A 230,686-nucleotide genomic window follows, 5' to 3' on the forward strand; every position below is an offset into this window, starting at 1 on the left:
CATATCAGATCGGCTTGCTGAGATGCGCTGGTTCCGAGACACCAACAGTATGCGATCGGAATGAGCCTTCGGGACAGCACAGCAAAGAGGCCGCGGGATATACATTCTCTTAGGCGATATGGATGCGGCAAGCCATTCAGCTTTGGCCATCGAACCTTGCCGACGGCCAAAGCCGCACGTTGGGTTAACGGCAGATGCGCTCGTTGCGAACCACCCAATGGCCATGAACCCTATGCTTTACGGATTTCACAAAGCAATTGTGGTGATGACGATGAAATGGAGCTGCCTGGGAGGGAGCGCTGACGGCAACGACGGAAGCCAGGGCAATGGCGGTGGAGAGAAGCAGGCTTTTCATGTGAAACCTCATAAGCATTGGGGGTGATGCTGCGTGTTTACGCATGACTTTGATGACCGATTAAGGCTTAACCGAAAATGAATAGCACCCTTACGATTTTGTAATGAACTTCAGTGGTAGCAACTCGCTCGATGACTCTTCAAAAGGGGTAGAATTGAGCTTCAGAGATTGGATCCCGGTTTAATCGACAATACGCAATGCATTGTGTGTCCTCATTGTTCCGGCGGGATAGAGTCATTGGAATGGTCATAGACGAATGTGGGAATGGAACCGGCGAGTAAGCGCTCGAATTGCTCACTCGGAGGCTTATTTTCTTCTCTACTGAAAACAAAATCGGCGCTGGTGGATGCACGCTCCCACCGTCGCTAGAAAATTCAGTCAACTCGGTATCGCTTATGGAAGCTAGCGCCCATATAGCTTCAGGATTAGAAATTTTCATTGAAAAACCCGGCAGTTAGGCGGTGCCGAATTCGGATATGAATAGCGAGGCATTCCGCTTGTTTTATGATGTATAGCAAGGCAGGGGGAGGGAATAGTCAAGCAAATTGTCGTTCAGCAACAGCTTTCAGATAGCCTGCAAACGGAGACGTATTTTCCTGCGCAGAAGGTCGATTGCCTCGGAAACGGTCGGTCCTTCGATCGGAGGCGGCAACGCACGTTCGCAGAACTCCCGCCAGACGAACAGGGTTAGTTCGGCGCCGTCCGTTTCGCCTTGCTCCTCCCCTTCCGTAAATTGTCCGAGGAGCCGATATCGGGCATCTCGCCAGAACAGTTTCTCGACCCACTCATAGATAGGAATGATATGGAAATGAAAAGCGAGTCCGGAGCTATGACCATAGCGCCCGATATAGACGCGCGGAACGCGGAGTTACTTCTTCAGGGCTGCTTGAGATAGCGCCAATAACGGACCGATTTCGCGCAAATCGTCATCGGATAGGTCCGACAGATCATCTGCAGATCTCTTCGAGGCAACGACAAGATAGCCGGGGAGGGCAGAGTTCGCGCGATGATCAACAACCCATCCACCGGTTTCCGCGATGAAAAACTGTGAAGCGGGCCTCATTTCAAATCTCCAATTCCTGCCAATTCGCCGGCTATTTCTACCCCGCGCCTGGCGCAAAGGCGGTTTGGAATCCGTGAGCATGAGCCGCCCTTGGTCTGAATGAAGGGGCAAACAGTATGGTCCCTCTTCAGTTGCAGTTATCGCCGGGCGCCCGGCAGATTACACCGAGGAAATAGATAGCGGCAATGATGTGATGTGACGTTTCTCCAGCGTTGACGGCAGCTCAAGGTCGTTTGTCTCGACTTCGGAATAGGCTCTGCCCAGTTTCCGCGCTCGTAACAAAACCCTGACAGCTGTCAGGGTTTTTCAATAAGCGGATGGGGAGACGGCATGGAAAGCTTTACCCCGCGTAAGGCGAGCGGTCAGAGGAGAGCATATGTCGTGCTACCTATCAATAAGCTTGGACCGCAAACCCTGACAGCTGTCAGGGTTTTGATTGTACGGGATCCCTAGCATTGGCGCGCTATGCGGCAGAGCAGAAACCTGGCCAGTCTTGCCAGGAAGATTTCGGCGAGAAGATAAACGACAGGCTGAATCACGCGGGCGGGCCGCCATTTTATCCCGCGTGGCTGCAGCTACAGCGGCGTCCGACGCCGCAGCCGTCGCGACGCGTCAGAGCCAGCGTGATCCTTAATATGCGGCCAGCAAGTTCGATCCGAAATCCGGCTCGACACCGAGCAGCGGCGCGGCGTGGGCAATGATGTCGTGAACCATGGGTGCCGCCGTGTTGGTCGCGAAGGTTAAATTGTGTTGGCCTGTCAGCGGCTGGTCGACGAAGGCCAGCACCACATATTTCGGGTTATTCATTGGAAACGCCGCCAGGAATGAATTGAAGCTGAGCTTGTGCGAGTAGACCCCGTGGATGACCTTGTTTGCGGTGCCGGTCTTCCCGCCGACGTGATAGCCGGGGACGTCGGCAGGTTTGCCAGACCCTTGCTCACCGTTCAACTGGAAGAGGTAGCGGATCGTGTCGCTGGTGCTCTTCTTGACGATCATCGTTTCGGTCTTTTCCGCCTCTTCCTGCGTGCGCGGCAGGAAGGTCGGCTCGATCAGCTTGCCGCCGTCAATGAGGGCGGCACCCGCGACGGCGGTTTGCATCGGCGTGGTGGCGACGCCGTGGCCGAACGCTATGGTTATGGAGTTGAGCTTCTTCCAAACTCTTGGCTGGCTCGGCGCTTTCACCTCAGGCAGTTCCGTCTGCATTTTCGACAGCAGACCGAAGCGGGTCAGGTAGCTCTTCTGGATGGTCATGCCCACCTTGTCCATCATCTTGGCCGTGCCGATGTTGGACGAATAACGGAAGATTTCCGGGATCGACAGGACACGCCGTGGCACGTCGCGATCGTCATGGATAGTGAAGCCGCCGTAGTGCAGGGGAGAGCTGGCGTCGAAGGTGTCCGTCAGCTTGACCGTGCCGGTATCGATGGCCATCGCGATCGAGAAGGTCTTGAAAACCGATCCCATCTCGTCGGTGCCGTTCGACATGCGGTTCAGCCAGCCTTTGACATCAGTCTGCGGATCGTTCGGGTCGAAGTCGGGTGCCGAGGCCATGGCCAGGACTTCGCCGGTGTGGATGTCGAGAATGACGGCGCCGGCCGCCTGACTCTGGTAGCGGCCGATCGCATCCGACACCACGTCGTGAACGATGTTCTGAACGCGCAGGTCGATCGAAAGCCGCACGGGCTCCAGTTGGTCGCGGCTCGTCAGGCCCGTTGATGCGAGATCCGACAGGCCCTGCATGTCGAGATATTTCTCCATGCCGGCGACGCCGTGATTGTCGATATCGACATAGCCGAGAATATGGGCAGCGGTTCGCCCGCCCGGATAGAAGCGCTTGACCTCAGGCCGAAATCCGATTGCGGGAATGCCGAGTGCCAGGATTTCGCTCTGTTCCTTCGGTGTCAGCTGCCGGCGCAGCCAGGCAAAATGCGAGCGGCGATCGGCAAGCTTCTTATAAAGTGATTTGCGGTCGATATCGGGAAAGATCGAGGCGATTTTTTCCACTGCCTCGTCCGGATCGATCACACGGTTAGGCTCCGCAAACATCGAAACGGTGCGGATATCCGTTGCAAGCAATTCGCCGTTTCTGTCGACGATATCCGGACGCGCGGCGCTGACATGATCCGGAGGAATTGCCGAGGTGTCGGTCCTCGGCTCCATGTCGAAATAGGTAAGCCTGGCGAAGATCGCCACATAACAGACGAGCAGCCCGCCCGCGAGCATCATGATGCGCGCTTTGGCAAGTTTCGCCTGGCCCGTCGCGCGCACCGGCGGGCGCTCGCGGCCCCCAGGACCAAAGGTGATTCTGATGAGGCGACCGCTATTTGCGCCGAGGGCGTGGATGATCGACATGAACGATAATTCGCAAAAACTGGGAGGGCGGGTTTGCCTCTCGATTAACAATCTTTAAACGCAAGATGGTTAACAGGAGTCTAATCATAAGCTCCCATTACCAATCCTCGTGCACGAAAGCCGGCCGCGCGGTAGGGACGAGTCGATTGTGGCGCGACAATCAAGGTTTCCTGCATTAGCAGGCCCGTCTTGCATAAGGTTCTCATCCCATGCTAACGCCCAATACGGCCTTGGCATGGAAGATAGCGCACCGACCGGACTTTCAGCCGGCAAGTAACAAAGTGGAAGCGCGAGTGGGTAATTAGGGTGTGGCTTATGCGCCTGTCCACGTTAATATAGTGCCTCAATGCAAGGCCCATTAATGGATTGAAGTACATATATAATTTTTCGATATGGAAGTATAATCCATGATAGTTTCCGCCTGTGATTTTGCGCGGTATCGGGCAGATTATTGCGAGGCTCCGGCGTCAACCAAAATTATGGGCTCCACGAAAGAGGGCTCGGCTCGCATTGTCATCCTCCCTGAAGCTTCAGCTTTCTACAGAAGGCCCGCCTGGTGGAATGGCGGCGATCAAAGGGTAGCGTCGGGTTAACGAGTCTGTCGGGAACGGATTGGTATTTGGTGGCGATGACCGAAATCTCTCCTGCTCCCGGGCGTCGAGCATCGGTCACACAAAGGCATCAACAACCGCGCCGAAAATTCACTTCTTCCCGTACGACGACGCGAACGGCGGATGATGCACTTCAAGTCGGTCCGGCAATGCCAGCGTTTCGTCTCGACACAGGGCCAGATCGCCAATCTGTTTCTTCTTCACCGCAAACATCTCAGCGCCGCAGACCATCGAAAGCTTCGCTTCCACGCCATCGCAACATGGCGGCAGATCACCATGTCGATCAACGCGTGAAGCCTGGTACCATGCCAGACGCACCCCCTGGCCAAGCTTAAGCCGATGCCACCCTTTGAAGTTGGCCTAAAACACATTCTTCGCCAAATCCAATCCGATAATGCTAATCTTTTTCAAGGACCCCTCCTCGAAATGGTGATCACCGTCTCCATTCTGGCATACATATGCCGGCGGCGGTGCCTTCACGCCACCAGAACCGCCTGCAAGGTTGTCTCAATGGAAGGATGTTAGTTGCGCATGAATGGCCCGCGGGCGCGGGTATGTAATGGAGCGGACGGAATGCGGGTGCTTCTGGTCGAGGACGAAAAACCAATGGCTGCCGTCTTGCGCAATGGACTTGTGCGCCAAGGTATGGTCGTGGACGATGTGGCGACCCTCGTGGATGCCGACGCTGCTCTTTACGACAACGTCTACGACGCAGTGGTGCTGGATCGCAGATTGCCTGACGGCGACGGCCTGTCGCTGGTCAAATCACTGCGCGCCAGAGGCGATACCGTACCCGTGCTTGTATTGACCGCGAAGGGGGACCTGCTTGACCGGATCGCCGGCCTCGATAGCGGCGCGGACGACTATCTTGGCAAACCCTTTTCTTTTGAAGAGCTCCTGGCCCGGCTGCGCGCGCTCCTGCGCCGCCCTGCCAATCTGCAGCCTGATATCGTTAGGTTGGGCCGCTTGTCATTCGATTTCGGGCATCGTGAGGCACATGTCGAAGCCGTCCCTCTGCGCATGCCGCGCCGGGAACTGCTTGTGCTCGAAGCGCTGATGAGGCGGATGGGGCGGATGGTACTGCGCGAGATGTTGATGGAAGCAGTCTTCGGCATGAACGACGAGATCGAATCGAATGCACTCGATACACATATCTCCCGCCTGCGCCGTAAGCTCACCGACGCCCATGCGGACGTTGCAATTAACGGCATCCGCGGTGTCGGCTATCTGATCAGCGAGACGGCGTGATGCGCCAACCCTCGCTGAAATGGGTGCTGGTCAGCAGGCTGGTAACGCTGCAGGCATGCATAATCGCGATCATACCGCTGATGATCACAGCTGTGCTCTGGAGCACCGGCTACCTGCTCAATGATTATGAGGGCGCCAGCATAGACGTGCTCGCCGAAGCGGTCGAACGGGGCGTGACGGGCGGACTGATGCTGCGGGAGACCCCAGCACTTGGCTCTCTTCGTGCCAACGAACCTGACCTGTGGTTTGCGATCCGCGATCGCGAAGGACATCGCCTGCAAGAGGGCAACATTCCTCCCGCCTATCTGCCTGCTATCGCGATGCTCGACCAACTCAGCGACGCACGCCTTAGCAAGCAACCTGAACTCGCCGGGAAACCCGACGCCGTGATCAAATGGGTCGACAGCCCTGCCGGTCGGGTTCAGATTCTGACGGGCACGAAAGGACAGATGTCCTTGCAGCGGCTGGTAAGAACCATGTCGCGTGGGCTGGTCTCGCTCATTCTGCCCGTGATCGTGCTTGTGGCTTTGACGACCTCGCTTGCCACGCCACTGGTGGTGCGGCGCGCTTTGGCGGGTCTCCGGCGGATCGTACAACAGGCCGCTCACATAGAGTTCGACAAGCGCGGCACTCAGCTACAGGCGAATGATGTGCCCATCGAAATCAACGCACTTGTCGGTGCAGTCAATGATGCGCTGCGTCGTCTCGACGTCGGCTATGAGCGACATCAGCATTTCCTGGCACAGGCGGCCCATGAACTGCGCACACCAATCGCCATTTTGAACGCACGCATTTCGGCCCTGCCTGCTGGTTCAGACAGGCGTAACCTGCTGGAAGATGCGGCACGTCTGACGACACTTGCCGGTCAGTTGCTCGATCTCCAGCGCCTCGACCAGAAGCGCGATCACTTCTTGCCGGTTAATCTGACCGCTATAGCCAAGCAGGTGCTATTCGACCTCGGTCCCCTGGCGCTCGGTGCCGGCTATGAGGTGAGCTTCGAACCGGAAGTCGACGAGGTGCTGGTGATCGGCGACCACACTTCGTTGGAGCGGGCTTTGACCAATCTCGTCCAGAACGCCATCGACCATGGCGGACGCCAAGGAAGAATCTCTGTGCGTGTCAGCAAGGAGCATTTCGTCGACGTTTCCGACGAAGGCAAAGGCGTCGCCTGGGACGCACGCGAACAAATCTTCGAGCCGTTCAATCGCCTCGGGCCAGATGGCCGCGGCGCCGGACTGGGGCTTAATCTGGTTCGGGAGATCATGGAGCTGCACGGTGGCACCGTCGCTGTCGTCAATGCTGGTTCCAAGGGCGCCTGTGTGAGGATGACCTTTCCCTGCGAAGGGATCGCCGATGGCGGGGCGCAATCGGCCTAGCACCGTGTAACCGGAGGACCGCCGCGTCTCCTCCTCAATGCGACGCGCCGATTGGCTGTCCCTTGCGGTTTGGCATATTTGAGCCACCGCATATTGCCACGTCGCGCGCCGCCTAGGATGCTCTTCTTGTCAAATACTGTTCGATTGCATCGTTTGTCGAGGTCTGCGGGCGTCGTTGTGGATCTTCACGTGTTCGAAGCCATGCCGCATGGCAGATTCATGGGAGGCGTGCCCGGGGATAACGAACTTCTTCTCGAAACGAAGCTTTTGTGCAGAAACATCTCGATAGCAACTGTTGCGAGACATGCTAGGCTATGGTGACGATTTAACTATTTGAGCCAGATTGCAATTGCAGCGATGATGACGAACCCTCTGAAGTTGACGAGGAGTTTGTCGTATTGGGTAGCCACGCGACGGAATTGCTTGAGCTTTGCAAAGAAGCGCTCCACGAGGTTGCGTTCCTTGTAGAGGCCCCAATTGCAGACATGCGGGCGTCGTCGCCCGGGTCGTGGTGGAATGACCGGAACAGCGCCGGCGTCCAGAATGGTGTCGTGGAAGTGTTCGGCATCATAGGCTCGGTCGGCGATGACGTGGCTGGGATTGAGGCCATGGAGCAATTCCTTGCCATAAATCACATCGCCACGGTGTCCCGGTGCAAGTACGAAGCGCACCGGTAGCCCCAAAGCATCCACGACGGCGTGGATCTTGGTGCCTAGCCCGCCGCGTGAGCGGCCAAGGCCCTGGGCGTCCGCTCCCCCCTTTTTCGCCGGGCGCCAGCGGCTTGAGGCTGGGCACGGATGGAGGTGGAATCGATCGAGACCCAGTCAAGGTCCGCTTCTCGCGCTAACGCCTCGAACAAACTTTCGAGGACACCCATCTCGATCCAGCGGTAATAGCGCCGCTTGACGGTCTGGTAGTTGCCATAACCTTCGGGTAAATCACGCCAACGTCCACCAGAGCGGGCCATCCAGACCAGCGCCTCGACGAACCGCCTGTTATTGGAGCGCGGACCACGACGCCCCTTGCGTCCTCCCGGCACAAACGGCTCGATCCGAGACCACTGTTCCGCACTGAGCCTATCGATATCCATGACCGACCTCCAAAAATCAGTCTTGAATCTGATTTGCTCCTCACTGGGAACCCCAAATCCTTAAATCGTCACCACAGCCTAGAGCGATTTAGTCTTTCACGGAATCTCTGAGCCGTTCTATCTCTTTATTGTCTCGCAATTCCGGACGGAAAACCGGTTGTCTTATGACTTTGTCTCGTTTTAGGCGACAATGGATTGCCGCCTGTGGACCTGAACACCCACAGGCGGCGGGAGGGGTGGGATCGGGAAACCGCTGGTCTGAAAGAACCGTTGCGCARTAGGATCGCCCCTTTCTTTTCCATGAGGCCTGAACGGATAGCGGGGCTTTGACGGCCCGCATGACAAGCATGGGACACGGAAAAGATGGCTGACACGATAGCACGAACCCTCGGTATCGACATCTCGAAAGATCGCCTCGATGTCCATCTCCTGCCGGATGGCATCGACAAGCAGTTCCTCAACGACGCCAAAGGGCTGCGGACATTGATCCGCTGGCTGTCGCCCTACGCGCCCACCCGCATTGTCTTCGAGGCGACCGGCGCCTACCATCGGCGCCTCGAACGCATGCTGGCAACGGCGAACCTACCTGGCGTCAAGGTGAACCCGCAGCGCCTGCGCGCCTTCGCCAAAGCCTGTGGCCGGCTGGCCAAGACGGATCGCATCGACGCCAGCGTCATGGCTCGGTTCGGCGCAGTGATGGCCCCGGACATCCGGCCGATCCGCAGCCAGGCGCTTGATCTTCTGGCCGAATTGCTGACCGCGCGTCGCGCTCTCGTCAAGGACCGCAGCGCTCTGCTGCATCGGCAGAAGCAACTGACCATCCCCCTGCTGCAGCGCCAGGCCGAGCAGCGGCTGCGGCAGGTCGAGGCTCAAATCGAGGCCGTCGATGCCGAGAGCCGTCGGTTGATCGCCGCCGAGCCGCAATTGCAGCACCGCTTCGACATTCTCACCAGCATTCCGGGCATCGGCGCAACCTGCGCCATGGCGCTGATTGCCGACATGCCGGAACTCGGAACGTTGGCCAACAAACAGGCCGCCAGTCTCGCCGGTCTCGCGCCCATCGTGCGACAGTCCGGCCAATGGAGGGGCAAAAGCTTCATTCAAGGCGGAAGGACCCAGCTTCGGCGCGCCCTCTATATGCCGGCCCTCGTCGCCATCCGCTTCAATCCCGACCTCAAGAGCAAATATCAGCAACTCACCGCAACCGGAAAAGCCGCTAAGGCGGCAATCACCGCCATCATGCGAAAGCTAATCGTCCTCGCAAACGCACTCATCCGGGAGGATCGCTTTTGGACGCCTCAGCAAGCTTGACTAAGACGGATACTGCGCACTTTTCCTGGAATTGCTCTGAGACGATAGAGCCGTACAGACTGTGAGTGCTGGCCAATGCATCGACATTCTGCAACGGCCGGCCTTAGCGCTGCAACACTGAAGAATCACACTTTCGAGATCGGATGGCGTTCTCCGGCTCTGACCGCACCCTTCAATCGATTTCCCGATGGTGCCAATGGGCAGACATATCGTGAAGAATACGCGCAGGAAGGAAAGTAGGAGAAGTTGAAATCAAGGACCAGCCTACCGTCTGCGCCGGCAACGCCCAGATCTGCGCCTTTGATAGTGTCGAGAAGATATCGCCCGCCGCCATATGTTTCGGTCCCGGACGTCGCGTCGACAAAGGGCAGGAACACACCACCGCCGTACCCCTCGATCCAGTAAAGCGTCAGTTCGCCACCCAATTTGGTCTCAAGACCCGCGGTACGGGCGAACGAATGCATCGATAGGTCGCCATCCGCTCCAGTTGCAACGGTCATCTGTTCCGGCGTGACCGGCTCAAGCCGTACGATGAAGCGCAACGAAGGATCATAAGGAAATGTTGTCGGTCCTTCGAAGACCTGGCGCTCTGCCGCCTCGATCGGCGACTGAGGATGATCGCGAAACAGGGATACACGCGTGTCGCACCAGAGGTTCCAGGCAGCAACGACGTCCGAGCTGGAGCGTATCATGTAATAAAGGTCGGCGATCCTGCGCCGCCATTCCCAAAGTTGTTCGTCTTCTGTCATGTAATATCCTCACTTTTCGTAAACTTCACGACCCACGATTCTTGAGGTCCAACAACAAAGTCGGCAAGAGCTCGGAGACGGTCGGATGGATGGGCAAGGCCCAGCGAAACGTGTCGATCGTCTGGCCGGCATGCATCATATCGAGTACGCCGTGGATGGCTTCGTCCCCACCGGTGCCGAGGATTGCTGCGCCCAAAATCTGCCGAGTGTCAGCGTCCGCCACAATTTTCATGAACCCCTGGCTCTCTCCCTTTTCGACGGCTCGGCCGACACGTGACATCGGACGCTTCGAGAACAAGAGACGACGGCCGCTCTTTTCCGCAGCCGCGTCGGTCATGCCAACTCTAGCAAGAGGTGGGTCGATGTAGAGAGCGTAGCCGACAATGCGCTGATCAACAGTGCGATCTTCGCCGTCGAGGAGATTGGCCGCAACGATCTCAAAGTCGTTGTAGGCCGTATGCGTAAAAGCTCCGCGTCCGTTACAGTCGCCTAGGGCATAAACGCCGGGAATGTTTGTCTGGAGACGATCGTCAACGGTGATATAACCTTGACCATCCGTGTCGATCCCGGCTTTATCCAGGCCGAGATCATCGGTATTCGGTCGCCGGCCGACCGCCATCAGGACGTGGCTGCCGATCACGGGCGCGTTGTTGCTCTCACAATTCACCGATACGGCTATCTCATCGCCACGTCGCTCAAAGCCGATACAGTCGGCTCCCAGCCTTATAGTCACGCCTTCGCGCTCGAGGATAGCGCGGATCTCGTCGGAGACATCAGGATCCTCACGCGCGATCAATCGATCACTGCGTTCCACGATCGTCACCTCGGATCCAAAACGGCGGTACATCTGCGCAAATTCAAGACCGATGTAGCTTCCGCCGACCACGACGAGGTGTCTGGGAAGCTTCTCCAATGCCACGATGTCAGTATTAGTGAGGAGAGGCACCTCGCCAACCCCCGGTGCATTAGGAATATTCGCCCGGCCACCAACATTCACGAATATCAGCGGCGCCGTCAGCTCCCGCTCGCCAACCGCTATCGTGTGGGATGCTATAAAACGCGCATGGCCTCGGATCAACTCGACGTTTGACATTCCGGCAAGCCAGCTTTCATTCCCGGCTCGCGAGTCGAGGATGATTTTGCGTGCCCGTGCGGCGACTGCCCGCATGTCGATTTCGATAGGGCCACCGATGGTAAAGCCATACTCCGACCCGCGGCGCGCGGTATGTGCGGCATAGGCACTTGCAACAAGCGTCTTAGTCGGTTTGCAGCCGGTATTGACGCAGGTGCCACCAACGAGATGTCGCTCAATGATGGCCACCTTCATGCCGGCATCGTTCAAACGTCCGGCAAGTGACGGTCCGGCTTGTCCTGCACCGATGATGATGGCGTCGAAAGTATCGGGGCTCATCGGCTTCACTCCTTATTGTTTATTCGTGACATGTTGTTTGATCTCCAGATCGGCAGCCACTGCCATTGGCAGGCATCACGCCCTAAATAACAGGAACGCGAGGTAGCATCGCGATTGTGGAAGCCATTCCGAATTGGTTTTTGGCCGTGGATTTGACTTGCTTGAAGTATGATTTCTTAAGCGGCATGAAAGTAGCCGGCGTCGAAATTATGCGACTTCCATCGGTACGTTGCTGCGGATCGCATTGGAGTAGGTGCATACCTGATGGGCGCTCGCAACCAGTTGTTCGGAAACGGAGCGTTCGACATCAGGAACGTCGGCCACCAGTCTTACAGCAAGGCCGCAGCCGTCGGAACTGTTCAGTCCGATTTCCCGCGGTGGCGCGGACTGATGTCTCTGCCGGCAGGCTGATCTTCTCACGAGGGCAGAGGTAAGGCGCGATAATTGTCACGAGGTTCCGGGCGCCAGCGCGAGAAAGATGGTGCCCGAAACGGCGCTTTAGCGCGAGGCGCGGGCCTTTCGAGCGTCGCTGATTGCGAGTGAGACCGAGGATACAAGGAAGTAGAACGCGCCGGATGCGGCATAGTGGGCGATGTTGTCGCCCCTAGTTCGAGGCAGCTATATTCAGAGGTGCGTGATGCGAGCTGCTTTTTACGACCGACAGGGATTTGCGAAGGAGGTGTTGGCTGTCGGCGAGCTGCCCGATCCGCAGCCGGGAGCCGGAGAGGTCCGGGTGAGGGTGGTCGCCTCTGGCATCAATCCTTCCGACATCAAGACGCGGACCGGATTTGGCGGCAAGGCCATGCCGTTCCCCCGGATCGTACCGCATCAGGACGGCGCGGGGGTCATCGACGCCTTACGGCCAGGCGTGCCCGAGACACGGCGAAGGGGTCTGGATCTACATGGCGCAATGGGGCCGCGCGTTCGGAACCGCGGCGATCCTTCTTGCGAAATGGGCGGGGGCGTGGGTGGCGACGACGGTGAGCCGCGAGGAGCAGGCTGAGGTCGCGCGAGCGGCCGGGGCCGATCTTGTGCTCAACCGGCACGAAGAGGATGCCGCTCAAGGCATACGATCGGCGACCGGCGGCCACGGCGTCGACCGCATCGTAGACGTCTACACCACGCCGGAAGCCGCGATGCGGGAGGCCGCCGAGGAGGTTTCAGCCTACGCCGCGTCGGGGGCACATGCCCCGCGGATCGCGAAGGCATATGCCCCCGAAGTGGCCGAGACACAAGAGTCCCAGGAGAGCGGCAAGGCTATCGGAAATGTTCTCGTCCGAATTCAGAATCCGTGACGCGGTCCGCTCAAGCTCAGCTTATCAGGCGACAACGGCTTTCGGTTCCAGGAACGCCTCGAGGCCGAACACGCCATACTCGCGACCGATACCCGACTGCTTTAAGCCGCCGAAGGGAGCGAGCGGCTCGTGCGGCGCGCCATTGACAACCACGCGGCCGCACTCCAGTCGATCCGCGAGCGTCTGCATGCGTGCGGTGTCGGTGCCGTGAAGATAGGCCTGAAGCCCGTACTGGGTGTCGTTCGCGATGGACACGGCCTCGCCCTCGTCGCTATAGGCGATAACCGAAAGGACCGGACCGAATATTTCTTCGCGGGCGATGCGCATCCGGGTGTCGACATTCGTGAATATGGTCGGCTTTGCGAACCAGCCACGATCCAGTCCGGTAGGCCGTCCGAGACCGCCCGTCAGGAGGCTGGCGCCCTCTCGTGTCCCCAGCTCGATATAGGACTGGACGCGGTCGTACTGCTTCTGACTGACCATTGGTCCGATCATCGTGTCCGGATCGTCCGGAGCACCGACCTTGAACGGCTCGACCTCCTGCTTCAACCTGCCCAGGACCTCGGCGAGCCGATGCTTGGGAACCAGGACACGGGTGCCGGCAATGCAGGCCTGGCCGCTGTTGATGAAGCCCATCCGCAGTACGGCGGGGATGGTCACGTCCAGATCGGCGTCGTCGAGAATGATGTTCGGACCCTTGCCGCCAAGCTCCAGCGTGACGCGCTTGAAGGTGTCGGCGGCGCCGTGCAGGATTTCCCTGCCGACCGCGGTGGATCCGGTGAAGGTCACCTTCGCGATATCCGGATGCCGGCTGAGTTCCGCGCCGACGACATTGCCGAGCCCGTTGACGATGTTGAGCACGCCTTTCGGCAACCCCGCTTCATGCAGGCATTCGACCAGGACCTGCGTCTGTATCGCGCTCATCTCGCTCGGTTTGATGACGATGGTCGAGCCGGCGGCGATGGCGGTTGCGAGCTTCGAGGTGATGAAGCCGATGTTGCTGTTCCACGGCGTGATGGCGGCGGCGACACCGACCGGCTGCATGACCACGCGCGCTCGACCCATACGGCGCTCGAACTCGTAGCCCTCCAGAACGTTCGCCATGGTGAGAAAGCTCGAAGCAGCATGGGGAATAGCGAAACGCGTGAAAGTCTGCGGAGCGCCGTATTCGAGTGCCATCGCTTCGGTGAGATCGGAGACGCGGGCGGCAACGGCGGCGTTCAACCGCTTCAGCATGTCGATGCGCTCGGCCTTCGTCGTACGTGAAAACGCGGGGAAAGCACGTTTCGCCGCCGCGACGGCCTCCTGCGCGTCTTGGAGACCGCCGAGGCGAACCCTGCCGATCTTCTCTTCCGTGGACGGATTGTGGAGATCGGCCGTCTCGTTCGCCTGCGGCGTGACGAACTGGCCGTCGATATAGATTTTGTCGATGTCGCGCATTTCTAACTCCTTTTGACTGTTGAGGCATATCTGGCATTTCGGGATTGTCCTGATAAGCTGGCCAAAAGTGCTCAGGCTGATAGGAAATTACGGACAATGATGCGTGGCTCTCTTGCCGAACTCGAGGCGGTCCTCGCCGTTTCTTCCCAAGGTGGTTTTCGAGCTGCGGCTCGCGAACTGGGAATTTCCTCATCATCCCTCAGCCAGCAGATCGCCGCGCTGGAGACGCGCATGGGTGTCAGACTGTTCAATCGCTCGACGCGGAGCGTGGTCCTTTCAGCAGCAGGTGAACAGTTCGTGGCAAGCGTCGGTCCGGCGCTGGAGGCGATCCGCAGCGCCGTCGAGCACGTCGACGAGCACCGAGCGGAAGCGACGGGCACCTTGCGCATCAACACCTCGGTCGGTGCGACCCGGATGATCCTGACGCCGCTGATCCTGGAATACATGCGCCGGAACCCGCTGATGTCGGTGGAGATCGTCACCGAGGGCGCACTGGTCGACGTCAACGCAAAGGGCTTCGATGCCGGAATAAGGATCCGGGAGGCTGTTCCCCCTGACATGGTGGTCGTTCCAATCGGCGACAGCATCCGCCCTGCCATCGTCGGATCGGTCGAATACTTCCGACGCTATGGAAAGCCACAGGTTCCGGTTGACCTTCACGATCACCATTGTATCCGCGCCCGAATGGCGAGCGGCGCGATCTACCGCTGGGAGTTCGAGCGAAGGGGAGAGACTTTCGCGCTCGACGTTCCGGGCAAGCTCACGCTTGATGACAGCGATCTGATGCTCCGGGCGGCCCGCAATGGAGCCGGACTTGCCTATCTGAACGAATGGCAGATCGCCGACGATGTGGCCGCTGGAAGGCTGGAGCAAGTCCTCGCCGATTGGACCCCGCCATACCCGGGGCTGTGTCTCTACTATCCGGGAAGACGGAACATCCCGGCGAAACTCCGCCACTTCGTCGACTTGATCAAGGCGCTGCGGGAAAAAATGGACGTTGGGAGACCTCCTTCAATTTAGGGGATCGCTCATCGGGGTCGGTGCGAAACTCACCTGTCATCTCGGCGGCTCCGGCACTGTTTCATGCAGCGTAACGGTCCAATGTCAAACATGAATATTCAGCTGGCCGATCGCTCGTTGCATCCTGTGCCTACGGATCGGGAATGGACCCGGTCTTGAATCAGGAGCGATCGCATGAGACTTTATCACCATCCGCTGTCTGGCCACTCGCATCGCGCTAGGCTCTTCCTTTCACTGATCGGACTCCGGCACGAGCTGGTCGAGGTCGATCTGAAGGCTGGCGCCCACAAGCAGCCCGACTTCCTGAAAATGAATCCCTTCGGGCAGGTCCCGGTTCTGGCGGATGGCGATGTCTTCATTTCGGATTCCAACGCGATCCTAGTCTACGTCGCCAAGAAGGCAGGTCAGACGGCATGGCTTCCTGAAGATGCAAAAGGAGCGGCCGACGTTCAGCGGTGGCTTTCGGTTGCAGCCGGTGAGATCGCATACGGTCCGGCAGCCGCTCGTCTGGTGACGGTCTTCGGCGCCAAGTTCAATCCGGAAGAGGTCATTGGCCGCGCACACACCATCCTTGGCCGGATCGAGAGCCAGCTGCAGGGGCGGAAATGGCTGGTGGGCAACGGCCCGACGATCGCCGATGTCGCGATCTACAGCTATGTCGCGCGCGCTCCGGAAGGCAATGTCGACCTCACTGCGTACGCGTCCGTGAATGCTCTCTTACGTCGGGTCGAACAACTGCCGGGTTTCGTCGACTTCGTCAAAACGCCCGTCGGTCTTGCCGCCTGAGCCTCGATAGGGCGTGCGGCACCTCGCACGCTCTCCGCCTCTTTTTCTGGAGAACGCAGATGTCCATGAAGCTTAAAAAACTGCCGACGTGGCATGAAGGCGAGACCTTTATCCAGGAAAAGCTCGGTGTAAAGGAACGCATGGCCGCTGTGGGCCAGCGCGTCGTTCGCGATTTCATGCCCGACCAGCATCGAGACTTCTACGCCCAACTGCCTTTCATCGTTCTTGGCAGCGTCGATCAAGCCGGTGACGCCTGGGCGACTTTTGTCGAAGGCCAGCCGGGTTTCATGTCGTCACCCTCTCCCGTCGTTTTGGACATTGCCGCGACCCGAGATCCGAGCGACCCAGCAAGCGAAGGACTGGCCGACGGCTTGCCGATTGGTCTTCTCGGTATCGAGATGCACACGCGTCGCCGCAACCGCATGAATGGTTTTGTCTCGACGATCGATGGCGGTTTCCGCGTCGATGTTGACCAGAGCTTCGGAAATTGCCCGCGCTACATTCAGCTGCGCGACTTCGCGTTCGAACGCCAGCCGGGAACTTTGTTTAAAGGTGAAGTTGAGGAGCTGCCTGCACTTGATGAGCAGGCGCGCACGGTTATCCGAGAAGCTGACGCGTTTTTCGTTGCCTCCTACGTCGATCGCGAAGACCGGCGCCAAGTGGACGTCTCACATCGCGGTGGAAACGCCGGATTTGTTCGCGTCGGTGACGACGGCATCCTGACAATCCCCGACTTCGATGGAAATCTCTTCTTCGCGACGCTCGGCAACATCCTGCTGAACGGAAAGGCGGGACTTCTGTTCGTGGATTTCAAAACGGGCGATATGCTGCAGATGACGGGGAAAGCCGAAGTCATTTTCGACTCGCCCGAGATCGCCGCCTTCCAGGGCACTGAGCGCTTTTGGACATTCAAGCCGACAAGCCTCGTTCGTCGCCGCAATGCACTGGCTTCGAGATGGGCTTTTCAGAAGGACGGCTGGTCGCCGAGTTCCCTGATGACGGGGAACTGGCAGCAAGCGGCCGATCGTCTCCGTGCCGCTGAGTTTGCCACAAGCTGGCGGCCAATGACCGTCACCGCGATCGTCGATGAAAGCGCGACGATCAAGTCTTTCCATCTGCAGCCAGGTGATGGCGCAGGGCTACTCCCTCACAACGCCGGTCAGCATCTACCCATACGTATAAAGCTGCCCGGCGAAGAAAAGGCTGTCATTCGCACCTACACGCTTTCGGTCGCGCCATCAGACCGGATCTACCGCATCAGCGTCAAGCGCGATGGTCGGGTATCTCAGTTTCTCCATGATTGTATTGCTGTCGGCGATGTCATCGAGGCGCGCGCGCCGGCCGGCGACTTCAGCATCGACGCCCGCGCGACACGCCCAGCGGTTCTTCTTGCAGGAGGCGTCGGCATCACGCCGCTGCTCGCGATGCTCCGTCATGTCGTTTACGAAGGGCTCCGCAAGCAGCGTGTCCGTCCGGTCACGTTGTTCTACGCAGCTCGCTCCAAGGCTGATCGACCGTTCGATAAAGAGATCGCCGACCTTATCGGTGCGACGAAGGGCGTCGTGCGCTTGGTCAGGGTCCTCAGTGACACCACGGATGCTGAAGAGGGCAGGGACTTCGACGCCGCAGGGCGGATCGATATGGCGATGCTGACGCGGTTTCTCCCCTTCAACGACTATGATTTCTACCTCTGCGGACCTGCACAGTTCACACAAGGACTCTATGACGGGCTGCGGACCCTCAACATTGCGGACGATCGCATCCAGGCTGAAGCTTTCGGTCCGTCGTCGCTGATCCGCACTGGGCAACCCACAGCAGCAGCCGCGTCTTCCGCCACACAGCCGTCGGAAAAGCCCGTACCCGTCGTATTCACGAATTCCCTGAAAGAAGCACGCTGGACACCTGGTTCCGGCACTCTCCTGGAACTTGCCGAGGCACGTGGCCTCGAGCCCGAGTTCAGTTGTCGGGAAGGAAACTGCGGGACGTGCCGGACGAAGCTCGTCGAGGGTGCTGTCGCGTACGTCAAGCAGCCCACCGCGAAGATCGACGCCGACGAAGTCCTACTCTGCTGCACCGTTCCCGCCGAACAGGAGGGCGGGCTGCAGCTTGCTGTTTGAAACCTGGATTGCTGCGTCCAGCGTACCGAATTGCCCCATGACACGACAGTAAGGGCGGGATCAGAGGTGCCGCCCCTTATTCCGCGCCTTTCTAACACCAACTCCAGAGGAGTCATCCATGTCCCGTCCCCCGCTTCCCCCATTCACTGAACAGAGCGCAATCGAAAAGGTCCGTCTTGCCGAAGACGGCTGGAATAGCCGCGACCCCGCCAAGGTGGCGCTTGCCTATACGCTCGATACGCGTTGGCGCAACCGCGCCGAGTTCGCAAAGAACCGTGCCGAGGCCGAGGCCTTCTTGACCCGCAAGTGGAACAAGGAGCTCGACTATCGCCTGATCAAGGAATTATGGGCCTTCACCGGCAATCGTATCGCCGTCCGATATGCGTATGAATATCGCGACGACAGCGGCCAGTGGTTCCGCGCCTATGGCAACGAGAACTGGGAATTTGCCGAGGATGGCCTGATGCGGGAACGTCATGCAAGCATCAACGAACACCCGATTGCTGAAGCGGATCGCAAGTTTCGCTGGCCGCTTGGCCGCCGGCCGGACGACCATCCGGGGTTGAGCGACTTTGGATTTTAGCCCGCACATCGGGGAGATTGAAAATGGTCGGCTTGTCCATTGATCCACGGGTGAGGCTTTCAATAGAGCTTGCTCTTGCGGGAACCAGCGCGGGCCAGCCCTTACTCGCGAAGCAGGAGGAAGCCGGTCGTGCCCTCGGCATGACCGGCGCTGAGATGGACGTTGCAAGGCGTGGTTCCAGCTTCGATTTCAAGATCTCGGTCGCGATCTCGCTTGCGCTGGATGCCTGCCGGGAAAGCCGCCAGCGCGCATTATGCGCTGGCCTTTCCGTAGAAGCCTGTGCGGAAATAGAACGCATTGCGCAAGCCATCCGCGCTAACCCAATCAACTTTGATATTTGGCGTGATGCCCCTTGAGGCTTCGGTTTCGAGCACTTAAAGTATTGGAAAATCGAGCGCTTTGGGGGAGTGGATGGACCGTTGGCAGGCAATGCGGATTTTCGTGAAGGTTGCTGAAACCGAAAGTTTCGCAGATACCGCTCGCCAGATGTTCATGAGCGCCCCGGCTGTCACTCGTGCAGTCGCGTCCCTGGAAGACCTGATCGGGGCTCGTCTCTTTGTCCGAACAACTCGCTCAGTGAAGATGACCGAGGCCGGAGCGCGTTATTTTGACGATTGCCGCCGGATCCTGGCAGATATAGCAGAAGCGGAAGCGGCGGCCGGTGGTTCGTACGCCACCCCGACAGGAACTCTCTACATCACAGCATCAGTTTTATTTGGTCAGATGTATGTGCTTCCGATCGTGACGCGCTATCTCGACACATACTCCACGGTGAAGGCGAAGACGCTTTTCGTCGATCGGCCTGTTAATATCGTGGATGAAGGCATTGATGTGGCCATTCGCATTGGTCATCTCCCGGATTCAGGCCTTACCGCTGTCAAGGTGGGAACTGTTCGTCGCGTGATGTGTGGCTCGCCCAAGTACTTCGAACGCTACGGTGTTCCGAAATCGCCGGCCGATCTCAAAGACCACCGCATTGCTGCATCGACTGCAGCTTGGGCATCGCCTGAGTGGCGGTTTGCCGATGATCAGCGTGTAACGGTTGAGCCGGTTCTGCAATGCAATACCAACGAAGCCGTTATCCATTCAGCACGCGAGGGATGGGGCCTCACAAGAGTGCTTCATTACCAAATTGGACCCGCATTGATGGCGGGAGAGTTACAGATCGTACTCAGCGAGTACGAAGAACCGCCCATGCCCATTCACATACTGCATCCTGAGGGCCGGCATGCTCCTGCGAAGGTTCGGGCGTTTGTTGATATGGCTTCGGCCAGCCTCCGTGAGAACAGGCTTCTCAATTAGCCCTTTAAGTCACCGGAACAGACCCACATCCAACTGAGCTGAATGCCCGGTTTCGCCGCCGATTTGTGCCGGATCAACGTTGGAGCGGACACGAGAGCCCGGTTGTTACTAACAGCAATTGTTGCTGGGCAAGCCGATCGCGTTGGCTGCGATCTGGCCGAAAGAGACATTCACAAACGCCGACGCAACCGTCACGGTTCATCCAAATGACCGCTCAGTCCGGCCACACTCATATCACCAGACGTAATAATCCCTTGTCCAATATGAACATTCTCCTTCCGCGCCGAAAAAGCGATGGTTGTTGCAGGCAATAAGCCGCCCGCAACCAGTCCTGAGGGGAACCACAATGTCTCGCACTCTTGCCGCCCTGCTTCTCGCATCCGCCAGCATCTTTGTTACCGCCCCCGCAAGCATAGTCTTCGCCGAAACACCTGCGATCACTCAGCAGGCACCCGCGACGATCCACTATCGCTCCGTGAAAATCGACGGCGTGAACGTGTTCTATCGCGAAGCAGGCCCAGCCGACGGCCCCGTCGTCGTCCTGCTTCACGGCTTTCCGACATCGTCTCATATGTTCCGCAACCTGATGCCGCTGCTCGCTGACCGCTACCGGGTCATCGCTCCTGACTATCCGGGCTTCGGTCAGAGCGACGCACCCGATCACACCAAGTTCGAATATTCCTTCGGCCACTATGCCGATATCGTCGATACGTTGCTGACCAAGCTCGGTGCCGCCAAGTATTCGATGTATGTCATGGATTATGGCGCACCGGTCGGCTACCGGCTGGCGCTCAAGCATCCGGATCGCGTCACGGGACTGATTGTCCAGAACGGCAATGCCTATGACGAAGGCATTCGCGATTTCTGGAACCCGATCCGCGCCTACTGGAAGTCGGGGGCGAAGAAGGATCGGGAGGCGCTCTCGGTGCTCGTCGCGCCGGAGACGACCAAGTTCCAGTATACCGATGGCGTCAAGGACCTGACCCGCATCAGCCCCGACAATTGGGTTCATGATCAGGCGCTGCTCGACCGGCCGGGTAACAAGGATATCCAGCTCGACCTGTTCTACGACTACCGCACCAACCTGCCGCTCTATCCGCAGTTCCAGGCGTTCTTCCGCGACCGCAGGCCGCCGACGCTGATCGTCTGGGGCAAGAATGACAAGATCTTCCCGGAAGAGGGCGCGCATCCCTATCTTCGCGATCTTCCCGAAGCAGAGTTCCATCTCCTTGATACTGGCCACTTTGCGCTTGAAGACAAGCTGGACGAGATGGCACCGCTGATCCGGAGTTTCCTCGATCGCAATGTCGCGAAATGAAAAAGCACGGGCTTCCTGCGCCGGTCGAGAATGGGCTCAGGAAGCCTCCACGGGGGAGGAGCATCACAATCGTGATGGACTTCGTTCACTGGCCCGTCTCCATCGAATGGGTTCTCACGCGCGTACCTGGGCCGTTTTCAGTATCATTGTCGGTCCGGCCGGGTCTGCAGGCAGCTGGTGGTCCGCTTCCGAGGCACATGCTGGCTTTTCCGGAGAGCAAGCAGCCACTCGCGAAGAAGAATTTGCGGCAAGTATAGCCAATGAAAGACGGGATCGTTGGTTCGACTCTTCTCAAGAGCGTAGTATATTAGCTCAAGTTTTCGAAGTGGATCTCAACGGGATTATTATTTAGAGCGCGATTCGCAGAAGTCCTTTGCGTACGCCGCACCCTCGCTTTCCATCCTCAGCAGGTCGTCACCGATCGCTAGACGACGCTGCTTCCGCCGAGGGTGGCTGCTAGGGTAGTGATGAAGCTTGCTCCGCCGCGCCCGTCCGGATCTGCGACATCGGCGGGATGGGCGATCACGGCGCCCGGAGCCGCTGGATCTGGGCCTGGCCATAGGGCAAGCAGCTTTCCGCGGTTGGACTCGGCGGCGAGGGCATCAGCAAAGACTTCATGCGCGCTGACGGGCTGGTGAAGCCTGACCCAATCGCCTGCCGGAGCGCCGACGGCATTTGCGGGCGCCCCGCCGCCCACAGGTGTCGGTCCAACACCCAGATGCAGTCCCATCAGCGCTTTTCGGTGCGCCCGGATAGTGACGCTGGCCCCGCGATCCATCTGCCAGTCGATAAGCGCAACATCGGTTGCACCGTCGAAGGTGAGGCCGCGTCGGCTGATCGAGGAAGTACCTTGCAGGCACCAGACGTCGTCGACGATCACTGTCGTACTGCGGATGGCCAGTGGCCGCCCCGGCATGCCCATCGGATGACCGATCACCACCCGCGGTCGCTGCCCGTTAAGGCCATCGACCATGCCTCCCGCCAGGGCGAGCGTTCGCGCCGCCTCGAGCCGGTTGGCATAGAAGAAGGTGGAAAAGGGCTCATAGCCCGTCACGAAGGGCGGTTCGCGCGGCACGAGGATAACCACGCGGAGGCGCGGTTCGATGGTTAACCGGTTGGCGAGCGCGCTAATGAGGTCTACAGCCGCTGCCGGGTCTTGCGGTGGACCGGCATCATGCGTCGTATGCGCCAGCAGCGGCGTCTCGATGTAAATGAGCTCGCGGGCGTGCGCGATGGCGCGACGGAGCGCCCATTGTGCGTCGCGACGACCATAGTTGGACGAGCGAAGCTCGCGCGCGATCTGCCGGTGCAGCTCGGGATCGTTCGGCGTCGATACCCAATTGCCGAGTTGCGTGGTGACCCAGTTGACCGCTGTCGCTATGTCGGTATCGGGGATAATCGCGAGCTCGGGTGTCTCGACATAGGCCGGCACGGTCTGCAGCACCGCTGCTGCGATGGTCGAAGGCACCGCCGGCGGGGCAGGCGGTACCGAGGTGGCGTTGGCCTGAAGCAGCACCCAATTGGTCGGCAGGCCGGCGATTGGTCCCGACGGGAAAGCTTGCGCAACGTCGGCAGTCGGCACTACCGGCCGCGCCCGGTGAGCCGCGGCGACCCACAGATCGAAACCGATCTGGCTGGTTGCGACAAGGCTCGGTGCATGCACTTCGTGCCACCCGCTGCCGCCGGGATTGGCGAGACGGGGAGCTTGGGCGTCGGCCTCACGTGTCAGCCATGCGCCAGTGAGCATTGACCGGTAGAGATCGACGGCGGCTCCAGGCAGGAGCTGTAGCGCGAATATGCTGTCATTGCGCGACATGGTGGGCAACCGCGGCGCCTCGCGCGGATTGGCATCGGTCGAGAGATGGCGGACGACGCCCTGGATAAATGCAATCGGATCGCCAAGTGCTGCCGCGAGCGGAAACGGCCCGCGCGACGGCGCGCCGATCATCGGATTGGACGCGGTACCGCGCCAGAACATCGCAGCGAGGATATTGGCAGGCGGCAGCGGAGGCGCGGGCACGTCAGCGCCGACAGTCAAATGCAGATTGCCCATCAGCTTGACGCGCGGCACGGCGCCGACAGCAGTCAACCAGGTCAGCGCTGCGTCCATGCGCAGCGTGGTTGTGCCGCCGGGGCGAACAACGTTGGTACCCAGGCTAAAAGGATCGGTCAGTCGAACGGTATCGGTTGCCGCGCCGGTGGTGATGGTGGCGTTGCCGTCGGCGCGGCGCAGCAAGGGCTGCTCGTCCGGCGAAACCCCCATGAGAATCTGGATCGGATAGAAGCGCACGGCGACACCAGCTGGCAATCCCGCCGGCAAGGTAACGAGAATATCGTTGCTGCCGGCGATCCAATTGGCCACGGCGGTCCTGAGCGGCACCAGCGCAGCCATGACGCTCGCGTCGTTGCCCGGAACCGGCGTTGCGGCGGGTGCGATCGGCCAAGCGCCATTCGGCCCCGGAATATTCGGGAAAGGCCATTGACCAAGGTCAAAATAGGAGCTTGCGGCAAACATCGGCCCGGTTTGGAACGCTGCCGCCGGATTGCCTCCCTGTAGATTGAGGATGACTTGCCCGATCCAGCCGAGCGCCGAACGGCTTTCCGGGAGCAAGGTAATCGGGCTGCCTTCCCGGAGAATCGATGCCTGTGAGGCGTTGGTCCTGACGTCGACACCCGGCACGCCATCGCGCGCGGTGAGCGTGAGATTGCCCAGAAGGTGAAAGGTCGGGTCGCATACGGCGAGGCGCATCGTGTCTCGCGCCAGCGTTCGTGGACCGGCTGCCGGCCAGCTTAAGGGCAGGTTGTTCAACCGGCCCTGTACCTGCCAGCCAAAGCGGAGCAGCGCCGGCGTGGTCAAGGCGCTCTGCGCGCCGCTTGGATCGGCATCCGCGGCGATCATGGCCCCGTTCGGGAATGCATAAACCAGGCCGTCGCCGATATGCTGGCCCTGCGTCGGCGCGGCTCCGACTGCCCCTGGGGTATAGAGGCTGATACCGGTATTGATGCCGGGCGGATCCTGCCAGGGACGACCGTGCAGATCGACTGCGTGGACGAAGTTGCCAAGAGGGGCGAGGCCGGCGATGGCTGTCGGCGTCCCGGCTGGCGCTCCTGCGGGCATGGCGCCACTCGCGGCCGACGGCGGGGCAATGATCGCCGCGACCGCCGCGGCGAAGGCGAAGGGATCGACCGAAAGGCCATGTTCGTCAAACATCGTTACGTTACCGGCCGGCATAACTTGCTCGCCGGCACCAGCGATCCAGGGCGTCGCGAAAGTTGTTCCGGGATTAGTGATTAGGATTATGGAAGGTACTGGCCGGATCGACCGGTCGGGCGGCGCTGCATTGGCTGGCTGCAAATTACTGACCATCAGGCGTTCGAGCCGCAGTCTCGCTTGAGGGTGAATGCGAAAGACCACGGCAGTGCCTGCGGTCGTCGGCCAGGGCGTACCATCGATACCAGATAGTCCGAGCCCGGTGGGATTAGGCTCGGTGGCCAGAATGCCCGCAAGCGGGGCGTACCACTGTGCGGCGACGGTGAAGCTGAAATTGGCGACGTTTGCCACTGGCAGCGCCTGCGTCCAGGCAGGCGCGAGCAGAGGACCTGCCAGACCGAGTGCCGCCAGCCCATCGCTATTCAGTCGCTGCCGGATGTCACCCTGACCTGCAATGGTTATCGGGGGTGTTGGCATCGCGTGCTCCTCATCTCGTCGCTCCCTGCTGAGAGACGCTCTGCCCGAGGCCGTTGGTCAGCGTGATGCCAACCGACATCCCGACGGAGGCCCGGATCCAGAGCACGAATCTGCCGCCGCCGAGGAGGCGGCGCACCAGCACGGTATCCGTGGCGCGACCTGGCAACGGCACCTGGCTTTCGCTCGCGACGGATGGAAGGCCTAGCACCGAGAAGCTGCGGGTTGTCCATGGAATGAGCAGATTGCTCGGACGGAAGCGGACTTGCAGCGTCCAATCGTGGCCAGGCGCCAGCATTTCAGGGACGTTGGTGTCCATTGCGATCCAGACCGCCGGAGCGAGGATATTCTGGCGGCGCATCAGAACGAAGCTTGAGATGACCGGTGCCGGGTCGGCGACGAAAGCTGGCAGATCGAGCAGCGCGTGGGTGGAGCGGCCGAGGGGATCGATCACGTCGATGCTCAGGGCCAGCGGCGCTCCTCCGGTGCGATCGATCCGGAGAAAAACATCGGCGCCGACATAGGCCGCGTGCTCGGTCGAGCCGAGCATGGCGTCGATGCTGGGGAAACTGGGTAGTCCGGCGAATGTCGACGATCCCGTAACTGGCGCGCCGCTTCCCTGCCGACTCATCCAGGACAATAAATGGTCACCGATGGTCGCGCTTGCACGCGGCGCGTCGCTCGTGACTTTGACCACAGCAAGCGTCAGCGACCGCCGAGGCGCGATCTCGGTCAGTGCAAGCGCTGGTGGCCCGACAGGCGGGAAGAGCAGGCCGTAGGAGCGGGAGGGAGGCGAGTCGACGGCGAGTCCAGCCCTGTCGAGGTCGTCATCCGGGCGGACCACCGCCCGGTATTGCAGCAGCTCCCAGCTGCGGACGGCTGTCGCATCGGTAAAGGTCGTCGCGGTCCATGCGGCGGGATTCGGCGACACGGCTGCAACCCTGTCCATCGTGCCGAGGGTACGCGCCACGACGGCGTTACGTCCACGGTAGAGGGTGACTTGCGTGGCCGGAGTGGCGCCGGCTGCCGTCACGGTGATTTCGGGGGAGCCTGCCGCACCCACCGTTGCCCTGATTTCGGGCATCGGGAGCCGCATGGGGTGCGGAATGGCGTACGCCAGAAAACCCTTGCGACCATTGGCATCCGGCACGGGCCAGCCGGAAACGACGTTCGTCTCGCTGACGCCAACCACGATGAAACAATGGATCAGGCCGCTGCCGCGCGGAAGCTGCGCCTCGTAGCGCATCGTGCCGTCGGGATGGATAGGCGGCAGGATCGGCTCGTCACCGAGCTTGCGGTACGCCGCCTTGATCGTCGGGAAGTGCGCGTTGTCCTTGTGGAGATCGAAGAGCGTCTGCATTCGGCTGTAGAAACCCTGGGTCAGCACCGGCCCGGGCTGGCCGCAGGCCGCCAGGATCGCCGCTTCGGTGGCCTCGAACACGCGATAGCGCCAGGCGCCGGTCGGCGCCCAGGCGATACTGGCGTAGGAGAGGCCGGCGGCGTCCGGCAGCGAGGCCCATACCGGATATTCGGGGGGCAGGGGTATCGGTGTCGGTGGCGGGAGCGGATTGGGCACGATGACCATTTCGCCGGCGTGACCCCAGTGGCTCCATTCGCCGGGCCGGATCGTCTCCTCCGCCTGAGCGTAGATCGAGACCGCCTTTTCTTTTGCAGCGCCATAGACAATCGAAAGGGCCGTCCATTCGATACGATAGCGGCGCTCCGTGCCGGCAAAGGGGCTGGCATTGGTCACTTCGGTATCGTCGGGATGCAACGGTGTGACGGCCACGTCGGCAGGCTTTTGGATGACCATGCCCGACGCATCGAAGCGAATGAAGGTGTCGACGATGCCAGCCCCGGACCGTGGCTTATCCGGCGGATCGGCGAGGGGATCAGGGGGCGCCGGGGAGGGATCGTATACGTCGACGACGAGGTGAAGCTGCCCGAGCGTGCGTTCGCTCGCCTCCCAGACGATTTCGGCGCTGGCGTTGAGCGCACATGGATCGACCCCGGTCGGTGCACTGGCGCGCGCGCGGCAAACCGTGACGGTTGGTATCTGCACCTTCCCATGCTCAAGAGCCAGCCACGCGCCGGACCAACCGCTCCACTGGCCGAAGAGGTCGCCGGCGGCTGCCGCATATTGATAGTTGAGCGCAGCGCCGCTGACCGGCCGCGGCACGCCGCTGTCGCGAAGCATGACGGTATTCGGCGTCAGTGCGGGGTCGGCCGGCTGCCCCATTGCCCGCGCCGGGGTCGCCGCGCCGATCGGCACCCAGCCGTCGCCTTTGGGCCGCCGGCGCATCCGATATTGGCCGACACCTGGCTTGTCGAAGCGGGCGAGAGCATAGGCACTGGCGCGGCTGCGACCGGGCTGCGGCGAGGAGCGCGGAGTCTCGATCTTCACCGCACTGGTAAATGGTGCGTCCGGCTTGGGGGCGCCCTCGACGAAGCTCGGCGCGGGCAGCAAAGGGCTCGGCGCATCCGGTGCTGCGCGGAAGGTCGGCGCGAGCACGATGGCGGCCAGCTCGCGATCGACCTGCCTGGCAATGATTTGTGGCGGCTTGTTGCCGAATGGCCAGATCGAGGGTGTTTGCACGGCGGCCTTGATCTGGCCGCTCCATGGCACCGTCACCATGAAGTCGTCGAGCTCCCGGAGGCGCCCGCTGGGCTCGCCGACGTCGGCGCCGGTGCCGTAGCCAAGTGCAAGGCTGGCCCAGGTGTCGGTGGCAACCGCCGTGGTGAGATTCTGCAACGGCCGCGTCGTCATCTCCGAACGATCGATCGTACGACCGTCGCCGAATTCGTATTTGAGGCCGGCGATCTGCTGCTCGAATCGTGGCAGCAGCCTCGGCTTGGCGCTGGCAAGTTGCTGTGCGTCGACATCCGGCGGCGGATGGTCGGCGAGCACTTGCAGCAAGTCGCTCATGATGTTGGCGCCGAGTTGATCGACCAATGCCGCAGGGTCGGGCGGTACCCAAGGGTCGAGCCCTGCGAGCGTCGGCCATCCTATGACCGGACCCCAGTCCTTGAGCCGCTGTATTGCGGCGGCCACGGGGTCGTCGATATAGGAGGACACGTAGCCCTGCTGATCTGAACGATAATAGCTGGTGTTGACGAGGTGCGCGGGCACCGGCAAGCCGACGCGCTGGATTTCCTGCCATCCGCCGTCATCTGCCATTGCAATGGCGGAGAGGCCGCGGGCATCGGTCAGAGCGCTTTCGTCGCTCAGCCGGACTCCGAGCATCGGCCCTCCACGTAGTGTGATCGTGCCCGGCCCGCCACTGACCATCGCCACGGGATCGTTATCCGCACGCGACAGGCCGTATGCGGTCACCGGCGCATTTACGTCGAGCTCGATGAGGAGCATTTCGGTGAGCCCGTCCCACCAGAAGGTGTCGGGGGCGATCCGGTGCCAGTTGTTGATGGATTTCGCTGGAGGTCGTTTGAGCGCCGTCCGCCGCCACACTGTGAATGGCTGGAGTGGGATGCCAAGGCTCGCGTTCAGTACCCAGCGTAGGGCGATGTAAGGGCTGCGTCCGCGGGCTTTGCGCGCCGTTCGGTCGTCAATAGGCGCCGCACGCGCCCAATCCTGCGCCTCCGGTGAGCGGTCCTGCGCGGCAAGTTGCCGGCGCGGATCGACGACGATCGCGTCGAGGAAGAACTCGCCCGGCAGGCAGACGCGCGGCCCCATTACGCTACCTCCCAGATTGCGGCATCGAGGATCATCTTGAGCAGGTCGATATCCGACGTGCCGCTACCCTCGCCGAGAAACGGGTTTTCATGCACTCTGAGCGAGAATGCGATCGGCTTGTTGCGTCCCGCGTCAACCGCGGCGATGACAATGTTGAGGCCGGGCTGGCTGATGATGTGAAGCGGCGCTGCGCCGCCGACGCCTACCGCCGGGACCACCTCGAGGTAGGGCTTGTCGACGAGGCTGATTACCTCGCGCTGCAGCCGCGGCTGCCCAGGCGGCTCGTAGTTCTGCGGTTCCTTGCGGGTGCGCACCAGCGGCTCAGGGGTGCGGATGACGATGAGCCGGGGCTGCAGTGCACCACCATCAGGCACCCACAATACCTCGATCTCGGGGCTCTTTACTTCGACGACAGGCCGCAGGCCTGCCTCGCCGAGCGCCGCATCGATCTGCGACCGCGACAGTTGAGGCGCGTTGAGCAAGGCCAGGAGTGCCGCGATATCTGCGGCGCTGGCCGGAAACTCGACCGGCTTGCTCACAGAGACGTCGGCGCACATGGCCGCCGGATTGGCGTAACGCGAGGTGGTAAAGGCACGTCGGAAGAGCGGCGTCATGAGCTTGCCAGGTGGAGGCGGCGGCGCATTGACCGGTTCGATGTCGAGGACGAAATCGGTGCTCGGCTCGAGCAGCAGGTTGATGTCGACGATGGTGTGACGCGTGACGGCCCCTGACGTGGGGATGCAAGGCGCGTTGGCCAAGACATCACGGATCATGCCCTCCCACGGAGACAGCACCGACACGCCAACGAGCGGTCGGGTATTGACCTGATCGGCTGCCACCGCGGTGACGGCGTCCTTGATCACGGCAAAGGTGTGGGGGAACCCAGGCGAGGTGGGCGCGGCGTTCTTGTAGGAGGCAGCGCGGACCTTGGCCTGCAGCTCAACTCCGTAAGTCTTGAACATCGTCAGCAGATAATCGACGGCGAAGACGATTCGGATCGGCAGGCTGTGAAAATAGAACCGCTCGCCTTCATCGGGGTCCGTCGTGATGACCCATGGGTCGAGCCTGACCGGCATCGTCTTCGCCTGGTCCTGCCGGTCACTGGGTGAGGCGATGACGCGGGGCGCCAATGGTTGGTTATCGGTGCGGAAGCGGAAGGTCTGGATCGGGGCGGCGTTCCACGTCTTCGCATCCGATCCGTCGGCGTTGCATGTTGCCCATTCCCACTCGACCGAAACCGCGTATTCGGTATTGGGCAGAAGGAGCGCGGGCGGTGCCGTCATGGGCGCGAGCGCGCCATTGATCTCGCTCTTTTTGTGATTCTGGATCAGCGTCTCGTCGGTTTCGCGTGCTACCTCGGCTGCGGTCAGCGTCTCAATGACGCCGACGAGATAGGAGGGGCGGTTAAAGCCCTCGTCGATGATGCTTAGCAGGTCGACGATGCCGAACTGGACATAGGCGGTTCCGTCCGGGGTCTTCGTATCGACGAGAATGATGGCGCCGTCCTCTTTTCGATTGGCGGTTGAGAGGAAATTGAAGACCTCGATAACGCGGCAAGCCCAGGGTCCTTTAAGATTGATCCATGGTTTTGGCAGATCGTTCTGTGTCTGGATGCGGAGGCTGCCGTTGCCGTCTGCCGTGATCTTGACCGCGTCGAGCTGGTTGCCATCGGCATCGAAGCATCGCATCTGAAGGCGGCCGCTCCGCACGAGCTGGTCGGGCGCGAAGATCAGCACTCGAAGCGTCACGATTTGACCAGTTGCAAGCGTCAGAACGTCCGAGTAGTCGTCACCCCGGCTGGCTTCCGCGAGCAGCTCGTTGATGATCTCGGCGAGTGGATAGCCGCTCTGAAGGTCCGGCGCCTTCGGCCGCTGGAACGGTGCTTCGAGCAACTTGGCGTAGCAGCCGCGAGAAGCCCGCTGTCGTGTCGCATCGGCAAATCCGGGCAGGAGCCACGCCAAGCTGGCCCGCTGGTCCGACGAGCTCGTTACGGCGGCGAAATCGCGGATTGTGGTGAACCTTGGGCGTTGGGACATGGCGGCCTGTGCCAGGTGGGTGTCGGGGCGCTGCCGTGCCACGGCGCCGGCAGCCGTGCAGCCGTCAGGGCATGCGACATATCCTCCGATCACTCGGGCAGGCGCAACATCAACCAAGAGATCGGCGACTGGATTGCCGGAACGCCAGTTCTCGGCGATATCCAGACGAAGCTTGGGTGGAGCCTGGCGCGTCGATTGCGGTGGATCGGGCCAGGCGGTGCCGAATATCTGCCAGCCGATGCTCGACGGTCCGAGTGGCTGGTCGTGGAACGTCCAGAGCACCGATGTGGCAGGCGCGACCTCGTCGCAGATCGTCGCCCAATGTTGGCGGAGAAAATCCTCCGCGTGGCGGCTGCGTTCGACGGCGCTGGGGTGCGCATCAGGTATGCGCGTCAGCAGTGCGAGCTCGCGCTTGCTCTCGGCGGTGGGGTCGGGAACGTTCGGCCACCAGACAGCAGGAACCTCGCCGGGGGTTAGCGCGTGGTCCATGGAAATGCCTTTGAGACGGTATGTATAGTAGGGCGTCCCACGATGCACCGCGGGCGAGGATGGACCGATGGGACCGATCGCGATACTGGTCGTGATGGTCCTCCCGGCATCGTTAGGGTCGAGCTGCGTCGCCGAGAAGGCGCCGTCGATGCGGGGCGTGCAGTCGAAGTGCAGCACGATGATCGCGTCGATCGGCACGACTTCGCCGTCGGGGATGGCGCTGCCGTCGGCGTGTGCGTCGACAAGCTTGCCATCGATCGGACGGTCGCTGCTGACACCGGCCAGCAGCGCCGCCGCCCGCGACTGCAGGCTGACGCCATTAACGAGCGGCGGCGGGGCCGGTGGATCGTCGGGACGGGAGCCCAGTGTCACGTGCACGGAACCCGATACGGTGAAGAAGAACAGGTCAACTTCGCCATGCACTTCACCGTCGATCTGAACGACGTTCTTTGTCGGCTGATAGAGATGGGTGGGATCACCGGGATAGTCCGGATCGGGCACCGTCGGGCCGTCGGGCACCTGTCCCGCGACGACCGTGAGCTTGGCCGCTGCCTCGATGCTCACTACCCAGAGATGCAGCTCTCCCCATAGTCTGATCTCGCCGGTAAAGAGGATCGGTGCAAAACCGAGGCCGGCATCGGCAGCGGCGCCGACCGAAAGATAGAGCCCATCATCCACGTCGCCCCAGGTGAACGAGACGGAAACACCCGTCGCGATAGAGAAACCGCCGAGCCGCAAGGGTAGCAACGGGAAGGTACTGTCGTGGCCTTCATCGTAGTTGTCGGGAGAGGCCGAACTGTCGGGTATGCCCTTGCCGCGGATCATGAAATAGCCGCGAGCCTTGAAGAGATCGAAGAAAGTGACCGTTGCCGGGTTGTACCAGGAGCCCACGTCGATCGCGAAATGCGCTAGGTCATCGAAGGGAAAGATGGCGCGCGTCGGTATGTGGACAGCAAGCAGAGGCTTGATTTCGTAGTCGAAAGTAAGCCCGATGGTGATCCGGCGCCGCCCGAGGTCGATGTCGATGACCGCGAGGATCGTCGCAGTCGGATTGCCTTCTCGTGGCGGCCGGATTGCAATGATCTTGGCCTTCATGACGAGAAGGATGCGTGGCCCAGGCATCTCGAAGATGAGCATGCCCTTGACGTTGAGCGTAAAGCCGGCGTCCATCGTTCCGAGCACGGCGCCAAGGCCGATAGCCCAACGATCGATGTCCGGCACCCAGCCGGTGATCTCCATCGGATTGCCGTTGACGCGCGTTAGCCAGTCGAGTGCCGGAATGGGATCGTTAGGATGCTCGTCGCGGCGGAAATGCAGTGCGAAGAGACCGCCAAAGCCGAAAATCCCGAGCCCCGAATTGCCGAGGGCAATCGGTACCGGGAAATCGACCTCGAGTGTCAGAAGGATTGCGGTGGCCTGCGGCCCCGGCGCGGGCGGCGTCGGCACGTGGCGGACTGAGAGCCCTGCCGCAACGCGGACGCCGAGACCGGGCAAAGAGACATCGAGCTGGCCGGCGAAGCCATCGGGATAGATCGCAAGATATCCACCGCCCTCGATGGCGCCGCTGATGTTGATGTGGACGCCAAGCGCTGTGATCGTCGGCGGCTGCCCGCCTTCGAGCGGGATGCGGATGGTCGTCTTGTCGACGGTGACGACGCCCAGATCGACCTTGAGGCCGAGGTCGAGCTCCAGATTGGCCGGGTTTGAGCGAGCGATACGCGCGCCGGATACTTGCAGGATGTCGCCGAGCGGCGGGGGCACCCTGATGCTGCCTGTGCTCGGGATATTGATGGTAAATCCCTTCGAGGAGTCGAAGACCGGGATAATGTCGCGGATTTGCGGCGTGTCGGAGGTTTTGAACCCCACAGCTTTGTAGCGGACGGTAATGGGATTCGTGGGGTCGGTGTTGATGAGCTGCCTGCCGGCGAGGTTCAGTGTGACGACGAGGGCCACCTCTACGTCCAGCAGCAGCGCGCCCTGCGTGCCATGGGGATCATGTGCGACGACCAGCTCTCCGCCGTAGAAGGTGATGCGTGGTACGTGCACGATATCAAGTTTCGCCGCGGCGAGCGGGACACCAGCTCCAATCCCCAGCGCGACAAGGTCGCCGGCCGGCGTGTTGGAGGTTGCGACAGCGTCGAGCAGCGGCGCGAGGGCAACCAGCAGCCCGAAATAGTCGCGCCAGAAGTAATCGGCCACGGGGCCGGCGGCGAGCGCGGCGGGCGGCGGCGTCTGCAGGAATCCATCGCTGTCTTGCTCGAAGAGGCTCGCCAGCATCTGCCATCGCCCGACGGTGTCGTCGAGGGTAAGCTGAAGCCGCATGTCGAGCACGCCGTCATTGGGATCGGCCGCCTTGCCGACTGGCAGCGAGATCGGTCCCTGACCCTGAGGTATCGGATTCTGCTGCTGGACGGTGGTCAGGTAGCTCTCGAGAACCGTGGTGACGTCGACCTTGAGACGGATCTCGATGGCAATCAGGCGATTGTGGTCGAGTTCGACGCGGACATGCAGCTCCTTGAAGCGGATGCTGTCGTTGCCTGGCGCTTCGCGCCTAATGACTGGTGGTTTGAAGGGAGCCGGCACAGGCTTACGGGCAGGCCGGGCAATCTGCACAGCGGCCGTTGCGGTGGTCGCCGGCCGAGCGCCGGTCGGGATGCTGGCGAGGACGCGGCGATAGGCGCCGCGCCCGGGAGCAAGGTAAGGATCGGTAGGGGGCTGCTCGCCCTCGGGCAGCTCGATGATCTGGTTGGTGACACCTTGCGCTGTAAGCAGCCTACGGATCGCCCAGATGCGGCGCTGCGACAGCGCGACGTTGTATTCGATGACCGGGACCTTCTCCTTGCTGGCCTCCCCAGCGAGGGTGATAGGTGTATCCGGTTCTGCCTTGGCGGCGGCCACGAAGGCGTTGAAGTCCGAACTGGTCACGAGCTCGTTGTCCACACCCTGCCAATTCTGCTGGTTGGGATTGGCGGTATCCGCCGAGGGAATCGTCCGGATATTCTCCGGATTGCTGGCGAAGGCTGCCCAGGTCGGATCGTCGACCGTCTCCGGCGTCGCAGACGAGCGGAGAGGTTGATCGTATTGGAACTGGCCGTGGAAGGTGACCGGGCTCGGCGGTTGGGCCGCGATATTCCAGGTGGCGCTGATGTCCACCGAGGAGCCGTGCGGCAACGACACGGAAGCGCGGCCAGCAGTGATCGGCAAAGCCTGCGGTGGTCCCCCAGCGGTTGAAAATGTCGCAATCGCCGTCTCCGGCGCAAAGACGATAGTGAGCTTTTCCTGCTCGGGGAAATCCAGCATGCCGATGGCATAGCCGGGAGGACCTGCGTTGACGACGGTCAGCACGGCCTTTTCGGAAGTGCGATTGAAGCCACCCTCCGGAGCGGTCAGCGATGGCGGTAGTAGAGCCACGCGCACATCGGCATGGCGCGGCTGCGGCCCTACGTGCACATCGAGGATGTCGATGCCGACAGTGTGGCTCGTCTGATTGGGGGCCAACTGGACGACGATGGGGTCGGTGGTCTGCGTCTTACCGTCGATATTGATGTTGTAAGGCGGCTGCCCGCCCGTGACGTCGACCACCCATTGCGACTTCCGCGGAACCGGTACGATCTCGGATGTGAAAGGCGGAGCTGGAGGCGCCGCGACGTCAGGCAGGGCGATCTTGTCGACCAGTCCGCCGAACTCGTCGTAGATGGTGATCGTCGCCCCTTGCGCTGCGTCCGGCTTGACGACATCGAGGCCAAAGATTGCGGACAGGCCACCGTCGCTGCCGAACTGGAACAGCAGTTCCCGCGCTGAAACGTCGACACCAAGGCCTTTGAACGCCGGCGGCTGGATGAAGACCCGCACATCGGGAGCATAGAAGCCGCGGAAATCATCGCCGACACCGAACTTTTCGAGGATCGCTGGTGGCGTCTCGGTGCCCGAGAGATCGAGCAGCAGGCTGTTGAAGCCGAAGCCGAGAACATCGTCGGGGCCGAAGAAGGCGTAGGGCGGCTGCATGCGCAATAGATCGCCGTAGCCGGCACCAGCCGGATCGTTGATATCGAAAGCGGCCCAGGAATCGAAGTTGATCGATACCTGCGGATCGCTGCCACCACCCGTGGTCGCTCCGGCAGTTTGGTCGATCGATAGCTTTATTTTTGGCAGAACGAGCGTGACTTCGGGATTTTGCGGGTCAGGGACGAGTATGCCGTCCGGCTGCAACAAGGCGCCTGTGAGAAACGGCAGATGCAGTGTTGCAGCATCGAACAGCAGATCGAGATGAAAGACCGTATCGACAGAATCCGCTGCGGTCTGACCCGGCGCGGGTTGGCCCTGGCCAAGCCCTGCCAGAAGCGCGGCAAGCGGGCCGTTGTTGAGCGCTGCCGGATTGCCGCCGGGGCCGCCGGAAACGACGAGGTCGGCAATGGGTGAAGAAATGCGGGGGGCGTTCAGCTGGAAGGTGATCGCGATGTCGGGAAAATCCCAATATGCGCCCTGCGTGCGCTGCGTACGATGGTCGACTGTCGCGTTGGGGTTCCAAGTGATGGTAAAGGGCGGTGTGAAAGTGGGCAATGCATTGCCAACGTTGGCGCTGAAACGGGCAATCCCGCTAAGGCAGATTCCGTTGTCGTCGAAGGCTGTCTCTATTTCGGTAACGAATAGCGCGCTCAGCAGTTCGTGCAGCGGTTGGCCAATGGCCGCACCGCCGACGACATAAGGACTGACCATATCGAGCAACGCCAACGTCGCCATAGCGGCCTCACGAGAGACAGTCGCAAATGCTGTTGAGTTTGAAAAACTCAACGATCGGGAAATGTCGTTAGAAATGCACTCGACGTGCTGCGAAAAAACAGAATCTCGTCGAGAGTTCGGAACGAGACGCGATTTTCGATTGAATGCCCCACTACAGGATTGGGAGATTACCCCCAAAACGGGAGCTTTGAAAGGGCATTTTTATACAATCGGTTGTACAATTCTGCCAGTGAGCTACGCTGTCGTTTGGCACTTAAACGGGCTCTTCCTCACTTTGTGTGGTTCATCTGCCGTTAGGGACAGTGTCGCTATGGGCGGCGATGCGAACGAAATCGAAATGGTCGCCCGGTCCAGGAGTCAGGATTCTGGGTGTCGCGCTCACTGTTGATGACGGTTGGGTTGTTTCCGCAGCTGGATCCGCGATCGGGATTTGTCCCGATTGTGGACGTCGAAGCCGAAGTAGGCATGGCTGGTGCAACCGCAGTCTCCAGGATCTACCAGCCCAAGGCAAGCCGGTGACAGTGAAGCTCCGGCTGAGCCGCTGGCTTTGTGCAAATCGGGAATGCGCACGACTAACGTTCACCGACCGGCTGCCCACGATCGTTGCTCCTTATGCGCGCCAGACGAGAAGGGTCGGAGAGATTGTGGGCTTGCTCGGCCACAGCACCGGCGGCCGTCCTGGCGGGCGTTTGATGGAACGTCTCGGCATGCCGGTCAGCGACGACACCATCCTCCGGCAACTGAAGAGGGATGCCGCGGTTTCTCATCGGAGTTCCGAGGTCCGGGTAGTCGGCATCGATGACTGGAGTTGGCGACGGGCGACGAGCTATGGAACCATCCTAGTAGATCTCGAGCACCGCTCGGTCGTCGACATACTGGACGACCGCAGCGTCGACAGTGCGGCCAAGTGGCTTCGTGATCATCCTATCGTCGAGGTCGTCAGCCGGGATCGCTGCGGCCTATATGCGCAGGCCGTGCGTGAAGGCGCACGGCAGGCCCGCCAGGTCGCCGATCTGTTCCATCTGATCCAAAACCTTCGCGCGGTGATCGAAGAACAGAAGAGCCTTTCTGGACGCACAACGGGCAGGTCCATCCTGTCGGAGGACGCAATTGTTGACGCTGCAACGCATCGCCGGCGTGCTCGGCTCGCCCACAGGCAATCGCGCCAGGAAATATTCGAGATGCTCCATGCCTTGCGCTAGCAAAGGCTCTCTTACCGCGAGATCGTCCGACGGACCGGCTACGAACGTCGCAGCGTAACGAAGTGGCTCAAGTTCGAGGCTCGCCTTGCGGCCTGCAATGAGACGGCGCTTGACAAGATCGGACTTACTATCTGTCTTGCCGGGCCGGAGAATACGCCGATCTTCGCCCATGTCTTGCCGCTGAATGGAAGTAACTTGCGTGCGCAACTGCAGCCCGAAGCGGAGGCAGCCATATTCGTGGGGCCGTCCATGGCTGCGGCCTTGGACCTGACTCCCGGTGAGTTAAAGGAATATCTGCGCAACAGATCTGGACTGACGAGAGCGGAAGCTGACGTCGCGTGGGAAATTCTCAAGGGTGACGGGCGTGACGCGGCGGCTACCCGGCTCGGTATTGCAGCTGCAACAATGAGAGCGCATCTGACCCATATCTTCGAGAAGACCGGCGTGCGCAGGCAGGCCGAGCTTGTCCGACTAATGAGCTAAGTGTTCATTCCATCAGTGCGCGCGCCGTTGTCCGACGCGATTGCACTTTAACGCCTTGAAGAGATACGGGCAGTGGACCCGATAGTTGTATCTTTCGTACCGAGCAGTTGTACGATTTGGAGAAACACGAATGAAGGGTTGCCGACCGAACGACGATTGCTTGCCGCCAGCGCCATACCTTGGCTTATCAGCCGTTAAGTTTACGATGCCGGTTAGGCGCCTGCTTTGCTCGATAGGTTGCTTACCCGGTTATGTCGGTGAATAGGGGGAGCCGATTACAGGAAGGACGATGGGTGAGATCTCATTGCGGCAGGCGAATATTGTCTTCCGTGTACCGGCGTTCAAAATCGTCGATCATTTGGCATCATGAATGAACAGTATCTAATTTCATAATTTAAAGAATAGGCGACAAAAGCGACAAGATTTGATAAATTTAGGCTAGCCGGTTGGGCTTTGATTGTAGATAAAATTCGCCGGACGTCTTTGCAGCGCCAGCCGGTATGTGGTGGAGGAGGAGAGATGCTATGGTGGCATTCCACGTCATGGCCGGTGCGAGTGGCGAGTTTGCTCGCCCGGAAGTGCGGAAGATAAGGATCGGGGATCTTATCGATGCGCTGAGATCGGGGCTTAATGATTTCGGAGAAAAGCCCTCACATTACGTTTTTCTCTGTCTTATATATCCGATCACAGGCGTTTTCCTGATCATGTGGAGTTCCGGCGCTAACCTGATGCCGTTGCTTTATCCCTTGATGTCCGGCTTTGCGCTGGTTGGCCCGATTGCGGCCCTTGGCCTTTATGAAATCAGTCGACGCCGCGAACGGGGACTGGATAGCTCATGGTATCACGCGCTGGAGGTCTGCCACTCGCCGGCACTGCCATCGATCATTGCAGTGGGCTTCATGCTGTTCGCGCTTTTCGTCGCTTGGTTATTTGTCGCGCAGCACATCTACACCCTAACCTTCGGCAAGGCCGGTCTGATCTCGGTCTCCACTTTCCTGCTAGATGTGCTGACCACTTCTCGAGGTCTCTCCCTTATACTTTGGGGAAACTTGGCCGGTTTCGTTTTCGCAATAATTGTGTTGGCGACGACCGTGGTGACCTTCCCGCTGCTGCTCGACCGGGATGTTGGCGCAACCGCAGCCGTAAATGCGAGCATACGCGCCACGCTTGCCAATCCAGGACCTGTTGCGCTTTGGGGATTGATCGTCGCGGCGCTGCTCGTCGTCGGCACGATCCCGATTTTTGTCGGCCTTGCGGTCGTCATGCCCATCCTAGGGCATTCAACTTGGCACCTGTATCGGAAATTGATTGCCGCCTATCCGAACCGCATGTCTTGAATTCACAAAGGAAACCTACCCCGGGATCATCCTCCAAGCCATTACGACCTATCCGATGGGAGTCGCGTCGTTTGGAATAGCGATGAAGAGAATGAGGATTACCATGTCTTGGCGTTTTCTTCCGATCTGTCTCCTTCTTGCCATTGCCGCCCCGCATGACGCTTTCGCGCAGGAGGGCGATGCGACCGCGGGAGCCATTGTTTTCAAGAAATGTGCCATTTGCCATATAGCCGAAACGGACCAGAACAAGATCGGACCTTCGCTGAACGGTCTGTTCGGCAGAACGGCTGGAACACATCCGAATTTCGCCTATTCGCCGGCAATGCAGCAGGCAGGCAAAGACGGCCTCGTCTGGAGCGAGACATCGCTCCGCGACTATTTGCACGATCCCAAGGCGAAGGTGAAAGGCACGAAAATGACCTTCATCGGGCTGAAGGACGATACCGAGATTACCAATCTGATCGCCTATCTGAAGCAATACTCCAAATAGCCAGATGGCAAATAGGGATGAGCTGTCTTCCGTGCCGCCGGTTGGATCGGTGGAATTCCGCTCGGCGATTTGACACCGCCGATGTGTTGGCGCGGTGTCTTCGCGCCCCGTATGGTTTGTTAGGATGAGCCGCTATCGTCGTCGCAATTGCTCGCCTGACCGCTTCATGAGATAATGCTAAAACCTTTCGCGATGAGATTGTGGAAATATTCGCGACCGGGTCAGGGAGGCGACAATGGCTGTCGTCATAGTTCTCGTTCTGCTGGTGGTGGGGTCGATCGCATTCCATCTGCTGAGCCCTTGGTGGTGGACGCCGATCGCGTCGAATTGGAGCTATATCGACAACACCATTGTCATCACGTTCTGGATCACCGGCTTCGTTTTCTCGGCAGTCGTGTTGTTCATAGCCTATTGCGTCCTGCGCTTCAGGCATCGCGCAGGAAACCAGGCGGCATACCAGCCTGAAAACAAGCGGCTGGAATGGTGGCTCGCCGGCGGAACCGCAATCGGTGTGGCTGCGATGCTCACGCCGGGCCTCTTCGTATGGAAACAGTTTGTAACGGTCCCGACTGACGCCAGCGAGGTCGAAGTCGTCGCCCAGCAATGGCAATGGAGTTTCCGGCTGCCGGGGGCGGACGGAAAGCTGGGTCGGGCGGACACGCGCAATGTTGCTCCGGATAATCCGCTCGGCCTGAACAAGAACGATCCCGCCGGAATGGACGATGTTATTGTCGAAGGCGGCGAACTGCACATACCCGCCGGCATGCCGGTGAAGATGCTTCTGCGCTCGATCGACGTCGTGCATGATTTCTACGTGCCGGAATTCCGGGCCAAGATGGATATGATCCCCGGCACGGTCACCTATTATTGGTTCACGCCGACGCGAACGGGAACCTTCGATGTTCTTTGCGCGGAGTTGTGCGGCGTTGGTCACCCGCAGATGCGCGGCACCGTCATCGTCGATACCGAAACAGCCTATCAAGCCTGGCTGCAGCAACAGCCGACTTTCTCGAAATCGTTGGCGTCGGCGCAAAAGTAAGTGCCGTGCGCAGCCGAGGAGGAAGGCTGCATCGCAGGGAACAGGGAGGAAGGAATATGGTCGAGATTGGTTCCGGCACCGAACAGGTCATCCGGCCCGCTGAAGTCGAGGATGTCGAGCTTTATCATCCGAAAAGCTGGTGGACGAGATATGTCTTCAGCCAGGATGCCAAGATCATCGCTATCCAATATTCTCTGACCGCCATCTCGATCGGCATGGTGGCGTTGGTGCTGTCCTGGCTGATGCGCCTGCAACTCGGGTTTCCCGGCTATTTCTCCTTCATCGACGTGGAACATTATTATCAGTTCATCACCATGCATGGCATGATCATGGTGATCTACCTCTTGACCGCGTTGTTCCTCGGCGGTTTCGGCAACTATCTGATCCCCTTGATGCTCGGCGCGCGTGACATGGTGTTTCCCTATGCGAACATGCTGAGTTACTGGCTCTATCTGCTTGCGGTCATCGTGTTGGTCGTCGGCTTCTTCGCGCCTGGTGGGCCGACGGGTGCCGGCTGGACGCTGTATCCACCGCAGGCACTTCTATCCGGGACGCCGGGAGGACGTGACTGGGGCATCATCTTGATGTTGTCGTCGCTGATCCTGTTCATCATCGGCTTTACCATGGGTGGGCTCAACTATGTCGTCACCGTGCTGCAGGGTCGCACCCGTGGCATGACGCTGATGCGAATGCCCTTGACGGTATGGGGTATATTCACCGCCACTGTCATGGCATTGCTCGCTTTCCCGGCGCTCTTCGTCGCCGCCGTCATGATGCTGTTCGACCGCTTGCTCGGCACGAGCTTCTTCATGCCTGCCATCGTCGAGATGGGCCAGCAGTTGCAGCAGGGAGGCGGCAGCCCCATCCTGTTCCAGCATCTGTTCTGGTTCTTCGGGCATCCGGAAGTCTATATCGTAGCGCTTCCTGCCTTCGGCATCGTCTCGGATCTGATCAGCACCCACGCGCGCAAGAACATCTTCGGCTACCGGATGATGGTCTGGGCGATCGTCATCATCGCGGCCCTGAGCTTCGTCGTGTGGGCGCACCATATGTATGTGAGCGGTATGAACCCGAACTTCGGGTTCTTTTTCGCGACCACGACGTTGATCATCGCCATCCCGACGGCCATCAAGGTCTATAACTGGGTGCTGACGCTCTGGCGCGGCGATATCCATCTGACATTGCCGATGCTGTTTGCCCTGGCCTTCATCGTCACCTTCATCAACGGTGGGCTGACCGGCCTCTTTCTCGGCAACGTCGTCGTCGACGTGCCGCTATCCGACACCATGTTCGTGGTTGCTCACTTCCATATGGTGATGGGGGTCGCGCCGATCCTGGTGATCTTCGGCGCGATCCATCATTGGTATCCGAAGGTCACGGGGCGCATGCTGAACGTGACGATGGGCCAAATCCACTTCTGGATCACCTTTCTCGGCGCTTACGCGATCTTCTTCCCGATGCACTACCTTGGCCTGATGGGCGTTCCGCGCCGCTATTACGAGCTGGGCGAAACGGCTTTCATTCCGCCGTCGGCGCATACGCTGAACATGTTCATCACCGTTGCTGCGCTGGTCGTCGGTGCCGCGCAGCTTCTGTTCCTGTTCAATCTCGCCTGGAGCCTTCGCTGGGGCCGGCAGGCGGGCGGCAATCCATGGCGGGCAACGACATTGGAATGGCAGACGCCGCAAACGCCGCCCGTTCACGGCAATTGGGGCAAGGAACTGCCGATCGTCTATCGCTGGCCGTATGATTACAGTGTCCCCGGAGCGGATCAGGACTTTCTACCGCAGAACCAACCGGCCTCGTCCGGGCCGCCCGAAAGGGCGTTGTCATGAGCGCTATTCTGATCTTCATGGCGGGGATCGCCGGTATCATCGCCTGGTGGATGGCGCGGCAGCGGCTGACCTCGAAACCCTGGCTGGAAACAGGCCTTGCAGGCGATGCGCCCGACATGAGGGGATCATCGGCGACCACGGCGAAAGTCGGTCTCGGCATTTTTCTCGCCGTCGTCGGCGCTCTGTTCGCGCTCCTCATCAGCGCCTATCTTACGCGCCTTGGCGGCGCGGATTGGTGGAGCATTCCGATCCCAAAGCTGCTTTGGGTGAATACGGCCGCCCTTGCCGCCAGCAGTGTCGCGCTACAATGGGCAAAAGCCGAAGCCCGCCTCGACTACGGCGAGATGCTGAACACGGCTCTTACAGTGGCATTCGCACTGGCTGTTCTGTTTCTGGCCGGGCAGGTTCTGGCATGGCGGCAACTGGTGTCGGCAGGTTATGTGCTTGCCGATAATCCATCCAACAGTTTCTTCTATATGATCACCGGATTGCATGGCCTGCACATATTGGGTGGGCTTTTCGTGCTCGGGCGAACAGCAATCCGCGCTCGCATCAGCCCTGTCCTCGCAAGAGTTCGCCTAAGCGTGGATCTCTGCGCCATCTATTGGCATTTCATGCTCGTTGTCTGGCTGATCCTTTTTGCGCTCTTTGCCGGCTGGGCAAATAGTTTCGTCGATCTCTGCCGTCAATTGGTCAGTTGAGGAGCCTCGATGATGACCGAATCCATAGAAAGACCGACAAGTAATCCACATCTGCGGCCCGTGGGACTGCGCGGCGTCGCGGCTGACCTGTCGTCGGACCAGCGAGCGTTCAAGAACGTCTCCTGGGGCAAGGCGATGATGTGGATCTTCCTCCTGAGCGATACCTTCATTTTCGGCTGCTTCCTGCTGGCCTATATGACCGCGCGCATGTCGACCACCATCGCCTGGCCCAATCCCAGCGAGGTTTTCGCACTGACGATCGGGGGTGAGGAAATCCCGCTCATCCTGATTGCCATCATGACTTTCGTCCTGATCAGCAGCAGTGGCACGATGGCCATGGCGGTCAACTTCGGATACCGCCACGATCGCCGCAAGACGGCGGCGCTGATGTTGGCGACGGCGGTCCTCGGTGCGACATTCGTCGGAATGCAGGCATTCGAATGGACCAAACTGATCAGGGAGGGAGTCCGCCCCTGGGAGAATCCATGGGGTGCGGCACAGTTCGGTTCGTCCTTTTTCATGATTACCGGTTTTCACGGTACCCACGTCTCGATCGGCGTTCTTTTTCTTCTGATCATGGCACGCAAGGTGTGGCGGGGAGACTTCGACCAGGAAAGGCGGGGGTTTTTCACCAGCCGCAAGGGTCATTATGAGATCGTCGAGATCATGGGATTATACTGGCACTTCGTCGATCTGGTCTGGGTATTCATCTTTGCATTCTTCTATCTGTGGTGAGGATGGCATCATGGCACAGGCGCAGGCACATTCCGGACAACAGCATCCGATAAAACTGTACATGGTGGTCTGGGGACTGCTTTTCGTCCTCAGCACCTTTTCCTACCTCGTCGACTATCTCGGCATTCAGGGCTATCTCAGATGGTCCCTGATCCTTCTGTTCATGATCCTGAAGGCTGGGCTGATCGTTGCGATTTTCATGCATATGGCCTGGGAACGGCTGGCGCTAATCTATGCCATCCTGTTTCCCCCGGTCCTGATACTTGTCTTTGTCGCTCTGATGGCGTCGGAATCGCACTACACGGTCCTAACGCGGCTGGCTTTTTTGGGGGGTGGTCCGTAAGGTTTGGCACCATCCAGCCATCCATGAAACAGAGTATCAGGTGCTCGCAATATGGCTTAGCCTCGACGCAAGACAAGCATAGCATCTGCGGAGTTGATTGTGGTCGGCGCCAATGCCAGCGCAGCCGCTTTTCAATCTCTGGCGCGTATTTCTGGACCCACCGATAGATCGTGGAATGATCGACAGCGACATCTCGTTCACCCATCATTTGTTCAAGGTCGCGGTAGTTCACCCCATAGCGGCAATACCATCGAACCGCCCACAAAATCACTTCACCCTGAAAATGACGCTATTTGAAATCGCTCATCAAAAATCTCGCTGAAAATCACCAGCGCTCTTTCGGTGATCAACCGAATTTTTGCATCAGAGCCAGCATTAGTCATTCCAATTGCTCTCGAGCGAAATTGATCAAGCTTTCAATGTGGTCGGCCACGGCGAGGCGCGTCTGCTGGAGATCGCCGCGTTCCAGCGCATCAATGATAAGCAGATGTTCCGTCGAATCCGGCTTCAGCCGGTCTTTCAGCCGATCGATCTCGAACAGGCGCGTGGTGGCGCGCAGTTCCCGCAAGACCTTGGCCATAACGGCGTTGGCGCAATAATCGATGATGAGATTGTGCAGATTGTCGTCCGATACCCAATGGGCATCCGTGTGATAAGCGGTTGCGTCGAGAAGATCGTTGATTTCACGCCTGACGACGATCAGTTGCCGCCGGGGGATGTTGGGGATTGCCAACACGGCTGCTTCAGGTTCAATCAAAAGTCTCAGGCGCAGGCTCTGCAGATATTCGCCAATATCGACACGGCGAACAACGTAGTTGCGGCCGTCTCCCTTGCGTACCGAGCCTTCACCTTCCAGCCGCTGCAGGGCTTCGCGCAAGGGGGTGCGAGAGATGCCCAGGGCCTCGGCAAGCTTCGCCTCGACGATTACCTGGCCGCCCTTCAGCCGGCGATGACGGATCATGTCCGACACGGCCTTGTATGCGAGCGAGGCGAGATTGTGCTGTCCGCTAATCGATGTGGCATCTTGCAGGGTTGAAATGTCGCTCACCTTTTCCTCGCTCTGCGCATAGCCGACATCGCTGGCAACGAACGGCTTTCCTTGGCGCAATTGGTGTTACATATGATAGCCGAACTCATGAAGAAGCAAAAAGGGGATACATGGACGACCGGATGGACGATGCGGCCGAAGAAAGCTTGGCTGAGGAAACCTATCGGCTGCTTTTGGCGGAAATTCTCTCGGCTCGGCTTGCAGGCGGATCGGTGGTGCAGCAAAGGCGGCTGGCGACCCGATATGCGGTATCCCGCTCGCCGATGCGCCATGCTCTGGGTCGTCTTGAAGGCGAGGGGTTGCTTGTTCGGAACGACAAGGGCGTGTTGTGCGTCCGTGTCATCTCCCTGAAGGACTATCTCGACAGTCTTGCGATGCGGATGCTGCTGGAACCGAGCGCGGCGGCTGCAGCGGCGGGGCGCATGCCGGCGGCGACATTGCATTCGCTGGAAGCGATGCTCGATGCGATTGAGGTCGATGCCGAGCCGGATCCGGAATTTGTCTGGCAATTCGACGACGCCTTGCACATGTCGGTCGCCGATGCGAGCGGCAATGGTTTCATGGCGGCAACGATCAGCGAAATGCGCCGCTATACCACGATCTTCGAGCGGCAGATGGCCGTCGTGCGCGCAAAACCCGGCGTTGCCGAACATCGTGGCATTCTCGCCGCCTTGGCGGACGGCGATCCTGAGGCGGCGCGTCAGGCGATGACACGTCATCTCGAAGCGGTTCGTCAAGGCGTTCTCACAAATTTCTGACGGCAATCGAGTCATCTCTTGCATCGAGGGGAAAGTGTTGTATAAAACTGGGATCCCAGATGAATGCAAGTGTCTGGGCACAACAAAAAATAACTCCAGAGGTCAGCATGTTTCGATTTTCAACGTCACGCGGCCTGCTCGCCGCTTCGCTTCTATCCTTGACGACGTCAGTCGCTTTCGCTCAGTCCTGCACGCCGAAGGTTGCGGCAGGCGATTTGATCGCTCCCGGTAAACTTGTCATGTCGACGAACCCGACGCTGCCGCCCCTGCAATTCGTCGATTCCAGCGGCGATCTGAAAGGCATGCGCATCGAACTTGGCACCGAGATTGCTAAACGCCTCTGCCTTGAGCCCGAATATATCCGCATCGAGTTCTCGGCCATGGTGCCGGGCCTGCAATCGGGGCGCTGGGATATGATCGACACCGGCATCTTCTTCACCGAGGAACGCGCCAAGATCATGCAGATGATCCCCTACGAGGATCAGGCGATCAGCGTGTCCGTCGCGCCGGGTTACGACAAGAAGATCACCGGCAAGGACGATCTGGCCGGCATGACGATCGGCGTGGAAATCGGCGGTTTCGAGGAAACCAAGACGCGGCTGCTCGACAAGGAGCTGCGCGATGCGGGCAAGCAGGGCTTGACGATCCAGACCTTCGACAATTTCGCCCTTGCTTATCAGGCGCTTCGCGCCGGTCAGGTTCAAGGCGTGGTCTCGATCGATGCCGTTGCAAAGGACTACGATGCCCGTGGTGACTTCAAGCGCGCCCTGAGCGGCCTCTATCCCGCCCCTGTCGCTCTTGCTTTCAAGAGCTCCAAGCTTGCCGATGCCGTTTCCGCGACGCTGAAGGAGATGAAGGCCGATGGTTCGCTGAAGACGTTGTTCGACAAATATGGCTTGCCCATGGTGGCGGGTGACTATTCCGTAAAGGGTCCTGGTCGCTGATCGGATTGATCGGTCCATTGGAACGGTTGCGCGCGGGTTGGCCGCGCGCTTCGAACGGAAGGTTACGCTCATGCAGCTCTGGAGCTGGTCGGGTTTCTTCGGATACCTCTTCAACCCCTTCATTCTCGGGGGTGTCTTCACCACCATATGGCTGACGGTCGTCTCGCTGAGTGCCGGCTTGATCCTGGGATTTGCCCTGGCGTTGATGCGGCGTTCGCGAGGACGTTTGGTTCAGCTGGTTGCCAAGGCGTATATCTGGTTGTTTCGCGGCACGCCGTTGCTCGTCCAACTGATCGCCATCTACACGGCATTGCCGCAGTTCGGCATCCGCTTTTCGGTTGTCGAGGCGGCGCTGATCGGACTGGCGCTCAACGAGGCGGCCTATCTGGCCGAGATCATTCGCGCCGGCATCGAAGCCGTCCCCGAAGGGCAGGCGAGGGCTGCACGCGCGCTCGGCATGACCGAGCGTCAGATCATGCGTCATATCGTCATGCCGCAGGCATTCAAGGTGATCATTCCGCCGCTCGGAAATTCGGTCAACGGCCTTCTCAAAACGACCTCGGTGACCTCGGTCATCTCGATGGAAGAACTGTTGCGCCGCACCCAGGTCCTCATCCAGGAACGCTTCATGGTGCTGGAGCTCTTTTCGGTAGCTGCCATCTACTACCTCCTTTTGACCACGCTCTGGGACTTTTTCCAGCGCCACATCGAGAAACGCTTCGGTCAGGCAGACTCCCGACTGTCCATGACGGAAAAGCGCTAGAACCAGGATAATCGACATGACCAAGAAATTTCGCGGTGTCTATACCGTGATGATCACTCCGCTGGACGAGCATGGCGCGGTGGATCTGAAGGCGCTTGCCGCCTTCACCGATTGGCAGGTTCGCCAAGGCATCCACGGATTGATACCGTTGGGGTCGACAGGAGAGTTTCTCTCGCTCAGCGAAGACGAGCGCGATGGCGTTGCACGGACGGTGATCGAAACCGTCGCCGGCCGTGTGCCGGTTCTGATCGGCGCCGGTGCCGAGGACACGCGCGAATGCGTTCGTCTGAGCCGTAAGGCAGAAGCGATGGGCGCCGACGGCGTGATGATTATTCCACCCTTCTATTCGACCCCGACCGACGACGAACTGGTGCATCACTATCGCGCCATTGCGTCGGCGATCTCCATTCCGATCATGGTCTACAACAATCCCGCAACGGCCAACGTCGACTTGAGGCCGCAGCTCGTCGAGCGCATCGCCGAAATCGACGGCTGCGACTACATCAAGGAGTCGACGCTGGAGGTGACGCGGGTGCGTGATATCATCCGGCTTACCGGCGACAATATGACGGTCTTCGGCGGCATTCTCGGCTTCGAATCCTTCGTCATGGGCGCCCAGGGCTGGGTGGCGGTCGCCTCCAATATTGCACCAGGGCCGATGGCACGCATTTTCGAGCTTGTGGCCGACGAAAAGAAGATCGACGAGGCCCGCGCCCTTTATCTGCACTGGCTGCCGATCATTCAGGCGGTCGGCGGGCAGGCCTATGTCGCCGGTTCGAAATCGTTGTTGCGGCACATGGGTTTTGGCGCCGGTGCGCCGCGTCCGCCCCGTCTGCCTTTACCTGCCGAACAGGATGCAGCCATGAAAAAACTGGTTCAGGATTTCGGCCTGAAATTCGACGCCTGAGGATGCCGTTCGTGTCACCCGCTCCTCGATCCGCAGCAGAGTCCACCATCGAATTCTTCGTCGATGGCCGTTCTCTTCATGCCGAGCGTGGCATGACGATTGCTGCGGCGATCGAGGCCAGTGGGCAGCATGGTTTCTCACGCGGATTGAAAGGCGAGGCGCGCGGGCTTTTTTGCGGGATGGGCGCCTGTCATGATTGTCTCGTGACCGTCGACGGTAAGGTTAGTCAGCGTGCCTGCATGACGGCCGTTACGGCTGGCATGAACGTCCACAGGCCATCTTCGCGGCCGGCTATCGCGTCCGGGGAAATTGCAGATCTCTGTAATGTCCCGAAGTCTATCGCAACCATCGAGATGGATTTGCTGGTCATCGGCGCGGGGCCGGCCGGCCTTGCCGCTGCGGAAGCGGCTGCAAGCGCCGGTGCGAAGGTCACGATCGTTGATGAACGCAGGATTGCAGGCGGCCAATACTATAAGCAGCCTGCGACGTCATCGGCTGCGGCGCGGTTGAAACATGATGCACAGGCCCGTGAAGGACTGGATCTGATCCGAACTGCCGGAGAGGCAGGAGTGACCTTGATCGGGGAAACGGTTGTCTGGGGCGCTGAAAACGGTGAAGGCGGCGCCATCATTGCCTGCTACAACCCCTCGGACGCATTCTATTGCAAGCCTCGCATGATTGTGATCGCAACCGGTGCCTACGAGCGGCCGTACCCGGTGCCGGGCTGGACGCATGCAGGCGTCATGACCACCGGGGCAGCGCAAACCCTCCTCAGAAGCTACGGCACAGTGCCTCGCGGCAGGATCCTTATCGCCGGTAACGGTCCCCTCAATATCCAGGTCGCCAATGAGATCCACAGGGCGGGCGGCACGGTGATGGCTTTGGTTGAAGCCGCAGCGTCGCCGTGGTCGAAGCCTTTCGAGGCTTTGAGCTTGCTGAAGCTAGGTGGCGGCCTTGCCGTTTACGGCGCGCGGCAGCTCGCGGCTTTGCAGGCGGCCGGCATCTCGCTCCATTGGGAAAGCAAGATCATTTCAATCCATGGTTCCGCTCGCGTCGAGGCAGTCACCATATCCGGCCCAACGGGTGACAGGAAGCTGCATGCCGATACCGTCCTTATCGGCGGCGGCTTTGCTTCCTCGAATGAGCTTTCCCGTCTCCTCGGTTGCGGTCACGAAGTTGCCGGCGGCGAGCTGGTGGTTACGAGTGGCGACGATGGCGAGACTACGCTTTCTCACATCCACGTCGTTGGCGAGGCCGCGCGTTTCGGTGGCGCTCATATCGCCAGAGCACAAGGCCGGCTGGCCGGGCTCGCGGTCGCGCGCAAACTGGGTCTTGGCGGCACACCTGATCGTGAAGCCGAACGCAGGCTTGCCCGCCATCGCGCCTTCCAGGCCAGTCTCTGGACGACTTTCAAGCCGACAACCGTTGATCGAGACGAGGCGTTTACCGACGAGACGATCATCTGTCGCTGTGAAGGTATAACGGCCGGTACGCTAAAGGCGATCATTACGAAGGGCGCAGCGGATATCGCCACGTTGAAGCGACTTTCGCGTGCTGGGATGGGGCGCTGCCAAAGCCGCTACTGTGGTCATATGCTGGCTAAGATCGCAGATGAGAGACACAGCACTGGAGAGACCCACGGGTTTCTGGCGCCGCAAATGCCATTGCGTCCCATTCCTCTGGCCGCCCTTGCCGTTGAAAAGCCCGAATGGGGAGGACACAGGCGGGCCATGCTGCCCGAGAAGCAGCCATTGCAGTCGGCCGAGCCTCTGCCGTTCTCGCAAACATCGACCTTGGTGATCGGGGCAGGGATCGCCGGTCTGTCGACGGCGCTTTTCCTTGCGCGGGAAGGCGAGGAGGTTGCGGTTGTCGAGCGTGGCTTTGTCAATTCGCTTGCCTCCGGCGGAAATGCCGGCAGCCTGCATGCGCAGCTTCTATCCTTCGACCATGGCGTGCGCGCGGAAGGCGGCGGTGGGCCGGCGGCGCAAACGCTGCCTCTGCAGCGGGATTCCATCGCCCTTTGGGCCGCCTTGCAGCAGGAGCTTGGTCGCGATTTCGAGATGAAGGTAACCGGTGGCCTGATGGTTGCCGAGACCGAGGCGCATATGCGTTTTCTTGCCGAAAAGGTCGCTGTCGAGCAGCGCGCCGGCATTGATTGCCGGCTGATCGATCGAGACGAGTTGCGCACTCTGGAGCCGGGACTATCGCCGGCCTTCCTTGGCGCCGCCTATTGTCCGCAGGAGGGCAAGATCAATCCGCTCGTTGCCACCCAACATATCCTCGAAGCCGCGCGCGCAAAAAGTGCGCGCCTCATCGAAAAATGCGAGGTTGCCGCCATTGCGGCGGTCGCGTCCGGTTTCGAGGTGGCGACATCGCGCGGCATCATCAGGGCGAAACGCATCGTCAATGCGGCCGGTGCCTTTTCTTCGCGCATCGGTGCTATGCTCGGCCTCGACATTCCCGTCTTCGGCGCACCGCTGCAGATGGTCGTCACGGAGGCGGCTGCCCCATTGATAACCTGCCTCGTTGCTCATGCCGATCGCCATCTGACATTGAAGCAGGCAAGCAACGGCAACTTCATCATCGGCGGCGGCTGGACGGCTGGTCTTGATCCGGTGCATCAGCATCCCCGGCCGCTGCTGTCTGGCCTCGAGGGTAATCTCTGGGTGGCCCAGCATGTGGTTCCGGCGCTGCGCAAGCTGCATATCATCCGCAGCTGGGCTGCCATGAACATCAATATCGATGGCGCGCCGATCCTCGGCGAACATCCGCTGCAACCCGGCTTTTTCAACGCCGTGACCTCCAACGGCTATACGCTCGGCCCCCTGGTCGGCCAGCTTACCGCCCAGATCGTCCTTGGCCGCGAGACCGGCAGGGCGCTGCAACCCTTTTCCATCACTCGTTTTACGAAAGGCCGCTCATGATCGAGATCAATGGCGTCTCCAAATTCTACGGCACCTCTCAGGTCCTGAAGAACTGCAGCGTCAAGGTTGAGCGCGGCGAGATCGTCGTGGTGTGCGGCCCATCCGGTTCGGGCAAGTCGACCTTGATCAAATGCGTCAACGGCTTGGAGCCCTTCCAGGAGGGGTCCATCCAGGTGCACGGGATCGAGGTGGGCGATCCGAAAACAGATCTGCCGAACCTGCGCACGCGCATCGGCATGGTCTTCCAGAATTTCGAACTCTTCGCGCATCTCAGCATCCTCGACAACATCATGCTGGCGCAGAAGATTGTGCTCGGACGCAGCCCGACGATGGCCGAAGCCAAGGCCATGCAACTGCTTGATCGTGTCGGCCTGATCGATCATGCGAAGAAGTTTCCGAGCCAGCTTTCCGGTGGCCAGCAGCAGCGCGTGGCCATTGCGCGCGCGCTCGCCATGGACCCTCTCGCGATGCTGTTCGACGAGCCGACGTCCGCGCTTGACCCGGAAATGGTGTCTGAAGTGCTTGACGTCATGACAGGCCTGGCAAGAGACGGAATGACGATGATGGTGGTGACCCATGAGATGGGCTTTGCCCGCCGCGTGGCCACCCGCGTCATCTTCATCGATCAAGGCGAGATCGTCGAGGATCGGCCGAGTGAAGAATTCTTCACCGCTAGTCACAATCCGAGAACGGAAGCCTTCCTCGGCAAGATACTCCGGCATTGATGGATGCTCACGTGCGGCGGAAACCGCACCGCCTAAACCGGAACCGACCACAATAGAGACAACCGAAGCAAGAGAGAGTGGAATGAAGCTGAAGATCACTGCCGGCCCGTTTGAATTCGATGCCATGCTGGAGACGGCGAAGGCGCCCAAGACCTGCGAGGCCTTCCTGAAGGAGATGCCTTTCGAAGGAAAAATCGTACACGTACGCTGGTCGGGTGAGGGCGTGTGGATTCCGCTCGGGGAGCGAGATTTCGGTGTATCTTACGAGAACCATACCAGCCACCCTGCCCCCGGCCAGATCATTCTTTATCCCGGCGGCATCAGCGAAACAGAAGTCCTGCTTGCCTATGGCGGCGTTGATTTCTCGTCAAAGATGGGGCAGCTCGCCGGAAATCATTTCATCACTGTCACATCCAATCTTGAGAAGCTTGCCGAGCTCGGTCGGCTCACTCTCTGGGAAGGAGCGCAAAAAATTCGGTTTGAAGCGGCCGACGGCTGATGCGCTGAAAATCATTGTGCACAGCCGTAGTTCCAGGTCACAGACATTAGTGGGGATTTGTGTTTAATGGCATGGGCCTTGCTTTTCCTGGTGACCAGCAGTCCATCCTTTCAGTTCCAGAAGAATTTTCGAAAATGTCACCCGACTTGGATTTTGAACTCGCAAAAAAAGCCGCGAAAGAGGCGTCTGAGCTTTCGTCCAAGCGGCCAAGTGTCAAGCGGATGTTCCTGGAGCTGAAATCGACAGGGCGCTCGCCGTTGGGCCCTTTGAAACGCGGCCGTGAACCCTGAATTTTGAGACTGTCTGGCGTCCGTATTTCCCGCTATTGACCTTGAACTCCAACCATGCCCCCGCTAGGGTCTGCCAGAGAACATCTTGCCAAAACCGGAAATGCGTGTGCGGTCGTACTCGACTGCCGACAAAGCACCGTAGATCGCCGTCGCCACGCTGTCATGGATCGCGATGTCGCAGGTCTTTTCAAGCTGATCGACGAGGGGGGCGCCGGCGAGATTGGTGCAGAAGACTGCGATCGAGTCCGGCTGCGCGGCTGCGAGATCGGCAACCATGCTGGTAATCACCTGGGGCGAAACCTGACTGAAGCTGAAGTTGTCTCTGATACCCAGATGCCTTTCGCAGATGATGTCTACACCTTCATTTGCGAAGGACTTCACGATCGCAGCCTGGACGTCGTCGGTATATGGGGAGACCAGTCCGATCCTGGTCTCATTTCGCTTACGCATTACGTCGAAGAGGGCAAGCACCGATGTCGACGCCTTCACGCCCGTTGCCTTGGTGATGCGTTCACACAAGCGACGATCGCTATCGAGGCCGAGCCAGCCGGCACTGGTGCCGTTCCAGACGATGACATCAACCTTGGCATCGGCAAGCAGTTCTGCAGCCGTCATCATCGGGCGGTCGTCGAACTGGCTGAGAAGCGCGGCGTCAAGCCCGATCGCGGTCACCCGGAACCGGGAGAAATGCGCCGTAACATCGGGCAGATTCTGAAGCATCTGCATTGTTACAGGTTCGAGAACGGTGTTGGAGGATGGCGTCAGCATCCCGATGCGAAGCGGTTTCACGGGTGTTTCCTGATTGTAAGTTTGATTATGCATGGATGGGTGGACGGCCAAGTTTCGGCAGAACGGCTTCAAAGGCTGCAGCCGCTGAAAGCACTTTCGCATCGCCGAGATGGGGACCGATGATTTGTAGGCCGACAGGCAGGCCATTGACGAGACCGCACGGTACGCTGGCAGCCGGCTGGCCGGTCAGGTTGAAGGGTGAGGTAAAGGGGCACCATTCGTAGGGAGCGATAGGCTTGCCGTCGATTGCGGCAGGACCGTCCTGGTCTTTTCCGAAGGCTGTGACAGAAAGCGTAGGCGTCAAAATGAAATCGCAGCCGCTCATCACCTTTGCTATTTCATCGACGAAGGCCTTACGGGCGGTGATGGCATCCGTGGCATCCTCGAAAGGCCGTGACTCGGCAAGCAGATCCGTGACCGCTTTAGAGACTGGAAGCGACTTCTCGGTGAGAAGTTTGCGCATGCCGTTCAGGTCGGTTTCGAGAGCGACCATGGCTTTGAACGTTGCGTGGACATCAATTCCAGGCGGAGCGCCGACCACCAATTCCAGTCCGCAGGCCTCGGCAACCAGCGCGACTGCCTTGTCCGTCGCGGCCTTCAGTGCCTGTTCGATCGCCCGGTCATGCCAGGTCGGCCAGTAGAGCACCTTCGCGCCGCGGGGTAGCGAGGCGATGCTGGTCCAGTCGAGATCAGCACAAGGTATGGACCAGCGGTCGCGAGGATCGGGACCGGCGATAACGGAGAGCATGAGCGCTGCGTCTGCAACGTCACGGGCGATGGGGCCGATATGCTCGATCGATTCCCAGCCCGAGACGCCTGGAAGCGAAATGTCGCGACATCCCGGCCACAGGGGTACGCGGCCCATCGCCGCCTTTATGCCGACCAGGCCGGACAGGGCTGCTGGCAGACGCACGGAGCCTCCGCCATCGCTGCCGATGGCGATCGGGCAGACACCGGCCGCTACGGCTGCCGCCGAGCCTGCGCTGGAGCCGCCTGGAGATCGTTCGGTGTTCCATGGATTGCCGGTGGCAGGAAACAGCAGATTGTTGCCATGCGCGCCAAAGCCGAACTCCGAGACATTCGTCTTTCCGAGAATGATGGCATCGGCCGCCCTCAGCCGTTCGACGACGATGTCATCGGCATCGGGGATATAGTCGGCATAAAGGTTGGATCCAAAGGTGGTTCGTATCCCTTTCGTCAGAACCAGATCCTTGATTGCCACCGGGACACCTGCAAGCGCGCCGACCGGTTCCCCGCGGGCGATCCTGTCATCGAGCGCGGCGGCCGTCGCATAGGCTTCCTCGCGAGCAAGCGTCGCGAAGGCATGGATTTCTGGTTCGACCTTGTCGAGTGCCGCGAAGGCGGCGTCCAGTATCTCGAGGGCGGAGACCGCGCCGGAAGAAACACGCGTCGCGATCTCACGGGCCGACAAGGTCGGGTATTCTTCGATAAGCATGGGGTCCTCCTGCTATGAAAGTTTTTCGTGCCGTTGCGATGCCGGGGACGTGCCTGCCAACAGCGAACGCTCGAGCGCTGGCGAAAGGCCGATGGATGGTTTCGGGTCCGGGCGGCGAAAGCTGCCGGCGGACGCCTTTTTCGAATTGAGGATAACGAGAAGCTCGGCCTGCTTGACGGCGGCGACGACGGATTCCACCACCGGCACCGGAATTCGGTCGCGGACGCGTGCCGCAAGGCCGGCGAGTGGCGCACCGGCAAGGATGATGGCGTCGGCGCCATCGTCTTCAATGGCCCTGCGCGCCAGCTCGATCAGCAGCCCTTCCTTCTCGTCTTGTACATTGGCCAGCGATGCGAATGGTCCGTCGAGAAGCCGGATGCTCGCCAGCCTGTCGAGCAGGCCGTGTATTGCCACGCATTCGCGAAACCACGGTCCGAGCGCGCGCGAAAAGGACACGATCGAGAAGCGCTGGCCGAGCATGCAGGCGCTAAGCATGGCGGCTTCGGCAAGGCCGATCACCGGCACCGGCATCAATTCCCGTGCGCCGCCGAGGCCCGGATCGCCGAACGCGGCGACGATGGCGACATCGAAGGTGCCTTCCCGTTCCGCCAGGACATCCAGAACAATGCCCGATGCGATCGCGGCTTCCGCCCGTGTGGCGATATAGGGAACGCCACGGGGCGCGGTCACGGGAATGAGCGTCGATCCGGCTGAGAGGAAGGGGCTTGCTGCCTGGACCAGAAGGTCCGTTACGTCAGTCGATGTGTTGGGGTTGAGGAGCAGAATTCGGGTCATGATGGATCGCCTTCAGCCGCGCGATGACAAGCCACCAGATTGCCGTCGCTGCCTGGTGTCAGGGTCGGCATGGACTGCGTGCAGACCGGGAGTTCCACCGGGCAGCGACCGGCGAAGCGGCATGCGTTCGGGTTCGGATCGATCGGGCTGGAGGCCGAACCTTCGAGCTTTGTGCGCGCGGAATTCTTCCGTTCTGGATCAGGAATGGCATCGATCAGCGCCCGGGTGTAGGGATGGCGCGGCTTGAAGTAGACGGATTTTGAGGGGCCGAATTCGACGATTCGTCCGAGATACATAACCGCGATCTTGTCGCAGAGAAGCCGGACGACGTTGAGATCATGCGACACGAAGAGATAGCTCATGTTTCGCTGCTTCTGCAGTTTCGACAGGAGATTGAGAATGAGCGACTGAACGGAAACATCGAGTGCCGATGTCGGTTCGTCGAGAACGAGAAGCTTCGGATTGACGGCGATTGCCCGCGCGATGCCGACGCGGGCCTTCTGGCCGCCCGACAGCTGGTGCGGATAGCGGCTGCCATATTCGCGCGGCAGGCCGACATCGTCCAATGCCGCAAGCACCCTGTCGGCAATCTCCTCGCCGGTTCCACCGACCAGGCGCTTCAAAGGATCGGCGATCGCCTGAAATACAGTGAAGCCCGGATTGAGGCTTTCCGTCGGATCCTGAAATACGACCTGGATGTCCCGTCGCAGAGGCGATCCGCCGAACGCCTTTGCCGGCATTTTCCCGACCTCGACGCCGGAGAGCCTTATCTCGCCCTCCGTCGGATCAACCAGGCGGGCGAGCACCCGGGCGAGCGTCGACTTTCCACAACCAGATTCACCGACAAGGCCGATGCACTCGCCTTCAGAGATTGTCAGACTAACGTGGTCGACGGCATGAAGCATTTTCCGGCGGAAGGTGCCGACCGGGTAGCGCTTTGACAGGCCGTCGATTTCAACGAGTGGTAAGGAAGGAGCGCTCATAGCGGGTGCCTGCAGCGGACGGAGTGATCACCATCGATCGGGCGAAGCGGGATCGGCGCGGTTTGGCAGGCCGGCTGTCGCCGGTCGCAGCGATGCAGGAATCTGCACGGTGGAAGCTCGCCCCGCAGATCGGGCAGGCTCCCTGGGATTGACGCCAGGTGCTCGAGTTCCGACTCGGCCGTCGGCGTCGCTGCAAAAAGCCCTTTTGTATAGGGGTGGGCGAAATTCGAGCGCAGTTCATCGGCCGGCGCGACTTCCACAATATGGCCAGCATGCATCACCGCGATACGGTCGCAATATTCCCCGGCGAGGGCAAGGTCATGGGTGATCAGGATGGCCGACATTCTGGTTTCCAGGACAAGTTCGCGGATCAGATCCATGACAACCGCCTGGGTCGTGACGTCGAGTCCCGTTGTTGGCTCGTCGGCGATCAGCAATGAAGGAGAGCATGACAGCGCCATGGCGATCATCACGCGCTGGCACATACCGCCGGACAGTTCGAAGGGATAGGCTTCATAGCGTCGCTCGGGATCGGGAATGCGGACACGGGCAAGCGCGGCAATGGCGGCTGCCCTGGCGTTCGCCCTGGAAACTGGGCCGTGCCGCCTCAGCACATCCTCGATCTGCCGCCCGACGCGCATGATCGGGTTGAGAGCGGTGCGCGGACTTTGGAAGATCATCGATAGTTCGCGACCGCGAATGGATGCGAGCGGCGAGGCCGGGCCGGCCAGATCGATCCCCCCGAATTCTATCCTGTCCGCCTTGATCTCGGCACTGTCGTCAAGCAAGCCCATCAGGGCGTAGGAAAGCACGGACTTGCCCGATCCGCTTTCGCCGACGATCCCGAGGATCTCTCCCTTTGGAAGGGAGAAGTTGATATCGTTCAGAACCTTTACGGTACCGGACCGGGTCCGGAAGTCGACGTTCAGGTTCTCCACGGAGAGCAAGGGTACGCTCATGTCCGCCTCCTCGGGTCGATAATATCTCTCAGGCCGTCGCCGATCAGGTTGAAACAGAAGACGGTGATGACTAGTGCCGCACCGGGGAAGACGAAGGTCCACCACTCGCCGGAGAAGATGTATGAGGCACCTTCCGAGACCATGATCCCCCATTCCGGCGTCGGCGGACGGACACCCAGGCCGATGAAGGAAAGACCAGCCGCGTTGAGGATCGCCCAGCCGAGGTTGAGGGATCCCTGGACCATCATGGTCGGCAGGATATTCGGCACGATGTGGAATGCCAGCAGCTGGAACGGCCGGTTGCCGCCCATTCTCGCCGCCTCGACGAAGGTCATGTCGCGGCGGACATTGACCTCGCTCCGGGCGAAGCGGCTATAGAACGGCAGGTTGATGATGGCTGTCGCCAGGACGATGTTCTCGACGCTGTTGCCCAATGCCGCAACGATGCCCATCGCCAGGACGAAGAGCGGGAACGCCATGATCGTATCCATGAAACGGCCGATGATGGCATCCGTCCAGCCGCCGAAATAGCCGGCAATCGCGCCGGTCGCCGTGCCGAAGATGAAAGACAGGGCGACTGCGCCGATGGCCATGCCGATGTCGAGCCGCGTGGCGACGGCAACGCGGCTGAGGATGTCGCGGCCGAGCGCATCGGTTCCGAACGGATGCGCCAGGCTCGGCGCCTTCAGGGCTGTGGCCGAATCCACCGCCAGCGGATCGTAGGGGACGAGCCAGGGTGCGAGCAGCGAAACGACGACAAACAGCAGCAGGATCAGCGCTGCGGCCAGCGTCAGCTTGTTCTCGCCCGCCATGTGCCGGGCATCCCCCCAGAAGGTGCTGGCCTGCATGTTAGATGAGGTAGTGTCAGCCATCGTAGCGAACCCTCGGATCGATCGCGGCCGCCGCAAGGTCGACCACGAGGTTGAGGAGGATGTAGAGGATTGCCATCATCAGCACGAACCCCTGGACAGCGGCGTAATCCGAGGTGATGACGGCGTTGACGGCATAGGCGCCGATCCCTGGCCAAGCGAAGACCTGCTCGACTAGAACATTGGCGCCGAGCAGGAAGGAAAAAACCATGCCGAGGATATTGACGACGGGCAGCATCGCATTGCGCAGGCCGTATCCGTAGACGATCCTGGCTCGAGAAAGCCCCATGGCACGCGCAGTGCGACAGAAATCGCTGGAGAGCGAGGCCAACATGGAGGCGCGGGCGATGCGAGCGATCGGCGCCAGCGCGAACAGGCCGAGTGAGATCGATGGCAGCATCAGCTGGGACAGGGAGGCCCAGAAGGCCTGGATGTCGCCGGCGAGCAGCGTGTCGATAAGGTAAAGCCCGGTCACTGTCGGCGGTATCGAGAAGTAGGTGTCATTCAGGCGGCCAAGAGGTTCCGGCGCGATACCGAGCCTGAAGTAGAAGACATAGACCAGTCCCAGGGCGACGAAGAAGGTCGGGAAGGCCGCACCGACCGAGACGATGATGCGACAGAGGTGGTCGATCGCCTTTCCCGGGCGCGTCGCGGCCGCGATGCCGAGCGGCAATCCGATGAGCATTGCGAAGACAAGCGCGCAGAGCGTCAGTTCGATCGATACCGGCAGCCGCGTCACAAGGTCTTGAAACACCGGCTGGCCGCTGGAAAGCGAAGTGCCGAGATCGCCGTGCAGAAGGCGTGAGGTATAGTCGCCGAATTGAAACCAGAGCGACCTGTCGAGCCCGAGCGCGTTGCGGATCTGGGCAATGCTTTCGGGCGTAGCGGACGATCCGGCATAATAGGCGGCGGCGTCGCCGGGCAGCGCCCGCGCCAACAAGAATGTGACGACGACCACGCCGATGATGCTCGGGATCGCGGTCGCGATCCGCTTTGCAAAACTCAGGGCCATTTTCATGAACTCAGTCTCCGCACGTCACGTCTCCAAGCGATTGGCCGATCCGGGGGTGAATGCCGGGGCGCGGTTCAGGCCGCCCCCGACTTCCCTGCTATTCCTTCGAGATCGACCTGAGGTCGAGATGCGTGTGGAACCAGTAGACGTAACCCTTGACGTTCTTCTGCATCGCGATGTCCGAATAGAGATGGGCGACGGGCACGCGCGGCACGTCATCCATGGCAATGGTGTTCATCTTGGTGATGATCGCATCGTAGGCGGTCGGATCGCTTTCGAAGCGCGCCTGTTCGATCAGCTTGTCAAGTTCCGGATTGGAGTAGTTCGCCGTATTGAACACGCTGTTGTTCTTGCCGTCATAGGTCCAGAAATAGAAGTATTCTGGATAGTCCAGCCAGCCGTAGAAGTAGTTGATATCCATCGGCATGCTCTTCGAGCCCATCTTGGCGAACCATTCGGAGCCGGGCACCTTGTGGATCTCGATGGAGATGCCGATCTTCTTCAACTGCTCCTGGATTAGCAGTGCCATCGGCTCCTGAACCGTCGTCTGGCTCATGTCTATGTAAAGGTCGGACTTGAAGCCGTCGGCATAGCCGGCATCCTTCAGCAGCGCCTTGGCCTTGTCGAGGTCGGTATTGTATTTGGAAGCCACCGGCCACTTCGGTGGGAAGGGCGTTGTCGGGTCGGCACCGAAGAGCGGCCTGCCGCGTTCGTAGAGCGCCTGCTTCATGATGCTGTCATAGGGAAGAGCATAGGCGATTGCCTGGCGGACGCGCTTGTCGTCGAAAGGCTTCATCGTGACGTTGAGGTCGACGTTGAATTGCTCATTCTGCATCAGCGTGCCAATGACGTTGACCTTGCCGGCGGCGGCAAGCTCGGCATAGTCCTTCGGCGGCAGTCCGACGGAGACGTCGACGTCTCCTTTTTCGAGCAGGGCGCGGCGGGTTCCCGGAGAGGTGATTTCGCGAAGGACGACGCGCTTCAGCGCCGGCGTGGGGCCGGACTTCCAGTTGTCGAACCGGTCGAAAACGATCCGGTCGCCGCTCTTCCAGCTGCCGACCTTGAACGGGCCGCCGCCGGCATCGTTCAACGAGGTCCATTTCAGCGCCCAGGGGTCGTCAGTTGTCGCATGCTGCAGGGCAAGCTTCTTGTTGACGACGTAGGGAACGGGAACAGCCAGATCCGGCAGGGTCAGCTTATCGGCTACGGGGAGAGTAATCTTGAAAGTATGAGCATCAACGACGGAGAATTGCTTCGGATCGGTCAGGGAGCCGGCTGCCATCTGAACCGTTGGAAAGCCGCCGACCGAAACGGCGCGGTCGAAGGACCATTTCACGTCGTCAGCCGTAACGGGGGAGCCATCGTGGAAGGTGGCGTCTTCACGTAGATGAAAGATCAGGGTCTTGCCGCCATCCTGGACCTCCCAGCTCTTTGCCAACTCGGGCTCGATCTTGGTTGCGTCGTACATCACCTTGCCATCGGGCAGCGTCTTGGTACCGTGGGTGATCAGTCGGTCATAGATCTGCCAAGAGGTCATCTGGCTGAATTCGTTTGCGGCCGGCGCCATGGCATCGAGCGAGTTTGGGCCATGCTCGGCGACTTCGATCAGGACGTCTTTCGGTGTTTCTGCGTGAGCGGAGCTGTGAAGCAGACCAAGCGACAGGGTCGCTGCGATCAGGAGGGATGTTTGGGAGCGGTAGGCTTGCATGCGAGCGATCGCGGATTTGCTTTTGGCCATGTTGGCGAAACCTTCTGCTGATGTGGCGGACAAGACATGACGTGCAAGCAGTATGCCAAGTCATAAATATCTGAAAATATTATATATCTTTACGAAGTGCATTATTTATGTAATTATCTCCATGCATTTAATATGGTCAGGATGCTTTAATTTTAGCCATTAAACTGACTTGCCTAATTGCTGCTCAATTGGATATCAGTGAGGCCAAGTGGGACAATCATGCTCAAGGAAACGGCCATGGACGAAGAAGACGATCCGATGACGGCAGCACCTTATGCGGTGGCCATAAAGCGCGCCTCGCTGCATCATCACGTAGTCGACAAGCTGCGTGAGATGGTCAGCCGGGGCGACCTGCCTGCCGGTGAGAGACTGAACGAAGTCGCTCTCGCCCAGGCGATTGGCGTTTCGCGAACACCCATGCGCGAGGCCGTGAAATTGCTTGCCTCCGAGGGCTTGCTTGAACTTCTGCCAGGTCGCGGTGCCCGGGTCCGGCAGTATTCGGCGGAGGAGCTGATGGATGTGTTCGACGTCCTCGGTGCACTCGAGCGACATGCCATCGAGATCGCGGTCTCCAGAATGAAGCCGAAGGCGCTCGCGGAGATCGAACGCCTGCATGATCAGATGGGCGAAGCCTATGCGAAGCGTAATCAGAAGGCCTATTTCAAGGCGAACCAGAAGCTTCATGCGCTGATTGTCGAACTAGCGGCTAACCCAGCGCTGACAGCTACGCATATGACCATGACCAAGCAATCGGTCCACAACAGACATGAAACATTGATGTCGGAGCAGCGATGGAAGGAGTCCGTTGCTGAACACCAGGCGATCTTCGATGCCATCGTGAAAGGAGACGCATCGCAGGCGGGACTTCTGATGTTGGATCACAGCCGTAAAACCGGGGCTGCCGTTGTCGAGGCTGCCCGCGCAGCAAATGAGATCAGAGTAGGAAGTGGTCGATGAATGTGTTTGATCTCGTCATCAAGAACGGCATGGTGGCAACGGCCTCCGATGTCTACGATGCCGATGTTGGAATAAAGGTATCGCCAAGTTGTTTGAAGCAAGTTTCTGCTGAGCGGTTGGATCGAGATCAAGCGGTCATTTCTTCGGTATAGTCATACCATAGGGCGAACGCATCCGTCCTGGCGTGACGGCAAGACGCGGCGTTGATTTTGTGGCGGCGGGGGCGGAAGATCAGATTGATCTGGTCGTGGGTAGCAAGGAATCTCTGTGCTTGCCGGGGTGACCTGAACTGCCCGAATATCTTCTGTCGCTTTCGTGTCGTGATCACGACCTCGTCGACGCGCCACTCGTCGCGAGGCGCAGGCCGATCTCGCCGAACACAATCTGCGAAATGCCGCCGAAACGATTGACCCAAAGCCGGATTGCTTCCCGGCTGACAATGACACCGCGTTCGGCGAGCAGGTCTTCCACGTCGGCGGTGCTGAGCGCAAAGCGATGATAAGCCCACACCGCATAGGCGATGATTTCACGGGCAAAGCGAAAGCCTTTCAGACGCGGCATTTGATACGGGATATTCATCCAGCTCGAATAGCCCACGCAGAAAGATCAAACAATTTGGCAATACCCATGCAGGCTCTCAGGGTGATGAACTCTTGTGGTGCCGGATGCTCAAACATGGCCGCTGACACCGGCCAGCATCAACAACAGCAGGAACAGCATTGGCGGCGGGAGTTCTCGATAGTTCCGGATGCGAACAATAGCCGCGATCGCTGCGAGCATGATGCAGGTGCCCAAGGCGACGCCGATGTATCGGCTGCCAGCTGTAACCAGCAGCACTGCGGTCAGGAGTTCGAGCGCGCCAGTGACCCAGCACCACCAGAATGGAAAGCCAAGCTGCACAAAGCCTGCGCGGACTTTTGAATGGCCGCTCATGTTGACCATGGCCCCGACGAGAAACGCTGCTGCAGACAGCCAAATGAGGACTATGTTGACCACCGTTGTGCCCGTGAAAATTTGGACTGGAAGATCCATCGCTATTCTCTTCTCCAGCGAACCACGTCGCAGTGATTTCCTATAGCAAGATCATTTAATCTAGCATCGCTAGTTTGTCAATCGACGTTCTTTTTGATAACCTTAGCATCGAGAAATCGTGCATGAAGACGAGGAGACCACGTGGGTATCAGTGAACGCAAAGCCCGGGAAAGGGAGGAACGCGGTCGCAGGATCGTTGTCGCTGCGAGGACGATCGCCGAGCGGGACGGCTGGGCTTCGGTCACGATCCGGCGTCTCGCCGACGAGATAGAATACAGCCAGCCGGTTCTCTATTCGCATTTCCACAATCGCGATGAAATCGTCGGCGCAGTCGCGCTCGAAGGGTTTGGCGAGTTGGCCGGAATCCTCCGCGACGCAATCCGGCCGTCGTCCACGCCCGCAGAGGCAATAGAAGGCGTGGCGACCGCCTATCTCGATTTCGCCTTCGCCCGACCGGCAATGTACGAGGCGATGTTTATCCTTCCCACCGGTCTGCGCTTCGCCAGATCCGATACGCCAACGCAGCTCAGGGAGGGCTTCGGAGCCATGGCGACGGTGATCGCGCCCTTCGCCCGGGATGTGGATACCGCCACGGAAACTTTCTGGGCGGCGCTCCACGGATTGGCGGAGCTTGAGCGCCACGGCAGAATAAGGCCCGCCTTCCGGTCTCAGCGCATCACCCTCATCATGCGGATGGTGTCGGGCCAGCTCCAACGATAAATGCTGCGAGTAAAGGGATGCCGTAGCAGGGAGCAGGAGTTGGACGAAGGGCCTCAATCTTCGGAATTTGTTCACTGCCGATAGGGGCATGATTTACTGAAATTCTACGGCTTTGCCTTGGGCGTATCGATATCTAAATCGAAGATGGATAGCTCCGTCATCTATCAGTCGTTACTGCGACTGCCGCGGGCAGAACAACATTGCGACGGCAATAGCCGTGGCGATGACACCGCCCGCCGCGCAAAGCCAAAAGGCGAGACGAACACCGCTCGCCATGTCGCCGGCAGATACCTTGTCTCCTGCGAAACCGGCATAGGCATTGGCAAAACCAACGAGGACAGCAAGGCCAACAGCGTTGCCGATGTTCATCGTGGTCGACGCCATTCCTGATGCAACGCCCTGTTCGCGATCCGGCACTCCGGAACCGGCGATGATCCACATTGCCGTCCATACGACGCCCTGACCAATTCCCGAAACGAGCAGACCCGGAATGATGGCCGCATAGCTGCTTTCGGGCCACGCCCCGGTCACCATGATGACTGTGCCCGCCGCCCCTACCAGCATTCCCGCAATCAATGTCGATCGTGCCGAAAAGCGTGATGCATAACGCTCGCCGATTTGCGTGCCGGCAGCAATGGCAAGCGAGGGAACGAGGAAGGCAAGGCCCGTCTCCGAGGCCGTGAAGTGATGGATATCCTGAAACAGCACCGTCAGAAAATACGGCAGGGCTCCAAACGTACCCATGTAGAGAAAGGTGATGGCCATGCTCGTTACGAGCATGCGATTGCCAAACAGCCTGAGAGGCATCAATGGATCGCGACTTTTAGACTCAATGATCATGAATGCCAGCAACAGAAGCGCCGAGAAACCAAAGGCCCAGAGAATTGGCGCGGCATTCCAGCCGAACACCGGCCCCTGGACGAGTGCGAACACCAGCAGAGTGGCGCCCGCAGTAACCGTCAGTGCTCCCGACAAGTCGAAGGAGCGGCCATGAGACATACGAGGATCTCGCGGGATGACGAAGAAGGCTGCGATGATCGCAATCAAAGCGAGGACGACATTGACGAAAAACACCGATGGCCAGCCAAAAGCGCTCGTTAGGAAGCCGCCGGCAAGTGATCCGATCGTAAGACCGCTGGCGCCCGCCCCGCCCCAGACCGCCAGAGCACGGTTTCGCGCAGCCCCTTCCGCAAACAGCCGGTTGACGAGCGAAAGCGTGGCCGGAAAGAGAAAAGCGCCGCCAATGCCTTGGACGGCTCGCGCTGCGATGATGACTGCGGGCTCCCAGGCCAATCCCCCCACCAGTGAGGATATCGCATAGAGCCCGAGCGCCGTGATGAACAATCGGCGTTGGCCGATGAGGTCTGCCGCACGCCCGCCGAAGAGCAGAAAACCGCCGCAGAAGACTGTATAGGCGCTGACGACCCATTGCAGCGTCTGACCGGAAAAGTTGAGACCCTCGCCGATTTTGGGCAAGGCGACGAAGACGATGTTGATATCGAGCGAGATGATCAACTGTGCGAATGCGAGGAGCGCCAGTGCAGCCGCTCGGTTGAAATTCGCCGCGCCTGCCCCGACTGATGGTCTTTCCGCAATGTGGTCCATTTATCCTCTCCGTCCATTCTTTGTCGATCAACAAATAATGTTAAGCTTGCATAGCCGAGTCAAGGTGATTATTTGTTGAATGACAAAGATTGAGGTAAGCATGGCAGGACGGCCGCGGGAATTTGATCGTGATGAGGCGTTGGCCAAAGCCCGCGACCTCTTCTGGGAGCGAGGCTACGAAGGCGTCTCGATGGCCGACCTCGTCGACGCCATGGGCATAGCGTCGGCGCGCATCTATGCCGCTTTCGAATCGAAAGAGGCGCTGTTCCAGGAAGCGGTCATGCTGTACGCCTCCGGCGAGGGCGGATTTGCCACCCGTGCTTTGGCTGAGGAATCGACTATTCTCGATGCCTTCGAGCGGCTTCTGCGGGATGCGATCCTGCTCTACACGCGTCCAAATCACCCGCACGGCTGCATGATCGTGATGGCGGCCACCAACTATACGATCAATAACCAGGCTGTTCGCACGCGGCTCGGCCGATATCGGCGGGACCGCGCTGCGTCCCTATACGAGCGTCTGAAAATGGCATCGGAGGCCGGCGAGTTGAAACCTGATGCCGACCCTCGCGCGCTGGCGGAATTCTACGCCGCTTTTCTTCACGGCCTATCGGTGCAGGCGGCCGACGGCGTACCAAGAGACATGCTTCTGTCTACATTGTCTCCCGCGCTGTTGCCGTTGAAGAGCGCGTTATTGGCCAAGGCTGACGATCTCTGAACCGATTGTCGCCGGCGTTGCACATTCTCGATGGTGAGAGCTTCAATCCACAGGGTGCGAATTCGTTTCAGCTCCGCTGCTATTGCGGAACTGGCTCGGTGGCGCACCGATAATGCGCTTGAAGGCACGGCTGAACGATGCTTCGGCGTCGTAGCCCAATCTCTGCGCAACCACGGATACACGCATTCCGCCACGCAGCCATTGAAGAGCTTGATACATGCGCACCCTCGCCACGTAGCGCGCCGGCGTCTCGCCCACGACTTTCAGGAATCGCTCTGCGAAACCCGACCGCGAGATGCCCATCAGGTTCGCCAGTGCCGCCAAGCTCCAGTCACGGTCCGGCTCGAGGTGAATTGCAGCCAGCACCCGGCCGATTTCGGGGTTGCGCACCGCGGCAATCCAGCCGGTGGTATCGCCACAGCCATGTTCGACCCATGTCCTGATCAATGTTGCGGTCAAGACATCCGCAAGCCTTGCAAGTATGCCTCCCGCGCCGACCCGATCCATCTGGACTTCGCGCGTCATGGCATCGAGCAAATGCGGAATGGCCGGCTCGTTCTTGGCAAGATCGCTGGTGAGCATGGTGTCGGGCATCAACCGCAGCAGTGGATGAAGGTTGTCGATATTGAAGCGCATCGCCGCGGTCAAAGCCACCGTTCCCCCACACGCATCCTGGCACTGGAGATCGAAGACATCCCGGCAGACTTCCTTGCGGTCAAATTGCTCGAAAGGCACCGGCGGAATGCCCGGCTCGCTCGCGATCACATGCGCGTTGCCACGCGGCAGAAGCGCGGCGTCTCCGGGTCCCAACTGAAGCCAATCGCCTGACGGCGCCTGAAGCCACGCGGAACCGGACGAAATGAAATGCAATCTCGCCGACGGCTGCGACGCAAAATAGGTCGCCCACGGCTCCGAGAGCCGGCAGCGCCCATATTCAACGCCATCAAGCCGCAAGCCCCTCAGCATCTCGCTCAGGGCGTCATGAGTCTCGCCGGCATTATCTTTGGACGAATAGTCAAGCATCTCGGATTTCCTAGCATGGAAAGTACAGACTGTCACCACTACCTTTCGCTGGATGGCATCAACAGTACGCCAAGACATCTTAGTATAGGACCGCCCGCCATGGCAGACAGCGATTTCAAGCCAATTTCATCTCCTCATAGCCAGCCGACGGCAGAGACATCCCAACGACCCAGATGGGATGCCGTCGTCGCCCTGGCTCTCGGCGTGTTCGGCCTCGTTACGGCGGAATTTCTGCCTGCCAGTCTCCTAACCCCAATCTCTTCCGACCTAGGTCTCTCTGCCGGGGAAACCGGCCAAACAGTCACGGTAACGGCTGTCGTCGCTGCATTTGCAGGCCCAGGTATCGTCATAGCCACTCGAAGTTTCGACCGACGCCGTGTGCTCTTTGGCCTGACCGCTCTTCTGATTCTTTCCTGCGTTCTGGCGGCAACCGCCAACAATTTGATTTCGCTCCTAGTATCACGAGTTCTGCTTGGTGTCGGGCTCGGCGGTTTCTGGGCAATGGCCGGCGCGCTTGCAATGCGGCTGGTCCCGATTGAACATCTCCCCCGGGCGATGGCGATGATCTTTACAGGCGTCTCCCTCGCCACCGTCACGGCAGCCCCGCTCGGCTCCTATGTGGGGTCGACCCTTGGATGGAGAGCTTCCTTTGTTCTGGCCGGAGCTGTCGGCGTGCTTGCATTTATTGCCCAGGCTGTCACCGTGCCGTCATTGCCGCCAGCCGGTCACGCAGGTTTGTCAACGCTCGGCGCCGTTTCGACGCGGCCTAAGATCCGGGTGGGGCTGATCACGACACTTCTCATCGTTTCAGGCCATTTTGCCGGCTTCACTTATATCCGCCCCTATCTGGAAGGTATCGCCCACCTCAAGGTCGAGATGGTGTCGCTGGTGCTCCTCGCCTACGGCGTCAGTGGTTTCTTCGGCAATATTGTCGGTGGCATGATCGCGGAGCGGAGCTCTACTGTTGGCACCGTCTTCTCATCGAGCCTGATTGCCGTTGCCGCCGCCATCTTCGTAACCGTCGGCGCCTCCGAGCTCGCAGCGATTGTCGGAGTTGCCATTTGGGGTTTCGCCTTCGGCGCATTTCCCGTCTCCATACAGAGCTACATCACGCGTGCTGCTCCCGACGAAGCTGAAAGCGCAGGAGCATTGCTTCTGACCGCTTTCCAGGTCGCTATTTCGAGCGGAGCGGTCCTGGGCGGCATATTGATCGACCTGCAGGGGCCGCTGGGCGTCATGTCGTTCCTTGGCGCCGCATGCTTTGCGGGAACCATCGTGATGGCGGCGCGAGGCGGCAAGCAGACCGCGCTCGCTCAAAGCTGACGGGCGAGATCACAGAGCAATACTTCCTAAAAAGGTCCGTATACAAAAGGCCAGGCCGGATACATTAGAGACCGCGGCGCCTTGAGCATCATCGCCCATGCGGTCTGGCTTTATTTCCGCTTCCCGCTCAGCCTGCGGCTGGCCGAGGAAATGCTGCTGGAGCGCGGCATTGTCGTATCCTATGAAACGATCAGGCGATGGGGCCGGAAATTCGGGGCAGCATATACGAAGCGATTGCGCAGAAAGAAGCCGTCTGGAAAGGCTGTCTGGCACCTGGATGAGGTGGTGATTTCTATCGGCGGCCGCAAGCACTGGCTTTGGCGAGCCGTTGACCAGGACGGTTATGTTCTCGACGAAATCGTCCAGACCCGCCGTGATACGAAGGCGGCCAAGCGGTTGCTGATCAGGCTGATGAAGAAGCAAGGCCTGTCCCCCAAGCGCATCGTCACCGACAAACTGCGCTCATACGGGGCGGCCAGGCGCGATGTGATGCCTGCTGTCGAACATCGATCGCACAAAGGCCTGAACAATCGCGCAGAGAATTCTCATGTGCCGCTGCGAAAACGAGAACGGATGATGCGGGGCTTCAGATCCGTCGGCTGTCTGCAACGATTCATCTCCGTATTTTCAGCGGTCAGAAATCTTTTCGTACCGCCGCATCAGAAACGCTCAGCCCTGGCCACCAACATTCATCGCATCCGAGCAATGGCGCAGTGGAAGGTCGTGACCGGCACGGCGGCATGAGATCTGCGGCATGAGATCTAATGAAGGCGCTTCATGCGCCCTCAGCCCAACAACGCGACAACGCCTGAGGCAATTCTGCGCCGTGCCGGACGCAGCGAGCTCATCTGTCAGGCCGAAGCGCGCCCACCCGCGGAGATGGAGGCTTTTTCCATGCATTCCTACGGTGCGCAATTTTGCGAGGTGCGAGTAAGCGAGATCACGGGAGAAATTCGAGTATCCCGTTTCCTCGGCTCATTCGACGCGGGCCGCATCCTGAATTCCAAGACTGCGATCAGCCAGTTCAAGGGCGGGATTGTCATGGGAATTGGGCTTGCATTGACAGAACAGACGAATTTCGACGAGCGGACGGGCCGCATTATCAACGCGTCACTCGCCGAATATCATGTGCCGGTTCGGATGGATGCGCCGCGGATCGACGTAATCTACACCGATGCAGTTGACCCGCAGGCCCCAATGGGAGCGCGCGGAATCGGCGAGATCGGCACTACTGGAACCGCAGCGGCCATCGCCAATGCAGTCTTTAATGCGACAGGCAAACGGGTTCGTACTTTGCCGATCACACTCGATAAGGTGATCTAGGACGCGGTAAATCAAAGCCGGAAGATGGCGGCTGCGGCGATGCATATGGCTGAGAAGCAGGTGTGCCACATCGGTCCTAGCGCGCGATGCGCGCCGGTCTGTTGATTGATCCAGCTGGCCGCGGTACTTAATCCTTCTGGCACGCGCGCCGCGGAGCTGATCGGGCTGTCCTTTGAACTTATGGCAAATTCCGAAGCGACGTAGCTTCAGCTGCGCGATCGATACTGGTTCGGTGAAATTCACCTTCATCGAAGAGCCGTCGTGGTTGCGCTTTCCTTGGCACATTGCCCGCAAATTGGGCGGCTGCTATGGTTCCTTATTGAGGTTTGTGACAAATGGCAGGATGGCATGTCGACGGCCGAAAGAGCTCTCACCCGACGCGAGCCCAAACAGAAACGTTCGCAGCAGACGGTAGAGGCGGTGCTTGAGGCGGTCCAACTTGTCGTCAAGCGCCACGGAATGCGTGCCATTACCACGAATCGGATCGCGGAGGCTGCCGGTGTCAGCATCGGGTCACTTTATCAGTATTTTCCTGACAAGCGCGCGATCTTCGCGGCCCTCCATGATCGACATGTCGACGAGGTACGACAGCTCATCGAGCAGACTATGGCCGCCTGCCGCTTGGCACCACTAGACGAATTCGCTCGTGAACTTGTCCAAGGCCTGATGAATGCGCATGCGGGCTTCGCGGAATTGCACGACGCCGTTTCGTCTGCCGTTCCGGAGAGCGCTCTCGGCTTCAAGCGCGCCCTGCATCATTCTTTCAGACAGATGCTGTCGTACGACGACCAGCAGCGGTACAGTCTCGATGAAAAGGAGCGAATGCTCTTTGTCCTTCCGGGAATGGTGGAGTCGCTCGTGCATGGGGCAGCGCATCAGGGGCGCGCCGCCCTTTCGCGCAATGGCGCCGAGGGCGAGGCAATCCGCGCCGTAGCGCTTTACGTGAATTCGTTTCAAGACATCGCGCCGAAACACTAGTGAAACGATGGAGCATTTTCGGCAGACCACTGATCGAACGAGATTGGTTCTCGCCTCAATATCCGCCTTACCTCGCCCGTTACCGTTTCAAGCCGTCCCTCGCGCACCGCGCGCCAGATTTCGACGAGGGCTTCGGCATAAAGCCCTTTGCCGGCCCATTCGACCGTGCGCGCGTATGCCTGCTGGTCAGATAATTCCTCGAAGCCGACAGGCTTGCCGATAGCCTTGCCTATCGCGGCGGCCATCTCCCCGTACGACAGCGCTTCGCGGCCTGTAATCACCAATGCCTGACCGTGATAGTCGAGCGTGGTCAGAGCGGTCACGGCGACGGCGGCGATGTCGTCTGGATGGATAAAAGCGATTTTGCCAGCGCCTGTGGACGAGCGCAGCATTCCATCTTTGCGGATGGAGTGCGACCAGCTGAGCGCGTTCGACATGAATCCGGCCGCCCGAATAAATGTGAACGCCGCTCCGCTACCTCGAATGGCGTCCTCGCCGCGTGCGTGCCATGGGCCAGTGCCGACCCCGGATAGCACGTCCAAGGTAGAGAGCTTGACGATGTGCCGCACGCCTGAGTGGCGCGCAGCCAAGGCGACTGCGTGATCCTGCATGTCGAGATACGGTCCGTCAGTCACGAGGAAAGCCGCGCCGACCCCACTCAGCGCGGCATCCAGCGAAGAGCCGGGCCTTTCGAGGTCTCCGGTGTGGATTTCGACGCGGTTACCGAAAAGAGCCCTGGCCCTCGTGGCGTTGCGAACGAAAACGGAAGGACTTGCTCCAGAATCGAGCAGGCGCTGGGTAACCCGAGCCCCGATGTTTCCTGTGGCGCCGAAAACGAGGTAATTCATTTGAGGCTGCTCCAACCCCGGATCACTTCGAGCGCCAGCCGCTTCTGACCCTCCAGGGTGAAATGCAGTCCGTCGCTCATCAGCAGCTCAGAAGGAGGTGGACTCCCCAACTTGGAGAAGGCGTCGACAACAGGCCCATCACCGTCTCGGACGATCTTCGCGACCCGCTCCAAGTCTTCGTTGCGAAACCGAACTCCGAACCTAGCCAAGCCCGAATGCGCAGCCACCTGTGCCTCGTTGACTGCGGGTGGAGTGATCCAGATGCTGCTCGCAGTGGTCTCCCGGGAGACGCGCTCACGCAGCTCCGCAATGTTGCGCTCTGTCTCCTCGCGATGGACGAGCGTCTTCGTTGGATGCAGGCCCTGCGTCCGTGCGTCATTCGTTCCGACGAGAAAGAGAATCCAGTCGGGCCGGGAATTGACAATCCCCCCGACCCGCACTAGGCCGTGCGTCGTCGTTTCGCCCGCTACCGCACTGATTGTGAACGATATCTGATCGGCGCTGCGACGCATCGCGAGCATTTCTCTCAGGATCACTGCCCAAGACTGGGGTTCGGACGTCAAGCTGTCGCCGAACGCCACTATGCGGGCTCCCTTCCGCAGGGGGAGGTGATCGACCATCGATGCCACAGTGTGGTCGGAAAGCAAGGCGCTGGCCGCTTCCGAGGCCTCCTTCTGTAGGCAGTCGAGTTCGTTTGCGTAGACCTCGACCGGCAGATTGAGAAGCCCGGCGTAGGCCGCCTCGCCGAGGCCAGAGCCGCCAGGGAGGAGGGCGAGCGTCCGCTCGGGTTGGATGACCTTCAAAAGCCAGCGCAGTTGTTCGTCCGACATCGATATTTCTCCACACTTGTACCGGTTGCACAAGACGAAGATAGACGCGCCTTCGGGGCGTCGCTACTCGCGTTATAGGCGAGGTAAATTCATGTAATCGTTATGTATTTTTTCGGTTCAGTAAGCTTTTCCTCAGATTTTGGCGGTTGCTTGCCGCGTGCCTGACAGCCCTGGGCCGCCCCGAGACCAGGCTATCTGCTGTCGGTCCCGAAGTTGGAATGACGCCTAGAATGAGACGCCGCCGGCCTCACGTATTGCGGCGGGCAGCGTCTCCCAGGCCCTGATCAACTCGCCGATGGAGCCGGCCCCCATTTTTCGCATGGCATTGGCACGGTGCAATTTGACCGTGACCGCACTTATCCCGAGGTCGAAGGCGATTTGCTTATTCAGCCGACCGCGTGCCACTTCGCGCAGGATTTCGCGTTCGCGGTGCGTCAGTGTCACTAGGCGCTCGATATTCCGCTTGACGACCAAAGCATTGGCCCGTCGCGCCGCGTCGAGCGCGATACCGGCGATCACGGCGTCGAGCAGCGTCTGGTCGCGCACTGGCTTGGTCAGGAAGTCGACCGCCCCCGCCTTCATCGCCTGCACGGTCATCGGAATGTCGCCATGCCCGGTCAGGAAGATGATTGGTTTCGCATTGCCGCTTTCCAGCAGATGATGCTGCAGGTGAAGGCCGCTCGCCCCCGGCATGCGGACGTCAAGGATCAAGCAGCCGGGGCTGTCAAGTATGTCGGCATCAAGTACTTCTTGAGTCGAAGCGAAGCTCACTGGATGCAGGCCCGCCGAGAGGATCAGCTCCGACAGCGCCTCGCGAACAGCCGCATCGTCATCAACGATGATGACGATAGGTTCTATTGCTTCATTCTTTTGCTGCCGCGATAGCGGTGCCGTTTTTCGGAGCGGCTGGTCAATTCTCATGTCACCCTCCATTTCTCGATTTCTGTAGAGCTTCCCCTATCGCGACGAGTAGGGCAGGCGCGTCGAATGGCTTTCGAAAAAAGCCATCCATGCCTTTGGCGCGGCCCTGATCGGCGATCTCGTGGCGGCCTGTAACCAGGAATACCGGCAGTTCCGGACGCGCCTTGTTGACCATGTCACGAAGTTCAAAGCCGTTTGTGCCTGGCATTCCGATGTCAGTGATCAGCAAATCCAGATCCGACAGACCGCAAGCAAGCAGATGTTCAGCCGACCGGAAACAGCAGGCTGCATAGCCGGCGGATTCCAGCAGTTCCTCCAGCGATTCGAGCAGTCTCGCATCGTCATCGACAACCGCGACGATCGGTCTTGTCCTCGTCATCCTCAATTTCCTCCCATGCGGCGCGAATGGATGATCTGTATTCCCAATCGTTCCGCTATGCGCACGAGATCAGCGAGCGATGCCGCCGCCATCTTCTGCATCACATTCCGTCGATGGACTTGCAGCGTCACTTCGCTGATTCCGAGTTGCGATGCCGCTTGCTTGTTGAGCAGACCGCTGACCACGAGCGGCAGCACGTCGCGTTCGCGTGGGGTCAGTTCGAGATAACGCCGCTTCAACAAGCTTAGTTCGGCCCGTTCCGATCGCTTTCGCCGATCTTCGGAAATTGCTGTATGAACCGCGGCCATGAGGTCCTCATCGCTGAATGGTTTGGTCAGGAAATCCACCGCGCCGTGCTTGATCGCCCGCACAGAGGAAGGGATGTCGCCATGACCGGTGATGAAGACGATCGGCGGATGATCGCCCTCGGCGATCTGCCGCTGCAATTCGAGGCCGTTGATATCGGGCAATTCAACGTCGAGTATCAGACAGGCAGGTAGATCAGGTTTCTTGGCCTCGACATAGTCACCCGCCGAACCGAACGCGATGGCGCGCATGCCGTGGGTCTCCAGGAGCTCGCCGAGCGCCTCCCTGATGCGCTCGTCATCGTCGACGATGAAAACAACATGGTTGTCCGGTGTCATGGCGCCGCTTTCCCCATGGTTGGTAAGGTGAAAATGAACCGCGCGCCACGCGGTTCATTTTTCTCGGCCCATAAACGCCCGCCATGCGCTTCGACGATCGAACGGCAGATGGCAAGGCCCATGCCCATTCCGTTCTCTTTCGTCGTAAAGAAAGGTTCGAAGATCTGATCCGGGAACTCGATGCCGTTTCCCCGGTCGCCTATTTCGATCTGCACTTCGCTGCCCAAGCGATGGGCGCGCACGTCGATAGTTTTTTCCCCTGCAACGACGTCCATTGCCTCCATGCCATTGCGGATAAGATTGACCAGGACCTGTTGAATCTGGATGCGATCGACCGCGACAGGCAGAAGCTTGTCTTCCACATCGATGTCGATTCGGATGCGGCGACGCAAAGCCTCGCCAGCCACCAGGCTACATGCCTCGGCGATAACGCCTGCGGTCGACAGGCTGACTCTATTGTCCACGGATTGCTTGAACAGCGCCCGGATGCGACTGACGACTTCCGCCGCTGAATTGGCATCACGAATGACACGTTCAGTGGTGATCTTCGCTCGTTCGACATTGACAGGCTCAGCTGAAAGCCAGCGGTAGCATGCATGCGAATTGGCGACGATCGCCGCCAGAGGCTGGTTCACCTCGTGTGCGATGGAGGCGGAAAGCTCGGCAAGGCTCGCCGCCTGGCTGGCGCGCGCCAGCCGCTCGTGCGCCATGCGCAACTCCTCCTGCATTCGAACCTCACCATCGATATCCAGGCAGATCACATTCCATTGCACGATTGCGCCTTCGCTGTCGCGCATCGGCGCGGCTCGCGTCTCGACCCAGCGATATTCGCCATCGAAACGGCGCAAGCGATGCCTGCGTGCATAGGGTTCGCCGGTCGACAGGCAACGGGCGTACTGTTCCTTGACCCCGGCAAGATCCTCTGGGTGCACCCCGGCATCGAGCGTGCCATTCAGCCGCGATTTCTTCGCGCCGTCCAAGTCTTCCAACTCGTAGCCAAGGAATTCCCGAAGCTGCTGGCTGCGATAGACCGGCTCGCCATTAGGCGCAGCGCAATCGATCATCGCCGGCAGCGTTTCCACCAATTGCCAGAGAAAGCGTTCTCTTTCCCGTAGCGCCTCCTGCGCGAGCATCTCATCTTCGATATCGATCGAGATGATATACCATTGTACGATGGTACCATCGGCATCCAGCAGAGGCTGCGCGCGGGCCTCGATCCACCGATAGGTTCCATCCCTGGTACGCCGACGAAACCGGTTTACGAAAGGCTGGCCGGTCGCGAAGCCATTCATTGCTCTCTGAAACATGATCGGAAAGTCTTCAGGGTGAGCCAAATCTCGCGCCAGCGAATCGAAGTTCTCGATGTCGGGTGTTGGTGTACCGACATTGTCCAGATATCGTCTGCTCGTATAGGTCATCCTGCGCGATGGAGCGAAGCTCAGGATATTGATCGGCAGGGTGTCGATCATCTGCTCCAATTGCCGCTTGCTGGTCTTCAGCGCTTCTTCGGCCTGCACCTGATCGTCGATGTCGATGGACACTTGATACCATTGCACGATCGTTCCATCTCGATCACGCAGAGGCTGCGCGCGCGCCTCCATCCACCGGTAGCTGCCATCTTTCCAACGCCGGCGATACCGCATCATGAAGGGGTCGCCGGATCTGAGGGAGTTGGCTGACGCATGCAGCACCTTGGGAGCATCTTCGGGATGAACCAGTTCTTGCGCCACGCGGGTGCTATCTTCGAAGTTCGCCCCAGAGAGGCCGAGATCTTCCAAAGATCGCTTGTTGACATAGGCCAGCTCTCCAGCAGGCGTCCAGCTCCAGATGTGGACCGGCAGGGCGTCCACAAGCTGCGAGAGCTCTCGCTCCCGATCGCGCAAGGCCTTCTGCGCGCGCACTTCATCATCGATGTCGATGGAGATTGCAAACCACTCAACGATCCCGCCGTCATCGTCGAGCAATGGCTCCCATCGACCGTCGAACCAGCGATAGACGCCATCTGCACGACGCATGCGATATTTCATTGCGTAGGGCTCGCCGGTCGCGATCGAGCGTCGGACCGCGTTCAAGAGCCTATCGGAATCGTCCGGGTGAACAAAAGTCCGCATGGCGGTCACCAAACGACTGCTATCCCGATTGTCCAACTGCCCGACGTCATCCAGGCCGAAATAGTCGAGCAGCCGTTTATTGAAGAAGGTTGGCTCACCTGCCGGGGTCAGACGCCTAATTTGGACGGGAACCATGTTTACGATCTGCTCGAGCTCCCGCTCTCGGTCACGCAGAGCGTCCACACTCTGACGCAATGTCTGTAAGGCGAGCTGATGCTGCCGGGATATGGCGGCCACAACCAGAGCTGAAAATGCCGAAATCGCCAGAAAGAGTTGAAGCATGATCCGGTTGTGGCGCTGGCTCTCGGCATTTCCGGCAAACTGGCTGGCACCGGATATCGTGACGATCGCGGTAATTAGCGCGAGAAGGGCGAGAGTGACGACAGCGCCCTTGAATTCGAATCGCACGGCGGCCCAAAGTAGTGGCGGCATGATGATATAGGCGAAGGGCAGGTAGCTGCCGAGCGAAAGGGCCGCGACGCCGAGAAGGATCAGCCCCACCGCGCATGCTTCAAGCCACCGCGCAACCGATAGCTCGGCCTTTCTGTTCCAGTTCTGGATCACGACCAACGCGAGCGGTCCGACGATCAGGACGCCCGTGGCATCCCCGATCCACCAGAGTGGCCAGGCCCCTGAGAAGGTTTGTGAAAATATGCCGAACCAAGCAAGCGTCGCGCTTCCGACCGTCGCGCTCACCACGGGAGCCACTCCAGCGCCTAACGCGACGAATACAAGAACTTCCCGCAGGGTTTCCAGTCGAACCGGCCGACCCAAAGCCCAGTTCACGAGCCACGCGCCGACCATGGCTTCGAGCGCGTTGCCGGCATAAATCAGAACGGCGGCGGGCAGCGGGCTGTGGAACCACAGGACATTGCTGAATAGCTCCCCGAGGCAGCCGACCGATACCCACCACGGCCAGCTCTGCTTGGGCGCGAGCATAAGGATTGCGATGAAAAGCCCGCTGGGGGGCCATATGGAAATGCCTGTTCCGGGTACGATTGCAAGTGTCTGTGCGAAGCCGCACCCCAGAATATAGGTCGCAAAAAATTGACCTAGGTGCAGGAGTTGGGGGCGGTACGACCAGACGCGCGTCATCGGCGGCTCCTGCAGGAAACATAAAGTTTGGGCTGCGCCAGCATATCGAAAGGCCAGTCTCGATAGCAGCATCAGTGATCCAGACTCGTACACTATTCCCGCCATTGGGCGGCGGCAACTTATGGAAATCCATGTATTGGCGGCGCCATCGCCGCTCTGGTGGAGAACCGTCAAGCCTCAGTGGTATCCGGGATCTACTCGGATGCCTCCTGTCTCAGCCAAAAGCCGCAGGTGGTTATGGGCCAAGTCTGGTGCGTGTTGGACGAGCTCCGAGAGAACGATGATGGAAAGGAATTGAAGAACTGGCGCGGCAAGGCCGCGCCAGTTCAGGACGGCTCGCGGAGGACGGCGGCTTGCCCCGCGAGCCGTGGCCGGCTCAAGCCTTGAGGAAGGCGAGCAGGTCAGCGTTGAGCTGGTCCTGATGCGTGGCGGTGATGCCGTGCGGTGCGCCGGGATAGTAGATATTCTTGGCACCCTTGATCAGCCGCACGGATTTGACGGCGGTATCCTTGATCGGCACGATCTGGTCGTCTTCCCCATGCACGACGAGCGTCGGCACATCGAACTTCTTTAGATCTTCGGTGAAGTCGGTCTCGGAGAAAGCCTTGACGCATTCATAGGCATTCAAGAGGCCGGCCTGCATGCCCCAGAGCCAGAATTGGTCGAGCGTGCCTTGGGAAACGTTCGAGCCAGGTCGATTAGCGCCGTAGAATTGCGGGGCGAAGTCGCGGTAGAATTGCGAACGATCCTTAGCGAGGCCAGCACGGATCGCGTCGAACGCCTCGATCGGCAGGCCTTCCGGATTGGCTGCCGATTTCACCATGACGGGCGGCACGGCGGCAATGAGGACGGCCTTGGCGACACGCTTCGTACCGTGTCGGCCGATATAGCGGGCGACTTCGCCGCCGCCGGTGGAGTGGCCGACCAGCGTTGCGTCCCTGAGGTCCAGCGCCTCGATAACGGCGGCCAGATCGTCGGCGTATCCGTTCATGTCATTGCCCGATCTCGGCTGGCTGGAGCGTCCATGGCCGCGGCGATCGTGCGCCACGACGCGGAAGCCGCGCCGGGCGAGAAAGAGCATCTGGCCTTCCCAGGCATCTGAATTCAGCGGCCAGCCGTGAGAGAAGGTGACGACAGGACCGGTCCCCCAGTCCTTGTAGTAGATTTCCGTGCCGTCCTTGGTCGTGATCGTGCTCATTGCCGGCTTTCCGGGGGTGACGGTGGCGGTGAGGGACTGTTTCGCAGTTTTGGCGGCGGCAATCGCGGGCAAGCCGGCGGCGATACCGGCGGTGAGGCCGCCGAGTAGAGCGTGGCGCCGCGAGAGACTAGCGGCCGACTGCTTTGAAATGTCCTGCATGTTTTCATCCTTCACGATGATTGAGATGCGAATGAGTGTGGCGATAGCTGGCCCGGAAAACTATTGGCCGAAAGCATCTGCGGATTGTGCGAAGGTTTAGCTGAACGCAACGAACGATTAGCGTTTGTGCCAGCGGGACCGTGAGGACCATTCAATTGGCAGACCCCGCCTCTTCGATGGGATCGGTCACTTCGACGGGATGCGAGCTCGCCTCGATCACGATAGCATAGCGACGTATGCCGCCCGGTCTAGAATCGGCCGGCCGGCGAAAATGTCCGTTCTTTCGTGCGAGGCTCTTCACTTGGAAGTCTTCGCCGGTACTCACCGAGAGCATTGGCTGCCCTATCCTCCGGTATGGCTTTTCCTCTCCCTCGGCTGGATCGACCGCCAAACACCCCGCAACATAAGATCCGAGCCGTGACCTGTGACCGTTTCGATCACGCAAAACAGAAGCGCATCATGTCGCAGACAGAAATTAAACCTCACACGATTGCTGAATAGGAGACTGACATGAGCTTGGACATCAACTCACGCGCCGGGAGAACGGGACCCGACGAACTGGTCCCGTCGCGCTACGCGGTGCAGATCGGTGATATTGAGGTGCTGGTGATCAGCGATGGCGTGCTGCCGTTGCCGACCAAGATGTTGGGATACAATGCCAGTCCGGCCGATCGCGCGGCCTGGCTGAACGACATGTTCCTGCCGCAAGACGCTTTCGACTGGGCGCTGAACGCGGTCGTGGTGCGCAGCGGCAAGCAGACGATCCTCATCGATGCAGGTCTGGGCTTAGACCCGGAGTTGAACCTGCCGCGGGCCGGTCAGTTGGTCAAGCGGCTGGACGCTGCGGGCATCGACCTTGGCTCCGTAACCGATGTGGTCCTGACCCACATGCATATGGATCACGTTGGCGGGCTGCTCGTCGATGGGGTGAAGGAGCGGCTACGTTCGGACCTGCGGATCCATGTCGCCGCGGCCGAGGTCAAATTCTGGGAGGCACCCGATTTCACCCACGTGTCGATGCCGCCCGGTTTCCCGGACGCGCTTCGGGCTGCCGCCAAGCAGTTCAGAAAAGAATACGATAGCAAGCTTCGATTGTTCGATGATGAGCAGGAGGTAGCGCCGGGCGTCGTCGTCTCCCGAACCGGCGGCCACACACCAGGGCATAGCGTGGTTCGCGTGGCATCGGGCAAGGACCGGCTGATGTTTGCCGGCGATGCCGTGTTCGCCGTCGGCTTCGAACATCCGGATTGGCATAACGGTTTCGAACACGATCCGGAGGAGGCTGCCCGCGTGCGCGTCCGTCTTTTGCGGGAATTGGCGGCGAACGGTTCGTTTCTGGTCGCCACCCACATGCCGTTTCCTTCGGTCGGCCATGTCGCCGCCGACGGCGATGCCTTCCGCTGGGTACCGGCCTTCTGGGACTACTGAGGCCCGTAAGCTTGAAGGCCGAGCCGGCGCAACCAAGCTAGCGCCCCGGCTCGGCAAACAAGATCGACCGCCTCGACGAGGCCGGCATGAATTAGGAATGCGCAATTTTCCGGAAACGAATGAACAACGCGGTGCGCGAAACGGCCGCACATGGAGAAACTCATGAAAATCGTCATCATCGGCGGAACCGGCCTGATCGGTTCGAAGACATCGGACCGCCTTCGCAAGCAAGGCCATGAAGTCATTGCCGCCGCCCCGAACACCGGCGTCAACACGATCACCGGCGAAGGACTAGCTGAGGCACTCGCCGGCGCCTCCGTCGTCATGGACCTCGCAAACTCGCCTTCCTTCGAGGACAAAGCCGTGCTCGAATTCTTCGAGACGGCAGGCCGCAATCTGGCGACAGCGGAAAAGGCCGCCGGCGTAAAGCATCATATCGCCCTGTCGATCATCGGTGTCGATCGCCTGCCCGACAGCGGCTACATGCGCGCCAAGGCTGCCCAGGAAAAGATCATCCGCGAATCCGGCATTCCCTACACGATCGTCCATTCGACGCAGTTCATGGAATTCATCGGCGGCATCGCCCAGTCCGCCACCAGCGGGAATACGGTGCGGCTGCCTGTCGGCTATGTGCAGCCGATCGCCTCCGATGACGTCGCCGACGCCATGGCCGCCGTTGCAATGGCGGCGCCCATCAATGGCATTGTCGAGATCTCCGGCCCGGAACGCATCCGGATGAACGAGCTCGTCGCCCGCTACTTGAAGGCCATGGGCGATGTGCGCCAAGTCGAAGGGGATCCCGAAGCCCGCTATTTCGGCACAAAGCTGGAGGACGGCTCGCTTGTCTCCGACAAAAATCCCCGCCTTGGCCGCATCACCTTCGAACAATGGTTCGCAACCTCCGCGCGGAAATGAGCGCCCAACTCTCAAGAAAGGAATTCGAGATGATCAAGCCTATCCTCGGCCTTACCCTGGCCGCGCTTCTGTACACCGCCGCCGCCGCCAATGAGACCGGCGAAAAAGATGCCAAGGTTACCCTCGTCTATGAACACGCACTGCCGAATGTCCCCGGCAAGAGCATCAAGGGTATTCTGGTCGAGTACGGCCCGGGCGGCTTCTCTCCGGGCCACAGGCATCCCACCTCTGCCTTCATCTATGCGACGGTTCTGGAAGGGGCGATCCGCAGCCAGGTCAACGACGGTCCGGTCAAGGTCTACAAGGCCGGAGAAAACTTCTCCGAGATGCCGGGCGATCGCCATGGCGTCAGCGCAAATGCCAGCAAGACCAAGCCGGCGAAGCTCCTGGCGGTCTTCGTCGTCGACAGCAGTCAGAAGGAACTGACCTTCCCGCTCAAGAAATAGTTGCTTTGGGGCGGATGCCGCCGGCGCTCGCCCCGCTCACTCCACCCCCGGCAAATCATCATCGGTGAGCCCGTCATGTTTGGCGAACATCATTTCCTGCCGCTCGTCCTGATCAACCTGCTCGGGCTGGCTGGCATTGTCATTTGGCATATCCAGGGACGCAGCCGTCCGACCGGGCGCCTGATCGTGCAAATCCTGTTCTTCGGCACCATGAGTCTTGTGCTCGGCCTGGGAGGAGTTTCGCCCTATCGCCTCGACGATGTCGAGCTTCAGGAGGCCGGCATCCTGCTGGCCAAATCCGCAAGGGTTCTCTGGTGGCTCCATCTGGCTTGGACGATGATCGGTTTCGTGCAGATCTATATCACCCTCAACCACAAGCCGCGGGAAGCACATCTGCTGCAGGATCTGATCGTCGGTGTCGTCTATCTCGGCGTAGCTCTGGCAGTCATCGGCTTCGTCTTCGGAGCGCCGATCGGCCCGTTGGTTGCCACGTCAGGCGTGGTCGCCATCATCATAGGCCTGGCGCTGCAGAACACACTTGCCGATGTCTTTTCCGGCATTGCGCTCACGCTCGGTCGTGCTTACGTCATCGGCGACTGGATCCAGCTTGGCGACGGGACGGAAGGGCGCGTCGCCGAAACCAACTGGCGCTCGACCAATCTTTTGACCGGCGGGCACAATGTCGTCGTCCTGCCCAATAGCGTGCTTGCGAAACAGGGAATGACCAATCTCAGTCGTCCTGACGAGACGCACTGGATTTCACTTTCCATGCACGTTGCCGCCACCCAGCCGCCGTCTGTCGTTGAAGACCTCATGCTGGGTGTTTTGCGGAGCTGCGAGCGTATCGTTAAAATTCCGCCGCCGTCCGTCGCGCTCAAAGCGATCGATGCAATGGCTATCGAGGTTGAGCTGCAGTTTTGCGTGGCAAGCCCGGCGAGCAGGATGTCCGCCAAAAATGAGGTCATTGATCTCGTCTATCGGCATTGCAAGACGAACGGCCTCTCATTGGCGATGCCGCCGGAGAGCCTGTCCTGGGTGACGGCCGTCGCCAGCGGTGAACCAGCAGCCATCAGCAGACCGCTCTCGTCCAGCAGGGTTTAGCCATGGACGCCGAGCTTCGACGCAGGATTGACGAACTTGAACAGCAACTAGGCTCTATGACGGCCGAGAACGCCGGTCTACGATCGGAGCTTGGAATTGCATTGGAACGCCAGGCGGTTACCGCGCAGATTCTCAATGTCATTTCCATGTCGCGAACCGACGTACAGGCGGTTTTCGATGTCATTTCCGAGAGCTCGCGACGGCTGCTTGGCAGTCAAACGGCGCTTGTGACGCGCGTCATGGATGGCATGCTCCATCTGGCAGCCTGTACGGCGGGAAGCCCGGCTAGCCACGACGAGATCCGATCTTCATTTCCAACTCCGTCGACTTCGTCAGGGATTCACAGCCGAGTTGCACTCAGCTCGGTCATGGCATTCCGCTCCGATATCGAAACCGAACGCGGCATTCCCCATGCCGTCAAGGCCATGGCGCGCATTCGGGGATACCGAAGTATTGTCGTTGTGCCGATGCTTTGCGACGGCGTCGCGATCGGCACCATCGGCGTTTCGCGCGCCGAGCCAGGGACATTCAGCGTCAGCCAGATCGATCTTCTCAAAACGTTTGCCGATCAGGCCGTGATCGCGATCGAGAACGCGCGGCTGTTCGAAGAGCTGCAGGAGCGGACGAGGCAGCTATCCAAGTCTCTCGACGATCTCAGCGCCGCGCAGGATCGTCTGGTGCAGACCGAAAAACTGGCCTCGCTCGGGCAGCTTACTGCCGGCATCGCGCACGAGATCAAGAACCCCCTCAACTTCGTCAATAATTTCGCCGCCCTCTCAGCCGAGCTGATGGATGAATTGAGCGATACGATCGGGCCACTCGCACTCTCCGACAATGTTCGCGATGAACTCGAGGAATTGGGCGGGTTGTTAAAGGACAATCTGCAAAAGATCGTACAGCACGGCAAGCGAGCCGATTCCATCGTCAAGAACATGCTCTTGCACTCGCGGGGAGGCGGCGTGCGCGAAGCACGCCGTCGCCAAGCGGAAGCGGAGCGCGCCCATGCGTCATTATCCCGTTATTTTTCACCTGAACTTGCCAAGCGCCTCTCTACAGGCGGGAATGATGATGACATGCAGGTACGCTGGCGCGACATCGCCGTGATCTTCACGGACATCACGAGCTTTACCGCACTCGTCGAAACAGCCGCTCCCGAGGTCTTGGCCAAGTTGCTCAATGAATATGTCGGCGGTCTCACGGATGTCGTCTTCGCGCATGAAGGAACGGTGGCTAAGGTGATTGGTGATACCATTCAGGTGCTGTTCAATGCGCCCGGCGATCAGCCCGATTATGCCACCCGTGCGATCGCCTGCGCACAAGCACTCGACCAACGGGCAGAGGCGTTTCGCGAGCGCTGGAAGCAGAAAGGCGTCGATTTCGGTGTGACGCGCATCGGTGTTCATGCAGGTCCCGCGCTCGTCGGGAATTTCGGCGGCGATCGTTTTTTCGATTTCACCGCCTACGGCGACACGGTCAACACGGCTGCGAGGTTGGAGGCTGCAAACAAGACTTTGGGCACGCAGATTTGCGTCAGTGAAAGTGTAGCGAACGCGGCAGAGGAATTCCGAGGACGACCGATTGGTGATCTCGTGCTGCGCGGACGAAGCCAGTCGTTGCGCGCCTTCGAGCCTTTATCGGCGGCGAAGTTCGATGGCCTGGACGTGGCGCAGTATACGGAAGCCTTTACAAAGCTCGAGCTAGATCACGCCGCTGCCATACCAGCCTTCGCTGCGCTAGTTGGCGCACATGCGGATGATCCGCTCGCCAGCTATCATTTGAGGCGGCTGCTCAATGGCGCCAAAGGAATTTGCATACAGATCGGATGATCGAGCATCAGGTTAACGAGCCTGATGCAATCAGGCCACGCTGAGGCGGGACTTCGTCGCCTCGGGCTGCCTGAAGACCCACCTGCATCGTCTCGGACCTTGGCGCCACCTATCGTGCATGGCTTTTGGGCGGCCCGAACCGGTGACAAAGCACCAGCGCGTCGAAGGACGTCTGCGAGCACGCTCACCTCGATGACTGACGTTAGCGTGCGGTCGAGCTCATTCTATCCGGTTGAGGTGTATGGCAAAGGACATTATCGCGGATATCAGCACGTTAAGCTCTTGGAAAGTTGATGGTCCTTGGTTCGACTCTCTTCACATCATTACGGATCTCATTTTTGGGCTATAGGTTGTCGTTCTTAAAAGAGTGAAGTTGCGGCCGAGCGAGGGGCGATTGCTTTGCGCCTTGACGTCGGCCGTTGATAACGGAACAACGTGCGGCCTGACATGATCCGCTGGGTTGCAGGTTCTGATCCCTTCAAGGCGAGGCCTTTTCTTCCCATGGGCCAAGCCTGTTGAGTTGCGTTGGGGTTTCGCGCCCGAGGTTGCTCCCAGCTACGACGTTGGGAATAAAGCCCGTGGGAGCTTGCTTCTTCCCTTGGGTTCTGAAGGCTTTGCATCAAAGCCGCTCTTTTCGCGGATGACAAAAACGCCAGAAATCTCGAGACTATTCACGCGTCTTCTTCGCGCTCAGTAGGCGATTTTGAATACCTCCAATCTTAACCGTGAATAAGTGCCAAGTGTGAAATATATTTCTTACCGTGAATTATATTGACAATCGGACTCCTTGGAGGCTAGCTGTAATCACCGGGCTCGAGGAGGAGACCTGGCTTCACGAACAAGGCGCAACATGCGCCATCGACTTTTTGGGAGGGGCGTCAGCCTCGAGGAGGATTTTTGCGCAAATTTCTAAGCACAACCGCAATGGCTGTTCTGGCTGCAGCGGCATTCGCTTCGACGGTGTCGGCGGCTGAGACGGAAAATCCGTTTCGCTGCAAGCCCGGCGAAAAATACGTCATGAACGTCATGGTGTCCGGCGTCGAATACTGGTTCCCGGTTTATGAGATGTTCAAGCAGGCCGGCCGCCAGCTCGGCTGCGAGACCGCCTACACCGGAACGCCGGAATATGACGTCAACAAGCAGATCGCCACGTTTGACCAGGCGCTTGCCCAGAACCCGGCCGGCATTCTCGTTCATCCGATGAATTCCGACCCCTTTATCGAGCCGATCAACCGCGCGATCGATCAGGGTACAGCCGTCGTCACCTTTGCGGCGGACTCGCCGCTTTCCAAGCGCATCTCCTTCATCACCTCGGACAATACGCGCGAGGGCACCTACGCCGCCGACGCGATTGCCGCGAAGCTTGGCGGCAAGGGCGAATATGCCGTGCTGGAAAATCCGGGCCAGGACAATCATGACAAGCGCATCGCGGCTTTCATCGCCCGCATGGAAACAAAATATCCCGACATGAAGCTCGTCGGTCGAGCCGCATCGAACCAGGACCCTAACAAGGCCTACCAGGGTCTCATGAGTTTGGTGCAGGCGCATCCGAACCTCAATGCCGTGTTCATGCCTGAAGCCAACTCGGCAATCGGCGCGGCCCAGGCCAACAAGGAAAGCGGCGGCAAGATCCTCGTCATGTGCGCCGACGTCAATGCCAACATTCTCGACATGATCAAGGCAGGCGAAGTGTTCGGCTCGATCAATCCGAACCAGGGCATGCAGGGCTACATGGGTTTCATGATGCTCTGGCTTGCCAAGCATCCGGAGCTGATCGACCCGATGAACGATGCCAAGCGTTCTGGCTTCAACCCGATGAGCATTCCCTTTGTCGATAATGGCCTGTCGATCGTCACGGCCGCCAACGCCGACAATTTCTATTGGGACAAATACCTGAAACGCCGTGGTACCAAGGGCATCGAGGAGTAAACCTTGCAATGCGGTTGTCCGGGTGAGTCCCCGGACAGCCGATGTAGGGTAGGGAAGGGGACGTTATGATGCCAGCACCGGTCTTGGAGATACGCGATGTCAGCAAATGCTTCGGTGCCATCAAGGCGCTGACGGATGTGACATTCACGCTTGAAAGGGGCGAGGTGCATGCCCTCTGCGGCGAGAATGGCGCGGGCAAGTCGACGCTCATGAATATCATCGCCGGCGTGCTGCAGCCGGATGAGGGAGATATCCTCATCGATGGCGCGCTCGTGAAGATTGCTTCTCCAGCCACTGCTCAGTCGCTGGGCATCGGCCTCGTCCATCAGGAAATCGCGCTCTGCCCGGACGCCACCGTTGCCGAGAACATGTTCATGGCGGCGACAAACCGCCGCCGCTCGCCCCTCATGAATTTCTCAAGGCTGGAGCGGGAAGCGCAGGCAGTGATGGACCGTCTTGCTCCGATCGATGTCCGCCGGAGGGTCGGCGAACTGCCGATCTCAAGCCAGCAGCTGGTCGAGATCGCCAAAGCGCTGACGCTCGACTGCCGTATTCTGATCTTCGACGAGCCGACCGCGGCATTGACGGTCGCGGAGGCGCAGCTGCTCTTCGGCATCATTAACGATCTGAAGGCTCAGGGCATTTCGATCGTCTATATCAGCCACCGCATGGCGGAAATCTTCAGCCTTTGTGATCGTGTTACCGTCTTTCGCGACGGCCGCTATGTCTCGACGGAACGAGTATCGGATATCACGGCTGATGATGTGGTGCGCTGCATGGTCGGCCGTGAAATCACCCAGCTCTATCCGGAAAAGCAGAACGAAGCCGAGCGCACAAGCGAGGCTATTCTTTCCATCCACAATCTCGGCGATGGCAGACGGTTTCACGATGTCAGTTTCGAATTGCGCAAAGGCGAAATTCTCGGTATCGGCGGCCTGATCGGCTCCGGACGGACCGAGATTGCCGAAGGTATCTGCGGACTGCGCCAGACGACCACAGGCGAGGTCCGATTGCGGGGCAAGGCGCTTCGGGTGACGTCCTATGCGGAAGCGGTACGGGCTGGCGTCGTCTATCTCTCCGAGGATCGCAAGGGTTCCGGCGTCTTTCTCGATCTGTCGATTGCACAAAACATTGCCGTTCTCGATTTGAAGTCGCTAACCGGACGGTTCGGGCTCTTGAATGCGAAGGCAGAGGCCGAGCGGGCAGGCGACCTTGCACGCCGTCTCGGCGTTCGCATGGGCGGTATTAACCTGCCGGTCTCATCGCTCTCGGGCGGTAATCAGCAGAAGGTTGCCATTGCAAAGCAACTGGCGGTCGATCCGAAAGTGATCCTGCTGGATGAGCCGACGCGCGGCATCGACGTCGGCGCGAAGTCCGAGATTCACCGCTTGCTGCGTGATCTCGCGCGCTCCGGGATCGGCATCGTCGTCATCACCTCGGAACTGCAGGAGCTTCTCGGTCTCTGCGACCGGGCGATCGTCATCCGCGAAGGCAGCGTCGCTGGCGACGTCGAAGGCGCGGCGATGACGGAGGAAGCCATCATGCGGCTCGCATCCGGTGTTGGTGCGAGACAACACATCACATCGAAGGCATCAGAGCATGCCGTCTGAGGAAAAAGTAGAGGCGGGGGATAAGGCAATGACAGATCACGCATTGGCGGTGACGAAGGAGCGCGCTTTCTCCCGGAGGAAGCTTGGAACAATGCGGGAAGCAGGGCTGATCGCCATTATTCTTACCCTCTGCATCCTCATGAGTTTTGCCTCTCCGCACTTTCTTACGCTCGGCAATTTCAGGGCGATGCTGATGTCGTTCTCGGTAGAGGGGATTGTCGTCGTCGGCATGACGATCCTTCTGATCGTCGGTGGCATAGATCTCTCCGTCGGGTCGGTCGTTTGCTTCTCGATGGTCCTGTCGGGATCGCTGTTCCTGATGGGCGTGGACCCATGGAGCGCCTCGCTGATCGGCATTCTCGCCAGCGCGCTGATCGGCTGTGCCATGGGCTTCTTCGTCACCGTCATCGGCCTTAATCACTTCATCACGTCGCTGGCCGCCATGGTGATCGTGCGGGGCATCTGCCTCATCATCACCAAGGGAACTCCGCTCTCGCTGTTCACGCTGCCCCCTTCTTTCAAGGCCGTCGGGCAAGGCACGCTCTATGGCATCCCCTATGTGATCCTGATTTTTGTCGCTGTTGTCGCCATCTTCGATTTCCTGCTGAGGCGTGCAACGGCTTTCCGCAAGGTCTTCTACACTGGCAGCAATGAGAAGGCGGCGCTTTACTCCGGGATCAAGACCAACCAGGTCAAGTTCTGGGTTACCGTCCTCTGCGCGACGCTGTCGGGGGTTGCCGGCGTCATCTATATGTCGCGGTTTGGTGCTGCTACCCCGACCTTCGGCGTCGGAATGGAGCTCAATATCATCGCGGCGGCCGTTATCGGCGGCGCATCCTTGAGCGGCGGCTCCGGCACGATCCTCGGCGCCATCCTCGGCATTGCGCTTCTGTCGGTGGTCTCGAGCTCGCTGATCCTGCTCAATGTATCGGTCTATTGGCAGGACATGATCAAAGGCTGCATTCTCCTGACTGCTGTTTCCATCGACCATTTCCTTCATAAGCGGAAGATTGCCTGACATGCCGATTGCAAAGCCGAAATCCCCATCCGCGCCTCGCGAGGAGATCGTCATCGCGCGCCAGATGCACCAGGCTCTCGTTCTCCATTTCCTCGAAGGCTTGACGCAGGCGCAAATCGCCGATCAGCTCGGCCTCTCGCATGCGACCGTCAACCGACTGATCAAGCGTGGCCGCCAGCTCGGTCTCGTCGAGATCAAGATCAAATCCCCGGTCGAACCCTTGGTCGACATGGAAGAGCAGCTTCTCGCCCTTGGTGGCATCAGCCGCGCCATCGTGGTACCGACGGTATCCGATAATCTGCAGACGACGCTGCAGACCGTGGGCGAAGCCGCAGCCCGGCTGCTTCTCGAACAGATTGTGGATGGCGACACCATCTGCATCACCGGCGGCAAGGGTGTCAGCGCGGTCGTGGCCGGCCTTCAGACGTCGCGCCGCTTCGATGTTGCCGTCGTCCCCGCAACCGGCTGTGTTCAGGGCAAGCATTATACCGATGTGAACCACGTCTCGACGATGATGGCCGACCAGCTCGGTGGCCACTCGTTCCAGATCCACGCGCCTCTCTTCGCCGATAGCGCGGCTGAACGCGACATGCTGATCAACATGCGTTCTGTCGCCGACGTCTTCAGGCAGGCGCGAGAGGCCAAGGTCGCGGTCGTCGGCATCGGTTCCATTCTCTCCGACGACTCAAGCTATTATGACCTGCATCCCTCTTCTAGTACCGATCGCGCGGCAATCGAGCGTTCCGGCGCTTCATGCGAGTTGCTGGCCCATCTGCTCGATGACCGCGGCAGCGTCTGCGACTACAGCCTCAACCGGTCGCTGGTCTCGCTCACCCTTGCGGAATTTGCGTCGATCCCAACGAAGATCGGTGTGGCCAGTGGTCCGAACAAGGCAGGACCGATCCTCAGCGTCATGCGCGGTCATCATCTCGATACGCTGGTAACGGACGAGGCGACCGGAGCGCGCGTGCTTGCGCTGGCAAAGGGGGAGGGACAACGCGCATGAGCGGGCAACAATTAATACGCGCTATAGGCAGCTCAGGCGTCAGCGCCTCGGCAGTCGGTCTCGGGACATGGGCAATCGGCGGTTGGATGTGGGGAGGCACGGACGAGGCGGAATCGATCGTGGCGATCCATGCGTCACTGGATGCCGGTGTCAGGCTGATCGATACCGCGCCGGCCTACGGCCTCGGACGATCGGAAGAGATCGTTGGTAAGGCGCTTGCCGGCCGTCGCGACAAGGCTGTCATCGCGACCAAATGCGGCCTCGTATGGCACACCGAGAAGGGCAGGCATTTCTTCGATCAGGATGGCCAGCCGGTTCACCGCTATCTTGGTCGCGCCGCGATCTTCCACGAAGTCGAGGAAAGCCTGCGGCGTCTCGGCACCGATTATATCGACCTCTATATTACCCATTGGCAAGACCCGACGACGCCGATCGAGGAGACGATGCGCGCCCTCGAGGACCTGAAGACGTCAGGCAAGATCCGCGCGATCGGCGCCAGCAATGTCAGCGCCGCCGAGCTCGAAGCCTATGTTTCAATCGGCGGTCTCGATGCCATCCAGGAACGCTTCAGCATGCTCGACCGAGAGATCGAGGCCGATCTGCTGCAGCTCAGCCGGGCGAACGGCATCTCGACGCTCAGCTATTCCTCTCTGGCGCTCGGTCTTCTTTCCGGTGCGATCGGGCCTGAGCGCATCTTTTCCGGTGACGACCAACGGCGCGACAATCCGCGTTTTTCCGTTTCCAACCGTGAGAAAGCGTTCGCCTTTGCGGCTGCCATCCGACCCGTTGCCGATCGGCACAAGGCCAGCATTGCCCAGATCGTCATAGCCTGGACGCTTGCCCAGCCCGGCGTCACCTTTGCTCTTTGCGGTGCGCGCAACCCAGCGCAGGCGCTCGACAATGCAAGGGCCGGAACCATTCGGTTGGACGCGGACGATCAAGCAGCCATCGATGCAGCCATTTCAACGAAACTGACCGATATGGACAGGTAACGGATCACCATCATGAATCGTGAAGAGACGTTGGACGGGCTTCGCCGGAGCTCGAAGGTGGACGTGTGTGTCATCGGCGGCGGCATCAACGGCATCAGCGTCTTCCGCGAGCTGGCGCTGCAGGGGCTTCACGTGCTTCTGGTCGAGAAGCATGATTATTGCTCCGGGGCGAGCGCTGCACTATCGCGCATGGTGCATGGCGGCCTTCGCTATCTTGAGAATGGCGAGTTCAAGCTGGTACAGGAATCGCTCGTCGAGCGTGACCGGCTGCTGCGCAATGCTCCACACTATGTCGCCCCGCTGCCGACGACGGTGCCGGTCTTCGACATCTTCTCCGGGCTCGGCAACGGATTGGTCCGCTTCCTGGGATTGTCACGCCGGCCCAGCCGCCGCGGCGCCATCGCGATCAAGGCGGGACTCGGTATCTATGACTTCCTGACGCGCAAGCGGGCGATGATGCCGCGCCATCAGTTTCGCGGTCGGCGCAGCACGCTCGCCAAGTGGCCGGCGCTCAATTCCGGCATCAAGAGTTCCGCCACCTATTACGACGCCTGGGTCAGCCATCCGGAGCGCCTCGGCATCGAGTTGCTGGATGACGGGCTGTCCAGCGGATCGAGGGCACTGAACTACGCGGATATCGGCGCGACAGGTGCGGGCCGATATCTCGTGCACGACACCATCACCGGCTCTTCGGTGACGATCGAGCCGTCACTCATCATCAATGCAACTGGCGGATGGATCGACATTACCAACGGCATGCTCCTTAAACCCGAAACACGGACGGTCCCTCTTGTGGGTGGAACCAAAGGGTCTCATCTCATCATCGACAATACGGCGCTCTACAATGCGCTCGCCGGCCACATGATCTATTACGAGAACGAAGATGGCCGGATCTGCATCCTGTTTCCTTACCTGGGTAAGGTTCTGGTCGGGTCGACCGATATCCGCATCGACGATCCCGACAGCGTGCGCTGCGAGGCGGACGAGCGGGACTACATCCTCCAATCCTTGTCCTTCGTTCTTCCCGATATCAAAATCCGGCCGGAAGAGGTCAGCTTCCAGTTCTCGGGCGTGCGTCCGCTACCAGCGAGCACCGACAGCTTTACTGGCCGCATCCCGCGCGATCATTTCTGCACGGTCGTCGATGCTGCCGATGGCGGCCCATCGGTGGTGTGCATGATCGGTGGCAAATGGACGACATTTCGCTCTTTCGGCGAACTTGCGGCCGATCTCGCCCTCGAGCGGCTGGGGAAAGAGCGGCGAATTTCGACAGCCGACCGCGCGATCGGCGGAGGTCGACGATTTCCGCTCGACCGTGCCGCATGGATCGCCCAGGTGGCCACTGAAAAGGGAATTCCGGGTAGCCGCATGGCCGTGCTTTTCGCTCGCTACGGCACGCAGGCCGAAGCAATCGCCGGCTTCATTGCAACAGCGTCCGACAGACCCATGCCGCATCCGGATTATTCCGAGCGCGAGCTCATCTTTCTCATCCGCAACGAAGCAGTGGAGCATCTCGACGATCTGCTGCTGAGGCGCACCACGCTTGCCATATCGGGCAACCTTTCACAGCAGATGATGGACGCGACGCTCGATCTTCTGGCCAAGGAAAAAGCCTGGACACCGGCGGAGCGGAGCGCGGAGCGCGAACGTTTCCTCACCCTGCTGCGTGACCGCCACGGCGTCACCGAAAGCACCCTTTCCGAACGAAACGAACAAAGGAGCCTAGAATGCGAAACAACAGCAAAGTCCGGATGAACCGGCTGTTCAATGGCGGCCGCTGCCTGGATGTGGCCATCGATCACGGTGTCTGCAACGAACCGTCCTTCCTCAATGGTCTCGAAGACATGCCGGCCGTCGTCGAGACCCTGGTGAAGGCAGCACCCGACGCAATCCAGATGAATTACGGGCAGGCAGATCTGCTGCAGAATGTTGCGGCCAAGGATAAGCCGGCGCTTGTGATGCGTATCGACATGGGAAACCCCTATAACCGTACGCGGCATCGGCATATGTGGGCGGTGCTCCAGAACGAAGCTGAGCCTTTGATCGGCGCAATCGAGATGGATGCGGCCTGCGTCGTCGTCAATCTCTTCATGCTGCCCGACGAGCCAGATCTGTTTCGCCAATGCGTGCAGAATATTGCGCGTGTGCGCGCCGATTGCGATAAATACGGCCTGCCGCTGATGATCGAACCGCTTGTCATGCAGCCGGTAGACACGGCTGGCGGCTACATGGTCGACGGTGACGCCGACAAGATCGTCACCTTGACGCGGCTTGCCCGCGAGATGGGAGCGGATATCGTCAAGGCCGACCCAACGACGAATGCGGAGGATTTTCACAGGGTGGTCGAGGCGGCCCGTTGCCCGGTCCTGGTGCGCGGCGGCGGCAAGGAAGACCTTCGCGCCGTCTTCGATAAATCGGCGGCCTTGATGCGACAGGGCGCCGTGGGCATGGTCTATGGACGCAATATCTATCAGCATGCCAATCCGAGCGCTGTCGTGCGCGGGCTGATGGCGATCATACATGACGATGCCAGCGGCGAGGACGCCTTCGCGCTTTACCAGCGCGGCTGATCGTAAAGACTGGAGCCTTGGGAGGGGCTTTGCATGGCAGATTATCTCTTGGGGCTCGACGCCGGCAACACCGTCATCAAGGCGGTGATCTTTGACCGGGAGGGCAACGAAATCGCGGCGGCGGCAGAAGAGGGCCATAGCCGCATGCCATGTGCCGGACAGGTGGAGCGCGGGCTCGACGAGCTTTGGGCCAATGCCCGCAAGGTCATCCGCAATTGCATCGAACAGGCCGCGATCCAACCGCAGGATATTGCCGCGGTGGGCTGTGCCGGCCACGGAAACGGGCTTTATGCGCTCGATCGTGATGGTCAGCCGCTGCTCGGCATTCAGTCGCTGGATACGCGCGCGGCTGGCCTTGTCGAGCAATGGCAGGCTCAAGGCGTCGGCGACCGCACCTATCCGATCGGCCAGCAGCGGCCCTGGCCGTCGCAGACGCCAACACTGCTCGCCTGGCTAAAACAGCATCGGCCCGAGACCTTCGCAAGAATTGGGACGGTCTTCCTGTGCAAGGACTTCATCGTCAATCGGCTCACCGGCATGCGGGTCAGCGAAGTCTCGGATATGACCGGCTGCGGCCTGCTTGATGTCGCCAATCGCCGCTACGATCGCGTGTTGATGGAGGCCTATGGCCTTGGCGACTGCATGGAGCTTCTGCCGCCGTTGATCGAGAGCGCCGATATCGCAGGGCACATCACCGAAGAGGCCGCCAGTCAGACAGGGCTTGCCGTCGGCACGCCCGTCGTCGGTGGTCTGTTCGATGTCATCGCGTCGGCCATCGGCTCCGGCGTCACACGGACTGGGGACGCCTCGATCATCGCGGGAACCTGGAGCATTAATCAGGTCATCATCGACAGGCCGCAACTGGCAGGCCCCATCTTCATGTCCTCTACTTTCGACCGGGAGCGCTATATGGCGATCGAGTCCAGCGCCACTTCGGCTGCGAACCTCGAATGGCTGGTGCGGGAATTCTTCTCTGCTGTTCCGGCGGATGGAGGCTCGCCCTTTGATCTTTGCGGCGAGCTTGCCGCCGCTATTGTGCCGGCGGCGGACGATCCACTCTATCATCCCTTTCTCTACGGCGCTCAGCAGGACGGCAATGCCCGCGCCGGCTTCTATGGGGTTGCCGGTTGGCATAGCAAGGGGCACCTTGTGCGCGCTGTCTTGGAAGGGGTCGCCTTCGGTCATCGCCAGCATATAGAGACGATGCGCCGGGCAGGAGCCGTCTTCAACGACGCCGTGCTTTCTGGCGGTGGTTCCCGAAGTTTGATCTGGCCGCAGATATTTGCCGATGTGCTGGGACTGCCGGTGTCGATCGCACGCTCGCGCGAGACCGGTGCGCTCGGGGCAGCGATCGCGGCGGGAACCGGCGCCGGTATCTTTGCGGATTTTACAGCGGGCGCGGCCTCGATGGTGCGAATGGAGCGCAGCTACGTTCCAAACAGGCATCTGGAAGCGCATTATGAGCGGCGCTACGGCCTCTACCGCGATATGGCCGAAGCGATGGCCCCGATCTGGCGACGCCTTGCCACGGGCAACGAACCGATCGCAGGAGCCATAAAATGAGCAAGTCTTCGAACGCTGAGATCGCCGAAGGATATGAAGGCGACTTTCCTTTATCGCGTGGCGAACGCCAGCTCCTATGCCCAGTCTTTCAGGCCTATCGCACCCGGCCGCTATGCCATCACCTATGCAGATTGCCAGTACGGCATCAGCCAGTTTAGCAACGGCGTAAAGGTCGAGGCCGGTGGTGACCATAATTTTCTGTTCAGTTACGTTAGCCCGCTCGGAGGCGCCAGCACGATTACAATTGGTGCCGGGCAAATTGTCGATGCCGGCTACATCCGCCTATTGGGACGACGTAGCAATCCCATTGTTGTAGCATCTGGAGCCTCGGCGGCAGAGCGAGATGTGATGAAGGAAGTTCTTCCTGAGGTGTACACTTCGATCACCTTTACTCAATTTACCCCTTAATGGGACGTTGCGCGGCCGCGCTTGATTATGCCTTTCGTGCTGCCTCGCAGAGGACCGATCGAAGTTCAGCGCCCCACAAGCTCCAGCTACCATTACACCTCTCGCCGTCCCGATCAGGCCAACCCCGGCGTGAATGGCCGCGCTCTATTGCTGCCACTTCACCCGCAACATCCAAACGGGACAGTCACCGCCGGCGCAAATTGGGCATTCCCTCAAGCTCAATCCCATATATGCTATTGAAAAGCCATAGCGGCGGCTCGTTACAATAACAACAGGGTCGCCGGTTCAGATCCCTTCAAGAGCCGGAATTGCCCTACATCGGAGGCACCTAACCCTCGCCCAAAGGTTTCCCGCTCCTCCGCTCGAAAACTTGGAGGAAGCGGACTGTATTCTCCAGATCCATGAACGTCCCTCCTGCCGCCGGCATGCCCAGCGTGACAGGATGGAACCACAAGTCGTCGATGAGAGAGGCTTAAGCGCCCCGAGCGGATCCGGGTCCGTGATGCTGGCATCCTATTGGCCGACCGTGCTCGTAGCAGCATCGTTAAGAAGAGTGGTCAACGCTGTGACGAGTTGGGCATGAACGAAAGGCTTCTGAAGCAAAATGCTGTTAGGAACGCCTTGGGCTGCCCAGTCTTGGGCGCTGTCGCCAGTCATATATATCACCGGCATGTGTGGCTGTAATTCCCGGGCTCGCCGAGCCAAATCCCAACCGTTTGCCGCTCCTGGCATCTTTATATCGGTTATCAGGGCGCAAAAGCGGGCCGAATCCTCTTCCAAAGCAAGGATAGCCTCGTCCGCATTCGAAAGGGCGAAATGCTCGAAGCCCGCATCCCTCACGACATCTTCGAGATCTGCTTTTATGAGGAATTCATCTTCAGCGATAAGAACAAGCAGCTGACGCCCGTCTCCGCTGATGATTTTGGGAGATTTCTCGGCGAAATCATCGACCATGAGCGAGTCCTGCGCATGCAGGCGGGAGCTCTCAGCCCTCAGCCGCCAGCGCCTACGGGTTCATCTGCTGGCGATGAGAAAAGGATAGAGTATTGCCATCATATGTCCATCCTCGCCTTCGCTGGGCGTGAGGAATTGGTCCGGGCAAGTAAGCAGCGAGCTTTTCCATGTTTGGTGGTGCCGAAGCTCGGGACGCGACGAGCGTTTAGTTGACGACGCGACAGCAAGATGGGTGCTACCGCCTAATGTCGTCTAGTCGCGTGAAGCCGGACTAACGCATATCCGGCGCCACCAATCTCAATCAGAAGGTCTGCTCTGATTTCCCGATCGGTGACTGCCTTGATTTTGGTCCATTCGTCTATCTTGGTATCGAGCGGGATAGGCAATCCTTCTCGCAGCAGGAGGGTAAGCTCAGGCGCTCTTTCCGATTTATAGATACAAATCCTCATCGCACGGAACCTCAACTGCACAGATTTGTGACAGTAATATTGCAGTGCGTTATCGCCTATTGCAATGCCGCAAGCAATTTTCTGCAAATGTGCCGATGTATATTCCCGTACCCCTGTCCATATACGTCGCTTCTTCGGCTATGCGTGATCCTGAGCGTCTCGCCTCGTTTGCAGATTTCCTAACCGTTGGTCCTACCGGGACATGGAGGGTAAAGAACCGAGGTCGCTGTATCGGTCTGCCGCCGCGGGCGTAGGCAGACACTGCCTGCTGGCTGGCCGGGTACGCATCGGCGCTCTCTGGCACCCGCAGAGCGTAGGCCGGTGCCAGAGAGCGCCGAGAAGGGCGGAGCTCAAGTGAGCGATTGAAGCGAATTGTGTGACCATGGACATCGCGGCTAGGAAAATAATGCGGACCTTAGAATCAAGGCATAGCGTTGATTTTGGGAGCTTGAAGAGGTGATCCGACTTCAGCGAAACGTCAGTGAAAGGTGATAGCCACGACTATTGGCTGCTCCCAAAAGAAGTCAGCACGATCATCGGATTTTTCATTGGATGGGCGGTAAATTGTTTCGTTTGGGCTATAACGAATGACCGAATCATGAGGAAGGAGCCTTCGACCGGCCTACGACCGGCATTTCCGATCGATATCATTGGCAAGGCAAAAATCATCCGGTCGATCTATGAGGGGCGTGACCTCATGCCCCTATGGAACGATCTCCTTAGCCGGGTGACAGTCGATCCTTCCGATGCCGCAGCTTTCCTCGACCTGTCGATCATTATGAATTCGGTAGGACAAACAAGCGAGGCTGCTATCGCTCAAAGAGCCGCGCTTCGGCTTTCGAAGACCTATCGGTTAACTTTCGGCCATGGAAACGGCGTGAATGTCCTGGTCCTTGTCACAAAAGGCGACTTCATGGCTAACACGCCGATCGAGCTCCTGCTTGAAGAATCAAACGCCACCGTCCTACTCCACTATGTCGATGCCGAAACGGCCAATCTCGACGACGTTCCGAGCCATGACGTCGCCTTTGTCGCTGTTTCCGAATCGACCGAAAATTTGCCTGTGCTACTCAATCTCGAAAGATTGTTGCAGGACTGGCCAGGCCCCATAATGAACAATGCGCCGCGCCTTGTCATGGGTTTGTCTCGCGATGGCGTTGCAGAAATGCTGCGCGAAGGAGTTGCCGTCGTAACTCCGGCCATCACCAGAATCTCCGGAAGCGTTCTTCGGAATATCGCCGACGGTGCGCTGGCCTTGGAGGCTGCTGGTAGCATCGTCACCTACCCGTTCATCGTCCGCCCGCTCGATACCCATGCCGGCCACGGCATGGAAAAGATCACCGACCCCGCGCAGTTGTTCAGCTTCTTGGAGGCGCATCCCGACCCGATTTTTTATATTTCCTCGTTCATCGATTACAGCAGCCAGGATGCAAAGTTCCGTAAGCAGCGCGTCGCCTTTATTGACGGCAATGCCTATGCAAGCCATATGGCTGTCTCTGACCACTGGATGGTGCATTACCAGAACGCCGGCATGTCGCGTTTCGAAGACAGGCGTGCTGAGGAAGCTGCCTGGATGGTGAGTTTCGACGAGGAATTCGCTGTCCGCCATGCGAACGCCTTCGCCGAGCTCAACCGGTCTTTCCCAATGGACTATTTTGCCATCGACTGCGCCGAAATGCCCGATGGCCGCTTATTGGTCTTCGAGGTGGATGTGGGAATGTACATCCACTGGATGGATCCAGCGGAGCTGTTTCCTTACAAGGAGCAGGTGATGAAGAAATTGTTTCGAGCGTTTGAAGCCGCCCTCGAGCGTCGCATTCAGCAACGCGACAAATGCTAGAACCATCCGCCGCTCAAGTCACGGCGACGCTTGTCGACAACGCCGCCACCGACGAACGCTGACTGTCTATGGCCCCTCTACATAAAGGCCGTCGCGGTAATGCCAGCGACAGCCGCAAACATCGCGCACAGGATGCCCGATCGAAGAATTCCAGGGTGCCTCGAACGGCAAACTGCTCCATCACGGTTTCGTTGGAGGCAATCAGCATTAAGATAATCTAGAGAGGAACGTCGATGCGCTCTGTCCGACTTTCAAATCGAACAATGAGGCTTGCGACAAGGCCAGGACCGTCCTCGCGCATGGCAAGTGTTAGCCGCGCTCCTTGCCTTTCGGCTGCGGCTTTCGCGATCGCCAGCCCAAGGCCGCTCCCCTCGCCAGCCTGAGGCCCACCGCGGAAGAAGCGCTCAAAGACACGTGGCATCTCTTCCTCCGCGATGCCGGGGCCGGTGTCCCGGATTTCGATTCGTGCTTCTCGCCCGGCGACGGCCACCGCGACGTCGACGGTTCCGCTCGGTGGCGTGTACCGCACGGCGTTCTCGACCAGATTGTCGAGGATAATCTCAAAATCAGCTAACGCACCGATCGTGATGGCCTTGTCCCGGTGCGTGATGCCAAGGTCGATCCCCCGGCTCTCGGCGAGCGGGGTCAGGCGCGCAATGGTGTCAAGCGCAAGCTGCACGAGGTCGATCGGCTGCGGCGGGGGGGCGGTCTCGTGGGCGTCGTAGCGCGCGAGGCGCAACAGCTTGCTCACGAGGCTGGTGGCCCTGCGGACTCCAGCTTCGAGCTCAGTCAAACGCTCGGAAAATCGATCATCCCGGTCGTCGTGCCTAAGGTTGTCGATTTGAATTTGCAGCGCCGAGAGCGGTGTACGCAATTCGTGGGCCGCATCAGAAATAAACCGTCGCTGTTTCTCCAGCATTGCGCGAAGCCGGGCGAGCAACAGATTGATCGAACTTACGAAGGGAATGACTTCGGCCGGAACGTCGTCGGTCGGAACAGGGCTGTCCACCGTCGTGTCTCGGAAGGCGACCGCGGTGGCGAGGCGATTGAGCCGGGCCATGATCCGATCGATGATCCAGCTCAGCGTCAGCAATGACAACGGAATGAGAACGATGATCGGAAGTGCCGCCTGGAGCGCCGCACTAGCCGCCAGTTCCTGCCGGACGCTCATATCCTGGGAAACCTGAACAGTTCGATCCGGTGCGACCAGCGTGTAGACGCGCCAACTGCCACTGCCGGTCGAAGCGTCGGCAAACCCGGTCGCCGATTGGCGGGGAATACCAATAGTGGAATGCGATTGCCGCAACGTGCTTCCGGCCGCATCCCAGACCTGGATGACGAAGTCGTCTTCCGGATCGTGCGGTGCACCGCTGTCTGGCCCTGTCACGGGTGATGAATGCGTGTCCCCGACATAAAGGGCGATCTGCCGAAGCTGGTTGTCAAGGAAGTCGGATGCCTCGTTCCGAGCGAGGAAGTATGACGTTGTCGCCGCGCACGCGCCGATGGTCGCCATCAAGCCGGCGAGCCAAAAGAAAGCCGTGCGTTGGATCGATATTGTGTTTATCACTTCGGGACCATCCAGCCTGCCCCTCGGACGTTGCGTATGATGTCCTTATCGAACTTGCGTCGCACGTAATGGATGAGGACGTCGATGGCGTTGCTTTCCACCTCCTCTCCCCAACCATAGAGCCTTTCCTCAAGTTGGGAGCGGGAAAGAATGGTTCCGGGACGCTCCAGCAATGCCTGAAGCAGGGCAAATTCGCGCGCTGGCAATACTTCGCCGCACCCACGATATTTCACCTCATGGCTAGATAGGTCGAGCTCGATTTCGCTCGTGTAGAGGATCGAAATCGCCTGACCTCCGTGGCGGCGCAAGACAGCGCGCATGCGTGCGAGTAGTTCTTTAACCTCGAACGGCTTCACCAGGTAGTCGTCGGCACCAAGGTCCAGCCCTGTGATGCGATCGTCGAGTTCGTCACGGGCGGTGATCACCAGAATTGGCCTCTTGTCTCCAACTGCCCGCAGCGAGCTAAGAATTTCAAGGCCGGAACGGCCCGGCAAGCCGAGGTCAAGCAGCACAAGGCCATGCCCGCCAACCGTGACGGCTTCATGCCCCAGGTGGCCATCCCGCACCCAGTCCACCGACATGCCTGCATCGTCGAGCGCTCGTACGAGAGCCCGGCCGAGCATGACATCATCTTCAATCACAAGAACACGCATGCTTCAAAGTAACCTAAACGCATCCACCTGGACAGATTTGGTTTAAGCCTACTCCACGACGGCTGATCATCTAAGACCCTCCTAATTCTGCTGGCGTCACATGCCTGCTCAAATCCGCAGAGGAGCGCTCAATCATGACTGTCCGCTATCGAATATCCGCCGCAATAGCCTTGCTGCTCATGATGTCATCCGGCGCGTTTCCTCCCGCTTTGGCACAGGAGAAGCTCGCCGCGCCGGAGACGACCCCGCCGGGTGACATTCCGGACAATCAGGTCTTCATCACCTACACCTCTCCTGACGGATATGCTCTGAAGGTGCCAGAAGGATGGTCACGCGCCGAGATCGACCATGGCGTTCGGTTCTCCGATAAATACGATGAGATAGATGCTACCCTTGGCGCCGCGAGTGCTGCTCCAACAGCGTCCTCAGCCAATGCACACGAAATCCCGGACCTCAAAGCGGCGGGGCACGCAGTCAAAGTCACTGCCGTCAAGAATGTAAAGCTTGCAGCGGGGCCGGCCGTTCGCATCAGTTATGTGTCGAATTCCGTGGCAAATCCGGTGACGAACAAGCAGATCAGGCTCGAGCACGAGCGCTTCATTCTGTTCAAGGATGGCAAGACGGTCACGCTCGATCTCGCCGCACCGGCCGGTGCAGACAATGTCGACCAGTGGCAGTGGATCTCCAACTCTTTGCAGTGGAGATGACCACATGAGCGTACTGGAGGCGGCCGAGCTTTATCGCTTCTATCATGCAGGTGACGACGAAGTCGTGGCTTTGCGTGGGGTTGCCCTCGCGCTCGATGCCGGAGAATTCACCGCTTTGAGAGGCCCGTCGGGCAGCGGGAAATCGACGCTGCTTGCCTGTCTTGCCGGGCTCGACGAGCCGGACGGCGGCGTGGTGTCTGTCCTGGGCGAGCGCATGACCCGGCGCCCCGAGCCGGAGCGGGCTCGGCTTAGGGCGCGCCATTTTGGCATGCTGATGCAGTCGGGAAATCTTTTCGATCATCTGACGGTACGATGCAACATCCGTCTACAGATGGAGATTTCCGGCCACGGACGATCGGATGAGATCGATAACCTTCTCGACAGCCTGGGCCTTGATGGTCTGGCGGATGTCTTGCCGGCTCACCTTTCAGGCGGTGAGGCGGCGCGCGCTGGCCTGGCCGTGGCGCTCGCGGCAAAACCGTCGATCCTGCTTTGCGATGAGCCCACTGCCGAGGTCGATGCGGCGACGGAACAACTCGTCATCGATCGTCTAATCGAAACCTGCCGCAACGGTGCCGCCATCCTGATCGTCACGCACAGCCCCGCGCTCGCCGCACGGGCCGATCGCATTGTCGACATCCGTGATGGAGGCATTGTGCATGGCTAGAGCTTTACTTGTGGCCGTCGACGACCTTTGGCGCAGCTTCCAGCGTGAGCGAGGCGTCGTGTCAGCCGTTCAAGGCTGCTCTTTCAGGATTAGCGCCGGCGAAAACATCGCCATCATGGGACCCTCTGGCTGTGGAAAGACGACGCTTTTGAACCTGATCGCAGGACTGGACATCCCGAGCTCAGGACGAGTGGAGTGGCCGGGGCTTGGTCCGTCCGACACATTGCGTCCCAGGCGGATCGGCGTCGTTTTCCAATCCGCGAACCTGATGCCCGCGCTCACCGCCGTCGAGAACGTCGAACTGCCGATCCTTCTCGGTAACGGTTCCGACGCCCGCGCTCGCGCCCTGACAGCGCTTGCCACTTTCGGGGTCGAGCCCCTTGCGCAGAAGCTTCCCGAGCAACTCTCCGGCGGCCAGGCTGAACGGATCGCCGTCGCTCGAGCCGTTGTAACAGATCCGGAATTGATTGTTGCCGACGAGCCGACAGGCCAACTCGATCAGGCCGGCGGTGCAATATTGGTCGACCGCCTACTTGCCTGGGGGCGGCAGACCGGAAGTGCCATAGTCATAGCAACGCATGACGAGCGTGTGGCGGCAAAGATGAACCAAGTCTGGCAGATGCGTCGCGGCAGAATAGAGAGCATGATTGAGAGGTCCACATGTACGGGCATTGGTTGATCGGACTTATCCGAACCCGTTCCGGTCGCCTCCTCGGCACCATCGGCGGTGTAGCGCTGACAGTCGCCTTCATCGCATGCCTGGGTGCCTTTTTACAATCCAGCGCTACCGAGATGATGGCACGGTCGGTCGCCCAGGTACCAGTCGACTGGCAGGTCCAGTCGTTGCCGGGGGCAGATCACAGCGCAGTCGAGGCTGCGATCCGCTCGGCCGCGCCGGTCACCGCCTTGCAGTTGATCAACTATGCTGACGTACCAGGCTTTGAGGCGAACACGGGAGGTACCGTTCAGACCACGGGCGGTGGCACGGTACTTGGTATTGACCCGAGCTATTTCGACCAATTCCCCGGACAAGTCCGACGGCTGGTCGGGTCGATCGATGGCATCCTGATAGCACAGCAGACTGCCGCCAACCTGCATGTCGCGGTGGGAGATCACCTTGTCATCCACCGCCACCAAGCACCTGATGTCGGGGCGACGATCGCCGGCATTGTCGATTTGCCGAACGCCGATGCGATGTTTCAGGCAATCGGTGTTGCGGCTGGCGCCGCACCGCAAGCCCCGCCCGACAACGTTCTGCTATTGCCGGCAACCCAGTGGCAGCAGGTGTTTGAGCAGCAAAGCGCCAAGCGGCCCGATACCGTCAAGGCCGAATTTCACGTCAAGCTCGATCACCGCGGTCTGCCCGCCGATCCCGTCGCTGCAAGCATCCGTGCGACCGAGCAAGGTCACAATTTCGAAGCTCGCGTCGCTGGAACAGCGCTGCTTGCCAACAATCTGGCGGCTCGATTGGGAGCGGTGCGCGAAGATGCCCTCTATGCGCGGCTGGTTTTCCTGTTCCTCGGTGCTCCAGGAGCAATCCTCGCCATTCTGCTGACGCTTGCCGTAGCGGGAGCTGGGCGCGGCAAGCGCCGTCGCGACCAGGCGTTGCTGCGCTTGCGGGGAGCAACGGTCGATACAGTTCTTCGTTTGGCTGCCGCTGAAGCGGCGGTTGCGGGTATCGGCGGTGCGATCTTCGGTATTCTCCTTGCTGGCCTCGCGGCGCATTTCATCCTCGGGGTGGCACTCTTGCGCAGCACAGAGTTTCCTTTTCTCAGCGCTGTGGCGGCGGCAGGGATCGCGCTTTCGCTCGCAGCGATCGTGATCCCAGCCTGGTGTGACACTCGCAGGTCGACCGTTGCCGCCGCGCGGCTGCCAGTCGGCAGTGATCGGATACCGCTCTGGGCCCGCTTCTATCTCGATCTTGTGCTGCTTGCGCTCGCTGCGGCGTTCTACTGGCGTTCCGCAGCGGGCGGATATCAGGTCATTCTCGCGCCGGAGGGCGTGCCGGCGGCGGCGGTCGACTACACCGCCTTCCTTGCCCCTATGATGCTCTGGACAGGTCTGGCGCTGTTGGCCATGCGGCTCGTCGGGGCCGGGTTGCAGCAAGGCCGATTGGTGATCGCCAAGGGTTTGCGACCTCTCGCCGGGCGTCTGTCGGATGTGGTGGCTGCAACCTTTGGGCGACAAGGTCGCCGACTGACTGGTGGGATCGGCCTGGCCGCACTTGCTTTCGCCTTTGCATCGTCAACCGCGATTTTCAATGCGACCTACGAAGCACAGGCGCGAGTCGACGCTGAACTTACCAACGGTGCCGACGTCACCGTTACCGGCACATCCGCTGTACCCGCCTCGCAAGTCCTCGGCAGCCTCTCCAAGTTACCGGGCGTGGCGGCGGCCCAGCCGATGCAACACCGATACGCATACGTCGGAACCGACCTTCAGGATCTCTACGGCATCGATCCGACTCGCATCGAGACGGCTACGGCCGTGTCCGATGCCTATTTCGCCAACGGCAATGCCAGAAGGACACTCGCCGACCTCGCGCAAACGCCCGATGGCGTACTGGTCTCCCAGGAAACCGTGAACGACTATCAGCTCAGCCGCGGCGACAGCATCAACCTTCGTCTGCAAAACGCAGCCGATCACCAATATTACGTCGTGCCCTTTCGCGTCGTGGGCGTGGTGCGTGAATTCCCGACCGCGCCCAAGGATTCGTTCCTGGTCGCTAATGCGGCCTATATCGCCCGGCAAACCGGTTCCGCGGCAGGCGAGATTGTTCTCATTCGATCGAGCGGTAATCCGGCCCGCGTCGCTCTGGCCGCCCGAAATGCGACCGCAGGCATCCCCGCACTCAAGGTCAGCCAGATCGGCGATGCCGTCGCCCTGATCGGGTCGAGCCTCACTGCAGTTGATCTGGCCGGACTAACGCGGCTGGAACTTATCTTCGCGGTTGTCATGCTTGCTGCTTCGGGCGGACTGGTGCTCGGCCTTGGCTTTGCCGACCGCGAGCGCTCCTTCGCTATTCTCGTGGCTCTAGGAGCCCGACCACGACAGCTCGGCGCCTTCCTATGGAGTGAAGCGGCATTGGTTACCGGCAGCGGCATGGTCCTGGGTCTCGGGGCGGGCGTGCTGGTTGCCTATGTGCTCGTCAAGCTGCTGACAGGGGTGTTCGACCCACCCCCCGAGATGCTTTCGGTGCCTTGGCTCTATCTCGCAGCTCTCATCGTCACGACGGCGGCCGCCGCTCTGATAGCCTCGACGGGCGAGGCAATACGCAGCCGAACACATGTCACAGAGAAGCTCAGAGGCGAGTGATGATTTGTTTTTTCGCAATCATGCCGCCGTTGCGGGAAAAATAGATATCGGCGGCCGAGATCTTGAAAGGGTTAAGCAAATGAAACCGCAAATGATTATGGCCGCGATGCTGGTGCTGGCACCGATCGGTGCCGTATATGCCGCCGAGACTTCCGGCACGATCACTGCAATCAGCAAGAATGCCGATACAATCACGCTATCGGACGGCAAGACTTACTCCCTGCCCGAAGGGATCGAAGACACCAAACTCCGCGTCGGGGAGAAGGTCCAGCTAACCTATGCGGACAAGGGCGGTAAGGCGGTTGTCTCCCATCTGGTTCCGCAAAAATGAACATTGCGGCGGCCGGTAATGCCACCGGCCGCCGCATACGGTTGATTACTATCGAGTGCTACGTCAGCGTCCGCTCTAATTCTCAGCTAATTAAACCCGCGTAGTCAAAGCGGGCCAGCCGAACGCCGCCGGCAAAAGAGCGAACATATCGCGCTGCCACCGCAGTCGCGCCATTCAACCGGCGCGGGGCGACATGAAGTAACGCCTTCCTTGCACTACTAAATTCGGGGAAATCCACTGATGAGACAGATCTTTCTTGTCATCGCGCTCATCGCCGTTCCAGTAGCGGCTTTCACCGGTTTTGAGCTCTACGCCAATAATGCGCCCGCCAACGCGGCGGATCTAGGCGATCTATCATCGTTCAAGGCCATCATAGCTGACGTCCAGACCCTCGCTTCGAAGGGCGATCTGTCGGCCGCCGCAAAGCGCATCACCGACTATGAGACGGCCTGGGACCAGGCGGAGACTGCGATCCGTCCGCTGAACCCGAACGACTGGAACAACATTGACACCGCTTCCGACGCGGCGCTGAAAGCTTTGCGTCAATCCTCTCCGTCTGTTGACAGAGTCAACAAAACGCTCGCCGCTCTCATCGCGGTTCTCAACAATCCGGCCCAGCCTGCTCGATAGGCAGCGTCGGATCGCGTTACCTCATGTCAGAATTGCCCCGCGAGACGTTCAAAGCTCGTTCAAGGAGACTCGTGATGTCTGCACCGATTGCCAAAGCTGTCGTTTATAATCGTGTTCCCCGCGTCACGGCCGATTTCTGGCTTATTAAGCTGATGGCCGTTACGATGGGTGAAACGGCGGCCGACTATCTCAACGTGCAAATGGGTCTAGGGCTCACGGCGACATCGCTGGTTATGTCCGCTATTCTGGCCGTCGCGTTGGTATGGCAGTTTGCGCAGAAGAAATATGTTCCCGCCGCCTACTGGCTTTCCGTGGTGCTGATCAGCATCGTTGGCACGTTGATCACCGACAACCTAGTCGACAATTTCCATGTGCCCCTGCTGGCTACGACGATAGCGTTCTCGGTCGCCCTCGCGCTTACGTTCTTGCTGTGGTTTCAAACAGAGCGGACGCTTTCGATTCACTCGATATTTACCGGGCGGCGTGAGGCCTTTTATTGGCTTGCTATCCTGTTCACCTTCGCGCTCGGCACGGCGGCGGGCGATCTGGTGGCGGAGAAATTCGCGCTCGGATACCTGGCTACCGGCATCTTGTTTGGGATGATCATCGCCTCGCTCGCAATCGGCTACTTCTTCCTCGGTCTCGATCCGATCCTTGGCTTCTGGCTGGTCTATATTTTGACCAGACCCCTTGGTGCCTCGTTCGGCGACCTGATGTCTCAGCCAGCGCAATATGGTGGCCTGGGCCTGGGCACTATCGTGACAAGCGCAATTTTCCTTGCTGCGATCGTGACGATCGTCGCCTTCATGAGCGTGCGGGGCGAAGGCGAAGAACTGGCTGAGATCAACGAGGATGGAAAATTGGGAAAGCCCGGCCAGCGCGAGAGGCTCACGGTTGCCCGAGAAGAGCGCTAAAGCCGCTTGGCAGGGCAGGCACGTTTCATGCGTTCGACCAGTCGCAAATTCACTCCATGCCGTAAAAGGCAATCGGGCAGTATCTCAAGAATGGGAAACTTCGTCGCCGCTGCCTCGATAAATCACCATCGGAGGTGCTGTTCCGGCGGAGGCTTCCGGAACCGCTCTCGCTTGCCGCAATCATGGAAAAATCCAGTAGAGCCAAGACAATGCCCGAGACAGACCTTGCGCGCCTATCCCTGAAAGTCTTCCTCATCAACCTCGATCGCGCCGTCGACCGCATGTCGCACATGCGGGAGATGCTTGATCGCCTTGGTATCCCGTTCGAGCGAGTGGCGGCGGTCGAGGGGCGGGCGATCGTTTTACCCATCAGAGAGTTCGACGAGATTGGATACCGCGTTCTCCACGGCCGGAAACCCAACCCCGCAGAGATCGGCTGCTATCTCAGCCACATCGAATGCGCCCGCCGATTCCTCGAAACGGCAAATGCCTTCGCCCTCATATTGGAAGACGACCTCAAGCTTCCCTTCGATCTCATCAATTTTCTGGAAGGTGCGATCCAGGCGGAAAGCGATTGGGACATTCTGCGCCTGTCGACGGTCAGCAGCGGCAGGAAATACGCTTTCCGTGCCCTGGATGGCCACCGCTGCCTTGCAATCGCTCTCACCAGAGAAAAGGGCTCGGGCGCATATCTGATCAACCGTGCAGCGGCGCGATGGTTTCTCAACGCATTGCTGCCGATGCGGCTTCCCTTCGACCTTGCATTCGATCTGGAATTCCTAGCCGGACTGAAATCCGCTTTCGTGTACCCGCTACCCATCACTCAGGATCTCGAAGTGCCATCGCAGATACAGGGCAATCGCGGAAGCTTTCATCTGTCGCGATGGCGCTATGCGAGCGTCTTGCCCTTCCGTGCTGGGCTGGAAATCGCCCGCGCGCTCATGCGAACGTCCCGGCTGTGTTTCCTCAGGCTACGCCCACCGGCGACGTTCGCACAAGCGGGGCGCAGCCTTGCTCTACTCGGTCAGAAAAATCGTCGAAAGCCGAATGCACGCTGAGCGGCAAATCGCAAAAGCGTAACTGGAGATGGACGAAATGAAGCGTGCGCGGTTTGCGGACGAACAGATCCCCGGAATGCTGAGTGGCCAGCGCGAGAACAATGCCGGCCTTTTCCTTCAGGCGGGATGCCTCACATTCTACGTGAATATGATTTCCTGGCACGTTGTCCCGCGGCCGACGTTGCCGGAGCCGTTACAAGGCGAATGCGCGTACCGATCTTTGGTGAGGTGATTTCAATATGCATGCCATGCAGTCTTGCAATTGCCGAGACGAGACTGAGGCCCAGACCATTGCCGGGAGTATGCCGGCTCTTCTCGGCTCTATAGAAACGGCGGAGCACGGCGTCGGCATCCTCTGAGCGGATTCCCATGCCAGTGTCCTCCACAGTGACCGACACAACGTGGCCATCGCCTTCGACCTCAACGAGCGCTAGTCCGCCCTTTGGCGTGAACTTGATTGCGTTGTCGATCAAGTTGGCTATCGCTTCGAAAATGAGGTTGGGATCACCAGAAATGATGGCTGGCTCGTCGGTGCTCGATTGGTACGAAAGAATGATACCGGCTTCATCGGCGGCAGGCTCGAAGAAATCAACCGCATCGCGTGCAACTGCTTTCAGATCGATGTCTATGAAGCCAGACCGCCTCAGCCCGTCTTCTACCTCCGAAATTCGCAAAAGCGCACCAAACGTCTTGTGGATGCCACGTATTTCGTCGAGCGCTTCATCGATATAGCCGTGATATTCATCGATATTGGTCGCGCGCCGACGTGCACGCTCGAGACTGCCCAGTAGGCGGGTGAGCGGGGTGCGCATATCGTGGGCGATATTGTCGCAAACGCCCTTGACTTCTTGCATCAGGCGCTCGATTTCGTCGAGCATTTCATTGACCACTTCGGCGAGGCGATCGATGTCGCCGCCGGCGCGGCCTGTCGGCAGTCGCTGTTTGAGGTCTCCCTTCATGATTTGCGCGGCCGCATCGGACATGGCGTCCAGCCGACGAACCGCGCCGAAGCCAACAGCAATTGCGCCTGCAAGTCCCAGTATCGCGGTTGTGATCGATGCGAACAGCGTCGCATTTTCGAGGCGTTCGCGAAATTCGCGCTGCTCATGGAGACTTTGCGCGATGAGAATGGAGCTGCCGTCTGCACGGCGATGCAGCAATCCTCTGTAATGATCTTTCTTTGCGGCGCTGCGGTCGGCGAAATCGAAGGGAGTGTCAAAAATAGGTCGTTCTGGAAAGGCCAGGGGGACTCCTGCAACAAGCTTGCCGCTTTGGTCGAAGAGCGAAAAGGGCCGTTCGGTGGTCGTCAAATCCCGGCTTCGGGCGGATAGGCGTGAAACGATCTCGTTGGCGGGTAGGCTTTGAAGCGACTGCATTTCGCGCGTAAGCCATTCATCGCTTCTCTGGTCGAGAAAGCTCTGCATCTGCCAATCGACGAACAGAAACAGCGCACTTGCCGCCGCGCCGAACACAAGCAGGAAGGCAACCGCCAATCGGAAGCCGCTCGTCCTGAAAAGTTCAATCAGTCGCATCGAGAACATAACCTGAGCCACGAAGCGTTCGGATCAGGGGCGCAAGCCCAGGCAGATCCAGCTTCTTACGAAGCTTGCTGATATGCACGTCGATGACATTCGTCGCCTCGCCGTAGCGGTAGTGCCAGACTTCTTCGAACATCATCGTGCGAGTAACGATCTGACCTGAGTGCCGGGCGAGATATTCAAGCAACTGATATTCCCGTGGTAGAAGATCGATTGCGGTACCCGCCCGGCTGGCGGTATGCGTCAGGAGATTGATTTCAAGATCGCCGACTTTGAGAACCGTCTCCTGAGCCGTGTTGGTTCGCCGGCGCATGAGGACATCCAGCCGCGCCGTCAGCTCGAGCGCTTCAAATGGCTTCGTCAGATAGTCGTCGCCTCCAGCCTTGAGACCGCGTACCCGTTCGTCAACCGCTGAAAGCGCGCTCAAAATCAGGACCGGGGTTTGTACCGAAGCTGCCCGCAAGGCAGAGAGCATTGCGAGCCCATCAAGGGTGCCGGGCAGCATGCGATCGAGCACGATGGCGTCAAATGTGCCGGAAATCGCCTTGACCAGCCCATCGCGACCATCGGCCGACTGTGTAACGGTGCAGCCGTGGTCCACAAGTGCCGCCTCGATTTCCGACGCTGTCCCCAGGTCGTCCTCGACCACGAGTATCTTCGACACATTTCCTCCAAGAATGCTGACTAGTTTCCGCGCAATATCTAGATAATCAATGTTGAATATTCGTTCGCCTGAACATGAAATCAATTTCATCTTCGCGAGCGCTTGGAACGACGTGCTGTCTTCAACGAGGATTGAATGCGCCTGCTGGTAGTTGAAGATGATGACCGAAGTGCGGCCTATCTGAAGCGAGGCCTTTCCGAATCCGGGCATATCGTTGATGTCGCAGGCGATGGCGAACTCGGCCTCGTACTTGCAATGGAGCTGATTTACGACGGGCTGGTGGTGGACCGACTTCTGCCCAAGCTTGACGGCATCGAGCTCGTCAGACGCCTTCGCGAGATGAAGGTCAATGTGCCGGTGATCATGGTGAGCGCGCTGGCGAGCTCAATGGATCGTGTGGAGGGATTGCGTGCCGGCTGCGACGACTACCTCGCCAAGCCCTTCTTCTTCTCCGAACTCCTTGCCCGCATCGAGGCCATTACGAAGCACTTCGTAACGGAGGGCTACGAGAACACGCTGGTCGTCGGCGATTTGTCTCTCGATCTTCGGCGGCGAATTGCGCGTAGGAAGGAACGCATCATTGATCTGCAGTTCAGGGAATTCCTCCTTCTGCAGGCTCTTATGCGCAACGCAGGTTCCGTCGTAACCCGTGCGATGCTGCTTGAGGCAGCGTGGGACTATGACTTCGATCCCCGTGGCAACATCGTCGACATGCATGTCCATCGTTTACGCAAGAAGATCGACATGGGCGCAACGACAAGCATGATAATCACAGTTCCAGGCGCCGGGTATCTCATCAAGCCATAATCCGCGGCTTCGGCGAAACATAAAAAATTTTTCATCCTGGCGCGAATTCCCAGCCATTTGCGATCCGCCACATTTGCAAGCATCGCGTGGCGGATGTCCCTTGTCCGTGCGCAATTTTAAACGCTCATGGAGTTTTGCGGTGGATCGTTCCCGTGCAGGGTCAAACAGTTCAGCCAGGTCATTTTATCTTCTGGGGATAGGCGCTTTGGCGGTAGCCGGAGCAGTAGCCGGGTATCTCGTCTATTGGCCGGGGGCCGGTTTGAGCAAAGCCAAAGCATCGACATCCGAACGCGCGCCGATCCCGGTGCAGACCGCAACGGCTGCAATAAAAAATCTACCCGTCGTGCGCAGTGGTCTCGGTGTGGTTTCCCCGTTGACCGCCGTGGATGTGAAGGTTCGCGTCGACGGCCAGCTCCAGCATATCGCCTTCGCTGAGGGACAGGACGTCAAGGCTGGAGATGTCCTTGCGACAATCGATCCTCGCCCCTACGCGGCAGCCGTGGCACAGGCACAGGCGGACTACGACAAGGAGCTGGCCCAGCTCGATCAGGCCAAGATCGACGAGGCTCGGGCACAAAAGCTAACGACCACGGGCAGCGGCACGACCCAGGCTGCCCAGACGGCGGCCGCGCAAGTCAAGGTCATGGATGCCACGGCCGCATCGGGAAAGGCAGCGCTCGATACCGCGAAACTCAATCTGGAGTTCGCAACCATCACGGCACCGATCGCTGGCAGGGTAGGTCTGCGCCAGCAGCAGGAAGGAGGCATCCTGCGTACAACCGATGCGACGGGCGTAGTGACCGTCACGCAGATGCGCCCCATCTCCGTCGAATTCACGCTGACGCAGGATGATCTTCCCGATCTGGTTGCGGGACAGGCAAAGGGACAGCTGACCGTCTCGGCATATAGCCGCGACGGCGCCAAGCATCTGGCCGACGGAAAACTAAATGCGATAGACAGCCAAGTGGATTCATCGACCGGCATGGTGAAATTGAAGGCCGTGTTTGCAAACGATGACCTGTCGCTTTGGCCCGGAGAGCTGGTGACGGCAAACATAACCCTGCGCACCGATCCGAATTCGACGGTCGTGCCATCCTCGGCGATACAGAACGGGCAGACAGGTCCGTACGTCTTCGTCGTAAAGCCGGGCAACAAGGTTTCCGCCGCCTCAGTGACCACCGGCATTGCTTACTCGGGCCTCACCGCGGTCACACAAGGCATCTCCAGTGGCGAGACCGTTGTCACCTCAGGCCAGTCCCGGCTTGCCGATGGAACCGTCGTCTCCACGCAAGGTCCTGACGGTAAGAAGCTGGCCGCTGCCGGCGAGGGGGCGGTCCAATGAACCTTTCACAAATCTTCATCCAGCGCAGGGTCGGAACCTGCCTCCTGGCTGCCGGACTTCTGATCGTCGGCTCCATCGCCTACGGCTTGTTACCCATAGCGTCGCTGCCTCAGGTCGATTTTCCGACCATCCAGATCTCAAGTTCTCTTCCCGGCGCGAGTGCCGAGACAATGGCGACATCGGTTGCGACACCGCTGGAAAATCAACTTTCGACAATCTCGGGTGTATCCCAGATGACGTCGACGAGTTCGTCCGGGCGAACCTCGATTGCGCTGCAATTCGATCTCAACAGGGATATCAATGCCGCCGCGCAGGACGTTCAGGCCGCGATCAGCGCCGCAAGCGGCCAATTGCCCAAGGATCTGCCGGCCGCTCCCACCTTCCATAAGAGCAATCCGGCGGAAGCGACGATCCTCACCCTGGCGCTCACATCCGACCGCATTCCCACGACCGAGCTCGATCACTATGCGGAAGATATCATCGCGCAGCAGGTTTCGCAGATGAATGGCGTGGGCCTTGTGGACTACCATGGCCCCCAGCGGCCGGCGATCCGCATACAGCTCGATCCGGACAAGGTTGCGGCGCGGGGATTGACGATGGAGGATATTCGAAGCGCCGTCGGCCTTCAGACCGTCAATCAGCCCAAGGGGCAGCTGGCCGGCAACGGACGGACAGTCGTTCTCGATGCGACCGACCAAATCATGGACGTCCCTGCATTTCGTTCGATGGTGATTGCCTATAAGAACGGCTCGCCCATTCGCGCGGAGGATCTCGGAACGGTGGTCTCTGCTCCGGAGGACGTCAACCAGGCGGCCTGGCTGCAGGATACGCGGTCGGTGATGCTGGATGTCCATAAAATGGCCGGTTCAAACGTGCTTGATACCATTCAGGGCATCAAGGCGAAGCTACCACAAATGGAGGCAGGGCTGCCGGCCGGGATCAAGCTGTCGGTTGTCGCGGACAGGTCGGGCATGATCCAGTCCTCGGTCGATGACGTCAAGGTAACGATCCTCATCACGATCGGCCTGGTCGTGCTGGTGATCTTCAGTTTTCTGCGAAATCTGTGGGCGACGATCATTCCGGCGGCAACTATTCCGCTGTCCTTGATTGGTACTTTTGCCGTCATGTATCTCGCCGGCTACAGCCTCGATAATCTCTCGCTCATGGGATTGACCATCGCCGTCGGGTTTGTGGTCGATGACGCCATCGTGGTCATCGAAAATGTGATGCGACATGTCGAAGAGGGAAAGTCCGCTCTCGACGCCGCTGTCGAGGGATCGCGAGAGGTGGGCTTTACCATCGTTTCGATGACTGTCTCGCTGGTTGCCGTTTTCATTCCCATCCTGCTGATGAGCGGGATTGTCGGTCGCCTTTTCCGTGAATTTGCCGTGACGATCAGCGTGGCGATCATGATATCTGGGCTTGTTTCGCTGACCGTCACTCCGATGATGTGCGCCTGGTTGATCAAGCATGATCACGACAAATCGCACGGTGCATTCTTCCGCTGGTCGGAGGCATTCTTCGAAAAATGCACGGCGGGATATGGAAGAGCGCTCGATCTCGTTCTTCGCAGCCGCATGATAGTGCTTGTCGTCGCTGTCGCCACGATGGCGGTGACGGGCTGGCTTTACGTTTCCATCCAGAAGGGCTTCATTCCGCAACAGGATACGGGATGGGTTCAAGGGCAGGCGCAGGCTGCAACCGACATATCCTTTGCGGATATGTCGACGAAGATGCAGGAACTCGCGCATACCGTTATGGCCGACCCCGCCGTTGATAACGTCGCCTATTGGATCAACCCCAGTCCATCGGCCAGCGTCGGCCAGCTTCAGATCAATCTGAAGCCGATCGGCACGCGAAGCCCAGCATCTGCAGTGCTGTCGCGTCTGCGAACGGCGACGGCGGGCTTGGAGGGACTGACGGTCGGCCTGCAGGTTCGTCAGGATGTCCAGATCGGTGGACGGTCTTCCGCTTCGCAATACCAATACACGCTTCAAGATCCGGATACGGCGGAGCTCGATCTATGGGCAGCGAAAATGACCAAGGTTTTGAAGGGGCTTCCCGAGCTGCAGGATGTGATTTCCGACAAGCAGCAGGCTGCAACCAGCCTCACGCTCGATATAGATCGCTCAACGGCGTCCAGGCTCGGCGTCAGCGTTTCCCAGATCGATCAAACGCTTTACGATGCTTTCGGGCAACGCCAGATCGCGACGATGTACACGCAGGTCAGCCAATACCACGTCGTGATGGAGCTTGCGCCGCAGTTCGCCCTATCGCCGGAGGCGCTGTCGCACCTCTATGTCAAGTCTTCCACCACCGGCAAGCTTGTTCCGCTCAGCATGCTTGGATCGCTGAAGACAGGCGTTCTGCCTGTTTCCATAAATCACCAGGGGTCCCTTCCGGCAACGACGATCTCTTTCAACCTGAGACCGGGCAGCGCCCTCAGCGATGCTGTGACGGCGATCAAGGCGGCGGAGACGAGAGCCGCCATGCCGGCAACCGTCATCGGCACTTTCCAAGGGACGGCGCAGGCATTCCAGGATTCGCTGCGAAGCCAGCCATGGCTCATTCTAGCCGCCATCGTAGCGGTCTACATCGTGCTGGGCGTCCTCTATGAGAGCGCCGTGCATCCGCTGACGATCATCTCCACGCTGCCGTCCGCAGGCCTTGGAGCCCTGCTGGCCCTGAAACTGGCCAATCTGGACCTGTCCATCATGGGGATGATCGGCATCATTCTGTTGATCGGCATCGTCAAGAAGAATGCGATCATGATGATCGACTTTGCGCTTGTTGCCGAACGAACGCAGAAGCTGGCGCCACAAGATGCCATAAGACAGGCCTGCATGCTGCGGTTCCGACCCATCATGATGACGACGCTTGCGGCATTGTTCGGAGCAGTTCCGCTGGCATTGGGAACCGGACCTGGATCGGAATTGCGCGTCCCTCTAGGCATCGCGATCGTCGGCGGCCTGATCGTCTCGCAGGCGCTGACTTTGTTCACCACACCCGTCATCTATCTCGCATTCGACAGTTTGCGGGGCAGGGCGACAAGGCAGCCGTCGCGTCTGCAGGCGGCGATTGGGTCATTCCGATGACGAAGTGCAATCGGATCTGCGTCCGTGCTGGAGATCGTCAGCATGGACCAAAGATCCTTGGCACCAAACTTCAAGGATATTGTTCCACCAACAACCCTGGTGAAATTAGCGGCAATATCGCTGCATGGGACCGGAAATTGAAAGCTGGCTGAAAGCTTGCGCCGCGTAAGCTCCTCTAGCTTCGTGGAGGAAGCGCGTGCCGTGCCGTTGTCAATCGGCGCGGTACACAATTGGAGAGGAGGACTTCATGCGTGCATCCAGCATTCTCAGATATTCCGCGGCTTTTTCCCTTGCGGTAGCCGCCGCCGGGTTTGCGGCAACGGCGGCACAGGCAGCTGACAAGATTTCCATCATGGTGGGCGGTTACGAAAAGCAGATCTATCTGCCGGCCAAGCTTGCCGAAGGGCTTGGCTACTTCAAGGATGAAGGTCTGAACGTCGAGCTTCTCAACGAGCCCGCGGGTGTTGATGCGGAAAACGAAATGCTCGCAGGCGCCGTCCAAGGCGTCGTCGGCTTCTACGATCATTGCATCGACCTCCAGGGCAAAGGCAAGTTTGTCGAATCCGTCGTGCAGTTCAGCCAGGCGCCGGGCGAAGTCGAGCTGGTGTCGGCCAAGCATCCGGAAATCAAATCCCCCGCCGACTTCAAGGGCAAAAACCTCGGCGTCACCGGCCTTGGTTCCTCGACCAACTTCCTGACGCAGTATCTGGCCATCAAGGCCGGCCTGAAGCTGGGGGAATTCACCTCCGTTCCGGTCGGTGCCGGCCAGACCTTTATCGCCGCCATGCAGCAGGATGCCATTCAGGCCGGCATGACGACCGAGCCGACGGTCTCGCGTCTCCTGAAGACCGGCGAAGCCAAGATTCTCATCGACATGCGCACGATGGCCGGGACAAGGGCCGCTCTAGGCGGGACCTATCCCGCTGCGTCACTTTATATGCAGGAGTCGTGGGTCAAGGATCACAAGGACGAGGTGCAGAAGCTTGCGAATGCTTTCGTCAAGACGCTGCATTTCATCAACACCCATTCGGCCGCCGAGATCGCCGACAAGATGCCGAAAGACTTCTATGTCGGCGACAAGGAAGGCTATGTGAAGGCGCTTGAAAACGGTAAGGCGATGTTCACGCCCGATGGCGTGATGCCGGAAGACGGCCCGAAAACCGTTCTTGCCGTGCTTTCCGAGTTCTCCAAGAACGTGCAGGGCAAGGCGATCGATCTGTCAAAGACCTACACGACGGAATTCGTCAAGAAGGCCATGTAATTTAATTGGTTTGGGCCGCTTCCGGAACGGGCTGGAGGCGGCTTTCACCTTACTCGCGAGAGGTTCAGTATAGTCTCGATAAGGCCACGTGATCCCCCGCCCTGTGAAATCCGGTGAGGCGGCAGGGAAGCTCCCGGCGGTCAAAGGCCAGCACGGCATATCGCCGAAGTTGATCTCTTGAAATTCTTTGAGGAGGAAACACCGGCTATGGGACAGGCTGGCCGTTGATTTCCGCTAACAACCGACCCTTGCCGCTCGTGTTGTCAAGTTGGCATGAAGAAACACTGGCGCAAAGTTTGCGCCAGTGTTTCATGGGACAAGTCGCGATGCCCTCATCTGTCTTGTCCCCTCAATGTAGGAGGAGAAGCGCAGCTGCATGTGTTAGAAAGGCGTGCCAGGCAGTGCTTGCGTCGCCTCTTTCTGAACCGCCTGCAATTCCTTCGGATCGTAACCAAGTGCCTGCAGGACCGTCGGCGCCACCTGCGTCGTCTGCACCAGCGCTGTGATCGTGCGCGGGGAGATCGACGGATTGCTCAGAAGCAGCGCCACGTTGCGGTCATTGGCATTGCTGCCACCATGTTCAGCGATTTTCTTGCCACCCGTATAGACCACGCCGGGATTGACGGTCACGATGAAATCGGGCGCGCGCGTGTCGCTGGCCGGGTCCTGGTAGGCCAACGCCACCTGATTGCTGGTCAGCACCTGGCCGATGCCGAGCGTCTTGCCCTGATCCTTCAGGTACTCGGTTGCGGCGGCCAGTGATTTTGCCCGCTCGTCCGGCTTCAGCCAGATCAACGATGCATCGTCGGCGATGTGGAAGGCATAGCCCGGGATTTTTGTGTACGGATCTTCGTCGGTCGGTTGGAACTTCGACGGATCGATCGGTGACTGGCCGTGTTTCGACGCAATGACAACGAGCGTGGTGTCGTCGAGCTTATTATCGTGCAAGGCGCCGACCAACTCGCCCAAGGCGTGGTCGACGTAATCAAGTTGCAGCGCCAGCCCGTTGTTCGGCGTGCCGTTGGCATCTGCATAGCCGCCGATCAGACCGGCCTCATCGCCAGGCCCTGCTTTCGGCAATTTCTGCCCAACGCTGACGGCCTGCAGATTCAAGCCAAACAGTGCCGGAACGGGCTCCTTATTCGCACCCGTGCTGTCGAGCCCTTTGATTTCATTGAGCACGGCTTTCACATGAGCCTCGTCAAATTCCCGCTCAGCCTTGAAGCTGCCGGTGGTTTTCACCTTGCTGCCGGGAATGAGCGAATCCTGTTCGAGCGCATACAGATCGTCGACACCCTTGCCGGATGGCCCATTGAGCCATTCATAGGCAGGATGCTTGTCGCTCCAGGCAGTACCGCCGCCATGCTGGTGCACGATCTCGAACACGTTGTTCACACGGACGAAGTCGTGAGGGAATACCGGCTTGCATTCGCCGTTCGCCAGCGTGCGTGGCAGCTTGGCCGGATCAATCTGCGTCATCGGTTTGCCGGGTGTGCCGCCGCCATCGAGGCGGGTATCGTCGACGTCTATGGTCTCGGCGAAATTGACCTCGGTACCCGGATTGCCCTGGCATTTCGAGTCTGCGGCAAAATAGCTGCGATCGAAGGAATCATCATAATAGACACCCGTCACAGCGGGGGTGCCACCGGTCACTTGCGCGACCAGACCTGGGAACGAATCCGAGGGATTGGTGGTGACGGCGTTCGGGTAAAACACGCCGGTCTTCTGAAGAGCTGCCATCGTGCTTTGCGGATGGGCCGCAATGTAATTCGCCAAATCCACTGCGTGCAGACCGTCGACCGAAATCAACAACACATGTTCATAGGGCTTGGCGTTCGCCGGAGCTGCAGCCGCCAGGCAGGGCAGCGACGTCCCGAGCAAAAGACTGACCATAAATCTATACATCCACGCCTCCTTGATGGAAATAAGCCCCCAGGGCACGCTAGTGTCGAGGCATGACAGAGTGATGAATTGGAGACTACTCTTAAGCCGGACACACCGTTGACTAGCCGGAGATCACGACACCGCACGGGTCATTTGCGCAGAGATTTCACCTAATTTCGCATTTCGTCGCGACCCTGTCTGGAGGGTCAATATTGTACGTCCGCCAACGGGTTCTCAGCCGCTGCGTGGATCAACCTCAAACGCAAATCCGGGTCAAAGCGTTGTGGAACTGAACACCGATGTTCTCACGGAGGAATTTCAGACGCATAGCTCTCACAATGCAAGGGCCGCCAGTTCGTATCCGTTCACATCATTACCATATTTCCGGTATCGCTCATGAAAGTCGCCGAGAACCATTTTGCCGAACACACCGCCGGTTTCCATTCGACGATGGGCAAGCGACTGCTGCGCCAATCTAGCAATCCTTTCTTAGGGCATTTAGCTGGATTAATCCTACGATTTAGCGGGCCAGTCGGAAAGTAGCGTGATGCCGAATTGCGGTGCGGTAGCCTTGAGACGGGAAACGTCTGCTTCGGATGGCAGGTCAGCACTTTCATCAGTGGGTATCTGGTAGCCGGCGTCTTCGACAAAGGCATCGAACAGCGAGGGCGAACCGACCAGAATGTACCGTGCCATTCTTCCCGTCATATTCATGAGCTGGTGGGGAATGCCGCGGGCCATGAAGATGCTGTCACCGGCCGTCAGTGTGTGCTCCTTTCGATCAATGATCGCGGTCAGCGCCCCGTCGATCATGTAGATGGTTTCGTCATCGTCCGCGTGGACGTGGATTGGCGTTTTCGTGTTGCCATCGCTTCGATTTTCAAAGAGGCAGAACTGGCCGTTCGTCTCTTCACCCGACAGCAGGCGCTTCATAGCAACGCCAGCCAGTACGAACGTCTTGATGTTGTTCTCGGTCATGGTTGATCCCTTTCAGTTCTTGTAGGCTGCATTTTCAGTCTGAGGGCCGGACAATGTCCTGCCGATCAAAACCACGACCAACGCGATCACCGGGATTCCGGCGGCGATAAATGGCAGGCTCGTGAAGCCGAGACCGTGCGCAACCATGGTTCCGCCAAGCCATGCGCCGAGCGCGTTGCCGACGTTGAAGGCTGCGATGTTGAGGCTGGAAGCAAGGCTCTCACCAGCACCCTTTGCCTTCTGCATGACCCACATCTGAAGGGGCGCGACCGTCGAGAAGGCTGCGGCACCCAGCAGGGCCACCATCGCGATGGTCAGAATCTTGCTGTGAACGACGAGGCCGAAGACGATCAGAACGGCTATCAGGGCGACCAGGGTGCCGATGACGGTCGGCTGCAGGAAGCGGTCTGCAAGCTTGCCGCCTGCGAGGTTGCCGAGGACGAGTCCGCCCCCGAAAACCAGCAGGATCGGAGAGACTGCTCCCTCACTGAACCCCGTTACCTCGGTCAGCAGCGGTGCAATGTAGGTGAAGACTGTGAACAGGCCGGCGAAACCAAGTGCTGTAACCAAAAGGCCGATGATGACCGAGGGGTTCATCATGGCCCGGAGGTCGGCGCGCCAGTCACTGGCAGCCGCAGTGGCGTGGTCGGAAGGGACGTAACGGGCGATCACTGCCAGGGCGGCGATGCCAATTGCGGTGACAGCCCAGAAAGTCGCCCGCCAGCCGAGTTCAAGGCCCAGCCAGGTGCCGAACGGCACGCCAAGGATGTTCGCCGCGGTCAGTCCCGTGAACATGACAGCGATGGCGGACGCCTTGCGATCCGGGTTGACCAGCGAGGTTGCGACGACCGAACCGACACCGAAGAAGGTGCCGTGAGCCAGCGCCGTCACAACACGCGCGACGAGCAGGAACCAGTAGCTCGGCGCGAGCGCACAGGCGAGGTTGCCAATGGTGAAGATGACCATCAGTGCCAAAAGCACCTTCTTGCGGGACCAGCCGGATAGAAGGACGGTCAGGAGCGGCGCGCCGACTGCAACGCCGATCGCATAGCCGGAGATCAGCAGTCCGGCTGTCGGGATTGATACGTTGAGGGCGGTCCCGACCTGGGTCAAAAGGCCCATGAGCACGAATTCGGTGACGCCAATCCCGAAGGCTCCGATTGTGAGGGCGTAAATCGCAATAGGCATTCTCTTCTCCTTGTCGTTTGCCAGCCGACAAAAGGCACGGTTTTCCGATCGGGATCACGACGCGTATCCCGTTGCCGATGAGGACTGAACCTAGTTGATCGCGCTTAAGCGCTTGCGATGTGGCGGCGGACGACGTGATCCATCCGGCGCTGACCTTCGTCTTGAGAAAGCTGACTTCCAGACAGAGAACGATCTTGAAACATTAGTCTTCGACGTGGTGGCGATCATTCGTGGAATGACGGACATGGCAGGCATCCGGCGAGAGCTGTACGGGGTCGCTCTGTGCGCACGAACCCGGCAGGCCGTGTGGCATCTCGGGCTGACGCCGCCAAAGGCACCAGGTCAACCGTCACTTCATCGACACGACGCCCATCTGCTTGAGCAGCGTCAGATTGTCCTCTATGTGCCAATTGTCGGTCACCTTGCCGTTGGTTACTTTCAAAAGATCGGTCGCTATGAACTCGATTGTTTCACCCGCCCCCTTTGTCGAGGCAAACGTCCCGGTGAAATGACCACGGAAGACCATGTGGACGGTGACGTAGTCGCCGGAAAATACCATCTTGCGGACTTCGACGGACAGATCCGGGACGGCGGCCCGGAAAGTCTTCGACGCGAAGGCGGGACCATCAGGTCCCTGCGGACGACCGTCCGGTAGTGTGTGGTCGGTGAAGGAGGGCGAGATCGCGGCCTTGAGATCCGCCTCGTCTCCCGTGTTCCAGAAGGTGTAGAAATGCCGGGCTGCCGTCTCCGCCGAAGCCTCGGCATGTGATCGCTTCACTGAATGGACGATGTCGTCGATCTTCAGCGGCGCGGCGGCAAAGGCCGGAGTTGACAGGGAAATTGCAATAGCGGCAGCCGCAAGGCGGCCTGTCACAGCGCTCTTGATCATTGTCTTCAATCCTGTTTTGGTTGGTCAGTTGGTTTCGGCGTCGCCTCGGAAGACGAGTTCGAGAAGAATGCCGCCCGGGGTGCGGACAAACAGTCGCCGTTCCCCGAGTTCAGAAAGATCCATGGTGGAGTACGGGATTCCTGTCTCGTCCAGCTTGTGGCGGAAGGCGTCGTAGCCTTCAAGGCGGAAGCCCACATGGTCGATCATCTCAGCATCCCGACGCATGGTCGGCCCGCCGCCGGGAGTGAGATGGACGATCGGTTCGTCACCGCAATAAAGCCAGTACCCCGGAAAGCTGAAGTTTGGCCTGAAGCCGATGGTCAGGCCAAGCAGGTCCTGCAGGAACTGCCGTGTTGCTTCCAGATCCGCGGTCCTCAGCGTCACATGATCGAGCTGCATGGTATCACCCGATCACGCCGCCACCATCGACACGGACCGTCGAGCCGGTGGCAAACGGCGTCGTCATTAAAAAGAGAACGGCGTTGGCGATATCGGAAGGCTGACCGACCGTCTTGGCGGGCAGACTGCTCGCAACGCGCTCGAACATTGCAGTGCGGTTCGCCTCATCCATCTTTGCCCAGATCGGCGTATCGATCAGGCCCGGCGACACAGCATTGACCCGAATGGGAGACAGTTCCAACGCCAGACCACGCGCGAGCGATTCCAACGCAGCGTTGATCGCTCCTTGCAAAACGGACGAAGCCGATGGGCGCTCGCTCAGGAACCCCGAAATAAAGGTCAGCGTGCCACGCTCCGATATCCGTGCAGCCCTTGCGATCCGGTAAGCACCCCAGAACTTGCTTTCCATCGCTTTCTTCGCGTCGTCAATCGAGAGCTTGCGAACCGGACCGCTGGGCGTCTGGGCGGCGGAGATGACGATGTGGTCCCATGCATCGTGAGATGCAAAGAAACTCTCGATCCCGTCCCCGTCACCGGTGTCCAGGACGGCGGTCGCCATCGGAGGGTTGACCGACGCTGCAGCCTCACCGAGCTTGTCGGCCGATCTCGATGCGATCGTGACCGCGGCCCCTGCGGCATGCGCCAGCTGTGCCGCCGCAAGTCCGATGCCGGAGCTGCCGCCGACGACGAGGACGCGCTTCTGATTCAACGATGTCATGTCCATCACTCCGCGTTCGGTTTCGATGTTGATAAGTTAGCGCTCCAACGCTCTTGCGATAACAGAGATTGTTGTCGACGGTCTCTTGCTATATTAGCAAGAATATGAGCGACAACTTTCTCGACATGCTAGTCTTCGTGCGGGTAGTTCAGGCGGGCAGTCTTTCAGGTGCTGCACGCGAGCTGAACTTCTCGCTGACCGTGATCAGCCGCAAACTATCCAGGCTGGAGGAGCGACTGGGTGTCCGGTTGATCAATCGGACGACGCGTTCTCTGGCGCTGACCAACGAAGGTGCACGGTTCTATGACCGCTGCGTCCAGATCCTGGCGGAGATCGACGATGCCGAGACGGAAGCATCGAGCGGTAGGGATACCGCAACCGGTATACTGAAGGTCACATCGACCTTCGCATTCGGCATTAGACGGATTGCGCCATTGCTCAGCCAATTCCAAGAGATGAATCCTGGCCTACTCGTGCATCTCGACACGGACGACAGCCTCGTCAACATCGTCGAAGGCGGCTACGATCTTGCGATACGCTTCGGCGCGCTCGCCGACTCCAGTCTGGTCGCCAGGCAGATTGCACCGAACAGGCGCGTCATCTGCGCCGCGCCCGCCTATCTCGATCGCCGCGGACGGCCCGAAAGGATCGAAGACCTGATCCGCCATGAGGTCATTGCGTTTGGCGAACCGCCGAACAATAACTGGACCTTCGCCGACGGTCGCAGCGTAAATGTCATGGGGAGGCTCACGACTAACAACGGCGAGCTTGCGCACCGCTGGGCGCTTTCGGGATCAGGACTTGTCCTGAAGTCGATCTGGGACGTTTGTGACGACATCGAAAGCGGCAAGCTGGAGATCGTCCTCCCCGAGGTTCATCTTGCTGCGGCGCCGATCCACGTCGTTTTCCCGCACAGCCGGCTTGCAGCCGCCAAAGTCCGGTTATGTATCGAGTTCTTGGCAAGCAGACTGAAGTCATCGCACGCATCGCTTCAATTTTGAAATCGAGGCGGATATGTCAGTCCGAAAATAAGCGCGTATGCGCGGGGCGACTTTAGATATTCCAAGCGCTTTAGGGAGATGGGTTTGTGGGCCGACGGTTCGATCTCATCACATCAACGGATTGCGGGGCATAATCCGCCCATGCCGAAAATTTGTTCGTTCAACGCTTTTGAGCGCTGCGAGAGGACGGGGTTGCACCATTCGTGATAAGGCGTCGGCCTGATGTGAACGACGTTTCTTCCCGCTTCGCCGCATTTTCAGTGACTTTACAGATCGTCTTAAATCGCATTAAATGTCTAGTTGCGAATATTTTAGTGTCTCTCACAAAGGTAGCTCGGCGTGTCCAAAGCGACTTATGTTGATCCAATCACGGGTCGTACCTATCCATTGGAAATTCCGCGGTGGTGCTCGGACGAACAAACGCCGCTTCTGATCACGCCTCAAGTTGGTATCTCCCGCGATGAGATTGAACGCGACATCCGGTCTCTTTGGCGCTATCGGGCGTCGCTCCCTATTAGGATCGAAGCGCCGATCTCGTTGGGCGAAGGCTGCACGCCACTTGTTCAAGGCCATTGGGAAGATTTTCGTCCTTACTTCAAGCTCGAATGGTTCAACCCGACCTTAAGCTTCAAAGATCGTGGAACAACGGTGATGCTGTCTGCGATGAGGCAATTGGGGGTCGACGCTGTTCTCGAAGACAGTTCCGGGAATGGCGGCGCGTCTGTCGCAGCCTATGGCGCGGCGGGAGGAATGCGCGTGAAAATCTTTGCCCCCTCCTACACATCACCTGCAAAAATCGCGCAAGTCGGAGCCTATGGCGCGGAAGTCGAGCTCGTTGACGGCCCACGTGAGGAATCGCAGGCGATGGCGATCCGTCAGTCGAAGGAGGTTTTTTACTGCAGCCATAACTGGCAGCCGTTCTTCCTCCAGGGAACGAAGTCCTTTGCCTATGAGCTGTGGGAAGACTTCAACTTCTCGGTTCCGGACAATATCGTCGCGCCGGCCGGTGCGGGAAGCACGCTGCTTGGATGCTACATCGGCTTCCAGGAATTGAAGGCGGCGGGACAAATCGACAAGCTTCCTCGTCTGTTCGCTGCTCAACCTTTTAACTGCTCCCCGATCGATGCAAGCTTCAAGGCTGGTGTTGACGACCCTGTCGAACGGGGGGTCAGAAAGACACTTGCCGAAGGAACAGCAATTCGGGAGCCGCTTCGTTTGCGGCAGCTTGTCGATGCTCTTCGCCAGACAGGCGGCTCCACCGTTGCGGTCTCCGAGCAAGACATCATCGCAACATTGAAGAAGCTTGGAAGGGCTGGACTCCTTGCCGAGCCGACATCGGCGACTGCTGCTGCCGCTCTTGACCACCTCATTCGAGACAAAATGATCAGTGAACGTGAAAATACTGTGGTGATTTTGACGGGAACTGGCATAAAAAGTGCGCAAGTCATTGCGGAAATTTTCGAATGAACGAAGCGGTAAGAACAAAACAGTCCTTAGCAGGCGAGGGTATGGCGAAAAACAAGGAGGCAGATGCACTCTTTAGTCAACTCGACAAGATCGCCGAGGGATTGGCCGAAACCTTCGCTCCATTCTGTGAGGTCGTCCTGCATGACCTGCGTGATCCCAAGCATGCGATCCATTCCATTCACAATAATCTGTCTGACCGCAATGTCGGTGATCCTGCGACTGAGCTTGGCCTTGCGCGTATTGCAGATCCGGACTATCCGCAGGTCATTGCGAATTATGCCAATCAGTTTGCAGATGGTCGTCAGGCAAAAAGCACATCGATCGGTATTAAAGACGCTAGCGGGCACTACGTTGCCGCTCTGTGTCTCAACATCGACCTGACAATTTTTCATAGTCTTCAATCGGTTCTACAGGCGTTTGGATCGGTAGACGGCGCCGGCCCTAGCCGTGAATCTCTGGTGCCGGCTGGACCGAACGCCATACGCGGCAAAATCGACGAGTTTGCCGCGCGTCTCTCGACCACGCCGCGCGCGCTGAAGGCTGAGGACCGTCGCGTTCTTCTTCGCGAGTTAAGGGATTCTGGTCACCTGAATATCAGGCGCTCGATGGATGTTATCGCCGCACACCTCGGTGTCTCCCGCGCGACGGTCTATACCGACGCGAAGTAAACGTTTCCGCGACGGCGGCAAGACCGACGCGGAAATTGCTCTTCCGATCCTACCGTGCTGAAGAGAGCCGTCTTTGCTCGAAGACTATTGGGCCGAATGACCCAGTTCCGCGATCAAGCGGATGCGTGCCTTCGACGCATTCAAGCCATCATAGCCAGTCGTGATCATCCCGAGACTTTGCGCGTGCTGATAGGCATATTTCGTCACCGCCGGATTCACCCGGATACCCTGGGCGCAGCGTGTCGACAAAACGACCGGAATACGGCGCGCTGCTTCACGCAGACGCGTTTCAGATTGTGCCGAGAACCCGCCAGCACCCTTTCCCGCCAGCACGATGCCATCAAGTTCGGAAATATCCGGGAAGCCGGCAATTGCTCCGAAGGTTTCCGAGACAATCGCAACACGGGCGTCGAGATCGTCGACATCAAGGTCGGCATATGTGTCTGCAACCGTGGAGAAACCTGTAAGGGTGACGATGTCCGCGTCTATCGAACCACGAAGCGCCGTGTCCGGTCCAAATGGCTGGATCGCTTGCGGCCAGACTTTGACAATGGATGACGGGTCGAAAATTCGTCCGGCAAAGCAGACAAGTGGAGCCGCTCCCTGCGGCATGGCTTTCGCAAGTCTTGCAGCGTCCTTCAGATTCCGCGGCCCATCGGCATTTGCATCCCCTCCGGGAATTGCTGCACCCGTCAGGACCACCGGGCGATCGCGATCGAAGAGGAGGGCGGCGGCATAGGCTACGTCCTCCATGGCGTCGGTACCACAACAGAGCACGAAGGCGTCGCAATTCTGATCTTGCCGCATGACGTCGCGCGCCCGGCAGATGGACTTGAAATTCAGGTCGCAGCTATCGACCGCATCGACATCATGGCCGATCCAGTCTGTGCTGGTGTCGAGCTCTATGAGATCGCGTGCCAGCAGCCGCTTGATTGATCCATCTGGTTGATAGTTCTCCGTGATCGTGCCGCCGCAGTTCAGAAGTCCTATTCTCATCCTATTATGCCTTCGTGTTCATGGTGTCGGTTGTCGTTTCGGTCAGCGCCAGGCTGGATTCTGCATCGAGATCACCATGGCCAGGCAATCTGAGTGCCGTATCCACCTTCGATCGCACGACGGTAAAGCATTCGACCGACCGTGAGGTCCTGCAGCGCCAGCCCTGTCATGTCGAAAATGGTAATATCGTCAGGCTGTCGCGATAAGACGGCATCACCAGTCAGAATGCTGCCGATTTCGACCTCATGGCCGGCTTCCTTCAGCCATTGCCCTTCGCCGATCTGCCGACTTTGTTCGCGGTCGTCAACAAAGAGCCTTGCGCGGGGTAATATACCTTCCGGCAATTCGCGCTTGCCCTTGGTGTCTGTCCCAACGGCATTGATATGGGTGCCCGACTTGACCGCGTCCGCCGAAAAAAGAGGTCCGTTTCCAGGCGTCGCCGTGATCACGATGTCGCTTTCGGAAACCGCCTCGTCCGGATCGGTCTCATGCGTGAGTGAGCAGCGCGATGCAAAAGCTGCCTCGAAGGCTGGGTCAGGACGGCCTTTCGAGGTGATGTAGCGGACAGTACTGGTTTGGGGCAGCAGGTCCAAAGCGAGATCGAGCTGTACGCGTGCTTGTACCCCAGTGCCAAACACGCAGATATGCGTGCTTTCCGGCCGCGCCAGCAGTTCGAGGCCCAGTCTTCCTGCGGCACCCGTGCGAGCGGTCGTGATGGCATTGCCGTCAACGATGCATATCGGGCGTCCGGATGCGGGGTCGAACAGCATGATCGTCGCCTGATGGGGTTCTCCGCCGATTGCTCTGTTGGAATGCCAGAAACCGGCTGCTTTGAAACCAAGGAGCGCCTGGCTTTGCACGTCGCCCGATTTGATGCCGAAAATTCCGCCGGTATCAAGTCTCTCCCGCACGACTGGGAAGATGCGCCCCTTTCTCTGGCTATGCAGGACGAAGGCTTCTCTTACGGCTTCAAGCACATCGCCGGGGTTGAGAAGCGGCTGGATCTGCGGGCCGGAGAGAGTAAGGAGCACGGCGTCACGAGGCTTGGGCGTCAAGATTTCGGATGGGGCGGCGGCCAAGCCAATGGGCAACATTTAGGCATCCTGTCATTTGCTTAAAAATAATGCTTGCCAAAATATCTAAAACTGGATGATATGTCTAGCGCGACACGATGAATGATGTCGTTACGAGCTAAAAGGGGAATTTCATGAAAGTGTTGTTTTTAGCCCTGGGCATCTGCGTGATCGCCACGGCGGCAATGGCTGGTCCGACCCTGGACAAGACCAAAGGTGCAGGAACACTCCGTTGCGGCGTATCGACGGGCCTTGCCGGTTTCGGCGCGCCGGACGGCAAGGGCGCATGGGCAGGTCTTGACGTGGATGTTTGCCGCGCAGTGGCAGCAGGCGTGTTGGGAGACGCGACGAAAGTGACCTTCGTCCCGCTGACGTCATCCCAACGCTTCCCGGCCATTCAGTCCGGCGAAGTTGATGTTCTCTCGCGAAATTCCACCCATACGCTGTCTCGTGATACCGATCTCGGGCTCAACTTCGCGCCGGCGACATTCTATGACGGCCAGGGATTCCTCGTGAAATCCTCGCTCGGCGTGACATCCGCAAAGGGTCTGGACGGCGCAAGTGTATGTGTCGAGCCCGGCTCCACCGCCGAACTTAACATTCAGGACTACGCCCGCAAGGTGGGTATTACCCTCAATCCGATCGTGATCGACAACCAGGCCAATATCGAACAGGCCTTCTTCAGTGGCCGTTGTGACGCCTATTCGACCGACAAGTCGTCGCTTGCTGCGTCTCGCGCGTCGAAGGCCTCCAATCCCGCCGATTATGTCATTCTCCCTGAGACGATTTCCAAGGAGCCCTTGGCACCTGTGGTGCGCCACGGCGACGACGAATGGCTCGATATCGTGGATTGGACGGTGTGGCTGCTGTTCACCGCGGAAGAGAAGGGCGTAACGTCTCAGAATGTTGACGAAATGCTCAAAAGCTCCGATCCGGAAGTCCAGCGCATCCTGGGTGTCGTCCCTGGAATGGGCAAGGCACTCCATCTTGACGACAAATGGGGCTACAACGTCATCAAGCAGGTCGGCAATTACAGCGAAATCTTCAATCGCAACGTCGGTCCGGACACGCCTCTGAAACTGGAGCGTGGGCTCAACAAGCTGTGGTCCGATGGCGGCCTGATGTACTCACCACCTTTTATCTGAGAGCCAATTGAAGCGCGCTCGGAGGTCCACTTCGAGCGCGTGATCTGCCGGCATGCGCACAGGTGTCGGCTACGTTCAAGCAAGGCGATGATCTTTCAATGGCTGACAGACCACAAACCCTCGGTGATTTAGGTGAGCATAAGCCGGCACATTCAGGGCCGCGCTACCGTTATCTTCTGCACGATGCCATAATCTATATCGCGTTGGCGCTCGCCGTGATGTTCGTGATTAGGAATGTCTCGAGCAACCTGGATCGGCTGCATATTACCGGGGGCTTTGCTTTTTTGCAGGGAAAGCAGGCTGGATTTGGGATATCCGAGACACTTATCGCCTACGATGCCCAGGCGAGCTATGGGCGGGCGGTGGTGGTTGGCCTCCTCAACACGCTTTTCGTTTCCTGCCTTACTATTGTTCTGTCGACCGTCCTCGGCACAGGCATCGGTGTTCTTCGCCTTGGCCGAAACCGGCTCCTGTCCAAACTTGCTCAAGCCTATGTCGAGTTGTTCAGAAATACGCCCCTCCTTCTTCAACTGATGTTCTGGTACGCGTTGATCCTCATATCGTTTCCGGGTCCGCGCGAGGCCGCTCCAATCCTTGGCATCGCCCTCTTCACCAACAGGGGCCTTTTCCTTCCCTGGGTGGTCAGTTCCGCGGGTTTCGGCTGGTTTTATGCCGCGACATCCGCCAGCATCCTGGTTGCTCTCATATGGCGATGGGTTTGCAAACGGAGGCAGCAAAGCACCGGCGTCCGGATGCCCGTATTTCTCCCCAGCCTCGCGGCATGGGCCGTGTTGCTGATCCTGTGCAAAATCTATAGCGGGGCAGAGTTATCGCTCGATTGGCCGAAGCCAACCGGCTTTCGGATTGCCGGCGGTGTATCCTTGTCGCCGGAACTGGCGACGCTTGTCATCGGGCTCACCCTCTATACCAGCGCCCTGATCGGTGAAATCGTCCGGGCAGGGATAATGTCAGTGCAGAAGGGACAGATCGAGGCCGCACGGGCGCTCGGCCTGCATGAGTTCACGATTCTGCGCCTCGTTGTTCTTCCGCTGGCCATTCGTGCAATCGTTCCCCCATTGACCAGCCAGTATCTCAGCTTGATGAAGAACTCGAGCCTGGCAGTCGCAATCGGCTATCCGGATCTCGCATCGATCATCAACACGATTATCAACCAGACGGGGCAGGCCATCGAGGGGATAGCCATTCTGATGGGCGCATACCTTTCCATCAGTATTGGAATCTCCCTGGCCCTCAACCTCTTCAACAAGCGAATGGCGCTGGTGCAGCGATGAAAGCAGTCAACCAAGCTGGTTTGGTCCAAGAGATCCAAGAGACCCCACGTCTTCCTGTGCGCTGGTTGCAGCAGACGGCGTCCGCCATGAAAGCGAGCCCGCTGAACTTGGCTGTCACGATCGTGGTCACTCTGTTGTTGGCGCGTTGCGCCTGGTCTTTCATATCGTGGGGCGTGATTAACGCTGTCTGGGATACGGATGCTACCGCATGTGCGGCGCTGAACGGGCACGGTGCTTGCTGGTCCGTCGTTACCGCGAAGTTCCGCTATATCCTGTTCGGGTCCTATCCCTTCGAACAACAGTGGCGACCCGCGGTGGGCGTCGCAGCCTTTATCGTCGCAACGCTCCTCAGTTCGCGTTCGGAACTTTGGGGCAAGGCCTTGTTCGTCATGTGGGCGTGCGTGCTCGTGCTCTTCTTCGCCTTGATGTCAGGTGGCATATTCGGCCTCGAATTCGTCCCACCCGACAAATGGGGTGGCTTGCCTTTGACCTTGGCACTCTCGATCGTCGGCGTTCTGGCTGCCCTACCACTTGGGATAGCGCTGGCCTTGGGGCGTCGCTCTCCTGTCAGATCGCTCCGTACGATCTGCATCGTCTACATCGAAACGGTACGCGGCGTGCCGCTGATTACCGTCTTGTTCATGTCGTCGATCATGCTTCCGCTCTTTCTCCCGGCTGGAATGGTCATTGGCGGCCTTGAAAGAGCGATGATCGCCATCGTGCTGTTTACCGCTGCCTATGTCGCCGAGGTCATTCGCGGTGGGCTGCAACTCGTACCGACTGGCCAGTTCGAAGCCGCGGCCTCGTTGGGCCTCGGCTATTGGAAGACAACCTCTCTGATCGTCCTGCCGCAGGCTCTAAGGATCGTCATTCCCCCTTTGGTCAATACCTTCATCGAGGTGTTCAAGGACACCACGCTTGTTATCATCGTCGGCCTTTTCGATCTCCTGAACACCACGAGAACTTCGATTCTCGAAATCACCTGGCGTCCTTATTACGTCGAAGCCTATCTCTTTGCGGGTATGATCTACTTCTTTTTCTGTTTCTATATGTCCCACATTAGCCTGCTCGTTGAGCGCCGACTGGCAAAGACTGGGCGCCACTGATGCACGCCTGCCGGTGAGCAAAGCAGCTCGTTCACATGCGATCTGTATCCCAAAGCCACCCGCCAACACGCGGATATGTCTCATTTCCTAAGGTTGAGAGAAATAATGACAAGCCGAATAGCATCTCATGTGAAGAACGACGCCGCATCTTCGTCGAACGCTGATGGTAGGTCAATCGCCGTTGAACTTGTCAATGTCAGCAAGTGGTACGGCGATTTTCGTGTTCTCCAGGAGATAAACCTCACAGTTCGGCGCGGCGAACCCGTGCCCGATCAAGGAAACCCCTACCTGTTTGGAAAAGAGACGTTTCTGACGACGAGCGCCTGGAAGATTTAGTGGATCGCAATTCCTTAACCCCGTTGGGCAGCATGGAGCCTGAGGAAGTTAAAGCATATTTGCAGATTGAATCGGAAGACGGGTCTGATGGCACATGGTACGCCCACAAAGACGTGATGGTACGGATTAATGCAAAGAGCCGGAATGGGCTGCTTTGTTACCGTCGCTTCGCCGAAAGCCCTGTACAAAAAAATCGCGACGCCGCAAATCTTTCCACCACCCGCGGCTGATACCTCGCCTAAGCGCATCTCCACCAAATGGTGGATGTCGGGTCTTCCGAAAGTTGATCCTATGACATCAGGCAGTAGGCTTGCGGCCGCACCAGCTGAGAGAAAATCTCACGCCTGACATGGCCAACCAGGACTATGCTGATCAATGCACAGCGGCAGGAAGATCATGATGTTATTTCTACTTCAATTTGAGGGGGCACACGATGACAGGATTGCGAGTTTGCGATGGATTGACCGGAGACCTGGTATTGGTGACGGGTCGAGCTATGGGTCGTCCCTGTGTGAATACCGCAGCAGACTCCATTCTGTTTGGCGGGGCGCGGGAATGGATCAACGGATCTTTTGGTCTTCTTTCGATGGAAATGCGTGGTCAGATCGGCAAATGGGCGTCCGAGGACGCACGAGCCGTCAGCCGTCATTGGCAGTTTTCAGGACAGACCATACGCAGCGCGGACGGGCGCCGGCAATGATCAGCATATCTGCTGATCAAGTTTCTATGGGGAACAATGGACGAACCAACAGGTCGGCATAGGCGACGGCTTCAGTCAGGGACCGCCAATTAAGCTTGGCGCATTCTCTAAATATCTCCGATTAAAATTCATCTGGTGTGAGAGAGGCATTAATGTCTAGATATTTTCATACTGTATCTTGGTGTTCGCGGGTTTTAATTGGCTGCGTTACAATAGCGTTGCTAGTTTTTTTCCTGGCAACAGGTCTTTCATCTGCAAAAGCAGAGCCCCGCTATTCTTTGATACGGGGCGCGCTGCTCATTGGTGGGTTTCGAAGCAACCACGATCTTCTTCAAATGTCTGCCGAAGATCAGAGAAATACTCTCATCGTGGAGCTTTCAAGCCGCACCAAGAATGACGTTCATTTCTACCAAGGGCTTAATGACGACGATTTGGGCGGCGTGGGAACAACGCTCGTTTATTTGCGGCAAACCGGCGCCCGGACCGATGCCGATTTGAAGTCCATGACTGCGGACGATATGCGCAATACGCTCATCGTCATCGCCAATCAACAATCACATCTAAGCGGTCCGTCCCTTCAGGGAAAGAGAAATGCAGAGATCCTGCAAGTGCTGATGCGACCCGAGAGATCCTACATTGGCGGCGTTCTTCTCGTTGGACAATTCCGCAATTTTGCGGATCTGAATAGGATGTCTACTGAGGACCAACGCAACACCCTCATTGTCGAATTGACAAATCGGACAGCAAATGACGTCCACTTTTATCAGGGGCTGAACGATTCCGACCTGGCTGGCACAGGAGCTATCCTCGTTTATCTGCGAATGGCTCAGATCCGGTCAGATGTCGATTTGAAGCGAATGAGCGCTGACGATATGCGCAATACCGCGATTGTCGTTCTCCATGAACAGACGCGCAGGAGCGATCTTCAGGCATTGACGAATATGCAGTTGGCTCTTGTGGCGCTGGGCACAAGGCAGCTCCCCAGTCTGGCAAATGTTCCGGATTTTCTCCAGCCGGGAGAGCACACCCTTTCGTTTCCGGCAAACCACGTGACGCTTCAATGGAGCACCAGGAGCTTTAGCGACGTTCCTGTTATCGGTACGTTCATTGGGCGGGGAACGGACTGTACCCATGGCTTCCAGCTGGCCCAGACTGCGACTGATGCAAGCGGAAAGATCGTGGCAGTCGTCGGTTGGGGACAAGTTGAAGGCGACGGTCATCCCAATTCAAATTCCGATCAATGCGTTTCCTGGACCGGGCGCCTTCTCGTCAACTTCGATATATCCCGGTTTCTCAATATTCAGACAGCACAGTTTATTCGGGGCGTGCTCTCATATCAGGAGACGGAGGCGCCTCAATGCATGACGTTAGTCTACACTCAAGGCGGCTTCCTAGCTGATACGCTTCCCTGTTGGACTGACGGGTCAGGTAATCGACAGGGGAAGCCGAACGGATGTCTGTCGCTGACGTTCCCAACAATTGACTGGCTAAACCATCCGCCTGGAAACAATCTCGTTGGATGGCACGATTTGCCCGTCCAGAAGATCAACCCTTCGAGTTGGGATGTTACGGACGTCATGAAAGGACGAGAAATCCCTCATTTCGGAGATGGCCCGCCGATTGGGCCTGGCTTCATGCTGATTGGAGAAATTCGGAGCACCGGGAATTTGACGGCTGACGACAATACGCGCTGCACATCAGAACTGAATAATATCACACTGGCGGTTACATACTCTTTGCCACCGCAACAGGAGGCATTCGACCCGCCGGTCATCAAGTAGCAGCGTCTGAGCCGGTTAAGTAAATTTGGCCGTCCAAAGGAGCGTAGCTCGGGTCGTAACCGTAGTAGTGTTGATTTCCACTGAGAGCTGACCCGGCGTGGCCTGATAGGGGATGCGGACGAAAACTTGGACCACCAGGAGGTAGTTCATGTATTCCTACGCAGACAGACTTCGCGCAGTGGAGCTTTATCTCAAGCTCGGCAAGCGGGTTAAGGCGACTATCCGGCAGTTGGGTTATCCGACCAAGAACGCCCTGAAGAGCTGGTACCGCGAGTACGAGCAGCATCTCGACGTGCGGGTTCGCAGCGTGGCTCGAGCGCCGAAATTTTCTGAGGCCGAGAAGCAGGCGGCGCTTGACCACTACCGCACTCACGATCGCTGTATCTCTTCAACGATGAGAGCGTTGGGCTATCCAGGTCGGGGGACTCTGACGGCATGGGTTCGAGAGGCGTTTCCGGAGGCGAGGACTTCGATGACTGGTCGATCCTGGCGTCCGGCCTATCCCGAGGCCTTGAAGCAGGTTGGTGTCATCGGGCTTTGCAGTGGAGAGGAAAGTGGCCAACAAGTAGCCGACCGGCTAGGCGTATGCAGACCGACGTTGTACAACTGGAGAAATCAGCTACTCGGTCATGAGGCTGCCTCATCGATGAAACGCCGCAAAACCTCTGCACCGGCACGTGAGCGCGAGGAACTCGAGCGACAGCTTGAGGCCCTCCAACGCGATGTCCGCCAATTGCAGCTCGAGCATGATCTGCTGAAGAAGGCCAATGAACTCCTAAAAAAAGGCCTGGGCGTCGATCTGCAACTCCTGAGTAATCGGGAGAAGACACAGCTGGTTGACGCCCTCAAAGATATCTATCGATTGCCAGAACTGCTTGTGCAGTTGGGAATTGCGCGAAGCTCCTACTTCTACCATCGCGCCCGAGCGAACCTGGAAGACAAGTACGTCACCATCCGTCGCAGCCTGGCGGAAATCTTCGAGAGCAACCATCGCTGCTACGGCTATCGTAGACTGCAGGCGTCTCTGGCCAGGCAGAGTGTGACAATCTCGGAAAAGGTTGTGCAGCGATTGATGAAACAGGAGTGCCTGGTCGCCGCCAGACCACGGCGACGGCGTTTTGGCTCGTACTTGGGAGAAATCAGTCCTGCACCTGAGAACCTGATCAACCGCGACTTCCATGCAAAAACACCGAACGAGAAATGGCTCACGGACATCACCGAATTCCAGATCCCAGCCGGTAAAGTGTATCTCTCGCCTATCATAGATTGCTTCGATGGCATGGTGATCAGTTGGTCGATTGGAACGCAACCTGATGCTGGGCTAGTCAACACGATGCTGGACGCCGCTATTGACACAGTTACCGATGCCGAAGGCGGAACAATCGTCCATTCGGATCGTGGAGCGCATTATCGCTGGCCCGGCTGGCTCACTCGGATCAGCGATGCGAAGCTGGTTCGTTCAATGTCCCGCAAGGGCTGTTCACAGGATAATGCAGCGTGCGAAGGCTTCTTCGGCCGATTGAAAACGGAACTCTTCTACCCTCGAGACTGGAAGAGCATCACAATCGAGCAGTTTGTCCGCGAGGTTGATGCCTACATCCGATGGTACAATGAAAAGCGCATCAAATTATCACTGGGCTCACGCAGTCCAGTCGAATATCGAGAAAGCCTTGGCCTAACTGTATAAATTAGTCCAACTTTTTATCCGCATCCCCATATTTCCATTGAGAATTGGCTCTGACTCATATTTGCTGCTGTCACAGCCGAGGCTCGTGCTGATTCACTAGAGGATCAGCATATGCAGCATCGATTTCCGCATGCCAGCCTCGCGCCGTCGGGCTTTGCGGTAGATTCCGTAAAGGTTATCGCAGATAGCGTTCAAAACGGCTGCGATCACGCCATCCCTCAGGAGCGTGCCCGGACTGCGGACGGTCCAGCCGGAGGGTTCAAAGTCGATATGTACGGCCCGCTGACCTGCCCCTCTGTGGCCGCCGAGTGGAGTTGACGATCGTGGCGCGTCGGTTTTGGTGCGATGCAGTTCCGTGCGGCCGGCGCATCTTTTGCGAACAGTTCGACAAGGGCGTGTTAGCTCGCTATGGCCGCCGCCCTCAGCGGCTCGAAACGATCGTTCATCAGCTTGGTTTGGCGTTCGGCGGCAGACCTGCCGCAGCTTTTGCCAATCGTCTGATGATGCCGGTGAGTAACGACACACTGCTGCGGGTGGTCCGTCGACGGATTGAGAATCAGAAAGATGAGCTAACTGTCGTCGACATTGATGATTTCGCCTTCAGGCGCGGCCAGATCTGCGGAACAATCGTTTGCGGTTCTGCAGCGCCGTAAACCCGTCACCCTGTTACCGGATCGTGCGCTGGGCACGTCTTGGGCATGGCTCGCCGGGCACTAGTCGATATCGATCGTCGCCCGCGATCGGCGCGGTGGTTATGGCGAGGCCATCGTGAAGGCTTTGCCGCACGCTGAGCAGGTCGCCGACCGTTGGCACCTGATGGAAAATTCCAGCCGGGCTTTTCTCGATGCCGTCGGCAAATCGATGCGTCAGATTAGGCAAACGGTCGGCAGCAACGTCGTTGATCCGAAGCTTCTAACGTACGCAGAGAAGCCCCAGTACGAGGGATATCTGCGCCGTCAGGTGATGAATGAGGCGATCCGGGAGCTGTCGAAGAAGGGAACCTCAATTCGAAAGATCGTCCGGCAAACTGTCTAAGCGATAGTTTAATTACGCTCCTATGACGCACGAATGTCAGCGTTTGGGGGGATCGCACCTCAAACTAGCAACGTCGACTGTCATGACGATCAATTCAGTTTTTATGTCGCCAAGCAGTTTAGAATCCTCTCGACCGACTTCTGTGAAGCCGCGCTTTCGGTAAAAGGTCTGCGCCACTTCGCTCGTCTGAAGAACCCGTATTTCAAGGCTTTGGGCTCCTTTAAGCTCACTGACGACCTTTGCAAGCAAAGCGGAGCCCAGTCCGCCGCGCTGGCGGTCCGGCAGGACATATAGACCCCAGAGATATGCCGTGCTCCCCCGTTCCAAGACGATAGCGCTGCCTAAAAGACGACGGTCAGACGTCACACAATATCCGCGCTCTCCGTTTTCGGGGAGCATGCTAGCGGTCCCATTTTCGTCGAGATCGGCCAACATTTTAGCCAGGACATCGTCACCAAGGCTTGGACCATAAGTAGCCGTCCACGTCTCTCGCCATAAATGGATTAAATCCGAAGTGTCCGATTTCGTTATTTCGCGGATCTCAAACATCTGACATCTCGGGACTATGAGAGGGTGGTCAACGTGATCGTTGATCGAGATGATAAAGGGCTCATTCCCGAGCCTTCATGGCTCGACTTCTGTAATTCGAAACTCAGTGCCGGTATCACGCACGATGTGCAGGTCACGTATCATCTCCGCCGCATGCAGCAGCCCGTGGTGCCATTCCGCCTGCGACATCCTGGCAGCTCCCGCCGAAACAGTACGAATGAAAATCAGCGCATCCTTGCCTGGCACTGGGACGATCCCGAGTTCCTGGCGTAGTTGTCGGATTGTATCGACAGATCTATCAAGCAGATCGCTGACCTGATGGGCAGACAGTTTCTCCACCCCATTTGCTGCTCGCACGAGATCAGCAATAAAATCTGTTGTGACGGTCACGGAAATCCCAGAATCGCAGTCAAGGTCCTCGCCTCAAAGTCGGCCTACCTTCGGTCGAAATCAAGTTGGAGTTGTCTTCCCTAGTCCGGCCATCAGTCGGTTCCGAGGTGAGGAAATGCGCCAGGAGAGGAGGAAGCCCGGCGCATTGTTGTTCGCATCGCCTCCCGCGCTTGTTATCAGGAGGCGATGTGCCTTGCTATTCGTCGCCGCGCTCGTGCATCTCAGCGACGTCGATGCCGTGCGTGTCGAACCACCATTCCGGGCTCATGTCAGGATGTTTCTCGCGAAGGCGGCGATACCTCGAACGCAGTCGCTGCTGACGCCCGACCTCTTGCTCGAAATAGGGATGGTCCAGCGTTCCGCCCATCACATGGATACGGCGGAGGAGCTTTCGCAGGACGTATCCTTGCTCCTTGTTTCCTGGCCGATAGCCGCTTTCCACGATCCGCATGACCGTATCGCGCAATGTGGCTAGCGCATCATCCGGAGGCGTTCCGTTCAAGATCATGTCGAGGCGCTCGGCACCGAAACCAACGTCGATGCAGGTTCCGAGCGGATTGACGATGTTTCCGATCTCGATGCCATCCTTGTAGAATTCTGTGCAGTAGCCGCTGACGTTGCCGTCGCTCCAGGTGCATTCCTCATCCGGAACGATGGGAATGCGGCCACGATATAACGGCGTCCAATCCTCCAATCGGTCCGGATGGATCGTGACGTGATCCGGCACCAGGCCGAGTGTTCCAAGAAACTCGATCCAGAAGTCGATGGCGTCGCCGACGGTCATTTCTCGAAACGAGAAAAGCCCGAGCATCGTGAAGTGGAGGAAATGCGTTCCGTCCCCGATCTCGTCTAGATCGCCCATTCTCAGGCAGGCCTGAGAGTTCGCAAGGGTTCCAATGTAGGATGGATCGGAGAAGAGGGGCTTGTACTGCTGCATCCCAGCGCTGCAGAAGAGCGTGGTATTATCGTGCGGCCGTACGGAATCTATGCGTGTGAAGTCAATGCCTTTGGAAAGGCAGAAGTCTTGGTATTGCTGGATCAGGCGTCCCGCGATGTCATAGGCAACCTCCTTTGTTGTTCGTGTGCCCTTGAAAAATATAGTTGCATCGCATCCAAACGGCAATCACCGCTCTGTGCTGAAATTGCTCTTCGCGAGCCGGTCTGCCGATTTATGAAGCTCGCCCTTCGCCGCTCCCAAAGGTGTTGCCTGGTAGGCCTGCATCGGGGCTCTCCGGGTACGGCTCCGTCACCTTTGGCTTATCAGTTTCTGGGGTACCGAAGCCAGGTGCGTACCGAGGCCAGGATGCTTTCCTTCACCTCGGCCATCCACTTTCGAACGATCTCAACGCGATCCATAATCCATTTGAGCCACGCGTAGGTTAGCAGCTTTTCACGACCCGCGTGGAACAGGCGCTCAACCAGGAGAAAGCTCATTAGGTAGGCCAGTGCGATTATGACAAGCCCGGAGATCACGTGGCCCCGAGCGATCACGACCAATGCATAAATCTTCAGGGGTTCGGCAATCGCCAGCGGAACGACAAAGAGAACGAGAATGGCGCTTCGTGGCAAGGATCCGACATACTCGCCGAAGTGCTTCACGATGGAAAGCGAAGCAAACCAGTGCACAAGCGGCCGATAAACGGGCCGGGCGATCTCGCTGATGATGACGAGCACGGCTATGATGAGCCGCAGGGGCAGTAATAGGAGCTGCCAGGCAGACTGGCGTTGGTGTTTCATGACCATATTCGAATGCCTGGAATCGCCATCAATCGGTTGACGTTATGCAGCCTGTTTGATCTTCGCCAAAATTCGCCACTTCATCAAAAATGCCGTCTTCCGTTGAACGGTAGAGCAGGTTGATCTTCTCGAAACAAGCTATCTGACACGCCATGGCGGGTTGATGCGATTTTGCCCAGCAAAATACAACAGGACGCGATTGCCACCAGGATCAAACAGTTCGGCTTCCCGCCACAGCCAACTTTTATCTTCCGGCGGGCTGGTGAAATAAAGTCCCTTCTTCTCCAGTTGGCTAACCGTTTCGTCCAAATCGTCACATTCAAAATACACCGTTGTCCCGCCACCGTTGCTTTCGCCTTGGTGCAGCGAAAACGTGCTATCGCCGTCAGGGCATAAGAGGCGGGCATAGTGAGGACGGGCGTCGACGACGGGCTTGAGGCCAAGGGTACAATAGAAGTTCCAGCCTGCATCGAGGTCAGGCATCGTTACCGTCACTTGATTCAAGCGCATGATCCGTGTCCTCCAGAAACAACCCTTTGTTGCCGTAATATATGGGCGAGGGCACCGCATCATGCAGCCACCGTGCGCAAGAAAATTCAAGGCGAGCGCGAGGATATTGTAATCGTGTGGGGATGTGCTCCTGTAACGACTACCAGGCACCAACGAGGGAGTTGCCGATGAGCGGTACGGCGCTGGATTTGCCATCCTGATGCCGCACCGTGATCGATGCCTGCATCTTCCTCGGAGATTTCCGAAACCAGTTCGCGGCGAGGCTGGCCAGGTCTCCAATCATCGGATTCTTTTGCCAGTCCGCGAAACGTCGGCTCGTTGCATCAGGTTCGGAACGATAGAAGAAATCGCCGGACTGGCTCAAATCATTGATGGACGGGCGCATCGACGAGAGTGGCCGCTGAAACATCTTTGGCGGTATCACCAAACCCGAGGTGCTTTGTGAGAACGTAGGGGTCATGAAATCGATCGCCCAATCGTCAGCCACCACCCAGCAATGGAAATTCTCACCAGCGCCCGAGACATAACCGTCGTCGCGCTGGTCTGCGAACAGGATGTACTTTCCGTCGAGGTTGTACGCCGCCAGCCCGCTTTTTGCCTTTGCCTTGATCTTGAAGTGCTGTTCGAGGATGAAGGCTCCGAAGGTGCTGAAATACATCGAAGCCGTAGCGGGATTGGCGTTTTCGTTGACAAGCAGGCTGTTGATGACCCGGTAAATCCGATTGTAGTCGCTTTGGGTGATCAACATCACCGGTTCCCCTTAATCCAGATGGCTGGCATTCCCGTAAGTGACGACAGAGGCCGTGTAAACTCCATATGCGATGGGTTGCCACGACAAAATCCACCATAGGTGGCTCATTCACCTCAGGACGAAAATCTTCGTAATTCCATAACTCGCATCGACGCCGGATCGGATGGCCTAAGTCATTGATAATATGTGATGTGACACGAAAACAGCGCTTCGATTCCCTTCAAGAGCAAAGATGCTCGGAACATGTTCCCTACGAATTTCCGTGAGTCCGTTACAGCCCGGCCGGCTCGGCACAACCGAACAGGATTGCTTGGCTCATCTGCCGGTAGCGTGCCGTGATTTCCTCTGACGAAGGTGCGAAAAAACTTTGATTGGTTCCACGAGCACCGTCGCAAAGCAGCTGCACCAAGGTTTCGATCGATATTGTGGGTCGAAGCGTCAATTGGCCATTGGCGATTATTTGTTGGAGTAATGCAGCGAAATTGGCCTGGAAAACTGTTGCCGCTTCGACCATCTCCGGACGGCAGAGGCGAAATGCGTAGTCGTTGACTTCAAGCGCGAAGGGTGAAAGCACCAATTTCCTTCTCGTATCACCATATCGAACATCGAGCACCGCCGTGACGATATCAAGGACATCGGCGCCCGCCGAAAGCAGCCTGGTGCCTTCGCTAAGACTGCCCAGTCGGGTGCGTTGATTGTTTTGGCGAACCATTGCCTGGAAGGCTTCTTCCTTGCTGCTGAAGTGATGATAGAGGCCTCGGCGCGTAATATTGCAATATTTTGCCAGTTTGCTCATTGTCATGGCTTCATAGCCATGATCGAGAAAACTTTGGGTAATATTGGAAACCAGGACTTCGTAGGCCGACATGCAACGCGCTTTCAACGATTCTCTCGGGTCAATCTATAAGATGCGGCGTGAACATCGAGCAAAAATGGCGTGCATTCGGTACGCGGTTCCTCTGAGGATTGCTGTAGTCGTGCAAAGTTCTCGTGGCGAACCGGGAGAGCAGCCTGACAATCCTGATCTTCAAACGTGGCTTTGTCCCGATAGACCCGATTTTCATATCGCGCGCGCCGCTGTGTTGTCCGGTTCGAGTTTGTAGTGGAAGATGGCCACCAACGCCAAAGCCGACGAGACGACGAGAGCGGCAGTCGATACGATGCTGAGTGCGACGCCAATCTTGTTTGGATCGCCGATGATGTTCTGGCTTACAAACCCGACCACTGTGGGACCGACACCCATGCCGACGAGTGTCACGATCAGAACGCCGACTGCGCTTGAGATGCCACGCATGCGGGACGGCGTGATGTCCTGAAGCGCTGGAGGACCGTTCGCAACAATGATGGTGGAAAAAAATGTTGCGGTAGATATCAAGGCAAGCGCGGCGTTGAGCGTCGAAGCAAAAGGTACTACCGCGGTGAATAGCGATGCAACCAGCGCAGCGCCGCACATGAGGATGCGGCGAGCGGCTGCAATACCACGTCGAACCAGGCTATCGCCGAGTACTGCACCAAGGATCAGCCCCGATACACTGGAGGCAATAAAGAGTGGTCCGAGGCTAAAGCCGATGGCGACTGGCGGCATATGAAAGGTGCGGATCAACACGGTGGGGATCCATGCGCTGTAGCTATAGGCTTGGGTCGCCGCGAAGGCCAGGCAGAAATAAAGGCTCGCGAGTTCTACCCGGTTATTCGAAAAATAGGCACGGATCTCGACTATGCCAGGTACAGGGCCTGGAACAGTTCCGGAATGCTTACGGGGTTCCTTGAGGCTTGCAGCCCAAAGGGCGACAGCGATGCCAGGCAGTCCGATGAAGACGAATACCATCTGCCATATGTGCTGCATGCCCAGCAGAACGAAGATGTTCCCTGCGCTCGACAATTCATGAAGAACCGTCGCTGCCAAAACAAGCGATAGACCAGCTCCGATGAATGCGCCTGTGCTGTAAATGCTTATTGCAAGTCCGCGTCGCCGGGTGGCGAACAAATCGCTGATCAGGGAATAGGCGGCGGGTGTGAGGGCCGCTTCTCCCAATGCGACACCTGTCCGGCACAGCAAAAGAGCTCCGAAACTGTCTGCGAAGCCGCAAGCGGCTGTCATGATGCTCCAGAGCGCGATTCCCACGGCGGCGATCCACACACGGTTTCCGGTATCAACTAAGCGGCCCAGCGGCAATCCGGCGGTTGCCAGAACAATGGCGAAGGTGAAACCCTGCAACAGGCCGATCTGCAGATCCGTCAAATGAAGGTCCTGTCTCAGCGGCTCCGCCAGGAGACCAAGTATTTGCCGGTCGAGATAAGACAAGGTGGAGGCGATGGTCAGAACGCCCAAGGTATAGGGCGGGTTAATCGGTCTGGGTGAGGGCATCCGCTCAGGTCCTTTTGGCAAACCAATGGTTTTGGCGATGACATGAAGCGTACATTAAATCTCCCACCTTCTGACGCGAGTACCATTCGATACCGGTCGATTTCTCAGATTACAACAATATGAGAAACATTCTCATTGACAAGTGACCGGCGATCCGGCATTTACTTCTCATATTTTGAAAATGTGAGAAGTTTTTAGACTTCGCCAAAGAATTGCGGGTCGAGGCAGCGCTCCTAGTCAGCAAGTGGACCGGAACGATCTGACGAGGACTTTGGATGGTTCCGTTGGCGGATTCGCTAGCCGGAGATCGCATTCTTGGGACAGATGATAGAATTTCCGGATGCATTTCCATCTGTTGAAGGCGAGGAAGCAAACGATCGGTTGCGGGGCGGCGTGAGCGACATGATTTCACGCGCTGCCTTCCCATCTGCCGTCTTTTTCCTGGCTTCGGCGATGTTCGAGGCTCACAAGCAATCGCCGCGTGCCGCAGCGCTGTTTGCAACACAGCAGCGTTGGCTCCTGAGCCATGCCGCAGTCGCTCACTTTTTTCGGCCCATCGGCGATGTAGAGCCGGGTCTCAGCCGTAGAAGCCTCGGCCTTCTGGCAACCTTCCTTGGTCTTGCGAGCCGCAATACAGCCTATACCTTCTTCGATGAATCGATGAAGTATGGCGTCATTCAGGCGATCGACACTCAGGTCGCTGGCCATCGTGGATGGGCAAAACCATCGCTTGAATCCCTGTCTCTCCTGGCGCTCTGGTACAATCTGCATTTCCAGGCGCTCGATCTGCTCGATGACGGACAAAGATATGTGCAATTCTCCACGCAATGGGAGAGCTTGCTTCCGTTGATCCAGCCGGTCGTGGCGAATGCTCTGTTCTTCACTCCCGAAGTGCGCACGCCGGGACCGCTCTACAGGATCTTCAGCTGGATCGATTCGGGTGGCTGGGTGATGGATCGGCTGATCGCAGGTGTCGATTGGCAAAGCTTTCCGCAGCCGGAGCGATATCTCACGGACGTCAGCTCCATTGCATATCTGGCGCGAGCGACGGGTCTTTCGAGTGCGCATACCAGCCGCAAGATCTCGGAAGCTCAAGCGATTGGAGGACTTGGCTGGGCTGGGCGGCCGGGACATTCGCCGATGTGGATTTCGCGCGGCTTCTACGAGGAATATGCGCAGTTCCAGGCGCAAAAGCTGATCATCCTCGATGGCGCGCTCACCAACGCTTTAAGCGGTGGGGCGGCTGTTTCTCAGGGAGCCTGCAATTGCGAATAAGACGGTCTGTCTTCCTTGGCGTTTGCCGACATTCGCCTGCGGAGACTCCTCAAGATCTCCCAAGTCAAAAATGGATGCTGACCTCTGTAGCCAACTTTATTAGTCCTGCTGCGGGGAGGGGTCGTGTCGGCAATTTTCGACCATTCCTTGCGGAATTGCTTCGAACACGACTGCGTATGCTGAGATTGAGGTTCATTTTGACTTTCGGATACCGTTTTTTCCGATCCTTGGGACTGGCCGCGAGCGTTGCAGTGATGGCGCCGGCATGCCTTGCCTTTGCGCAGACCGCCTCGCAGGTGACGCCGCAGAGCTTCGAGCCGCAGTTGCAGAAGCAGAACAGCGGCATCGTCATTCCCGAAGCGTCCGGCCCGGTCGCGCCCAAGGGGGCGGAGAAGCTCACCGTCCGCCTGAAGGCCGTCAAGGTGGAAGGTGGGTTTCCTGACTTTGCCGAGGACGAGGTGCGCGTGACGAAGAGCCTGACCGGCGGTCCCGTGACGGCGGCCGCCCTCTTCGAGGCGGTGGGTCAGCTCGAGCGGGCCTATGGCGCCAAGGGATACGGCCTGGTGCGTGTGGTGCTGCCGGCGCAGCGCCTGGTCGATGGCGCGACCTTGCGCATCGTTGTCATAGACGGCTTCGTCGAAAGCATCGACACCTCGCATCTTCCCGACAATATCCGCGAACGCATTGCCGAGATGCTCTCGCCGCTGGTGGGCGAGAAGGGGATGTCCAACGATGAGATCGAGCGTCGGCTGCTTTTGGCGGGCGATCTGCCGGGCACGGTGCTGCGTTCGACGCTGTCGCGCGGCACGAAGCCCGGCGGCAGCGTCCTGACGATCGAGGCGCGCTACAAGCCGGTCACGGGCTTCATCTCGGGCGACAACAATTCCACCGACGCGCTCGGCAAATACAACACCGGCGTAGGTCTGGACTTCAATTCCGTATTCGGCTTCGGTGAACTCTTCTATCTGAGAGCCTCGGGCGCGCCGCGTTTCGGCGTTGACGAAGGCTATTTCACCGGCGCGCCGCGCAACCGGTCCTTGGCCGGCGGTGTAACCCTGCCGATCGGCATCGACGGGCTGACGCTGAACCTTGAAGCCACCGCCTCGCGCACGACGCCGGAGGCGAGCGCATCCGGGCTGCAGTTCATGTCGGACTTCACCCGCTATTCGGCACGGCTTGCCTATCCGCTGATCCGCTCGCGCGAGTTCACGCTCAACCTCAATGGCGGCTTTGATGCGCAGGACGAAGAACTACAGCTTCTTAATGGCGGCGGTGCCGCACTGTCGAAGGATCAGCTGCGCATCCTGCGCGCGGGCGCGGATCTTTCCTGGTATGTGTCCGGCGACGCGCTCGTCAGCGCCGGCCTGACTGGGTCTTTCGGCATCAATGGGCTTGGGGCACGCAGCGCGGCCGATGCCAATGGCAGCGGCACACCCTTGTCACGCCAAGGCGCGGATGCCGATTTCCAGAAGGTCGAGGTCAATCTCGGCTATCGCCAGCCGATCGTAGAGCATCTGGTTTTCGATCTCCGCGCGAAGGCGCAGACCTCCTTCGGCCAGCCGCTGCTCAATTCCGAGCAGATCGGCCTCGTCTCCTCATCGGGCCTGTCGAGCTTCCCGACCGGCTCGATGCAGGGCGATTCCGGCTTCGTGCTGCGCGCCGAGGCGCAGTTCCCCTTCGTTACCAGCTTCACCTTGCCGTTCGGCTGGCCGGAATTCCCGGCGCAACAGGGAACCAGTCTGCCGGATGGAAAGACCACGACCGGCGGCGTGGTGGTTTCGCCTTACCTGTTCGGCGCCTATGGCGGCGTCAAGCTCTACCAGCCGACGGCGCTGGAAAGTGGCTTCTCGCGCGGCGCGGCCTATGGCCTCGGCCTGCGGCTGGCAGCGGCCGAGCAGGCAAGCTTCAACAGCACCAACGTCAATCTTGAATATGGCCGTGTCGAGCACTTCGGCGATGGCTCCAACGACAACCGCTTCACCGTCTCGGCGGCGTTTCAGTTTTAGGATAGCAGCGATGACCCCACAGACGAACCGCCGGACGTTCAGCAATGGAGTGCTTTCGCATAGAACCAGGACGCGCAAGGTCCGGCTCGTCGCGCTACTGGCGTCGACGGCGCTTGCCCACGCGACGGTGGCGCCGGCCCAGTCGCTGCCCTCAGGCGGGCAGGTGGCAGCCGGTCGTGCCACGATCGGGACGCCATCGGCCGGCGCCTTGACCATCAACCAGACGAGCGGCAGCGCCGTCGTCAACTGGCAGAGCTTCAATGTCGGCAAGGCCAATCGCGTCACCTTCGTCCAGCCCGATGCCAACGCCGCCATTCTCAATCGTGTGACGGGAGAGACAAGCTCGACCATATCAGGTCAGATCAATGCCAATGGCCAGGTCTATCTGGTCAATCCGAACGGCATTGCGATCACCAGTTCAGGCACGGTCAAGGCAGGCGCCTTCGTCGCTTCGACGCTCGGCATCTCCGATGACGACTTCATGGGTGGCAAGCGGACGTTTGCCGGCAATGGCGTCTCTGCCCCGCTGACGAATGCCGGTGCAATCACCATCAACCGCGGCGGCTACATGGCGCTGATCGGCGGCACGGTCGCCAATTCCGGCGTCATCACCGTGCCAATGGGCAAGGCGGCCCTCGGATCCGGCGAACAAGCAACGCTTGATCTGTCGGGCGACGGCTTCCTCCAGGTGGCGGTACCGACCAAGGCGGACGGCAGTGGGGCGTTGGTCGACAACAGCGGCAAGATCGCAGCCAGGGGCGGCACGGTGCAGCTCACCGCCGCAGCGGCCAAGGACATGGCGCGGCAGGCGGTCAACATGTCGGGCACGATCGAGGCCAACGGCGTTTCCGGCAAGAGCGGCGATATCACGCTCACCGGCGGCGAAGGCGAAGTGGCGGTTTCGGGCACGCTCGATGCCAGCAATGCCGCCGGTAAGGGCGGCAAGGTCACCGTGACGGGCCGGTCGATCAAGCTTGCCTCCGCCAAGGTCAACGCGTCCGGCAAGACCGGCGGCGGCACGGTCAATATCGGCGGCAACCGTCAGGGGAAGGGCCTGCTGCAGCATGCCGAGACGCTTGATGTCGACGCCCATACCGTCATCAATGCCAATGCGGTCACCACGGGCGGTGGCGGCAATGTCGTCTTATGGTCGGACGATCTGACGAACTTTGCCGGTACGATCACTGCCAAGGGCGGCGCAATCTCAGGCAATGGCGGCGAGGTGGAGGTATCGGGCAAGGCGAGGCTTTCCTATACCGGTCTTACCGATCTGATGGCAGCGCATGGCTCCTTCGGCAATCTGCTGCTCGACCCCTACAATGTGACGATCTCGACCGGCACAAGCAGCAACACGGATGGCAGCTTTAATGCCACCGGCAATGACAGCATCATCAACGTCAACACGCTCACCAATGCACTCGCGACCGCCAACGTCACAGTCACGACCGGATCGTCGTCGGATGCCACCAATCCGCAGGCCGGCACCATCAGCGTCGCAGCGCCGATCAACTGGAGCGCGCTCACCACGCTGACGCTCGCGGCGGCATCGGACATCAACATCAACAGCGCGATCACGACAAATGGCGGCCTCATCGTATCTTCTGGCGGTACGATTTCTGCGCCGGCGGCGGTCAATGTCGGCGCCTTCGTGCTGGCTGCGGGCAACTGGGTGCAGAACAGCGCTACACTGCCCGCCTTCTCGGCCAAGGACTTCCGCATCACCGACGGTACGTCCTTCCTGCGTGTCACCGGCGGTGACGGCACCAGCGCCACGCCCTACACGGTCGCGGATGTCTACGGCTTGCAGGGCATCGGCTCGTCCAGCGACTATCTCTCGGCCAAATGGAAGCTTGCAGGTGACATCGACGCCTCCGGCACCGCGATCTGGAATAATGGTGCGGGGTTCAATCCCATCGGCGATGACAACATCACCTTTACAGGTCGTCTCGACGGCGCGAGCCATACGATCACCGGGCTGACCATAAACAGGCCGAATACCAACACCGTTGGCCTGTTCGGCATTATCGGCCAGGGCGGTGGGGTCTCTGGTCTTGGCCTGGTCAACGCCAGTGTTTCGGGCCGATCGATGACTGGCGGGCTCGCGGGCTCGAACGCCGGCGGGATCGCCCAGTCCTATATCAGTGGCAGCGTTTCGGGGGCGACTCATACCGGCGGCCTCGTTGGTTACAATACAGGTGCGATCAACCTATCCTACGCTACTGCCTCGGTCTCGGGAGCCTCGAATGTTGGCGGCCTGCTCGGCACGAACTTCGGTACGATGAACCAGGTTTATGCATCCGGCGCGGTCTCAGGGATGGGCAATGTCGGTGGCCTTGTCGGTGGGAACAGCGGCACGGTCGTGGCGTCTTACTTCGATATGAGCACGACCCTGCAGTCTTCAGGTGTTGGTAGTGGTTCCACCTCCGGCATCAGCGGCTTGAACTCGGCGCAGGCGCGCAACGCGTCGAACTATTCGGGTTGGGATTTCACCACCGACTGGTACCAGTCCGGAGACCTGCGCCCGATTCTGCGTTCGGAAGCGGCGGCAGCCGACGCAAACGGCGTCGTCACCATCTCTAACCTGCACCAGCTTGCGCTGATGGGCGCGAACCTCGCCGGCACCTACAAACTCGCGGTCGATATCGACGCGAGCGCCGCGGTTGGCACAAATGCCGCCGATATCTGGTCGAGCGGCGGCTGGGTGCCCGTCGGCGGCTACGGTGCTGCCTTTACCGGCAGCTTCGACGGCCAGGGTCACACGATTGCCGGCCTGACGGTCAACCGAGCGGCCAGTTTTCTCGGACTGTTCGGCAACGCGGCGGGGACCATCGAAAACATCGGACTGACTGGCGAGTTTATCAATGGCTACTCCTATACGGGCGGACTGGTCGGAAACAATACCGGCACGATCAGTAACGCTTACATGACCGGTACGGTCAACGGCATGCAATATGTCGGAGGGCTGACCGGCTGGAATTCCGGTTCGGTCAGCAACAGCTACGCCACCGCTGCCACCTCCGGCAGCCAGGATGTTGGCGGATTGGTCGGTCATAACCATGGATCGATCAGCAATAGTTACGCTACCGGTGCAATCCACGGCTCGAATACTTATGCTGGTGGTCTGGCCGGCTTCAATGACAGCACAATCAAATTTGCCTATGCCACTGGCTCCGTATCCGGCAATACATATGTTGGCGGACTGGTGGGCTATAATGATTCCGGAAGCTCTGTAGACAATGCCTACGCCTCCGGCGCGGTTAGCGGCGGTGTCGCCGTCGGCGGCCTGGTAGGCCGAAATTACTTTAGCACGATCACCAACAGCTTCTGGGATGTCTCCACAACCGGCCGATCCAGTGGTTACGGCCAGTCCTTTTCGGGCACGTTTTCTGCAATCGGCCTACCGACCGAATATTTGCGAGACTCGGCCAACAACGCCACGAACTATGCTGGCTGGGATTTTACCAACATCTGGTATCAAGTCGGCGACATGCGGCCGATCCTGCGCTCTGAGGCGGCAACTGCCGATGCGACCGGTGTCATCACGATCACCAATCTGCACCAGCTTGCGCTGATAGGGAGCAACCTTGGCGGAAGCTACAGGCTCGGCGCGGATATCGATGCCAGCGCTACGGCGGGCGCCAATGCGTCCGGCATCTGGGATTCGGCAAACAATAGTGCGGGCGGCGGTTGGCAGCCGATTGGTACTTTCACTGGCAGCCTGGACGGGGCGGCCCACACCATCAGCGGGCTGAGTTCCTATTTAGGAGGGCTGTTTGGAACCATCGGCACCAATGGTAGCGTGAACGATCTTTCACTCACTGCCGCCAACATAAAAAGCTACCTCACGCCGACGGCCATTCTTGCAAGCGCCAATGCCGGTTCCATCACATCCGTTTCGGTGAACGGCACCGTTACGGGCGCTTTAGGCGCGGCGGGCCTTGTCGGCAGCAACAGCGGCACGATTAGGTCGTCCTCGGCGAGCGGAATGGTGACCGGCAGTGGGGACCTCGGCGGACTGGTGGCCAGCAACAGCGGGACGATCTCGGACAGCAGCGCGTCTGGTTCCGTGACCGGAGACACATATGGCGGCTCCGAGGGGCGCGGCGGTCTGGTCGGTCGAAATAGCGGCACCATCTCCAATTCCTTCGCCACCGGGACCCTAAGCGACTTAAGCTATATCTCGTTGGGCGGTTTCGTTGGCATTAACACCGTGACGGGTGTGATCCGCCAGTCCTATGCAACTGGTGCCGTCAACGTTGCTGACGCCCCCAATGTAGGGGGGCTCGTGGGACTGAACGATGGAAGCATCGCGCAATCCTACGCGACAGGCGGCATTAGCGGATACAGCAACCAGTATGGAGGTGGCCTCGTGGGATATAACACGGGCCGCATCTCCCAATCCTATGCTCTGGGTTCCGTGACAGCCAACTATGCAGGTGGGCTGGTTGGATACAATGCCGCAACGGGCCAGATCAATGAGACCTATGCGGCAGTGTCGGCCAATCGTGGCGGCCTTGTGGCCTTCAACGATGGCACGATCAGCAACTCGTTCTGGGACACGACTGTTTCGGGTCGCCCTGCGGCCGTTGGATTGGGAAGCGGCACGATCACCGGCACATCTGGCCTCACCACGGCACAGATGGCCGATCCGTTTAAGTTCATCGACGGTGGCTGGGATTTTGCCTCGACCTGGGCGATGTCGAAGACTGGCGGCGTGCCGGTGCTGCGCAGCCTGACCACAGATCCAATCTACAATTACTATGCCCGTTTGAGCGGCAATACGTCGTCAACCTATGGCGATACTGCTTCGACTGGCGGCATAGCCGTTGACGGTGTCGGGGCCGGTAATGTCAGCCTCGGTTGGGGCAGCGCCATCGATGCCACGAGCAATGTCGGCACCTATGCCTATTCTGGCGCCAATGTGCTGGCGCTTACCTATTCCGCCGGATCGGCCGGCGACTACTACATCGATTATGGTTCGGGCAGCTTGACGATTTCGCAGCGCGTGCTGAGCCTTACCGGCAACCGGGTCTATGACGGCACCACCAATATCGACGCCGCCAATCTGTCGCTTGGCAATCTCGCCAATGGTGACACGCTGACGTTGATGGGCGCAGGCTCCATGACCGACAAGAATGTCGGCACCGGCAAGGCACTGTTATTCGGCTCGTTGTCGCTCGGCGACGACACCGGTCTGGCCTCGAACTACACGCTGATTGGCGCCGCTGGCACTGTCGATATCGCCAAGGCGACCATCTCCTCGATCACCGGTATCGCCGCAGACAGTAAGACCTATGACGGTACGACGGCTGCGACGTTGAACACCTCGTCCGCCGGCTTCACCGGCCTGATCGGGAACGATGTCCTGACGGTGGCAACCGCCGCCGCCGCCTTCTCCGACAAGAATGCGGCGACCGGCAAAACGGTCGGTATTACCGGGCTCTCGCTCGGCGGCGCGGATGCGGGCAACTATACGCTTGCCTCCAACACCGCCACGACCACGGCGGATATCGCCAAGGCGACGATCTCTGCGATTACCGGCATCGCCGCCGACAACAAGACCTATGATGGCAATACCAGCGTGACATTAAACACGTCGGGTGCGGGTTTCACCGGCATGATCTCCGGCGACGCCCTGACGGTCGCGACCTCGGCCGGCGCCTTCTCCGACAAGAATGCCGGCATAGGCAAGACGGTCAATATCTCCGGGCTGTCGCTCAGCGGCGCAGATGTCGGCAATTATACGCTGGCCTCGATCACGGCGACAGCCACGGCTGATATCGCCAAGGCGGCGATCTCTGGCATTACCGGCATCACCGCCGGCAACAAGACCTATGACGGCACGACGGCCGCGACGCTGAACACCTCGGCCGCCGGCTTTGCCGGCCTGATCGGGAGCGATGTCCTGACGGTGGCAACCGCCACCGGAGCCTTCACCGACAAGAATGCCGGCACCGGCAAGACGGTTGGCATCACCGGGCTCTCGCTCGGCGGCGCGGATGCGGGCAATTATGCGCTCGCTTCAAGCAGTGCGACGACGCTTGCCGATATCGCCAAGGCCTATGTGTTCTTCGGTGGCATCAGCGCCAGCACTAAGGTCTATGACGGCACGACGACGGCCACCGTCAATATCTCCACAGTGCCGGTCATCGGCACCGATGACATGCATGTTGCCTATACGAGCGCGAACTTCTCCGACAAGAGTGCCGGCAGCTTCAAGGCGGTTGCCGTCGATGGCCTTTACATAACCGGCGCAGATGCAAACAATTACCAACTTGGCATCACCAGCTACACCAGTCATGCCACGATAACTCCCGCCAGCATCACCTCGATCGGTGGCATCACCGCCGGCAACAAGACCTATGACGGCACGACCGACGCGACGCTGAACACCAACAACGCCATCTTCCACGGCTTGGTATCCGGCGATAATCTGACAGTCAGTACCGCGCTTGGCTCCTTCTCCGACCAAAAGGCCGGTATGGGCAAGACCGTCAACATCTCCGGACTGACGCTTGGCGGAGCCGACGCGCAGAACTACAGGCTGGATACGAATACGGCCACGACGCTCGCCGATATCGGCCAGCGTGTCGTCAACCTCTCGGGCAGCCGCACCTATAACGGTTCGACGGATCTCGATGCCTCGATCTTCACGCTGTCGAACCTGGTCGGCGGCGAGACGCTGACGCTGTCCGGCACCGGCACGATGGCAGACAAGAATGCCGGCTCGGGCAAGGGCGTGACGCTTGCGTCGCTGGCTCTGGGCGATGGCACGAATGGCGGCCTTGCCTCGAACTACACGCTGGCGGGCGGCACGGACGCGGTCGATATCGCCAGGGCTATGATCTCATCGATCGGCGGGATCACCGCCAACGGCAAGATCTATGACGGTACGACGGATGCGACGCTGAACACAGCGGGCGCTGTCTTCAACGGTATGGTGTCAGGCGACACGCTTTCGCTGGGCAATGGCTTCAGCGGTGCCTTTTCAGACAAGAATGCCGGCACGGGCAAGACGGTCACTATCTCCGGCCTGTCGCTCGGCGGGGCGGATGCCGGCAACTATACGCTGGCTTCCAACACGGCCACGACACTTGCCGATATTGCCAAGCGCGCCATCACGGTCACGGCCGACAGCGCACACCGTACCTATGGCGATGCCAATCCGGGCTTCACCTATACCGCCGGCGGGAGCGGCCTCGTCGCGGGCGATACGCTCTCAGGGGCGTTGGTCACCTCTGCGACGACGGCGTCGGGGATCGGCAACTATGGCATCACGCTCGGCACGCTTGCTAACTCGAACTACGACATCAGCTTTACCGGTGCCGACCTGGCAATCACCCCGCGTGCGCTGACGGTGACGGCGGATGCGCAATCGAAGACCTACGGCGATGCCAACCCGGCGCTGACCTATACCACCTCAGGCTTGGTCAACAACGACACGCTCTCCGGATCGCTTGTGACTTCAGCAGGACAATATTCCGGTGTGGGCGGCTACGGGATCACTCTCGGCAGCCTCGGCAACGCCAATTACGCGATCACCTATAATGCGGCTAATCTGACTGTCACGCCGCGGGCGATGACGGTAACGGCGGATGCGAAGTCGAAGATCTATGGCGATGCAAACCCGGCGCTGACCTACACGACCTCTGGCCTCGTGAATAGCGACACGCTCTCCGGTTCGCTATCGACCGCGGCTGGGCAGTATTCGAATGTTGGCAGCTATGGCATCACTCTCGGTAGCCTTGGCAATGCCAATTACGCGATCACCTACAATGCGGCCAATCTGACGGTCACTCCGAGGGCGATGACGGTCACGGCGGATGCGAAGTCGAAGATCTATGGCGATGCAAACCCGGCGCTGACCTACACGACCTCCGGCCTCGTGAATAGCGACACGCTCTCCGGTTCGCTATCGACCGCGGCTGGGCAGTATTCGAATGTTGGCAGCTATGGCATCACTCTCGGTAGCCTTGGCAATGCCAATTACGCGATCACCTATAATGCGGCCAATCTGACGGTCACTCCGCGTGCGCTAACCGTTACGGCGGATGCGCTGTCGAGAGCCTATGGTGATGCCAATCCGACGCTGACCTACACTACCTCGGGCCTGGTCAACAACGATACGCTCTCCGGCTCGCTTTCGACATCAGCAGGGCAATATTCCGATGTCGGCGCCTATGCGATTGCCCAGGGGACACTGGCCAATGCAAACTACGCCATCAGCTATACGGGCGCCAACCTTACCGTAAACCCGCGTGCGCTGACAGTGACGGCGGACGCGCTGTCGAAGATCTATGGCGATGCCAATCCGATGCTGACCTATACCGCGACGGGTCTGGTCAATGGTGACACGCTCTCCGGATCACTTTCGACCACGGCAGGGCAATATGCCAACGTCGGCAGCTACGCCATCACCGGCTCCTTCTCGGCGTCCAGCAACTACGCGCTGACCTATGTTGGAGCCGACCTGAGCGTAAACCGACGCGCGATCACGATCACGGCGGATACGCTGTCGAAGATCTATGGCGATGCAAACCCGGCGCTGACCTACACGGTCGGAGGAGCGGGTCTGGTCAATGGCGACACTCTTTCCGGATCGCTTTCGACCACGGCAGGGCAGTATTCCAATGTCGGTAGCTATGCCATCACCGGCTCGTTCTCTGGTTCAAACAATTACGCCCTGACTTATGTTGGAGGGAGCCTGAGCGTGAACCAGCGCGCGCTCACGGTGACGGCGGACGCGAAGTCGAAGACCTATGGCGATGCCAATCCGACACTAACCTATGCTGCGACAGGCCTGCTGAATGGCGACACGCTCTCCGGATCGCTTGCCACAGCAGCAGGGCAATATTCCGATGTCGGTGCCTACGCAATCACGCAAGGGTCGCTGGCCAACGCCAATTACGCGATCAGCTACATGGGTGCAGATCTCACGGTGAACCAACGCGCCATTACGGTTGCCGCCGACTCACTTAGCCGTCGATATGGCCTCGCCAATCCGGCACTGACCTATACCGTCGGGGGTGCGGGCCTGGTCAACCGCGACAGGCTTTCGGGAGGGCTCGCCACGTCCGCAACCAGTCTTAGTGAGCCGGGTGCCTATGCGATCACCCAGGGCACGCTGCTGGCATCTGCCAATTATAGCATGAACTTCGTTCCAGGCGCGCTGACCGTGGAAAAGGCCACCAACCCCGAACCAGGCACACAGGCAAGCTCCGTGATGCCGAGCTTCGATGCAAGCCGCTTTGCGCCGATCCGGCCGGTCTCCGACAGCACCGAGACCGCGGATGGCAGCCACGACGTGATCACCGATCCACGCTTCGAGGGCACGTTCGTCTGCCTCGACAATGGCAACGGCTGCGTTTTGCTTCCGGCCCAGGCAACGCGGTAGCCACCACACACAAGCCGCCGGACGCTGGCCGTCCGACGGACCGAACCGTCACGCGCGGTCGGATCTCAACCATATGAAAGGAACCTGTTCTAATGACGTCATCCCGCTATGTGCCGAAGGCTCTAGTATCCGCGGCAATGCTTGCTCTCGTCGGCGGCACCACGACCGCCGCCCAGCTGCCGGGCGGCGCCAGCTCGCTGGTCGAGACCTACGACGATTGGGGCGTCGTGTGCCAGATGCAGGCCAACGCTCCATCCTGCCTCGCCCGACAGGTCCAAACCAGCAATCAGACGAAGCAGACCGTCCTGGCTCTCGAGATCGGCAAGGCCTCCGACGGCAAGTTCCGGGGCACGCTGGTGCTGCCGCTCGGACTGGCGCTGCCCCAGGGCGCTCAGTTGAAGATCGACGATGCCTCCCTCGGCAATACTCTGCCGTTCTCGACCTGCCTGCCACAAGGCTGCCTCGTGCCGCTGACCTTCGAAGCAGACATGATTGCAAAGCTCAGGACCGGCAAGGCCCTCAACGTTACCGTTTCCGCTGCCAGCCCGGCCCAACCGCTGACCCTTGCCGTCTCCCTGAAAGGCCTTGCGGGCGCGCTCAATCGTATTGCCGACCTCACCAAATAGCGCTTTCACCCTCCGATGGCTGAAAGCATCTGGAAGTCCGCAGGCATAAGAAGTCTGCTACTGGCGCCTGTGATAATCTCTAAAACGCCATCATGGACGTTGGTGCATGGGGATAAGGCCAGTCCAAATTGTATTGGCTTTCAATTGCTTGACTGAGGATCAGTGGAGGGGAAAATGTATGTCTTTGGTTCATACCCCATCAAGAGCAACTCATAATACCGAGCCAAAATCATGAGATGTTGCCGCGATCTGCCGAAAACGTGAACATACCCCGTCTTTCGCTGTGGTGCACAATATGTCATGCCTTGTGGCTATGAGACTCTGGTCCCTTATTGCCCCTCTGCTCTCGATCCTTGCGATCTTGGGCTTTCTGACCGCTCCGATGGCTGTGCCTTCGGCGGCTGAAGTTATGATGTCCAAAGCGATGACACCGTCGATGGACATGGCGGCAATGCCCGACACCATGCCGTGCTGCCCGGATCAGAAACAGCCTCTTCCCGACTGCCAGAAATCCTGTCCGCTCGCGACCATTTGCATGGCCAAATGCGTTCCGGGTTTTGTACACGGGGAGTTTGCCCTGTTTCGTCTTGATCATGGCGCCGATGTCAATCCGTACCGGGATCGGATGCGGGATCCGACGATCGGCGCGCCGCCGGACCGACCTCCGCGAACCTGAATTCATCGTGTCCTTTCGGACTTTGAGAGCCGTTCGGCCGAGCCGAGCGGTGAAGGCGTGGCTTTGCGCCATAGCCATCCCGTGCATTTGCACGAACCAACGATGAATTTGGGAAAACCAACAATGACGCTTTTCACTTTGAAGCCCGCGGCCGCCGCGGCGCTGATCGGCCTGACCTTTACAGGCCTGTTCTCCCCAGCCTGGGCTCAAATCCAGGATTATGAGTTCCAGCTTGTCAAAAACGAGATCAAGCCGGGCAGCGCGGTGGAGATTGCCGTACGCCTGGTCGACAAGCGCTCCGGCAAGCTCGTTCCCGACGCGGTGATCTTCGCGCAGCGTGTCGATATGGCGCCCGACGGCATGGAGATGATGGCCGAGCCGATCGAGGCTCTGCCGTCGGTCGAGCCCGGCATCTACCGGTTCAAGGCGCAGATTCCGATGGCCGGCGGCTGGCGGCTGTCGCTCGGCGCCAAGCTCCAGGGCGAGACGGACAGCCTTGAAAACAAGCTCGAGTTCAAGGCCGTCCCATGACAAAAGCCGGTCGCACCGGGCTCACCCTCGTCGCCATGCTGGCGGCGGGGGCAGGGGGCCTTTGGGCCGGGCAGCGTGGTGTCGCGCTGCCTGACCTTGCATGGTTTCGCTCGACCGTCGACGTTGAAAGCGTCGCTACTGCTGCGACGACAACAGCGGCCGGATCGGGGCCGATCATCTATTATCGCGATCCGGATGGCCACCCTGCCTACTCGGCAGAGCCGAAGAAAACGCCGGACGGCCGGGATTTCCTCGCCGTCCACGAGAGCGAAGATTTATCCTTCAATGCAAATCCGGTCGTAGCAGAAGTGGCAAACGACAAGCCCAAGGCGTCCGCCACCTCCATAAAGGTAGCGGATGCCGGAACTCGGGCAGAAACCAGCAAAGGCCGCATCCTCTACTATCGGAACCCGATGGGTTTGCCCGACACCTCGAAAACGCCGAAAAAGGACTCGATGGGGATGGACTACATTCCCGTCTACGAGGGCGAGCAGGCGGATGCCTCCACCGTCAAGGTTTCGCTCGGCAAGCTGCAGCGTACCGGCGTGAAGACGGTCGTTGCCGAGTTGGCAAGTATCGGCCGCAGGATACAGATCCCCGGCACGGTGGCGCTCGATGAACGCCGCGTCAGCGTCGTGTCGATGCGAACGGACACCTTCCTGGATGATGTCGCCAACGTCACGACGGGGGATCACATCTTCAAGGGAGAGAAGCTCTTCCAGTTCTACTCGAAGGACATCGCCACTGCGGCTTCGGAATATGCTGCAAGCCGCGGCAGCGAGGATGCCGGTCCCGCACTGAGGCTGAGGAATCTCGGCGTGCCACAGGAGGTCATCGATACGATTTCGCGAACGCATCAGGTGCCGACGAGCATGACCTACACATCGCTGCGCGACGGCATTGTCCTTGAGCGCGTTGCGACAACAGGCATGATGGCAAAACCGGGCGATATCCTGTTCCGCATCGCTGACATTTCCCATGTCTGGGTGATCGCCGATGTTCCGGAGTTCGACCTCGCTTCCGTGCGGGTCGGCGCCCAAGTCGAGGTCAAAATTCGCAGTCTTCCTGGCATGGTGTTCAAAGGCACAGTCGATCTCGTCTATCCCGAGGTCGAGACGCAGACGCGAACCACCAAGGTGCGTATAGAACTCCCCAATCCAGATGGCATCCTGCTTGCCAACATGTATGCCGATGTTGCGATCGAGGCCGGAGTTCAAGAACCGGTGGTCGCGGTGCCCAACGGTGCGATTGTCGACACGGGCGATCGCCAGGTCGTGTTCATCGACAAGGGAGACGGGCGGTTCGAACCCAAGGACGTCAAGCTTGGCGTGCGCGGTGACGATAGGACCGAAATTCGCCGCGGCATCGCAGCCGGCGACAAGGTGGTCGTATCGGCCAACTTCCTACTCGACGCCGAAAGCAACCTGAACTCGGCCCTCAACGCCATGACAGAGGAGGCCAAGCCATGATCTCACGTGTCATTTCCTGGTCCGCCCATAATCTGGTGCTGATCTTCGTCGCGGCAGCGCTTGCGGTCGCGGGCGGCGTCTACGCTTTGCGTTCGCTGCCGCTCGACGCCATTCCCGATCTCTCAGACGTCCAGGTCATCGTCTACACCGAATATCCCGGACAGGCCCCGCAGGTGGTCGAAGACCAGGTCACCTATCCGCTGACCACGTCGATGCTGACGGTGCCGAAGTCGAAGGTCGTCCGCGGCTTCTCCTTCTTCGGTGTTTCCTTCGTCTATGTCATCTTCGACGATGGCACCGATCCTTACTGGGCGCGCAGCCGCGTGCTCGAATATCTGAACGCCGCCTCAAGCCGCCTGCCGCAGGGCGTCACACCCACGCTTGGGCCGGATGCGACGGGTGTCGGCTGGGTCTACGAATATGCTCTCGTCGCCAAGGAGCTGTCGCTTGCCGAACTGCGATCGCTGCAGGACTGGGTCGTGCGGTTCGGCGTGTCGAAGTCCGAAGGCGTGGCCGAGGTCGCCAGCGTCGGTGGCTTTGTCAAACAATATTCCATCGTGGTCGATCCTTCCCGTCTCAAGGCGCAAGGCGTGTCGCTCAACGATGTCGCCAATGCTGTCCGGGCCAGCAATACGGACGTTGGCGGCCGGACGATCGAACTATCCGAATTCGAGTTCATGGTGCGCGGTCGTGGCTACCTGAAGGGGATTCCGGATATCGAGAACATCGTTCTGAAAAGCCAGAATGGCGTTCCATTGCGCCTTGGCGATGTGGCCAGGGTCGAGCTGGTCCCAGACGAACGGCGTGGCATCACCGAGCTCAACGGCGAGGGTGAGGTGGCCGGCGGCATCGTGTTGCAGCGCTTCGGCGCGAACGCGCTTGATGTCATCGCCAATGCCAAGAAGAGCATGGATCAGATCAAAGGCAGCCTGCCGCCGGGTACCGACATCGTGCCTGTCTACGATCGTTCGACGCTGATCGAGGCCGCCATCGAAACGCTCAAGGGCACGTTGGTGGAGGAATCCATCGTCGTCGCCTTGGTGACGATCGCCTTCCTTCTGCATGTCCGTAGTGCGCTGGTCGCCATCATCATGCTGCCCGTCGGCATCCTGATTGCCTTCATCGCCATGCGGCTGTTGGGACTGGGCGCCAACATCATGAGCCTTGGCGGCATCGCGATCGCCATCGGCGCGATGATCGACGCCGCCATCGTCATGATCGAGAATGCCCACAAGCATCTGGAGCGGGCACCGCCCGACAAACCGCGGGTGGAGATCCTGGTCGAGGCCGCAAGCGAAGTCGGACCGGCGTTGTTTTTCAGCTTGCTGATCATCACTGTGTCGTTCCTGCCCATCTTTACTCTGGAATCGCAGGAAGGCCGTCTCTTCGGTCCACTCGCCTTCACCAAGACTTTCTCGATGGCCGCCGCCGCGCTGCTTTCGGTGACTTTGGTGCCGGCGCTGATGGTGCTCTTCGTCCGGGGACACATCGTGGCCGAGCAGAAGAATCCGGTGAACCGGCTTCTAATCTGGATCTATCGACCGGTCATTTCCGGTGTTCTCAAGATCAAGACCCTCACTATCCTGGCGGCGCTTGCAATCCTTGCTGTGACTGTCTGGCCAGCTCAGCACATCGGCAGCGAGTTCATGCCCAATCTCGACGAAGGCACGCTGATGTATATGCCGACCACCTTGCCCGGCATTTCGGTCACCAAGGCGGGTGAACTGATGCAGACCCAGGATCGGATCATCAAGTCCTTCCCGGAGGTGCAGACTGTCTTCGGCAAGGCGGGCCGAGCCTTGACGGCAACCGATCCCGCACCGACGGAGATGTTCGAGACGATCATCACGCTGAAGCCAAAATCGGAATGGCGACCAGGCGTGACCATCGATAGCCTGAAACAGGAGATGGACGCTGCTTTGCAATTCCCAGGCGTTTCCAATGCCTGGACCATGCCGATCCGCGGGCGCATCGACATGCTCTCGACCGGCATCCGCACACCCGTCGGCGTCAAGGTCTACGGCACCGATCTCGCCGAGATGGAAAGAATCGCGCGCCAGATCGAGAGTGTGCTGAAGGGCATCCCAGGGACATCGAGCGCATATGCCGAGCGGGTGATCGGAGGTTACTATCTCGACATCGTTCCCAACCGGACTGCTCTTGGCCGCTATGGCCTGACCATAAACGACGTGCAGAGTGTCATCGGCATGGCGCTAGGTTCCGAGGTCGTGACGTCGACCGTCGAGGGCCGTGAGCGCTATGGTGTGGCGGTGCGCTACCCAAGAGCGCTCAGAAGCGACCCGCAGGCAATCGCAAGGGACGTTCAGATCTCCCTGCCGGGCGGTGGCACCGTTCCTCTCGGAGAAGTTGCGGACGTGAAGCTCACGCGTGGGGCAACGACGATCCGGACTGAAAACGGCCAGCTCGCCGTCTATGTCTATGTCGACATTGCCGGGCGTGATCTCGGCGGCTACGTCGCAGAGGCGCAGCGGACGGTGGCGAAATCGGTGCAGATGCCGCCAGGCTACTCCGTCGCCTGGAGCGGTCAGTTCGAATATCTCCAACGCGCCGAAGCACGACTGGCGATCGTCGTGCCGCTAACGCTGGCGCTGATCTTCCTGCTGCTCTACCTGAATTTCAAGGCGTTGACCGAGACCATGATCGTCATGCTGTCGCTGCCATTCGCGCTTGTCGGCGGCATCTGGCTGATGTGGTGGATGGGCTTCAACGCCTCGGTGGCTGTTGCCGTCGGCTTCATCGCGCTTGCGGGTGTGGCGGCAGAGACCGGGGTGATCATGCTGATCTACCTCGACCACGCCATGAAGGAGCAGCGCGACACCTGCGCAAGGGAAGGGCGTTCCTTTTCGAAATCGGATCTCAACAGGGCCATCATGGTCGGCGCGGTCGAACGCGTCCGGCCGAAGATGATGACGGTCGTCGCCATCATGGCCGGTCTTGTACCGATCCTTTGGCGGACGGGCACCGGTTCGGAGATCATGCAGCGCATCGCCGTGCCGATGATCGGCGGCATGGTATCGTCGACGCTGCTGACGTTGATCGTCATTCCGGCCGTCTACGGTCTCATCAAGGGATGGCGGCTGCCGATCGCGTCCTCCGAGGATCGCTTCGCCGAAGCAGACGGGCGCAGTCTCGAGGCAGCCGAATGAAAGGAGGATGTGATGATGAATGAAGTGATGGCGGGCGGCATGATGTGGGGCATGGGCCTGGCGGGCCTGCTCGCAATCATCCTCGTCGTGCTGGCAACTGCTGCGTTGATCAAATATCTGTTCTACCGCTGATGTTCTCGTCCGTGCGTGAAGTCTGGATCGCCTCAACTTGAAAGCTCCTGCCCACGTATGCTCTGCCTCTTCGTTGAGGAGGCAGAGCGGGCGACCTTGCAGGTGATCGTCGGGGTTGTGTCGATGCAGCGCCGGCGAACTGAAGACTTACGCTATCCTGCCCCCGGGGTGCTATGGCGGGACTGCTCGCCGGTGTCGGCTTCATGCATGCCACGGCGATGATGGTGAATATCTGAGCCGTTGGTCAATGAGCGTGGTCGTGACGGTGGTGCAGATCCGGATAATGCGGATGTCGATGCACCAACGGGAGGTGTCGATGCCAATGGGTGTGCGGCTCGCCGGGCGGCGTATCCGGTCCATGCTCGTGCTGGTGATGTTCGTCGTGGCTATGCCGGTGCTCATGTTCAAGCGCTTCATGGACATGTTCATGATCGTGCCGCTCGGACAGATGCAGCCATAGCCCGACGGCCATCAGGCACCCAGCAACGACAAGCGTGATCGACAGCGGTTCATGTAGCATGAGGACAGCAAGCATCGCACCGACGAACGGCGCGAGCGAGAAATAAGCGCCCGTCCGCGCGGTGCCGAGATGGCGCAGCGCGAGAATGAACAGGGCGAGGCTGACGCCATAGCCCAACAGGCCGATCACGCCGGCCGCAAGATCGATACCTAGCGAGGGAAGAGCGATGCCGTTCGCCGCGGCGATGACAAGATTGATCGTTCCTGCGACCAATCCCTTGATCATGGCGATCTGGACGGGATCGGCCGACGACAGCTTGCGCGTCAGATTATTGTCGATCCCCCAGCACAGGCAGGCGCCGGCGATCAGGATGGCGCCCCACTGGAACGATGCCTGTCCCGGCCAAGATAGCAGGGCCGCGCCGGTGAGGATCGCGAAGGCCCCGGTCAGCAACCGTCCGTCGACATTCTCGCGGAACACGACCCAGGCGATTCCCATAGTCGCGAGACCTTCGAGGTTCAGCAGCAGCGAGGCTGTCGCGGCATCGGTCTGAGCCAGCCCAAACATGAGCAGCAGGGGGCCGAGTAGCCCGCCGGTGACGATCACCAAAGCGAGCCATGGCATGTCGGCGCGCCGCAGAGGAGCTTCCAGCGCCGGCAGGCGCAAGGCTCTGCGCGAGCCATGGATAACCGCAAGTCCGAGACCTGCGCCGAGATAGAGCAAGCCTGCCATCATCCATGGATCGACCGAACCGAGAAGCAGCTTGGCAAAAGGCGTGCAGGCTCCGAACAGGATAGCAGACAGAAGGGCTAAGAGGATTCCAACACGGGTCATTGCGGGCTCCATCTTTCAACAAATTCGGATCGACGCCCACAGACTGATAACGTCGGCATTGTAAAGTGTCGAGATTCACCATTCAGCGACGAAGTAGTTTTGTTTGCCAAGCAGCGAAACAAAATGGCTGTCAATGCTCTTTCTATTGGTCGCTCTGCATTATGTGTCCGTTGGTCAGGGCGGGTGCGTCGAGTTATCTCGCGGCCATGGCCCGTTTGGTATGGCGCCTACAACGATGAAGACCTGCAGAAGGAACGGTCAGCTAGCGGCCGTGGCGAAGGCGGTAAGAAGGCCAATCCTAACGATGCCTTCCATAATGGTGACGATCCCTTGAATACGTTCCACCCGCCACATGACCGATGGAAAGTATATCTGATAGCCCATACTTCGCCGTCTTCAATGGGGTCCGGATGACTTTTGGAACGACTTTTCGTGCAATAAGAGGAGTGACCTGCCACGGAACTTTCACCCAGCAGCGACGGGGTCGTTCTCTATGGGAGCGAATTCATCTCGCGAGACCATGATCTCGGGGCCTAGAGCAGGTCCTGTTCAATCCGGGTCATACCCGTCGGCCCTGAAGTAGTTTACGCATTCGATAGGAGTGAAGCGAGGGAGCACATCGCCGACCGCGTCCCACAAACGACAGCCGAATTCTCGGACAAGCTCGTTGATTTTCGTCAATCCGAAACCTTAACATTTGCTGTAACATCCTCCGATGGACAAGGCGTTGGACGGCTTCATTCTTGAACAGATCCTCATCTGCAAAGCTCTTCTTGCGGATATCGAAAGACGTCGGCCGGAATTGTCGCGCCCGGACCATACTCCCACTCTTGCAGACGCCGTTGATCTTCAGCAGCTCTACAGTCTACGCCTCACATTGAAAAACCTCCTTAATATCGTGGATCAACAACGCGCTTCTGTCGACTGCTCGTCTGGTCGAGACAGCCGAGAGGCGTTTGACAAGGGCCGTTCACCTTAGCGATTGCTTTAAATCAATGTTGAACGCCCGTTCGCGGAAGGTAAGTTCCGGCGCACCAGTTGTTATCGCTGGCAGCTAATCGCGGGAATGCGCCGGTAGGCGTCCTATCTCGGCGATGGTCAATTATGAATAGCATCCTGACATGCCAAAATCTCTAAAGTAAAAGCTATTGAAATCATTATTATATCTCGCTTTAAAATAGGACATAATGGTTAGCCGGCTAACTATCAGATAAGCAGAATTATGACACTCGGCCACTTAGTGCCATGCACTTGGTTCACCGCTCACAAGCTCATAACTCGGTACAGAATGACCCGTCCGGTTGGCATGATTTGCGAAAGGAAATCAAAATCCCGCACATTACCGGTTAGCACACTCGCGCCTAGCTGCCGCGCTTGTAGGAAAACAAGGGCGTCATTGACGAAACGCCTCTCATGCCCTTTCCCTTTAGGAAGGTTGCTCAACCGAAACAGCAGCCCCGCCAGCACACCCGCCTGTCCCCACATGGCTGTATCCGGAGCATGAAGACGGTGCTCAAGGATGTCGTCTACAGTCTCGGCGATCGTTTCGAGAACCGCTTTGGTGGTGGCATGCTTGGGGTCTAACCGGCCGAACGCATGGGTCAGCTCCGACAGGCAGACTGCGGAATGGTGGCATAGGCGATACCGCAGCAGTGCATCAACCTCAACCGGCGAGCGCCCCTGTAGCACATCCAGATAGACACTGGTGTCGAGGAACAATGGTCCGCCGATTGCCGGTTCGTCGACGACCCATGACAGGTCTTCGTCGAGCCTGCGCTCGAGCGTCCCGGCATACTTCTGTGGTTTTAGTGATCGCAGCGTTTCGGAGAGATCAAACCTCAAGATCGAGATCCGCCGAGATGCTGCCTTTGCGCCCCACCAGACGCGCGCCGAAATCATCCTCTAGGGCAAGCCGGGAAAGCGCCAGTTCCAGAAGTTCAGTGTCGGAAGTGACATGCGCGCGCTTCTTGGCCGCCTCGATCAATTCGGACGATACACGTCCCGACAAACGGGTATTCTTCGCCGTGCCGAGAAGGCCGACAGCCTTTGCTTGTTCGAGTACGAGCTTATTGCGGGCCAACGCCACTTTTGCTTCGCTTTCTGCAGCGGTTCGTAGTTGAGCACCCATTACAATCTCCTATGTTGAACATAATGTAGATTGCGTTGAACGGTAATGCAAGATTCAATGGAGCCTGGTGAGTTGGGATTCTCCGATAACTATCGATCGCCGACCAACCGAAAGATTAGGGAAATGGATTGGTTGCATGCAGATGGAACCTTGCATTCGCCATCTCGCCACGGGCTGAAGCTCATGGCGCACCGCCGCAGGGCGTCAACTCAGAGAGCTAGGGGTAAGAACGCTCCGCAGCATTGTCAGCGCCAAGTCGCCGGACAGGCGATGCCACGTTGCCTCGGGCTTAACGGTTGCAGGATAAGTGGTCGGCATGAGCACGCCGATTTACAGTCGAAGTTCGAACGCGAATAAAAGATTCTGACGAGTGGGGACATGATTGCCGATCTCTGGAGATCTTCTGACTATGCGCGCCTAAATTCTTCTATGATACCAGATGATTAGCTGATCCTTAGCTAAATGGCTTGGTGGGGCATAAGTTCGAATCGGCTCAAGAGCAGAGAGATGGACGGCAGTGCATTGCACGTTTCACCCTTGGCATCAGTTCGGTGCGAGTGCTCAACTTCACGATAACTATCTATCGCGGATCGCTCGAAGCTCGGCAAGGAATGCGGTCGCAATTTCGGTTGCTTCGGAGGCATCGCCAGGGGCGACATCCAACCCATGGGCGGCGCGGTTCATGATCTGCAGGGCGCTCCGAAGCCGATCTGCGGTTTGGGGAAGCATGTCAAGTCGTTGCAATTCTGCTAGCATTGGTCCAATAGCAAGCGGACGCTCGGCTTCTGTCTGATCCGTCAAAAGCAGTCGGATTTCCCGCTCAACCTCCATGCGGAGCTTCACAAGCGTCATCAACGGGAATTCGCGTGCAAATTCCGCTTCTGTCGGTAGCTCTGTCTGCAACGGCTCGGGAAGGGCGGCAGAGAGCCGGTATTCGGCAACACCCATAGGCTTTGTTGAATCTCGAAGCGCGTATTCGACAATCACCTCATTCTTCCCCTTGCACAGGATGATACCTATGCTCGGCCCATCGGACTCGTGACGGAGCTGGTCATCGACCGTGGAGAGATAGAAGTTCATCTTACCGGCAAATTCGGGCTTAAAGTCCTCGATCTTCAACTCGACGACGACGAAGCAGCGCAACCGCAAGTGATAGAATAGAAGGTCCAGATAGTAGTCCTGGCCACCAACCTCGAGTGGATGCTGGCTACCGACGAACGCAAAACCTTTGCCGAGCTCAAGGATCAGAGAGCGTAGGTGCTCGAGCAATCCTTGCTCGAGTTCTCGCTCCGACATCGCAGGGCCGAGAGCGAGAAAATCAAAACTATACGGATCTTTGATCAATTCCTGGGCGAGTTCGGACTGTGGCGCGGGCAGTGTTCGAGCGAAATTGGTCAGGGCCTTTCCCTGCCGTCGATGAAGTCCGCTTTCAATCTGATGCACGAGGACGTTGCGACTCCATCCATGCTCTACCGCCTGGCGGGCGTACCAGAGACGCCCTTCAGTGTCCTTCAGCATCTCGATGAGCTTGACGTTATGGCCCCAGGGCAAATGTGCAACAAGCTGTTGCACGATTTCCTCGTTTGGGAATGCCTCAGCAAAGGCACGCATATATTTGAGGTTTCGAGGCGAAAGGCCAGTCATTTCCGGAAAATCACGCCTGAGGTCCGCTGCCAGGCGATCAATAACGCGGGCTCCCCAACCTTGCGCTGTCTGGCGGGCGAGGATGTCACGGCCAATGCTCCAGTAGAGCATGATCAGTTCTTGGTTGACAGCAATGGCCGCCCTGAGCCGAGCCGCTCGGATTCTTTCCTTGAGCTCTGCGAGTAGGGATACGTAACTAACGTCTGGTGCAGGGATAGGGGTCGTCATGTCGTCAGTCTTTACCAGCTGTGGCCCTAAAAAGCTTCATTTCATTTCAGCCGAGGCCGAGCGGCTTATAAATTCCTAGAAACATAACAGTTTCCGTAAAAAGACAGATTCGGGTTCGACTCTCTTCACATCATTACAGATCCGATTTTGTTGGCTGCGAGTTGTCGTCTTTAAAACGGTGGCATCGTGGTCAAGCGCGGGCCGACGGCTTTGCGCGTTATCTCGAACTGGCCTGCTGCCGGTTTTTCGGCCGGCGCTGTGGCGGCAAATTTTGCACGTGAAGCATCAAACCAGTGCATTGCCTCGATTCTCTATTTCGCATCCGATCATAACCTGACAATCACATTTAAGTTTTATCCATATGAAGAGGTATGGGAAGGTTCAAACATGAAAGACGACGGATCACTGCGTGCATTGAGTGAGATCCTGCGTGATCTCGTTCAAAAGGGGAACCAGCTGGCGGAGGCGTTGCGGCTCGCAGAAGCTCATCTTGTCGGTAGGCCTTACGATACTGAAATATTGGAATGGCGTATCCGCCTGCTTGATCAGATGGGGCGCGGCGAAGACGCTCTGGTTGCATTTGAGCCATATAAAACTGCGATCCTTTCGCGGCAGCCAGAAAGTCCACATCGCTGGCAGGAACTTGGGTTCGCCCTCCATTGGCAGGCAGAGATTTGCCGCGCTCTGGGCCGGAAAGAAGAGGCATGCCAGCTGGCTCTCGAGGCAGTGACCAGGATCGGCAGCTTTGCCGACCATACGATCTGGATGACGACAGCACGATGGTTCTGGAACGACGGCGAATTCAATGGCGCTGGGCGGCTCTGGTACGATGTCATGTTCAGGAGCTGTGCGGACGACGGCGTGGCGGCCGAAATTCTTAAAATCACTGCCGCTCTGGGCGACGAACACAACCATGATTGGGTATGGCTCGCACGCATGCGGGCGACGCTGGCCGTTCGAGAGCGAAGACGCGAGCGCATAGAAGCGATGTTCCACCATGTCGCGCACCAGCCCCTGGCCTGGCGCATCAGGGCCAGGGCGCGCGCCATGGTGGATGATCTCGACGCGGCCTCCGCCGATCTTGATCATTATCTCGAACTCGGCGGCGATCCCCGGGCACAGGTTTGGCGGGCGCAGCTCAACCACCATATGGGGCGTGCACACGGTCTGGAGCAGATCGTTTGGAATCGGACGAGCGACGCCGGCGGGCGCGACTATTATGCGGCGGGCTGCGATGTCATGGAATTCATCGAAGAACTCCAAAAGGAAGGGCAATATGTCGGCGCCGAGGATTTCGCACGTGCGCGTCGAGTGGAAGCCGAGGTCTATAAGCTGGGAGCGGAGCGTTTCGAGCACTATTTCGCGACAGGGAAAGGCAATAGTGAAGACGCCGATCCGCATGTCTATGCCATGCTGTGCAACAATCTTGGCTCATCTTGGGGTATCAACCAGGAACGTTACCTTGAGGGCATAGCCTGGCACGACAAGGGTTGGGCAGTCTCGCCATTCTGGGAGCAATACAGCAACCGGCTGCGCAACCAGCTCCATGCCCATCAATGGGGGGGCGTGATCGGATCCTATAAGGTTCTGCGTCAAGCTTTCGGCAAGGGCTGGGAATATGAAAAGCGGTTGAATGGCGTCGCCCATGCCTATGATCAGCTCGGACGCCATGGCGACCTGCTCGCGCTCTATGACGAATTCGCCGACTGGTGCTGGACATTCGAAACAAACTGGCTTGAGTTCGATGAGGAAGAAAGCCAGATCGGGCTGCTGTTGCGAACGGCAAGGGCAGCGGCGCACCAAGGACGCGACGATCTGTTGCGTGAAATTACGCAAAGACTGCTGGCCTCCGATCGTCTGACCCCAAACATGGCAAGCTTCCTTGCCGCGGTCTGGGCTGACCATGGTGAACCGGCCGAAGCGGCGCGCTGCCGGCAGGGGCTCGCTCCGTCGGAGCCCCCGGCGACGCCAGATATGCCGAGGCTTCCTGACCTCGATACACTACAGCGGATCCACGATGGCGTGCCGCTGAATTCAGGCTATGGCGTGCTCACCCTGGCAGCGGAAGATGAGCAGGACTGGAATTTCGTCGTTACCCGCTATCTGGCGCCGGCCAATGGCGACGCCTATTGCCCCGTCAACATCGAGGCACAGCGAGGGCAGGAACCCGGCACGCTTGCCTGGCAGGTCGCTCAGGTCGAGGAGCAGGCTGGATGGCTGGCGCGGCTCGGCGGCCGCAAAGTCAGCCGGCGTATCCAGTTCACCCGCTCTTCCACGGGCTCACTCGCTGCCGAAGCGCTCCAGACTGCGGACGAGGCTGAGATAGAGGGTTTCTGGCCGCAATTTTTGCAACGATACGAGAGGGCGGACAAGATCTGGCAGCAATTATCCGGCGCAATCACTATCGAGCACATCAGGGCGCTTCTCGCCGAACTCGAGACGGCCGGTTATGATTATGATCAATCGCTGAACTTGGGCATCTGCCTGGTTCAGCGCTCGTTCATCAACGGACGGCAGGAGATCAGCCTTTGTTTCGACCGCTTGCGGGATGGCGATCCAGCCCGTTCGGGCAAGGCCTGTGACTTCTACTATTACCGTTACCAGATCGCCGGGACGGAAGAGAAGCCTGTTCTCTGCTATATGTATCAGGACAAGAACAATCAGACAGCCAGGGATATCGAGCCAAGCGACCCCGATCTAGCACTGGCTTCGTTCGATCACTTCCAGCGCATGATGCGCCGTCTGGAGCAGTGGCGCAAACAGAAGGGTTGATCTTTGAGAAACGAACTGCTCCGGCGAGCGATCGAGAACATCCTCGTAAAATACTCGCGGGACACCTCTGAAGACTCCTGCGCGGCGTTGCAATACTGTTTCGCCTTGGAGTACGAGAACCATCGTCCGTGCTCAAATCGCTTCCGTCCGAGCCATGAACCATGAGACTGATCAACGAAATCGTCCCGGGCCGTTCGCTAGGCGGCATTGCACTTCAGATCTCCATCGACGCGGTGATCGAGAACCTTCGGAACCACCATGCTATAAAAATCTCCGAGGGCACCGTGTCCATTGACGATGGACTTATCACTATCGGCTACGACGAAAGCCGATCGATCTACTCGGTGATGTGCAACTCCGGGTTCGAAGGTCGCTATGAGGGCAAGCTCTGGGCCGGCATGACGGTCAGGGAGGTATTGAATAACTCAACAACCCAGGTAGCATGGGGAGGTGCAGTAGTGGTGGACGGCATCGAAGGGATTGGCCTGCCACTGCCTGATGGTTTTGACGACTTCGAGCGACTCACGGATCACCTGCCGCTGGACCATGTGTTTGAGCATCTGTCGGTCTTTATACCGGGATGATTTTGGGAAAGACCTGGTAACGTGCCCGGCAAGGTTGCTGGTACCACAAACTAATGATGGCGAGTTCATGTTGCCCTCCATGGGCGCCTGGTTCAGCAGCGGTAGGTCCTCTGAAGTTGGATTTGCGGAGATAGCATCTAAGATGGGTATCACAGTCGGCCGCACCGCCCATTCCGTCAACAGTTTGCCGAGAGCCTTGTAGTCATCGTACCACCTTGTACTTGAGGTCCCTGTGCTTGATCTTGATCACGGAGTTCGTGAAGATGATCTCGTGGCTCAGAAAGCCATCTTCGAGCACCAGCATCTCATCGATGAGCCAATCGCCGTGAGAACGGTCGCCAGCGGGCCATTCGCTCTTGGTTTTTTCAGCCGCGTAAGACTGTACGTCGCTGTAGAACAGCGTGATGCGGTTCCCATACGCCCCGGCCAGATGCATCTCGATGTTATTCGCCCGGACGTCACCGTCGTCGAACTCTCGTATGAGCAACTGCTCCAGCCTGCATCGTGCGTCCCCATGCTCGTAGTGCCACGCAGCGTCCATGAATTCGAGAGCGTCCGGCGGCACCAGGTTGCTTACCTCACGCACATAGGCCGGATAAGCGGAGCTGTCGATGGAATAGCCATCGCTGGTTTCACTGAACCTGATGACTTTCATGATGCTTGATCACCATCTTGCGAGCCTGGTCGCGCAGTTTCAGTGCGGAGGTTTTCCACGGCACGTAGCTCCTGGGTTGCTTTACCGATCGTCGTCCACCGGAGACGGAAGTTCTCAGCCGCGGTGCTGAGCCACTCCTTTTGTGCAGGAATGTGCTCCACGAGGCCTTCCAGGAATGAGGCGAACCGTTCGAAGATCTTCATGGCCTCTGGATCCTCGGAGGCGTGGCCCCACCCTGCGGTGTGGAATTCTTCGAGATGATCCAGGATCTTGAAGAAAACCTCGCTGCTGCGCGCGATGTCGTCAGGCTCGAGCGCCATGACACCGACCATGAAACGCAACTCTTCACTCACGGAAAGCAGCGAGGGTGCGGTGTGCGTGTCTTGGTATAGCAGGTCGATCGATAGCATGTGCATTCCCGAGGCACGCTCAACGCCGCGGCATAGAGCGGTAGTAGTTCGCGAGTGCATCGTACGGAAGCAGAGCACCGGCAATCTTTGTCAGCACCCGCACGTCGCCCTCCTCTTTACGAAAATGAACTGTGGCGCCGGATGGAAGTAGAGCCACCCGCTCGTCGCCGAGGTCGAAGCTCACTGTGCCCTTGACGGTGCAAGCAACCTCCGAGGGCCTGGCAATGCGCGCGAAGCCGGGCAGGTCGCAAGGGCCGAAAAAGTCGATGGTGTCGTGCGAAAAGCGCCTGTCGCTGTCGAAGTGAAGGGTTGGCGCTCCAACCGTCGAAGTCGAAGGTGTAGACGATCCCCGATCCCGTGCGCCATTGCTCGTCAGCCTCTGGGTCGCAGGCTGCCTCCTGTGGAGCGCTCATGCTGATAGCCAGATGCACGGAGCCTCGTTCGAGGTAGCATATCAGATCGAGTTGACCGGCGATGGTTTGTTTCAACAACGGATGCCTTTTTGAGGTTGCGCTCCGAATACTTTCGGGTCACTACGCGGCTGTTGGGTGTTCCCAGAACAGACGCTGCAAGTTCGCCTGCGTTTCAAACAATCTCCGCAAAAAGGCATTCAAATACAGTCGCTGGCAAACCATCCATCTGCGTAACGCACCCGGTTGCAAGCAAGAAAAAATACCGGTGCTCCACTTCCTTGAAGCCGCATCCGGACAACAAGTTCTTCGCGATGTCTGTGGATGCCAAAACCGATTTCGGCAACCTTTCCTGCGCAATCGGATGATTAGCTCTCCCCATATCCGTCACGCGCCACTTTCTGTCGAAACAATAAACGGCGAACAAAGGCGATTTCGACGAAATATAGAACCTGACATCAAATTCATACACCTTGGCCAGCGCCTCATCGTTGCCCGCCAGCTTGCAGGTCAACGATTGGGCTGCGTTGTAATTCATATCGTCGTCTAGTACCAAGCTCGCTTTCAATGCTGCCTCTAGCCGTCCTTTCAGTGCAAGAACGGATCGGACGTAATCGTCCGCGTAATTGACAGGCTTTGCCAAGGCTTGGGAAATGAATTCTGGCAATTCGTTCACAGACAATGGACCTTGGTATATTTCTGCCTCGTCTTGGTGGCCGCGAATGTGCATGTGTCAAGACAAAAGGCCTCCGCCTGCATCGCGGTATTCCAGCTTCAGCAAGACACCTTTATTTTACAGAAGTAAATCTGATCCTCGATTCCCGGAGCGGGAAATGGGGTTCAAAATCCTCCGAGACTCCATTCGTCACCGGAGGAAACCTGGGTGGCAGATCAACCTTTACCGGTGTATTCCTGATCTGCTTCATGAAAGGGGCATTCGGGGGAGGCTTTTCTATCGTCGGCATCCCGCTCTTGTCGATCGTAATGGATCCGGTTGTCGCCGGCGGGCTGCTCGCGCCCTTGTTTGTCGCCATGGATCTCTATGCGTTTCGCTACTGGACGCGTTCAACCTGGTCTAGACCGGACCTCGTACTGCTTACTCCAGGCCTCGTGCTCGGCATCGGCATCGGTTATCTTCTGTTTCGCTCCTTGGACCATCGTGCCATCGCAATCATCATGGCAGTGACGACCCTGATGTTCGTCGGGCTCTGGCTCTTCAAGGGGGCGGAGGTCGCGCCCCGCCCACGTTCGACCCCGAAAGCGATCTCTGCGGGCCTCGCGTCGGGTGTGACGACAATGGTTGCTCACTCCGGAGGGCCGCCGCTCGCGATGTATTTGCTGCCGCTTGGCCTTAGCAAGGAAGTCTACGCGGGGACGACCAGCATGTTCTTCGCAGTCGGCAACGCGACGAAAGCGGTACCATGGTTATTGTTGACAAGTCCGACGGCTGACCTCTGGAAGTTGATGGGGATCTGCTTGCTTGCGGTGCCGAGCGGTGTATCGCTGGGCTGGCGGCTGCATGGCGCGCTTGACCAACGTCAGATTTACCGCGCTTGCTATGCGCTGTTAGTCATCACCGCAATGAAGTTGCTTTGGGACGGCATTTGGGGATTTGTCGCATGAGCATTTCGATGCGTCGTCTCCGAGCTTGCGTAAACTTGTATGGCCAATGCCTAAAACCGAAGCCATCGATTTTCATAGAGCAAAATTCAAAGCTCCCGTTTCTTGCAACCCTGAAGGAAGAGTTTCGCGCAGGTTTGCGCCCGCGAGATAATCTCTCCATCGGGAATATTGGCCAACTGGCCGAGCATCACGGCGCGCTGAGGCTCCATTGCCATCATCCCGCGGAGCATACCGGTTGCAGCGCCTGGGTCGTCTAGCTCTATCTGGCCCGAGCTAATGCGCTTCGTCAGCCAATTTTCGATCGCTTTGCTCGTCTTGCGGATCGCTTGCTCATAAAAGATAGTCGCGATTTCCGGAAAGCGGTCCGATTCACTTAGAACCAGCCGTGTCATCGCAATCGTCTCTCCAGAGAGGGTAAGCCTGCCATAGGAGATCAAGAGTTTTTCTAGACTCTCCTGCAGTGGTGTGTCGGCGGCGCCTTCCGTATCCAACGCCAGGATGTAATTCTTGATCTTCTTCGAAATGACGCTCGAAAAAAGATCGGCTTTTGCTGGAAACAAGCGATAGAGTGTCTTTGTGGAAACGCCGGCGGTCTGGGCGATCATGCTGATGCTTGCAGCAGCATAGCCCGCCTTCCTGAACTGATCATCCGCGACATCGAGGATAAGGTCCTTGGTTTCTTCATCTGATCTGATCTGCGGCCTACCGCGACAGCGCTTTTCACTTTCAGCTTCTTTTTGCATAGCGTTTTTGCCTTCATTTTCTCCAGGATACAGGCATTAAGGAAAATATCAAGTTTCCTAAATACCTGAAGTGCTCGCATTCGAGAGCTCCGTCTCGTCCCGGCTTTGATACTCCAGAGATTGGCATCTTTCAGTGGCTCGGTTGCTTGGGGCACCAACCCAGCCCCGGGCAACTGAGGACTTCCGAAACTTGTTCATTTAGGAAACCGAATATTTTCCAAAATATATTGACAAGACTCCAAGTGAGCGTATTTTGGAAAACAATAATTTTCCTATTTGTCCGACCTGTGTCGCCGGACTGAACCGGAGCTACTGAAATGGACGAGAACGTCGTTGGCATCACCAGCAAGATCGACCGCACACTTGGCACCCCAAGCGGTATCCCCGATACCGCCGAAGCGAAACAGCAACCCGTCGCGGAGGCCACCTCCCCGGCGCCTTCTGTTCGAGCCGGTACCCGACGCTTCCGCATCAAGAATGCCTTGCTCGCCGCAGTCGCACTGGGTGCGGTAACAGCAGCTGCCTATTATGGGCACAATTATTGGACCGAGGGCCGCTTCGAGATTTCGACCGATGACGCCTATGTCAAGGCGGACAGTACGACCGTCGCACCGAAGGTTTCCGGCTATCTGGCCGAGGTTCTCGTCAGCGACAATGAAATGGTCAAGGCTGGCCAACCACTTGCCCGTATCGATGATCGGGATTTCCGCACGGCGCTCGATCAGGCGAGGGCAGATGTCGCCGCTGCAGAGGCGACAATCAATGCCAAGCAGGCATCGCTCGACATTCAGCAGTCCACCATCGCTGCCGCCCGAGCAACGCTCGATGTCGACAAGGCCAACGAAACCTTCGCCGAACAAAACAACAAGCGCTACACCAATCTGGCTACGAGTGGCTACGCACCGGTTCAAACGGCCCAGCAGACTGCTGCCGCGATTGCTGCTGCTCAGGCAACGATCGTTCGAGATACCGCCGCGCTGGATGCAGCGATAAAGCAGGTCGATCTCTTGAACGCCGAGCTCGCTCAGGCCAAGGCGACGTTGGGCCATGACCAGGCCGTCGCGCATCAGGCTGGGCTCAACCTTTCCTATGCAACCATTGTCGCACCCGTCGACGGGACTGTCGGCAACAGGACATTGCGCATCGGCCAGTATGTCCAGGCCGGCACCCAGCTGATGTCGGTCGTTCCGACGACGGCCGCCTACATCATCGCTAATTACAAGGAAACGCAGCTGACCGATGTCCACGCTGGCCAGCCGGTCGATATAGATGTCGATATGTTTCCCAGCCGCACATATCGCGGCCACGTCGACAGCATCGCCCCGGCAAGCGGTCAGGAATTTGCACTCCTACCGCCCGACAACGCCACCGGTAATTTTACGAAGGTCGTTCAACGTATCCCCGTCAAGATCGTCCTCGACGGAAGCATCGCCGACACAGACGACCTGCGACCGGGAATGTCCGTCCAGCCCAGCATCGACACCAAGGCCGATGCCGTCAGTCACTAGGTGCGAATGCAGGAGGTCGCGTCATGTCCGCCATCACAGCAATCGCCGGCCACGCCCAGCAACCGCGCGCCAGCACCAAGGAATGGATCGCCGTACTCGCCGGAATGATCGGCGCCTTCATGGCCATCCTGAATATTCAGATCACGAATGCCTCTCTCCTCGACATTGAGGGCGGCATCGGAACGGGCGTCGACAACGGCGCATGGATTTCGACGTCCTACCTCATTGGCGAGATCGTCGTCATTCCTTTGACGGCCTATTTCAGCAACGTCTTCTCCTTCCGCCGTTATATTCTCGTAAACTCCATTCTCTTCCCCCTCTTTTCCATGGCCTGCGCCTTCGCGCATGATCTCGGAACGATGATCCTGCTTCGTGGGCTGCAGGGCTTTGCTGGTGGCGTCTTGATCCCGATGGCCTTCACCATGGTTCTGACCAAGCTGCCAAAAAACCAGCAGCCGCTAGGGCTTGCCGTCTTTGCTCTTTCCGTCACCTTCGCGCCGGCGATCGGACCGACGATTGGCGGCTATCTGACGGAAAATTACGGCTGGCAGACCATCTTCTTCATCAACACCATCCCAAGCATGATCATGGCAATCGCTCTCGCGCTGACGCTCGAGAAGCAACCGATGCAGCTCCACCTCCTGAAGGAAGGAGACTGGGCTGGTATCGTGACGATGGCGATTGGCCTTTCGGCTCTGCAGACCGTGCTGGAGGAAGGCAACAAGGACGACTGGTTCTCTTCTCCTTTCATCGTCAAGCTCAGCATTGTCGCCTTTGTTTTCCTGGCCGCATTCATCTGGATCGAGCTGACGGTGAAGAAGCCGCTCGTGAAACTGCGGTTGTTGACACAGCGCAACTTTGGCATCGGTGTGCTTGTCAACGTGCTGGTCGGCGTCGCGCTCTTCGGCACGGTCTACATTCTCCCTCAATATCTCGGGCAGGTGCAGCGCTACAACGCCGAGCAGATCGGCAATGTGCTTGCCTGGACCGGTTTGCCACAACTCTTGCTCATCCCGCTGGTGCCCGTCTTGATGAAACGCTTCGATGCCCGCTATATCGGCTTTCTCGGGATCTCGATCTTCGCCATCAGTTGCTTCATGAACGTCATGCTCTCGGCCGACAATGCAGGCGACCAGTTCTGGGTGCCCAATATCGTCCGTGCCATCGGCCAGGCCCTCGTCCTGACGCCGATTACCGCCATTACGACGGCCGGTATCGCTGCTGCGGACGCTGCCGCCGCTTCGGGCCTCACCAATATGCTGCGAAACCTTGGGGGCGCGGTGGGAACGGCCTCTCTCGGCACGATCTTGACCAAGCGCGAGCAGTTTCACTCCAACATCATCGGGCAGTCGATCACTCTTGCTCGCGATGAAGTTCGTGATCGCATTACGACCTTGACCGGCTATTTCATCCAGCACGGTGTTGCCGATCCCTCTGTTGCGACCCATAAGGCGGTCGTTGCACTTGGCCAAATTGTCCGGCGGCAGGCTCTCATTCTCGGCTTCGGCGATACTTTCGCCGTGATCGGCATCGTTCTCTCCGTCGCCGCCGTCGCGCTGCTCTTTACGCGCAAACCGCAAGTCGGCGGTGGCGCAGGCGCCCATTAATCGCGCGCCCATCTGGTCGCCACGCCTATTCCCTTCAATAGCTCAGCGATCCCGTATCGGTGAGCGTTCCCGGCTCTTTCATCCAATAGGTTTCGTTCCGCTTGCCGGCAGGGTTGCGCCCTGGCTTCGTCGTACCATCCGCCCAAATTGCGGGAGACGCGGCTGGTGCAGGCTCAGGTTTTGAGAGGCTGACTATCGTTTTCGATAACTCCCGCCTGTGCTCCGACCGTTCTAGATTCGCATCTGTGGGTGGGCGTAAGTGAACGTCCTCAAAAAGCTTAGGAGTAAACGACAATGACGAATACCAAGGGAACTGCCGTCGTCACGGGCGCGTCGACCGGCATTGGAGCTGTTTATGCAGAGCGCCTCGCGACGCGCGGCTATGATCTCGTTCTGGTCGCACGAAGTGCGGATAAGCTCGGCCAGGTCGCTGATCGAATTCGCGCCAGGACAGGCCGGCAGGTGGATATCCTTCCCGCGGATCTTGCCGATACCGCAGATCTCGCAAACGTCGAGGATTTCTTGAGGACGACGCCGGATATTACCTTGCTGGTCAACAATGCCGGTCTTGGCGGGGCCTTGCGGCTTGTCGAATCCGATATCGAACAAATGACCGCTATGATTTCGCTTAATGTGACGGCGTTGACGCGATTGACTTACGCAATCGTGCCGGAATTCCTCGCGCGAGGATCGGGCACGATCATCAACATCGCGTCGATCGTCGCGGTCAATCCGGAACTGCTCAACGGCGTCTATGGCGGCACGAAAGCATTTGTTGTCGCCTTCAGCCAAAATCTCCGGCACGAGCTGCAAGGGACAGGTGTTCATGTTCAGGTGGTCCTTCCAGGCGCGACCGCCACCGATTTCTGGGCGATCGCTGGCCGTCCGGTCGAATTGCTTCCAAGTGCGATCGTCATGAGCGGAGAAGATCTGGTCGATGCGGCGCTCGTCGGGCTTGATCGTGGCGAGTTTGCTACCATTCCCTCCCTTCAGGAGGGCGAGCTGTTCGATGCTTACGAAGCGGCGCGGCAAGCCATGGCAGGCAAGCTGTCCACCTCCAAGCCAGCGGCCCGCTATCGTGTCTCAACCCCATGATTCATGGCATGGCGAAAAGCGTGGAAGCGGTCTTGGCGCATCAACGCGCCATGAAATTGGTAAGGCGCGCGTAATGATCGAAGCCCCAGACATGGGGCCTTCTGTTCCTCCTCCCTTGGAGGGGCTATTGTGAGCGGGTGAGGCTTCATGGGGGGTAGCATGGACCGTCTCGATGCGATGCAGGTGCTGCTGGCGGTCGTTGACGCCGGCAGCCTTTCTGCGGGAAGCCGAAAGCTCAACGCGCCGCTGCCAAGTGTGAGCCGTAAGGTAGCGGAGCTTGAGCGCTTCCTCGGTACGCACCTGCTGATCCGCACCAGCCGGAATATTCAGTTGACCGATGCCGGCCGTGACTATGTGGAGGCGGCCCGGCAGATCGTGGCCCAGATCAAAGAGGCCGAGCTTCGAGCCTCAGGCGAATATGAGGTACCGAGAGGCGAGCTTGCGATCACAATGCCGTTGGTCTTCGGCCAGCAACAGGTGATGCCGCTTGCGCTCGATTTTCTTTGCGAGCACCCTGAAATCATCCTCAATGTGCTGTCTGTCGATCGTGTGGTTCATCTCGTGGATGAACACGTCGATGTCGGTATCCGTCTCGGCCGTCTCGTCGATAGTTCGCTCTATGCGGTCAAGGTGGGCGACTTTCGTCTCGTGACCTATGCAAGCCCGGCTTATCTGGCGCGCAATGGTCTCCCTTTGAGACCGGAGGACCTCGTTAATCACGACGCTGCCGTCTTTGGCGCGATCGAGGCAGCATCGTGGATCTATGATCTCGACGGCCAGAAGGTTCAGGCAGCGCCGAACATCCGAATCCGGGCTAATACCAGTACGGATGCCATCGAGGCCGCTGTACGTGGTATCGGAGTTGCGCGGGCGCCGAGCTATCAAGCATTGAACGAATTGCGGACCGGCGCGCTGGTCCGCATCCTCGACGAGCACGATAACAAGACATTTCCGGTGCATCTGGTCTATGCGCGTCAGGGTCTGCTCCCATTGAAGGTGCGGGCCTTTCTAGACTGGATGGTACCGCGCATGCGTGAGGCGTTGCGGCAGCTCGAGGATATCTAGCCGGTGGCGAGAGAGTGAATTCCTGTCACCCATATGCGTTGCTGTATGGCACGACCGTGCGGAGGCCCGTCCTCGTCGCCCGCGAAGTTAAGCAGAAAAGCCTGCGATCGCAACGACCGCAGGCTTGACATGGCACGATAGTCCGGATTTTTCGCAGGTATCAGCGCAGCGATCTGAAGGCAGTGCGCATTTCGCTTGTGAATGCGGCCGGTTGTTCCCAGGCGGCAAAATGGCCACCCTTATCGAGGCGATTGTAGTGGATGAGGTTCGGATAGGCGCGTTCGGCCCAGCTACTCGGCGCCGTGTAGAGCTCATCTGGGAAGACGCTCACCGCGACCGGCAGCGTGACGCCTTTTGGCGCGAAGAAGGCGAGCTTGCTTTCCCAGTAGAGGCGTGCCGATGAGATGGCAGTTCCGGTCAACCAGTAGAGCGACACGTTGTCGATCAGGTCCTGCTTCGACAGGCCTTCCTGGCCGCCTTCGAAGGCGCGAGTGATCAATTCCATGCTGCGTGCATCATGGTCGAACATCCACGAGGCAAGTCCGATTGGCGAGTCCGCGAGTGCATAAAGCGTCTGCGGACGCTTCGACATCTCGATGGCATAGCCTAGCCCATTCTTGTAGAAATAATCGAGCTGGTTGTAGGCCTGGAGCTCTTCCGGCGACAGGCCAGCAGGCGCGCCAGCGCCCGCAGCGAGTGCTTTTGCGATATAGTCCGGCACCGTTGCTGGCATGTTCGTGTGAATAGCGATCAGGCCGGCAGGCTTGAGCAGTGCCAGTTGCTCGGTGACCGCGTTGCCCCAGTCACCACCTTGAGCAACATAACGCGTATAGCCGAGGCGCTCCATCAGGACGGACCATGCCTTGGCGATGCGGATTGGATCCCAGCCAAGTTCTGTCGGTCTGCCCGAAAAGCCGTGTCCCGGCAGCGACGGGATCACCACGTCGAAGGCGTCGGCTTCGGTGCCGCCGTGGCGGGTGGGGTCGGTGAGCGGGCTGATGACCTTGAGCTGCTCGAAAATCGAGCCTGGCCAGCCATGCGTGATGATCATCGGCAACGCGTTCGGGTGCTTCGATCTCACATGAATGAAGTGGATGTCGACACCATCGATCTCGGTGACGAAATTAGGCAGATTATTGAGATAGTCTTCGGCCTTGTGCCAGCTATATTCATTCGCCCAATAATCGGCGACGGCCTTCATGGTCGCCAGCTTTAGACCTTGCGACGTATCGCCGACCGTCTCCCGGTCTGGCCAGCGCGTTGCCTTTATCCGCTGGTTCATATCCGCAAGCGCAGCCTCGGATACGGCGATTTTGAACGAGCGGACCGTCGAACTGTCCGGGACGGTGGCGCCGGTCGCTGCTGCTGAGCGAGGGAGACCGAGGGTGGCGGCGCCGATCAGCGACGTGGCAATGAACTTGCGTCGGCCGATCTCTGTGCTGATGCTTGACATCTTGTCTCTCCTTTCAGGCGAGTGCGACATGGGCAGAAATGCCGCCGCGAGTCATTTTCGAATAGGGGCAGATTGCATCAGCCGAGCTGACGAGAAATTGGGCCATCTGCGGATCGAGACCGGGCAGGCTTACGGTGAGCCTTGCAATAAGATGGAAGCCTTCTGCGTCATCCAGGTTTAGATCGACTTCGGCGTCGACGGCGGTGCCATTCGGCAGTCCAATACCGGCCTGGCTGGCAGCGCGCGCCAATGCTCCTTCGAAGCAGGCCGACCAACCGGCCGCGAAAAGTTGCTCGGGATTGGTGCCGGGGCGCTTGGTGCCCGGGGTTGCGAGCTGAATGTCGAGGTGACCATCCGAGCTCCGGGCGGCGCCGTCGCGGCCGCCGATCGTGTGGACGTGAGCAGTGTAAAGCGTCTTGCTGGTCATTGTTTTAATCCTGTCTTGATAGAGTTGCCGTGTTCCAGCCGGTATCGACGCGCTTTGGCGCATATGGAGCCACGCCGGCAGTCATGTTGATATCGGCCTGCATCAATGCGATCGGCCTCTGAACCCGGCTTTGACCGGCGGGCATCGCATTGACGTCAATCTAAGTGCTCCCAAACGCCGCAGTCAGACCGCAAAGTCGGGAAGTTACCTCTCAATTTCAGAGAGGGTATCGATCTCGAATGAGGGCGGTTCGCAGCAGATTGTCGTGCGCCAAGCACAGCAGTTGCGCTAGACGTTGACCGTGCGGAGGCATGCTGTCTGGCCGTTGGCAGGATGGTCCATTTGGTAGTGGGCCAGGTAGGCATTGCTCTCAACCCCGGCGGAGATCGGGTCGACTCGAAACTCACAGTTGCCGGCTCGCGGCCTTCGATCCCAAGGTAGGTCTGGGACGGTAATGCTTCCGGTTCGGCCATTCGGCTACACCGATGTATTAGCGTCGACCATAAAATGCCCTATCGAGCACCGTCGCAGACGTCAGTCCGTAAATCGGTTCACTGACGGGGATCTTTCTGACTGGAGCTATCTCGGCGTCGAACACCTTTCAGCTTGTTGCCGTCTTTGAGAAGGCATACAAATTTCCAAATCGCTTGAGGGGACACCGTCCGGCGACAAAGTTAGACATTGGTATTAAGCGCTGAGCTGTTCCGTGAGCCGCATGAAGATCATTTTCCGTTGCGACCCGAATTTACATGATTACTTGCCGAAACCAGCGGCGGCGAGGTCCTGTTTGCCCGATTGGCTTCGCCAGATGTCAAGTACCTCGTTTTCGGAATTTCATGGACGTGACATACGAACCGTGAAGCAATGTCCGCCTTTTGTCGATGCCATGACCCATGGCTTCATGATCCTGCTGCCCTGCGATGTGACGGTAGAAGCTGGAAAATTCTCCTGGGATTGGGATGTGCCAATACCGGCTGCGAAAAACCACCCCCGTGCGCCTATGAGTTTCCATGTGCCTGAACAAATCCTCGGATCAGCGTTGGCCAAAGAGGGAACATCCCAACTGGCGGCGATCAAATTCAACAGTTTCTGGACGATTGAGCTTGAGGAAAAGTGGTCGCTTTTTGCGACGCATCCTGCCAATCGGGAAGAGCTCCCGTTTCGAACCGTGACCGGAATGGTAGATTGCGATAGATTCCACGATGCAGGCATCAATTTCCCGGCGATCTGGACAAGCCCGGATTTCGAGGGCGTGTTGCCCAGGGGGTTGCCGATCGCACACTGCTTTCCCGTCCGGCGGGAAGAGCTTGAGCTTGTCTACGAAAGCTTTGATGGCAAGCAGATCGACTGTTACGACCGGACAGTCGGCGAAATTCTCGTCGAGCCTGGCATTTATCGCAAGAAATTCAGGGACAAGCGTTCCCGCTCAGCTGGAAAGAAAAGAGCGTAGTTCAGCCCTGTTGAGGAATAGAAGTCCGTTGCGTCCAGAACACAGCACATTTGCTATCATGCCCAGCGTCGCAGGCGAGAGCGCATAGGCATCCCGGTACGCGTCAATTGCACCTTCCATATCACCAAGCTGTTGTAGGGTGCTACCGAGGTTGAATTTAGCCTGCGGATCATCCGGCTTGCGCGCGAGCGCCGTTTTAAAGGCATCCACGGCACCGGCAAGATCGCCACAATCTTGACGCACGAGGCCGAGGTCGAACCAGGCGCTGTGAGGTGCATCTGCCTTCACCGCGAACTCCAGCCGTTCGCGGGCATTTTCGAAATCGCCCGCTTCCCAAAGCAGACGGCCAAGCCTTGCGGCGGCCTCCCGCGAGGATGGATTGATCTCGAATGCCCGCTGCCAGGCCTTAGCTGCCTGCTGGCGTTTGCTATTCTGTTCCAATGTTCTGGCGAGCTCGGCGAGCGCTTCCGGAAAGGCGACTGGAAGCTGAGCGAAATAGCTTTCGGCAAGGTCAAGCCTGCCAAGAGCGCGGGCAGCGCGCCCTGCGAGGAATAATGTTGCCGTATTTCCCGGCCTGGCTTTGAGGCTCTCCTCGGCACAATCCAGCGCCGTGACGAAATCCCGGACCGCGAAGCTCCCCGCAGCGAGGAGGTGATTGAGTACGGCATCATCCGGGTTGTCGTTCAACGCATCGCGGCATAGTCGCAGCGCGTCGGCATGCTTTCCGGAATTGAAGGCCGCCACGACCGCCCGGACTTGCAATTCCACCGCGATCAAGCTTCATCCCCTTTATTGTCATGCCTTAACTTTGCACTTCAATTTCAAGCGGAGCAATCAAAAAAGCCGGAGCGGATAAATCGCTTCGGTCCTTTCAAATCTGGTTTAAGAAGAGCTTCCGGGCAGTGCGATTCTCAGGATTTTCACGAATAGCTGAGATCCTATCAAGCAATGCCGATGTCGCTACTGAGGAATTTCAGACGGATAGCTATTTGAATCGATAGGTTGTCGGCTCAGCTCTCGCTGGATAGAGCGCTCTTAAGATCCGTGTCTACAAAATCACGCCCTTTAAACAGGATCGGCATCTTGAGAGTGTCCGCGCAAGCATAGGACAGGCAGTCGGCGAAGTTGAGTTGGGCGGGATGGCCCTTTCCCTTGCCGTATACGGCGAAGGCTTCCACCGCGCGCCGGGCGATGGCATCGGTGATTGGAACCACGGTAATTTTGGCCGCTTGAAGAAAAGCGTCGAACATGTCTTGGGCATCAAGGACCTCTAGCCCAAGAATGCGCGCCAGATTGATGGTCGCCTCAAGCCGGACATGCGCGCCGGTTTGCCGCCGTGCGGCGCCATCGACAGCGTCCAAGTAGATATCGGCTTCCGGCTCTCCGGCAAGGATGGCGACGAAGGCTGAGGTCTCGATGAACATCATTGACCCCAGAGTGCGTCACGTTCCTCTTTCGTTAAGGGTGGGGCAGGTGGGAGCTTTGCCTTGGCCAGTGCTCGCTCACGGATCTCTGCGACGTGCTGTTTCAAAGGTACAGCTTCGTCAGCTCGCTCGATCTCGTGCTGCAAGGCAAGCTTGATAGCCGCGGTCAGGTTGGAGGCACCACGTTTGCGCATAACGGTTTCCGCCAAGATGCGAACTTCCGAATCTCGGATACTGAGCATGTGACACCTTTATTGTCATGACAATGACCGTATATACGTATGGACGCAGTTTGTCCATACGCGTGGCGCTTGCGTTCGAGATTATCTTACTCGCCACTCGTCTCGAGAAAGTCGAAGCTGCAGCATTATTGCACGGCAAGCATCGGGTAGTCCGTGTGGCCTTCCGCCTCAGTTGATAGAACGTCGGGTAGTTGGGCGCGTTCCGTATCAAAAGCCTTGATTGATTAGCCACGCTCATAAGCCCATGCGAATTGCCGTGCCTAATCGAACGATGGCAACCGCGCTATATTCAACTGGCTCGTGACTACGAGAGTGGAACACCGACATCATTGCGGTTGAGGCTCCGACGAAAACAAGTCCGCCTCGGCCGTCTGCAGGAGTATCGGCCGCTTCCATGGGTTTCTGTCCAGCGAATGCGGTTGTTGACTGACGAACGATTGATGAGGAATGGCCATGAACTGGTCACAGGATGAGCTTGCGAAAATCGATCAGGCGAACGATCTGAAGATCGCACCATTTCGCGAGGATGGTGCCACCTACGGCACCCCGACATGGATCTGGGAGGTCGTGGTTGATGGCAGTCTCTATGTGCGTGGCTACCATGGTCAGAAGTCGCGCTGGTATCAAGCCGCGCTTCATCAGAAAGCCGGCCGGATTATTGCTGCCGGCATGACGCGGGACGTCGGCGCGAGGAGTCGGCAATCCGGATTGATTGCCAAGAGGAAAGACTCGACTTATGAGGCCTTCTTTGTCGCACTGATTTTTCGTGACGAAGTCTCCGCGTAAGTCACCAAAACCACTTCTCGCGTCATTGGATGCTGTCGGGACCAGAGCTTCCATTCGCGTGCTGAACCCCTGATAGTGACGATAACGCTAACCTACGTTGGCCAAAGTATGGGACGGAACAAAGGCCCGAAATTCCCGCTCAAGGATTTTGACGACGCCGTTCCGCCAACCTTCGGCGACGCGTTCGGAAAATGGATCGGGAAAGATATCCTCGTCACCCCGTTCCAAGCCGCTCGCGATACCCGCGGCCACCAGTCTGGCGGGAGATTTCGGGACCTCAAAGCCGCGCGTCATGTCGGTATCGACGGGGCCGGTAAAGCAGGTATGGACCACTACGCCGCGACCCGCCAGAAGGGCTCTCAAGGCTTGCATCAGATTGTGGCATGCGGCCTTAGAGATCGAATATGCCGGCGTGGATGCGACTGGAGCCAACGCCGAAAGGGAGAGATTGTTGACGATAAAGCCTTGCGACTCGATGAGCGCCGGCAGACAGGCTTGGGTTACTTTAAGCGTTCCGAAGAAATTGACCGCCAGGTGACGGTCGATGATATCTTTGTCGCCAAGATCGTCAGGCATGAAGATGCCTGCATTATTGATAAGAATGTCCAAGTGTCCAATCATCTCGACCGCTCGGCGGATGTCATCCTCTTCGGTAATATCCATTTTCAGGACAACCACTCGTTCATCATGGTGATGGTGGACGCTGCGCGATCCCGCATAGACGCGCTTTGCGCCGCGATACAGCATTTCATCGACGAGTGCCGCACCAATGCCGCGATTGGCTCCGGTAATCAAGACTGTTTTATTCGCGATGTGCATGAGTTTTCTCCTATCATGTTGCTTTGCCGTCAGGAGCAGTGAGCGTCGATCCCGAGGGCTGCGGTAGGAGAATTAGCGCTGAACGAAGACAGGATGGGAGTAACAATTCTGCCGCGATTTGCTGAATGAACGGCTGCAGCATTTATCTCTACGCGGAACGGAGGCGGTCAGGCGCATAAATTCCGCTGAGAATTGAGCCATATAAACACTCCCGCAGTGCCGTAAGCGCGGAGGCAACGGCGTGATCCACTTCGATGTTTGAATATCATCCGTCGGATGGCACTGCACGAGAGGTATATCGTTAGATGAGGCGCTTTAAGCAGCTAGGCGCCGTAGTCCAAATGTGGCGCCGACGGAGCGCACTGGTCTCGAGTGGGCGCCGCGAAGATTTCCAAATCGGGAAGCAGCGTCGGAGCTCCCAATTGCTTCGGCAGGCTCGTACGTCAGCTGAGAAACTCTTGATCGTCAATCGCCATTTGCGCCCTCAGTGCAGCGGTTTCTTGCTTGACGAGCGAGCGAACCCAGGTTTGGACGGGATCCACGTCAGACTTGCCATACCACATGGCAACGACCTCGAACTGAGGGCTTGCAAACGGCAATTTATAGCTCGTTAGGCCAAAAGTTGTCGCAAACACGCGAGCAGAGATACTTGGCACATTTGCCAGAAGGTTCGCAGACTTCAGCAGGTGGGGCAAAGTCGAGAACCGCTCCACGACGACCGCAATCCGTCGCGACGCGCCCAACTGCCTGAGCGAGTCGTCTATGAGGCCACTCGAGAGGCCGTTCGCGGAAACGAGCGCATGCGGTGTCGCCGTGTACGCTTGCAGGGTCATTGTACACTCCGCTTCCGTCTTGGCGCCTGCAAGGACCATGAAGCTTTCGGTATAAAGACGTAGTGTCCGATGACGTGCATCTTGCCTGGACGGCCGCGCGCAGATGACGAGATCAATCAGGTCCTCGTCAAGCATCGCGGCAGCGTTGCTATAGTTTCCCGACCGTATGACAAGGTCCATATTGGGGGCTTCTTTTTGGAGCCGGCTGATCAACCGCGGAGCGAGATTGATCTCGATATCGTCTGTCATAGCTAAGCGGACGGACCGAGTGGCTGTCGCCGGTTCGAACCCTGTTCCAACCAAGAGAGCGGCGTTGATTTCTGTCAATGCGGGGAGGATCCTCTCATAGAGCTGCTGCGCGAACGGAGTCGGAACCAGCCCCGTCTTTCCTCGAACGAAAAGGTCGGTTGCCAGAACTGTCCGAAGCCGCGTCAGCGCCATACTGATGCCGGAGGGGCCAAGATAGAGACGTCGCGCCGCTCCCTTCACCCCTCCTTCGCGCATGACGGCGGAGAAGACAAGCAGCAGATTCAGATCCACGCGCCGCAATTCGTGTTCGTTGAACGTGCCCCAATGCTGGGAGAGCGAATTTTCATTCTGGGTGAATTTGTTTTTCATGATAATCAATTTGCCAGAATTCGGCCAGTCGCGCGATAACAATCAACACAATATCGAGACGGGCAGGATTAAGATGGCAGCCATGATGAAGGTCAATGCGATTACACAGTATGGCGAGGACGCTTTTGAGGAGCGCCTCCGGCCGGTGCCGGTCGCCACCGAGGGTCAAGTGCTCATTCGCAACTGCGCAACTGGTGTCAACAATATCGATCTGATGATCCGTCGCGGCGAGCTCGCACAAGCGGCTCCGTTGCCGTTTGTCCCCGGGGTGGAAGGGGCAGGAGTTGTCGAAACTGTTGGCCCTGGAGTTTCGGAATTCGAGATGGGCCAGCGCGTCATGTGGTTTGGACCCTTCGCGGCTGGCGGCTACGGCCAGTTTGTTTGCATCGACGCCCGCTACGTCGCGCCGATAGGCGACGCGATCTCCTTCATCGCCGCCGCCGCAACTCCGGTAGCCTATGTCACGGCCCATCATATGCTTTTCGATTTCAAACAAATGGAGGCGGGGGACTGGGTGCTGGTACGATCAGCGGCGGGCGGGGTGGGCGTCGCCGCGCTGCAACTTGCACGAAATGCAGGTTTAAGAGCCATCGCGCTGACTGACACAGCAAAACACGATTTCGCTCTCGCCAATGGCGCCTTTGCGGCTTTTGCTCATAAAGATAGAACGACTTTTGATCGGGTGATGGAAATCACTGGAGGTCGCGGCATTGGACTCTCTTTGAACTCTGTTGCGGGCTCGACCATAGCGGAAGATTTGATGTTGCTGTCCCCGATGGGGCAGCTAATCAGCTTTGGCCACCTAGGAGGTCCTCCAGAGGGTAGCGCCGCCGACCTTCTTATGAGCCATTTCACCAAGAGCGTTGGAATTCGCGTATCGGACATCTACACTTATTATAGGCTTGATCCGGCAGGACTGTCAGCCACGCTTAACAAGATAACGCTTGACCTGCAGGCCGGGCGGATCGTTCCTCAAGTGTTCGAAGTGCAACCGCTCGCTGCAGCAGCAAAGGCTCACGCGAGCCTGGAATCTGGGTCTGCTCGAGGCAAGGCCGTAATCTCGATCGATTGATGGGAGGAGCTGCGTCCCGAGCCGCGCTTCAAGCGCGGCGAGCTGCTTGCTAACCGTCGATTGGCTGACGTTCAGGTTTCGCGTCGACCTCGAAAAGCTTCCGCTTTCGAAGACGCGCACGAACATCCGCATCACATCCAGCCTATCCATCTTGCGGTGCGGCTGCGCTGGCGACGCGGCGTCGTGCCGGAAGGAAAAATCCTGCAATTGCGCCGGCCGACGACAGCGTTGCGGCAAGCCCCATCGCTGCAGCAAATCCGCTCTCGAAATGCGCGGCCGAATCGACCGAACCGTTGGCCGAGAAGCTGGCCACCAGTGCGGCGATACCAAACATGCCGCCGAGGAAGCGGCCCATGTTGAACACGCCGGACGCCTTGCCCATTTCGGTCACCGAGACCGAGCTCAGGATAGCGTTCTGCGCCGCTGGCATCGCCATCGATACACCAACGCCTGCCAACACCAACGGCGCGACTAGAGCGGAGTATGGAACCGCGGGGCTTATAATATTCGCGATCCAGCCAAGCCCGATCGCCTGCATCAGCAATCCAGTCACCACAAGCGGTCGCTCGCCGAATTTGTTGACGACCGCGCCGGCAACCGGGGCTGTGACGAACAGCGTCGCTGTCCAGGGCAAGCAGGCGAAGTCCGGCGCCGAAGGCGTCAAAGCCGAGCGTAGTCTGCAGGAACTGTGGCAGCAGGGCTGCTCCGTATAGTGCTCACGGATCCACGTCATGGCGCGGCGAATATGGGACAATCGGGAGTCGATACTGGCGATCTGGCGCAGCATTTCGGCGTGCGGGCTTAACATCAGCCTGAACATCAGCTCATGTTCCAGGTGGAGCGCCATCACCGGGATTTCCTCTGGCCGGTCGCACATTGCCAGCAATCGTTGCCAAGCGCCGATCAGTTCGGCATTGGCCATGCTGAAGGTGAAGCCCGGCTGCATCTGCACCTCAGGGGTCGCCGATAGGTAGAGCACCACGTTCATGATAACGGCCGGATCAAGCGTGAGATTGATCGCCAAGAACGGCTTCTCCGGCGATGCCTCAACAATCTGTCCCATGACAGGGATTTCGGCGACGACCATGGTCTGGCCGGAACCGTATTCGAACACCTGATCGCCAATAACAGAACGCTTCGTTCCCTGCAGCACGATGATTGCCGTCGGGTCGCAAGCTGGGGCATTCAGCTCGGTTGGTCTGGTGCTGCTGTAGATGCTCAGCCGCGACCGGCCGGGATAACTGACACCAGCTTCGACATTCCATGATCCACTACAAAGAAGCTTAGGAGATCTCTTCGACGGGCCGGTCGAATTCGGATCACCGTCGAAAACAGATAGATCGGAGGCGCGCACTTCACCTGCCGAAGCCGAATGTTTTGCGCAAACTCTTATCGACTGCGTTCGCCGGCATGAATCTGCGCAAGCGGCTGAGAAGCGTCGCGTTGCCGCCGGCCGGTTGGCGCATGCGGTACGGACCGTTGATGGCGGCCAGGATTTTCGCGGCCACAACCTGTGGTGAGGGCGCTGATTTGATTTGCGCCTGAACCGTCTCGATGGTCGCATAGGCCTGCTTTTCGTAGACGCCCAAAGGGGCCTCGGTATGGGCCGCGTTTACGTCGAGCTTGGTGTTGGTGAAGGTGGGTTCGAGCAGGACGACCCTGACGTTGAACTCACGGATTTCGTGGTCCAGCGACTCCGACAGTCCCTCAAGCGCATGCTTGCTGCTTGCATAGAGTCCCATGAACGGCGCAGGCAGGAAGCCCAAGACCGAGCTGACATTGATGATGAGCCCGCTCCTGGCGGCACGCATGGAGGGCAAGGCCGCTCGGATCATGCGCAACGGGCCGAACACGTTGGTATCGAATAGTCTCTGAGCTTCCGCGGTTGAGGTGTTCTCAACGGGGCCGACCAGCGAGACGCCGGCATTGTTGATCAGAATGTCGATCTTACCTGCTTCGGCCAGAACCCACTCCACAAAGTTCGTAACCGATGCGTCATCGTTGACGTCGACGGTTCCGAAGCGCACGCCGGCGATTGAATTGGCGCGATTAGGGTTGCGTACGCCCCCAAACACCTTGAAGCCATTTTGTGCGAGAAGGCGCGCCGTGGCTTCGCCTATCCCCGACGATGCGCCGGTGATAACGACGACTTTCTGATTGGACATGCATGCTCCTGAGGTTTGTGCGAACGAGTGCTGGGAAGCTTTTAGCGAGATCAGTGTCCTGTTCCTTTGTCAGGTGGTGATTCCGCATTTTGCTTTGCACGCCATTCAGTTAGATTTCGGTCGTAATCTAACTTTATTTTGGATGTCGATCAACATATAAAATGAAGCTTAGGCAGTTTTGGAGCATTTTCATTGACGTGACGCAATTGAGCGTGCCGGAGTCCGGCTGCAACGGCCGGAGATACGTGGGCAGAGCTGCCGCTCAGTCGATTGATGACAACAGCCGCATTGCCAGCGCGCTTAGCGCCACCAGGTCGGATTGCGTTCGCGGCCGCGACCTGTGCGGCACGCGATGATAAACGACGGACGATCAAGCATACGAGAAGCGGTTCCTTGCCTGACACTACGCTGATGAATGGTTTGGAGTTTATGACGGGACTTTCACAGAGGGACCCTTCCTCGCCCTCCGATGGCAGACCTGCTCCCATTCACACTTCTTCTGCCTGAAGACGGTCGTGTCGAGCTTCTCGCCAAGCCAGAGGCACGTTTTCTCAATATGATGAAGACGGTCCACGGCGGATGGATCATGGCGATGTTCGACACCTCCATGTCGCTTGCCGCGCAAACAACGTTGATGCCCGGCGAAGTTTGCCCTTCGCAAGAATCCTCCGTTAAATTCATACGTCCAATTTCTGCCGGCTGCGGCGAATTGAGGATCAGCGGAAAGGTAATCTCTCGCGGTCGGACAGTCATCACTTTGGAGGGCAGGATCGACAGCCCGCAAGGCAAGCTCCATGCCCAGGCACGTCAACCTGCCTGATCGGTCGACCCGGACCGTGAAGGTCGAGTAGCTGGCCTCGAACAAGATCTACGCGCTTATCATCACCTCTGAAGCTTCGGCGCTCTGCAAGCCGGATTTGCCGAGAGCCCGCATGATGAAGCGGATTTGCGCCTGCGCGGCTTCAGCCATACCCTCCGCCTGCTGAAAACGTTGTTCAATCAAAACCGGATGGAAAAACGGCAGGAATGCGGTAATTACTCCCCTTGTGGCATGGTCGGCATCTTCCACCTGGAATTCACCCGATCGTAGACCCTGACGGATAATCGCTTCCAGGACCGCCCGGATTCGCTCACTATGCGCATTCATCGTTGCCCAATTTTCGTTCATGGCAGCGACAAACAGCTCGTGAATGGACTTTTCTTCGATCAGCGTCCTTTTGCTGTGCTGATGAAGGACGTTCAAAAATTCAACGAGTTTTTTGCTCGCTGTCGCATCTGTCCGTGCAATAGAAAAAGCAATTTCGGTCTGCGCCTTCAAGGCACGCCCGCACACAGCATTGTCGATCGCGGCCCTTGTAGGAAAAAAGCGGTACACGTTCGCCCGACTTGCCCCCAGGTCCGACGCGATATCGGCAACCGTTGTCTTGCGGTAACCGATACGGCGAATGTGTTTTTCCGCAATATCCAGGATCCGGTTACGTGCTTGCTCTAAAATTGCGTCACGGGAATCTGGGGAATGAGCCCCCCGTTCCTCAGATTCCGGTTCCTGTCGATCGGACGCCCAATAAGCGTCCGACACCGTCGATGCTGAATCCTTCGTTTTCTCCTTCGGGCTAGAAGCGGCCACGTCAGTACATATCCGAAACATGGCGTCACTCCGCAGCCATAGCGGGTTGCAGTTCGGGAGCCTTTTGCTCCGTATGATGTGTTGTTCCTTCAGTCGGCTTGATGCGGAACCAGGTGGCATAGAGAGCAGGAAGGAAGAGCAGGATCATCACGGTCCCGACCGCCGTACCGCCGATCAGCGTGTAGGCCATCGAGCCCCAGAATACCGAATGGGTGAGAGGAATGAAGGCAAGGACGGCCGCGAGCGCCGTCAGCATGACCGGACGTGTCCGCTGCACCGTGGCTTCGATGACGGCGTGATAGTCGTCCAGACCGGCTGCCTGGTTTTCCTTGATCTGTTCAGTGAGGATCAAGGTGTTGCGCATCAGGATTCCCGCCAGACCGATCAGTCCGAGAATGGCATTGAAGCCGAACGGCTGATGGAAGAGGAGCAGCACCGGAACCACGCCCGCAAGGCCGAGCGGTCCCGTCAGCATGACCATGGTCATGGTCGACAGACTGCGGACCTGCAAGACGATGACGATCAGCATAGCGGCAATCATCGCCGGGAAGATCTGGACAAGGGCGACATTGGCCTTCAAGGATTCCTCGATGTTTCCTCCCATCTCGATACGATATCCGGCTGGAAGCGACGCGATCAGCGGCTGAAGCGCCTTCAGAATCTGCTGCGAAACTTCCGGGGGCTGCGTTGCCTCGTTGATGTCGGAGCGGACGGTAATGACAGGCGTTCGATCGCGTCTTTTCAGGATCGGTTCTTCAAACCGGATTTCCGAGTGGCCGATCTGGTCGAGCGGAACCTGCCGGCCATCGCGGCTCATCAGCGAGAAGTCCGCGAGTCTTGAGGGATCGAGGCGGTTTTCGCCGGCGCTACGGGCGATGACAGGCACGGTGCGAATGTTCTCGCGAACCTGCGTGATCGGAATGCCGCTCAGCAATAATTGCATCTGCTGGGCTGCTTCCGCCGGCGAAAGACCGATGAGGCTCAGCCGATCCTGGTCTGGGACAAAGCGCAGCACCGGTGTGCGGTTGCCCCAGTCGCGGTTTGCCTGGCGGACATCCGGCACGGTCTTCATAATTTCCAAAGCCTTTTCGGAAATCTGGTACAGCTGCTTGGCATCAGGACCCATGATGCGGAACTCGACCGGGAACGGCGTGTAGGGACCGAAGACGAGCTGCGTAACACGGACATAGGCTTCGGGAGCGAGTCCGTCCGAGACGGCCTCGCGGAGGCGACGCTTCAGGATTTCACGTGTCTCGGCGTCAGGCGTCAGCACGACGATTTTGGCAAAGGACGGATCCGGCAATTCCGGCGCCATGGCGAAGAAGAAGCGAGGAGCGCCCTGCCCCACATAGCTCGTGACCGTCTTTGCCTCGGGCTGCTTCTGCAGCCATCCTTCGAGCTTCTCGACTGTCGCCGTCGTCGTCTCGATGCTGGTGCCCTCGGGCAAGCGGACCTCGACCAATACTTCGGGGCGGTCCGACGTCGGGAAGAATTGCTGCTTGACGGCTCCCATGCCAACGACGGAGATCCCCATGACGATGGCGACCACCGCGCATGTGACGAACTTGTGCCGCACGACAAACTCGATCATCCCCCGAAGGCGGCGATAATTCGGCGTGTCGTAGATGGCGTGATGGCCGCCTTCGACCGGCTTGATCGCCGGCAGCATCTTGACGCCAAGATAGGGCGTGAAGACCACGGCGACGATCCAGGATACGATAAGGGCAAAGCCCACCACCCAGAAGATGTTGCCGGCATATTCGCCGGCGGTCGAACGGGCAAAGCCGACCGGCATCAGGCCGATGATGGTCACCAGCGTTCCGGATAGCATGGGGGCCGCCGTATGGCTCCACGCATAGGCGGCGGCCTTGATGCGATCCATCCCCTCTTCCATCTTCACCACCATCACCTCGATGGCGATAATGGCATCGTCGACCAGAAGGCCGAGCGCCAGGATGAGCGCGCCGAGCGTGATGCGGTCGAAGAACCGGCCAGTCTCCAGCATGATGAGGAAGACGACGGCGAGCGTGAGGGGCACGGCAAGGGCAACGACGATGCCGACGCGCCAACCGAGGCTGATGAGGCTTACGAACAGCACGACACCGAGCGCCATGGCGAATTTCAGCATGAACTCGCCGACGGCTTCCTGAATGTTGACGGCCTGATCGCTGACCTTGGCGAGCGTCATGCCGAGCGGCAAGGTTTGTGCGATCGCACCGGATCTTTCTTCCAAAGCCCTGCCGAGTTCCAGCCCGTTCCAGCCCTGCTGCATGACGACACCAAGCATGATCGCAGGCTCGCCGTCATGGCGAATGAGGTAGGTGGCCGGATCTTCATAACCGCGCCGCACTTCGGCAAAATCAGAGAGCTTCATCGTGCGTCCGGCTGCAACGATCGGCGTGTCGGCGATCGCCTGGCTATTGTTATAGGCACCATCGAAGCGAATGAAGACCTGCGGACCGCGTGTATCGATCGAGCCTGCCGGCGTCACGGTGTTTTGGCGCTGCAGGGCGGCCGCGATGTCCTGCGCCGAGATTCCAAGCGTGGCCAGCTTGGCATAGGAGAATTCGACAAAGATCTGTTCAGGCCGTTCTCCGAGGATGTTGATCTTCTTGACACCAGGCACATGCAGAAGGTCCTGGCGGATCACCTCGGCCTGACGCACGAGGTCGCGCATCGGCATGCCCTTGGCCTTCAGCGCATACAGACCGAAGCTGACGTCGGAATACTCGTCGTTGACAAAGGGACCAAGAACGCCCTGGGGCAGGTTTCGCGCCTCGTCTCCAAGCTTCTTTCGGGCTTGATAGAACTCCTCTTCGACTGCCGTGGGTGGCGTGCTGTCCTTCAGCGTAACGGTCAGAAAGGCGTATCCCGGCCGCGTGATCGTCTCGACGCGGTCGTACCAGGTGAGCTCCTGGAGGCGCTTCTCGAGAGGCTCGGCGACAAGATCCTGCATTTCGCGCGCCGTCGCACCCGGCCATACGGCCGTCACGGTCAAGGTCTTGATCGTGAATGAGGGATCTTCTGCTCGTCCGAGCTTGGCGAAGGCATAAACGCCGGCAGCGGCAAGCAAGACGATGAAGAATAGAGTAACGGCTCTCTCGCGAACGGCGAGCGCAGATAGATTGAAGCTCATTGGTTGGCGGCCTCTGCTTGTTCCGTACGGACGCTCGCACCGTCCTGAAGGAGATGCGCTCCGAGAGCGACGATCGGCTCGCCTGCCTTGAGGCTGGAAACCACCGCGACCTCCTCACCCATCTTCTCTACCTTCACTTGCCGGAAGTGCACGGTCGATGTTTTTTGGTCAAAGACCCAGACGCCAGTTCGGCTGCCGTCGTCAAAAACAGCACCAACCGGCACCGCCGCATGCGCCTTGCCGGTATCGCTGGAAATTTTGATCGTCACCGTCGCGCCGAGCGGAGCCGAGGCTGCTGCGCCATCCAGGACCCAGCGTGCTTCATAGGTGCGGGTTTGAGGATCGGCGGCATCCGAGATCTGCCGAAGCCGCGCCTTGTCTTGGCGGCTTTCGTTGCCGTAGATGCTGGCTTCGGCTAGGTCCCCGATCTGGGGCCGAATGGATTCCGGAAGCCAGACCACAGCCTCGCGAGGCCCGGCCTGGGCGAGCCGGATGACCGTCTGTCCAGCCGTCACCACTTGCCCCGGCTCTCCCAGCGTTTCGACGACGGTGCCATCGGTATCGGCGATCAGCAGTGAATAAGTTGCCGCGTTTTCGGCGACGCTTGCATCGGCCTGCGCGGCGGCAAGTTGTGCAGTTGCGGTGTCCAGTGCTGCCTTTGCCTGCTCGTAACGCTGAGGAGACGCGGCCGCCAATCCGTTTTTCACCAAGGCGGCGTAGCGTCTCTCGTCCGCTTGCGCCTGGGTGAGGACGGCTTGAGCCGAAGCGACCGCGTTGCGTTTTGCGGCAAGGGCCAGGCGCAGGTCGGTCTCGTCGATGCGCATCAGAGGCTGACCGGCCTTCACCTGCTGACCGACGTCAACATAGCGCTCCATGATCTTGCCGGGCACCCGGAATCCCAGGTTGCTTTGCACCCGAGCGGCGATCGTGCCGGTGAAGGTGCGTATCATTGTGTCCGGCCTCTTTGCATCCACCAAACTGACGAGTGGCGGCGCAACGCGGGGGTCCGCGGCTTGCGCCTTTCCTTCCGAGGATTCGGCAAGGAAAACGAACGCCGTGGTTCCAGCGGCCGCCAATATGCCGATGGAGGCGAAGACGATTTTGCGATTCATGTCATTTGACCCTTGTTGACGGGCGCAACGGTTAATTTAGATTGCGATCTAACTCTAAGTGTGTTATAGATGTCAAGTGAAATCTAAATGGAGATCGATATGAGAGTCAGTCGGGCTCAGGCAGAGGCAAATCGCGAAGCGGTCATCAACGCGGCAAGCCGGCTCTTTCGGGAGCATGGATTCGATGGGATCGGGCTGAAGGATCTCATGAAGGGTGCCGGTCTTACCCAAGGCGCGTTCTACAAACAATTCGCATCGAAGGACGATCTTGCCGCCCTTGCATCAAGGCGCGCGCTGGAAAGCGCCACAAGAAGATGGTCGAGCGCGGCCGCAGACGCCTCCGATCCCTTGGAAGCCGTCATGGCATTCTATCTCTCCAAGGATCACAAAGGAGAGAAGGCGGAGGGTTGCCCCTTGGTGGCGCTAGGAGCGGACGCAGCTCGGCAGAGCAGAGAGGTCAGGCGCCCGTTTGAGGATGGCATTCGAGCTCACTTCGAGGTGTTGGATGAACTGATGGGTGATGCCAGCAGCGCAAGACCGAGCGACAAGGCGATGGCGATACTGTCTCTGATGGTCGGTGCCGTCACGCTTTCCCGCATCATCGAGGACGAGAAGCTGTCGCAGGGTGTGCTTGACGCAGCCTCAGGTGAAGTCAGGCGCATTGCGCGCCGTGATAGTGCTGCCTGAAGGATTTAGTCTGTTTCAACGATCTGGCGCAGATATGGGCCGAAACTTTAGCTGCCGTTCGTGTCGGATGAGAGCGTCTTAGGTCTTGAGTAAGCTGCATGTTTTGAGAACGGGCCTTGACGCATTGTGAGTCGAGGTACCGATGGCGTGCCAATAAGACAGGTGGAAAGCAGATGCGTCGCATTGTTGTCACGGGGATGGGAGCTGTCAGTCCCCTTGGAGCAAACGTTGATATTTCCTGGTCGCGCCTTCTCGCGGGCAAAAGCGGCATTCGTCGACTGGGTGACGATGTGGTCGGGGATCTGCCTTCGAAAGTCGGAGGCGTGATCCCCTCTCTCGCCGAAGACCCCGAGGGAGGGTTCGATCCGGATACGATCATGCCGCCAAAGGATCAACGCAAGGTCGACCGCTTCATCATCTTCGCGCTGGCAGCCGCGGAAGAGGCGCTGGCGCAAGCGAACTGGAGGCCGTCGTCGAATGAGGACCGCCTGCGCACCGCGACAATCATCGCCTCCGGGATCGGCGGCTTTCCGGCCATAACCGAGGCCGTCCGCACTGTCGATCAACGTGGTGTGCGCCGCCTCTCGCCCTTCACCATTCCGTCGTTCCTGGTCAATCTCGCGGCCGGGCAAGTCTCAATCCGCCACGGCTTCAAGGGCCCCCTTGGCGCGCCCGTGACGGCATGCGCCGCCGGCGTTCAGGCCATCGGCGATGCCGCCAGGCTTATTCGATCCAATGAAGCCGACATTGCGATATGCGGCGGAACGGAAGCCTGCATGAACGTCGTCAGTCTTGGCGGTTTCGCCGCGGCAAGATCACTGTCGACCGGTTTCAACGAAACGCCGAGCAAGGCGTCACGTCCCTTCGACGCGTCGCGTGACGGCTTCGTCATGGGCGAAGGGGCAGGCATACTCGTCATCGAAGCACTGAGTCACGCTCTTGCTCGCGGTGCCGCCCCGATTGCCGAACTCGTCGGATACGGGACGACGGCCGACGCACACCACATCACCTCCGGTCCCGAAGATGGAAGCGGAGCGCGCAGAGCGATGGAGCTTGCCATTGCGCAAGCTGGCGTGGCCCCTCATGAAGTAGGTCATCTGAACGCGCATGCCACCTCGACACCGGTGGGCGATCTCGGAGAAATCAGAGCTATCAAGAGCCTATTTGGCAACGGAAAATCTGTCGCGGTGAGTGGAACGAAGTCGGCAACAGGACACTTGCTCGGTGCGGCCGGAGGGCTGGAAGCCATTTTCACGATCTTGGCGCTCAAGAACCAGGTCGCACCACCGACCCTGAACTTGAATATACCGGATCCGGAAGCGAACGGAATCGATTTCGTCGCAAATGAAGCCCGCCATGTGGACACCGAATACGCGATATCCAACGGCTTCGGTTTTGGCGGCGTCAATGCCAGCGCACTTTTTCGACGCTGGCCGACGCAAAGCGGCCGTCGGACATCCTCCATCGGCTGATGGTTCATCACCACCTTCGCAGCATCATGAAACCTTTATCCCAGCTATGAAAAGCTAACCCAGGCCGGTCGGGCGATACCCAAATGATCGCGTAATGTCGCGCCCTCGTAATCGCGACGGAAGAGGCCTCTTTCCTGCAGGATCGGTACGACGTCGTTGGCAAAATCCTCGAGGCCACCCGGGAAGAAGGGCGGCATGACGTTGAAACCGTCCGCCGCGCCGTTTTCGAACCATTGTTGCATGCGATCGGCGATTTCTTCGGCCGTTCCGAGCACGATATGATGGCCGCGGCCGGCGGCGACGCGCAGGGCAAGCTCGCGGATCGTCAGCTTTTCGCGACGGGCAAGCTCGGTCAAAAGCTCGGCGCGGCTGCGCAGCTGGTCGGAAATCGGCAGGTCGGGCAGCGGACCGTCGAGATCGTAATCGGCAAGGCTATGGCCGAGACGCTCTTCCAGAAGCGGCATCGCACTCTTGATGTCGGTCCAGCGGTTCAGCAGGTCCAGCTTCTCGCGCGCCTCAGCAACCGTTCTGCCGATAACGGGCAGGAAACCCGGCATGACGGCGACGTCGTCCGGGCTGCGCCCGAACCCGGCGACCTTGCTTTTCAGGCTCTTATAGAAGGCCTGCGCCTCGTCGAGGCTCTGCTGCGCGGTAAAGACGATATCGGCGGTGCGGGCGGCCAGATCCTGACCCGGACCGGAGGAGCCGGCCTGGATCAGCACGGGATGGCCCTGCGGCGGGCGTGGAATATTTAGGGGACCCTTGACGGAATAATATTTGCCGGCGTGATCGAGCACCCGCACCTTGGCGGGATCGGCATAGACGCCGCTCTCCTTGTCCTTCGGAAAGGCATCGTCGGCCCAGCTGTCCCATAAGCCGCGCACCACGTCGACGAACTCTTCCGCCACCGCATAGCGCTCGTCATGCTCCGGGTGGCTCTTGGAAAAATTGGCGGCCGTGCGGGCATAGGAAGTGGTGACGATGTTCCAGGCCGCGCGTCCATGGCTCAGATGGTCGATCGAGGCGAAGGCACGGGCGAGATGATAGGGCTCGCCATAGGTGGTCGACGCCGTGGCGGCGAGACCGATCCTGTCGGTCACCATCGCAAGCGAGGCGAGCAGGGTCAGCGGCTCGAAACGGGCAATCATCGAGGGATGCGCGTCGAGACCGCTCGTCAGGCCGTCCGCCAGAAAGAGCATGTCGAACTTCGCAGCCTCGGCAATCTGGGCCACACGGCGCAGCAGGTCGAAATTCTCGCTGCCGGATTCCGCTTGCGGATGACGCCAGCCGGAGACGTGATGGCCGGCACCTTGCAGGAAAAGGCCGAGATGGATCTTGCGGGTCTTGCTCATGGGTGCATGCCTTGCGTTTATTGAAACTCGGATCAGCTCAAACTGTTGGATAGAAGCTGGATGAGGCGATGAAGGTCGTCCTCGCCGTGCATGGTTCTCACCAGATCGGGAACGGCCGACACGGCCGGATGGTTGCTGGTGGCGTCGCGGAATTTTTCGGTGGGATCGCTCAAGCCGGGCAAGCCCTTGAACTCGCGCGTCAGACGGCTTCCGTCCTTGAGCGTTACCTCGGCAATGACGAAGCGCGTTTTCGGATCGCTGGAAAGACGTGGCGCCGTCTCGTCATGCCGGCGGCGAACGCACCGGGCGACTGCCAGCAGATCCTCTCTCACCGGCGTCTCACCGAAATGGCCGATCTTCAGAGCGCCGTCGACCAAGGCCGTTGCGAACACATATTCTGCGCTGAAGCGAGCGTCGATGCCGGTCGTCGGATCGGTCACGACCAGTGCCGCATCACCTCCCGGAGGGAAGGTGATGCCGATCGCCTCGATCTTTTCTGCATTCAAACCCTCCTCGCGAAGCTGAAGGCCGATCATCGCGACCGGGTGGCTCGCCGTGCAGCAGGGAAAGGCCTTGAGCGTCAGACCGGGTGTTACGATCTGCCAAGGGTCGCCCCAGCCCTCGACGGCTGCCTGTGGCCGCTGCTCGCCGAAGGCGAAGGCCGAATAAAAGCCGATCGGATTGTCGAGGAAGTCCCTGGCGCCGCCGAAGCCCGCCTTGGCAAGCCTGGCCGAAAGCAGACCCGAGCGCGCCGCCATGCCGGCATGATAGGGCTTGGCATCATGGCCGAACTGCAGGCGCAGTCCGCTCGAATGCGTGGCGGCCAGCCCCAGCGCCGTGGCGGTATCGGCCACCGAATAGCCAAGCACGTGGGCAACGGCTGCAGCAGCACCGATCGTGCCGAGCGTTGCCGTTGCATGAAAACCGTTCTCGTAATGGCGCATGCCGAGCGAGAGGCCGAGGCGCGCCATCGCCTCCAGGCCGACGATGTAGCCGGCGATCAAGCGGTCCGCCGATAGCGGCGTTTCCGACGCCAGCGCCAGCAGGGAAGGAACGATGACCGTCGTCGGGTGACCGCGTACGCTTGCGTGCACGTCGTCGTAATCGAGCACATGGCCGGCATGGGCATTGACCAGAGCCGCGGTCAGCGCATCCGTGCGCCGCCCCTGCCCGATGATAACGGCATCCCCCGGGCCTGTAGGCAACTCTTCCAGCAGGATGCGTGTCGTGCGGTCGGCGGAGCCGCCGAAGGCGCAGGCCAGCCAATCGATGATCGCCGTGCGGGCTGCAGCAACAGCCGCCTCATCTCGCAGCGGATCGACCGATGTGATGGCTTCGGCAAAGGCAGTCGTGAGCGGGAAAGCCTTTTCCATCGTCAAATTCCCTCACCGTTTTCGAGCGAAGCCCGCGCACCGGCAAGGCCGTTGACGAAGCGGCGGATGCGCGCATTTGTCGATGCCTGGAAGATAGCTTCGGGCGGTCCCTGGTCAACGATGCGGCCGTTTTCGGTGAAGACCACGACATCGCTGATCTCCTCGGCAAAGCGCATCTCGTGTGTGACCAGAATGCTCGTCATGCCTTCCTTGACGAGATCGCGAATGACGGCGAGCACTTCGCCGACGGTCTCCGGGTCCAGTGCCGAGGTCACTTCGTCGAAGAGGACGAGATCCGGCCGCATGGCGAGGGCACGGGCAATCGCCACGCGCTGCTGCTGGCCGCCGGACAGCTGCCCGGGATAGACGTTTGCCTTTTCGGACAGGCGCACGCGCGCCAGAAGATCGCGGGCATGACGTTCGGCATCGGCCTTGTTGACGCCGAGGATTCGCATCGGGGCGATCGTGATGTTGTCGAGCACGGTCAGATGCGGAAAGAGATTGTATTGCTGGAAGACAATGCCGATCTTCTGCCGCAGCTTTATGCGTTCAGCCTCGCTGCGCATCTGGTCGACACGCAGGCCATTGACCGAAATGCGGCCCGTCTGCGGCGCGACCAGCGCGTTGATGCAGCGCAGGATCGTCGATTTTCCCGACCCGGACGGGCCGATGATCGAGACAGTCTGCCCGCGAGCAACGGAAAGATCGATCCCCTTCAGGACCTCGGTCGATCCGAAAGCCAGATGCACATCGGCCAGTTCGACGATCGGATTGGTCTGAGCTTGGCTCATGCCGGCTCCTTTAAGCTTTCAGGCGGCGCTCGAGGCGACGCGTCAGGCTGGAAATGGGATAGCAAAGCGCGAAGAACGCCGCCATGACGACGATGTAGGCAAGGACGGTGAAATCCAGCCTGCGGACGGCCGTGCTGGCATCGGTGGCCGCATGCAAGAGTTCATGCACGCCGACCAGAGAGGCAAGCGCGGTCCCCATGGTGATCGAGGCAAAGAGGTTCATCCAGGGCGGCAGCGAGCGTCGCGCGCATTGCGGCAGGATGATCCAGCGTAATGCCTGAGACCGGGAGAAGCCCAGCCCCTTGGCCGCCTCCCACTGCGTGGTCGGGATCGACTGAATGGCGCCGCGCGTAATTTCCGCGACATAGGCGCTGGCCGGAATGGCAAGCCCGATGACGGCCTTCACCCAATCGGGAAACGGCAGGTAATGGCCAAAGACGACGATCTCGAAAGGAAAGATATAGGTCGTTGCAAAGATCAGCACGAGATGCGGCGCATTGCGGAAGATCTGGACGTAGAGGCCGACGGGATAGCGAATGATCTTCAGTGGTGCCAGCTCGAGAATACCAAGCAAGACACCGATCAAGGTCCCTCCCGCCATGGCGAGCAGACTGATGAGAATATTCATCAGGAAGCCGCTACCAAGATAGGGCAGCCATTCGATCAGCACATGCAGCAGCGAGAGGTCGGCCAGCAGCCAGATGACCGCAATTGCGACCAGCGCTCCAACCAGCCAGGGCAGCCAGTTGCTGGAAGGTGCCGATGAGAGTTTCGCCACACTCATGCGCCCACTCCAAAGCCAGGCACAGCCAGGCGCTTTTCGACCCAATGCCCGATCTTGGCGAGGGCAAGATTGATGGTGCTGAAGAATAGCAAAATGACGATCATCAGTTCGACGACATTGTCGCGCTGTGTCCAGACCATGATCGAGGCATAGGTGATTTCGCTGACGGCGATGGCATTGCCGACCGTCGTCAGCTTGACCAGATTGATCATATTGTTGACGATCGCGGGCAGCGATGCCCGCAGCGCAAGCGGTATCGCGACGAAGCGAAGAATCTGCAGGCGGGTGAAGCCGATGGCGCGGGCCGCCTCCACCGTCTGTTCCGGCACGGCCTCGATACCGGCGCGAAGCGCATCGGCGTGGAGTGCGGCGACATGCAGGCCGACCACGGCGACTACCCAGAAGAACGGCGTCAAAGGATTATGCTGCGCCCCGCCGAGACCATTTGAGACGAGCGTGTTCAGCACAAGGAAGCTGAACATCAGCTGGACGAGCGTCGGTGTATTGCGGGTCACTTCGATGAAGACCCTGACCGGTGCGGCCAAGGCCTTGTTTCCCGAGGTCAACATGGCCGCAAACAGCAGGCCGAACAGCAGGCTGATCGGAATAAGGAGCACAATAAGATAAAGCGTGGTGATGAAACCACCACGCCAAATCTGCGCCTCATAGCCGCTGGCCAGGAATTCGTAGTGAAGCCCGAGCCTGCCAGTCCAGTCTATGAAGGTCTGAAGAAGCGAACTTCCCATGCAAACCGTTCCTCGAGCGACCGATAGGTCACTTGCCCTCCAGCTTCTTGTGTTCTTCCTCAAGATAGGTCGTGTTGAGCAGGCGGTTCGCCTTGGCGTAATCGAGAAGCTTGCCATTGGCATGCAGTTCCTGGATGGCCTTATCGAGTGCCGCGCGCGTATCGCCTTCGCCCTTGCGCAGCCAGATCACCGAATCGGAAGGAACGAGTTCGGTCGGAAACAGTATCTTGTAATCCTTCCATTCCTCCGGTCGATCCTTAAGCAGCAGGCCGACGGTCGCGCTGACATGGACGGCAGCAACGCAATTGCCGCCCTGGAGCGCCAATAGCGATTCCGGCTGGCTCGGCAGCGCCTTCACTTCGGCGCCATATTGCTCCATCAGCGGCTGCGTGTAGTTCGATCCTTGAGAAACGCAGACAGGCTTGCCCTTGAGGTCGCTCCAGTCGTTGAGGCCGCTATCCTTGCGGCCGACAGCAGCGCCGCCGCTGCGATCATAGGCCGTCGGTACATAATCTAGGATCTTGGCGCGCTCTTCCGTGTACTGCATGTTGGCGATCAGGATATCGACCTTGCCCTGCTGCAGGAACTGTACGCGGTTCGGCGGCGTCACCGTCACCGTTTCCAGTTTGACGCCGAGCTTTTCGGCAAGCGCCTTGGCGATGTCGAGGTTGTAGCCCTTCTGCTCCTGGCTTGCCGGATCGATATAGCCAAAAGGCGCGCCGGAGAGGATGACGCCGACGGTCAGCGCGCCGCGACCCTTGATGCGATCGAGCGTCGCATCGGCATGCGCAACCGTCCCGAGCGCACCGACGGAAACCGCGATGGCAAAGAGAGCTGTCGAAATTTTTCTGGTAAAGTTCATAGCTTCAAGGCTCCTTAGTCACCGCGGAAACTAAAGATGAGGGCTGGACCGGGCCAGAAACAATGTACCAAACGAGAGCGGAATCACAGAATGAATCTATAAAAACAATAGATTTCGGATACTAACTTTCTACAACGATGCCGGAATCCTGAAATGTTGCGGATGCGCTCACGGTGAGGAAAGGATCGTCCCGAGATCCCGACCTTAGCTCCCAAGTTGAATAGCAGCGGGAGCCATGCAGATTGGGAGGTACAATGGCCTTCCGTCATGGATGATGATGGTGCAACGTATCTCCATTCTATCCAGCCTGGTCACAGCTAACATGAGAGGATTGGCATCAAGTCGACTGCCATTGCGCTGTTGGTGTTTCGGAGAAGCAAGCAAGGAGAGGCACACCTCCCCGAGATAGAGCACGTTATTTGCAAGATGGTCGCAAAGGCAATTCACCTGGCCACGATCGCGCTGACCATCCGGGCCGTCCGCGGGGCTAGGGTCAATCCGATGTGCCCATGCCCAAAGGCAAGGATGACGTCCCTTCCGGATTTTGACGGCCTAATAACCGGGATGGAATTGGGCATTGAAGGCCGAAACCCCAGCCAGGAGCGACTCGGGACTCCAAGTTCAGGAAACATTCTGCGCGCATTCCTCGCCAGTGCTTCCGTTAGTTGCAAATTCGCCGGGGCCGTCAGTCCGCCAAGCTCCACTAGCCCTGCAACACGTAGCCGGCCTTGCATCGGACAAAAGTAAAATCCGCGCGCGGTCGGACAAACCGGGCGCTCGATGGGCAGATCCGTCATGTCGTACTCGATATGGTAGCCACGCTCGGTATCGAGCTGTACCGGATCACCAAGCGATGCAGCCAGTCTACGTGAATGGGCACCTGCAGCAATCACGACCCTGCGAGCACGAACATCGCAATGTGAAGCAGCGATGCGTAAACCGCTCCGTTCACGCACAATGCTTGTGACGGATGCCTGAACGAATTCCGCCCCTGTCCGCTTCACGGCCGCAGTCAACAAACCCATCACCGCGCCCGGATCACTGAGGTTGATGGCTCCGGGAAAGAAAAGGCCGCCTTCAAATTCGGTAAGGCGCGGCTCAAGTTCGGCTACATCGCCAGCCGACAGAAGCTGTTGCGAAACACCATGATTGCGGCGCAACTCTATGTCGGCGCCAGCCGCCCGGAACGCCTTGGCCGTTTCATAAAGATAGAGGCAACCCTTTGCCGACAGAAAGTTGGACGCGCCTATCTCCGCGGCGAATTCCATCCAGGCTGTCGAAGCGTCCGAAACAAGTTCGGCGATCCGGCCGGCATTTTGGCGATAGCGATGTGGGAGGGACTCATAGGCAAAGCGGGCCAGCCACGGAAACAAGGTTGGCAGGGCTGAAGTCCTGACAGACAAGGGACTGCCTGGATCGAGAAGGAGCGACAGAAAATTCCGAAGCACCGATGGAGTGCCAACCGGAATGACTGCATAGTTCGCCACCGTTCCTGCGTTCCCGTAGGATGCCCCAGAACCCGGCTCGTTCGGCTCGATGACGACGACCTCACGCCCGTCGGCGCGAAGTCGAAGGGCGATCGCCAAGCCAATCACGCCGCCACCCACAACGGCGATATCCGTCGATATCCTGTGCATCTCATCCGTTACTCTAAGAGGAAGGCAGTCGGCGCTCCTGCCGAAGCTCGTGCGCTACGGCTTGTGATCAGCCTGGTTTTGCGTATCGTGCGACATAAGCAACGGTCCGAGACTCCCTGGGGTTGTCGAGCACATCTGCAGCCAGGCCTTGCTCGATAATCCGGCCGCCGTCGATAAAGGCGACCCAGTCGGATACCTCTCGTGCAAACGGGAGCTCGTGTGTGACGATGATCATCGTCATTCCGTCGCTTGCAAGCTCGCGCATCACACGCAGCACTTCCCCCGTCGATTCGGGATCAAGCGCCGAGGTCGGCTCGTCAAACAGGAGCACGGTTGGCGATAAAGCCAGAGCCCGCGCGATCGCCACACGTTGCTGCTCGCCGCCCGACATTTGCTCCGGATAGGCCAGAGCCCGGTGTAACAGACCGACGCGGGACAGCAATCGCACGGCTCGTTCGACCGCTTCACGCTCGCCGACGGCGGCGGCGTGCATCTGCGCCAGCACGACATTTTCTACCGCGGTCAGATGTGGAAACAGATTGAAGCGCTGGAACACCATACCAACGCCCTGGCGCAGCCTGGCGAGGTCTCTGCAAGTGACCGTTCCGTTCGAACAGATTGTTTCGCCGTTAATTTCGATAACGCCACCATCCGGCAGCTCCAGCAAATTCACACAGCGCATCAGCGTTGTCTTGCCGCCGCCGCTCTGCCCGATGATGCTGACGATGCGCCCGCGTGGAACATCGAGGTCTACCCCATCAAGGACCTGCCGCCCGTCGAAGGATTTTCGAAGGCCCCTGATCTTGATTGCGGCGGCTTTGTCCGAAGGGACGGCAGCGCGGGATGTTTCGACGGTTACGTGAGCCATTCGTCTAGCCCCCAGTTTGAATCAAGGCTCGTGCCAGCCTAAGACGCCGCCGCCGACCAAGCGACAGAGGTATGCCCGCCTGGATAGTGCGCTCAAGCAACAGAAGGCATTGCGAGACCGGATAACAGACAGCAAAGTAGATCGCGGCGATCACCAGATAGACTTCCAGTGACCGAAACGTCTCGGAGGCGATCAACTGCGCCCGGGTCATGAGTTCCGCTGCCGAGATGGTCACCAGCAGTGACGTCGACTTCAGCAGATCGACGAACATCGTATTGGTGCCCGGCAGCGCAAGTCGAAGTGCCTGCGGTAGGACCACATGGCCGAATGTAGTGGCACGGCCAAGACCCAGTGCGTGCGCCGCCTCGTTCTGGCTCGAATGAATGCCCGAAATGGCTGCGCGAAAAATCTCCGACAGATAGGCTGCGTAGAATAAAACCAGACTGAGCACGCCGGCCACAAAGACGCTGAATCTTATTCCGACGGATGGCAAACCGAAGTAGGTGACGAAGATGATGGCAAGCAGGGGCACATTCTTGAAGACTTCCGTGTAGATGGTGGCCGGCAAACGCACGATGCGCAACCGATTGAGGCGCATCAACGCAAGCATGAGCCCCAAGAGCGCCGCACCGACGAAGCTTGCCACCGTATAGGCAAGGGTCCGTAAAAGACCCTCGCCGAGATTGCCTGCATAGTCGCCCCAGGAAACTTGAAACAATTGAGCAGGAGATTGCCAAAAGCTCATGTCCGTTCTCCCGCGCTCAATTGGCGATGGACGGTGGTGACCATGTCTGCGGGCGATCCACGCCACGTCGCTGGGCCGCCATATCCCGCGACGGAACCAGGAACTGCTTGGGATCGCCGCCCCATTTCGTCACGAGCGCGGCGAGAGAACCGTCCTTATACATCGCGTCGATCTGGTCGGAGATTGCTTGGGCAAGCTTCGGAGCCTGTTTCGGCAGGTAGAAGCCGGTCATGTAGGGCTGGAAATATTTATAGTCGGGATGAGCGGCAACCTGCTCTGCCGTCGGCGGATTGAGGTAGGCCACCCTGAACTTCATGTCGGGTCTTTGCTGCTGTTGATAAATAATCAGCAGGGGATCGAGAAATCCGACGTCGATCCGACCCGAGGAAAGATCCGAAAAAACGCTGTCGGCCGTCGGGTACGTATGCGCATCGGCCTTTGGGACCTGAGCAATGGATTTCGCCCAGACGTAACCGGTCACGGTTCCGAGCGCCTTGCCTTCCAGGCTCTGGACGTCGGGATAACTAGCGTCACCATGCACGGCCATGGCCGGTGGCGAATAGTAGGGCGGATCGGTGAACAAGCCCACTTTCTGACGCGCATCCGACCAGGCGATGCCGCCGATCGTAATGTCCGCACGTTGCGCCTGCACCGCGGCAAGCATGCCGGGGAAATCCGTCACCGTCGTTTCGATCTTGAGACCAAGCTTCTTGGCGATCACATCCAGGATATCGCTATCGAGGCCGACCTGCTTGTCATCTTTCAATGCCGTGTAGGGCATGTACGGCTCGATGACCACCTGGAGCACACCCGGCTTCAGCGTTTCCAGCTCTCCAGCTTGGGCCACCACGGGCTCGGAAAACAGCACGAGTCCGAGGGCAAGGATTGCTGAAACGGCATGGTTAAGTCGAGAATGCGGGAAAATATCGTTGCTATCCATGTTCACCCTCATTATATTTTTGTAATATATTACAGCGTATATTATCCAGGTGCATTGTCAAGTGATTCCGTATAAGCGCATCGGATCACTCAAGGATGGAGAAGACGTGGATGGACACTTGGATGTCGGAAGAAATGCTCGACGATCCGCAAGCCACCTTGACATTGGCGGAACGCACCTATTTGCAGCTTCGCGAGGACATCATCACGGTGCAGCTGGCGCCAGGCACCATTCTTAAGGAAAATGACGTAATGCGCCGGCTCGACGTCGGTCGTACGCCCGTGCGGGAAGCCTTCCTGCGGCTGCAGCGGGATGGCTTTGTCGATGTCAACGCGCGCCGAGGCACTTTCGTCAGCAGGATCGACATCAGCGACCTGACCGCAATCTACGAGGCAAGAGCTCGCATCGAATCCTGGGCGACGCGGTTGGCGGCGGAACGATTGCGTGAGCCCGAACGGCGCGACGCCGCTAAACTGATAGAAGCGCTAAAAGCGCTTTCCCTACCTTCTGAGCTCGACGCGCTGCTTGCGCTCGATCGGCGAATTCATCGGTTCATCTATCGGTGCGCCAAGAACCGGTATCTCTTCGACACGCTCGATCATTATCACAATCTCTCGCTTCGGATTCTTCATGTCGCCATGCGGCGGTTTCCGGAGCTCTCGCCTGAACTCGACAAGGTCGTGCAAGAGCAGATACTCATGCTCGAGGCCGTCTGCCGCGGTGATGCCGATACCGCTGAGAGAATTGCGCTGCATCACGTCCTAAGCTTTGAACAGGAAGTGCGCAAGGTCATCTGAACGCCTTGAAGGGGATCGAACCGACATCGATCGCATCAGGCGGAACTCAAGTTAAAAACCTAAAGCTCTGATGGCCATCGCTGATGAGCATGCATGACCGTGAGAATCTCTATGTCTTGCTCGACACGGTAAGGAATAATGTAGGGAATATCCGCCAGCACCAGTTCACGGGTGCCATTGATGCGGCCAACGCGCCCTGTTGCGGGAAACTCCGAAAGCATATCAACCGCCGACACGATTCGCGCGACGGCTCGTGCAGCAGCATCCGGATTATCCTTCTGGATATATGCGCCGATCCTATCAAGCCGCCGCAATGCTCTCTTCGTCCAGCGAATACGCTTTTCGCTCATGACGGATGAGCAGAGTTGATGTACTTTCCAATGACTTTCGCCATTTCTTCGTCGCTGGCGAAATCGCCCCGGCTGGCTTCAGCCAACCCAGCCTCGATTTCAACAATTTGCCACTCTTCGCGAGCAACATAATCCTCGATCGCCTGGGCTGCCATATAAGAGCGCGAACGATCAAGCTTTTCCGCGATCTGGTCGAGTTTGCTAGCCGTTTCGTCTGAAACACGCACAGTGAATGCAGCCATGACACCAAACCTTCTATGGTTCACAATCATTATAGGTGAACCACTATAGTTCATCAAGGTTCAGGCCGCTAGAGAACTCTTCATCCAGCCACAAATGGCTACGCTCTTGAAGCGGTACTAACTCCTAGTCCCTCAAGGAATCTATTAAAAATCCAATGAAATCAATAAATTTTGGCATGGTAAACTTAACGGGTACAAGGCAGTCGTAGCCCGCTTGCGCTGTTGCGGTTCACGCTCGAGTGATTTTCGCCCACAGGTTCATCGCCGCTGAACGCAGTTCTCGATGATGGCTGGAGGGGATGTCGTGGCGGGGGATGTGGAACAGGTTTGCGATCGGATCATGGATGGAGACGAAGCGCTGTAGATGTCGCCTAGCCTTGAAGCGTTTCATGACCCGCTCTCGTCGCCGGACTGGCTGGTGGGAATTCTCCGCCCGATTGTTCAAGCCTCTGTGGGAGCGATGCTCGACACCTGGCATGATCTCGCGCTTTGCAGCGTCGTAGGACCGAAGCTCGTCGGTGATCATCACTCGCGGCGTGCGCCCCTGGCTCTTCAACAGCTTGCGCATGAGACGCTTGGCCGCCTTGGTATTGCGACGACTTTGAACCAGAACGTCGAGGACGAAACCGTCCTGAGCCAGTGCTTCTTGCCGCCTATCGAAACGACGACCTCGTCGAGGTGCCACTTGCCGCCCAGCCGACCGGCTGAGCGGCAGCGGATCTCGCTCGCAAAGGCACGTCCGAATTTCTCGGCCCATAGCCGCACAGTCTGGTGCGAGACAATAATCCCACGCGCCGCCAGCATATCCTCGACCATCCGCAGACTGAGAGGAAAACGGAAATAGAGCCACACCGCGTGGGCGATTATCTCGCCAGGAAAGCGATGGCGGCGATAGAGTGGATCACGGTCTGTCATGGCCCGTCATCTCATGTCCAATTCCACATTCCGTTAAGTTGACGATGCCCCGGTCACTGATATGCCAGGTCTCGGCGTCGAGGTGAACGAGGAATTGGCCAGGAAGCAGAGTTTCAAATTCTGGGAGGCGCCGCATTGGACCCGAAACGACGGCTCGGTGACGAATTGGTAAACGCCGCTCTTGGCTCCCTATTTGCAATTTTGGCAGCTAGAAGCCGCTGGTCATCTGATAGTGCGGCGATGTATACCCGAGACGCCCCTGTAGCAACCCGACAATGCTGCCCAAGCACGATGCCGCGCGCACCAATGTCCTGCCACCAGTCAAAGGCGCCGCCAGAATGCAATAGCTTAGCGTCCATATTCGGCCCAAAATCGAAGCGAACAATTGCAGCCAGCCTTTTTTTGAGCCCTTGCTATTTCGTCTTTTGATCAAGATGCTGCTGTGATCTCGGGAGCGCCTGTATTGGTACTGGAGCGTCAAGCGCTCGACGGGAACCGTCTCATGGCAAATCGCATGTGGTGTCCAGGTCGTACAAGCGCCAAGTTTCAGCGCATCGGTCCACAATTGCCAATCCTCGCCACCCGCCAAGCCAAGTGTGTTGTCGAAACGAAGGCCGGTGCGACGAAAGAATTCCAGCTTTCCCATCCAGCTACCGGTTGCCAGTTTGATGTGCTTAGCTTTCCCCATCTCTAAGAGACGAATCGATTTCGCCTCGCTATTGCGATTCATTCTGTTCATTCCCGACCAAACCATCCTGTTCCACCGGGATGCGGCGGGCGGCGGCGGTGCGAATCTGACCGGCGACGCGACAATATCGCAATCCTGAGCGTCTCGCGCGGCGAGCAGCTGCTCAAGCCAATCTTCTGCGACAACTTCGTCATCGTCAGCAAAGGTCAGCAAGTCTCCATCCGACGTAAGAGCGGCCTCAAGAGCGCGATTGCGAGCAAAGGCGATCCCGAGCTGCGTCTCGAGCTCATATTGAACGCTCGACTTTGGCACTTGCTCCCGGAAATCTTCGATAGCTTGGCCTAACGAGGCCGTTTCATTATTCTCAATGATGATGAAATGAAGACGAACTCCGTCAGGCACGTTCATCCTGCTATAGGACTTCAGAAGATTCGAAAGCATTTGTGGCCTTGCACGCGTAACGGTCCCTACGCAGATCGTTCTCTCGTAATCACCTGCTGAAAAAACTGGAGACAACTGCATGAGGGTCTAACCGACCGCACATTTGCACAATACGTTCAACCAGCTATCTACTTGACGGATCGTTTGCCGCGGTAACCACAGCATATCATCCTCAGGCAATATTCTTCCGCTAACGGTTGTAGTTGCGCTGATATAGCCAGCCTGCTCGACAATGGCTCTGACTTGCTCTGATACGTCTCCGTACGGATACGAGAAGCTGTTGACCGAATTTCCGAGCATGTCTTCGAGCTCGTGCCGAGCAAGGGTGATTTGCCGTCTTGCCTCGGTGACCGAGGTTTTCGTCAGGCGGATATGCTCGAGACTATGCGCACCGACTTCATGACCCATGAGGGCCCATTCCCGCATTTCTGCCTTCGACATGCATCGCGAATACGGAGCGCCAACTGGTAAATCCCAGCTGTTGAATCCGCCAATCTGACTAGGAACAAAGTAACTTGTCGCCGTAAATTCCAGTTCCTGAAGGGTCGCCAGCGCATGCGCGTGGACACCTCGAAAGCCGTTGTCGAATGTGATGCCAAAGACCTTGCCGGATTTTTTCCCGCGCAGATATGGCTCGAGATCTCGAAGGGACAAGCCGGTAAATCCCAGCCTCTTCAATCGCCGCATCTGGGTGCTAAAATTGCGAGGATAGACCGTTCGATAGCGAAGATAGACGCCTTGTTCTGCAGGATCGGCGATCTGGCTATATCTCAGGATCGATATCGACATGTTATCTCGCCGCAACATTAGAGGACGGAATACGGCGTCTGCCAGCCAATCGGGCGAGGCGTTTGATCCTACTGCGGTAAAGAGGACGCAAGATCTCGTGCATGCATTTTTGCAGGAGTGGCCTGCGTTGTCTAAGCGTGCTCCCACCCAAGCTGCCGGAAATCTCGTGAATGCCAGCGGGCGTGACCGACTTCGGTATGACGCCCGTCACCCAAAACATTTGCAGGAACACATCGACGGGACGATCCACTTGTTCAGTCGCCTTGAGCAACTTGATTGCCGCGCCGCGGGTGACCAGTTGCGCTCCCATTCCAAGTCCTGGGCATGTGGGTTCGATCAAGGCGATCTCGCCGACTTTGGCGATCTGGCGACCACTTTCACGACCTCTGCGCATCGGGAATCGTATAAAATCGTCCGGCCCTATATGAGCGAATGCCAGTGCGAGGCTCCTGTAAAAACTGTCATCAAGCTCAATATCATCCTCAATGACGAAGGCGATATCGATATTCTGGTCGACAATTGCCTGCCATGCTTTTCGGTGCGAAAGGAAGCAACCGATCTCGGCATTGCTAAGTTCGAAGGGATAGAACGGCTGATGCAACTGGCGTTGATAGAACCCTCGACGCTCCCGCTTCGAGAGCAGACGACCATCGATTGCGGGCAAAATCGATGTGGAAAAGGGAAGAAGTTTCAGCAGCCTTTCCGCATGCTGCTGCCGCTGTTTGACGCGCAGCAGATGGATGAGGAACCCGATTGTGGATAGGTTATCCTGGCGTCGGAATTGGCACGAGAAACTAAGCGGGGATTCTCCGCAATAAGAGTAAGGCGCTCTCCGTGCAGTAATCGCACGCTTGCTTGCCGGGCCGGGGTTGTTTTGTTCCAAGGTCTTTCCTTTCAACGTTCGGATTATGTTTCTGGAGAAGTGCTAGATCACCGCACTATCCAGATTGCGTGGAGAGTAGGCTGACACTTGATGCAAATACGGATAGGCGCCTAACACGGTGATGCAGGCTTTGGATTGCCAGCGCGGCGAGTCAGTTGGCGCCAGCAAAACTAGCGCCGCGGGACGGCTCACGCCTAAAGGTCCACGAGGATTTCCTAGTCGGGATCATTGAAGAAGAAGGGATGTCACGCTCAACGAGATGGTCCGACGGGCACCTCTTATCGAGATGTTGCGCCTTTCTTCCAGGCGCAACGGGATTGGCGCGTGAATAAAATGCGTTTGGCTATTTTGTCTTACCCTTGATCCCCGGGTTCTGCTTTTTCAAGAGCGGCGCTTCCTTTTGAGGTTCCGTTTTCGAGCTCTGACCGTTCAAGGTCTTGACATTTTCCTTTGTGTTTCCGGGGCTCGGAGTGGTCGAGCCGGCGTGTGCCGAAACTGACGCGAGAGCGAATATGATTGTGGAAACGGCGAGGGTGAACTTCTTCATGTGCTCTGTTCCTCTGTTTGTTTAATTCACGGTCCGTTGGGCGCTTGGCCGAAATTGACTAGCCCCGCGCTTTCGTCGCATTGCTCCAATGCAGCGACGTCATAGTGATAGCTGCGAACGATGTAGGCTCTGTCGAACTAGTGTTGCGGACACGTTGAGAAACAGCGGCATTATTAAGGCATCTGGATTAAGGCATCTGGATCCTGACGCTCTGGCTCGCCCAGTGGCTCATTGTCGAATTCTGATGTTTCGAGCGCGCGATTCCGAGATCGACCACAGCTCTGTCAACGCTGGGCCACCGACTTAGGTAGCGTTGTTAATCGAGACGCGCCTGCGCAGTTTCGGATAAGCTTTTGAACCCTATTTGCCGCCGGGAGTCCGCCCGGCTTTTCCCGTCAGATCTGCATTGTCGTCATTTTCTTCGGGCGAGACGTCCCGTTTCTGAGATCCATCTCCGGATTGGGCCGTCACATTATCCTGATAATTATCAGGAATGACGTCCTCATCTGCACTATTCGGAAGTTCCCCGCGTTCCTGATGCATGTCGACGTTTGTGGATCCACTTGCATCGACCGATTGGCCTATCTGTTGTTCAGAATTCTGGCCGGAACTTTCTGCTTGGTGAGAATCGCCATCTTTCTCTTTCGACGAAACATCCCGTTTCTGAAGCTCATCTCCGGATCTGGTATTGACATTATTTTGATCATCTCTGGAAGTAGCCTCTTCTTCAGTTCCATCATGCCCCCGTTCCACATTATCTGGAACTTTGCCGTCCACCCCCGATATATGTACGTCCGATGCCCTATCATTTTGTGGTGCAATTGCTTTCTCTGGTTGAGATAGATTTTCGTTCAGCTCAGAGTTAGAGGGAGAGATAGTTTCTACTTTCGCTGTGGAACTGCCATTCTCTAGCTGATGCGGCTCCTGCGCAGTGAAGACAGCATTATCTGGCGTAGCAGGAATATCGATATCTGCTAAGTTCTCTCGGGGTAATGCTTCGTATTCGACACGGGTCTCATTCGTTATATTATAAATGGTCTGGTAGGTAATATCCTGGTTGACTTCAATTTGGCTTATTTCCACTAGAGGATCGTCGATTATCGTTGGTTCGTCATACCAAAGAGAATTTCTGTCCGCGTAATAGCCATCGTAATATCCATCCCAATAGGAGTGCCAGACTTCGAATTCCGGACCAATCGGCTCGAAATAGACGTAATATGTTGGGTAATAGGTTCGCGTCGTATAGATGAATGCATCGAAGGATCCCGACACCACTGTGAGTGTCAGCAGCATGCTTTGATAGGTCCAGTAATCGTCTGGCCGGTCACTGTAATAGGAAAGGTCATGCCTCAGTCGTACCACCTCTCGTCGAAGAGTTGCATTGTTGGCGACCTGATCCTCCAGCGACGCTACGCGCTTTTCGAGAAGAGCCACACTTTCACGCAATGCCCGAACTTCACCCTTGCTGACCGCTCTGGTTTCATTCGCCGGCTTTGAAAGAACATATCGGGACGAGTAGCTCTTCCATGCCGCGTTTAGGTAGCGCATGCCCTGCGCAGCTTGCTCGTTTTGCGACACCGTCAGGGCATATCGCGTTTGCAGCTCACCGATCGCTTTTGACAGGTTGCCAGTAGCCTCAGCGATCCCCTTGCTGTTTGGCGTCGCCAGTGCAGCTTCCAAGCGCTGTGTTGCGCGTGTCGCGAGGGCAACGGCTTCGAGAACGCCGGCAGTGCTTTGGTGCCGAGTACCTGAAGCGTCCTTATAGCTCCCGGCGATCATACCGAGTGAGACACGCATGTCAGAGAGCAGACCCTGGGCATTTCGCGTCGCCTTTGGCGCGGCAGCTGCGGGAGACGCGAATGCCGTTTGGCCCGCATAGATCATCGCCGCGATCGGTATCGCCCCTGCTGCATGACCGGAAATGGCGAGCATCAAGCTGCCTGACACTATTCTTCTCAAAATCAAGTCTACGAGCAAATTGGAATTCATATCAGCGCCTCCGAGCGCCCTTGGATTTCACGCTCGTGATCGAACGACGAGTTGTATTCATCATTTCCAAGCGGATTTTCGTGAGAGAGATCGAAAGCGCGGGAACGGCCCCCTCTCGACCCAAGGCGGAAGATCGGCGGGCGACAGCCACCAACCCCAGCCTGACCATTGGATATCTTCGCCATCTCCCACAGGTAATGGGGATGATCGAGACGAAGCACCGCATCTTCAGGACCTTCAGCTAACAATGATTGCGATTGAAAGGCGCTTGCGCGCCTGCATTTCAATCTGCGCGCACGAGTTCGCAATCAGAGTAGGTTTCGTGCTGGCAATGCACGTTAAATCGCGCGTTCGCGTATGGCGTTCGAACAACCAGCATCGACAAAACGATGGCCAATAACGAGGTCATATAGATGATGCCTGGCACAAAGCGAAACAGCGCTTGCATATGGTATTCCTTCAGCTTCTTGTCCGGCATCAAAATTCCCTAGTTTGGAGTCTTTCGATCGGCGCTATCTCGCGGGCCGCCACGGCGTGCTGTTGGCGCGAAACTGCCGTGTTTGCATTCATTGAGGATTCGCCTTCGGCGCTTTGGTACGATGGCACCTGAAAGGTTCGGTGGTGCCCGAACATACCAAATGGCCGGCGAAAATGCGGTGGCCCGATGATTGATAGCGACAGAGTCGTGGCAGTTAACAGGGCTACACAGGTCATAATTGGCATAAAGCGAAATACGGTTTGCATATCGCGTTCCCTCAGCTGCTATTGCGGTTGACATCTCGAGGAGGCCCGCCTTCGAGCGATCTCTACAAGGTAGCTACCGCTTCGTGGCTCGAGCACTCGCTTCGTAGTCGGTTTGTTTGCCTCTGGTTCACCGGTATAATCGATGGTGCCTGAAAAACCCGTGAGAGCGTTGTCAGCGAAATGTCAGCTTTGCTCGTCTAAGCTGCTCCGCGGAACGGTCCTGACGATTTGAGGAGAAGGTGTGTGTGTTTTCGGCTCCTGAGAGTATTCGCGCGGTTGGCAATAATTGCCGTTGCGTTGCACTTTCCAGCCGTGGTGCGCGCGCAGGAAGCCGCTGGCGACGGTCGCTATATCGAGATCGCCGATGCGGGTGAATCGGAAGGCTCTTCGGACCAGGGGGGCGACGGGACAGATTCGAATTCCGGCGATGACGAAGATGATGATGGAGGCGATCCTGGAGATTCTAAAGGCGACGGGCAGTCTGACCCCGACGAATCTCAGCGCAACGGAGGCCACGACAGGTTTAATGGACCAAACGGCGCCCTCGAAGCGGTTCAAAGCAATCGAGCTCTTCCGCTGGACGACATCATCGCAATCGCCCGGCATCTGACCACAGGACAGATCATCGATACGCGCCTGCATCCCGTCAAAGGCCTTCTCCGGTATGAGTTGAAGGTGCTCGAAACCAACAGCGAAGTTCGCCGCTACATTTTTAATGCCCGTACGGGTGAGTTGATAAAGGTAAGATAAATATGCGGATACTTGTAGCTGAAGATGATCGCCGCATCGCCGATTCGCTTGGTACGGCCCTGTCGAGTGCCGGCTTCGCCGCTGAATATGCCAGGGACGGAGAAGATGCCTGGTTCCGTGGAGACACTGAAGCATTCGATGCGGTGATCCTCGATCTCGGTCTTCCGACCCTGGATGGTTTGACGATCCTGAAGCGCTGGCGTCGAGCGGGGCGTAACGTTCCCGTATTGATTCTGACCGCGCGTGGGCAGTGGAACGAGCGAGTGGAAGGAATTGAGTCGGGTGCCGACGACTACGTGGTCAAACCTTTCCGCATGGAAGAAGTCGTAGCGCGTGTCCGCGCGATAGTCCGCCGGGCGGCGGGCTTTGCATCGTCGCAAATTGAAATTGGCGAGCTTGTTCTCGACACGCGAATGAGACAAGTGTCACGCGCGGGCATTCCGATCTCGCTTACACCACAGGAATACCGGCTGCTGGCCTTTATGGCGCATCAGGGCGGCCGCGTCGTCTCGCAGCTTGAGATAGCCGAACATCTTTATACCGAGAACTTCGAAGGCGGGTCGAATGCCGTCGAAGTGCTCATCGGCCGCCTAAGGAAACGCTTGGGCGCCGATATCATCGCGACGCGACGCGGCTTTGGGTACATTCTCGGTGGGACTGATCGTTGAGAATTAGGTCCTTACGGATTCGGTTGATATTGGGATCCGGCATCTGGATCGCCATAGCGCTGGTCCTGACTGGCGTCACAATCGGCTACTTATTCACGAAGAGTGTCGAACGCAGCGCTTCTGCTGACCTCTCGGCAACGATGTCGCGTCTCGTCGCTTTGATCAATGCAGACGCGCGCGATGCGGCGCCGGTGCTTATCGGCTCCTTGCCTGATCCACGCTACGATACTCCCATCAGCGGCCTCTACTGGCAGATCACGGATCTGGGCTCGCAGCAGATGATCCGCTCCCGCTCGCTTTGGGACCATGTCCTCATGCTGGATACGCCAAGCGAAGCCGGACAGCTCTCCAACGTTCATGGCCCCGCGGGACAATCATTGCTTGCCTTTTCCTTGACGGCACGCTTTGCGAAAGCCAAAAGCGAGCGACGTTTCCAGGTCATCGTAGCTCAGGACCGGTCGATCCTTGATGAGGCGATCAAAAGTTTTGGGCGCGAATTGGCCGTGGCCCTCCTAATCCTCGGCAGCGTCCTGGTGCTTGCTGCAATTCTGCAGGTGCAATTCGGACTGTCGCCATTCAGGAAATTGCGCCAGGATATTGAGGGCATTCGCAAGGGTGCCGCGTCCTCAATCGATACCACCTATCCGCTGGAGGTGGTACCTGTTGTCAGCGAAGTAAACGCGTTGCTATCCCTGCAGCAGAAATCGATGGATTTTGCGCGCTCGCGCGCTTCAGATCTTGCGCATGGCCTGAAAACGCCGCTCGCTGTGCTTGGTACGATTGCTTACGAACTCGAAGAGGGCGGTGACAAGCGCAGCGCTGCTACGATTATTGACCTGACGAACGAAATGCGCGGCCGCATAGATTATCAGTTGCGTCTCGTCCGGCTGCGTCAACGCGTCCGGCTGCATGCTCTCAGCGCCTCGCTGAGCAACGTCGTTCCGCGCGCGATCGCAGTCCTGAAGAAAACGCGCACCAGCAAGCACCTCGACTGGGTAGTCGACGTTATCGATGGTCTAGATGTCGATATTGATGCGAATGATCTGATCGAGCTTGTCGGCGTGATCCTTGAGAACGCTGCACAATGGGCAACCTCACGGATTAGCGTGGAGGCCAAGAAGGACGCTGCGTTCGTCGAACTAAGGATATCCGACGACGGGCCGGGCATTCAATCTGCGGACCTTCGCACGATCGGCCGGCGCGGCGGACGTTTCGATGAGACAAGCTCAGGCACCGGCCTTGGCCTGGCGATCGCCTGCGAGATCGTCTCGCTGAACAACGGAACGATTGCTTTTGAACGAGCCCAGCTTGGAGGACTCGAGGTGACAATCCGCTTGCCGGTCGCTGATTGACGAACTTGCGCTACTTCGCACGAAGAGATCCGAACATCTATCTTCGAGACATTGCGATGCATGTGCCAAGGCTTCGACATCTCCTCTGGAGTGGATATGCCCGAGAGGCAAGCGAGACCGTAATGCAGATGCTTGCTCAATTACATCGGCACGCCGGGCTGCACAATGCGAGCGGCAAGATCGGGCGGCTATACGAATTGATCAACAATCCTGGCAGCTAGGTGGTGCAGAACGCAGCTTCGATCGCCAACTACCGCCAGCGATACTGATCCAGCCTGCCGATATCCAGCTGACCGGCGGAAAGTGCTGCCGACAGCCTCATCAATGCCCGCATGAACAAGAAGCGTCGGATGCGTTGGTCGCCGATTGGCGCTCATGGGATTCTTCAAGTCCGAGCAGCCGTTGCGGACGGCCGCCTCAAAAAGGCAAAGCTTAATCTTGCGTGTGGCCCTACGTTTTCCCGCTCCCTCCACAATTCTGGTCTTATGTCGCTTGGCACGTAAGTGGGGTCTTACTCACTTTGTGGCCCCAACACCCGCCGAGAAACAGTCGATCAACCCACCACGGACAGTTGCTGGCACGAGGATAAACGCTATCCGGAAGGTAGCGTGATCCCGATCGGTGGTGCCTCCCTCGGTTGCATGCTCGAACTATGGAAGCCAATCTTGACAGAAAAGGCGCCATCGGAGCCAGGCGGGGAGAGAATTCATCAAACACTCGGACATCTATCAAGTGAAAATCATGGTTTGGAAACCAGGAGATCATCATGAGCACTGGGTTCGGATCGCCTCAAGATCTTGGAAACGGCGGTTATAGAGTAGGTGTTTCTCGATACAGCCAAGACGGCAAAAAATTCAACGCTACGGGTATGGTAGTCGTGAATATTGGAGACTACTCGGGAGATGAAACAGATCCTCAAAAGCGGGCATTGGCATTGGCGGTCTTAGCGGTAGCAGCTCATCCAGAGGTGTTAGTGCCAATCTCACCGATTCCTGCTCAGAAAATGCATATTATCTTGCGAGTACTCGACAAGGACGGAAAGGCGACCGATCAAGATAGGGATTTCTTTCAGCCTAGTGATGCAGAACTGACAAAAGGTGCCACGACATATCAAACCAAGAATTCATGAGCGAAGAAGACACCCCGAGGGACGCCCATCTTCACGCAACAAAGATTCTAACGCGCATCATGAGGCAGTAGAGGAGCCAACGCCTCCTCTCAGCAAGCCAACAGCCAGTTATTGCCTGAAACGGCTGGGCAGAAAAGGGCGCGCCTCGCCGCTGATGCGATTTTCGAGCGCGTCGAGCACGAGATCCGCCGTCTTGGGAGCGGCGGCAATGCCGACATGTCCGTGGCCGAATGCGGCGATCAGGCTGGGATGGCGCGATAGCGGGCCGATCACCGGCAGGCCATCCGGCGTGGAGGGACGATGCCCCATCCAGAGCCGAAGCCTGGGTGTCTTGTCGGTGGACAGATAGGGGTAGCTCGCTAGGGCATGCCGTTGCAGCACCTGCGCGCGCTCCCAATTCGGGGGTTTATCGACCGTTGCAAGCTCGACCTGGCCCGAAAGGCGCAGACCCATGTCGGTCGGTGTATTGGCCATCCGGCCCGTGCTCGGCATCACGGGAATCTCGAAGGGTGTTTGCCCCGACGTCACGGTCACATGGTAACCCCGTTCGCTCTGCATCGGAATGCGTACGCCGAGCGGGCGCAGCAGGCGGCCGGAGTGTATGCCTGCGGCCACGACGATGCGGTCTGCGGAGAGCGTCTCGCCACTCTCGAGTACCGCTTGCGGCGTCACGCCGTCCAGGATGGCTGTCACGGCGGATTGGTGGAATTGTACGCCCTTGCGTCGCGCGGCGTCCACAATGCCGGCTACATAGCCTCCGGTGTCGCGGCAATGAGCACCGTTGACCACGTGGATGGCGAACCGGTAGGCAGGGCCGAGTGCCGGCAGCCTTCTGCGAATTTCGGTTTCGTTCCATTCCGCATAGGCAACGCCGTTTTCTCGGCGCAGCTCCCAGCTCAGCGCTTCCGCCTCGAAGGAAGCCCGGTCGGGATAGGCGTAGAGTAGCCCCTTTTGAAGAACGAGCTGCTCCTGTCCGGTCTTTCGTGCGAGTTCCAGATGTCGCTCGGGGCCATCGTGCAGCAAGAAGCTCAGCAATTTCGCCGTCCGGCGCACGCGGGTCTTGCTGGCGCCGGCCCACAAAAACCGCAGAAGCCAGGGCGTCAGCTGCGGCAGGGACCTCCAATCGATCGTTAGCGGCCCATTTCGATCGAGAAGGAAACCGGGAACCTTTCGCCACAGACCGGGCATGCTCATCGGTATGATCGAGGCCGGGCTGATCCAGCCGCCATTGCCGTAGCTTGCTCCGGCTTCGCTGCCCGGTGCGTTGCCGTCGCAAATTGCGACATCCCAGCCTGCTTCCGCCAGCCTCAACGCTGCCGTGGCACCGATAATGCCCGCGCCGACCACGATTACCTTGCCTGTCATTGCCGTTTCGTCCTGCTTTCAGGAAAGTCCGCCATGGAAATGGCTGAGGAATTCCCGCGTTCTCGTCTCGCGAGGTTCATTGATGACTTGGCGCGCATCACCGGACTCGACGACGAAGCCGTCCTGCATGAAGATGACCGAGTCGGCGACATCGCGGGCAAAGGCCATCTCGTGAGTGACGAGGATCATCGTCATGCCCTGCTCGGCGAGCTGACGGATGACAGCCAGAACCTCGCCGACCAGCGCCGGATCGAGGGCAGAGGTGGCCTCGTCGAACAGCATGACTTCCGGTTTCATGGCGAGCGCCCGGGCAATCGCCACACGCTGCTTCTGTCCACCCGAGAGCTGCTCCGGGCGTGCATCGGCCTTCTCGACCAAGCCGACTTTGGCGAGAAGTTCCATGGCGACGGTCCGAGCGGAATTCCTGTCCTGTTTCAAAACGCTCACCGGGCCGACCATCACATTGTCGATGACACTCATGTGTGGAAACAGATTGAAGTTCTGAAACACCATCCCCGTATTCGCGCGGAAGGCTGCGAGATCCCTGTCGCGCATGGCGACCCGGCCCGCGGAAAAATCCATCCGCCTTCCGCCGATGGTGATGCAACCCGCATCGGGCAATGACAGAAGATTGAGGCTGCGCAACAGGGTCGACTTTCCCGAGCCACTCGGCCCGATCATCGCCACGACATGACCACGCGGGACGGAAAGGTTGATGTCCTTCAAGACTTCCAGCGGCCCGAAGGATTTCTTCAGGCCTACGACCTCGATCATCGGTTCCTCGTCGCCCGTTCTGTCTACCTTGCTATTCATGCCTTGCGACCCTCCAGCCAGTGCGCCAGGCGTGTCATGGGGAACAGGACCGCCAGATAGATGAATGCAATCAAGGTGTAGGTTTCAAGCGGCCGGTAGGTGGCCGAGGTCACGAGCTGACCTTGGTAGAGCAGATCGGGCACGGCGAGCACGGAGAGGAGCGAGGTGTTCTTGAGCTGCAGGACGGACTGATTGACCAGCGGCGGCACCATGCGGCGCAGCGCCTGCGGCAAGATGATCTTAGCCATCAACTGGCCTCGTCGCATGCCGATCGCGCGGCCCGCATCCCATTGTCCTGTATCGATCGAGACGATACCGCCCCGAATGATTTCGGCGTAAAACGCGGCGCCGTACATGGTCAGCGTGATGAAGGCCGCCATTGCTGGCGAGATCTGGATTCCGACCAGCATGGGCAGGGCGTAGTAACACCAGACCAGCTGCACGAGGACGGGCGTACAGCGGAACAGTTCCACGATCGTCATGATCGGAACGGTGACGATTTTCAAACCCGAAAGCCGGGCAAGAGCGAAGAGGGTACCAACGACAATTCCGGAGACGATGGTCAGAATGGTAAAGCCGACCGTGTAGCCCAAGCCTTGAAGAAAGAGGCCGCGGTACTGCCAAAGGCTGGAGAAGTCCCATTGATATTGCATCACAGCGCGCTTTGTTCGGCCCGGCGGAATGTCCGGGGAGAGGTTGAGGTGAAAAGCCACTCGCCAAGCGTCAGGATGTCGAAGACAGGGAGGCCGAGAGCAGCCGAAATCGCCTGCGCAAAGGGTGGCATGTTAGTGCATTCCAGCACGATGGCGCCAACGAATGGATGCTCGGCGATGAGCTTTCTGGCTGCATCGATCACTTCGGCCTCCAAGGCTGCATGATCATATGCGGCAGAGCCCTCGATGAGCGCATGAAATGCGCCGCCGGCGGGCACTCCGCGCACGGGCACGGACGGATCGGCCCCACAGGCTTCGAACACTTGCGGACCGAGGCTGGCTGCATCATAGGTTATCACGCCGGGACGCAGTCCGGCTCCAAGCGTCATTTCGATCATGGGCAGCTGCATAAGGCTGGATGCGGCGACCGGCACACCCAACGCACCTGCCAGTTTTCGCTGATGTCGCGCCATGAAGCCGCAGGACGTGATAATCGCGCTGCAGCCCTCTGCGATCAGCTCTCGTCCGGCGGCAATGAAATCGTCGACGAGACCCTCGCCGCCCGCGCGGACGACGAGGGAAACGGACGCACCGCGCACCTGGCGGAACTTGACCGGAAAGCGCCATGACCCGGCATGGCCAACATCGCCAGGCGGGCGTTCGAACCTCGTATCCAGCATGATGATGCCCAAAGCACCTGAAGAGACGGACATGGTCGTGCCTGTCAGAAGGTGAGGTTTGCAGGCAGTGCAGCCTTGTCGACACCGACGAGCGCGAGGCTATCGACAATCCAGCTCGATACCTTGCCTTGTCCGCGGCGTTCGGCAAGCCAGGCATCGACATAGTCGCGGAATTCGCCATTCGGATCACGCCGCACGCCGATCGTGGTCGGCTGGCTTCCGTGAGGGTCCGGAATGATGAGCTTAACGTTCGGGGCGAGGTGTTTCGTCGTCACGACGGCAAGCAGCGCGACCTGGATGATGGCGTCGGCGCGGCCCGATTGAAGCGCCAGAATGGTCTCATCGGCGGATTTGAGCGCGACCAGCGTGCAGTTCGGCAGGTTCTTGCGGGCGAAATTGTCCTGCGTCGAGCCGAGGTCGACCGCGACCCGCATCTCCGGCTTGTTCATCTCTTCCCACTTCGTCACTTCAAGATCCTTCCGGGCGACAAGCGTGAAGGTATTGTCCATCAGCGCCTGGGTAAAATCGACGACCTTGGCGCGCTGGGGATTGTTGCTAAGCCCGAACATGATGTCGATCTTGTCGCTTTGCAGATCGATCACGGCGTTGCCCCAGGTCGTCTCGACCAATTCCAGCTTGACGCCGATATATTGCGCGAGGTCGTGTCCCATCGCGACACAGAAGCCTTCCCACTCTCCGGTTGCCAGGTTCTTGTGATAATAAGGCTCGGTGCCTGCAAACACGCCGATCCGCAGCGCACCACGAGCCCGGATCGCCGCGAGGGTCGGACCTTCGGTCGCTGCAAGAAGTGCGGAGGGGGGAAGGAGTGCAGCGGCGCCTGTGAGCAGCATTGCCTTTCCGAAGTCACGTCTGTTCATGGTCGTATCCCAGTTGATTGTTCGTTCCCTATTGCGCCTTGCGGGCGATCAATGCGTTTTCGCGATTGATTTTGTTGGAAAGCACGACCGAATAGGTCACGCTTTCGATTTCTTCGATCCGGGCAAGCTCTTCGATGAGTGCTTCCAGATCTTCCAAAAAATTGACGTTCACACGGCAGAGAATGTTGGCCGGGCCGCTGATCGCATCGGCGGTAGAGATCTCTGGGTAGCCGCGCAATAGTGCAAACAGCCTTTGCGTAGCGCGCAGGGCGGTGGTGATGAAAATATAGGCTGAAACGCTCTGATCGATCTCGCGGCGACCCACGATCGCGCGGTAGCCAAGGATGACGCCGCGGCGCTCCAGTCGCTCGATGCGCTCCTGGACACTCGAGCGTGCGAGGCCGACACGTCGTGCCAATTCACTGGCCGGCACGCGAGCATTTTCCTCCAGCATGCTGAGCAGATTGCGATCAATGCTGTCGCCGTAGTCCATGTCGTTCCCACTTTCTTTTGTGGAAAGACTGCTTTCAAACTTTCCCAAAGAAAAGCATTGAAAAATGGGTTCTTCATGACTTTTATTCATGCTGACCAACAGGAGCTTCGTCATGCGCCGTTTTCTGCCATCCTTGAGCGCCCTGCACGCATTCGATGCCTCCGTGCGTCACCTGAGCTTTACCAAGGCTGCCGAGGACATTGGGATCACGCAAAGCGGCATCAGCCGGCAGATAAAAAACCTCGAGGATTTTCTTGGGCTTACCCTGTTCGAGCGAGCCGGCCCGAAACTGATCCTGACGGAAGAGGGCGCGCGTTATTATGATGAGATTTCGCGCCTCCTCGACAAGCTGGAAGATGTCTCCATCGATGCCGTCCGCGGTCGAAAGGCGCAGAGCATGCTGAAGATCGGCTTTCCGCCGACACTGATGCGACGCTGGGGCGCAGCGATGCTGACCGCCTTTGCCGCCGCGCATCCCCAGACATGGTTCGAGGTCTATCCTTGCCGCCACGATCTCGATTTTGCGGTGTCCGAACTGGATCTGGCGTTTGTGCGCGGTACAGGCAATTGGAGCGGCGCCCGCAGCCAGTTGCTCTTCGACGAAGAGCTGATCGTGGTTGGCGCGCCGAAACTGGTGCCGTTGCAAGGCTTGCCAAGCGACGAGGCCCTGTTGGAATATCCGTTGATCCAGAATTCCAGTCGCCCGAGCTTGTGGCTGCATTGGCTGCGGGGTGCGGGTGTGCACTACAAGAGCCGTATCTACGGTCCACGCCTGCCGAACTTCGATATGATCCTTGAATGCGCCATCAACGGCATGGGGCTGGCAGTCGTTCCCGAGCTCCATGTCCGCACCGAACTTGCCGCGGGAATTCTGAAGCCCGCTTTAAGCAGGCTTCAGACATCGGGGGAGGGCTTTTATCTCTGTTTCCCGCAGGCGCGGATGAACTCGGCCAATGTGCGGATCTTCCGCGACTGGTTCGCCACTGAATTCACCCGCCGGCGGCAATTCCTGCCCCCGGCTTTTCCGTTAGATCAAAAATAGGCCTTCTCCACCGGCTGCAGTTCGAGGGGGTCTTCTCCCCGTTTCAACAGCCAGGAGTAGACCGGAGGTACCCGGTCTGCGATGGATTCGACATGAACGTCGATGAAGCACGGCCCGTCGTCGTAGGCAAAGGCGGCTGCGAGCGCGCCATCGAGTTCCGAAGGTGTTTTGGCTGTCCATGCCTTGAGGCCATAGGCCTCCGCGATTGCCTGACCGCGAGGTGCCAGAAAATCCACGCCGAAGCACTGGTTATGACCTTTTAGCCGGTGGAGGCCCTTGATCCAGCCGAATGTCCCGTTGTTGAAAAGGATAAGGATCGCCGGCACCTGCAAACGCACCAGCGTTTCCAGTTCGCCGACCGTCATGCCGAACGATCCGTCACCGAAAAGACCGATCGGCCTCTTGGACGGATCGGCTTGCCAGGCCCCGACTGTGGCGGGAAGCGCCGAACCGAGGCCACCAAAGGCACGTGGTATGGCAAAGCGCGTTTCACGATCATTGATCCTTAGGAAACGCGTCATGTAGGGGGTCGGCGTTCCCGCATCGGAATAGATGAGTGCAGGTTTGCCGGAAGATTGCAGGGCCCGATTGAAAGCGCGCACGGCGCGCTCGGGTCGCAGCGGGACGCGTTCGTCGGAAAGCGCCTCCTCCGCATGCTCCCAAAAGATTTGCCGGCGCCGGTTGAGTTCGCTGACCCAAGCCTCGTGCCGGGAGGGCTCGATGGCCGCTCTCAGCTGCAGCAACTCCTTGAGGACTAGCAGGGCATCTCCCTGAATGGACAGCAGATTCTCGTAGTTGTTTGCCATGATCTCGGGTGAAATGTCGATTTGGGCGAGCCGCCTGTTGAGGGTGATCCGCGGGAAGGTCCAGCCGATGGTGACGACCGAGCCGATGCGCGAGCCTGCGAACAGAGTGAAATCGGAATGTTCGAGCGCCCAGTTTGCATGGGGATGATATCCGTTATCGCCGATGACGCCGATCGCGAGACGATGGTCGTCGTCGATGGCGCCTTGGCCAGTCATCGTCGTGCACATCGGCACGTTGAATTTCTCGGCAAGCCGTGTGATCTCGTCACCTGCGCGGGCGCGGTTCACCCCACCCCCCGCCACGATCAGCGGCCGCTCGGCCCGGGAAAGGAGCTCCAGCAGCTCTTCGAGTTTCGTGCGCGGCGGCAGCGTCGGATAGGCCGGGAATGTTCGGCATTCCTCCT

The 230,686-nt window shown here is 58.8% G+C and carries 194 protein-coding genes and 13 pseudogenes (1 of these 207 cut by a window edge); 107 read left to right on the forward strand and 100 right to left on the reverse strand.

Annotated elements, in window-relative coordinates:
• Positions 1–184 precede the first annotated feature (184 nt).
• The 3 genes and pseudogenes from RTCIAT899_RS33875 to RTCIAT899_RS22230 all read right to left on the reverse strand — a co-directional run bounded on the left by RTCIAT899_RS33875 (position 185) and on the right by RTCIAT899_RS22230 (position 3,770).
• A complete protein-coding gene (locus RTCIAT899_RS33875) occupies positions 185–355 on the reverse strand; it encodes a hypothetical protein (RefSeq protein ID WP_015342044.1) in 171 nt (56 codons plus the stop codon).
• 565 nt (positions 356–920) lie between these two features.
• A pseudogene (locus RTCIAT899_RS34255) lies at positions 921–1,418 on the reverse strand (HIT family protein).
• A gap of 630 nt (positions 1,419–2,048) precedes the next feature.
• Complete coding sequence (locus tag RTCIAT899_RS22230) at positions 2,049–3,770, reverse strand: peptidoglycan D,D-transpeptidase FtsI family protein (RefSeq protein WP_015342046.1); 1,722 nt, start codon at positions 3,768–3,770, stop codon at positions 2,049–2,051.
• Positions 3,771–4,423: 653 nt separating this feature from the next.
• Here RTCIAT899_RS22230 and RTCIAT899_RS22235 point away from each other — a divergent pair.
• The 3 genes and pseudogenes from RTCIAT899_RS22235 to RTCIAT899_RS22245 form a co-directional block, all read left to right on the forward strand.
• A pseudogene (locus RTCIAT899_RS22235) lies at positions 4,424–4,675 on the forward strand (IS6 family transposase); the annotation flags it as partial.
• Positions 4,676–4,954: 279 nt separating this feature from the next.
• The gene (locus RTCIAT899_RS22240; protein ID WP_015342047.1) at positions 4,955–5,629 is read left to right on the forward strand and encodes a response regulator transcription factor; all 675 of its coding nucleotides are present in this window, start codon (positions 4,955–4,957) and stop codon (positions 5,627–5,629) included.
• Positions 5,629–7,005: a sensor histidine kinase gene (locus RTCIAT899_RS22245; protein ID WP_015342048.1), complete on the forward strand. Its 1,377-nt coding sequence runs from the start codon at positions 5,629–5,631 to the stop codon at positions 7,003–7,005. Before RTCIAT899_RS22240 ends, RTCIAT899_RS22245 begins: the two co-directional genes overlap by 1 nt.
• Before the next feature lie 329 nt (positions 7,006–7,334).
• On the opposite strand, the gene RTCIAT899_RS22250 is transcribed toward RTCIAT899_RS22245, so the two are convergent.
• Positions 7,335–8,095, reverse strand: a protein-coding gene (locus tag RTCIAT899_RS22250; protein ID WP_085999222.1) for an IS5 family transposase whose coding sequence is annotated in 2 segments (ribosomal slippage) — positions 7,335–7,768 and positions 7,768–8,095 — 762 coding nt in all. Because the reading frame shifts where the segments join, the coding sequence is not laid out codon by codon here.
• A gap of 363 nt (positions 8,096–8,458) precedes the next feature.
• Here RTCIAT899_RS22250 and RTCIAT899_RS22260 point away from each other — a divergent pair.
• Positions 8,459–9,406, forward strand: coding sequence for an IS110 family RNA-guided transposase (locus RTCIAT899_RS22260; protein WP_015342051.1), 948 nt, complete (start codon positions 8,459–8,461; stop codon positions 9,404–9,406).
• Positions 9,407–9,531: 125 nt separating this feature from the next.
• Here the strand turns inward: RTCIAT899_RS22260 and RTCIAT899_RS22265 are convergent, their stop codons facing one another.
• On the reverse strand, positions 9,532–10,155 hold the full coding sequence (locus RTCIAT899_RS22265; RefSeq protein WP_015342052.1) for a DUF1684 domain-containing protein: 624 nt from the start codon (positions 10,153–10,155) through the stop codon (positions 9,532–9,534).
• A 25-nt stretch (positions 10,156–10,180) separates the two neighbouring features.
• Positions 10,181–11,566 carry an FAD-containing oxidoreductase gene (locus RTCIAT899_RS22270; RefSeq protein ID WP_015342053.1) on the reverse strand — a complete coding sequence of 462 codons (1,386 nt, stop codon included), beginning with the start codon at positions 11,564–11,566 and terminating at the stop codon, positions 10,181–10,183.
• A gap of 637 nt (positions 11,567–12,203) precedes the next feature.
• Between RTCIAT899_RS22270 and RTCIAT899_RS34660 the strand changes: the two genes are divergently transcribed.
• Both RTCIAT899_RS34660 and RTCIAT899_RS34520 read left to right on the forward strand, forming a co-directional pair.
• The gene (locus RTCIAT899_RS34660; RefSeq protein WP_376766899.1) at positions 12,204–12,569 is read left to right on the forward strand and encodes an alcohol dehydrogenase catalytic domain-containing protein; all 366 of its coding nucleotides are present in this window, start codon (positions 12,204–12,206) and stop codon (positions 12,567–12,569) included.
• Complete coding sequence (locus RTCIAT899_RS34520) at positions 12,469–12,861, forward strand: zinc-binding dehydrogenase (RefSeq protein ID WP_245337256.1); 393 nt, start codon at positions 12,469–12,471, stop codon at positions 12,859–12,861. The genes RTCIAT899_RS34660 and RTCIAT899_RS34520 overlap by 101 nt, the downstream gene beginning before the upstream one ends.
• A 24-nt stretch (positions 12,862–12,885) precedes the next feature.
• Here the strand turns inward: RTCIAT899_RS34520 and RTCIAT899_RS22280 are convergent, their stop codons facing one another.
• Positions 12,886–14,301 (reverse strand): aldehyde dehydrogenase family protein, encoded by a 1,416-nt coding sequence (locus RTCIAT899_RS22280; protein WP_015342056.1) that lies wholly within the window; start codon positions 14,299–14,301, stop codon positions 12,886–12,888.
• A gap of 96 nt (positions 14,302–14,397) precedes the next feature.
• On the opposite strand from RTCIAT899_RS22280, the gene RTCIAT899_RS22285 reads away from it, so the two are divergent.
• The 7 genes from RTCIAT899_RS22285 to RTCIAT899_RS22315 all read left to right on the forward strand — a co-directional run bounded on the left by RTCIAT899_RS22285 (position 14,398) and on the right by RTCIAT899_RS22315 (position 21,427).
• Positions 14,398–15,321: a LysR family transcriptional regulator gene (locus RTCIAT899_RS22285; RefSeq protein ID WP_015342057.1), complete on the forward strand. Its 924-nt coding sequence runs from the start codon at positions 14,398–14,400 to the stop codon at positions 15,319–15,321.
• A gap of 174 nt (positions 15,322–15,495) precedes the next feature.
• Positions 15,496–16,107, forward strand: coding sequence for a glutathione S-transferase family protein (locus RTCIAT899_RS22290; protein WP_015342058.1), 612 nt, complete (start codon positions 15,496–15,498; stop codon positions 16,105–16,107).
• Between the two features lie 59 nt (positions 16,108–16,166).
• The gene (locus RTCIAT899_RS22295; RefSeq protein ID WP_015342059.1) at positions 16,167–18,224 is read left to right on the forward strand and encodes a 2Fe-2S iron-sulfur cluster-binding protein; all 2,058 of its coding nucleotides are present in this window, start codon (positions 16,167–16,169) and stop codon (positions 18,222–18,224) included.
• A gap of 118 nt (positions 18,225–18,342) precedes the next feature.
• Entirely contained in the window at positions 18,343–18,807 is a 465-nt protein-coding gene (locus RTCIAT899_RS22300) for a nuclear transport factor 2 family protein (protein ID WP_015342060.1), read from the forward strand.
• Positions 18,808–18,830: 23 nt separating this feature from the next.
• Positions 18,831–19,163 carry a hypothetical protein gene (locus RTCIAT899_RS22305; RefSeq protein ID WP_015342061.1) on the forward strand — a complete coding sequence of 111 codons (333 nt, stop codon included), beginning with the start codon at positions 18,831–18,833 and terminating at the stop codon, positions 19,161–19,163.
• 55 nt (positions 19,164–19,218) lie between these two features.
• Positions 19,219–20,109, forward strand: coding sequence for a LysR family transcriptional regulator (locus RTCIAT899_RS22310; protein WP_015342062.1), 891 nt, complete (start codon positions 19,219–19,221; stop codon positions 20,107–20,109).
• Between the two features lie 346 nt (positions 20,110–20,455).
• The gene (locus RTCIAT899_RS22315; protein WP_015342063.1) at positions 20,456–21,427 is read left to right on the forward strand and encodes an alpha/beta fold hydrolase; all 972 of its coding nucleotides are present in this window, start codon (positions 20,456–20,458) and stop codon (positions 21,425–21,427) included.
• Between the two features lie 424 nt (positions 21,428–21,851).
• On the opposite strand, the gene RTCIAT899_RS22325 is transcribed toward RTCIAT899_RS22315, so the two are convergent.
• From RTCIAT899_RS22325 to RTCIAT899_RS22335, 3 genes are all read right to left on the reverse strand, one after another.
• A complete protein-coding gene (locus RTCIAT899_RS22325) occupies positions 21,852–25,115 on the reverse strand; it encodes a phospholipase D-like domain-containing protein (protein ID WP_015342064.1) in 3,264 nt (1,087 codons plus the stop codon).
• A 10-nt stretch (positions 25,116–25,125) separates the two neighbouring features.
• Positions 25,126–28,401 (reverse strand): hypothetical protein, encoded by a 3,276-nt coding sequence (locus RTCIAT899_RS22330; protein WP_425281490.1) that lies wholly within the window; start codon positions 28,399–28,401, stop codon positions 25,126–25,128.
• A 401-nt stretch (positions 28,402–28,802) separates the two neighbouring features.
• Positions 28,803–36,068: an OmpA family protein gene (locus RTCIAT899_RS22335; RefSeq protein WP_015342066.1), complete on the reverse strand. Its 7,266-nt coding sequence runs from the start codon at positions 36,066–36,068 to the stop codon at positions 28,803–28,805.
• 320 nt (positions 36,069–36,388) lie between these two features.
• Between RTCIAT899_RS22335 and RTCIAT899_RS32520 the strand changes: the two are divergent.
• The 9 genes and pseudogenes from RTCIAT899_RS32520 to RTCIAT899_RS22375 form a co-directional block, all read left to right on the forward strand.
• Positions 36,389–37,378: pseudogene (locus RTCIAT899_RS32520) on the forward strand (ISL3 family transposase); the annotation flags it as partial.
• 87 nt (positions 37,379–37,465) lie between these two features.
• Positions 37,466–37,753 carry a LuxR C-terminal-related transcriptional regulator gene (locus RTCIAT899_RS31735; protein ID WP_246714406.1) on the forward strand — a complete coding sequence of 96 codons (288 nt, stop codon included), beginning with the start codon at positions 37,466–37,468 and terminating at the stop codon, positions 37,751–37,753.
• A 524-nt stretch (positions 37,754–38,277) separates the two neighbouring features.
• Positions 38,278–39,090 carry a DUF2189 domain-containing protein gene (locus RTCIAT899_RS22345; protein WP_015342069.1) on the forward strand — a complete coding sequence of 271 codons (813 nt, stop codon included), beginning with the start codon at positions 38,278–38,280 and terminating at the stop codon, positions 39,088–39,090.
• Between the two features lie 103 nt (positions 39,091–39,193).
• Positions 39,194–39,580, forward strand: coding sequence for a c-type cytochrome (locus tag RTCIAT899_RS22350; protein ID WP_015342070.1), 387 nt, complete (start codon positions 39,194–39,196; stop codon positions 39,578–39,580).
• Between the two features lie 235 nt (positions 39,581–39,815).
• Positions 39,816–40,619, forward strand: coding sequence for a cytochrome c oxidase subunit II (locus RTCIAT899_RS22355; RefSeq protein WP_015342071.1), 804 nt, complete (start codon positions 39,816–39,818; stop codon positions 40,617–40,619).
• 56 nt (positions 40,620–40,675) lie between these two features.
• Positions 40,676–42,454, forward strand: coding sequence for a cbb3-type cytochrome c oxidase subunit I (locus tag RTCIAT899_RS22360; protein ID WP_015342072.1), 1,779 nt, complete (start codon positions 40,676–40,678; stop codon positions 42,452–42,454).
• Entirely contained in the window at positions 42,451–43,155 is a 705-nt protein-coding gene (locus RTCIAT899_RS22365) for a cytochrome c oxidase subunit 3 (RefSeq protein ID WP_015342073.1), read from the forward strand. Before RTCIAT899_RS22360 ends, RTCIAT899_RS22365 begins: the two co-directional genes overlap by 4 nt.
• 12 nt (positions 43,156–43,167) lie before the next feature.
• Positions 43,168–43,890 (forward strand): heme-copper oxidase subunit III family protein, encoded by a 723-nt coding sequence (locus tag RTCIAT899_RS22370; protein ID WP_041678299.1) that lies wholly within the window; start codon positions 43,168–43,170, stop codon positions 43,888–43,890.
• Between the two features lie 10 nt (positions 43,891–43,900).
• Positions 43,901–44,233, forward strand: a complete 333-nt coding sequence (locus tag RTCIAT899_RS22375; RefSeq protein ID WP_015342075.1) for a cytochrome C oxidase subunit IV family protein — start codon at positions 43,901–43,903, stop codon at positions 44,231–44,233.
• Positions 44,234–44,333: 100 nt separating this feature from the next.
• Here the strand turns inward: RTCIAT899_RS22375 and RTCIAT899_RS32525 are convergent.
• Positions 44,334–44,504 (reverse strand): annotated as a pseudogene (locus tag RTCIAT899_RS32525) (IS6 family transposase); the annotation flags it as partial.
• A 108-nt stretch (positions 44,505–44,612) separates the two neighbouring features.
• Positions 44,613–45,281 carry a GntR family transcriptional regulator gene (locus tag RTCIAT899_RS22380; protein WP_051043374.1) on the reverse strand — a complete coding sequence of 223 codons (669 nt, stop codon included), beginning with the start codon at positions 45,279–45,281 and terminating at the stop codon, positions 44,613–44,615.
• A gap of 110 nt (positions 45,282–45,391) precedes the next feature.
• On the opposite strand from RTCIAT899_RS22380, the gene RTCIAT899_RS22385 reads away from it, so the two are divergent.
• From RTCIAT899_RS22385 to RTCIAT899_RS22415, 7 genes are all read left to right on the forward strand, one after another.
• The gene (locus RTCIAT899_RS22385) at positions 45,392–46,039 is read left to right on the forward strand and encodes a GntR family transcriptional regulator (RefSeq protein WP_041678091.1); all 648 of its coding nucleotides are present in this window, start codon (positions 45,392–45,394) and stop codon (positions 46,037–46,039) included.
• A 107-nt stretch (positions 46,040–46,146) separates the two neighbouring features.
• A complete protein-coding gene (locus tag RTCIAT899_RS22390) occupies positions 46,147–46,983 on the forward strand; it encodes an ABC transporter substrate-binding protein (RefSeq protein ID WP_041678092.1) in 837 nt (278 codons plus the stop codon).
• 70 nt (positions 46,984–47,053) lie between these two features.
• Complete coding sequence (locus RTCIAT899_RS22395) at positions 47,054–47,746, forward strand: amino acid ABC transporter permease (RefSeq protein ID WP_015342079.1); 693 nt, start codon at positions 47,054–47,056, stop codon at positions 47,744–47,746.
• Positions 47,747–47,762: 16 nt separating this feature from the next.
• On the forward strand, positions 47,763–48,653 hold the full coding sequence (locus tag RTCIAT899_RS22400) for a dihydrodipicolinate synthase family protein (RefSeq protein ID WP_015342080.1): 891 nt from the start codon (positions 47,763–47,765) through the stop codon (positions 48,651–48,653).
• 2 nt (positions 48,654–48,655) lie between these two features.
• The gene (locus RTCIAT899_RS22405) at positions 48,656–51,577 is read left to right on the forward strand and encodes an FAD-dependent oxidoreductase (RefSeq protein ID WP_041678093.1); all 2,922 of its coding nucleotides are present in this window, start codon (positions 48,656–48,658) and stop codon (positions 51,575–51,577) included.
• Positions 51,574–52,302 carry an amino acid ABC transporter ATP-binding protein gene (locus RTCIAT899_RS22410; protein ID WP_015342082.1) on the forward strand — a complete coding sequence of 243 codons (729 nt, stop codon included), beginning with the start codon at positions 51,574–51,576 and terminating at the stop codon, positions 52,300–52,302. Before RTCIAT899_RS22405 ends, RTCIAT899_RS22410 begins: the two co-directional genes overlap by 4 nt.
• An 82-nt stretch (positions 52,303–52,384) precedes the next feature.
• Complete coding sequence (locus RTCIAT899_RS22415; RefSeq protein WP_015342083.1) at positions 52,385–52,801, forward strand: DUF3830 family protein; 417 nt, start codon at positions 52,385–52,387, stop codon at positions 52,799–52,801.
• A 353-nt stretch (positions 52,802–53,154) separates the two neighbouring features.
• Here RTCIAT899_RS22415 and RTCIAT899_RS22420 read toward each other — a convergent pair whose 3' ends face one another.
• The 8 genes from RTCIAT899_RS22420 to RTCIAT899_RS22455 all read right to left on the reverse strand — a co-directional run bounded on the left by RTCIAT899_RS22420 (position 53,155) and on the right by RTCIAT899_RS22455 (position 61,692).
• On the reverse strand, positions 53,155–53,880 hold the full coding sequence (locus RTCIAT899_RS22420) for a maleate cis-trans isomerase family protein (RefSeq protein ID WP_015342085.1): 726 nt from the start codon (positions 53,878–53,880) through the stop codon (positions 53,155–53,157).
• A 25-nt stretch (positions 53,881–53,905) separates the two neighbouring features.
• Entirely contained in the window at positions 53,906–55,336 is a 1,431-nt protein-coding gene (locus tag RTCIAT899_RS22425) for an amidase (protein WP_015342086.1), read from the reverse strand.
• A 12-nt stretch (positions 55,337–55,348) separates the two neighbouring features.
• Positions 55,349–56,131 carry an aspartate/glutamate racemase family protein gene (locus tag RTCIAT899_RS22430; protein ID WP_015342087.1) on the reverse strand — a complete coding sequence of 261 codons (783 nt, stop codon included), beginning with the start codon at positions 56,129–56,131 and terminating at the stop codon, positions 55,349–55,351.
• Positions 56,128–57,114, reverse strand: a complete 987-nt coding sequence (locus RTCIAT899_RS22435; protein WP_015342088.1) for an ABC transporter ATP-binding protein — start codon at positions 57,112–57,114, stop codon at positions 56,128–56,130. Before RTCIAT899_RS22435 ends, RTCIAT899_RS22430 begins: the two co-directional genes overlap by 4 nt.
• Positions 57,111–58,073 carry an ABC transporter ATP-binding protein gene (locus RTCIAT899_RS22440; protein WP_015342089.1) on the reverse strand — a complete coding sequence of 321 codons (963 nt, stop codon included), beginning with the start codon at positions 58,071–58,073 and terminating at the stop codon, positions 57,111–57,113. Before RTCIAT899_RS22440 ends, RTCIAT899_RS22435 begins: the two co-directional genes overlap by 4 nt.
• The gene (locus RTCIAT899_RS22445; RefSeq protein ID WP_041678094.1) at positions 58,070–58,945 is read right to left on the reverse strand and encodes an ABC transporter permease; all 876 of its coding nucleotides are present in this window, start codon (positions 58,943–58,945) and stop codon (positions 58,070–58,072) included. The genes RTCIAT899_RS22440 and RTCIAT899_RS22445 overlap by 4 nt, the downstream gene beginning before the upstream one ends.
• Complete coding sequence (locus RTCIAT899_RS22450; protein ID WP_041678303.1) at positions 58,938–59,954, reverse strand: ABC transporter permease; 1,017 nt, start codon at positions 59,952–59,954, stop codon at positions 58,938–58,940. Before RTCIAT899_RS22450 ends, RTCIAT899_RS22445 begins: the two co-directional genes overlap by 8 nt.
• Positions 59,955–60,051: 97 nt before the next feature.
• Complete coding sequence (locus RTCIAT899_RS22455; RefSeq protein WP_015342092.1) at positions 60,052–61,692, reverse strand: ABC transporter substrate-binding protein; 1,641 nt, start codon at positions 61,690–61,692, stop codon at positions 60,052–60,054.
• Positions 61,693–61,929: 237 nt separating this feature from the next.
• Here RTCIAT899_RS22455 and RTCIAT899_RS22460 point away from each other — a divergent pair, with 237 nt between their 5' ends.
• Together RTCIAT899_RS22460 and RTCIAT899_RS33555 are read left to right on the forward strand one after the other, a co-directional pair.
• Entirely contained in the window at positions 61,930–62,649 is a 720-nt protein-coding gene (locus RTCIAT899_RS22460) for a GntR family transcriptional regulator (protein ID WP_041678304.1), read from the forward strand.
• Positions 62,646–62,801, forward strand: coding sequence for a hypothetical protein (locus tag RTCIAT899_RS33555; protein WP_154660806.1), 156 nt, complete (start codon positions 62,646–62,648; stop codon positions 62,799–62,801). Before RTCIAT899_RS22460 ends, RTCIAT899_RS33555 begins: the two co-directional genes overlap by 4 nt.
• Here RTCIAT899_RS33555 and RTCIAT899_RS22465 read toward each other — a convergent pair.
• Positions 62,777–63,228 (reverse strand): annotated as a pseudogene (locus RTCIAT899_RS22465) (hypothetical protein). The gene RTCIAT899_RS33555 and the pseudogene RTCIAT899_RS22465 sit on opposite strands and share 25 nt — an antisense overlap.
• Before the next feature lie 90 nt (positions 63,229–63,318).
• On the reverse strand, positions 63,319–63,681 hold the full coding sequence (locus RTCIAT899_RS22470) for a DoxX family protein (protein WP_015342094.1): 363 nt from the start codon (positions 63,679–63,681) through the stop codon (positions 63,319–63,321).
• Between the two features lie 141 nt (positions 63,682–63,822).
• Here RTCIAT899_RS22470 and RTCIAT899_RS22475 point away from each other — a divergent pair, with 141 nt between their 5' ends.
• Entirely contained in the window at positions 63,823–64,401 is a 579-nt protein-coding gene (locus RTCIAT899_RS22475) for a TetR/AcrR family transcriptional regulator (protein WP_015342095.1), read from the forward strand.
• A gap of 171 nt (positions 64,402–64,572) precedes the next feature.
• Here RTCIAT899_RS22475 and RTCIAT899_RS22480 read toward each other — a convergent pair whose 3' ends face one another.
• Positions 64,573–66,006 (reverse strand): MFS transporter, encoded by a 1,434-nt coding sequence (locus RTCIAT899_RS22480; RefSeq protein ID WP_015342096.1) that lies wholly within the window; start codon positions 66,004–66,006, stop codon positions 64,573–64,575.
• Between the two features lie 100 nt (positions 66,007–66,106).
• Between RTCIAT899_RS22480 and RTCIAT899_RS22485 the strand changes: the two genes are divergently transcribed.
• Positions 66,107–66,721 (forward strand): TetR/AcrR family transcriptional regulator, encoded by a 615-nt coding sequence (locus RTCIAT899_RS22485; protein WP_015342097.1) that lies wholly within the window; start codon positions 66,107–66,109, stop codon positions 66,719–66,721.
• Positions 66,722–66,763: 42 nt separating this feature from the next.
• Here RTCIAT899_RS22485 and RTCIAT899_RS22490 read toward each other — a convergent pair whose 3' ends face one another.
• Complete coding sequence (locus RTCIAT899_RS22490; RefSeq protein ID WP_015342098.1) at positions 66,764–67,744, reverse strand: AraC family transcriptional regulator; 981 nt, start codon at positions 67,742–67,744, stop codon at positions 66,764–66,766.
• Between the two features lie 99 nt (positions 67,745–67,843).
• Between RTCIAT899_RS22490 and RTCIAT899_RS22495 the strand changes: the two genes are divergently transcribed.
• From RTCIAT899_RS22495 to RTCIAT899_RS31740, 4 genes and pseudogenes are all read left to right on the forward strand, one after another.
• Positions 67,844–69,067 (forward strand): MFS transporter, encoded by a 1,224-nt coding sequence (locus RTCIAT899_RS22495; RefSeq protein WP_041678095.1) that lies wholly within the window; start codon positions 67,844–67,846, stop codon positions 69,065–69,067.
• Between the two features lie 63 nt (positions 69,068–69,130).
• Positions 69,131–69,811 carry an IS6 family transposase gene (locus RTCIAT899_RS22500; protein ID WP_041678096.1) on the forward strand — a complete coding sequence of 227 codons (681 nt, stop codon included), beginning with the start codon at positions 69,131–69,133 and terminating at the stop codon, positions 69,809–69,811.
• Between the two features lie 66 nt (positions 69,812–69,877).
• A pseudogene (locus tag RTCIAT899_RS22505) lies at positions 69,878–70,390 on the forward strand (xanthine dehydrogenase family protein molybdopterin-binding subunit); the annotation flags it as partial.
• A gap of 348 nt (positions 70,391–70,738) precedes the next feature.
• Positions 70,739–71,368, forward strand: a complete 630-nt coding sequence (locus tag RTCIAT899_RS31740; protein ID WP_135488254.1) for a TetR/AcrR family transcriptional regulator — start codon at positions 70,739–70,741, stop codon at positions 71,366–71,368.
• Here RTCIAT899_RS31740 and RTCIAT899_RS22515 read toward each other — a convergent pair.
• From RTCIAT899_RS22515 to RTCIAT899_RS22555, 8 genes are all read right to left on the reverse strand, one after another.
• A complete protein-coding gene (locus RTCIAT899_RS22515; protein WP_015342103.1) occupies positions 71,365–72,216 on the reverse strand; it encodes an NmrA family NAD(P)-binding protein in 852 nt (283 codons plus the stop codon). The genes RTCIAT899_RS31740 and RTCIAT899_RS22515 overlap by 4 nt on opposite strands.
• Positions 72,213–73,046, reverse strand: coding sequence for an SGNH/GDSL hydrolase family protein (locus tag RTCIAT899_RS22520; RefSeq protein ID WP_015342104.1), 834 nt, complete (start codon positions 73,044–73,046; stop codon positions 72,213–72,215). Before RTCIAT899_RS22520 ends, RTCIAT899_RS22515 begins: the two co-directional genes overlap by 4 nt.
• 225 nt (positions 73,047–73,271) lie before the next feature.
• Positions 73,272–73,967, reverse strand: a complete 696-nt coding sequence (locus RTCIAT899_RS22525; protein ID WP_015342105.1) for a response regulator transcription factor — start codon at positions 73,965–73,967, stop codon at positions 73,272–73,274.
• Position 73,968: 1 nt separating this feature from the next.
• Entirely contained in the window at positions 73,969–74,346 is a 378-nt protein-coding gene (locus RTCIAT899_RS22530) for a response regulator (protein ID WP_015342106.1), read from the reverse strand.
• Between the two features lie 2 nt (positions 74,347–74,348).
• The gene (locus RTCIAT899_RS22535; protein WP_015342107.1) at positions 74,349–74,990 is read right to left on the reverse strand and encodes a response regulator transcription factor; all 642 of its coding nucleotides are present in this window, start codon (positions 74,988–74,990) and stop codon (positions 74,349–74,351) included.
• Positions 74,987–78,196 carry a PAS domain-containing protein gene (locus RTCIAT899_RS22540; RefSeq protein ID WP_015342108.1) on the reverse strand — a complete coding sequence of 1,070 codons (3,210 nt, stop codon included), beginning with the start codon at positions 78,194–78,196 and terminating at the stop codon, positions 74,987–74,989. Before RTCIAT899_RS22540 ends, RTCIAT899_RS22535 begins: the two co-directional genes overlap by 4 nt.
• 376 nt (positions 78,197–78,572) lie before the next feature.
• Entirely contained in the window at positions 78,573–79,553 is a 981-nt protein-coding gene (locus tag RTCIAT899_RS22550; protein ID WP_015342109.1) for an alpha/beta fold hydrolase, read from the reverse strand.
• A gap of 151 nt (positions 79,554–79,704) precedes the next feature.
• Positions 79,705–79,887 carry a hypothetical protein gene (locus RTCIAT899_RS22555; RefSeq protein ID WP_015342110.1) on the reverse strand — a complete coding sequence of 61 codons (183 nt, stop codon included), beginning with the start codon at positions 79,885–79,887 and terminating at the stop codon, positions 79,705–79,707.
• Between the two features lie 176 nt (positions 79,888–80,063).
• Between RTCIAT899_RS22555 and RTCIAT899_RS22560 the strand changes: the two genes are divergently transcribed.
• The 15 genes and pseudogenes from RTCIAT899_RS22560 (at position 80,064) to RTCIAT899_RS22630 (ending at position 96,365) form a co-directional block, all read left to right on the forward strand.
• Positions 80,064–80,981 (forward strand): MBL fold metallo-hydrolase, encoded by a 918-nt coding sequence (locus RTCIAT899_RS22560; RefSeq protein WP_015342111.1) that lies wholly within the window; start codon positions 80,064–80,066, stop codon positions 80,979–80,981.
• A 162-nt stretch (positions 80,982–81,143) separates the two neighbouring features.
• A complete protein-coding gene (locus tag RTCIAT899_RS22565; RefSeq protein ID WP_015342112.1) occupies positions 81,144–81,896 on the forward strand; it encodes an SDR family oxidoreductase in 753 nt (250 codons plus the stop codon).
• Between the two features lie 29 nt (positions 81,897–81,925).
• Entirely contained in the window at positions 81,926–82,342 is a 417-nt protein-coding gene (locus RTCIAT899_RS22570; RefSeq protein WP_015342113.1) for a cupin domain-containing protein, read from the forward strand.
• 75 nt (positions 82,343–82,417) lie between these two features.
• The gene (locus tag RTCIAT899_RS22575; protein WP_015342114.1) at positions 82,418–83,443 is read left to right on the forward strand and encodes a mechanosensitive ion channel family protein; all 1,026 of its coding nucleotides are present in this window, start codon (positions 82,418–82,420) and stop codon (positions 83,441–83,443) included.
• A 65-nt stretch (positions 83,444–83,508) separates the two neighbouring features.
• Positions 83,509–84,402 (forward strand): annotated as a pseudogene (locus tag RTCIAT899_RS34665) (GAF domain-containing protein); the annotation flags it as partial.
• A pseudogene (locus tag RTCIAT899_RS32535) lies at positions 84,403–85,269 on the forward strand (adenylate/guanylate cyclase domain-containing protein); the annotation flags it as partial.
• A gap of 897 nt (positions 85,270–86,166) precedes the next feature.
• On the forward strand, positions 86,167–87,198 hold the full coding sequence (locus RTCIAT899_RS22590) for a substrate-binding domain-containing protein (protein WP_015342116.1): 1,032 nt from the start codon (positions 86,167–86,169) through the stop codon (positions 87,196–87,198).
• Between the two features lie 65 nt (positions 87,199–87,263).
• Positions 87,264–88,808 (forward strand): sugar ABC transporter ATP-binding protein, encoded by a 1,545-nt coding sequence (locus RTCIAT899_RS22595; RefSeq protein WP_015342117.1) that lies wholly within the window; start codon positions 87,264–87,266, stop codon positions 88,806–88,808.
• A 28-nt stretch (positions 88,809–88,836) separates the two neighbouring features.
• Positions 88,837–89,826, forward strand: coding sequence for an ABC transporter permease (locus tag RTCIAT899_RS22600; RefSeq protein ID WP_015342118.1), 990 nt, complete (start codon positions 88,837–88,839; stop codon positions 89,824–89,826).
• 1 nt (position 89,827) lies between these two features.
• A complete protein-coding gene (locus RTCIAT899_RS22605; RefSeq protein WP_015342119.1) occupies positions 89,828–90,832 on the forward strand; it encodes a sugar-binding transcriptional regulator in 1,005 nt (334 codons plus the stop codon).
• Positions 90,829–91,824 (forward strand): aldo/keto reductase, encoded by a 996-nt coding sequence (locus RTCIAT899_RS22610; RefSeq protein WP_015342120.1) that lies wholly within the window; start codon positions 90,829–90,831, stop codon positions 91,822–91,824. The genes RTCIAT899_RS22605 and RTCIAT899_RS22610 overlap by 4 nt, the downstream gene beginning before the upstream one ends.
• A 12-nt stretch (positions 91,825–91,836) precedes the next feature.
• Entirely contained in the window at positions 91,837–93,579 is a 1,743-nt protein-coding gene (locus RTCIAT899_RS22615) for a glycerol-3-phosphate dehydrogenase/oxidase (RefSeq protein ID WP_015342121.1), read from the forward strand.
• Complete coding sequence (locus RTCIAT899_RS22620) at positions 93,552–94,394, forward strand: class I fructose-bisphosphate aldolase (RefSeq protein WP_015342122.1); 843 nt, start codon at positions 93,552–93,554, stop codon at positions 94,392–94,394. Before RTCIAT899_RS22615 ends, RTCIAT899_RS22620 begins: the two co-directional genes overlap by 28 nt.
• A 33-nt stretch (positions 94,395–94,427) precedes the next feature.
• Positions 94,428–95,957, forward strand: coding sequence for an FGGY-family carbohydrate kinase (locus RTCIAT899_RS22625; protein WP_015342123.1), 1,530 nt, complete (start codon positions 94,428–94,430; stop codon positions 95,955–95,957).
• Positions 95,958–95,990: 33 nt separating this feature from the next.
• Positions 95,991–96,365 carry a hypothetical protein gene (locus RTCIAT899_RS22630; protein ID WP_015342124.1) on the forward strand — a complete coding sequence of 125 codons (375 nt, stop codon included), beginning with the start codon at positions 95,991–95,993 and terminating at the stop codon, positions 96,363–96,365.
• Between the two features lie 513 nt (positions 96,366–96,878).
• Here the strand turns inward: RTCIAT899_RS22630 and RTCIAT899_RS22635 are convergent.
• Entirely contained in the window at positions 96,879–97,319 is a 441-nt protein-coding gene (locus RTCIAT899_RS22635; RefSeq protein ID WP_015342125.1) for a response regulator, read from the reverse strand.
• A 930-nt stretch (positions 97,320–98,249) separates the two neighbouring features.
• Here RTCIAT899_RS22635 and RTCIAT899_RS22645 point away from each other — a divergent pair.
• A complete protein-coding gene (locus tag RTCIAT899_RS22645; RefSeq protein WP_244441529.1) occupies positions 98,250–99,608 on the forward strand; it encodes an ATP-grasp domain-containing protein in 1,359 nt (452 codons plus the stop codon).
• Positions 99,609–99,825: 217 nt separating this feature from the next.
• Here RTCIAT899_RS22645 and RTCIAT899_RS22650 read toward each other — a convergent pair whose 3' ends face one another.
• Both RTCIAT899_RS22650 and RTCIAT899_RS22655 read right to left on the reverse strand, forming a co-directional pair.
• On the reverse strand, positions 99,826–101,121 hold the full coding sequence (locus RTCIAT899_RS22650; RefSeq protein ID WP_015342129.1) for an ATP-binding protein: 1,296 nt from the start codon (positions 101,119–101,121) through the stop codon (positions 99,826–99,828).
• A gap of 50 nt (positions 101,122–101,171) precedes the next feature.
• Positions 101,172–101,828, reverse strand: a complete 657-nt coding sequence (locus RTCIAT899_RS22655) for a response regulator transcription factor (RefSeq protein ID WP_015342130.1) — start codon at positions 101,826–101,828, stop codon at positions 101,172–101,174.
• A 134-nt stretch (positions 101,829–101,962) separates the two neighbouring features.
• On the opposite strand from RTCIAT899_RS22655, the gene RTCIAT899_RS22660 reads away from it, so the two are divergent.
• The 8 genes from RTCIAT899_RS22660 to RTCIAT899_RS22695 all read left to right on the forward strand — a co-directional run bounded on the left by RTCIAT899_RS22660 (position 101,963) and on the right by RTCIAT899_RS22695 (position 109,450).
• On the forward strand, positions 101,963–102,535 hold the full coding sequence (locus RTCIAT899_RS22660; RefSeq protein ID WP_015341869.1) for a DcrB/PsbP domain-containing protein: 573 nt from the start codon (positions 101,963–101,965) through the stop codon (positions 102,533–102,535).
• A gap of 4 nt (positions 102,536–102,539) precedes the next feature.
• Complete coding sequence (locus RTCIAT899_RS22665) at positions 102,540–103,202, forward strand: ABC transporter ATP-binding protein (RefSeq protein ID WP_015342131.1); 663 nt, start codon at positions 102,540–102,542, stop codon at positions 103,200–103,202.
• Positions 103,195–103,881 (forward strand): ABC transporter ATP-binding protein, encoded by a 687-nt coding sequence (locus RTCIAT899_RS22670; protein ID WP_041678101.1) that lies wholly within the window; start codon positions 103,195–103,197, stop codon positions 103,879–103,881. Before RTCIAT899_RS22665 ends, RTCIAT899_RS22670 begins: the two co-directional genes overlap by 8 nt.
• On the forward strand, positions 103,863–106,517 hold the full coding sequence (locus RTCIAT899_RS22675) for an ABC transporter permease (RefSeq protein WP_015342133.1): 2,655 nt from the start codon (positions 103,863–103,865) through the stop codon (positions 106,515–106,517). The genes RTCIAT899_RS22670 and RTCIAT899_RS22675 overlap by 19 nt, the downstream gene beginning before the upstream one ends.
• Positions 106,489–106,848, forward strand: coding sequence for a DUF1344 domain-containing protein (locus RTCIAT899_RS22680; protein WP_244441530.1), 360 nt, complete (start codon positions 106,489–106,491; stop codon positions 106,846–106,848). The genes RTCIAT899_RS22675 and RTCIAT899_RS22680 overlap by 29 nt, the downstream gene beginning before the upstream one ends.
• Positions 106,849–107,088: 240 nt before the next feature.
• Positions 107,089–107,478, forward strand: a complete 390-nt coding sequence (locus RTCIAT899_RS22685; RefSeq protein WP_015342135.1) for a hypothetical protein — start codon at positions 107,089–107,091, stop codon at positions 107,476–107,478.
• Between the two features lie 74 nt (positions 107,479–107,552).
• Positions 107,553–108,392 carry a COG4705 family protein gene (locus RTCIAT899_RS22690; protein WP_041678103.1) on the forward strand — a complete coding sequence of 280 codons (840 nt, stop codon included), beginning with the start codon at positions 107,553–107,555 and terminating at the stop codon, positions 108,390–108,392.
• Positions 108,393–108,574: 182 nt separating this feature from the next.
• On the forward strand, positions 108,575–109,450 hold the full coding sequence (locus RTCIAT899_RS22695) for a glycosyltransferase family 25 protein (RefSeq protein WP_051043378.1): 876 nt from the start codon (positions 108,575–108,577) through the stop codon (positions 109,448–109,450).
• A 131-nt stretch (positions 109,451–109,581) separates the two neighbouring features.
• On the opposite strand, the gene RTCIAT899_RS22700 is transcribed toward RTCIAT899_RS22695, so the two are convergent.
• Complete coding sequence (locus RTCIAT899_RS22700) at positions 109,582–110,943, reverse strand: sensor histidine kinase (RefSeq protein WP_244441532.1); 1,362 nt, start codon at positions 110,941–110,943, stop codon at positions 109,582–109,584.
• Positions 110,944–110,968: 25 nt separating this feature from the next.
• Entirely contained in the window at positions 110,969–111,652 is a 684-nt protein-coding gene (locus RTCIAT899_RS22705) for a response regulator transcription factor (protein ID WP_015341877.1), read from the reverse strand.
• Between the two features lie 135 nt (positions 111,653–111,787).
• On the opposite strand from RTCIAT899_RS22705, the gene RTCIAT899_RS22710 reads away from it, so the two are divergent.
• From RTCIAT899_RS22710 to RTCIAT899_RS22725, 4 genes are all read left to right on the forward strand, one after another.
• Positions 111,788–112,459 (forward strand): response regulator transcription factor, encoded by a 672-nt coding sequence (locus RTCIAT899_RS22710; RefSeq protein WP_015342140.1) that lies wholly within the window; start codon positions 111,788–111,790, stop codon positions 112,457–112,459.
• A gap of 259 nt (positions 112,460–112,718) precedes the next feature.
• Positions 112,719–113,801 carry an efflux RND transporter periplasmic adaptor subunit gene (locus RTCIAT899_RS22715; RefSeq protein ID WP_244441533.1) on the forward strand — a complete coding sequence of 361 codons (1,083 nt, stop codon included), beginning with the start codon at positions 112,719–112,721 and terminating at the stop codon, positions 113,799–113,801.
• Complete coding sequence (locus tag RTCIAT899_RS22720) at positions 113,798–116,896, forward strand: efflux RND transporter permease subunit (protein WP_015342142.1); 3,099 nt, start codon at positions 113,798–113,800, stop codon at positions 116,894–116,896. The genes RTCIAT899_RS22715 and RTCIAT899_RS22720 overlap by 4 nt, the downstream gene beginning before the upstream one ends.
• Before the next feature lie 247 nt (positions 116,897–117,143).
• Positions 117,144–118,157 carry an ABC transporter substrate-binding protein gene (locus RTCIAT899_RS22725; protein WP_015342143.1) on the forward strand — a complete coding sequence of 338 codons (1,014 nt, stop codon included), beginning with the start codon at positions 117,144–117,146 and terminating at the stop codon, positions 118,155–118,157.
• Between the two features lie 381 nt (positions 118,158–118,538).
• Here RTCIAT899_RS22725 and RTCIAT899_RS22730 read toward each other — a convergent pair whose 3' ends face one another.
• From RTCIAT899_RS22730 to RTCIAT899_RS22755, 7 genes are all read right to left on the reverse strand, one after another.
• Positions 118,539–120,062 (reverse strand): alkaline phosphatase family protein, encoded by a 1,524-nt coding sequence (locus RTCIAT899_RS22730; protein ID WP_041678104.1) that lies wholly within the window; start codon positions 120,060–120,062, stop codon positions 118,539–118,541.
• A 312-nt stretch (positions 120,063–120,374) separates the two neighbouring features.
• Positions 120,375–120,515 (reverse strand): hypothetical protein, encoded by a 141-nt coding sequence (locus tag RTCIAT899_RS33560; protein ID WP_154660807.1) that lies wholly within the window; start codon positions 120,513–120,515, stop codon positions 120,375–120,377.
• Between the two features lie 39 nt (positions 120,516–120,554).
• Positions 120,555–121,019, reverse strand: a complete 465-nt coding sequence (locus RTCIAT899_RS22735) for a cupin domain-containing protein (RefSeq protein WP_015342145.1) — start codon at positions 121,017–121,019, stop codon at positions 120,555–120,557.
• A 12-nt stretch (positions 121,020–121,031) separates the two neighbouring features.
• A complete protein-coding gene (locus RTCIAT899_RS22740; protein ID WP_015342146.1) occupies positions 121,032–122,207 on the reverse strand; it encodes an MFS transporter in 1,176 nt (391 codons plus the stop codon).
• 349 nt (positions 122,208–122,556) lie between these two features.
• Positions 122,557–123,096 carry an ester cyclase gene (locus RTCIAT899_RS22745; protein WP_015342147.1) on the reverse strand — a complete coding sequence of 180 codons (540 nt, stop codon included), beginning with the start codon at positions 123,094–123,096 and terminating at the stop codon, positions 122,557–122,559.
• 24 nt (positions 123,097–123,120) lie between these two features.
• Positions 123,121–123,495 carry a VOC family protein gene (locus RTCIAT899_RS22750; protein WP_015342148.1) on the reverse strand — a complete coding sequence of 125 codons (375 nt, stop codon included), beginning with the start codon at positions 123,493–123,495 and terminating at the stop codon, positions 123,121–123,123.
• A 4-nt stretch (positions 123,496–123,499) separates the two neighbouring features.
• Positions 123,500–124,213, reverse strand: coding sequence for an SDR family oxidoreductase (locus RTCIAT899_RS22755; protein WP_015342149.1), 714 nt, complete (start codon positions 124,211–124,213; stop codon positions 123,500–123,502).
• A 104-nt stretch (positions 124,214–124,317) separates the two neighbouring features.
• Here RTCIAT899_RS22755 and RTCIAT899_RS22760 point away from each other — a divergent pair, with 104 nt between their 5' ends.
• From RTCIAT899_RS22760 to RTCIAT899_RS22770, 3 genes are all read left to right on the forward strand, one after another.
• Positions 124,318–125,214 (forward strand): LysR family transcriptional regulator, encoded by an 897-nt coding sequence (locus tag RTCIAT899_RS22760; RefSeq protein WP_015342150.1) that lies wholly within the window; start codon positions 124,318–124,320, stop codon positions 125,212–125,214.
• A gap of 339 nt (positions 125,215–125,553) precedes the next feature.
• Entirely contained in the window at positions 125,554–126,681 is a 1,128-nt protein-coding gene (locus tag RTCIAT899_RS22765) for a threonine synthase (RefSeq protein ID WP_015342151.1), read from the forward strand.
• Positions 126,678–127,349, forward strand: a complete 672-nt coding sequence (locus RTCIAT899_RS22770; protein WP_015342152.1) for a helix-turn-helix transcriptional regulator — start codon at positions 126,678–126,680, stop codon at positions 127,347–127,349. Before RTCIAT899_RS22765 ends, RTCIAT899_RS22770 begins: the two co-directional genes overlap by 4 nt.
• Positions 127,350–127,433: 84 nt before the next feature.
• Here RTCIAT899_RS22770 and RTCIAT899_RS22775 read toward each other — a convergent pair whose 3' ends face one another.
• Positions 127,434–128,345, reverse strand: coding sequence for an asparaginase domain-containing protein (locus tag RTCIAT899_RS22775; RefSeq protein ID WP_015342153.1), 912 nt, complete (start codon positions 128,343–128,345; stop codon positions 127,434–127,436).
• A 71-nt stretch (positions 128,346–128,416) separates the two neighbouring features.
• Positions 128,417–129,439 (reverse strand): ornithine cyclodeaminase family protein, encoded by a 1,023-nt coding sequence (locus RTCIAT899_RS22780; protein WP_015342154.1) that lies wholly within the window; start codon positions 129,437–129,439, stop codon positions 128,417–128,419.
• Between the two features lie 113 nt (positions 129,440–129,552).
• On the opposite strand from RTCIAT899_RS22780, the gene RTCIAT899_RS22785 reads away from it, so the two are divergent.
• The 9 genes and pseudogenes from RTCIAT899_RS22785 (at position 129,553) to RTCIAT899_RS33315 (ending at position 138,500) form a co-directional block, all read left to right on the forward strand.
• Positions 129,553–130,563, forward strand: coding sequence for an amino acid ABC transporter substrate-binding protein (locus tag RTCIAT899_RS22785; RefSeq protein ID WP_015342155.1), 1,011 nt, complete (start codon positions 129,553–129,555; stop codon positions 130,561–130,563).
• Positions 130,564–130,661: 98 nt separating this feature from the next.
• Positions 130,662–131,855, forward strand: coding sequence for an amino acid ABC transporter permease (locus tag RTCIAT899_RS22790; RefSeq protein WP_015342156.1), 1,194 nt, complete (start codon positions 130,662–130,664; stop codon positions 131,853–131,855).
• Positions 131,856–131,941: 86 nt separating this feature from the next.
• Positions 131,942–132,961, forward strand: coding sequence for an amino acid ABC transporter permease (locus RTCIAT899_RS22795; protein ID WP_244441534.1), 1,020 nt, complete (start codon positions 131,942–131,944; stop codon positions 132,959–132,961).
• A gap of 335 nt (positions 132,962–133,296) precedes the next feature.
• Positions 133,297–133,527, forward strand: a complete 231-nt coding sequence (locus RTCIAT899_RS22805) for a hypothetical protein (RefSeq protein ID WP_041678106.1) — start codon at positions 133,297–133,299, stop codon at positions 133,525–133,527.
• Positions 133,528–134,332: 805 nt separating this feature from the next.
• A complete protein-coding gene (locus tag RTCIAT899_RS22810; protein WP_135488288.1) occupies positions 134,333–135,778 on the forward strand; it encodes a hypothetical protein in 1,446 nt (481 codons plus the stop codon).
• A 148-nt stretch (positions 135,779–135,926) separates the two neighbouring features.
• The gene (locus RTCIAT899_RS22815) at positions 135,927–137,465 is read left to right on the forward strand and encodes an IS3 family transposase (protein ID WP_015339037.1); all 1,539 of its coding nucleotides are present in this window, start codon (positions 135,927–135,929) and stop codon (positions 137,463–137,465) included.
• Between the two features lie 200 nt (positions 137,466–137,665).
• A pseudogene (locus RTCIAT899_RS34270) lies at positions 137,666–137,755 on the forward strand (hypothetical protein); the annotation flags it as partial.
• 24 nt (positions 137,756–137,779) lie between these two features.
• Positions 137,780–138,118: a hypothetical protein gene (locus tag RTCIAT899_RS33310; RefSeq protein WP_244441535.1), complete on the forward strand. Its 339-nt coding sequence runs from the start codon at positions 137,780–137,782 to the stop codon at positions 138,116–138,118.
• A 115-nt stretch (positions 138,119–138,233) separates the two neighbouring features.
• Entirely contained in the window at positions 138,234–138,500 is a 267-nt protein-coding gene (locus RTCIAT899_RS33315) for a hypothetical protein (protein ID WP_244441536.1), read from the forward strand.
• 36 nt (positions 138,501–138,536) lie between these two features.
• Here the strand turns inward: RTCIAT899_RS33315 and RTCIAT899_RS22825 are convergent, their stop codons facing one another.
• The 8 genes from RTCIAT899_RS22825 to RTCIAT899_RS22860 all read right to left on the reverse strand — a co-directional run bounded on the left by RTCIAT899_RS22825 (position 138,537) and on the right by RTCIAT899_RS22860 (position 144,805).
• Entirely contained in the window at positions 138,537–139,049 is a 513-nt protein-coding gene (locus RTCIAT899_RS22825; protein WP_015342160.1) for a GNAT family N-acetyltransferase, read from the reverse strand.
• A gap of 75 nt (positions 139,050–139,124) precedes the next feature.
• Positions 139,125–139,439 carry a hypothetical protein gene (locus RTCIAT899_RS22830; protein WP_015342161.1) on the reverse strand — a complete coding sequence of 105 codons (315 nt, stop codon included), beginning with the start codon at positions 139,437–139,439 and terminating at the stop codon, positions 139,125–139,127.
• Between the two features lie 196 nt (positions 139,440–139,635).
• On the reverse strand, positions 139,636–140,538 hold the full coding sequence (locus RTCIAT899_RS22835; RefSeq protein ID WP_041678322.1) for an alanine--tRNA ligase-related protein: 903 nt from the start codon (positions 140,536–140,538) through the stop codon (positions 139,636–139,638).
• Positions 140,539–140,699: 161 nt separating this feature from the next.
• Positions 140,700–141,176, reverse strand: coding sequence for a hypothetical protein (locus RTCIAT899_RS22840; protein ID WP_244441537.1), 477 nt, complete (start codon positions 141,174–141,176; stop codon positions 140,700–140,702).
• Positions 141,177–141,314: 138 nt separating this feature from the next.
• Positions 141,315–141,686 (reverse strand): VOC family protein, encoded by a 372-nt coding sequence (locus RTCIAT899_RS22845; RefSeq protein WP_015342164.1) that lies wholly within the window; start codon positions 141,684–141,686, stop codon positions 141,315–141,317.
• A gap of 139 nt (positions 141,687–141,825) precedes the next feature.
• Complete coding sequence (locus tag RTCIAT899_RS22850) at positions 141,826–142,434, reverse strand: DUF2026 family protein (RefSeq protein ID WP_041678108.1); 609 nt, start codon at positions 142,432–142,434, stop codon at positions 141,826–141,828.
• A 274-nt stretch (positions 142,435–142,708) separates the two neighbouring features.
• Complete coding sequence (locus RTCIAT899_RS22855; RefSeq protein ID WP_015342166.1) at positions 142,709–143,305, reverse strand: TetR/AcrR family transcriptional regulator; 597 nt, start codon at positions 143,303–143,305, stop codon at positions 142,709–142,711.
• Positions 143,306–143,497: 192 nt separating this feature from the next.
• Entirely contained in the window at positions 143,498–144,805 is a 1,308-nt protein-coding gene (locus RTCIAT899_RS22860; protein WP_051043322.1) for an MFS transporter, read from the reverse strand.
• A 324-nt stretch (positions 144,806–145,129) separates the two neighbouring features.
• On the opposite strand from RTCIAT899_RS22860, the gene RTCIAT899_RS22865 reads away from it, so the two are divergent.
• The 8 genes from RTCIAT899_RS22865 to RTCIAT899_RS22900 all read left to right on the forward strand — a co-directional run bounded on the left by RTCIAT899_RS22865 (position 145,130) and on the right by RTCIAT899_RS22900 (position 163,949).
• On the forward strand, positions 145,130–146,080 hold the full coding sequence (locus RTCIAT899_RS22865; protein WP_051043324.1) for a hypothetical protein: 951 nt from the start codon (positions 145,130–145,132) through the stop codon (positions 146,078–146,080).
• Between the two features lie 254 nt (positions 146,081–146,334).
• Entirely contained in the window at positions 146,335–148,086 is a 1,752-nt protein-coding gene (locus RTCIAT899_RS22870; RefSeq protein ID WP_041678109.1) for a ShlB/FhaC/HecB family hemolysin secretion/activation protein, read from the forward strand.
• Between the two features lie 10 nt (positions 148,087–148,096).
• Positions 148,097–157,480, forward strand: coding sequence for an MBG domain-containing protein (locus tag RTCIAT899_RS22875; RefSeq protein WP_015342170.1), 9,384 nt, complete (start codon positions 148,097–148,099; stop codon positions 157,478–157,480).
• 92 nt (positions 157,481–157,572) lie between these two features.
• The gene (locus tag RTCIAT899_RS22880; protein ID WP_015342171.1) at positions 157,573–158,106 is read left to right on the forward strand and encodes an invasion associated locus B family protein; all 534 of its coding nucleotides are present in this window, start codon (positions 157,573–157,575) and stop codon (positions 158,104–158,106) included.
• Between the two features lie 412 nt (positions 158,107–158,518).
• Complete coding sequence (locus tag RTCIAT899_RS32560; RefSeq protein ID WP_015342172.1) at positions 158,519–158,782, forward strand: hypothetical protein; 264 nt, start codon at positions 158,519–158,521, stop codon at positions 158,780–158,782.
• Positions 158,783–158,905: 123 nt separating this feature from the next.
• Complete coding sequence (locus tag RTCIAT899_RS22890) at positions 158,906–159,313, forward strand: FixH family protein (RefSeq protein ID WP_015342173.1); 408 nt, start codon at positions 158,906–158,908, stop codon at positions 159,311–159,313.
• A complete protein-coding gene (locus RTCIAT899_RS22895; RefSeq protein ID WP_015342174.1) occupies positions 159,310–160,782 on the forward strand; it encodes an efflux RND transporter periplasmic adaptor subunit in 1,473 nt (490 codons plus the stop codon). The genes RTCIAT899_RS22890 and RTCIAT899_RS22895 overlap by 4 nt, the downstream gene beginning before the upstream one ends.
• Positions 160,779–163,949 carry an efflux RND transporter permease subunit gene (locus RTCIAT899_RS22900; protein WP_015342175.1) on the forward strand — a complete coding sequence of 1,057 codons (3,171 nt, stop codon included), beginning with the start codon at positions 160,779–160,781 and terminating at the stop codon, positions 163,947–163,949. Before RTCIAT899_RS22895 ends, RTCIAT899_RS22900 begins: the two co-directional genes overlap by 4 nt.
• Before the next feature lie 376 nt (positions 163,950–164,325).
• Here the strand turns inward: RTCIAT899_RS22900 and RTCIAT899_RS22905 are convergent, their stop codons facing one another.
• From RTCIAT899_RS22905 to RTCIAT899_RS22925, 4 genes are all read right to left on the reverse strand, one after another.
• The gene (locus RTCIAT899_RS22905) at positions 164,326–165,375 is read right to left on the reverse strand and encodes a DMT family transporter (RefSeq protein WP_015342176.1); all 1,050 of its coding nucleotides are present in this window, start codon (positions 165,373–165,375) and stop codon (positions 164,326–164,328) included.
• A 1,263-nt stretch (positions 165,376–166,638) separates the two neighbouring features.
• On the reverse strand, positions 166,639–167,217 hold the full coding sequence (locus RTCIAT899_RS22915) for a type II toxin-antitoxin system VapC family toxin (RefSeq protein ID WP_015342179.1): 579 nt from the start codon (positions 167,215–167,217) through the stop codon (positions 166,639–166,641).
• Positions 167,207–167,503, reverse strand: coding sequence for a hypothetical protein (locus RTCIAT899_RS22920; protein WP_015342180.1), 297 nt, complete (start codon positions 167,501–167,503; stop codon positions 167,207–167,209). The genes RTCIAT899_RS22915 and RTCIAT899_RS22920 overlap by 11 nt, the downstream gene beginning before the upstream one ends.
• 576 nt (positions 167,504–168,079) lie before the next feature.
• Positions 168,080–169,375 (reverse strand): PDDEXK nuclease domain-containing protein, encoded by a 1,296-nt coding sequence (locus RTCIAT899_RS22925; protein ID WP_015342181.1) that lies wholly within the window; start codon positions 169,373–169,375, stop codon positions 168,080–168,082.
• 387 nt (positions 169,376–169,762) lie between these two features.
• Between RTCIAT899_RS22925 and RTCIAT899_RS22935 the strand changes: the two genes are divergently transcribed.
• Both RTCIAT899_RS22935 and RTCIAT899_RS22940 read left to right on the forward strand, forming a co-directional pair.
• Complete coding sequence (locus tag RTCIAT899_RS22935) at positions 169,763–172,147, forward strand: tetratricopeptide repeat protein (RefSeq protein ID WP_135488097.1); 2,385 nt, start codon at positions 169,763–169,765, stop codon at positions 172,145–172,147.
• Positions 172,148–172,308: 161 nt separating this feature from the next.
• The gene (locus tag RTCIAT899_RS22940; RefSeq protein ID WP_015342183.1) at positions 172,309–172,731 is read left to right on the forward strand and encodes a hypothetical protein; all 423 of its coding nucleotides are present in this window, start codon (positions 172,309–172,311) and stop codon (positions 172,729–172,731) included.
• A gap of 202 nt (positions 172,732–172,933) precedes the next feature.
• Here the strand turns inward: RTCIAT899_RS22940 and RTCIAT899_RS22945 are convergent, their stop codons facing one another.
• From RTCIAT899_RS22945 to RTCIAT899_RS22955, 3 genes are all read right to left on the reverse strand, one after another.
• A complete protein-coding gene (locus RTCIAT899_RS22945; RefSeq protein ID WP_015342184.1) occupies positions 172,934–173,386 on the reverse strand; it encodes a hypothetical protein in 453 nt (150 codons plus the stop codon).
• On the reverse strand, positions 173,383–173,796 hold the full coding sequence (locus RTCIAT899_RS22950; protein WP_015342185.1) for a hypothetical protein: 414 nt from the start codon (positions 173,794–173,796) through the stop codon (positions 173,383–173,385). Before RTCIAT899_RS22950 ends, RTCIAT899_RS22945 begins: the two co-directional genes overlap by 4 nt.
• Positions 173,797–174,381: 585 nt before the next feature.
• Positions 174,382–174,888 (reverse strand): hypothetical protein, encoded by a 507-nt coding sequence (locus tag RTCIAT899_RS22955; RefSeq protein ID WP_244441538.1) that lies wholly within the window; start codon positions 174,886–174,888, stop codon positions 174,382–174,384.
• On the opposite strand from RTCIAT899_RS22955, the gene RTCIAT899_RS22960 reads away from it, so the two are divergent.
• Complete coding sequence (locus RTCIAT899_RS22960; protein WP_015342188.1) at positions 174,888–175,829, forward strand: sulfite exporter TauE/SafE family protein; 942 nt, start codon at positions 174,888–174,890, stop codon at positions 175,827–175,829. The genes RTCIAT899_RS22955 and RTCIAT899_RS22960 overlap by 1 nt on opposite strands.
• Positions 175,830–175,915: 86 nt before the next feature.
• On the opposite strand, the gene RTCIAT899_RS22965 is transcribed toward RTCIAT899_RS22960, so the two are convergent.
• Complete coding sequence (locus RTCIAT899_RS22965; RefSeq protein WP_015342189.1) at positions 175,916–176,572, reverse strand: TetR/AcrR family transcriptional regulator; 657 nt, start codon at positions 176,570–176,572, stop codon at positions 175,916–175,918.
• A 338-nt stretch (positions 176,573–176,910) separates the two neighbouring features.
• On the opposite strand from RTCIAT899_RS22965, the gene RTCIAT899_RS22970 reads away from it, so the two are divergent.
• From RTCIAT899_RS22970 to RTCIAT899_RS22985, 4 genes are all read left to right on the forward strand, one after another.
• Positions 176,911–178,080: an HlyD family secretion protein gene (locus tag RTCIAT899_RS22970; RefSeq protein ID WP_041678326.1), complete on the forward strand. Its 1,170-nt coding sequence runs from the start codon at positions 176,911–176,913 to the stop codon at positions 178,078–178,080.
• Positions 178,081–178,103: 23 nt separating this feature from the next.
• Entirely contained in the window at positions 178,104–179,687 is a 1,584-nt protein-coding gene (locus RTCIAT899_RS22975) for a DHA2 family efflux MFS transporter permease subunit (protein ID WP_015342191.1), read from the forward strand.
• A gap of 294 nt (positions 179,688–179,981) precedes the next feature.
• A complete protein-coding gene (locus RTCIAT899_RS22980) occupies positions 179,982–180,782 on the forward strand; it encodes an SDR family NAD(P)-dependent oxidoreductase (RefSeq protein ID WP_015342192.1) in 801 nt (266 codons plus the stop codon).
• Between the two features lie 159 nt (positions 180,783–180,941).
• A complete protein-coding gene (locus tag RTCIAT899_RS22985; RefSeq protein WP_015342193.1) occupies positions 180,942–181,847 on the forward strand; it encodes a LysR family transcriptional regulator in 906 nt (301 codons plus the stop codon).
• Positions 181,848–182,007: 160 nt separating this feature from the next.
• Here the strand turns inward: RTCIAT899_RS22985 and RTCIAT899_RS22990 are convergent, their stop codons facing one another.
• Both RTCIAT899_RS22990 and RTCIAT899_RS22995 read right to left on the reverse strand, forming a co-directional pair.
• Entirely contained in the window at positions 182,008–183,300 is a 1,293-nt protein-coding gene (locus RTCIAT899_RS22990) for an epoxide hydrolase family protein (RefSeq protein ID WP_015342194.1), read from the reverse strand.
• Between the two features lie 13 nt (positions 183,301–183,313).
• The gene (locus RTCIAT899_RS22995; protein WP_015342195.1) at positions 183,314–183,727 is read right to left on the reverse strand and encodes an Ohr family peroxiredoxin; all 414 of its coding nucleotides are present in this window, start codon (positions 183,725–183,727) and stop codon (positions 183,314–183,316) included.
• Positions 183,728–184,442: 715 nt separating this feature from the next.
• Here RTCIAT899_RS22995 and RTCIAT899_RS23000 point away from each other — a divergent pair.
• Positions 184,443–185,177 carry a hypothetical protein gene (locus tag RTCIAT899_RS23000; protein WP_041678113.1) on the forward strand — a complete coding sequence of 245 codons (735 nt, stop codon included), beginning with the start codon at positions 184,443–184,445 and terminating at the stop codon, positions 185,175–185,177.
• Here the strand turns inward: RTCIAT899_RS23000 and RTCIAT899_RS23005 are convergent.
• The 3 genes from RTCIAT899_RS23005 to RTCIAT899_RS23015 form a co-directional block, all read right to left on the reverse strand.
• Positions 185,154–185,945, reverse strand: a complete 792-nt coding sequence (locus RTCIAT899_RS23005) for a tetratricopeptide repeat protein (protein ID WP_164570735.1) — start codon at positions 185,943–185,945, stop codon at positions 185,154–185,156. The two genes, RTCIAT899_RS23000 and RTCIAT899_RS23005, sit on opposite strands and share 24 nt — an antisense overlap.
• A gap of 242 nt (positions 185,946–186,187) precedes the next feature.
• On the reverse strand, positions 186,188–186,601 hold the full coding sequence (locus RTCIAT899_RS23010) for a type II toxin-antitoxin system VapC family toxin (RefSeq protein WP_041678328.1): 414 nt from the start codon (positions 186,599–186,601) through the stop codon (positions 186,188–186,190).
• Positions 186,601–186,795 (reverse strand): type II toxin-antitoxin system VapB family antitoxin, encoded by a 195-nt coding sequence (locus RTCIAT899_RS23015; protein ID WP_244441539.1) that lies wholly within the window; start codon positions 186,793–186,795, stop codon positions 186,601–186,603. The genes RTCIAT899_RS23010 and RTCIAT899_RS23015 overlap by 1 nt, the downstream gene beginning before the upstream one ends.
• A 501-nt stretch (positions 186,796–187,296) precedes the next feature.
• Here RTCIAT899_RS23015 and RTCIAT899_RS23020 point away from each other — a divergent pair.
• A complete protein-coding gene (locus RTCIAT899_RS23020; RefSeq protein ID WP_015342201.1) occupies positions 187,297–187,629 on the forward strand; it encodes a DUF2255 family protein in 333 nt (110 codons plus the stop codon).
• An 87-nt stretch (positions 187,630–187,716) separates the two neighbouring features.
• Here RTCIAT899_RS23020 and RTCIAT899_RS23025 read toward each other — a convergent pair whose 3' ends face one another.
• Together RTCIAT899_RS23025 and RTCIAT899_RS23030 are read right to left on the reverse strand one after the other, a co-directional pair.
• Positions 187,717–188,448, reverse strand: a complete 732-nt coding sequence (locus tag RTCIAT899_RS23025) for an SDR family NAD(P)-dependent oxidoreductase (protein WP_015342202.1) — start codon at positions 188,446–188,448, stop codon at positions 187,717–187,719.
• Positions 188,449–188,891: 443 nt separating this feature from the next.
• Positions 188,892–189,899, reverse strand: a complete 1,008-nt coding sequence (locus RTCIAT899_RS23030; RefSeq protein ID WP_015342203.1) for a LysR family transcriptional regulator — start codon at positions 189,897–189,899, stop codon at positions 188,892–188,894.
• Here RTCIAT899_RS23030 and RTCIAT899_RS23035 point away from each other — a divergent pair.
• A complete protein-coding gene (locus RTCIAT899_RS23035; RefSeq protein WP_015342204.1) occupies positions 189,898–190,971 on the forward strand; it encodes a quinone oxidoreductase family protein in 1,074 nt (357 codons plus the stop codon). The genes RTCIAT899_RS23030 and RTCIAT899_RS23035 overlap by 2 nt on opposite strands.
• 15 nt (positions 190,972–190,986) lie before the next feature.
• Here the strand turns inward: RTCIAT899_RS23035 and RTCIAT899_RS34440 are convergent.
• The 3 genes and pseudogenes from RTCIAT899_RS34440 to RTCIAT899_RS23050 all read right to left on the reverse strand — a co-directional run.
• A pseudogene (locus RTCIAT899_RS34440) lies at positions 190,987–191,121 on the reverse strand (LysR family transcriptional regulator); the annotation flags it as partial.
• Positions 191,114–192,325 (reverse strand): MFS transporter, encoded by a 1,212-nt coding sequence (locus RTCIAT899_RS34280; RefSeq protein WP_015342205.1) that lies wholly within the window; start codon positions 192,323–192,325, stop codon positions 191,114–191,116. The gene RTCIAT899_RS34280 and the pseudogene RTCIAT899_RS34440, both read right to left, overlap by 8 nt.
• Before the next feature lies 1 nt (position 192,326).
• Complete coding sequence (locus RTCIAT899_RS23050) at positions 192,327–193,136, reverse strand: oxidoreductase (RefSeq protein ID WP_015342206.1); 810 nt, start codon at positions 193,134–193,136, stop codon at positions 192,327–192,329.
• A gap of 469 nt (positions 193,137–193,605) precedes the next feature.
• Between RTCIAT899_RS23050 and RTCIAT899_RS23060 the strand changes: the two genes are divergently transcribed.
• Positions 193,606–193,956 (forward strand): PaaI family thioesterase, encoded by a 351-nt coding sequence (locus RTCIAT899_RS23060; protein WP_015342207.1) that lies wholly within the window; start codon positions 193,606–193,608, stop codon positions 193,954–193,956.
• A 48-nt stretch (positions 193,957–194,004) separates the two neighbouring features.
• Here the strand turns inward: RTCIAT899_RS23060 and RTCIAT899_RS23065 are convergent, their stop codons facing one another.
• Genes RTCIAT899_RS23065 through RTCIAT899_RS23075 form a run of 3 tightly spaced genes read right to left on the reverse strand, consistent with a single transcriptional unit; the run spans position 194,005 to position 199,011 of the window.
• A complete protein-coding gene (locus tag RTCIAT899_RS23065) occupies positions 194,005–194,763 on the reverse strand; it encodes a TetR/AcrR family transcriptional regulator (protein ID WP_312862804.1) in 759 nt (252 codons plus the stop codon).
• A 25-nt stretch (positions 194,764–194,788) separates the two neighbouring features.
• Positions 194,789–197,899, reverse strand: coding sequence for an efflux RND transporter permease subunit (locus RTCIAT899_RS23070; RefSeq protein ID WP_015342209.1), 3,111 nt, complete (start codon positions 197,897–197,899; stop codon positions 194,789–194,791).
• The gene (locus RTCIAT899_RS23075) at positions 197,896–199,011 is read right to left on the reverse strand and encodes an efflux RND transporter periplasmic adaptor subunit (RefSeq protein ID WP_015342210.1); all 1,116 of its coding nucleotides are present in this window, start codon (positions 199,009–199,011) and stop codon (positions 197,896–197,898) included. Before RTCIAT899_RS23075 ends, RTCIAT899_RS23070 begins: the two co-directional genes overlap by 4 nt.
• A 99-nt stretch (positions 199,012–199,110) precedes the next feature.
• Between RTCIAT899_RS23075 and RTCIAT899_RS23080 the strand changes: the two genes are divergently transcribed.
• On the forward strand, positions 199,111–199,698 hold the full coding sequence (locus RTCIAT899_RS23080; protein WP_041678333.1) for a TetR/AcrR family transcriptional regulator: 588 nt from the start codon (positions 199,111–199,113) through the stop codon (positions 199,696–199,698).
• A 173-nt stretch (positions 199,699–199,871) separates the two neighbouring features.
• Complete coding sequence (gene fabF, locus RTCIAT899_RS23085) at positions 199,872–201,170, forward strand: beta-ketoacyl-ACP synthase II (RefSeq protein WP_015342212.1); 1,299 nt, start codon at positions 199,872–199,874, stop codon at positions 201,168–201,170.
• 44 nt (positions 201,171–201,214) lie between these two features.
• On the opposite strand, the gene RTCIAT899_RS23090 is transcribed toward fabF, so the two are convergent.
• The 10 genes from RTCIAT899_RS23090 to RTCIAT899_RS23135 all read right to left on the reverse strand — a co-directional run bounded on the left by RTCIAT899_RS23090 (position 201,215) and on the right by RTCIAT899_RS23135 (position 211,268).
• Positions 201,215–202,522 carry an LLM class flavin-dependent oxidoreductase gene (locus tag RTCIAT899_RS23090; protein ID WP_015342213.1) on the reverse strand — a complete coding sequence of 436 codons (1,308 nt, stop codon included), beginning with the start codon at positions 202,520–202,522 and terminating at the stop codon, positions 201,215–201,217.
• A 32-nt stretch (positions 202,523–202,554) separates the two neighbouring features.
• On the reverse strand, positions 202,555–203,895 hold the full coding sequence (locus RTCIAT899_RS23095; RefSeq protein WP_015342214.1) for an MmgE/PrpD family protein: 1,341 nt from the start codon (positions 203,893–203,895) through the stop codon (positions 202,555–202,557).
• Positions 203,896–203,897: 2 nt separating this feature from the next.
• Entirely contained in the window at positions 203,898–204,686 is a 789-nt protein-coding gene (locus tag RTCIAT899_RS23100; RefSeq protein WP_015342215.1) for an amino acid ABC transporter ATP-binding protein, read from the reverse strand.
• Between the two features lie 10 nt (positions 204,687–204,696).
• Complete coding sequence (locus tag RTCIAT899_RS23105) at positions 204,697–205,470, reverse strand: amino acid ABC transporter permease (protein ID WP_015342216.1); 774 nt, start codon at positions 205,468–205,470, stop codon at positions 204,697–204,699.
• Positions 205,467–206,216 carry an amino acid ABC transporter permease gene (locus RTCIAT899_RS23110; RefSeq protein ID WP_015342217.1) on the reverse strand — a complete coding sequence of 250 codons (750 nt, stop codon included), beginning with the start codon at positions 206,214–206,216 and terminating at the stop codon, positions 205,467–205,469. The genes RTCIAT899_RS23105 and RTCIAT899_RS23110 overlap by 4 nt, the downstream gene beginning before the upstream one ends.
• Positions 206,217–206,244: 28 nt before the next feature.
• Positions 206,245–207,078, reverse strand: coding sequence for a transporter substrate-binding domain-containing protein (locus RTCIAT899_RS23115; protein ID WP_015342218.1), 834 nt, complete (start codon positions 207,076–207,078; stop codon positions 206,245–206,247).
• Positions 207,079–207,521: 443 nt separating this feature from the next.
• Positions 207,522–208,715: an NAD(P)/FAD-dependent oxidoreductase gene (locus tag RTCIAT899_RS23120; RefSeq protein ID WP_015342219.1), complete on the reverse strand. Its 1,194-nt coding sequence runs from the start codon at positions 208,713–208,715 to the stop codon at positions 207,522–207,524.
• Positions 208,716–208,782: 67 nt separating this feature from the next.
• Positions 208,783–209,583, reverse strand: coding sequence for an amino acid ABC transporter ATP-binding protein (locus RTCIAT899_RS23125; RefSeq protein ID WP_015342220.1), 801 nt, complete (start codon positions 209,581–209,583; stop codon positions 208,783–208,785).
• Positions 209,584–209,587: 4 nt separating this feature from the next.
• Positions 209,588–210,328 carry an amino acid ABC transporter permease gene (locus tag RTCIAT899_RS23130; RefSeq protein ID WP_015342221.1) on the reverse strand — a complete coding sequence of 247 codons (741 nt, stop codon included), beginning with the start codon at positions 210,326–210,328 and terminating at the stop codon, positions 209,588–209,590.
• A gap of 16 nt (positions 210,329–210,344) precedes the next feature.
• The gene (locus tag RTCIAT899_RS23135; RefSeq protein WP_015342222.1) at positions 210,345–211,268 is read right to left on the reverse strand and encodes a substrate-binding periplasmic protein; all 924 of its coding nucleotides are present in this window, start codon (positions 211,266–211,268) and stop codon (positions 210,345–210,347) included.
• Positions 211,269–211,378: 110 nt separating this feature from the next.
• On the opposite strand from RTCIAT899_RS23135, the gene RTCIAT899_RS23140 reads away from it, so the two are divergent.
• On the forward strand, positions 211,379–212,065 hold the full coding sequence (locus RTCIAT899_RS23140; RefSeq protein ID WP_015342223.1) for a GntR family transcriptional regulator: 687 nt from the start codon (positions 211,379–211,381) through the stop codon (positions 212,063–212,065).
• 59 nt (positions 212,066–212,124) lie between these two features.
• Here the strand turns inward: RTCIAT899_RS23140 and RTCIAT899_RS23145 are convergent, their stop codons facing one another.
• From RTCIAT899_RS23145 to RTCIAT899_RS23155, 3 genes and pseudogenes are all read right to left on the reverse strand, one after another.
• Entirely contained in the window at positions 212,125–212,415 is a 291-nt protein-coding gene (locus RTCIAT899_RS23145; protein WP_015342224.1) for a type II toxin-antitoxin system RelE/ParE family toxin, read from the reverse strand.
• Positions 212,412–212,657, reverse strand: coding sequence for a CopG family ribbon-helix-helix protein (locus RTCIAT899_RS23150; RefSeq protein WP_015342225.1), 246 nt, complete (start codon positions 212,655–212,657; stop codon positions 212,412–212,414). The genes RTCIAT899_RS23145 and RTCIAT899_RS23150 overlap by 4 nt, the downstream gene beginning before the upstream one ends.
• A 229-nt stretch (positions 212,658–212,886) precedes the next feature.
• Positions 212,887–213,572: pseudogene (locus RTCIAT899_RS23155) on the reverse strand (IS6 family transposase).
• A gap of 43 nt (positions 213,573–213,615) precedes the next feature.
• Here RTCIAT899_RS23155 and RTCIAT899_RS33320 point away from each other — a divergent pair.
• Positions 213,616–213,744 (forward strand): annotated as a pseudogene (locus RTCIAT899_RS33320) (mandelate racemase/muconate lactonizing enzyme family protein); the annotation flags it as partial.
• A 36-nt stretch (positions 213,745–213,780) separates the two neighbouring features.
• On the opposite strand, the gene RTCIAT899_RS23160 reads toward RTCIAT899_RS33320, so the two are convergent.
• The 5 genes from RTCIAT899_RS23160 to RTCIAT899_RS23190 form a co-directional block, all read right to left on the reverse strand.
• Entirely contained in the window at positions 213,781–214,782 is a 1,002-nt protein-coding gene (locus tag RTCIAT899_RS23160; RefSeq protein ID WP_015342226.1) for a glycosyltransferase family 2 protein, read from the reverse strand.
• Between the two features lie 6 nt (positions 214,783–214,788).
• Entirely contained in the window at positions 214,789–215,490 is a 702-nt protein-coding gene (locus tag RTCIAT899_RS23165; protein WP_015342227.1) for a polysaccharide deacetylase family protein, read from the reverse strand.
• 1 nt (position 215,491) lies between these two features.
• Positions 215,492–216,388 (reverse strand): glycosyltransferase family 25 protein, encoded by an 897-nt coding sequence (locus RTCIAT899_RS32575; protein ID WP_312863459.1) that lies wholly within the window; start codon positions 216,386–216,388, stop codon positions 215,492–215,494.
• 892 nt (positions 216,389–217,280) lie between these two features.
• On the reverse strand, positions 217,281–218,909 hold the full coding sequence (locus tag RTCIAT899_RS31745; RefSeq protein ID WP_015342230.1) for a hypothetical protein: 1,629 nt from the start codon (positions 218,907–218,909) through the stop codon (positions 217,281–217,283).
• A gap of 283 nt (positions 218,910–219,192) precedes the next feature.
• Positions 219,193–219,387: a hypothetical protein gene (locus RTCIAT899_RS23190; RefSeq protein ID WP_015342232.1), complete on the reverse strand. Its 195-nt coding sequence runs from the start codon at positions 219,385–219,387 to the stop codon at positions 219,193–219,195.
• Between the two features lie 542 nt (positions 219,388–219,929).
• Between RTCIAT899_RS23190 and RTCIAT899_RS31750 the strand changes: the two genes are divergently transcribed.
• The 6 genes and pseudogenes from RTCIAT899_RS31750 (at position 219,930) to RTCIAT899_RS23210 (ending at position 223,552) form a co-directional block, all read left to right on the forward strand.
• Complete coding sequence (locus RTCIAT899_RS31750; protein WP_015342233.1) at positions 219,930–220,403, forward strand: PepSY domain-containing protein; 474 nt, start codon at positions 219,930–219,932, stop codon at positions 220,401–220,403.
• A gap of 2 nt (positions 220,404–220,405) precedes the next feature.
• Positions 220,406–221,071 carry a response regulator transcription factor gene (locus tag RTCIAT899_RS23200; RefSeq protein ID WP_015342234.1) on the forward strand — a complete coding sequence of 222 codons (666 nt, stop codon included), beginning with the start codon at positions 220,406–220,408 and terminating at the stop codon, positions 221,069–221,071.
• 29 nt (positions 221,072–221,100) lie between these two features.
• Complete coding sequence (locus RTCIAT899_RS23205; RefSeq protein ID WP_244441541.1) at positions 221,101–222,423, forward strand: sensor histidine kinase; 1,323 nt, start codon at positions 221,101–221,103, stop codon at positions 222,421–222,423.
• Between the two features lie 38 nt (positions 222,424–222,461).
• Positions 222,462–222,926 (forward strand): annotated as a pseudogene (locus RTCIAT899_RS32580) (hypothetical protein); the annotation flags it as partial.
• A complete protein-coding gene (locus RTCIAT899_RS34670; RefSeq protein WP_081598448.1) occupies positions 222,927–223,193 on the forward strand; it encodes a DUF1496 domain-containing protein in 267 nt (88 codons plus the stop codon).
• Positions 223,190–223,552 carry a hypothetical protein gene (locus RTCIAT899_RS23210; protein WP_041678117.1) on the forward strand — a complete coding sequence of 121 codons (363 nt, stop codon included), beginning with the start codon at positions 223,190–223,192 and terminating at the stop codon, positions 223,550–223,552. The genes RTCIAT899_RS34670 and RTCIAT899_RS23210 overlap by 4 nt, the downstream gene beginning before the upstream one ends.
• Before the next feature lie 108 nt (positions 223,553–223,660).
• Here the strand turns inward: RTCIAT899_RS23210 and RTCIAT899_RS23215 are convergent, their stop codons facing one another.
• From RTCIAT899_RS23215 to RTCIAT899_RS23240, 6 genes are read right to left on the reverse strand one after another with little or no spacing between them, the layout of a single operon-like run.
• On the reverse strand, positions 223,661–224,917 hold the full coding sequence (locus tag RTCIAT899_RS23215) for an NAD(P)/FAD-dependent oxidoreductase (RefSeq protein WP_015342237.1): 1,257 nt from the start codon (positions 224,915–224,917) through the stop codon (positions 223,661–223,663).
• An 18-nt stretch (positions 224,918–224,935) separates the two neighbouring features.
• Positions 224,936–225,730 (reverse strand): amino acid ABC transporter ATP-binding protein, encoded by a 795-nt coding sequence (locus tag RTCIAT899_RS23220; protein WP_015342238.1) that lies wholly within the window; start codon positions 225,728–225,730, stop codon positions 224,936–224,938.
• The gene (locus RTCIAT899_RS23225) at positions 225,727–226,383 is read right to left on the reverse strand and encodes an amino acid ABC transporter permease (RefSeq protein WP_015342239.1); all 657 of its coding nucleotides are present in this window, start codon (positions 226,381–226,383) and stop codon (positions 225,727–225,729) included. Before RTCIAT899_RS23225 ends, RTCIAT899_RS23220 begins: the two co-directional genes overlap by 4 nt.
• A complete protein-coding gene (locus RTCIAT899_RS23230) occupies positions 226,383–227,096 on the reverse strand; it encodes an aspartate/glutamate racemase family protein (RefSeq protein ID WP_015342240.1) in 714 nt (237 codons plus the stop codon). The genes RTCIAT899_RS23225 and RTCIAT899_RS23230 overlap by 1 nt, the downstream gene beginning before the upstream one ends.
• 11 nt (positions 227,097–227,107) lie before the next feature.
• Positions 227,108–227,941 carry a transporter substrate-binding domain-containing protein gene (locus RTCIAT899_RS23235; RefSeq protein ID WP_015342241.1) on the reverse strand — a complete coding sequence of 278 codons (834 nt, stop codon included), beginning with the start codon at positions 227,939–227,941 and terminating at the stop codon, positions 227,108–227,110.
• A 28-nt stretch (positions 227,942–227,969) separates the two neighbouring features.
• Entirely contained in the window at positions 227,970–228,548 is a 579-nt protein-coding gene (locus RTCIAT899_RS23240) for an Lrp/AsnC family transcriptional regulator (RefSeq protein WP_244441542.1), read from the reverse strand.
• Between RTCIAT899_RS23240 and RTCIAT899_RS23245 the strand changes: the two genes are divergently transcribed.
• A complete protein-coding gene (locus tag RTCIAT899_RS23245) occupies positions 228,547–229,476 on the forward strand; it encodes a LysR substrate-binding domain-containing protein (protein ID WP_041678338.1) in 930 nt (309 codons plus the stop codon). The genes RTCIAT899_RS23240 and RTCIAT899_RS23245 overlap by 2 nt on opposite strands.
• On the opposite strand, the gene RTCIAT899_RS23250 is transcribed toward RTCIAT899_RS23245, so the two are convergent.
• A protein-coding gene (locus tag RTCIAT899_RS23250) for a thiamine pyrophosphate-binding protein (RefSeq protein ID WP_015342244.1) crosses the window boundary here: on the reverse strand, positions 229,467–230,686 show its 3' portion. Its footprint extends 532 nt past the window's final position; 1,220 of the gene's 1,752 nt are visible here — the last part of the coding sequence; the start codon falls outside the window, past its right edge; the stop codon is at positions 229,467–229,469. The genes RTCIAT899_RS23245 and RTCIAT899_RS23250 overlap by 10 nt on opposite strands.

This window comes from Rhizobium tropici CIAT 899, assembly GCF_000330885.1.
GTDB classification, from domain to species: Bacteria; Pseudomonadota; Alphaproteobacteria; order Rhizobiales; family Rhizobiaceae; genus Rhizobium; species Rhizobium tropici.

Bases quoted from the DNA above. Each gene is read 5' to 3' on its own strand.
- RTCIAT899_RS22375 (WP_015342075.1), top strand. From the start codon at position 43,901: ATGGCACAGGCGCAGGCACATTCCGGACAACAGCATCCGATAAAACTG.
- RTCIAT899_RS22400 (WP_015342080.1), top strand. From the start codon at position 47,763: ATGACCAAGAAATTTCGCGGTGTCTATACCGTGATGATCACTCCGCTG.
- RTCIAT899_RS22780 (WP_015342154.1), bottom strand. From the start codon at position 129,439: ATGTTGCCCATTGGCTTGGCCGCCGCCCCATCCGAAATCTTGACGCCC.
- RTCIAT899_RS22985 (WP_015342193.1), top strand. From the start codon at position 180,942: ATGGACCGTCTCGATGCGATGCAGGTGCTGCTGGCGGTCGTTGACGCC.
- RTCIAT899_RS22385 (WP_041678091.1), top strand. From the start codon at position 45,392: ATGGACGACCGGATGGACGATGCGGCCGAAGAAAGCTTGGCTGAGGAA.
- RTCIAT899_RS22850 (WP_041678108.1), bottom strand. From the start codon at position 142,434: ATGTTGATCACCCAAAGCGACTACAATCGGATTTACCGGGTCATCAAC.
- RTCIAT899_RS22735 (WP_015342145.1), bottom strand. From the start codon at position 121,019: ATGACCGAGAACAACATCAAGACGTTCGTACTGGCTGGCGTTGCTATG.
- RTCIAT899_RS23015 (WP_244441539.1), bottom strand. From the start codon at position 186,795: ATGCGCAAACGTGGTGCCTCCAACCTGACCGCGGCTATCAAGCTTGCC.
- RTCIAT899_RS22260 (WP_015342051.1), top strand. From the start codon at position 8,459: ATGGCTGACACGATAGCACGAACCCTCGGTATCGACATCTCGAAAGAT.
- RTCIAT899_RS22365 (WP_015342073.1), top strand. From the start codon at position 42,451: ATGAGCGCTATTCTGATCTTCATGGCGGGGATCGCCGGTATCATCGCC.
- RTCIAT899_RS22610 (WP_015342120.1), top strand. From the start codon at position 90,829: ATGAGCGGGCAACAATTAATACGCGCTATAGGCAGCTCAGGCGTCAGC.
- RTCIAT899_RS23165 (WP_015342227.1), bottom strand. From the start codon at position 215,490: ATGTCGATATCGATCCTGAGATATAGCCAGATCGCCGATCCTGCAGAA.
- RTCIAT899_RS22490 (WP_015342098.1), bottom strand. From the start codon at position 67,744: ATGCTTGACTATTCGTCCAAAGATAATGCCGGCGAGACTCATGACGCC.
- RTCIAT899_RS22605 (WP_015342119.1), top strand. From the start codon at position 89,828: ATGCCGATTGCAAAGCCGAAATCCCCATCCGCGCCTCGCGAGGAGATC.
- RTCIAT899_RS22245 (WP_015342048.1), top strand. From the start codon at position 5,629: ATGCGCCAACCCTCGCTGAAATGGGTGCTGGTCAGCAGGCTGGTAACG.
- RTCIAT899_RS23160 (WP_015342226.1), bottom strand. From the start codon at position 214,782: ATGCAGTTGTCTCCAGTTTTTTCAGCAGGTGATTACGAGAGAACGATC.
- RTCIAT899_RS22520 (WP_015342104.1), bottom strand. From the start codon at position 73,046: ATGTCGGACGAACAACTGCGCTGGCTTTTGAAGGTCATCCAACCCGAG.
- RTCIAT899_RS22670 (WP_041678101.1), top strand. From the start codon at position 103,195: ATGGCTAGAGCTTTACTTGTGGCCGTCGACGACCTTTGGCGCAGCTTC.
- RTCIAT899_RS22430 (WP_015342087.1), bottom strand. From the start codon at position 56,131: ATGACCCGAATTCTGCTCCTCAACCCCAACACATCGACTGACGTAACG.
- RTCIAT899_RS22350 (WP_015342070.1), top strand. From the start codon at position 39,194: ATGTCTTGGCGTTTTCTTCCGATCTGTCTCCTTCTTGCCATTGCCGCC.
- RTCIAT899_RS23105 (WP_015342216.1), bottom strand. From the start codon at position 205,470: ATGAGTGTGGCGAAACTCTCATCGGCACCTTCCAGCAACTGGCTGCCC.
- RTCIAT899_RS22425 (WP_015342086.1), bottom strand. From the start codon at position 55,336: ATGCTTATCGAAGAATACCCGACCTTGTCGGCCCGTGAGATCGCGACG.
- RTCIAT899_RS22745 (WP_015342147.1), bottom strand. From the start codon at position 123,096: ATGATCAAGAGCGCTGTGACAGGCCGCCTTGCGGCTGCCGCTATTGCA.
- RTCIAT899_RS22280 (WP_015342056.1), bottom strand. From the start codon at position 14,301: ATGCGCGACATCGACAAAATCTATATCGACGGCCAGTTCGTCACGCCG.
- RTCIAT899_RS22660 (WP_015341869.1), top strand. From the start codon at position 101,963: ATGACTGTCCGCTATCGAATATCCGCCGCAATAGCCTTGCTGCTCATG.
- RTCIAT899_RS23060 (WP_015342207.1), top strand. From the start codon at position 193,606: ATGGCAGACCTGCTCCCATTCACACTTCTTCTGCCTGAAGACGGTCGT.
- RTCIAT899_RS23010 (WP_041678328.1), bottom strand. From the start codon at position 186,601: ATGTTCATCGAGACCTCAGCCTTCGTCGCCATCCTTGCCGGAGAGCCG.
- RTCIAT899_RS22410 (WP_015342082.1), top strand. From the start codon at position 51,574: ATGATCGAGATCAATGGCGTCTCCAAATTCTACGGCACCTCTCAGGTC.
- RTCIAT899_RS22450 (WP_041678303.1), bottom strand. From the start codon at position 59,954: ATGGCCCTGAGTTTTGCAAAGCGGATCGCGACCGCGATCCCGAGCATC.
- RTCIAT899_RS22725 (WP_015342143.1), top strand. From the start codon at position 117,144: ATGCGTGCATCCAGCATTCTCAGATATTCCGCGGCTTTTTCCCTTGCG.
- RTCIAT899_RS22390 (WP_041678092.1), top strand. From the start codon at position 46,147: ATGTTTCGATTTTCAACGTCACGCGGCCTGCTCGCCGCTTCGCTTCTA.
- RTCIAT899_RS23125 (WP_015342220.1), bottom strand. From the start codon at position 209,583: ATGGCTCACGTAACCGTCGAAACATCCCGCGCTGCCGTCCCTTCGGAC.
- RTCIAT899_RS23000 (WP_041678113.1), top strand. From the start codon at position 184,443: ATGAAGATCATTTTCCGTTGCGACCCGAATTTACATGATTACTTGCCG.
- RTCIAT899_RS23050 (WP_015342206.1), bottom strand. From the start codon at position 193,136: ATGTCCAATCAGAAAGTCGTCGTTATCACCGGCGCATCGTCGGGGATA.
- RTCIAT899_RS22785 (WP_015342155.1), top strand. From the start codon at position 129,553: ATGAAAGTGTTGTTTTTAGCCCTGGGCATCTGCGTGATCGCCACGGCG.
- RTCIAT899_RS23110 (WP_015342217.1), bottom strand. From the start codon at position 206,216: ATGGGAAGTTCGCTTCTTCAGACCTTCATAGACTGGACTGGCAGGCTC.
- RTCIAT899_RS22460 (WP_041678304.1), top strand. From the start codon at position 61,930: ATGGACGAAGAAGACGATCCGATGACGGCAGCACCTTATGCGGTGGCC.
- RTCIAT899_RS22795 (WP_244441534.1), top strand. From the start codon at position 131,942: ATGAAAGCGAGCCCGCTGAACTTGGCTGTCACGATCGTGGTCACTCTG.
- RTCIAT899_RS22470 (WP_015342094.1), bottom strand. From the start codon at position 63,681: ATGGATCTTCCAGTCCAAATTTTCACGGGCACAACGGTGGTCAACATA.
- RTCIAT899_RS22815 (WP_015339037.1), top strand. From the start codon at position 135,927: ATGTATTCCTACGCAGACAGACTTCGCGCAGTGGAGCTTTATCTCAAG.
- RTCIAT899_RS23135 (WP_015342222.1), bottom strand. From the start codon at position 211,268: ATGGATAGCAACGATATTTTCCCGCATTCTCGACTTAACCATGCCGTT.
- RTCIAT899_RS22560 (WP_015342111.1), top strand. From the start codon at position 80,064: ATGAGCTTGGACATCAACTCACGCGCCGGGAGAACGGGACCCGACGAA.
- RTCIAT899_RS22890 (WP_015342173.1), top strand. From the start codon at position 158,906: ATGACGCTTTTCACTTTGAAGCCCGCGGCCGCCGCGGCGCTGATCGGC.
- RTCIAT899_RS22325 (WP_015342064.1), bottom strand. From the start codon at position 25,115: ATGCCAACACCCCCGATAACCATTGCAGGTCAGGGTGACATCCGGCAG.
- RTCIAT899_RS22775 (WP_015342153.1), bottom strand. From the start codon at position 128,345: ATGAGAATAGGACTTCTGAACTGCGGCGGCACGATCACGGAGAACTAT.
- RTCIAT899_RS22760 (WP_015342150.1), top strand. From the start codon at position 124,318: ATGAGCGACAACTTTCTCGACATGCTAGTCTTCGTGCGGGTAGTTCAG.
- RTCIAT899_RS22940 (WP_015342183.1), top strand. From the start codon at position 172,309: ATGAGACTGATCAACGAAATCGTCCCGGGCCGTTCGCTAGGCGGCATT.
- RTCIAT899_RS23200 (WP_015342234.1), top strand. From the start codon at position 220,406: ATGCGGATACTTGTAGCTGAAGATGATCGCCGCATCGCCGATTCGCTT.
- RTCIAT899_RS31745 (WP_015342230.1), bottom strand. From the start codon at position 218,909: ATGAATTCCAATTTGCTCGTAGACTTGATTTTGAGAAGAATAGTGTCA.
- RTCIAT899_RS23115 (WP_015342218.1), bottom strand. From the start codon at position 207,078: ATGAACTTTACCAGAAAAATTTCGACAGCTCTCTTTGCCATCGCGGTT.
- RTCIAT899_RS22770 (WP_015342152.1), top strand. From the start codon at position 126,678: ATGAACGAAGCGGTAAGAACAAAACAGTCCTTAGCAGGCGAGGGTATG.
- RTCIAT899_RS22710 (WP_015342140.1), top strand. From the start codon at position 111,788: ATGCGCCTGCTGGTAGTTGAAGATGATGACCGAAGTGCGGCCTATCTG.
- RTCIAT899_RS22895 (WP_015342174.1), top strand. From the start codon at position 159,310: ATGACAAAAGCCGGTCGCACCGGGCTCACCCTCGTCGCCATGCTGGCG.
- RTCIAT899_RS22860 (WP_051043322.1), bottom strand. From the start codon at position 144,805: ATGCCCTCACCCAGACCGATTAACCCGCCCTATACCTTGGGCGTTCTG.
- RTCIAT899_RS22875 (WP_015342170.1), top strand. From the start codon at position 148,097: ATGACCCCACAGACGAACCGCCGGACGTTCAGCAATGGAGTGCTTTCG.
- RTCIAT899_RS22740 (WP_015342146.1), bottom strand. From the start codon at position 122,207: ATGCCTATTGCGATTTACGCCCTCACAATCGGAGCCTTCGGGATTGGC.
- RTCIAT899_RS22485 (WP_015342097.1), top strand. From the start codon at position 66,107: ATGGCAGGACGGCCGCGGGAATTTGATCGTGATGAGGCGTTGGCCAAA.
- RTCIAT899_RS22480 (WP_015342096.1), bottom strand. From the start codon at position 66,006: ATGGACCACATTGCGGAAAGACCATCAGTCGGGGCAGGCGCGGCGAAT.
- RTCIAT899_RS23190 (WP_015342232.1), bottom strand. From the start codon at position 219,387: ATGCCGGACAAGAAGCTGAAGGAATACCATATGCAAGCGCTGTTTCGC.
- RTCIAT899_RS22530 (WP_015342106.1), bottom strand. From the start codon at position 74,346: ATGACGAGGACAAGACCGATCGTCGCGGTTGTCGATGACGATGCGAGA.
- RTCIAT899_RS22535 (WP_015342107.1), bottom strand. From the start codon at position 74,990: ATGACACCGGACAACCATGTTGTTTTCATCGTCGACGATGACGAGCGC.
- RTCIAT899_RS23120 (WP_015342219.1), bottom strand. From the start codon at position 208,715: ATGCACAGGATATCGACGGATATCGCCGTTGTGGGTGGCGGCGTGATT.
- RTCIAT899_RS22360 (WP_015342072.1), top strand. From the start codon at position 40,676: ATGGTCGAGATTGGTTCCGGCACCGAACAGGTCATCCGGCCCGCTGAA.
- RTCIAT899_RS22750 (WP_015342148.1), bottom strand. From the start codon at position 123,495: ATGCAGCTCGATCATGTGACGCTGAGGACCGCGGATCTGGAAGCAACA.
- RTCIAT899_RS22300 (WP_015342060.1), top strand. From the start codon at position 18,343: ATGTCCCGTCCCCCGCTTCCCCCATTCACTGAACAGAGCGCAATCGAA.
- RTCIAT899_RS22975 (WP_015342191.1), top strand. From the start codon at position 178,104: ATGTCCGCCATCACAGCAATCGCCGGCCACGCCCAGCAACCGCGCGCC.
- RTCIAT899_RS34520 (WP_245337256.1), top strand. From the start codon at position 12,469: ATGGCGCAATGGGGCCGCGCGTTCGGAACCGCGGCGATCCTTCTTGCG.
- RTCIAT899_RS22620 (WP_015342122.1), top strand. From the start codon at position 93,552: ATGCGAAACAACAGCAAAGTCCGGATGAACCGGCTGTTCAATGGCGGC.
- RTCIAT899_RS23210 (WP_041678117.1), top strand. From the start codon at position 223,190: ATGAGCACTGGGTTCGGATCGCCTCAAGATCTTGGAAACGGCGGTTAT.
- RTCIAT899_RS22495 (WP_041678095.1), top strand. From the start codon at position 67,844: ATGGCAGACAGCGATTTCAAGCCAATTTCATCTCCTCATAGCCAGCCG.
- RTCIAT899_RS22675 (WP_015342133.1), top strand. From the start codon at position 103,863: ATGTACGGGCATTGGTTGATCGGACTTATCCGAACCCGTTCCGGTCGC.
- RTCIAT899_RS22295 (WP_015342059.1), top strand. From the start codon at position 16,167: ATGTCCATGAAGCTTAAAAAACTGCCGACGTGGCATGAAGGCGAGACC.
- RTCIAT899_RS22995 (WP_015342195.1), bottom strand. From the start codon at position 183,727: ATGACCAGCAAGACGCTTTACACTGCTCACGTCCACACGATCGGCGGC.
- RTCIAT899_RS33555 (WP_154660806.1), top strand. From the start codon at position 62,646: ATGAATGTGTTTGATCTCGTCATCAAGAACGGCATGGTGGCAACGGCC.
- RTCIAT899_RS22575 (WP_015342114.1), top strand. From the start codon at position 82,418: ATGTTTGGCGAACATCATTTCCTGCCGCTCGTCCTGATCAACCTGCTC.
- RTCIAT899_RS22440 (WP_015342089.1), bottom strand. From the start codon at position 58,073: ATGAGCGTACCCTTGCTCTCCGTGGAGAACCTGAACGTCGACTTCCGG.
- RTCIAT899_RS22960 (WP_015342188.1), top strand. From the start codon at position 174,888: ATGGACCTTGGTATATTTCTGCCTCGTCTTGGTGGCCGCGAATGTGCA.
- fabF (WP_015342212.1), top strand. From the start codon at position 199,872: ATGCGTCGCATTGTTGTCACGGGGATGGGAGCTGTCAGTCCCCTTGGA.
- RTCIAT899_RS23035 (WP_015342204.1), top strand. From the start codon at position 189,898: ATGATAATCAATTTGCCAGAATTCGGCCAGTCGCGCGATAACAATCAA.
- RTCIAT899_RS23075 (WP_015342210.1), bottom strand. From the start codon at position 199,011: ATGAATCGCAAAATCGTCTTCGCCTCCATCGGCATATTGGCGGCCGCT.
- RTCIAT899_RS23145 (WP_015342224.1), bottom strand. From the start codon at position 212,415: ATGAGCGAAAAGCGTATTCGCTGGACGAAGAGAGCATTGCGGCGGCTT.
- RTCIAT899_RS22240 (WP_015342047.1), top strand. From the start codon at position 4,955: ATGCGGGTGCTTCTGGTCGAGGACGAAAAACCAATGGCTGCCGTCTTG.
- RTCIAT899_RS23215 (WP_015342237.1), bottom strand. From the start codon at position 224,917: ATGACAGGCAAGGTAATCGTGGTCGGCGCGGGCATTATCGGTGCCACG.
- RTCIAT899_RS22950 (WP_015342185.1), bottom strand. From the start codon at position 173,796: ATGCTATCGATCGACCTGCTATACCAAGACACGCACACCGCACCCTCG.
- RTCIAT899_RS22285 (WP_015342057.1), top strand. From the start codon at position 14,398: ATGATGCGTGGCTCTCTTGCCGAACTCGAGGCGGTCCTCGCCGTTTCT.
- RTCIAT899_RS23095 (WP_015342214.1), bottom strand. From the start codon at position 203,895: ATGGAAAAGGCTTTCCCGCTCACGACTGCCTTTGCCGAAGCCATCACA.
- RTCIAT899_RS23235 (WP_015342241.1), bottom strand. From the start codon at position 227,941: ATGAACAGACGTGACTTCGGAAAGGCAATGCTGCTCACAGGCGCCGCT.
- RTCIAT899_RS22695 (WP_051043378.1), top strand. From the start codon at position 108,575: ATGGAAAAATCCAGTAGAGCCAAGACAATGCCCGAGACAGACCTTGCG.
- RTCIAT899_RS23240 (WP_244441542.1), bottom strand. From the start codon at position 228,548: ATGACGAAGCTCCTGTTGGTCAGCATGAATAAAAGTCATGAAGAACCC.
- RTCIAT899_RS22355 (WP_015342071.1), top strand. From the start codon at position 39,816: ATGGCTGTCGTCATAGTTCTCGTTCTGCTGGTGGTGGGGTCGATCGCA.
- RTCIAT899_RS22655 (WP_015342130.1), bottom strand. From the start codon at position 101,828: ATGCGTGTTCTTGTGATTGAAGATGATGTCATGCTCGGCCGGGCTCTC.
- RTCIAT899_RS34660 (WP_376766899.1), top strand. From the start codon at position 12,204: ATGCGAGCTGCTTTTTACGACCGACAGGGATTTGCGAAGGAGGTGTTG.
- RTCIAT899_RS22265 (WP_015342052.1), bottom strand. From the start codon at position 10,155: ATGACAGAAGACGAACAACTTTGGGAATGGCGGCGCAGGATCGCCGAC.
- RTCIAT899_RS22650 (WP_015342129.1), bottom strand. From the start codon at position 101,121: ATGGCGACCATCGGCGCGTGCGCGGCGACAACGTCATACTTCCTCGCT.
- RTCIAT899_RS23100 (WP_015342215.1), bottom strand. From the start codon at position 204,686: ATGAGCCAAGCTCAGACCAATCCGATCGTCGAACTGGCCGATGTGCAT.
- RTCIAT899_RS22845 (WP_015342164.1), bottom strand. From the start codon at position 141,686: ATGCGCTTGAATCAAGTGACGGTAACGATGCCTGACCTCGATGCAGGC.
- RTCIAT899_RS22315 (WP_015342063.1), top strand. From the start codon at position 20,456: ATGTCTCGCACTCTTGCCGCCCTGCTTCTCGCATCCGCCAGCATCTTT.
- RTCIAT899_RS22935 (WP_135488097.1), top strand. From the start codon at position 169,763: ATGAAAGACGACGGATCACTGCGTGCATTGAGTGAGATCCTGCGTGAT.
- RTCIAT899_RS22680 (WP_244441530.1), top strand. From the start codon at position 106,489: ATGTCACAGAGAAGCTCAGAGGCGAGTGATGATTTGTTTTTTCGCAAT.
- RTCIAT899_RS22965 (WP_015342189.1), bottom strand. From the start codon at position 176,572: ATGCAAAAAGAAGCTGAAAGTGAAAAGCGCTGTCGCGGTAGGCCGCAG.
- RTCIAT899_RS22435 (WP_015342088.1), bottom strand. From the start codon at position 57,114: ATGAGCGCTCCTTCCTTACCACTCGTTGAAATCGACGGCCTGTCAAAG.
- RTCIAT899_RS22525 (WP_015342105.1), bottom strand. From the start codon at position 73,967: ATGAGAATTGACCAGCCGCTCCGAAAAACGGCACCGCTATCGCGGCAG.
- RTCIAT899_RS22900 (WP_015342175.1), top strand. From the start codon at position 160,779: ATGATCTCACGTGTCATTTCCTGGTCCGCCCATAATCTGGTGCTGATC.
- RTCIAT899_RS22880 (WP_015342171.1), top strand. From the start codon at position 157,573: ATGACGTCATCCCGCTATGTGCCGAAGGCTCTAGTATCCGCGGCAATG.
- RTCIAT899_RS22825 (WP_015342160.1), bottom strand. From the start codon at position 139,049: ATGTTTGAGATCCGCGAAATAACGAAATCGGACACTTCGGATTTAATC.
- RTCIAT899_RS22555 (WP_015342110.1), bottom strand. From the start codon at position 79,887: ATGCTCTCGGTGAGTACCGGCGAAGACTTCCAAGTGAAGAGCCTCGCA.
- RTCIAT899_RS22615 (WP_015342121.1), top strand. From the start codon at position 91,837: ATGAATCGTGAAGAGACGTTGGACGGGCTTCGCCGGAGCTCGAAGGTG.
- RTCIAT899_RS22565 (WP_015342112.1), top strand. From the start codon at position 81,144: ATGAAAATCGTCATCATCGGCGGAACCGGCCTGATCGGTTCGAAGACA.
- RTCIAT899_RS22755 (WP_015342149.1), bottom strand. From the start codon at position 124,213: ATGACATCGTTGAATCAGAAGCGCGTCCTCGTCGTCGGCGGCAGCTCC.
- RTCIAT899_RS31740 (WP_135488254.1), top strand. From the start codon at position 70,739: ATGTCGACGGCCGAAAGAGCTCTCACCCGACGCGAGCCCAAACAGAAA.
- RTCIAT899_RS22790 (WP_015342156.1), top strand. From the start codon at position 130,662: ATGGCTGACAGACCACAAACCCTCGGTGATTTAGGTGAGCATAAGCCG.
- RTCIAT899_RS22550 (WP_015342109.1), bottom strand. From the start codon at position 79,553: ATGCAGGACATTTCAAAGCAGTCGGCCGCTAGTCTCTCGCGGCGCCAC.
- RTCIAT899_RS23030 (WP_015342203.1), bottom strand. From the start codon at position 189,899: ATGAAAAACAAATTCACCCAGAATGAAAATTCGCTCTCCCAGCATTGG.
- RTCIAT899_RS22990 (WP_015342194.1), bottom strand. From the start codon at position 183,300: ATGTCAAGCATCAGCACAGAGATCGGCCGACGCAAGTTCATTGCCACG.
- RTCIAT899_RS22570 (WP_015342113.1), top strand. From the start codon at position 81,926: ATGATCAAGCCTATCCTCGGCCTTACCCTGGCCGCGCTTCTGTACACC.
- RTCIAT899_RS22595 (WP_015342117.1), top strand. From the start codon at position 87,264: ATGATGCCAGCACCGGTCTTGGAGATACGCGATGTCAGCAAATGCTTC.
- RTCIAT899_RS22720 (WP_015342142.1), top strand. From the start codon at position 113,798: ATGAACCTTTCACAAATCTTCATCCAGCGCAGGGTCGGAACCTGCCTC.
- RTCIAT899_RS22455 (WP_015342092.1), bottom strand. From the start codon at position 61,692: ATGGCCAAAAGCAAATCCGCGATCGCTCGCATGCAAGCCTACCGCTCC.
- RTCIAT899_RS22840 (WP_244441537.1), bottom strand. From the start codon at position 141,176: ATGAAACACCAACGCCAGTCTGCCTGGCAGCTCCTATTACTGCCCCTG.
- RTCIAT899_RS22635 (WP_015342125.1), bottom strand. From the start codon at position 97,319: ATGGTCGATGATTTCGCCGAGAAATCTCCCAAAATCATCAGCGGAGAC.
- RTCIAT899_RS22345 (WP_015342069.1), top strand. From the start codon at position 38,278: ATGGTGGCATTCCACGTCATGGCCGGTGCGAGTGGCGAGTTTGCTCGC.
- RTCIAT899_RS23140 (WP_015342223.1), top strand. From the start codon at position 211,379: ATGGACACTTGGATGTCGGAAGAAATGCTCGACGATCCGCAAGCCACC.
- RTCIAT899_RS23220 (WP_015342238.1), bottom strand. From the start codon at position 225,730: ATGAATAGCAAGGTAGACAGAACGGGCGACGAGGAACCGATGATCGAG.
- RTCIAT899_RS22290 (WP_015342058.1), top strand. From the start codon at position 15,496: ATGAGACTTTATCACCATCCGCTGTCTGGCCACTCGCATCGCGCTAGG.
- RTCIAT899_RS22540 (WP_015342108.1), bottom strand. From the start codon at position 78,196: ATGACGCGCGTCTGGTCGTACCGCCCCCAACTCCTGCACCTAGGTCAA.
- RTCIAT899_RS22515 (WP_015342103.1), bottom strand. From the start codon at position 72,216: ATGAATTACCTCGTTTTCGGCGCCACAGGAAACATCGGGGCTCGGGTT.
- RTCIAT899_RS23070 (WP_015342209.1), bottom strand. From the start codon at position 197,899: ATGAGCTTCAATCTATCTGCGCTCGCCGTTCGCGAGAGAGCCGTTACT.
- RTCIAT899_RS32560 (WP_015342172.1), top strand. From the start codon at position 158,519: ATGTCCAAAGCGATGACACCGTCGATGGACATGGCGGCAATGCCCGAC.
- RTCIAT899_RS22810 (WP_135488288.1), top strand. From the start codon at position 134,333: ATGTCTGCCGAAGATCAGAGAAATACTCTCATCGTGGAGCTTTCAAGC.
- RTCIAT899_RS22270 (WP_015342053.1), bottom strand. From the start codon at position 11,566: ATGAGCCCCGATACTTTCGACGCCATCATCATCGGTGCAGGACAAGCC.
- RTCIAT899_RS22370 (WP_041678299.1), top strand. From the start codon at position 43,168: ATGACCGAATCCATAGAAAGACCGACAAGTAATCCACATCTGCGGCCC.
- RTCIAT899_RS22865 (WP_051043324.1), top strand. From the start codon at position 145,130: ATGATAGAATTTCCGGATGCATTTCCATCTGTTGAAGGCGAGGAAGCA.
- RTCIAT899_RS22625 (WP_015342123.1), top strand. From the start codon at position 94,428: ATGGCAGATTATCTCTTGGGGCTCGACGCCGGCAACACCGTCATCAAG.
- RTCIAT899_RS22335 (WP_015342066.1), bottom strand. From the start codon at position 36,068: ATGGCGACGTTGGCGTTGCTCGATATGGTCAGTCCTTATGTCGTCGGC.
- RTCIAT899_RS23080 (WP_041678333.1), top strand. From the start codon at position 199,111: ATGAGAGTCAGTCGGGCTCAGGCAGAGGCAAATCGCGAAGCGGTCATC.
- RTCIAT899_RS22665 (WP_015342131.1), top strand. From the start codon at position 102,540: ATGAGCGTACTGGAGGCGGCCGAGCTTTATCGCTTCTATCATGCAGGT.
- RTCIAT899_RS22395 (WP_015342079.1), top strand. From the start codon at position 47,054: ATGCAGCTCTGGAGCTGGTCGGGTTTCTTCGGATACCTCTTCAACCCC.
- RTCIAT899_RS22905 (WP_015342176.1), bottom strand. From the start codon at position 165,375: ATGACCCGTGTTGGAATCCTCTTAGCCCTTCTGTCTGCTATCCTGTTC.
- RTCIAT899_RS22945 (WP_015342184.1), bottom strand. From the start codon at position 173,386: ATGAAAGTCATCAGGTTCAGTGAAACCAGCGATGGCTATTCCATCGAC.
- RTCIAT899_RS22920 (WP_015342180.1), bottom strand. From the start codon at position 167,503: ATGGGTGCTCAACTACGAACCGCTGCAGAAAGCGAAGCAAAAGTGGCG.
- RTCIAT899_RS22405 (WP_041678093.1), top strand. From the start codon at position 48,656: ATGCCGTTCGTGTCACCCGCTCCTCGATCCGCAGCAGAGTCCACCATC.
- RTCIAT899_RS22870 (WP_041678109.1), top strand. From the start codon at position 146,335: ATGGCGCCGGCATGCCTTGCCTTTGCGCAGACCGCCTCGCAGGTGACG.
- RTCIAT899_RS22600 (WP_015342118.1), top strand. From the start codon at position 88,837: ATGACAGATCACGCATTGGCGGTGACGAAGGAGCGCGCTTTCTCCCGG.
- RTCIAT899_RS22730 (WP_041678104.1), bottom strand. From the start codon at position 120,062: ATGTATAGATTTATGGTCAGTCTTTTGCTCGGGACGTCGCTGCCCTGC.
- RTCIAT899_RS22685 (WP_015342135.1), top strand. From the start codon at position 107,089: ATGAGACAGATCTTTCTTGTCATCGCGCTCATCGCCGTTCCAGTAGCG.
- RTCIAT899_RS23090 (WP_015342213.1), bottom strand. From the start codon at position 202,522: ATGAGCAAGACCCGCAAGATCCATCTCGGCCTTTTCCTGCAAGGTGCC.
- RTCIAT899_RS23130 (WP_015342221.1), bottom strand. From the start codon at position 210,328: ATGAGCTTTTGGCAATCTCCTGCTCAATTGTTTCAAGTTTCCTGGGGC.
- RTCIAT899_RS22230 (WP_015342046.1), bottom strand. From the start codon at position 3,770: ATGTCGATCATCCACGCCCTCGGCGCAAATAGCGGTCGCCTCATCAGA.
- RTCIAT899_RS22310 (WP_015342062.1), top strand. From the start codon at position 19,219: ATGGACCGTTGGCAGGCAATGCGGATTTTCGTGAAGGTTGCTGAAACC.
- RTCIAT899_RS33875 (WP_015342044.1), bottom strand. From the start codon at position 355: ATGAAAAGCCTGCTTCTCTCCACCGCCATTGCCCTGGCTTCCGTCGTT.
- RTCIAT899_RS23225 (WP_015342239.1), bottom strand. From the start codon at position 226,383: ATGCAATATCAATGGGACTTCTCCAGCCTTTGGCAGTACCGCGGCCTC.
- RTCIAT899_RS22305 (WP_015342061.1), top strand. From the start codon at position 18,831: ATGGTCGGCTTGTCCATTGATCCACGGGTGAGGCTTTCAATAGAGCTT.
- RTCIAT899_RS22630 (WP_015342124.1), top strand. From the start codon at position 95,991: ATGAAGGCGACTTTCCTTTATCGCGTGGCGAACGCCAGCTCCTATGCC.
- RTCIAT899_RS22330 (WP_425281490.1), bottom strand. From the start codon at position 28,401: ATGGTCAGTGGCGGGCCGGGCACGATCACACTACGTGGAGGGCCGATG.
- RTCIAT899_RS23245 (WP_041678338.1), top strand. From the start codon at position 228,547: ATGCGCCGTTTTCTGCCATCCTTGAGCGCCCTGCACGCATTCGATGCC.
- RTCIAT899_RS22415 (WP_015342083.1), top strand. From the start codon at position 52,385: ATGAAGCTGAAGATCACTGCCGGCCCGTTTGAATTCGATGCCATGCTG.
- RTCIAT899_RS23025 (WP_015342202.1), bottom strand. From the start codon at position 188,448: ATGCACATCGCGAATAAAACAGTCTTGATTACCGGAGCCAATCGCGGC.
- RTCIAT899_RS22925 (WP_015342181.1), bottom strand. From the start codon at position 169,375: ATGACGACCCCTATCCCTGCACCAGACGTTAGTTACGTATCCCTACTC.
- RTCIAT899_RS22855 (WP_015342166.1), bottom strand. From the start codon at position 143,305: ATGTCGGCCTACGAAGTCCTGGTTTCCAATATTACCCAAAGTTTTCTC.
- RTCIAT899_RS23230 (WP_015342240.1), bottom strand. From the start codon at position 227,096: ATGTCCGTCTCTTCAGGTGCTTTGGGCATCATCATGCTGGATACGAGG.
- RTCIAT899_RS22445 (WP_041678094.1), bottom strand. From the start codon at position 58,945: ATGGCTGACACTACCTCATCTAACATGCAGGCCAGCACCTTCTGGGGG.
- RTCIAT899_RS22690 (WP_041678103.1), top strand. From the start codon at position 107,553: ATGTCTGCACCGATTGCCAAAGCTGTCGTTTATAATCGTGTTCCCCGC.
- RTCIAT899_RS23150 (WP_015342225.1), bottom strand. From the start codon at position 212,657: ATGGCTGCATTCACTGTGCGTGTTTCAGACGAAACGGCTAGCAAACTC.
- RTCIAT899_RS23020 (WP_015342201.1), top strand. From the start codon at position 187,297: ATGAACTGGTCACAGGATGAGCTTGCGAAAATCGATCAGGCGAACGAT.
- RTCIAT899_RS22980 (WP_015342192.1), top strand. From the start codon at position 179,982: ATGACGAATACCAAGGGAACTGCCGTCGTCACGGGCGCGTCGACCGGC.